This is a genomic window from Bacillus sp. X1(2014) (assembly GCF_007678255.1).
Genome location: NZ_VEED01000001.1, coordinates 173,015 through 403,700, shown reverse-complemented (window position 1 = coordinate 403,700; position 230,686 = coordinate 173,015). Strand labels below are relative to the sequence as shown.

Genomic DNA, 230,686 nt, shown 5'->3' with positions numbered 1-230,686 from the left:
CCTACTTTTGGAAATAACTGATTTAGTTGCTTCAAGAGACCATTAATATACGGAATTTGAGGCATTGAAATAAGTGTGTTATAATTATTTTCATTGTAGAAAACGTTGTCAATGCCGTTATCACTCAAGTGTTAGCGGCTATTTTTTAATCAAAGTTAAATTTTCTGAATGTGTCCTTTTTACACAGCTACTAAACAGAGAATGCATAAACGTATGAAAGTGAGTGGTCCAAAAATGGATCTATTATCAATAAAAGACCCGTCCTTTTTAAAAGGCATGTCGAATACCGAATTGGAGGCTTTAAGTCAAGACATCCGAAAGTTTTTGATTGAAAAGCTGTCTGTTACTGGAGGCCATATTGGACCAAATTTGGGTGTTGTTGAATTAACTATTGCTTTACATAAATGTTTTAACAGTCCTACAGATAAGATTATTTGGGATGTGGGACATCAATCCTATGTTCATAAAATTTTAACTGGCAGGGCTTGTGAGTTTGATACATTGCGGCAGTATAAAGGATTATGCGGATTCCCAAAACGAACTGAGAGTGAGCATGATGTATGGGAAACTGGTCATAGTTCTACATCTCTTTCGGCGGCGATGGGAATGGCTATAGCTAGAGATTTAAAAAAGGAAAAATCTTTTGTAATTCCTGTGATCGGAGATGGTGCCTTAACTGGTGGAATGGCGTTGGAAGCCTTAAATCATATTGGTCACGAGAAGAAAGATATGATTGTTATTTTAAATGATAACGAAATGTCCATCGCGCCTAATGTTGGTGCTGTTCATAATATCCTTGGCCAATTACGTACAGCTGGAAAGTACCAATGGGTTAAAGATGAATTGGAAGTACTGCTGAAAAAAGTACCTGCAGTGGGTGGGAAATTAGCTGCAACTGCTGAGCGAGTGAAAGACAGCCTTAAATATTTATTTGTTTCAGGAATGTTTTTTGAGGAATTAGGATTTACCTATCTGGGGCCAATTGATGGTCATAACTTTGAAGCGTTATTTGAAAACTTCAGCTATGCCAAAAAGACAGAAGGCCCAATCCTTCTGCACGTCATTACTAAAAAAGGAAAAGGGTACCAACCAGCGGAAAGTGACAAAACAGGAACATGGCATGGAACTGGACCATATAAAATGGACACAGGCGCTTTCGTTAAGCCCGCAAAAACTCCACCGCCAGCTTGGAGCAGTCTTGTGAGTGAAACCGTTCGAAAGCTTGCCCGAACTGATGACCGAATTGTTGCGATTACGCCTGCGATGCCTGTTGGTTCTAAGCTCGAGGGCTTTGCTAGTGAATTCCCTGAGAGAATGTATGATGTTGGGATCGCTGAGCAACATGCTGCCACAGTAGCTGCTGGTTTAGCTACACAAAATATGAAACCTTTTCTTGCTATATACTCAACCTTTTTACAACGAGCCTATGACCAAGTTGTTCATGATATATGCAGACAAAATTTAAATGTCTTTATGGGGATCGACCGTGCTGGATTGGTTGGTGCTGACGGTGAAACCCATCAAGGTGTATTTGACATTGCTTTTCTAAGACATGTCCCTAATATGGTGTTAATGATGCCGAAGGATGAAAACGAAGGCCAACATATGGTATACACCGCACTGAATTATAATGATGGCCCTATTGCCATGAGATTTCCACGTGGAAATGGACTTGGGGTTCCAATGGATCAGGAATATCATAATATTCCAATTGGTACATGGGAGGTTCTTAAAGAAGGCGATGATGCAGCTATCTTAACCTTTGGAACCACTATATCGATGGCGTTAAAAGCTGCTGAGATCCTTGAAAAGAGAAGGGTATCCGTTAAGGTTGTAAATGCCCGTTTTATTAAGCCGTTGGATGAAAAAATGCTTACTGATCTTCTTGCAAAAAATTTGCCGATTCTCACCATTGAAGAGGCTGTTTTACAAGGCGGTTTCGGGAGTGCAATTCTTGAGTTTGCACAAAACCATGGCTTTTATCACTCACACATAGACAGAATCGGAATACCGGACCAATTTATCGAACATGGGGATGTTGACTCCCTTCTTGAAGAGATTGGTTTAACAACCGAAGAAGTAGTCAAAAGGGTTTCCATTCTAGCAAGAAAAAAACAACAAAGGGCTTAACAAATGAAAAATAAAGAACGGTTAGATGTATTACTAGTAGAAAGAGGTTTAATCGAAACAAGGGAAAAGGCCAAGCGGTCGATTATGGCAGGGCTTGTTTATTCCAATGAAGAGCGGTTGGATAAACCTGGAGAGAAAGTCAAAATTGATATCCCGCTTTCTATAAAAGGAAAAGTGCTTCCATATGTTAGCCGTGGGGGATTAAAGCTTGAGAAGGCCTTAAAAGTTTTCGATGTCAGTGTTGCAGATAAAGTGCTCTTAGACATTGGATCGTCTACGGGAGGCTTTACAGATTGTGCACTTCAAAATGGAGCAAAGATGTCCTATGCCTTGGATGTAGGTTATAATCAGCTCGCCTGGAAACTTAGACAGGATGAACGAGTTGTGGTGATGGAAAGGACAAATTTCCGTTATGTCACACCTGCTGATTTGATAGGAGAAATGCCGAATTTCGCTACAATTGATGTATCCTTTATCTCGCTAACTTTAATCTTGCCTGTTTTAAAAACGCTTTTAGTCACTGGAAGTGATGTTGTGGCGCTAGTAAAACCACAATTTGAAGCTGGACGTGAACAGGTTGGGAAAAAGGGAATTGTCCGAGATGAGAAAGTGCATCTTCAAGTAATTGATAAAATCATAAATTTTGCGATCCAACAAGGTTACACGATTAAAAACTTATCCTTTTCACCAATTACTGGTGGTGATGGGAATATTGAATACTTGCTTCACTTAAAATGGGAAGGGGAACGAGAAACGGGCGATAATCAATTACCTGTAACGCCGGTTGAAATTGTAAAGGAATCCCATTTAGAATTTAAAACAAAACAAAATTCAGAGGGATAGGCAAATGCTTATCCTTTTCTTCGTATTCAAGGCTCTTATTCAAAAGGTAAGATTTTTAAGAAAAAATGTACAAGTTTATGAAAATCGGCTAACATATGGGTAGAAGCACGTATTGGTACATAATAGATAGATAAATGTTTTTAATGATTATGGGGTGAGACAATGAATAAAGGCCAACGTCATATTAAAATAAGAGAAATTATTGCAAGTAACGACATAGAGACACAAGATGATTTAGTGGATGAACTGAAGAATGCGGGCTACAATATAACCCAAGCCACGGTTTCAAGGGATATTAAGGAATTACATCTTGTTAAAGTTCCCTTAAGCGATGGAAGGTATAAATACAGCTTGCCGGCCGACCAAAGATTTAATCCATTACAAAAATTAAAAAGATCATTAATTGATGCATTCGTGCGAATTGATTCAGCTGGTCACTTGCTGGTCATGAAGTGCTTACCAGGTAATGCAATGGCCATAGGTGCATTAATTGATAATCTGGATTGGGAAGAAATATTAGGAACCATTTGCGGTGATGATACCATGTTAATTATTTGCCGAACTCCAGAGGATACTGAAGTTATCACAAATCGGTTCCTAGATATGCTTTAATTGGGGGAATGTTCCTTGTTAGCAGAATTATCTATTAAAAACTTCGCTATTATCGAAAACTTGTCTGTAACTTTTTCAAAGGGATTAACGGTTTTAACGGGAGAGACTGGGGCAGGAAAATCAATCATTATTGATGCCATTCACTTATTAGTGGGCGGCAGAGGGTCTGCAGAATTTGTCCGGCATGGCGAAGAGAGGGCCGAAATTGAAGGGCTTTTCCAGCTAGATGACAGTAAACATCCTGTCATTTCTAAAGCTTTAGAATTTGGAATCGACATTGATGAAGGAATGGTTATTTTACGACGAGATATATCCCATTCGGGTAAAAGTATTTGCCGGGTGAATGGGAAGTTAGTGACGATTTCCACACTTAGGGAAATTGGATCAACACTGGTTGATATTCACGGACAGCATGAGCATCAAGAATTAATGGATGAGTCGAGACACTTAACATTGCTAGATCAATTTGGTGCGGATGATATTTACCCTTCACAAGCGGAATACCATCAAGTTTTTCGACGCTATGAGCAAACCTTACAAAGGTTAAAATCATTAAGTGAAAATGACCAGCAGACGGCCCACCGGCTGGATCTCATTTCATTTCAATTGGATGAAATCCAAAATGCTAATTTAAAGATTAATGAAGATGAAGAACTGTTTGAAGAAAAAAGAAAACTAAATAATTTCGAACGAGTTTTCGAAGCCCTGCAATCGAGTCATACGGCTTTACAGGGGGAACAAAAGGGACTTGATTGGATTAGTATGGTCATGGGGCATCTTGAGGATGCTGCTACTATTGATAACGCATATAAGGACATGTATGAAGCTGTATCAAATAGCTATTACCAATTGGAGGATGCTGCACGATCCTTAAGAACAGAATTAGATGCATTGGAGTTCGATCCGCAGCGATTGCATGAAATTGAAGATCGCCTAAATGAAATAAATCGGCTTAAACGGAAATACGGCAAAACAATTGATGAAATAGTAGAATACGCAGGTAAAATTGAAGAGGAAATTGAAACATTACAAAATAAAGAAACGCATATAAGCGAATTAGAAAAAGAATTAGCCTCGATAAAAAAAGACTTATTGCTTGAAGCAAAGCAATTAACAGAAATTCGTCTGAAATGGGCAGATAAACTTACAAAGTTAATACATAAAGAGCTAAAAGAATTGTATATGGAGAAAACAGTTTTTGAAATTCGCTTTGAAACTAATACCATGCAGTTTACCAAAAATGGAGTGGATCATGTCGAATTTTATATTTCCACAAATCCTGGGGAGCCATTAAAGCCCCTGTCAAAAGTTGCATCAGGAGGGGAATTATCACGAATTATGCTGGCTCTAAAAAGTATTTTCTCCCAGCATCAAGGCGTGACATCGATTATTTTTGATGAAGTTGATACGGGGGTCAGCGGCAGAGTTGCTCAGTCAATTGCCGAGAAAATCTATAAAGTGGCAAGTCTTTCCCAGGTGTTATGTATTTCGCATTTGCCACAAGTTGCTGCAATGGCCGATACCCACTTGTTTATTTCCAAAATAATTAAAGGTGGAAGAACAAAGACGTCTGTAACTCCTTTACAGGTTGAAGATAAAATCAATGAAATTGGTCGGATGATATCTGGATCTGAAATAACCGATCTCACTAAAAAACATGCTGAAGAATTATTATTTTTAGCCGCAGAAAGTAAGAAAAGTGGAAGCGGAGCACTGACACGACTAAATCGTTAGATATTTTTCCATTCAGAAAAGCAATAATTACTATATTTTTAATAAAAATTGTAATGCTATCCATTTTGGGTAGCTTTTTTATGTTGAACCAAGTTATAAATGATTGTCAAGGAGGCAAAATTATATATGTAGCCATTTAAGTGTAATGAAAAGAAGCGAGGAGAGTGAAAAAATTTGAAGTTAGAACTAATTAGAAAGATTATTGGTGGAATTCTCCTTGTTTCATTAATTAGCCTTATTTTTTTTCAGCCTATACAGCAATATCTCGCGATACCCAAGACTATTACGGTTTTCGAAGGACAAGACTATACTTTTCAAAAGGCTGTACCGGTATCAGCCTCTTTGGTTTCTCAAAATTCAAGTATCACTTTGGATGAAGGAAGTAACTCGGTTTCAATGACAGCATCAAAAAATGGTAAAAATGAAATGCTGTTAGAGTATGCGGGGATTCCGATAAAAAAGGTGGATGTCCGCGTTTTAAAAGATTTTAGGGTTATACCAGGTGGACAGTCGATTGGAGTAAAGTTAAATACCGTGGGCGTATTGGTAGTGGGTCACCATTTAATCAATACCATATCGGGAAAAAAATCTCCAGGTGAAATAGCAGGGATTAAAATTGGGGATATCATTACAGAAATAAATGGCAATAAAATAGAAAAGATGACAGATGTAGCACCATTTGTGCAAACTGCAGGCCAAGAAGGAAAAGCGCTCGACATGGTTATTAGTCGAGAGAGTGGAAAATTTACTACAAAACTAACCCCATTAAAAGACAAAGGTGAAAACATCTATAAGCTCGGTTTATATATTAGAGATTCTGCTGCAGGAATTGGAACAATGACATTTATTCACCCACAATCAAAAAAATATGGTGCTCTAGGGCATGTAATATCTGATATGGATACAAAACAACCGATCGTTGTAGAGGATGGACAAATTGTCCGTTCAACTGTTACCTCCATTGAAAAAGGGAGTAACGGAGACCCAGGTGAAAAGCTTGCACGGTTTTCTTCGGACCGTGAAATTGTTGGGAATATACAAAAGAATAGCCCATTTGGAATTTTTGGAGAAATGGTTAAAGAATTAAAAAATGGTGTTATGGATAAACCACTGCCGATTGCCTTATCGCATCAGGTAAAAGAAGGACCTGCCAAAATATTAACGGTTGTAAACAATGACCGAGTTGAAGAATTTGATATTGAAATCGTTAGCACAATCCCGCAAAAGTTTCCAGCAACCAAAGGCATGGTAATCAAAGTAACTGACCCTAAACTCCTTAAGAAAACAGGAGGAATTGTTCAAGGGATGAGCGGAAGCCCAATTATTCAAGATGGAAAACTAATTGGCGCTGTTACACATGTCTTTGTTAATGATCCAACCTCAGGATATGGGGTACACATCGAATGGATGTTAGATGAAGCTGGAATTAACATATATGAAATGCCGAAAAATAAAGCAAGTTAACATTGGGAGCAAAATAGGAAAAATCCCTATTTTGCTTTTTTTACATAAATTCTTTTCGACAAAAATAACCCAAATTTTAGAAAGTGCGCGTTTTAAGTCGAAAATACGAGAAAAACAAAGAAAAGTTAAGATTTTATCACTATTTTAAGAAATATTAAAAAAATGAGAGGAATTTTTGTTGCATTGTCGAATTTCTAATTTAGAATATAATTAAGACAATACAACTGATTAGGAAGATAAGTTGAAATAGAGTTTATGATTTGAACCCTGAGGAGGAACTGGAAGTGAAGAAAATTAAAGTATGTGTCGTTGATGACAATAGGGAACTAGTAGGATTATTAGAGGACTTTATTTCGTCCCAGGATGATATGGAAGTGGCAGGGATTGCTCACAATGGTCAGGAATGTTTAGAAATGTTAGCGCAAACCGATCCTGATGTTCTAGTGTTAGATATTATCATGCCTCACCTAGATGGTTTAGCTGTACTAGAGCGCCTCCGTGAAATTAAAAAAGGAGTTTTGCCAAATGTAATTATGTTAACCGCATTTGGACAGGAAGATGTTACGAAAAAAGCGGTTGAACTTGGTGCATCGTACTTTATTTTGAAACCATTTGATATGGAAAATCTAGGCAGCCATATTAGACAAGTTAGTGGAAATACTAACTCGTTTACCCGAAAATCAACAACCACCACATACCGTACTCAAACTGAACAAAAACCTAAAAACTTAGACGCCAGTATTACAAGTATCATTCATGAAATTGGTGTCCCAGCCCATATTAAAGGGTACTTATATTTACGAGAAGCCATCTCAATGGTTTATAATGATATCGAACTTTTAGGTTCCATTACGAAAGTGTTGTATCCAGATATCGCTAAAAAATATAACACGACCGCAAGTCGTGTAGAACGGGCCATCCGCCATGCGATTGAAGTTGCATGGAGCCGTGGGAATATTGATTCCATTTCCTCTTTGTTCGGATATACAGTGAGCATGTCCAAGGCAAAACCAACCAATTCCGAGTTTATTGCAATGGTTGCTGACAAGCTCCGTCTAGAGCATAAAGCATCTTGAAAAGAATAATAATGAATGAAAGCCTTCATCGTAGAAATGAAGGCTTTTCTTTTACTTTTAAAATTTGATCAAACATTTTAGAAATTTACTTCTTTTCGTTCTCCAATTCCATCAGTTTTTGAATAAGAATATGTTGAGGCATATGCATAAGCTGTTCTATCGGAACATTTAATTTTTGGGAAAGCTTTATGGCCGTTTCAGGTGATAACTGTAAGGGTTTCATTTATAATCCTCCTATATTTAAGTTGGGAAGTGAAGAGATGACTCAGATTTTTGCGCACCGTGGTTATTCCGCTTCTTTTGCCGAAAATACACTAACAGCCTTTATAGAAGCAGAAAAAGCCGGAGCTGACGGATTAGAATTGGATGTACAGTTAACTAAGGACGGAGAAATAGTTGTCATCCATGATGAAAAAGTTGATCGAACAACGACTGGGAAAGGGTTTGTAAAAGATTTTTTATATAAAGATCTTAGAAAATTGAATGCAAATAAAAAAAACAACAAGATTGAACCAATCCCCGCATTAGAGGAAGTGTTTGAATGGCTATGTACAAATAAATTGTTATGTAACATTGAACTCAAAAATGGACTCATTCCATATAAAGGAATGGAAGAAAAAGTCATTCAGCTTATTTACAAATATAAGTTAGTGGATAGAATTATTATTTCCTCTTTTAATCATTATAGTATCGTCTATACCTACAGTATAGCACCAGAAATAGAAACAGCCCCTTTATTTCTTGAGGGAATTTACATGCCATGGGTTTATGCCAAAGCAATTCGAGCAAAAGGGATTCATCCCAAACACTCTGCTATATCTGATGAAATTATCATTAAAACTATTGAAAATGGTATTGCCGTACGACCTTATACCGTAAATAAAGAAGTGGATATGCAGCGCCTTTTTAATATTAATTGTACGGCATTTATTACTGATGACCCAGTTAAGGCGTTAAAAATACGAAAGCAATTTGAAAAGAGACCTTAAAGGCCTCTTTTTATTTTTTAAATCTCTTTTGAACTTTGCTTCTTTTTCGATCGCGATGGAAAATAAATCCTGCGACAAAGCCTAGTCCTCCAACAAAAAAGATTAATCCAGTTAGAAATTGAAGTAATAAATTAGGAAATGGTGCTTGTACTATTCCGAATAACATATCACGCATTAATTTAATGCCAATAGCAGCTAGGATACCGGGAATTAATACAATCAAGAGGGCAATAATTCGCTTCATAAATAAATCCTTCCAATATCAAATTTTCAAAGTGAAAGCATTATTTTAATTATATCTCAAGAAAATATTATTACATAGATATAATTTGTCAATGATTGTGATTGGAGATAAAATAGTTATGAAGAAAGTTGCATGGATTTCTTGGATATTATGAAAAAATTTTCTTATAAGGGGTATTTAAATGCAAAACGTAATGATTGTTGGTGCAGGAAAAGGTGGTACGGCAATCTTAAAAATCCTAAAAGAATCTGAAGTTTTAACGGTAAGTGTTGTTATTGATCGGAATTTAAATGCACCTGGTATTTTGTTAGCACGAAAAGAAGGTATAAATACGGGGACTGACTGGCAGCCTTATTTAACTAATCAGATTGATATAATTATCGAAGTTACTGGAAATGAGGTAGTTTTCCAAGAATTAAGAAATGCAAAAAATAAACAGACTGTTTTGATTCCGGGAAGCGTTGCCTTTCTAGTTGCAAAGATTATGGAAGAAAAGGAAGATCTCATCGAAAAGCACAAAAATGAATCCTACCAGCAAGAACTTATATTTAATGCAACCAATGACGGAATGGTTGTTATTGATAAAAATGGTAAGGTCATCTTATTTAACACACGTGCACAAGAAATTATCGGTGTAACAAAAGAACAGGCAATAGGCAAATATGTAGTTGATGTTATTCCTACAAGCAGGCTCCCATATATCCTTGAGTCAAGAAGAATTGAAGCAAATCAAGAAATGGTTTTGGAAAATGATCGAAAAATTATTACCACAAGGATTCCTATTATTGAGGAAAATGGCACCTTGATTGGAGCATTTGCTGTATTCAAAGATATTACTGAAGTTGTTAATCTTGCGGAGGAACTTACAGATTTACGAGAAATTCAAACGATGCTTCAGGCTATTATTCATTCTAGTGATGATGCCATTTCTGTTGTGGATGAGTATGGCAGGGGAATACTTATTAATCCTGCATACTCACGGATTACAGGGCTTACTCAGGAGCAAGTAATTGGCCAACCAGCCACAGCCGATATATCTGAGGGCGAAAGTATGCATATGAAAGTGCTGCAAACGAGGAGAGCTGTCCGCGGGGTACCAATGAGAGTGGGACCAAGTAAACGAGAAGTTATAGTCAATGTTGCTCCAATTATTGTAAAAGGAAAATTGAAGGGCAGTGTTGGTGTTATCCACGATATGTCCGAGATAAAATCTTTAAATAGGGAATTGAATCGAGCAAGGCAACTCATTCGCAAACTTGAAGCCAAGTATACCTTTGAGGATATCATTGGTCAATCCGATGAAATGATGCTTGCCATGGAACAAGCAAAATTAGGAGCAAAAACTCCTGCAACCGTCCTCCTGCGAGGTGAATCGGGAACAGGGAAGGAATTGTTTGCACATGCTATACATAATGCCAGTGACCGGAAATATAACAAATTTATCAGGGTTAATTGTGCTGCGATTTCAGAAACATTGTTGGAAAGTGAACTATTTGGCTATGAAGAGGGTGCTTTTTCAGGGGCGGTAAGAGGCGGAAAAAGAGGCTTTTTTGAAGAGGCAAATAATGGAAGTATTTTCCTTGATGAGATCGGTGAACTTTCAGTGAATACACAGGCAAAGCTTCTCAGGGTTCTTCAGGAAAAAGAGATCATCCGGGTAGGCGGGACTAAGCCTATTTCCATTAATGTTAGGATTATTGCGGCAACTAATGTCAATTTAGAAAAAGGTATTGCTAAAGGCTCCTTTCGGGAAGACTTATATTATCGATTAAATCGTATGCCCATCCATATTCCTCCTTTAAGGAAACGTAAGGAGGAAATCCCTCTTTTAAATGAAAGGCTTATTCAAAAAATAAGTCAGGACTATGGAAGAAATGTAGAAGGTATTACCCCGGCTGCACTGAAGCAATTAATGGAATATGACTGGCCAGGTAACGTAAGAGAATTAGAAAATATTCTTGGAAGAGCGATTATTTTTATGAATTATAATGATCAGTTTATTGATGTTCAGCACTTACCAGAATTAAAAAATAAAAAGAATTTAACGGAATCATCTGTTAGCAATAGTACTGATTCAGTGGTTATGGATCGTACCTTATCAGATATGATGGAAGAATTTGAGGCTAAAATAATTAAGCAGACACTTCTTCGTTTAAATGGGAATAAAACATTAACAGCTAAGACGCTCGGATTGTCTGTAAGGAATTTATACTATAAGATTGAAAAATATACTATTGAAAAAAATAGCATGCAATAAATTTCATGTAATGAAAAAAAATGCACACTAAAGTGTGGGGAGTAAAGCGTTTTCATTAATGTTGGTTTGGCACGGAAATTGCATATTATAGTATGGGAGTTGCAGGAAGAGGGAGAAAGGGTTGATGACAACTTGTTGCTTGATTCACTAATTGACAAAGCAGCCCAAGTACGTAAAAACACCGTTGCAGTTGCTGCGGCAGAAGATTTAGAAGTCATTGAAGCGGTTATCGCTGCTTTAGAGCAAAATCTTGCAAAATTTATACTTTTTGGTGACGAAGAAAAAATCAAATCCATTATTAAAGAAAAACACCCGAACATCAGCGATCTTAATTTAAATGTTGTCAATGCTGATTCGAATGCTTCAGCGGCAGAATTAGCAGTAAAGGCAGTTTTTAATAAAGAAGCAAATGTCTTGATGAAAGGGAATATCCCAACCAATATCTTATTAAAAGCAGTTTTAAATAAGGAGTATGGACTTAGGACAGGAAATGTCTTATCACATATTGCTGCATTTGAAGTTCCTGGCTTCAATCGTTTTACAATCATTACAGATGCTGCAATGAATATTGCTCCCGATTTAGAACAGAAAGCACAAATTATTAAAAATGCAGTTTCCATTGCAAGGTCAATTGGAATAGATGTACCGAAAGTGGCGCCTGTAGCTGCGGTGGAAGTGGTTAATCCGGCTATGCAAGCAACATTGGATGCAGCTGCATTAACGGTAATGAATAAACGAGGGCAAATTCTGGACTGCATTGTTGATGGTCCCTTAGGTTTAGATAATGCTGTATCCGCGCTTGCTGCCGAACATAAAGGGATTCATAGTGAAGTAGCGGGAAGTGCAGATATTTTATTAGTACCAACAATTGAAGTTGGCAATGTGTTATATAAATCATTAATTTATTTTGCAAATGCAAAAGTTGGTGCCGTTATTGCCGGAGCAAAAGCACCAATTGTGTTAACATCCAGGTCAGATTCTGCTGAAAGTAAGCTTTATTCACTTGCACTAGCGTTATGCTGTGCTACATCAAAATAGATAGTAAATCATTTGAGGAGGAATTAATTTTACATGGAAATTTTCAAATACCTAGAACAATACGATTATGAGCAAGTGGTATTTTGTCAGGATAAACAATCAGGATTAAAGGCAATTATTGCTATTCATGATACAACTTTAGGGCCAGCTTTAGGTGGAACACGGATGTGGACTTATGCATCTGAAGAAGCAGCCATTGAGGATGCCCTCCGACTTGCTAAAGGAATGACATATAAGAATGCGGCGGCTGGATTAAATCTTGGCGGTGGTAAAACCGTTATCATCGGTGATCCAAGGAAAGATAAGAATGAAGCAATGTTCCGTGCATTTGGCCGCTACATTCAAGGATTAAATGGCAGATATATTACCGCAGAAGATGTTGGTACAACGGTGGCTGATATGGATTTAATTCATGAAGAAACAGATTTTGTAACTGGAATCTCTCCTGCGTTTGGTTCATCTGGTAATCCATCCCCGGTAACAGCTTTTGGTGTATACCGCGGCATGAAAGCAGCTGCGAAAGAGGCGTTTGGCACGGATTCTCTAGAAGGAAAAGTAGTGGCTGTTCAAGGTGTTGGAAATGTTGCTTATACACTTTGCGAATATTTGCATGAAGAAGGAGCACAGCTGATTGTAACGGATATTAATAAAGAGGCCGTTAACCGTGCGATTGAAGCATTTGGTGCTTTGGCTGTTGATCCTGATGAAATTTATGGTGTGGAATGTGATATCTATGCCCCATGTGCACTCGGAGCAACGATTAATGACGAGACCATTCCACAGTTAAAAGCAAGAGTGATTGCAGGTTCTGCGAATAATCAATTAAAGGATACCCGTCACGGAGATATTATTCATGAAATGGGTATCGTTTATGCCCCGGATTATGTAATTAATGCTGGAGGCGTAATCAATGTGGCAGATGAATTATATGGTTATAACCAAGAGCGCGCAATGAAAAAGGTTGAACAGCTATATACCACCATTGAAAAAGTTATTGAAATTTCAAAACGTGACGGCATTCCGACATACGTAGCCGCTGACAGGATGGCAGAAGAAAGAATTGCAAGAATTCGTAATTCAAGAAGCCAATTTCTCCAAAATGGTCATCATATTTTAAGTCATAGAATTTCAAGATAAACCTTTTTGACAAAAAATAGTTTTTGGAAAGCGCTGAATGGGAATTCAGCGTCTTTGCCTTTCATGGGGCAATTAGGTTGAAAAATAAAATTGGAGGTCAATACGTTGCACGATAATGAATATCGGATTCTCGTCATCAACCCAGGCTCGACATCCACGAAAATCGGGGTTTTCGATAATGATATTTCTATTTTTGAAAAAACAATTCGTCATGATACAGAAACAATCAACACATTTGCAAATATTATTGATCAATATGAATTTAGAAAAACAACAATTTTGGAAACACTGGATAATGAAGGGATAAATATTTCCAAATTGTCGGCTGTATGTGGACGCGGGGGATTACTTCGTCCGATTGAAGGAGGTACCTATGCAGTTAATGATGTGATGTTAACAGATTTACGGTCTGGTTATGCAGGGCAGCACGCATCCAATCTTGGCGGAATCATTGCTTACGAAATTGCTTCTGGTTTAAATATTCCTTCTTTTATCGTCGATCCAGTTGTTGTTGACGAATTAGAACCAATTGCGAGAATTTCTGGCTTTTCCTTAATTGAACGAAAAAGTATCTTCCACGCGTTGAATCAGAAAGCTGTTGCAAGAAGGGTTGCCAAGGAATTAGGGAAAAAATACAACGACTTAAATTTAATTGTTACCCATATGGGTGGCGGTATTACCGTGGGTGTCCATAAGAAAGGAAAGGTCATTGATGTAAATAATGGTCTTCATGGGGATGGCCCCTTCAGTCCAGAACGTTCCGGAACCGTTCCTGTAGGGGATTTAGTGGCTCTTTGTTATTCTGGTGAATATTATCGGGAAGAAATTATGAAAATGCTGGTTGGTCAAGGTGGTCTTGTAGGTTATCTTGGAACCAATGATGCGGTAAAGGTAGAGGAGCGAATTACAGCAGGTGATAAAGAGGCAGCGCTAATTTATGAGGCAATGGCCTATCAAGTGGCTAAGGAAATAGGGGCTGCTAGTACTGTTCTCTCTGGAAAAGTGGATGCGATAGTTCTAACTGGCGGCCTCGCCTACGGGAAAGGATTCGTGAAATCAATTACCGATAGAATCAATTGGATTGCTGATGTCATGGTTCAACCGGGTGAAAATGAACTACAGGCACTTGCTGAGGGTGCACTGCGAGTCTTAAGAGGCGAAGAAGAGGAAAAAATTTATCCTGGGAATTTTAAAACAGTTAAAATTTAAGGTTATGGGGAGGAAAAAAGAGTGGCACAAGAATATGATTTGGTAGTTCTTGGCGGGGGAACTGGCGGCTATGTCGCCGCAATTAGGGCCTCTCAGCTTGGCTTAAAAACTGCGATTGTTGAAAAAGGAAAACTTGGCGGGACGTGTTTGCATCAAGGGTGTATACCAAGTAAGGCACTGCTTAGGAGCGCAGAGGTTTTTGCAACAACAAAACATAGTGAGGATTTCGGTGTAATTACTAGTGATGTATCAATAAATTTTGGTAAAGTACAAGAGAGAAAAAATAAAATTATTGACCAGCTTCATAAAGGTGTACAACATTTAATGAAACAGGGCAAAATCGATGTCTATGAAGGTATAGGCAGAATCTTGGGACCGTCCATTTTTTCTCCTATGCCGGGAACTATTTCTGTTGAAATGAATAACGGGGAAGAAAACGAAATGCTTCTTCCTAAAAATGTGATCATTGCAACAGGTTCAAGACCAAGGACACTTCCAGGTCTTGAGATTGATCGTGAATATGTCATGACATCTGATGAGGCATTGCAATTAGAGTCATTGCCTAATTCCATTATTATTGTTGGTGGTGGCGTAATCGGAATTGAGTGGGCGTCCATGCTTCATGATTTCGGAGTTGATGTAACAGTTATTGAGTATGCTGACCGTATTATTCCTACAGAAGATAAAGAAATTTCAAAAGAAATGCAGCGCTTGATGAAGAAAAAAGGAATTAAACTGGTAACAAGTGCAAAAGTCCTTCCCGAAACGATAGTAAGAGACAACGGAGTAGCGATTTCTGCAGAAGTAAAGGGCACCGTAAAGGAATTTAAAGCAGAAAAACTTCTTGTTTCTGTAGGTCGTCAGGCAAATACAGAAGGAATTGGCCTAGAGAATACAGAAATACAAATAGAGAAGGGTTTTATTGCAACAAATGAATTCTTCCAAACGAAAGAATCACATATTTATGCGATTGGTGATGTGATTGGCGGATTACAACTTGCCCATGTGGCATCACATGAAGGGATCATTGCTGTCGAACATATTGCTGGAAAGGATCCTTCGCCATTGCAGTATCACTTAGTTTCTAGATGCATCTATAGCAACCCAGAGGTTTCCAGTGTGGGAATAACAGAAGACCAAGCTATTGAAAAAGGTCATAAAGTAAAAACAGGAAAGTTTTCTTTCCGGGCGATTGGGAAAGCACTTGTCTTTGGAGAATCGGACGGATTTGTGAAAATTGTTGCGGATGAAGAGACCAATGATATTCTAGGGGTGCATATGATTGGTCCGCATGTAACTGATATGATTACGGAGGCAGGACTTGCAATGGTATTAGATGCAACACCTTGGGAAATCGCGCATACGATTCATCCACACCCAACTCTTTCAGAAGCCATTGGTGAGGCTGCGCTTGCCGTAGATGGAAAAGCGATTCATTCTTAAAGTAATTTTTTCATTCGAATATTAGGAGGTAAGAAATAGATGACAGAAAAGCGTCATGATGCTTTAGGTTTAAATGACGGAAAAGTATTGGAAATGTACGAAACTATGCTATTGGCCCGCCGTATTGATGAGCGGATGTGGTTATTAAACCGTGCCGGGAAAATTCCCTTCGTTATTTCTTGTCAAGGGCAGGAGGCAGCACAAGTAGGGGCTGCATTTGCTCTTGATCGTGAAAAAGATTATGTTCTTCCGTATTATCGTGATATGGGTGTGGTCTTAACTTTTGGGATGACTCCGAGGGAATTGATGCTTTCAGGTTTTGCAAAAGCAGAAGACCCTAATTCAGGGAGCCGGCAAATGCCTGGGCACTTTGGCCAAAAGAAAAATCGGATTGTCACAGGTTCTTCTCCGGTAACAACTCAGGTTCCCCATGCTGTTGGAATCGCTCTTGCTGGGAAAATGGAAAGAAAAGACCTCGTAACTTTTGTAACTTTCGGTGAAGGCTCCTCTAACCAAGGGGACTTTCATGAGGGCGCCAACTTTGCAGGTGTTCATAAACTTCCTGTAATTTTTATGTGTGAAAATAACAAGTATGCGATTTCCGTTCCAATTGAAAAACAATTGGGGTGTGAGAAGGTTTCAGATCGTGCGATTGGCTATGGTATGCCAGGGTTCACTGTGGACGGAAACGATCCACTAGAGGTTTATAAAGCAGTGAAGGAAGCTGCAGAGCGCGGTCGACGAGGTGAAGGACCAACGTTGATTGAAACCATTTCTTATCGTCTGACACCACACTCTTCTGATGATGACGACCGTTCCTACCGTGCACCAGATGAGGTTGCCAAAGCAAAAACCCAAGATCCAATTATTACCTTTGGTGCATATTTAAAGGAAACTGGTGTCATGGATGATTCACTAGAAAAAGAAATAAATGACCGCGTAATGAAGCTTGTCAATGAGGCGACAGACTACGCAGAAAATGCACCGTACTCTGCACCTGAAGATGCGCTGAAATTTGTTTATGCGGACTTGTAAGGGGGATGAAACATGGCGATAATTTCATATATTGATGCCATTACAATGGCAATGCGAGAAGAAATGGAAAGAGACCCAAAGGTTTTTGTTCTTGGTGAAGATGTTGGTTTAAAAGGCGGAGTTTTTAAGGCCACCCAAGGATTATATGATCAATTTGGGGAAGAACGAGTCATTGACACACCACTTGCTGAATCAGCCATTGCTGGCGTAGGAATTGGTGCAGCGATGTACGGTATGCGTCCGATTGCCGAAATGCAATTTGCCGACTTTATCATGCCGGCAGTGAATCAAATTATTTCAGAAGCAGCGAAAATCCGCTATCGTTCCAATAATGACTGGAGTTGTCCGATGGTTATTCGTGCTCCCTATGGCGGCGGGGTTCATGGTGCACTATATCATTCCCAATCTGTTGAGGCGGTATTTGCAAATCAGCCTGGATTAAAAATTGTTATGCCGTCCACACCATACGATGCAAAAGGACTGTTAAAGGCAGCTGTCCGTGACAATGACCCGGTTTTATTTTTCGAGCATAAGCGGGCTTATCGGTTAATTAAAGGTGAGGTACCTTCTGATGATTACACCCTGCCAATTGGGAAAGCAGATGTAAAGCGCGAAGGAGAAGATATTACCGTCATTACGTATGGTCTCTGTGTTCATTTTGCCCTTCAAGCAGCGGAAAAATTAGCGAAAGATGGTATCTCCGTTCATATTCTTGATTTGAGAACTGTCTATCCTCTAGATAAAGAAGCCATCATTGAGGCGGCATCAAAAACGGGTAAAGTTCTTCTTATTACAGAGGATACAAAAGAAGGCAGTATTATTAGCGAAGTCGCTGCAATCATTGCAGAAAATTGCTTATTCGAATTAGATGCACCAATTATGCGATTAGCTGGACCAGATGTTCCGGCCATGCCGTATTCGCCAACAATGGAAAAATTCTTTATGGTAAATCCGGATAAAGTCGAAAAAGCGATGCGCGATCTAGCTGAGTACTAAAACGAAAGCCCTGGCAACTGAATGGGGTTAGGCGCCAGTGCTGGACAATAGGAGTGTGTAAATAGTGGTAATTGAACAAATTAAAATGCCTCAGTTAGGGGAGAGCGTAACCGAAGGTACGATAAGTAAATGGCTTGTATCTGTAGGAGATAAAGTCAATAAATACGATCCCCTGGCAGAAGTGATGACTGATAAGGTAAATGCGGAAATCCCATCCTCCTTTACAGGTGTTATTAAGGAGCTAATTGCAGAAGAAGGAGATACCTTAGCCGTTGGGGAGCAAATTTGCACGATAGCTTTGGAAGGTGGAACAACTGAAGAAGTTCCTGAAGCATCTGTTGCAGCAAGCCCGAGCACACCAGCAAGTGCACCAGAAAATGTGGAACAAGCTGAACAACAAGGCAATAAAGCACGCTACTCGCCCGCTGTCCTTAAAATCTCTCAAGAACATGGCATTGATTTAACTAGGGTGTCAGGCACCGGTGCAGGTGGACGAATTACGAGGAAAGATCTCTTAAAACTAATTGAATCAGGCAATATTCCTGAAGCGGGACAAAATGTAGAAGCGATAAATGAGCCTTCCGTTATCAAGGCACCAAAACAAGAGGCGGCTCAGCCAGTCGCCCAGCCAACGGCACCTGCTCAAGCTGTGAATATACCAGTAGCTGTTGGTGACATTGAAATTCCAGTCACAGGCATCCGTAAAGCGATTGCTGCTAACATGCTGCGAAGCAAACACGAAGCACCGCATGCTTGGACGATGATTGAAGTGGACGCCACGAATTTGGTGGAGTACCGTAACTTTATAAAAGATGAGTTTAAGAAAAAAGAAGGCTTTAATTTAACTTTCTTTGCATTCTTTGTGAAGGCTGTTGCACAGGCGTTAAAAGAATTCCCACAAATCAATTCTATGTGGGCAGGAGATAAAATTATCCAAAAGAAAGATATCAATATTTCAATTGCAGTAGCTACGGATGACGCACTCTATGTACCTGTCATTAAACAGGCCGATGAAAAAACAATCAAAGGGATTGCGCGTGAAATCTCTGAGCTTGCTGTCAAAGTGAGAACCGGGAAACTAAGATCTGAAGATATGCAAGGCGGAACCTTCACGGTGAACAATACGGGTTCCTTTGGATCTGTTCAATCAATGGGTATCATTAATTATCCACAAGCAGCTATTCTTCAAGTAGAGTCCATCGTCAAACGGCCAGTCGTCATGAATAATGGAATGATTGCTGTTCGTGATATTGTGAATTTATGTATGTCGCTCGATCATAGAGTATTAGACGGCCTCGTTTGCGGACGTTTCTTACAACGTGTGAAGGAAATACTAGAAAATACCTCAAAATCAACGACTTCGATTTATTAAAACAAAACAACCGCTACCAAGCATGGCAGCGGTTGTTTGTTTTTAGATTGCTTGAAATTTGTTTGTACCATAAAATAGTAGTAGGTAGAATTATTTGAATTTTAATTCAATTGAGTAGAGAGGGGGATGAGAAGTTTGAACAATTTAAGGAATCAGTCTTTTCCTTCATTATCAGAACAAGCATGGACAGAAAAAGCAGAGCAATCCTTAAAAGGAAAATCGGTTGAATCTTTACAAACTACTACATATGAAAACATTAATTTGAAACCGCTTTATACCCGTCAAGATGAGTGTCAGGTACCGGAATATCCAGGAGGTTCAGATTTTAGAAGAGGGATCTATCCATTAGGGTACTTGAAAAATGACTGGAAGGTTGCTCAACGACTATCCTATCAAACGGTAGAAGATCTGCAGTCGAAACTCCATGAATCATTTAAAAAAGGTCAATCAGCCATTTCATTTAATGTCTCGAATAATCTGTTAGGTGGGGATCAAAACCTAGGAAAGGTTTTAGCAGATTCATATACTCAATATCCCTTTTCAATCAACGCTAAAGAATACCAATCCACTTTCCTCACTGAATTAGAAGCAATAGTAGAACGCGAAGATGATAGTGAAAAAATCAGTGGATATGTTAGTTCAGATCCAGTTGCCATTTTTGCTATAGAAGGAGTAATTTCAGAAGCATTTCTGAAAGACTGGGTTAATACCATTTGTAATTCTGCTGTAAAGTTTCCTAACTTGCGTACAATTCTAATTGATACTAGTGCCTATCATAATGGTGGTTCAAGTGCGGCTCAAGAACTGGGGATTGCAATAGCTGAGGGGATATTCTATCTTGAACATCTTCAGGATGCAGGCATGGATCTAGACACGATTTTTACAAAAATGATTTTTCAATTCTCCATTGGCAGCAATTTCTTCATGGAAATCGCAAAGCTTCGAGCTGCCCGAGTCCTATGGAGCCGTGTGAGCAGTGTTTATGGAGCTAATGAAGACAGTTCCAGGATGAATATTGCTGTTGAAACTTCTATTCACACAAAAACTTTACATGACCCGTATGTTAACCTCCTCAGGGCTGGAAATGAAGCTTTTGCGGCCGTGGTTGGGGGCATTCAATACTTACATGTGAGTCCTTACGATGATCTTACAAGTGTCACTTCGTTTTCGGATAGAATTGCTAGAAATACTCAATTGCTTTTGAAGGAAGAAGCACATCTGCAAAAGGTTATTGATCCTGCTGGAGGTTCTTGGTATGTGGAACATCTAACCATTGAACTTGCTGAAAAAGCTTGGGAATTTTTTAAGCGTATTGACGCACATGGAGGCATTTTAGAAGTACTAAAATCTAAATGGCTGCAACAAGAGATAGCAGCGGTCTATGAAAAAAAGATTCATGATATCCAAACAAGAAGGAAAAGTATTGTTGGAACAAATGTCTACGCCAATCTGGATGAAATGGTTACATATAAAAACCCGCCAGAGAAAAATTCATATTTGGCAAATGGAGAAAACTCATTAATAAATATAGAGGCTATTCCAAACCGTAGATTGGCAGAACCATTCGAAGAATTACGAAAAAAGTCAGTTGATCTCGAAGGAAAAGTAGGATCTAAGCCATCAGTAGTTATGATTTGTCTCGGAGGATTAAAACAGCATAAAGCAAGGCTTGATTTTATGAAGGGATTTCTCGCAGCTGGAGGTTTGAAAGCGCTTATAAGTAATTCAATTGTAACTGTTGAGAATGCCAGACAATTTGTTTTAGAACATCCTGCAAAGCACTATTGCTTATGCGGAACGAATGATCAATACGAAATAATTGGACATGACATCCTAAAGATTCTTAAAACTGAATTTCCTGAGCGGACTTTTTACTTAGCGGGACTGCCAGAAAAAGAAAAACAGGATTTGTGGATGAATGAAGGTATTAAGCAGTTTATCCATGTGAGAAGCAATTGCTATGAAACGCTGTTGTCCATTCTAAGTGAGTTGGAGGTGAGTAAGGTTGAAGAAACAAAAGCCTGATTTTCAAAATATATCATTATTTGACGAACAGAAATTTATCACCAAAGAAGAGTGGCAGCAAAAAGTCGATCAAGAAATAAATGGTTCGATCGATGATTTACTGTTTGAGACGAATGAACAAATCAGTCTAAAACCGCTTTATACAAAAGAAGATCGTAATGATCTTCCGCATATTGATGATCTTCCTGGGCTCCCTCCTTATACACGAGGACCGTATCCAACCATGTATGTCAATCGTCCATGGACGGTTAGACAATATGCAGGTTTTTCAACAGCTGAGGAAAGCAATGCTTTCTATCGCCGAAATCTAGCAATGGGACAAAGGGGATTATCAGTTGCTTTTGATTTAGCTACACATCGCGGCTATGACTCCGATCATCCACGAGTAGTTGGAGATGTCGGTAAAGCAGGGGTGGCGATCGATTCCATTCTTGATATGAAGACATTATTTGAGGGAATACCGTTAGACCAGATGTCCGTATCAATGACCATGAACGGGGCAGTTCTGCCCATACTTGCCTTTTTCATCGTGACTGCTGAAGAACAAGGTGTAAGTCAGGAGAAACTGGCTGGTACCATTCAAAATGATATTTTAAAAGAATATATGGTCCGAAACACCTATATTTATCCGCCTGAAATGTCTATGAAAATAATAGCTGATATCTTTGAATATACGTCAAAACACATGCCAAAGTTTAATAGTATTAGTATTTCCGGTTATCATATGCAGGAGGCGGGGGCACCAGCGGATTTAGAACTGGCCTACACTCTTGCAGATGGCTTGGAATATGTACGTACAGGTCTTAAGGCAGGTATTGAAATCGACTCATTTGCGCCAAGATTGTCCTTTTTCTGGGCAATTGGGATGAATTACTTCATGGAAGTAGCTAAAATGCGCGCTGCTCGATTGATTTGGGCTAAAATGATGAAATCATTTTCTCCAAAAAACGAAAAATCATTAGCGTTACGGACACATTCGCAAACATCCGGCTGGAGTTTAACTGAGCAAGATCCGTTTAATAATGTCACACGAACGTTGATAGAAGCACATGCTGCTGCGATGGGGCATACCCAATCCCTGCATACGAACGCCTTGGATGAAGCAATTGCACTGCCAACCGATTTTTCGGCACGGATTGCCCGTAACACACAATTATTTTTGCAAGAGGAAACGGGGATTACTAATGTCATCGATCCATGGGCAGGCTCTTACTACGTTGAAAAATTAACAGATGAATTGGTTAATAGAGCATGGACACATATCGAAGAGATTGAAAATCTTGGTGGAATGGCCAAGGCAATTGAAACTGGCCTGCCTAAGATGAGAATTGAAGAAGCAGCTGCTAGAAGACAGGCGCAAATTGATTCTGGAAAGGAAACTATTATCGGCGTCAATCGTTACCGACTAGAAAAGGAAGAAGCGATTGATATTTTGGATATCGATAATACAGCCGTCCGGTTAAAACAAATTGAAAAATTAAATATATTAAAAGCTAATCGCGATGAGAAGAAAGTACAAGAAACGCTTACTGCATTAACGAAAGCGGCAGAAACAGGTAAACAGAATCTATTAGAATTGGCTGTACAAGCAGCAAGGGCGAGAGCCACGCTTGGGGAAATTTCTGATGCAATTGAGCAAGTGGCTAGCAGGCATAAGGCTGTGATTCGTTCAATCAGCGGCGTGTATAGCACCGCATTTAGCAATGAAGAAGAAATTAATGAAGTAAAAAGAATGACCGATGAATTCTTAGAAAATGAGGGCAGAAGACCAAGAATACTGATTGCGAAAATGGGTCAGGATGGTCATGACCGCGGTGCCAAAGTGATTGCCACGGCCTTCGCTGACCTTGGATTTGATGTCGATATTGGCCCTTTATTTCAAACTCCAGAGGAAACCGCGATGCAGGCTGTTGAAAACGATGTCCATGTGATTGGGATAAGCTCGCTTGCTGCAGGTCATAAAACGCTTCTCCCTCAATTGGTGGAAGAATTAAAATTGATTGGCAGAGATGATATTCTGGTTGTGATTGGCGGCGTTATCCCAGCACAGGATTATCAATTTTTATATGAACATGGTGCTTCAGCTATCTTTGGACCTGGTACAATTATTCCGGTTGCCGCACAAAAGGTCGTCAAGGAGATTTATCACAAACTCGGTTATGAGGAAGTGTCTCAATAATGTCTCATGATCAAAAGCCGGAATGGAGCGATCCAAACGAACCAGATAAATGCTCAAGTGTGATAAGAAAAGGTCAAGAGCAAGAGAGTCAAGCATCATCCATCCAACCAAATATCCGTTTTCAAAAGCGCAAAAGTTCTGAACCGGCGGTGGAAGAGCTTTATGAGGGAGTCATAAGGGGCGATAGGAGTCTTTTAGCTAGGGCGATTACGCTTGTTGAGAGCAATGCAGAGCAGCATTTTCAAAAAGCACAACAGCTCCTGCAGAAACTCCTGCCTAAAAGTGGGACAGCTATCCGAATTGGAATAACAGGTGTTCCCGGTGCAGGGAAAAGTACCTTTATTGAAACCTTTGGTACGTACCTTTGCAGCTTAGGACATCGTGTAGCGGTATTAGCCATTGACCCAAGCTCAAGCATAAGCGGCGGCAGTATCCTTGGAGACAAAACAAGGATGGAGCAGTTATCAAGGAACCCTCGTGCCTTTATCCGTCCTTCTCCTACCGCAGGAAAACTAGGCGGGGTTCATCGCAAGACGAGAGAGGCCATGCTAATTTGTGAGGCAGCCGGTTTTGATGTCATCTTAATCGAAACAGTTGGGGTTGGGCAAAGTGAAGTGATTATTAGAGATATGGTAGACTTTTTCATGCTGTTAGTTCTTACAGGTGCGGGCGACGAATTGCAAGGGATGAAAAAAGGGATTATGGAATTGGCTGATGCCGTCCTTGTTCATAAAGCGGATGGGGAGAACAAACAAATCGCTGAGCAAACGAGAAAAGAGTATAATCGTATCCTTCATTTTCTTCATCCCGCTACAAAGGGCTGGGCTACTAAAGCCTATACATGTTCTTCGTTGACTCAAGAGGGGATAAGCGAAATTTGGAATGTCATTCAATCCTTTGAGCAAAAAGGTAAAACATCCGGTGTGCTATTTGAAAGAAGAAGAACCCAGGCGAAAGAATGGCTCTATTCGCTGATTACTGACCAACTTCAATTTCATTTTTTTCATCATAATGGTGTGAAAAGTGCCCTATCTATTTTAGAATATGAAGTGATTGCTGGAGAAAAGACAGTGGCTACAGCTGTTGATGAGTTATTTACTATTTATTTAGGGTAGAAAAGTGAAGCTGCCATTAAATTCTTCTAAAGTATTAAGATTCTATATTTGAAAAAAACATATTTTTACTGTTAATATGTAGGTATAGGCATAAATCAAAGGAGTGAATTTAATGAGCATGGATTTTAATTTCTTTATGAATGATGTTGTGAAACAGGCACGCCAAGAAATCGTGTCTGCCGGATATAAAGAACTGAAAACACCTGAGGAAGTGGAAGCAGCACTTGACCAAAAAGGGACTACATTAGTTATGATTAATTCTGTCTGTGGTTGTGCGGGCGGCGTGGCGCGTCCTGCAGCAGCACATGCCCTTCATTATGATAAGCGCCCTGATCACTTTGTTACTGTTTTTGCAGGACAAGATAAGGAAGCAACTGAAAAGGCAAGAAGCTATTTCACTGGTTATCCACCATCCTCACCGTCATTTGCCCTTTTAAAGGATGGTAAGATTATTTCAATGGTGGAAAGACATCAAATAGAGGGCTATGATCCTGCAACAGTTGTATCCAAACTTCAAAATGAATTTGATCAACATTGTGAAGAAGTATAATAAGCGAATAAGAAAAAAGCCAAAATCATAAATTGATTTGGCTTTTTTTCTTGTCGAAATGAATTTTTTAATGTATATTTATTAATTATTTCGTAATTTTAATCATAATTTAGAGGAGTTTTTCATCATGAAAAATGTATTAAAAAATTATTTAGAAAAAATTCAAAATAGATTATGGGAGATTAGTGATACACTGTACAATCATCCCGAATTAGGGGATCAAGAATTTGAATCTAGTAAACGGTTAATAGAGTTCCTTGAAGAACATAATTTTGTTGTAGAAAAGGGAATCGTTGGCAGGCCAACATCCTTTAAAGCCGTTTATGATAGCAAGAAAGATGGCCCAACGATTGCTTATTTATCTGAATACGACGCGTTGCCTGAGGTTGGGCATGGATGCGGCCATAATTTGATCGGGACGATGAGTGCCGGGGCTGGAGTAACACTAAGTAAAGTAGTAGATGAAATTGGCGGGCGTGTGGTTGTCTTAGGAACACCTGCTGAAGAAACAAATGGTGCAAAAGTGCCGATGGCTGAACAAGGCATTTTTGATGATATCGATGCTGCGATGATTTTACATCCTGCTGATGAATCCTATGAAAGTGGTGAGTCTCTAGCAATGGATGCGATTCAGTTTGATTTCCGTGGCAGGACCAGTCATGCAGCGGCTTCCCCAGAGATGGGAATTAATGCACTGGATGCAGTCATTCAATTATTTAATGGGATCAATGCGCTTCGTCAACATGTAACTTCAGATGTTAGGATCCATGGAATTATTAAAGAAGGCGGAGTAGCAGCGAATATCGTCCCAGATAAAGCCGTAGCTCAGTTTTATGTTCGTGCCAAGGATCGCAGCTATCTAAATGAAGTGGTTCAAAAGGTAATTGGCATTGCAAAAGGGGCATCTTCGATGACAGGGGCAGAGGTGCATATCGAAAATTATGAATTAAGCTATGATAATATGGTGACCAATCAAACGCTGTCTCAGCTATTTACTGCCAATCTGTTAACTACCGGTGTTAAGCAGGTAAAGAAAGCGAAAGACTCCTATGGTTCCATTGATATGGGAAATGTCAGTCATGTTGTGCCAGCCATTCATCCTTATATTGGTCTTGATTCGCCTGGATTAATTGCTCATACAAGGGAATTTGCCGACTTAACAATCACTGATAACTCCCACCAGATTCTTTCAAGAGGAGCATTGGCTCTTGCATTAACTGGATATGATTTAATAACTAACAAAGAAGCGTTGGAAAAAATGAAAAATGAATTTAGTCAAACAGAAGTAAACTAACTTTTTTCTAAAGGCATCTCTTCTCAGGAGAGGTGCTTTTTATATGTTTATTAATATTATCTTAATATAGTCGAGTGCAGAATCTTTAGAAAATTTTTATATTGGAAAAACATCTTTTCAAAATAAAATCTATGTGTTAATATTCGTTTTGTTGAATAAAAATTCAAAACAAAATAAGCGATATATTTAATCATAGGAGGATACATCATGAAAAAAACAGTTTTATTTTTTACGATGATTTTAACATTAGTGGTTTTAGCTGCTTGTGGACAGAATAATAAAGACGGGGCAAATGGAGAAAAGACAGCAAATAAGAAAGTATTAACAATGGCTACTTCAGCTGATTTTGCTCCATTTGAATCAAGAGACCCTTCAGGTAAGGTCGAGGGCTTTGATATTGATTTAGCTAATGCCATTGCTAAAGAATTAGGTTACAAACTAGATATAAAAGACATGAAGTTTGATGGGTTAATCGGTGCATTACAGGCAAAACGTGTGGACATGGTACTTGCTGGTATGTCTGCAACAGAAAAGCGCAAGCAAAATGTTGATTTCTCAACAGCATATAACCATTCAGGTGAGATGTTTATCACTCTAAAAGATTCTAATATCAAAACAATCGAGGATCTTAAAGGAAAAACAGTGGGAGTACAGTTAGGAACCATTCAAGAAGAGGGTGCAAAAACTCTTCAAAAAAAGGTTGATTTTACACTAAAGCCATTAGATAATGCAACAACATTAATTCAAGAGCTATTATCAAATCGCATCCAGGTTGCTTATATGGATAAATCAGTTGCAACCGGATATATAAAAGAACAAGGTTTAGGCGGATTTGATGATCCGACAACAAGTTCTCCTGGTATGGCTGTTGCTTTTCCAAAAGGCAGTGACTTAACTGAAAAAGTAAATAAAGTTCTTAAAGACATGGAGGAGAATGGAAAACTCCAAGAATTAAAGGACAAGTGGTTAAAAGACCAGCAATAAGCATAAACTGAATTTCAACAAGACTAGTGCTGCAAAGAAAATTATAAAGTGAGGTGTAAGGCATGAATTTGGACTTTAGCCAAATTGTGCCTTATATTCCTTTTATTTTAGAGGGAATATGGGTTACATTAAAATTTGTTATTATTTCTATAATATTAGGTTTTATTCTTGGTACAATTTTAGCTTTATGTAAAATTTCACGAATCAAAGCATTAAATTGGTTTGGGGATCTATATACATCTATTTTTCGTGGGACACCGTTAATTTTACAATTGATGTTAATTTATTTTGCTATTCCGCAATTAACGGGATATGACATTTCACCCTTTTTATCATCCATCTTAGCTTTTGGCTTAAATTCATCCGCTTATGTTTCGGAGATTATCAGGGCCGGAATTCAAGCAGTTGATAAAGGTCAAACTGAAGCAGCCCAAGCACTAGGAGTTCCTTATCGTCTTATGATGAAGGACTTGATCTTACCACAAGCATTAAAAAATATTTTACCTGCACTTATGAATGAATTTATTACCTTAACCAAAGAATCAGCCATTGTCTCGACGATTGGTTATTTAGACTTGATGCGCCGTGCACAGGTTGTTGGAGCGGATACGTATCGAAATTTTGAACCATTAATTTTTGTTGGTTTCATCTATTGGATTTTAGTTATGGTGCTTACTTTGGCAGGTAAACGGTTTGAACGGAGGCTGAAGTACAGTGATTAAAGTGGAAAACCTCTATAAACAGTTCGGCAATAACGAAGTATTAAAAAATATTTCTACAAATATTGATAGTGGGGAAGTTGTCTCGATTATTGGACCATCGGGTTCTGGTAAATCTACCTTTCTTCGCTGCTTAAATTTGTTAGAGACACCAACCAAAGGGAAAGTTTGGATTAATAATCAAGAGCTTACCGATAGCAAAACGAATATCATGAAAGTGCGTGAACAAATCGGCATGGTTTTTCAACACTTTTATCTATTTCCTCATCTGTCGGTTTTGGATAACTTAACTTATGCACCGATGAAAGTAAAGGGCGAATCGCGGGAACTTGCTGAGAAAAAAGCCCGGGAATTGCTTGCACGCGTTGGTCTTACCGATAAAGAAAAAGCCTTTCCGAATAATTTATCTGGTGGACAGAAGCAGCGTGTGGCGATCGCTCGTGCACTCGCAATGGAACCGAAGTTAATGTTATTTGATGAGCCTACATCCGCACTTGACCCAGAAATGGTAAAAGAAGTACTTAATGTAATGAAGGATCTTGCGCAAACAGGAATGACCATGGCCATCGTTACCCATGAAATGGGTTTTGCTCGTGAAGTTTCTGACCGGATTATCTTCCTTGATGAAGGGGTATTATTAGAAGAAGGATCTCCTGATGAATTCTTTAATAACCCACGGACTGCCAGGGCAAAGGACTTTTTAGAAAAAGTATTGTAAAGAATCGCAATCATAAATATGAGACATTCTTGCAAAAGAATGCTTTAATAGGGATATGCTAAAGATGGTCTTAACGATCATCTTTTTATTTTTTTGCTGTGTTAAAGCTAAATGTTGATTTACACACTCTGTTGATTGGAGCGGAATGCGCGAGACTCCTGCGGGAGTACGGGGCAGGGGAGACCCCACAGGCGCGCAGCGCCGAGGAGGCTCCCCGGCACGCCCGCGGAAAGCGAAGCACATGGAGCGGAAATCAACAGACAAGTTTAACACAGCCTATTTTTTTATAATTTGGAGAGGTAACTATGAAATTTCGGATTGGATATCGGACAATTAAAACAGCTGTTGGGACAGCCATTTCAATTTTACTTGCTCAGCAGTTAGGACTGCAGAACTTTGCTTCTGCAGGAATACTTACCATATTATGTATCCAGGTGACAAAGCGGAGGTCGCTCAGAACGGCATGGGCTCGTTTTTTAGCCTGTGTATTAGCGATGCCTTTTTCGGCCGTTTTTTTTGAAGGAATCTCCTATCATCCCATTGTTATAGGGGTTATGTTATTTTTCTTTATACCAACGATAGTGATGCTGAAGGCGCCTGATGGAATTGTGACGAGTAGTGTTATTATTTTACATATTTATATGGCAAAAAAAATAACACTGGCAATTTTTTTTAATGAGCTCGGGGTAATCACCATTGGTATTGGAGTCGCACTACTTATTAATCTTTATATGCCAAGCGTTGAGAAAAAACTAAAGGATTATCAAAGTGAAATTGAGGAGAATTTTAGAATCATCTTCGTTGAAATGGTGCGTTATTTACGAACTGGGGATAGTAATTGGGATGGAAAAGAGATTACGGATGGTGCTCGTTTACTTGATGAAGCGATAGCCATAGCCCTTCAGGATGTTGAAAATCATTTTTTACGAGATGAGAATATTTATTTTCATTATTTTAAAATGAGACAAAAGCAATTTGAAATTATCGAACGTGTCTTACCAATTGTCACTTCTATTACCCGGACGGTAAAGCAAGGGCATATGGTAGCTGAGTTTCTGGAAGAACTCTCTGAAAATGTCCATCCTGGAAATACAGCTTATATTTATCTTGAAAAATTAAGAGAAATGAAAAAGGAATTTGAGGAAATGGAGCTCCCAAAGACAAGAGAAGAATTTGAAACGAGGGCTGCTCTGCTGCAGTTAGTAAATGAAATGAACGAATATCTGATTATTAAAAGTTCATTTAAGGGAATAAAAACATCGGCTAAAGTGAATGAACAGAAGAAGATTGAAGCAAACTAGGGGAAAAAAGGCAGGTGGCTGCTTTGATAAAAATTTTATCGCCAATCCTGATTGCTTTTTTCATGTCACCACTTTGGCCATTGGGGCCAAACCCTATGCCAGGCGATCCATTGCTTATTGTGAATAAAAGTAAAAATGAAATGGCTTTTATTAATGAAAACAAAGTACAGACGGTTGTAAGTGTCGGAACGGGAAAAACACAAGAACTGACGCCTGAAGGTCTTTTTACCATTACGGTAAAGGCCAAAGAACCTTATTTTCGGAAAGGGAATATCCCTGGAGGAGATCCTAAGAATCCACTGGGAGCGAGGTGGATTGGCTTTGATGCAAAGGGAACAGATGGAAGAACCTATGGCATTCATGGAACGAATCAGCCTGCTTCAATCGGAAAATATGTCTCTCAAGGCTGTATCCGAACTCAAAATGAAGTGGTTACCTCTCTATATCCTGTCATCCCATTAGGAACAAAAGTATTAGTTATTTCTTCAAAAAAATCATATGAGACACTTGCAAAAGACTATGGCGCAATGAAATAGGAAAAGGGACTGTTCGCTTGAACAGTCCCTTTTCCTATATCTATCTATAGAAATGAACCGATTCCTATTAGGAGAGTTGAGGCAAGCATAGCAAATAACATTAAATAAACAATGATTTTCCTCGATTTCTTACTATTCAATATGGGTACCTCCCTTAACATTTTGAAACTTTACTTATATTGTACAAGGAAATGCAAAAATGAACAACGGAACAACTAAGTAATTAAGGAAGGATTTATGAACTTTTTAACGAATAAGATTATTGTCGAATAAATTTTAATATTTAGAACAGAGGGGTAAAAATGATTAAAAAAGTCGACCATATTGGAATTGCGGTGAAGTCTATCGAGAAAGCGCTTCCTTTTTATACCGATGTGTTAAATCTGCCTTTGATTGGAATCGAAGAGGTGGATACTCAAAAGGTAAGAGTTGCCTTTTTAAAGGCGGGCAGTACAAAGCTTGAACTACTTGAGCCTACATCAGAAGAAAGTGCCATCGCCAAATTTATCGAAAAACGCGGTGAGGGAATTCACCATGTTGCCCTCGGGGTGGACTCGATTGAAGAAAGAATTCGCGAAATGAAGGAACAAGGGATACGGATGATTGACGGGCAGTCAAGACCTGGGGCAGGTGGGGCAAATATTGCTTTCATGCATCCAAAATCGACATCTGGGGTTTTATTCGAACTTTGTGAGAAGAAAGGGATGAAGGGGTAAAATGATAGACATCTATGAAAAAATAAATGAGTTGTATGATAAACGTAGAGAGGTTGAGTTGGGCGGCGGCGATGAGAGAATCGAGAAGCAGCATCAAAAAGGCAAACTGACTGCTAGAGAAAGAATCGATCTTTTAGTAGACAAAGGAACGTTTTTTGAGTTAAATCCTTTCATTGAGCACCGTACGAATGATTTTGGCCTTGATGAACAAAAGGGTCCAGGGGACGGAGTGGTGACTGGATACGGGAAAGTTAACGGTCGTCCCATTTATCTTTTCTCGCAGGATTTTACTGTTTTTGGCGGGGCATTAGGGGAAATGCATGCCAAAAAGATTGCTAATGTGATGGATTTAGCAGCGAAAAATGGAGCACCTTTTGTCGGTTTAAATGATTCCGGTGGGGCGCGCATTCAAGAAGGCGTTGTATCATTAGATGGGTACGGACATATTTTTTACCGAAATGCGATATATTCCGGTGTCATTCCGCAAATATCGGTAATTATGGGTCCATGTGCGGGCGGTGCAGTCTATTCACCAGCGATCACTGATTTTGTATTTATGGTGGAAAAGACAAGTCAGATGTTTATTACTGGACCTAAAGTCATTGAAACAGTGACAGGTGAGAAGATTTCAGCTGAGGAATTGGGTGGTGCGAATGTCCATAGCTCCATTAGTGGAAATGCTCATTTTCAAGCTGATTCAGAGGAAGAAGTGTTACTAAACGTCCGCAGGTTGTTAAGCTATCTTCCGCAAAATAACGAGGAGAAGGCTCCTAGGTTTGAGGTACAGGATGACGAAGATTATCGTCCAGATTTAATGGATGTTATTCCATTTGATACAGTTCGTCCGTATGATGTCCGCAAAGTCATCGAGCATGTGGTTGACGAGAACAGTTTCATGGAAGTTCAAAAGGATTTTGCTAGAAATATTGTTGTTGGATTTGCTCGAATTAAAGGTGAATCTGTAGGTCTTGTTTGTAATCAGCCAAAGGTAATGGCTGGCGGCCTGGATATTGATTCTTCTGATAAAGCGGCTCGATTTATTAGAACCTGTGATTCTTTTAATATCCCAATTATCACGTTCGAGGATGTGACAGGCTTCTTCCCAGGAGTTAAGCAGGAACACGGTGGGATCATTCGCCACGGGGCAAAAATATTATTTGCTTATTCCGAGGCGACCGTTCCGAAGTTAACAGTGATTTTAAGAAAAGCTTATGGCGGTGCCTATGTTGCGTTAAATAGTAAATCAATTGGTGCCGATTTGGTATTTGCCTGGCCAAATGCTGAAATTGCGGTTATGGGACCTCAAGGTGCCGCTAATATTATTTTTGCGAAGGAAATTAACAATAGTGAGAATCCAGAACTGACAAGACAGCAGAAAATTGATGAATACCGCGAAAAGTTTGCCAATCCTTATGTGGCAGCAAGCAGAGGGATGGTCGATGATGTCATTGACCCACGTGAAACCAGAATGAAAATTGTCCAAGGTTTAGAAATGCTTAGAAACAAGAAAGAGTCAAGACCTTACAAAAAACATGGAAACATACCACTTTAAAATAATAAAAAAATGACTCCCTGCCCTTTCATTTGATGATATCAAGAAGAAAGAGGTATACTGAAATAGTGAGTACATAATTGGAGGGTCAATCTAATGGTTAATCAGGAACGTCTATTAAATGAGTTTTTAGAACTTGTGCAAATTGACTCAGAAACGAAATTTGAGACTGAAATTGCCAAGGTATTAAAACAAAAATTTTCAGAACTTGGTCTTGAAGTGTTTGAAGACGATACAACAGCTGTGACAGGGCACGGTGCTGGCAATTTAGTTTGCACGCTAGCGGCAACGAAAGAGGGTGTTGACCCGATTTATTTTACATGTCATATGGATACTGTTACCCCAGCTAAAGGAGTAAAGCCTTCTATAAAGGACGGCTACGTGGTTACAGATGGCACAACAATCTTAGGTGCCGATGATAAAACCGGAATTTCTGTTATGCTTGAAACCATCCGTCAGTTAAAAGAACAAAACCTCCCACACGGTTTGATTCAATTCGTGATTACAGTTGGGGAAGAGTCCGGTCTTGTCGGTGCAAAAGCACTTGATTCCTCACTGATGAAAGCAAAATTCGGTTATGCTTTGGATAGCGATGGCTTAGTTGGTAATGTTGTTGTAGCTGCTCCAACACAAGCAAAGGTAAAAACCGTTATTTACGGTAAAACAGCTCATGCGGGTGTTGCACCTGAAAAAGGTGTTTCCGCGATTACGATTGCAGCAAAATCGATTGCGAGGATGCCGTTAGGACGAATTGATCACGAAACAACTGCTAATATTGGACGCTTTGAAGGTGGTCAAGCAACCAATATCGTTTGTGACCGTGTGGATATTTTAGCGGAGGCCCGTTCACTAATCCCTGAAAAAATGCAAACTCAGGTAAACAAAATGAAGGAAGCATTTGAAACAGTAGCAGCAGAAATGGGCGGCAGAGCCGAAGTTAATGTAGAGGTCATGTATCCAGGCTTTAAATTTGGCGAAGGCGACCATGTTGTCGAAGTGGCTCGTAAGGCAGCTGCAAAAATCGGACGTAGTTGTGAACTTCAGCATAGCGGCGGCGGCAGTGATGCCAACGTATTTGCTGGCTTTAATATTCCAACTGTCAATCTAGCTGTTGGCTATGAAGAAATTCATACAACCAAAGAGCGTATGCCAGTGGAAGAATTGTATAAACTAGCAGAAATGACACTTGCGATTATCGATGAAGTAGCAAATCAATAATCTAATGGAAGGAGAACCTAACCGCGGGTTCTCCTTTTTGATATACTAAGGGAAGAATATGCGTTAAGGAAGTGCCAGCATGAAGGAAATGTACCCGAAAAACGGAAAAGTCATTTTACATGTAGATATGAATAGCTTTTATGCATCCGTCGAAATGGCTTATGACCCCAATCTTAAAGGGAAACCGCTCGCAATTGCTGGAAATGTAGAGGAGCGCAGAGGAATTATTGTCACCTGCAATTACGAAGCTAGAAAATTTGGTGTCAAAACAACGATGCCAATTTGGGAAGCGAGAAAACTTTGTCCTCAGTTAATCGTGATGAAACCGAATTTTGAACGGTATCGAGCCGTTTCAATTGGCATGTTTGAGATTCTCAGGCATTATACAGAACTTGTAGAACCTGTCTCGATTGATGAAGGATACCTAGATATTACAGAAAGTTTTGAGTATGGAAGCCCGATCGAGATCGCTGAAAGTATTCAAAAGAGGATATTAGAACAACTAGATATTCCTTGCAGTATAGGGATCGCTCCTAATAAATTTTTAGCGAAAACCGCCTCAGATATGAAAAAGCCAATGGGAATTACCATTCTTCGAAAACGTGATATTCCCAAAGTTCTTTGGCCGTTGAATCCAAATGAAATGCATGGCGTTGGAAAAAAGACAGCAGACAAATTACAGACGATTGGAATTCATACCATTGGTGATTTAGCAAAAGGAAATGAGATTCAATTAAAAACACTGCTAGGCATTAATGGAATTCGATTAAAAGAACGAGCCAATGGGATTGATCATCGCCCTGTTGACCCGGAAGCAATTGAGGAATTTAAGAGTATTGGAAATTCAACCACTCTTCCTCGGGACGTCAGCAATCAGCAGGAACTTTTTCGTGTGTTAACTGCATTAGCTGAAACGGTTTCCGTAAGGCTGAAACGAAAGAAGGTTTTAGCTGGAACGCTTGGAATAACTATTCGCTATAAGGATCGAAGAACGATTACCAGAAGTAAAAAACTTCCCAATCCTATTAATCAAAATGAGGACATTTCTTCCTTTGCTCAGCAGATTTTTCTAAAAGCTTGGAATGGAGATGCTGTTAGGCTGTTGGGGATTACAGGAAATGATCTAGTTGATCATGACCATGCCTTTAAACAGCTAGATTTATTTTCCTATGAAAAGGATGCTAAAAAAGAGCCTTTACTTAATACACTGTCCAGTCTCCGTGAAAAATACGGTAAAAAAATCATTGAAAATGCAGGGGAGCACAAGGCTCCTTCCTCGGATAATATTGGTACTGGAACAAGCTTTAATAAAGATTTTCTCCAAATACCTCCTAAAAACATAAATGAACGAGACTAAAAAGCACCACTTTTGCTGTCATAACAAAAGTAGTGCTTTTTGAACTTTTTATTTACACATATCTACTTCTAAATCAGTTACTGGCCACCAGAAGAAGCCGTCTTTTTCTAAAAGCTCATCCGACGCTTTCGGTCCTGTGGTCCCGGATTGATAATTAGGAAAGTTTTCAGCCTTCGTGTTTTCCCAAACTGCCGAAATTTTATCAACAAAACTCCAAGAATAGGCCACTTCATCCCAATGGGTAAAATTCGTGGCATCGCCTCGCATACAATCGTAAAGAAGCTTCTCATAGCCTTCAGGAGTATTCATCGCATGGATGCCGGTATTGGCAAAGCTCATTCTTACTTCCTGAGCATCTAAGTGTCCGCCTGCTTTTTTTGCGTTTAGATGTAAAGTAATTCCCTCTTCAGGTTGAATATGAATCACAAGGAGATTTGGGTTTAACATTTTTTCCGTTTGATAATATAAATTCATCGGAATATCTTTAAATTGAACGACAATTTTGGTCGATTTTGTTGACATCCTTTTCCCTGTCCGAATGTAGAACGGAACACCAGCCCAGCGGAAATTATCAATCATGATTTTACCAGCAACAAAGGTTTCTGTATTTGATTCTTTGTCCACCATCGTCTCATCACGATAAGCAGGAACTGGAACATCCTCAACCGTACCCTCACCGTATTGGCCGCGTACAAAATAATCATTAACCTCTTCTCCCTCAACCGACCGAAGTGCACGGAACACACGAACTTTTTCGGAACGAATTTCATCGGTGGAGAGGTTGATTGGTGGCTCCATCGCAAGCAAGGCTACCATTTGCATCATGTGGTTTTGAAGCATATCTCTAAGGGCACCGCTTGTTTCATAATAACGGCCCCGTTCTTCAACCCCGAGTATTTCACTAGAGGTAATTTGAATATTTGAAATATAACGATTATTCCAAAGCGGTTCAAATATAGCATTGGCGAATCGTATTACTTCTATATTCCGCACCATTTCTTTTCCTAAATAATGATCGATACGATATACTTCTTTTTCTTTAAATGCACTTCTAATTTGTCTATTTAACTCGATGGCAGATTCCAAGTCATGTCCGAATGGTTTCTCAATGACGAGGCGTTTATAACCCTTTACCTCTGTAAGTTTGTCTGATTTTAAGTGTAAAGCAATTGTTCCGAAAAATTCAGGAGCCATGGCAAGGTAAAAGATACGATTGCCTTCTAATTGATAGTTTTGATCAATCTCATCTGCTAAATTTTTTAACAATGTGTAAGAGTTGGAATCACTAACATCATGCGATTGATAGTAAAAATGCGAGATAAAATCATCAACCTTATCTTTATTTCCTAAGGCTGAGATGACCGAGTCTTTGACTGAATGCTGAAATTCATCATTGGATAGCGATCTTCTTGCAACCCCAATCACCGCAAATTTAGTTAATTTTCCTTTCTCAAATAACCGGTAAAGGGAAGGAAACAACTTCCGTTTTGCTAAATCACCAGTCGCACCAAAAATCATAATTAATGAAGTCATGTTTCCAGTTTGTTCCAAAGTAAATACCTCTTTTCCTTTTATGTAAAAATGCATGTTACTCTTATGTTTATATTGTTTGATTTTATCTCATTCGACTAGACTTCGCAAAAATAATACAACGCAATTAGACAATTTCTTTTATTTTTCACATAATAATTCCTGATATTCACTTTTCACTACTGCCCTTAGGGGAGAAAATAATATTTGTTTGTGCTATATTATCAATATTGGAAACAAAGGAACGGAATTTGAGAGGAGTTTATTATTGTGGATATTTTTTTCCTAGGAACAGGGGCTGGAATGCCGGCAAAACTCCGCAATGTCACGTCTATTGCACTGAAATTGCTTGAGGAGCGGGGGTCTGTTTGGTTATTCGATGCCGGTGAGGCTACCCAGCATCAAATTTTACATACTTCTATAAAACCGCGGCGAATTGAAAAAATCTTTATTACCCACCTTCACGGTGATCATATCTACGGGCTGCCAGGATTATTATCGAGCCGCTCTTTTCAAGGCGGGGAATCTGAGGTAACGGTTTATGGCCCCAAAGGGATAAAAGACTATATTCATGTCAGCCTATCGATAAGCCAGACTTATTTGAAATATCCTTTAGTTGTTATTGAAATTGAAGAGGGAATTATTTTTGAAGATGAGCAGTTTACGGTGGAAGTCAGACGGCTTGATCACGGTATACCTTCCTATGGGTATCGAATTGTAGAAAAGGACAGACCTGGAACATTGCTTGCTGATAAGTTGAAGGAAGCGGGTGTACAGCCTGGACCTATTTTTAGAAAAATAAAGAATGGTGAAACCGTAACCCTAGATGACGGAAGGACAATTGATCCCAATGAGTTTCTTGGGCCGGAACAGAAGGGGAGAGTTGTTACAATTTTAGGTGATACCCGTTATTGCGAAAATGCAATTTTCTTGGCTAAGAATGCCGATCTATTGGTACATGAAGCAACTTTTTCTGCTAATGAAGAAAAGCTGGCCCATGACTATTTTCATTCAACCACACATCAAGCTGCCGATGTTGCAAATAAGGCCGGTTGTAAGCTGTTATGTCTAACCCACATTAGCTCTCGTTATGATCGAAATGCTTGGCAAGAATTAGTAGATGAGGCGAAAGAAGTATTCCCGAATACGAATATTGCTGAGGATTTTAAAGAAATAAACCTGCCGCTCAAGTAATGTAAAAACGCACTTACCATAAAAATTAGGTAAGTGCGTTTGATTTATACGATTCAAATCCAGCCGCGTTCGTATGGCTTTGGTCCTTCGATACTTACTCCAAGTTCCTTGGCTGCAGTCCGCGGCCAATATGGATCGCGAAGTAATTCACGAGCTAAGAAGACTAAATCTGCTCTTTCATTTTGTAAAATTTCTTCTGCTTGAATCCCTGTAGTAATTAACCCTACAGCGCCGGTGGAAATACTAGCACCATTCTTAATGGTTTCAGAGTATTTTACTTGGTATCCAGGATATACGTCAATATGGGCAGGGACAACCGCACCAGAACTTACATCGATTAAATCGACACCCTGTTCTTTCATCCATTGACTATAAGTTATGTAATCATTTGGTGATAACCCTTCTTCGTGGTAATCATGTGCAGAAACTCTCACAAATAATGGGCCTTCCCAAACGGTTGTTACTGCATCAATCACTTCTCGGAGGAATCTGTAGCGGTTTTGGGCAGAGCCACCGTATTCGTCGGTTCTTTTATTGGACAGAGGTGATAGGAATTCATTGATAAGGTACCCATGAGCTCCATGGATTTCAATCACATCGAAACCGGCTTTTGCTGCACGCTCCGCCCCTTTTTTAAATGCTTCAATGGTATCTTTGATGTCTGAAATTGACATTTCCTTTGGTATTTTCATGTTTTCGTCAAAAGCTAGTGCAGATGGGGCAAGAATTTCACCTTCTAATCTGGCTTTTCTGCCGGCATGGGCGAGTTGAATGCCTGTTTTGGCACCCTGCTCCTTCATCAGACCAACAAGCTCAGTAAAGCCCTCTATATGGTCATCGCCCCATATACCTAAATCTCTAGTTGAAATCCTTCCTTGAGGTGTTACGGAAGTTGCTTCAACTATAATCAGCCCAACCTGCCCGACGGCTCTGGTTGTATAGTGAGTTCGATGCCAGTTTTGGATATGGCCATCTTCGTTATGGCTCGAATACATGCACATCGGTGCCATCACAATCCGATTTTTAAGTGTGATACCCTTTATGGTATAGGGGGAAAATAGTTTTGCTGCCATTTAGAAGCCTCCCGAAATCAAAAATAAACATTCCTTTTTTAGTATAGCAAAAGGAATGTTTTATTGAAAAAACTTAGCTCCTACTCTTTTTCTCTGAGTTCGCTTAACCGATAGGTGGTTCCCCTCCAAACAATACCGCCGCGTTTAAAGGTTAGAAGGCTCGCCCGAATAATCGAATATATAAACAACAGGGCAGTGATTGGCAAAACCAAAAACATGAGCGGAGAGAATAGGGTTAATTTTTTTATGACCACTACATAAAGTATTCCGCTTAGCATGATATTTCCAAAGGATAATAGGGCAACAGTCTTGTTTCCGGAAAAAATCGTCACAAAGGGCAAAACGTTAGTGATAAAAACCCCGAGGATTGCAAAAGCCACCATGCTGATTCGGTAGTGTAATCCGGCAAATGTATTCTTTTCTAGGCCGATGAAAGCTTCTTTTAAACTTCCATACCATTCTACTTCGATTAAATGTAATGCCGTCACAATACTTTGCTGATAACCAGCTTTTTTCATTTTCATTCCGAGCTGTAAGTCATCATCCGGGCGCATTTTTATTCTTTCGTGTGTTCCAAAAGACTCATAAGCTTCTTTTAAAACTAGATTAAAAGCGCCGATTCCTGTTCCAATCTTTGATTTTGGGTTGTTGGCTAACCACGGACGTTTGAAATATGAAAAGCCAAACATGAAAAAGGCAACAAATGTTTTTAACCAAAACCGGTTAGCGCTTAAGTTTGGCGCAGCAGTTAGGTGATCCAAGTCATTCCTTTCAAAATAATGGAGCGCTTTTGCGAATGCTTGTTTTTCAAATTGTATGTCTGCATCAGTAAACAAAAGCCATCTACCTGAAGCTTGGCGTGCACCCGTGTACAAGGCGTTATTCTTCCCAAGCCAGCCCTCAGGTAATTTTTCAATATGGATGACCTTTATGCGCGGGTCTTTTGTTGTTAATTCGTCCATGATATTACCTGTGGCATCAGTAGACCGATCGTTGACGAGAATCCATTCTACATTTTTGTAGGTTTGCTCTAACTGGCTGAGGATACTTGCAGCTATTTGCTTTTCTTCATTACGGGCAGCAACCACTACAGACAACAATGATCCATGCTCTAAGCCTGCTTCTTTTTCTAATGGATCTATTGTTCGCAAACCAATTATTCCGTCTATAAGAAAGATAATCCAGACTAGAATTCCTAAAGAAAATAAGAGCGTTAGCATGCCTGACACTTCCCTAGCCTTTTTTCCTAGTTTAATGTAATAAAGGCAAAAAGCCAATTTAGGAAGGTTGGTCAGCAGTTTGAAGCTTAGAACTTAATTCCATTCCCATTTTTTTAGATTGGGCCGTAGCTGCTTTGATACAAGAAATGAATGCTTCTTGGACCCCATGTTCCTCAAGTACTCGAATCCCAGCTTCTGTAGTTCCGCCAGGGCTTGTTACATCTTTACGCAGCTGGGTAGAGGACTTACTTGAGTTTTTGACCATTTCGGCTGCACCAAGCAGTGTTTGTACAATCAATTCACTGGCCATCTCTTTTTCAAGACCTACTTCAACGGCACTTTTCTCCATTGCTTCAATTAGATAATAAATATAGGCAGGACCACTTCCGGAAAGGCCAGTAACGGCATCTAACTGTGCTTCCTCCACAACGGAAGCTAAGCCGACAGTTCCAAATAAGTTTTTAGTTGTTTCTAACTGAGAATCGGTAACACGATGATTCACGGCTACAGCAGTGGCCGATTTTCCAACAGCTGCCGAGGTATTTGGCATCGACCTTACAATCGCAAGTGGTATTCTTGCTAATGTTTCAATGGTATCCATGGATACACCTGCTAAGACAGAAACTACGAGCATCTGCTCTGTTAAGTGTTCACGAATTGAGTGAATGGCAGTGGCGACGTCCTTGGGTTTCATGGCTAACATCACAATGTCTGTTTGATCAAACAGTTCATTCAAATTATAAGTCGTTTGAATTCCATAACGTGTTTCTAAGGCAGTTAATCTTTCTTGATTAGAATTGTTTGTGATCCATATATTTTTTTTATCAATAAAACCATTTTCAAGAATTCCTGAAATGAATGCTTCCGCCATCGATCCTGCACCAATAATTGCAATTTTTTTCATGTATATTCCTCCTTTATTTTCCCGTGTCTAGCTTCAGTGCCTAGGGGCGACTGGCGCTGAAGCTTTTCTTAGAATAAAACAAAAAGACCCCTCATCCGTAAAGGACGAAAGGTCTAACTTCCGTGGTACCACCTTCATTACCCTCACATCATTTCCATAAGGGTTCACTTGACTCCGATAACGCCGGATATGCGTTAGGTTTTCCTAAGTGCTCCTAAGGTAGGTTCAATGATTAAGAGGGCGGTGAAGTCTTTCAGCCGTCGAACTTCACTCTCTTTCGCCATTTCTCATTTACTGGCCTTATTCATTGCTTTAACGAATTAAATTTTTACTAGATTATGCAAGATAAACAACCTATCTGTCAATAGCTAAATTTAGAGAATTTTTTATTTTTTCTAAAAAATTATGCAGTTATAATGACATTTGGTTAAAATATCGCTACACTTTAGTATATATAATAAATTTCACATAATGTTCATATCTATATCAATGGATTCTTTATTTGAAAATAATGATAAGGGGATTTAGGAATGACAAAATGGAAAGACGGAATAGCAAAAATTACGGTGCCAACTCCTTTTGCGGTTGGGGATGTCAATGTTTATTTGATTAAAGGCGATCGCTTAACACTTGTTGACGCGGGAGTGAAAACGGAAGAGTCCTGGATGTCGTTTAAGAAGCAATTAGAGGATTTAGACTTAAGTCCAGCTGATATCGAGCAAGTAATTCTAACACATCATCATCCCGATCATGTTGGGATGCTTGATTTTTTTCCAGATACCTTAGAAGTATACGGTCATCATCTGAATGAACGATGGATTCAACCTACAGAAGCTTTTTTTCAAGAACAAGAAGAATTTTTTCGTGTCCATTTTCTAGAGTTCGGTCTGCCTGAGGAATACTTTCCTTTACTTTCAAATTTAAGAAAAACATTGAAATATTCATGCAACCGCTCATTGACCGGACATCTTGATGAGGGAATGAGACCTCCTGGGCTAAATGAATGGCAGGTCATTGAAACACCGGGTCATGCCCAAAGCCACATTGCCCTGTACCGGGAAAAGGATGGGATTTTAATTGGCGGAGATTTGATTTTAGCACATATTTCACCCAATCCATTGTTAGAGCCTCCGGTCCCTGGTGAAATTGAAAGACCAAAGCCACAGATTCAGCATAATGACTCGATGAAGAAACTGCTTTCGTATCCTATTCAATGTGTCTATACAGGGCATGGGGAGGAAGTTTATAAGTTAGCAGAGTTGGTTGATAAACGATTAGTGCGGCAGCACGAGCGGGCCATGACCGTTCATAGCTGGTTAAAAGAAGAAGAGTTGACCGTATTTGAAATTTGTAAACGCTTGTTTCCGTCTGTTTACCAGCGCGAACTAATGCTGACCATTTCCGAAACCGTCGCACAACTTGACTATTTATCATCTATTGGGGAGATTAGTAGTAGGGGGACAAATCCTGTTCTTTTTCAGGCTAATTTTTAGCCTTGGAATCAACTCAGATGAGGTGTAGAAATGATTAGGGAACAATTAAAAGGTAAAAATATTGTGATAACTGGTGCTTCTGGAGGGATTGGAGCGGAAATCGCCAAGCTATGTGCTTCTAGCGGTGCCAATCTTGTGCTATTAGCCCGAAGTATTGGTAAACTCGAACAATTGCGAATGGATCTCCAGCAAAAGCATCCGGTTAAAGTGGTTGTTTATCAGTTGGATGTGTCGGATACAGTTCAGGTACAGAAGATATTTCAACGGATTTTCGATACAATCGGAGATATTGATATTCTTGTCAATAATGCTGGTTTTGGAGTTTTCCGTGAAGCCCATTTGGCGACATTGGATGAAATCAAGGGAATGTTTGATGTGAATGTGGTGGGGCTTATGGCCTGCACAAGCATGGTACTGCCGAAAATGCGTGAAAGGCGTTTTGGGCATATAATCAATATTGCCTCCCAAGCTGGGAAAATTGCCACGCCTAAATCGAGTGTCTATTCAGCCTCAAAGCATGCGGTTCTTGGTTACACCAACTCACTGCGGATGGAATTAGCAGATTTTAATGTACTTGTGACCTCTGTGAATCCTGGCCCAATCGCTACCAATTTCTTCAATATTGCTGACGAAAAGGGCACCTATGTTAAAAATGTGCAGAGATTTATGCTCAAGCCCGAGTATGTTGCTGAAAAGGTCGTGGACAGCATGCTGACGAAAACAAGGGAGATCAATTTGCCGCGTTGGATGAATATGGGAAGCGTCGTATACGTGCTCTTCCCCCGACTGTTTGAGCGGATTGGCAAACGGGCTTTTAATCAAAAATAAACAATGAAGCAGTAAGCCTCTTATCGGGGGCTTTTTTTGTTTTGAAGGTATTAATTAGCCTGTTAAAAATTCATACACTGTATCATTGATGACTTCATATAAGTTTGCAGCTGGTTCGTCCTCTTTTAATTGGAGTATTCGCTTTGTGAGCATCTCCAAATCCTTTTCACCAATAGGCATGGAGTCCGCTTCGTAATATTGTTTAAAACAATTTCTAATCATCTTCACAACTAGTTTTTTATCCATAAACATGCACCTCACTCACATTATACTATTTTTTATAGAGCTTCCATAAATGAATAAATGTTAAAAAAATTTCCATTGAATACGAACGCATATTCGCTTATGATAATGAATATAATAAAAAGGAACGAATGTTCGATATTTAAGGTGTGAGGGATCAGTCATGGTGGATTACAGCGTACTGCCGCAAAATAAAATTTTATGTGTAGACATGAAGAGCTTCTATGCTAGTTGTTCGGCTGTCATGCACGGCCTTGACCCAATGGAATGTTATTTAGCTGTTGTCGGTCAAAAAGAGCGGCAGGGAAGTATTGTCCTTGCTGCTTCGCCGCGGATGAAAAAAGAATTTGGCATCAAAACGGGTTCCCGGATGTTCGAGATTCCCAAAGACCCTAGGATTCAAATTGTTGAGCCCAAAATGGCCACGTATTTACGAATTGCAACAGAAATTTCGCGTGTATTTAATCGCTATGTTCCAAAAGAAGCAATTCATGTCTATAGCGTCGATGAAAGCTTTATTAAAGTGGATGGTGCGATGCAGTTGTGGGGGGATGCCCACACGATCGCCCAAAAAATAAAGAATGATATTGAACGGGAGTTTCAGTTGCCATGTGCCATTGGAATTGGCCCAAACATGCTGCTGTCTAAGCTATGTCTTGACCTTGATGCCAAGAAAAAAGGAGTGGCCGAGTGGACGTATGAAGATGTCCAAACCAAGCTTTGGAATGTATCGCCGCTTAGAGAAATGTGGGGGATCGGCAGACGCGTGGAAAAAACATTAAATGGAATGGGTATTTTTAATGTCGGTCAGCTTGCCCGCTATGATTTAGAAATGTTGGAAAAGAAATTTGGCATCATGGGAAACCAGCTTTATTATCATGCCTGGGGTGTTGATCTCTCTGAATTGGGTGCACCGCTTATTCAAGGGCAGATTAGCTTTGGAAAAAGTCAAATTCTGTTAAGGGACTATAAAGAGGAAGCGGAAATTAAGACGGTCATTTTAGAAATGTGTGAGGAGGTAGCGAGAAGGGCACGGACGCATCGAAAGGCAGGGAGAACGATTAGTCTCGGAGTTGGCTATAGTCAGGACGAATTTGGCGGCGGTTTTCATCGCTCGAGAACGATCGGACAGCCAACAAATGTGACGATGGAGCTTTATCGTGTTTGCCTTGAATTATTTCATGAGCATTACTCTGGAAAGACGGTGCGGCAAATTTCGATTGCCATCAGCAATATTGTTGATGACCTTGAGCTCCAGCTGGATCTTTTCGACATGGGTGCCTATAAGCGGCGTGAGCTTGGCTATGTGGTAGATACGGTGCGCAGACGCTTTGGCTCGGGTTCCTTGTTGCGCGCTGTTTCTTATACGGCTGCCGGAACCGCTAAGCACCGGGCTACACTTGTCGGCGGACATAAAAGATAGGAAAGAAGGAGAGGCGTATGATTCGTGATCGCGGAAGGATCAAATGGACATCGATGATGCTTCCTGAGCATGTGAAATTACTCAGGGATTGGGTGAAGGAAGATCGGTATGAACAGAAACGAGAGATGGATGAACAGCAGCTGGAATTGATGAATGAGATTTTGTCCGAAGCGATTGAGTATGATCAGTACGTTACAATTACCCATTACCGAAATCGGAACTATGAAATCGTGATTGGCAAAATCCATTACTGGGACGAACTGACCCAACGGCTTCATGTGCTGGACCGCTTTGAAGAGGTGCACCGGATTCCGATAGATGCCATTGCTGACATCCGGATGACGGAGACTTAAATCCATGAGCAAAGTTGAATCAACCTCACGTAACATGTGGTACAATCACCATATGCTAAACAGAGGGGAGTAATCAACGTGGAGATCAATATAACAGCAGCGGCAGCAGAAAAAATAAATCAAAGAGTTAATGGTCGAGAAGGCTACTTAAAGCTAAAATACGATACCGACGGCTGTGGTTGTGCGGTTAATGGGGTAGTGGCATTGTGGTTTGTCCCGAATCTAGATTCAGATGATATTGCGATTGAGACAAATGATCGAACGGTTTATGTGGAAAAATCAAAAACAGTTTTTTTTGATGAGCAAATGAAAATTGATTTTTCTAATACGGCCAATTGCTTTCAACTAAAGAGTCCACAGCAAATCCTTAATGGTCATATGAGTTTACTAATCAAAGAAAAAACAGACTGATCCATTTTGGACAGTCTGTTTTTAGCTTGGTAAGGCACGATCAACATACTTTTGTAAAAATTCATCAATTACCCGTTCATAATCAGCCCGGTTTTCGTTAAAGGACTGAGCGTGGCGGCCATTAGTAGCTAAATAGAGCATTTTAGGCCCTTTTTTATGTTCAAACAAATCCTTTGTCATGGTCGGAAGAATAAAATCATCCTTTTGGCTATGAATAAACAAAATTGGATGTTTGATATTTTCAATGACCGAAATCGGTGATACATTTCGAATCGAATATTTATCCCGCAGACGTAAAAGAGCATCACCAAGCGGCAATAAAAGGCTAGGGACGAGCTTAAAGTCCCTTTTAATGAGATAGGCAAGCTGCTCCTTAAAATCCGAAAATGGACAATCAGCAATATAAAAATCAGCACCGTCCTCAAGAAGCCCAGCATAGAGAAGCATGGTAGCGGCCCCCATCGATTCCCCGTGAATTCCCAGTTCAAGCTGAGGTCCTTTTTCTTTTTTGAGCCAATCGACGACAGTTTTTAAATCGAATTTTTCATAATGACCAAAGCTAGTGGTTTTGCCCCCGGATTCCCCGTGGCGGCGATGGTCATAAATTAATGTATTAAACCCCCGCGCTAAAAACAGATTAGCGTATTTAATCGAATTAATTTTCGTTTCGGTTACCCCATGAGAAATAATGATATAACGATTGGTCTGGTGCGGTTCAACGAGCAGAGCTTTAATCATATAACCAAAAGGGGAAGAAATATCTATTTCCCGCTTCGGCAAGGATTCAAATTCCTCAGGATTATACCTGCCAGCCTCTTTTTCCCGTCTTAAAATTAAATCCTCATCCTTCTTTTTCATATACATAAGGCGGTTTGTAAAATACAAACCAAGAGATAACCAGAATAACAACAAGGCAAACAAGGTTCGGAGTGTCTTCTTCAACAATGGCACCTCCCGTGTTTTTTTATATAAGGTATGAAAAAAATAAGCTCCAAGCGCCCATAAATTAACAGTTTTAATTTTAGCATAGAAAAAGCCGCTGGCACCAACGAGCGGCTTTGGAGCTGACAAAAAAATTTATTGCTCAGCGTTTTGTCTTTTGGTAGGGTGGATTGCTTTTTCGACTTCTTCAGCAGCCATCACTCGCTGTCCTCCACCTGCAGTTTCAGCATAGTTTTTTCCCTTTTGACTGGAACCTTTATCCCGTTTTTGGCTCAAAATAATCAGTCTCCCTTCAAGCTAGTCTCAATTAATAAGATGCATTAGTAGAAGACCGATTATTCACAGAAAGTAAATTTAGACAGTTTGCGCATGCAGACGATAGTATCCGCTTTCAATTTGTCTGGAAAGATGAGGGCGTACGACTTCAATCGCATCAATCAACTTATTCAAATCAACCCCGGTATCAATCCCCATCCGTTCAAGCATATAAACTACGTCCTCTGTTGCTACATTTCCGGAAGCACCAGGTGCAAATGGACAACCGCCAAGTCCGCCGGCAGAGGTATCGAATCGGTCGATTCCTGCCTGGAGAGAGGCAAAAATATTCGCAAGGGCAAGCTTTCGTGTGTCATGAAAATGGGCGGTTAAGAGTGTATGAGAAAAAAGCTTTTTCAATTGGGAAAACAAAGCAAAGCACTCATCTGGAGCTGCCATCCCGATGGTATCGGCAACACTTAATTCATCGACCCCTGCGTCAACAAATTCCTTGCAAAGCTTTATCGTATCACTCTCATTGATTTTTCCCTCATAAGGACAATAAAAAGCAGTAGAAATGCAGGCCCGAACAAAATAATTCTTCTCTTTTAATTCAGAAATGATCGGTACAAGTTCCGTCATACTATCTTTTGTTGTTTTATTAATATTTTTAAGATTAAAGCTATTGCTGACGCCAACAAACACAGCAACAGCCTGACAATCGGTAGAGTATACCCTGTCAATCCCTCTACGATTCGGAGCTAGAACAATATTTCTGTCATCAGCAACAAGGCAGTCGGTTACTATTTCAGCGGCATCGCTCATTTGAGGCACCCATTTCGGTGATACAAACGATGTGAGTTCCATTTCGTGAAGACCAGCATTTCTTAATCTGCTGATAAATTGTTTTTTTATAACAGTTGGTACAAATAACTTTTCATTCTGCAGTCCATCCCGAGGGCCGACTTCGATGATCGTGACCTTTTTAGGTAAATTTAGCATTCATTTTCCACCTCCGATAATCATACTTTCATTGTAGTGGTGTTAATTTCAAAAAAGCAAGAATAATAGAAATTTTGACAAAATAAAAGGATTTTTTCGTATTTTACTAGAAATAAGTAAAGGAAAAAAGTGATGAGGGAGGGAAAACAGCATGAAGAAAATTTGTACATCCTTCCAGGAGGCAGTTGCTGATATTCATGATGGGGCTACCTTGATGGTTGGTGGATTTGGGTTGTGCGGAATACCAGAAAATCTGATTTTGGCCTTAGCAGAAAAAGGCGTGAAGGATTTAACGGTCATTTCAAATAACTGTGGGATTGATGAGTGGGGGTTAGGATTGCTCCTAAATAATAAACAAATCAAAAAGATGATTGGATCCTATGTGGGTGAAAATAAAGAGTTTGAGAGACAGGTTTTAACTGGTGAACTAGAGGTAGAATTAACGCCTCAGGGCACACTCGCTGAAAAAATCAGGGCAGGTGGGGCTGGAATTCCAGCATTTTATACACCTGCTGGAGTAGGAACTCCAGTTGCAGAGGGGAAAGAAACGAAGATTTTTAACGGAAGAGAATACCTGCTAGAAGAGGCACTAACGGCCGATTTTAGTCTTGTGAGGGCGTGGAAGGGTGACAAAATGGGGAATCTTGTTTACCACAAAACGGCACGGAATTTTAACCCGATGATTGCGGCGGCTGGGAAAGTAACAATTGCAGAAGTGGAAGCGCTTTATGAAATTGGTGAATTAGATGCTAATTTTATTCATACCCCAAGTATCTACGTGCAAACAATTATCGAAGGAACACAGGAAAAACGAATTGAGAGATTGACAGTTAGTAAATAGTTTTGGGGAAGGGAGAGAGTACAATGGCGAATGAAAAAGTCTCTGTCAGAGAGAGAATTGCAATCAGGGCAGAGAAGGAAATCGAAAATGGCTTTTATGTAAACCTAGGCATTGGTATGCCAACCTTGGTTGCCAATTATATGTCAGCTAATAAACAAGTGGTCTTGCAATCTGAAAATGGTCTTCTTGGCATCGGGCCTTATCCAAGTGCGGACGAGGTGGATCCCGATTTAATCAATGCTGGTAAAGAGACTGTTACAGCGATTAGTGGTGCAGCCTATTTCGATAGCGCTGAATCATTTGCAATGATTCGCGGCGGCCATGTCAATTTGGCGATCCTTGGTGGAATGGAAGTATCCGAAACTGGCGATTTAGCGAATTGGATGATCCCAGGAAAGATGATAAAAGGCATGGGCGGTGCGATGGATCTTGTTCATGGTGCTCAAAAAATAATTGTAATCATGGAGCATGTTAATAAAAAAGGTGAATCAAAAATATTGAAAGAGTGCACGCTGCCTCTTACAGGTAAAGGGGTAGTCAATCGGATTATCACCGAGCGCGCAGTCATGGATGTGACGGACACTGGTCTTAAATTGGTGGAAGTAGCAAAAGGATTTACGATTGAGGAAGTTGTCAACTCTACGGAAGCCGCATTATCAGTGGACGAAAATGTGAAAATTGAAGCTTATTGATTTAGCCGCTCTGTTGATTGGAGCGAAGCCGCCTGGAGTGGAGATCAACAGACTAGTTAAAAGAACCAATAATATAGAAAAGCAGGCAGCAAGAAAATAAAGCCTGCTTTTTTCTGTGGGCACCTTTGCTGACATGATATAATATAAAGGAATTTTGACAACGGAGGCATTTTGGATGAAAAAGCAAAACAGACAAAAAAATCAATCAAAACCCAAAAAAGATGATTCAGCGGTCACGCTTGGCGATATGATCAATCCCAATTTATTTAAACAATTAAAAGAACAACAGGAACAGCTGAAAGCAGCAGAAGCAAAAAGAATAGAAGAAGAAGAGCAAAAAAAACGAGAAGAAAGAAGATTAAAAGAAAAAAACAAATCATTTGAAGAACTATTAAATGAAAGCGGCATGAATTGGAAGGAATTTAAATAAAAGGCTGTGTTAAAGGTTAATTTTGATTTTGGACTCTGTTGATTGGAGCGGAAGGCACGAAGACTCCTGCGGGAGGACGGGGCAGGGGAGACCCCTCAGGAGCGCAGCGACGAGGAGGCTCGCCGGACCGCCCGCGGAAAGCGAAGTGCCTGGAGCGGAAATCAACAGACTAGTTTTAACACAGCCAAATAAGAAATGATAAAAAGGAGAGCGGATAAACGCTCTCCTTTAACGATGTTCTTTATAGATACTTACTTTCGTTAATTCTCTAATGAGAGAAACTTCTTCAGCAGAAAGCGGCTGACTTCTAACTGCATTCACATTACTTCTAACTTGCTCTGGACTGCTTGCCCCGGTGACAACAGAAGCAACAACAGGATTTGCGAGATTATACTGAAGGGCGATCTCTGTAAAGGAACGAGAGTCCGCTAGTCTTTCCTTCAGCATTGGCAAGACTTCATTCAACTCGGTTAAGCTATAGTCTTGATAACCCTTATCAGTTACTTTCTCCAGCATTTTGTCACTTAAAAGGCCTTTGGCAAGTGGGCCGCGGGTTACAAGGCTTACACCATGCTCTTGTAGTAATGGAAGTGCTTCTTCTTCAGGGCGGCGGTCTAGGATACTATATTGCATCATCACTGAAACAAGACTAGACTTTTTAACATATTCCCTAATAACATTTGGGCGAATTGATGAAATCCCGTAATAGCGAATAAAGCCTTCCGATTTTAATTCTTCAAACGCTTCAATCGTTTTCTCAATAGGATCATCAATTGTCCCGCCATGCAGCTGATAGAGATCTATATAGTCTGTGCCCAGTCGTTTAAGACTTTGTTTGACTTCTTCCTTTATATATGACTTCGACGGGTCCCATGACCATCCTTTCTTATCTTGGCTCCAGCGGTTCCCAACCTTGGTGGCAATAATCACATTTTCACGTATATCCTTTAATGCTGCCCCAACAATTCTTTCGTTTTCACCAAAATCATATAAATCAGCGGTATCATAATAATTAATACCTTCCTCAAGTGCGGCCTCAATAATTTTTCGTGCCGTCTTCTCCTCGGTTCCAATTGACATACAACCAAGCCCTACTTCTGTTACATACAAATCTGAATTTCCCAGTTTTCTCTTTTTCAAAAAATCACCCGTCCTTTTTCTACAATTTTAATAAAGAAAAGGACAGACTACAATCGAAAGGCATTATTTTTGATTGACCTTTTCAACCCATTCTGAAACAGTGAGATGATCTTTATTATATTCTTTTAGTTTCTGAACTATCTCCCACCCTTTTCCGACAAGAATGATTCCCTTTTCGTGCACGTACACCTTCATCTCATACCCTCCAATTAAAGTATGGTAAAATGTATGAGCAGATTATTGGAATAGAACAGGAGTGACCCTTATGAGCAATCTTGAAGAAAAAACGCTCCAGAGCGAAGAGATTTTCTCTGGAAAAATAATCAGTGTTCACTTACAGGACGTTGAACTTCCGAACGGGAAACAATCCAAGCGGGAGATCGTTAAGCATCCGGGTGCTGTAGCTATTTTAGCGCTGACTGATGACAAAAAAGTAGTTATGGTGGAGCAATACAGAAAAGCACTGGAACGGACTATTGTCGAAATTCCTGCTGGAAAGCTGGAAAAGGGTGAAGAACCAGCCCTTTGTGCACGTCGTGAACTGGAAGAAGAGACAGGCTATGAGTGTAAGAGCCTTGAATGGCTCACCTCTTTCTACACTTCACCAGGATTTGCCGATGAAATCGTACATGTCTATGTAGCAACAGGTCTGACTAAGAAAGAAAATGCAGCCACACTTGATGAAGACGAGTTTGTTAATCTTGAAGAACTAACCCTTGAAGAAGCGGTTCAATATGTGGAAGAGCAAAAGATCTATGATGCCAAAACGATTTACGCTGTGCAGTATTTACAGTTGCAAGAGGCGTTGAAAAATAAATGAATCGCTACTATGTAGATTTACATATTCATATTGGTCGGACCTGGACGGGGAAGCCAGTAAAAATCACTGGGGCCAAGTCATTAACGTTTACGAATATCATTGAACACGCACGACATGAGAAAGGGCTTAATATGGTGGGAATCATCGATAGTCATTCACCTGAAGTCATTCTCGAAATGGAAAGTCTTATTGAAAGTGGAGATGTAGTAGAGCATCCAGACGGGGGCTTAGTATTTGGTGATTTAACGGTAATACCTGGTTCGGAATTAGAAATTTACGATGAGCAATGCAATGGTCCAATTCATCTACTGAGTTACTTTCCGAATCTTTCCGTTATGAGGGAGTTCTCCACATGGCTGTCAGGTCACTTGAAAAATATTCAACTAAGCTCTCAAAGGATTTATGCTTCAGGCCTCACTTTGCAAAGGAAGGTGAAAGAGTTAGGTGGAATCTTCATTCCTGCGCATGTATTCACGCCCTTTAAGAGCTTATATGGGAAAGGTGTCAATCAGTCATTAACTGAGGTATTAGACCCAGATTTGATTGATGCGGTAGAACTTGGATTAAGTTCCGATACGAATATGGCAGACCAAATTAAGGAGTTGCATGATTATACCTTTGTAACGAATTCTGATGCCCATTCCCTTGCAAAAATTGCTCGAGAATATCAAGTTATAGCGATGAAAGAACCAACATTTTTAGAATTGCAGAAAGCACTAAAGAAGGAAGATGGCCGGAAAATTGTCGCAAACTATGGTCTTGATCCATTGCTTGGTAAATATCATAAGACAGTTTGTGCAGAGTGCCTAAATCCCGCAGCAGATGACGATCAAATATGCAGCCAATGTGGAAATACCAAGATTATTAAAGGTGTAGCTGACAGAATCCTTGAACTGAAAACGGCTGATCAAGGGCCAGAAGATCGTCCGCCCTATATTCACCAGGTCCCGCTTGAGTTCATCCCTGGCCTAGGACCTCGCTTACTAGAGAAGTTGGTCGATCATTTTGGAAGTGAAATGGCGATTTTACATGATGTTCCATATGATGGGTTGAAAGAAGTCGTCCCCGAAAGAATTGCCGACCTAATCCTGAAAGCTAGAGAGGGGAAAGTAAATCTAGCAGCTGGCGGCGGCGGGAAATACGGAAAAATTTCAGATTAAATAAAAATGCCCCCGGTAGCAAAAGTTACCGGGGTTTATTTTGGAATCTATTAAAATTTGGTCATAGAAATACTAGACTGGCATACAATGTATTAACTGAATCGAGAATAGTGGGAGGAAACGCAAATGAAAAAACGATTGTACCAGTCCGATGCCGCTAGTTATTTCCGTGAGCATTCCTCAATATTTTTGTTTATTGTCGTCTTATTTTTGATGGGAGTAATCTTTGGGGCCATTGTAGTAAATAGTATGAGCATTACCCAGAAGGAAGATTTATTCTACTATTTATCCCAGTTTTTTGGCCAGGTCTCAAGTGGAAAAGATGCCGAAGACAGTGATTTATTCTTACAAAGCTTATTCCATAATAGTAAGTTTATTGGGCTCATGTGGATTCTAGGTATTTCAATCATTGGTTTGCCGGTTATTCTCATTCTATTATTTATTAAAGGAATGGTAGTGGGATTTACTGTTGGTTTCCTAGTCAGTCAAATGGGCTGGCAGGGATTTATGCTAGCCTTTGTTTCCATATTACCGCAGAATTTGATTATTATTCCGGTCTTTATAATGATGGCAGCATTATCAGTAATTTTCTCACTCCGAATGATTAAAAAACAATTTATGAAAAAATATGCCCAGCCAATCCTTCCTTTTTTTAAGAGATATATTTTTGCCTTGATTATAGCTGTGATATTTATATCTGCTGCATCCGGCATCGAGGCCTATCTTTCGCCATGGTTAATGAAAACCATCGTAACTTCAACTAGTTTAAAGTGATTATCTTATAATACTTATTATCAATCATTGTTTATTGTTATTTATAATAATTTTATTTTGATTCTCAATTGTCATCTGTTATAATGAGAATTAACAGTGGCGAGGGAGGGACTTCAGGATGGAAACTAGAATTGAGAGAATAAAAAAACAGTTGCATTCCGCAAGTTATAAACTAACACCTCAGCGTGAGGCAACAGTTCGTGTTTTATTAGAAAATGAAGAGGATCATTTAAGTGCGGAAGATGTATACCTCCTCGTAAAAGAAAAATCGCCTGAAATTGGTTTAGCAACTGTTTATCGAACGTTGGAATTATTAACGGAATTAAAAATTGTTGATAAAATAAATTTTGGGGATGGGGTTTCCCGATATGACCTCAGGCAGGAAGGTGCGGCCCATTTTCATCACCATCTAGTTTGTATTGAATGCGGTGCTGTTGATGAAATTCAAGAGGATTTACTAGAAGATGTAGAAGCTGTTGTGGAACGTAAATGGAATTTTAAAATAAAAGACCATCGTCTCACTTTTCATGGGATCTGTTACCGATGCCAGGATAAAGTGAATGATGACGAAAAAACTGATTAACCAAAGAAGCTCTCCTTGAAAAGGGGCTTTTTTCTTTTCTCCTTTAATACCAATGACTAGGTATAAAAATTGTCCGTTTTGGCATACATTTTACTAAACAACCTGAAAATGGGGGGATGTAGAGTGGGCCAATTTATTAAAGCAGCACTAAAAACCTTAAAAGTTTTTATTATATTCACAGGATGCACGATTCTTTTTTATTATGGTATCATGTTGGTAAATGAAGAATATCAAAATTATCATCGCTATGATGAACCGGAAGGATCCTCTCTCAAGGTTTCGAACGCAGTAAATGAGGATAATTCTTCTTTGTTTGATCGGTTGATGTTGTTTTATTTAAATGGGGAGTAAATGCGATGGACGAGCAATTAAAGGATTTTATGCATTACTTAATCGTTGAAAAAGGTTTATCCAATAATACAATTATGGCATATGAGCGAGATTTAAAAAGTTATCTTCATTATTTAAAAAATGTGGAATCAGTCATGATTTTAAATGACGTACAACGTGTCCATATCATTCACTTTTTAAGATTTTTAAATGAACAAGGAAAATCACAGAAGACCTTGGCAAGACACATCGCTTCCGTAAGAGCATTTCATCAATTTTTATTAAGGGCAAAGGAAACAGACCAAGATCCTTCCGTTCAAATTGAAACACCAAGGCTTGAAAGGTCCCTTCCAACTGTATTGAGTTTGAAGGAAGTAGAAGTCCTGCTAGAGACACCCCAACCACATGATCATTTTGGAATAAGGGACAAGGCGATGCTTGAACTGTTGTATGCAACAGGGATCCGGGTTAGTGAACTAATAGGTCTTGAGATTGATAATGTTCAGTTAATGATGGGATTTGTGCGCTGTAATGGGAATAAAGAAAGAATCATTCCGATTGGACGAACAGCTTCTGAGGCAATAAAACATTATTTAGAAGAAGGAAGACCGAATTTTGTATCCACAAAGCATCAGGATCATGCTTTGTTTTTAAACCATCAAGGGAAAAGGTTGACACGCCAAGGGTTTTGGAAAATTTTGAAAAAGCTTACAAAAGAAGCAGGCATCAATAAGGAACTTACCCCACATACCCTTCGTCATTCGTTTGCCACGCATTTGATAGAAAATGGGGCTGATTTACGAGCAGTTCAGGAAATGTTAGGTCATGCAGATATCTCAACCACTCAAATATATACACAGGTTACGAAAACAAAGATAAAAGACGTATATAGTAAATTTCATCCACGAGCTTAATAGAGTAGGAGAATTTAAAAAAACGTAAAATTGTCAAAAAGCTGCCTAAATTTTGGTGGCTTTTTTCCTTGTAATTTCTGAAACTTTTAGTACAATATAGATGTCAGACTTCTGACGAATAGATTTTTCATAAACCTAAATAATGAGGGCATCATATTTATGTGTAATTTTTATATTTGCAAACGTTTTCTATAGATAAAGGAGGAAGAATTGAATGGCTGCAAATACATATAAACGAATTTTTATTATCGTGATGGATTCGGTTGGGATTGGAGAAGCACCGGATGCAGAAAAGTTTGGGGACAAAGGTGCAGACACTTTTGGTCATATTGCGGAACGGATGAATGGTCTTAACATGCCAAATATGGGTAAGTTAGGCTTAAGCAATATCCGTGAAATAAAAGGAATTGAAAAAGCAATGAAGCCATTAGCATTCTATACAAAAATGATGGAAGCTTCTAATGGTAAGGATACTATGACAGGACACTGGGAAATCATGGGTTTAAATATACAAACACCTTTCCAAGTGTTCCCAGAGGGTTTTCCAGATGAGCTTCTTTCAGAATTAGAAAAGCGTACAGGAAGGAAAATTATTGGGAATAAGCCGGCAAGCGGCACAGAAATACTTGATGAGTTGGGTGAAGAGCATATGAAGACTGGGGCATTAATTGTTTATACTTCAGCTGATTCCGTTCTTCAAATTGCAGCACACGAGGAGATTGTTCCACTTGATGAGCTATATAAAATTTGTAAAATTGCCCGTGAATTAACGCTTGATGAAAAGTATATGGTTGGACGTGTGATTGCCCGCCCATTCTTAGGCGAACCAGGAAACTTTAAACGTACCTCGAACCGTCACGATTACGCACTTAAGCCATTTGACCGGACGGTGATGAGTGAATTAAAAGATGGCGGATTCGATGTCATTGCAATTGGAAAAATATCCGATATTTATGATGGTGAAGGCGTGACTCAATCCCTAAGAACGGTTTCTAATATGGATGGTATGGATAAGCTTGTCGAAACCTTAGATATGGATTTTACAGGAATTAGTTTTTTAAATCTGGTTGATTTTGATGCTTTATATGGCCATCGCCGGGATCCAGAGGGCTATGGGAAAGCTTTGGAAGAATATGATGCACGTCTCCCAGAAGTGTTTGCGAAGTTGAAAGAAGACGATTTATTAATGATTACAGCAGACCACGGAAATGACCCGGTAGCTCCAGGTACGGACCATACACGTGAATATGTACCTTTATTAGTTTACTCCAAGGGTTTGACGGAAGGTAAAGAACTTCCATTAAGAGAGACGTTTGCGGACCTCGGTGCAACAGTTGCAGACAACTTTAAAGTCAAATTACCTAACTACGGAAAAAGTTTTTTAAATGAATTGAAATAAAAGGGGAATGAAAAATGAACACTGAGAAAATTCAAAATGCTTCAAGCTTTTTAAAACAGAAATATGCAAATACACCTAAGGTAGGCCTAATTTTAGGTTCTGGACTAGGGGTATTAGCGGACGAAATTGAGAACCCAGTAAAAATACCATACAATGAGATCCCTGACTTTCCTATCTCAACTGTGGAGGGTCATGCGGGTCAACTAGTGTTTGGATTATTAAGTGGTGTAGAAGTTGTCGCCATGCAGGGACGTTTCCATTTCTATGAAGGGTATAGTATGGAAAAAGTAACCTTTCCTGTTCGCGTCATGAAAGAGTTAGGCGTTGACATGTTAATCGTGACCAATGCTGCAGGGGGAGTTAATGAAAGCTTCTCAGCAGGAGATTTAATGATTATTTCAGATCATATTAATAATATGGGAACAAATCCGTTAATCGGACCAAATGATTCCCAACTTGGTGTTCGTTTCCCTGACATGTCAGAGGCGTATACGAAAGAATTACGGGTTGCTGCAAGAGAAATTGCGAGCAGACTAAATATCAATGTCAAAGAAGGAGTTTATTTCGGTAATCCTGGACCTGTTTATGAAACACCAGCTGAAATTCGGATGGTACGAGTGATGGGCGGAGATGCAGTCGGAATGTCCACTGTCCCAGAGGTAATCGTGGCCCGACACAGTGGCATGAAGGTACTTGGTATTTCATGTATTTCAAACATGGCGGCGGGTATTCTTGACCAGCCACTTACCCATGATGAGGTGATTGAAACAACCGAAAGAGTAAAAGCTGACTTCCTTCAATATATAAAAGAGATAGTGAAAACAATTGCTAAGTAATTATTTTTCGTAAAGTGGTGATTTAGATGAGAATGGTTGACTTAATAGAGAAAAAAAGAGATGGACAAGAACTATCAGCAGATGAAATTAAATTTATTATTAATGGATATACCGACGGATCAATACCAGATTACCAAGTCAGCGCCTTAACTATGGCTATCTTTTTTAAAGGGATGACTGAACAGGAAAGAGCCGACTTGACTATGGCAATGGTTGAATCAGGTGACCAAATTGATTTAACGCAAATTGAGGGAATAAAAGTTGATAAACATTCTACCGGCGGTGTAGGTGACACAACAACGCTAGTGCTGGGACCACTTGTTGCGGCACTTGATGTGCCTGTTGCCAAGATGTCAGGGCGCGGCTTAGGACATACCGGCGGAACAATAGATAAATTAGAAGCGGTAAAAGGCTTCCATGTTGAAATTAAAAATGAAGAATTTATCGAGCTTGTTAATAAAAACAAGATTGCTGTAATTGGACAAAGTGGAAATTTAACGCCTGCAGATAAGAAACTTTATGCATTGAGAGATGTGACAGCAACTGTTGATAGTATTCCTCTAATCGCAAGTTCAATCATGAGTAAAAAGATTGCCGCTGGTGCTGATGCGATTGTTCTTGATGTTAAAACCGGTGCAGGTGCATTTATGAAAACACTGGATGATTCTCGTGAACTTGCAAAAGCAATGGTGCGAATTGGAAATAATGTCGGCAGAAGAACAATGGCTGTTATTTCTGACATGAGCCAACCGCTAGGTTTTGCGATTGGGAATGCCCTTGAAGTAAAGGAAGCTATTGATACATTAAAAGGTGAAGGTCCTGAAGATTTAACGGAATTATGTTTAACTCTAGGCAGCCATATGGTTTACTTAGCAGAAAAGGCGGACTCATTAGCAGATGCACGGACCAAGCTTGAAGGTGTAATTAAAGATGGTTCAGCGCTAGAAAAATTAAAAGTATTTTTAAGCTCGCAAGGCGGGGATGCGTCTATTGTGGATGATCCTTCGAAAATGCCGCAAGCAAAATATATTATTGAACTTGTAGCCAAAGAGGATGGCTATGTTTCTGAAATCGTGGCAGATGAAGTCGGAACAGCGGCAATGATTCTTGGGGCAGGAAGAGCAACTAAGGAATCTGTCATTGATTTAGCTGTGGGTCTAGTCTTAAGAAAGAAAATCGGTGACCAAGTGAAAAAAGGTGAATCCTTAGTAACCATTTACAGCAATTTCGAAAATGTCGAAGAAGTAAAAACAAGACTTTATAACAACATTAAAATTTCCGCAACAAAAATAGACGCACCAACCCTCATACATGGGGAAATAACCGAATAAATCGAGTATAAAGGGTGTCAGACACCATGTGAAGAATTCACATGGTGTCTGACACCTTATTTTTATTTTGTTTATGAGGAAATAACTGTATAAAGTTATTAATTTTGGAAAAAATGGATGCTATAAAGAATGGAGGGTTATGCGAATGAAACAATTTGTCTCTTTGATAGTGACAATTTTTTTACTTACAAGTGTATGGAGTACATCAGCATTTGCTGCTGAAGAAAAAAAGAATGCTGATATCGTCAACAATGTAAAATCCGCTATTTTAATTGAACGAGATACAGGAAAAGTGCTTTATGAGAAAAACGGGAATGAAGAGTTACCACCGGCGAGTATGACCAAAATTATGACTATGCTTTTAATCATGGAAGCCGTTGATAAAGGAAAATTGACCTGGAATGAAAAAGTCCGTGCAAGTGAGTATGCAGCATCGATGGGTGGGTCACAAATTTTTCTTGAACCTGGCGAAGAAATGACCACCAAAGAAATGCTAAGAGGTATTGCCATTGGCTCTGGAAATGATGCATCTGTGGCCATGGCTGAAAGAATTGCTGGCTCAGAAGAAGCATTTGTTGACATGATGAATGACAAGGTGAAAGAACTTGGTTTAAAACATACTTTCTTTAAAAATACAACAGGACTTCCAGTTAGTGGCCATTTCAGCACAGCAAATGATATGGCTATTATGGCGAAAGAACTATTAAAATATGAAGACATTACGAAATTTACTGGTATGTATGAAGCCTATCTTCGTGAAAATACAGACAAAAAATTCTGGCTTGTTAATACAAATAAATTGGTGCGCTTTTACCCTGGTGTAGACGGACTAAAAACAGGCTTTACTGCGGAAGCAAAATACTGCTTAACGGCCACAGCGCAAAAGAATGGGATGCGTGTCATTGCCGTTGTGTTCGGAGCACCTACTTCAAAGGAAAGAAACGCCCAAGTAACAAAAATGCTTAATTATGCTTTTAACCAATATCAAACGCATCCAATGTATAAACGAAACCAGATAATTGCCAAAGCAAGAATAAGTAAAGGACAGGAGAAGTCAATTGAAGCGGTAACAAGCGAGCCGATTTCACTACTTACAAAAAAAGGTGAAAAAACCGAGGATGTCAAACAAAAAATTAAGATTAATAAAAATCTCCAAGCTCCTATTAATAAAGGCGATAAGATAGGAACCATTCAATTAATAAAAGGCGGAAAAGTCTTTGTAGAAAGTCCTTTAGTAGCAAGTGGAACCGTAAAAGAAGCAGGATGGTGGACCCTTTATAAACGTTCATTTGGGATGTTCACAAAGGCCGGTAAATAGAAAAACGGAAGCTCCGAGGCGCTAAAGCTAGACAGTTTTCTAAACTACCCAGGTTGTGTCGAATCTTCCGAATATATCACTTCTTTTAGCGAAATGCGACTAGTTTTGTATTTACAGAAGGATATTAACAGCCCGAAAGAGAATTGTCTCACTATACCAGATTAAGGAGGACGGGATAGTGAGTCTTAAAATTGATATGGAAACAAAACATGACGTTCTATGTATTCGTTTAAGCGGTGAATTAGACCATCACACCGCAGATGAACTTCGCGAAAAAGCGATAACCGTGATTGAAAAAAATGAAATTCGTCATATTGTCTTAAATCTGGAACATCTCGCTTTTATGGACAGCTCTGGATTAGGCGTAATCTTAGGCAGATACAAACAAATTAAACAGGTCCACGGTGAAATGGTGGTATGTGCGATTTCCCCAGCGATACAAAGGTTATTCGATATGTCAGGTTTATTTAAAATCATCAAAATGGAACTGACAGAAGAATTTGCATTGCAAAGATTGGGGGTGGCCTGAATGAAGAACGAAATGAATCTTCAATTCAGTGCACTAAGTCAAAATGAGTCATTTGCCCGAGTAACCGTGGCCGCATTTATCGCCCAGTTAGACCCTAATATGGATGAGTTGACTGAAATTAAAACAGTTGTATCAGAAGCAGTAACCAATGCGATTATTCACGGATATGAGAATGATCCGAATGGAATTGTTTATATTCACGTAATCATCGAAGATAGTTTAATTGATCTAACTATTAAAGATATTGGATTAGGAATTGTAGATGTGGAAGAAGCTCGTCAGCCATTATTTACAACAAAGCCGGATTTAGAGCGTTCCGGAATGGGTTTTACTATCATGGAAAATTTCATGGATGAAGTAGAGGTTCATTCACAGCCAGGTCGAGGAACCGAAGTTAGATTACGAAAGCATTTACAAAACCGCAAAATGCTTTGCAATTAAGGAGACTTGCCAATGGATGTGGAGGTTAAGAATGATAAAGGTCAAACATATTTAAAGGATCATGAAGTAAAAGAGCTTATAAAAAAGAGCCAAGATGGCGACCAAGAATCAAGGGATTTAATTGTTGAAAAAAATATGCGTCTTGTTTGGTCTGTTGTTCAACGGTTTCTTAATCGAGGGTATGACCCTGATGACCTGTTCCAGATTGGGTGTATTGGATTATTAAAATCAGTGGATAAATTTGACCTTTCCTATGATGTAAAGTTTTCGACTTATGCGGTCCCAATGATTATTGGTGAGATCCAACGATTTATCCGTGACGATGGAACGGTTAAGGTTAGCCGATCATTGAAAGAAATGGGAAATAAAATCCGAAAAGCGAAAGACGAATTATCAAAAGTGTTTGGCAGAATACCAACGGTAAACGAGATCTCAGCCCATCTCGAACTCACACCCGAGGATGTCATTCTCGCTCAAGAAGCCAGCAGAACACCTTCTTCTATACATGAAACCGTATATGAAAATGATGGAGATCCTATAACTCTACTGGACCAAATTGACGATGGTAATGAAGGCAAATGGTTTGATAAAATTGCATTAAAGGAAGCTATCCGAGAATTAGATGAGCGCGAAAGACTTATTGTCTATTTAAGATATTATAAGGATCAAACACAATCTGAGGTCGCTCTTAGGCTTGGAATATCCCAAGTGCAAGTATCACGACTTGAAAAGAAAATATTGCAGCAAATGAAAGGCCGTATGGATCTCTGATTCATACGGTTTTTTTGTGCTGATAAAATAAAGTTTTTTGAACTTAGTTTACTGTCTATCAAAAGCGCCCTAGCGGCTAGTGTCCTTCGCTCTCCGCCCTACGATAAGTCAACATCGAATCGCCTTCGGCTCTTCGTGTTATCTAGCTACAGCACCTAGGGGCTCGGGGTCATAAGCCAATCCGTCAAGAAGGTTAAAGAGCAACCTTCTCGCCGGCTCGTCTTATGCCTGTCGCCCCTGGGCAAGGTGCTTCCGCTTTTCTGCTTTCCTTTATCTCAGTTGGAGCGCTCCAGGCCATACGCCGCTGACCAGGGCGCTTTCGCTTTTCTTGGTATTTTTTGGATTTCATGAAAAAAGTGCTTATTACTCATACTATTTATACAGGAAATCATTGTTTGGGAAGTGAATGTTTTGGAAGAAACAATATATATCCGTATGCGGAACCGTGTTCAGGCTCCGCCTCATGAAAAAGTATTGTTAAATGATATTGCCCAAGTCATTGCGCCTGACGAAGTTCTTTCACGACTACAAACTATGATCATTCATCAATTAACAGCAACAGATCATAATATCGTTATTATCGATGTCATGAAAGTTATCCACTTAATTAAAAGTGAATTTGAAAGAATGGAAGTTCAAACGATTGGACCTGCTCAAACCATCATTGAAGTCATGAATAAGAAAAAGGGGGTTCATCTGCCTTTTTTCCTTTTAATTTGGTTTCTCTTATTTTTTGGATCAGCCTTGGCAATAATGAATTTTCATGATGATGTAAGTATGAAAAGTGTTCACGAAAAAATATATACGATCATCACTGGAAAAAAAGATTCAAAACCATTACTGTTTCAAATTCCCTATTCAATTGGATTAGGCATGGGAATGATTCTTTTTTTTAATCATGTCTTTAAGAAACGTATAAACGAAGAACCCAGTCCCCTTGAGGTAGAAATGTTTAATTATCAAATGGATTTAGATAATTACGTAGTTATCCACGAAAATAAAGAAAGTATAAAAAAAATCAGTGACGATTAAGATCATTTCCATCCTTTTTTTAGGTATAGCAAGTGGACTGGCAGTAGGTTCTGGGTTTGTAGCTTTTCTAACGGTATTAGGGATTATCCCGAGACTGACGCAACTAAGTAAAACAATGAAAATGATCCAGCACTATGAGTGGGCAGTTGTGTTAGGAGCACTCGCTGGAGTAGGTGCAAGTCTGAGAGATCCTGTTTTACATATTCCTTCTTTTTCATTAATTCTTCTCGGAATTACAGGTGGAATTTTTTATGGGATGCTAGCTGCAGCCCTCACCGAGGTATTAAATGTTTTGCCCATTCTTGCCAAAAGAATCCGATTGGATGGCGAGATTGTTATATTAATCATGGCAATCGTATTAGGAAAAATAGCGGGGTCAATATTTCAATGGGTTTATTTTGTACATCATTAACCCTATTGGGAAGAATCTTTAACTTGGGCAAAGAAAGGACATCACACAATGAGCATTCGGAGGCGCGTTATTTTAATTACTGACGGTGATGAATATGCTAAGAAAGCAGTAGAACATGTTGCCAAGGAAGTAGGCGGCAGATGTATTTCTAGTTCCCAAGGGAATCCGTCAACCTTAACCGGCGAGAAAATTGTCCAGTTAATAAAAAAGACCCCTCACGATCCTGTATTAGTGATGTTTGATGATAGTGGCATAGTTGGAGAAGGTGCTGGTGAGAATGCTTTGAAATATGTAGCGGGGCATAAAGATATTGAAGTTCTAGGTATTATTGCGGTTGCAGCAAAATCAAGACATGAAGAATGGTCGAGGGTGGACGTAAGTATCGATCGTGATGGAAATTTAACTCCCTATGGAGTAGATAAATTTGGTATACCTGAGCTTGAAATCGGGAGAATAAATGGTGATACAGTATACTGCCTTGATGAATTGGAGGTACCTATCATCGTAGGAATTGGTGATATTGGCAAGATGGCTAGACATGACTCCTACAAAAAAGGTTCCCCGATAACGAAAAAAGCAGTGGAGCTTATACTTGAAAGGAGTGGCTTCCATGTCAAGAAGTAACGAACAAAACTGGCCAATCCCTGAATCAGTAAATGAAATTGAAAACTATATGAAACAACGGGTTGGCCTAGGGAAAAGCTTTGATTTTGGTGTGAGGAAATTAAAAATCCTCAAAAAAGACGTACATATCTACTATGTAAATGGCTTATGTGATTCCCGCTTCGTAATTGAATTAATTGAAGAATTAGTTGAAATCAATGACCATGAAAAATTATCATCAGATTTCTTTAAGGTAATTGAAAATAGGCTAATTAATCAATCGGTTGAACAAGCTACTACACTAGATTACATTGTTGATAAGGTTTTGTCCGGATTAGTTGCTGTAGTAATGGAAGGGGAAAATACAGCTTTTGTCGTTGATGTCAGAAGCTATCCAGGCAGGCAGCCTCAAGAACCTGATACAGAAAAGGTGGTTAGAGGTTCCCGTGATGGGTTTGTTGAAAATATTATTTTAAATACTGCGTTAACGAGGCGGCGTATTCGGGATGAACGTCTTCGCTTTGAAATGCTAAAGGTTGGAGAACGGTCAAAGGCAGATGTGGCTTTAGGGTATTTAGAGGATGTTGCAGATCCAGATATGGTCAATGTGATCAGGAAAGAAATTCAAGCAATTAAAACAGATGGAATTCCAATGGCCGATAAAACCATAGAAGAATTCATTTTAAAACAGGGTTGGAATCCCTTCCCGCTCGTAAGATATACGGAGCGTGCTGATATCGCTGCAACACATATTCTGGAAGGGCATGTTGTAATTTATGTTGACACCTCCCCAAGTGTCATAATCACTCCAACGACATACTTCCACCATGTACAGCATGCAGAAGAATTTCGCGAATCTCCTGCAATGGGAACATTTTTGCGTTGGACGCGTTTTTTAGGCGTACTAACGTCTATTTTACTCCTCCCACTATGGATGTTATTCGTATTAGAACCATCCTTATTACCTGAAAGATTATCGTTTATTGGACCAAATGAAACAACAAATATCCCGATTATTGTTCAAATTTTCTTGGCTGATTTTGGGATTGAGTTTTTACGATTGGCCGCCATACATACACCCACTCCACTTTCGACTGCAATGGGTTTAATTGCAGCGGTATTAATTGGACAGATTGCGATTAGCGTGGGGCTGTTTGTTCCAGAAGTAATCTTGTATGTTGCAGTTGCAGGGATTGGTTCCTTTACAACCCCAAGTTATGAATTAAGCGTAGCAAACAAAATTGGACGATTAACTCTGTTAATTCTTGTGTCGTTGTTTCATCTGCCAGGATTTGTTATCGGGGCAACAGTATTCTTTCTTTTCCTTGTAAAAATACGTGCCCTTAATACACCATATCTGTGGCCTTTCCTTCCTTTTGAACCGAAAGGATTTTTGCAAATCATTGTGCGCAGAGCCATACCAGGTTCTATCCTTAGACCAAGTATTGTTCACCCTAGAAATCGTTACCGGCAGCCTCCTAAAGCAAACGAGAAATAATTGCACTTTTCTAACAGGTATGCTAAAGTATTTTTAATTAAATAAAGGGATAAAGCATGAAAAATAGGCAGTATCTTTTGTAGATTCTGTCTATTTATTATTATCTTTTATGATTGTCCGCATAAACTATAGTGAGCGATTGGGAGAGAGGGAAGGGTATGTATTTTTACGGGACAACAGGCGTAAACAAAAACGGAAATCTAGAAATTGGCGGGGTTGATTCTATTGAGTTGGCGAAAGAATATGGAACGCCCCTATATGTATATGATGTAGCATTAATGCGTGAAAGGGCTCAATCCTTTAAACGGGCCTTTGAAGAACAAGAAATCAAGGCGCAGGTTGCCTATGCTAGCAAAGCCTTTTCAACCATTGCAATGATTCAACTCGCCGAGGAAGAAGGATTGTCACTAGATGTCGTATCGGGCGGAGAATTGTATACTGCTATTGCTGCAGGGTTCCCTGTCGAGAGAATTCATTTTCACGGCAACAATAAGAGCCGGGAAGAATTAGAAATGGCATTGGAACATGAAATTGGCTGCATCGTAGTGGATAATTTTTCAGAATTGGACCTTTTAAAAACCATTACCAAAGAGAAAAATGCTCATGTTAATATCTTGCTTCGGGTGACCCCTGGTATCGAAGCCCATACACATGATTATATTTTAACAGGGCAGGAAGATTCGAAATTTGGGTTTGATCTTCAAAATGGACAAGCGGAAGATGCGCTAAAAATTGCACTAACAAATGATAACTTTGAAGTCCTTGGTCTCCATTGCCATATTGGATCACAAATTTTTGAAACAACTGGATTCTTATTAGCCGCCAAAAAGATTGTCGAAAAAATGGAAGCATGGAAAAGAGAGCTTTCCTTCGAAGCAAAAGTATTAAATTTGGGCGGAGGCTTTGGAATCCGCTATACGAAAGAAGATGAACCCATTCCACCTTCTCAATACGTGAGTGAAATTATTCGAGAAGTAAAAAAGTTAACAGATAGCTATTCTTTAACAATGCCGGAAATTTGGATTGAGCCAGGACGTTCGCTTGTTGGCGATGCCGGAATTACTCTTTATAAAGTGGGTTCATCCAAAGAGGTTCCTGGTGTACGAAAGTATTTAGCTGTGGATGGTGGAATGAGTGATAATATTCGACCAGCCCTTTATCAGGCGAAATATGAGGCTGTTCTTGCGAATAAACCATTAACTAAAGCAAAAGAAACTGTATCAATAGCTGGGAAATGCTGTGAATCAGGTGACATGTTGATTTGGGATTTACCGTTACCAGATGTAGGGGCAGAAGATATTCTCGCCGTTTTTTGTACAGGTGCCTACGGCTATTCAATGTCGAATAACTATAACCGCATCCCGCGTCCAGCAGTTGTATTCGTAGAAAACGGAATAGCAACCCTTGTGGTTAAGAGAGAGACATATGAGGACTTAATAAAATATGATTTGCCACTTAAATAAAAAAACTGCCGCAGAAATTTTTCTGCGGCAATTTTTTTATATTTTAATGCTCATTGATAATATTGGCACGATGTTGATTGGAGCGGAAGGTGCGAGACTCCTGCGGGAGTACGGGGCAGGGGAGACCCCACAGGCGCTTAAGCGCCGAGGAGGCTCCCCGGAAAGCGAAGCCGTGGAGCGGAAATCAACATCCCCAAGTATAATATTAAGAGAATATCGACTTAATCGTATCAATCAGCCAGGTGAAAAATTGTTTTAACTTATCTAAAAAACCTTGCCCTTCTTCCGACTGAAGAAAATTAGAAATTCGATCCTTCGCTTTATTTAGTTGATCGCTAACTTGATTCCAGTCAATGTTTAAATCCTTTAGCTTGTTAAAAAAGTCTATTAGCCGCTGCATTTCTTCATCTGTTAGCTTTACATTTAAATCCTTTGCGGCTTGTTCGATAATATTTTGTAATTCTTGATCATTTTTTGGTTTATTCTTTGCAATTTCTTCTTTAATCTTAGCAATTAACGCGGCTGCATTCTTATCACCAATGGAGTCACCTAGTTTCGCAGTTTCGACCATTTCTTGATTTGCTGCCTGTTTTACATCTTCCGGAATGGTTTTATCAGCAGATATCTCGTAGGCTTTTATAATCCCTGTTAATGCTGCAGTTCCAGAAACAGTAATCGGGGCCGTTATATAAATTTTTGCATCCTTTACCCCTGCTGTTATTAGGGCATTGATGTACATCTCGTCCGTAACCCAATTAATATTCTTCGTTTCAACCGTTATACCCGCACCTTTCGGTTGGATGGTGATCGCCGATGATGAAATGGCTTTTGTCCCGATCAGCGATTTTGATACATATTTCCCTAAATACTGGTGTTCTTCCTCGTTTGTGACAGTGACAATCTGAACATCATCAGGAGCACCCATTTCTAATAAAAGTGTCTTCTTCTGATCTTCAGTTAAATTTTGACCTAATGTAACAATCATGTCACCTTCTGCTACATCAGCAAAGGTGCGAATTGGATTGAAAATTAAAAAAGCCAAGATGAAATAAATAATAGTTTTTTTCATAGTTTCCTCCTCGGAATTTACAGGTAATCATGAAAGTATAGAGATTCTGTTATTATAATATAACCTAATTCAATAATAATAACGTAAATAACAAGCTTGAAGTTTCATAGAAAAGTAAATCTTGCTCGAAAAAATGTAGAATATGTAAGTAGAATAGCTTATTTTTGTAAAATAGTGTAGAATGAAGGTCAGTACAACATCTTCAATATTCTTTTGGAGGAAATATTTGAATGAAGAGAAGCAACTGGATTATATTTTGTATTCTTATTGGTGTGTCGATTTTATGGGGAATTATCTATTGGATTTTTATCGGACCGAAACACTAATAATAATTTTCATTGATGATTGACCATTTATTATGTATCATGGTGATTGATGAAACATAATAACTTTTAGTACATATAATGAATAGTGTTTAATATTCAGCTACTTGGTAAAAATATACTATTGTTAAACCATCACTTTAATCGGTTTATTTAATTTAATGAGGGATCTAAATGTTAATTCGTTATAAGAAAGCTTTCGAAAAAATAGCCATGGGATTATTGTCTTTTATGCCCAGCGAAAAGGACTTAAAAAAGCTTCAGCAAACTATGAAGGAATATGAAACCGAAGAGCAATTGCAGCTGTTTCTTTGGAAAGAAGAAGATATCATCGGTCTGTTAGGTGTCTTAATTCATAATGATACTAATTCTTTAGAAATCTTACACATCTCGGTTAATCCCTCACATCGGTATCAGGGAATCGGTAAAAAGATGGTTAAAGCTCTAAAAGAAATGTATGCTGAAAAAGAAATTACTGCTAATGAAAATACAGCCGCTTTTATCGAAAAATGTGACTTTTGCTAGTCTTACCTTCAAAAAGGCAGTGAATAAGAATTTATTCGCTGCCTTTTCGTGTCTTTAATGACTGCATTCTTTCTTCGATTATACTGGTTCTGTCGCGTAATTTATGACGGTCAATAATGAATTTATTTGTCATATCACTTTGGTTTCCCCAAAAAAACCCTTTTTGTTCACATGTTTTTTTCGCTAATTCACTTAAGGAAGTGTCAAAGATCGGGATAGAGATGCTTCGATAGCATTCACCATTCTGAAGTAACGATATTTGTTCCTGTAATAAATGGATAAGCCTCACGGGGTTTACTCCAAGTTTAGTTATGGTATCCGGTTGTAATTCAAAAATTTTAATTGCTTTAGCTAACGTCCGCTGTGCACCGCTAAAATTATTTCGACGATGATGATAAAGAGAAACGGATAATAATATGAAGCCAACCCAGATAGAATTTTTGTTTCTCGAATCTGTCTTTTTCCAATAGTCTTCAAGGAGTTCATGGCATTCAAAATAATCACGGTCTCCATGGAAATGAGCTAAAAAATGGATATACTCGCTCGGGTACAAGCAATCCCCCCCTTATTTTAATTATGTATAGTGTATCACAGTTATATGCTGTCTCGGATAAATAAAAAAACCCGTCATGAAAGACGGGTCCAGTAAGTCTAACGTTAATGGCTGCTTTAATGAACTGGTTTTGTAGTAGTTCTTCAGCCTTCCTGTCTAATTAATAAACCCAGGAAGCACCAACGATAATTAACAAGATAAATAGAACTACAATTAAAGCAAATCCGGATCCAAATCCATCAGACATATATATTACCTCCTAAAAATGATGTTTTGTTCTTTTCCTTGTCATCATATGTAAGATATTTGTCCATTGTTATGGGCAAACATCATGATTTGATAATATTCCCTCATGAAGTGGATTTTTCTATTGGATAACCTTATTTAATCCTCTATACTATTAATAGTCGAAGTGAATAATTAACAACTTATATTTAAAGAATTTTGGTGAAGTACAATGCCATACCAGGTGAAAATTGATGCATTTGAAGGACCGTTAGATTTGTTGCTCCATTTAATTAATGGGCTTGAAATTGACATATATGATATTCCAGTTGCTCAAATAACCGAGCAGTATTTAATGTATATTAAGACAATGAATGAGCTTAAATTAGATGTTGCAAGCGAGTTTTTGGTAATGGCTGCGACATTACTTGTCATTAAGAGTAAAATGCTTTTACCCAAACATGAGGAGGATCCAGGTTATGAGGATCCCGATATTTTATATGAAGAAGACCCAAGAGATGAACTTGTTGAGCGGCTAATCGAATATCGAAAATATAAAGAAGCAGCACATGACTTAAAATCGATGGAAGTAGAGCGTGGGCTTATTTATACAAAGCCGCCAAGTGATCTCTCCGAGTTTACGAAGGAAAGCCAACCTGAAAAAGCAGAGCTAAATGTTTCACTATATGATATGCTTGCTGCTTTTCAAAAATTAATGCGACGGAAGAAGCTTCAGCGCCCAATAGCTACAAAGATTGCTCGCCAAGAAATATCGATTGATACCAGAATGACGGAAATTATGGCTGAATTAAAACAGCTTAAAGGTCGGAAAAACTTTAATGATTTATTTCCTTATCCTACTAAAGACCATATTGTAGTTACTTTTTTGGCTATTTTAGAGCTAATAAAAAGAAAAGAAATCGATGCACAGCAACAAGAGAACTTTGGAGATATTTATGTTGAAGCAGTAAAGGAAGGAGCAGAAATGATTGGACATCATTAATTGGAACAGCATTCTAGAGAGCCTTTTGTTTGCTGCTGGAGATGAAGGTCTTTCATTAAAACAACTAGCAGAGGTCCTTGAAGTAAATGAACTAAAAGCAAATGAAATCATCGGTGATTTGAAAAAAGAATATGATCGTGATACGAATAGGGGAATTATGATTGTTCAGCTTGCGGGAACATACCAACTTGCCACGAAAAAAGAAAATGCTGCCTATTTAAAAAAGTTAGTTGATTCCCCGCATACGTCTACATTGTCACAAGCAGCATTAGAAACGTTAGCGATCATTGCCTATAAACAGCCAATAACTCGGGCTGAAATCGAGGAAATACGTGGTGTCAAAACAGAGAGACCGTTGCATACTCTGATGGCAAAAGCATTGGTCAAAGAGGTTGGTCGTGCGGAAGGGACTGGAAGAGCCTATTTATATGGAACGACAAAAGAGTTTCTTGATTACTTTGGTTTAAAGAGTATTGAAGAACTACCTAAGCTTCCCGAAAAGGCTGAAGAGGAATTTGTTCAAGAAGAGGCAGATTTATTTTTTGAGAAATTTCAGGACACGATTAATTCTTAATTTTCAAATACTTATCCGAATTTATGATAAAATGAATCTAAGTAAATTATTCAATTCTTTCTAGGTGAGTTGATAAGATTTATTTGCCATATTTTCATTGGCCAAGGAGTGAAATTAATTTGTTAATTAAAGAGTGCAAAGGGTTTGAATTAGAAAAAGAAAAATCAAATACTTCTGAGGATTTTTTTAACAGAAGCATCGTTACCTTTTATGAAGATGGACAGGAAAAAACCCTTCATGTTCTATATGTAAGGTATTTTGATGAAATCCGTCATGATTTTACACCATACCAGCAAGACCCAATTTTTGTTCAGCAAGATCATGATATTGCCTTTAAAGATATTGTAGCGTTAGTCTGTCTCGTGAAAAACCCAGGTCTGCGCAGCCGGAAACGGCTTTATATTAATTCTAAGCAGGAATTTGCTTCTTATTTTCAAGATATCAATTTTAATAAATTACCTGAAATATTTCTGTCTCTAAATCAAAAAAAATTATATGAGCTTCGTTCTCCGCTTGATTTTATTTTGCAGCCACAGTAAGAATACTAAACGAAGAAAAAAATTCAGGGGGTACACAATGGGGAATACATTGGTAAAAACACAATTAAATGATGTAAAGAGTTTTCTAGGAAAGTCCATTTTAACATTGGAGAATTTTTTAAATGAAGCAACTATTTCACAATTAAACTTAGAGAATGAAGAAGATCGTAACTATAATAAATTGATCTTTGCAAATTTACGAAAATTAGCTGTTTATAGCGAGGAAGGGTTAGATGCATGCTCCGTTATTTTGCAGGGCAACCCTTTTCAAAAAGCAGCAGCGGAAAAGACTCTTTATAAAATTTACCATCAATGTATTGAAGAGTTTTTCTCACCGAAGAATGATGCGTGGTATGAGGACAGTAGGTCAGCTTACACTGGAAGAAATTCCATTAAATTTTACCGTACTGTATCAGACAATATCGTCCAGTTGGTTAAAAGTTTAGAAGGTGACTTTCAACGAATCAGGGAAGAACTTGAGTATTATGAAACTGACTACAGAACAAAAATGATCCAATCAAAATAAAAAGCGGAAGCCTCTAGGCGCTGCAGCTGGACTGTTATCATAGTTCAAAAACTTAATATCTTTATTCTAAAAGGCTGTCCTACTAGGGCAGCTTTGTTTTTGTTCTTATTAAACCGTATCACTCATACCATTTAGGTAGATTACTTTTCAACAACAAGTCAGGAATGAGGGATGGCATGGATAAATTTAGTCAATATGTTAACGAAATGTTTGAGTGGAATGAGCAAATGAAGCAGTTTCTTCAATCGGAAAAAGAGGGCAGCAGCAGAGAGTTATGGGAACAACTGGATAATTTTACAGAGTTAATTGAAAGCACAAGAACGCAGTTATCGAATGAAGAACTACTAACATTACAAGCTAAGGCTGAATATATCCATGAACAAATGGAACATTACTTTAAAAGAAAACAAGCGAGCGGTGACATTTGGGTGGCAGAGAAAAGAGTTCCTGCAGGTGGGCATACACTGCCTAACCTCCCCTATCCCTATAATGCTTTGGAACCTTATATATCAGAGGAAATTATGAGACTTCATCATGATAAGCATCACCAGGCATATGTTGATGGATTAAATAAAGCAGAACTTAAACTTAAAAAAGCAAGGGAAACAAATGATTTCGCATTGATTAAGCATTGGTCAAGAGAACTTGCCTTTCACGGCTCAGGGCATTATCTTCATTCAATTTTTTGGAAAAACATGAGCCCGCATGGAGGCGGGAGTCCACAAGGACCGTTGAAAAGTGAAATAGAAAAATACTTTGGCGGTTTTTCGGCATTTAAGAAGCAATTTACTGAGGCGGCTAAACAAGTTGAAGGGGTAGGTTGGGCCATATTGGTTTGGTCACCTCAAGCAAGACATTTAGAGATTTTACAATCTGAACGACATATGCTATTGACCCAATGGGATACTTTTCCACTCTTGGTATTAGATGTTTGGGAGCATGCTTATTATCTTCAGTACAAGAATAAAAGACCTGAATATGTAGACAACTGGTGGAACATAGTCAATTGGCATGATGTAGAAATGCGCTTTGAAAAAGCAGCAGACAGGAAATGGACAGCATTATAATTAGGGAAATGAGTATGGAGCAGACGGCACTATGTCGTCTGCTTTCGTTTTTCTACAGCAAGTTGTCATAACAAGCCTTGTCCTGCATAAACTTGTACAAGAAAAATGAAAAGCAAAATGAGCTTTGACTTAAGAGAAGATAACTTTACAAGGGAACGAGGTTAATCTAATGAGAATGATTTGGAAGCTAGTTATGTATTCCCTCATAGTCTCACTATTCATTGCTAACATTCCTCAAAAGGTGGAAGCTTCTGTTTCCGTAAGTGCAGCAAGTGCTGTTTTAATAGAGCAGAAATCAGGGCGTATCCTTTACGAGAAAGATGCCCACACAAAAAGAAGAATCGCGAGTATTACGAAAATAATGACTGCGAAGCTAGCTATTGAATCGGGGAAAATGAATGAATATGTAAAAGTAAGTGAACAAGCAACTCGGGCGGAAGGATCATCTGTATATTTAAAGCCAGGTGAAAAAATTAAATTGAAAGATTTAGTCTATGGATTGATGCTTAGGTCTGGAAATGATACAGCTGTAGCAATCGCCGAATATGTGGGTGGAAGTGTAGAGGGGTTTGCTTATCTAATGAATCAAAAGGCAAAGCAAATCGGGATGTTAAATACCCATTTTTCCAATCCTCATGGCCTTGATGATCATGAAGATCATTACTCCACAGCTTATGACATGGCTGTGTTAATGCGTTATGCCATGCAGGATAAAACCTTTAAAAAAATCTCTGGAACAAAGGTTTATCGAGCACCAAATCCTACGGAAGATTGGGACCGTGTTTGGAAAAATAAAAACCGCTTGCTAACAAAATATAAATATACCACCGGTGGAAAAACAGGGTACACAAAACGGGCAAAACGAACTCTAGTTACAACTGCAACAAAAGGAGATATGAGTTTAATTGCAGTAACCCTGAACGGACCTGACGATTGGAATGACCATATTTCTATGTATGAAAGTGGTTTTAAAGGGTTTGATATGGCTGAAGTATTAGCTGAGGGTAAAATTGATGGTATTAAAACAAAGGTTTATAAGAATCACCTATATGTAAAGAAATCAATTGTCTATCCGGTTACGAGCGAAGAAGTGGATTTATTTTCTATAAAATATAAGCTGAATAAACCGACACCAAAATTTGATAATGATAAGAAGAATGATGCAGTTGTGGGTAAGGCTGAGGTTTACTTAGATGGGCGAGTTGTCCAAGAGACCCCCATTTACTATCAAAATGTGCCTGTAAAGAAAGAAGGATTGTTTGATTTTGTAAAGAAAATTTTTCTGATTTTCATTGGTGTACAGGCCAATGGTTAATTATATCTGGATGTTTATGTTCATTGTTGGTTTTATTTTTGCACTCATCAATGGAACAATGACTGAAGTGAACAAAGCAATCTTTGATGGGGCGAAAGAAGCGGTGACACTTTGTATCGGACTTATTAGTGTTCTGGTCTTTTGGCTTGGAATGATGCGAATTGCTGAGGAGTCTGGTCTTCTAGAGCGCCTTTCTAGACTTTTTCGACCGCTTGTTAAACGGCTTTTTCCGGAAGTACCAGTTAACCATCCAGCAATGGGATATATATTATCCAATATGATTTCTAACATGTTTGGATTAGGGAATGCTGCCACTCCATTAGGAATTAAGGCAATGGAAGAATTAAAAAAGTTAAATGGAGGAAAGGATTCGGCTAGCAGATCCATGGTCACCTTTTTAGCCATTAATACGGCAAGTATTACGATTATTCCCACTACTGTCATTGCGATTAGAATGAACTATCATTCAGCATCTCCTACCGAGATTGTCGTTCCTACAATTATTGCGACAATTATTTCCGCACTTGGTGCAATCCTAATTGACCGTTATTTCTATTATCGCAGAAACAGAAAAGGATGAAGAGGCATGGAGCTCATTTCGGTAATTTCATTAACTTTTATTCCATTACTCATTGGGATCATACTATTATATGGTACGATCAAACGCGTCTCTACTTATGAAAGTTTTGTTGAAGGTGGAAAGGAAGGCATAAAGATTGCCGTTTCCATTATTCCCTTTCTTGTTGGTATGCTTGTGGCTATTTCCGTCTTCCGGGCATCAGGTGCACTAGATGCTTTAATGAATTGGATTCGCCCACTCATGAAAACAATGGGAGTACCTGCAGAAATTGTGCCTTTACTAATTATAAGGCCAATTTCTGGGAATGCAGCACTGGGGATGACGAGTGATTTAATTGCTGTTTATGGTCCTGATTCATTTATTGGCCGTTTAGCATCAGTTTTGCAAGGGAGTACTGACACGACTTTTTATGTGTTAACCGTTTATTTTGGAGCCGTTGGGATTAAAAAAATGGGGGATGCCCTAAAAGTAGGGCTTCTCGCGGACGTTGTCGGCATTATTGCGGCGATTGCAGTTGTTGCTTTCATTTTTGGTACAAATTAATACTGAATGTAGCATGTTCTATTGGACATGCTATTTTATTTTTCCATTATAATATCCGTTACTTTGAAAAGTGAAGGAATTGTGTCATAATTCATAAGGATAGGATGCATTTTTGTGCAGTCTAATCGTTTTATATAGATAAATTCGAGGTGGAATAATGGAAAGATTACAAAAAGTAATTGCTCGGGCGGGCATTGCTTCTAGAAGAAAAGCGGAGGACCTAATAAAAGATGGGCGCGTAAAGGTTAATGGAAAGGTTGTTACAGAACTTGGTCTGAAAGTTTCTACATCTGATAGGGTAGAAGTAAATGAAATTCAGATTGAGAAAGAAGAACCTGTTTATTTCCTTTTATATAAACCACGAGGAGTTATCTCAAGTGTTAATGATGATAAGGGGAGAAAAGTAGTCACAGATTTCTTTCCGCATTTAAAAGAAAGAATTTATCCCGTTGGACGTCTTGATTACGATACATCTGGTTTATTAGTGTTAACCAATGATGGGGAATTTGCTAATTTACTAATGCATCCTAAAAATGAAATTGATAAAGTTTATGTAGCAAAGGTAAAAGGAATTCCCTCAAAGGAAAATTTAAGGAAATTAGAAAGGGGCATCCGTTTAGAAGATGGAAAAACAGCCCCTGCAAGAGTGAAATTGCTCTCGGCAGACAATAAAAAACAAGCCGCGATTATTGAAATAACCATCCATGAAGGTAGAAATCGTCAGGTTAGAAGGATGTTTGAAGCGATTGGCCATGAAGTGTTGAAATTGAAGCGTGAACGCTACGGTTTCTTAACACTAAATGGTTTAAGAACAGGTGACGCTAGAGAACTGACACCACACGAAGTTAAGCAACTTAGAGCACTCGGGATGGGGTCTGCCAAAAAAAATTCATAAAACCGTCACAAATTACGTTCTGTGTTTACACTGTGAATATATTGGAAAATGCTATAATTAGACAAACTGTGACAAGTGGTTATGGGAGGGTTTTTTATGAAAAAGCGGCGATTAGTTATGAGATCCGTCATCTTACTTTTACTAGGTGCAGCCGTTGTTTATACATTGTATGCAAATTTTACAAAGGATACGAAGCAAAAAGTTGCGGTAGGTGAACAGGCTCCTGATTTTGCATTGGTAGATATGCAAGGAAAAAAGCACAAGCTTTCAGATTACCGTGGACAAGGGGTATTCCTAAATTTCTGGGGAACATGGTGCCCGCCATGTAAAAAGGAAATGCCTTATATTAATAATCAGTATCATCAGTATAAGGACAAAGGCGTTCAAGTCTTGACAGTAGATATTCAAGAATCCGAGCTTGCAGTTAATCAATTTGCAGAGCGTTTAAAACTGGATTTTCCAATTATGATTGATACTGATAAAGAAGTCATGAATACTTATGGAATTGATCCGCTTCCAGCTACATTTTTGATTAATAAGAATGGCGAGGTCGTAGATTATTATACAGGTGAACTTACGGAAGAAAAAGTAAGGGAGTTTATGGAGAAAATTAAACCTTAAGGTTGTAGGGAGTTTTTTCGAATGAATGATGTTAAATGTGAATGTGGGCATGTGAATCCCCATGGAACCGTTTTATGTGAAGCATGTGGAAAAGAGCTGATTATTCAAACAAATGCAGATCAGCTTATCGATATGCGCTATGAAGGGAGTGCACGACGTTCACAAACATACAATAAAACTATTATTGATAAAATATGGAACTTTTTTTCATCAGTAAAAGTTGGAGTTTGGCTGATTATTATTACATTAATTGCCTCATCACTTGGTACCATTTTGCCTCAAGAAATGTATATCGATTTACCTGCAGATGTCTACTACGAGCAAGAATATGGCTGGTTTGGTAAATTATATTACCAATTGGGATTCAATAACCTATATAGTTCTTGGTGGTACCTAGTCTTGATTGCAATGATTGGAATATCGCTAGTCATTTGTAGTCTTGATCGAGTTGTGCCATTATATAAGGCCCTTAAGGCCCAAAGAGTAACTAGACATGAGGGCTTTTTAAAACGTCAGCGTGTTTTCGGAGTGAACGAAGCAGCGAGTGAAAACGATTTTTCGACAGTTAAGAAACATTTACAAGAAAGACGATACCATATTCGTGAAGAAAATGGCGATATTTTAGCGGAAAAGGGACGATTTTCTCGCTGGGGTCCATACGTAAACCATGTGGGTTTAATTATTTTCTTGTTCGGCGGTGTGCTGCGCTTTATTCCTGGGATGTATGTTAATGAAGACCTTTGGGTGCGAGAAGGTGAAACGGCTGTTGTTCCAGAGACGGATGGACAGTTCTATCTTCAAAATAACAAGTTCATTCTGGAGCATTACGATAAAAATAAAGATAAGACCTTTGAAAAGGCGATTGATAAGGCCGGGGAAGTTGTAAAAAATTATCAATCTAACGTTGTTCTATATAAACGAGTTGGACAAAATCTCCCTGGTGAGAAACCAACTCTTAAAAAAGTCAAAGATTATAAGGTCCGTGTAAATTTACCACTCACATATGAAGGCTATTCGGTTTTTCAAGCTTCATTCAGGAATGAATTAAATAAAATGTCATTTGGTTTGACAAATAAACAGACAAATAAATCCATGGGTGAGCTTACAATTGACTTAAGAGACCCAAAGATGAAGTATGACCTTGGAAATGGCTATTCGGTTGAAATACTAAACTATTTTCCTGACTTTGAATTTGCAGACAATGGCGAGCCAACCACAAAATCACGCGTACCAAACAACCCTGCTTTTGTCTTTCGAATGGTGACTCCAGACAAGCCAAAAGGAGAAACGAGTTTTGTAGCCATCAAGCAAACAATTGAACCGTTCGGTGATAACCAATATAAGATGGCTTTCAAAGGAATCGAAACGACAAATGTTTCAGGCTTTATTGTTCGCAAAGATGCAACTCTATGGGTGATTATAATAGGCGGAATCATCTTTATGATTGGTGTGATACAAGGCGCCTATTGGAATCATCGCCGCATTTGGCTGCAAAACAAAAACGGCGAAGTTTGGATTGCTGCGCACACAAATAAAAATTGGTACGGACTAAAACGAGAAATTGAAAGTGTATTGGCAGGTACAAATCTTAATATGCCAATCGATCAATCGCAAATTGAAGAAACGGATAAGGGGGGAGTCTAGTTGGCAACAATAAGTAGTAATTTATTATTTATTTCTTTTATACTATATTTAGTTGCAACCCTATTTTTTGGTGGGGCGATTAAATCAAAAAAAACAGGGGATGAGAAGCAAGGAACCAATAAGTGGGGGAAAATAGCTGTCTTTTTAACGATTATTGGCTTTATCTCGCAGTTAGGTTACTTTATCACGAGATGGATTGCAGCCGGGCACGCTCCCGTAAGTAATATGTTTGAGTTTACGACATTCTTTGGAATGGCTCTAGTTGGTGCATTTATTGTTATATATTTTATTTATCGAACCACCTTACTTGGATTATTTACCATGCCTGTGGCTATTTTGGTTATTGCTTATGCGAGTATGTTTCCGAAGGATATTTCGCCATTAATACCAGCGTTACAAAGCTATTGGCTCCATATTCATGTTACTACTGCGGCAATTGGAGAAGCCATCTTAGCAATTAGTTTTGCAGCAGGCCTTATTTATTTGGTTAAGGCAATTGATCAAACAAAATCCAGCAAACAGACATTCTGGCTTGAAATAGTGATGTTTTCACTAGTTGCAGTCATTGGTTTCGTTGCTGTATCTTCTATCTTTTCTGGTTTGGGTTACCATGAAAAATTTAATTGGGTGGATAAACACGATAACGCGGCTGTGCTTGAATATACTCTGCCTGCACTTTCTGGTCCACATGAAGGAGAATTAATAACTAAAGAAGGATTTAATCCGTTGTTTGAGGTTCCAGCCTTTATTAATGCGAAAAAATTGAATACAGTTATCTGGTCATTGATGGCGGGTCTTGTTATTTATGGCATCATTAGATTAATTTTAAGAAAGCGAATTGCAGCAGCTCTACAGCCGATTGTTAAAAACATTAAACTAGACTTTGTGGATGAAATTAGCTATCGATCTGTGTTAATAGGTTTTCCTGTCTTTACTCTAGGTGCACTTATTTTTGCAATGATTTGGGCACAAATGGCTTGGTCACGATTTTGGGGCTGGGATCCAAAGGAAGTATGGGCATTAATTACTTGGTTGTTTTACGCAGCATTTTTACATCTTCGCCTTTCAAAAGGCTGGCATGGAGAAAAATCCGCATGGCTAGCTGTTATTGGTTTTGTCATAATTATGTTTAACCTGGTTGCAGTAAATCTTGTTATTGCTGGACTCCATTCCTATGCAGGTTAAATTGCTTTAAAGCTACATTTTATAGCCTTCACTTTTATTAAAGTGAGGGCCTTTTTAAAACTTAAATGTTTTATAGTTTGTCAAAATATTGACACAACTTTTCAGGCGAATTAGCAGGAAATTATAGCATAAAACAATAGTGTTTTGTAAAATAAACTCCATGGGGGGATTAATAATGGATAAAGACGTAAAAATTTTAGTGGTAGATGATGAGGAAAGAATTCGTCGCTTATTAAAAATGTACTTAGAGCGAGAAGATTATATAATTGATGAAGCAGAAGACGGAAATGAAGCATTAGAGAAAGCATTTGCTAATGATTACGATGCCATTCTCCTCGACCTAATGATGCCTGGTAAGGATGGAATTGAAGTTTGTCGTGAATTAAGAGAAAAAAAAGCAACGCCAGTAATCATGCTTACCGCAAAAGGTGAAGAAATCAATCGAGTTCAAGGATTTGAAGTGGGCACAGACGATTATATTGTTAAACCATTCAGTCCACGAGAAGTTGTCTTAAGGGTTAAAGCCTTGTTAAGAAGATCATCACAAACTAGTTACCTGCAAACGGAAACAACAACGAAAGACGTAATTGTATTTCCGCACCTAACAATTGATAATGATGCACACAGAGTATCAGCTGATGGTAAAGAAGTTAGTTTAACTCCAAAAGAATATGAATTACTTTATTTCTTATCGAAAACCCCAGATAAAGTTTTTGATCGTGAACAATTACTTAAAGAAGTCTGGCACTATGAGTTTTTCGGAGATCTACGTACAGTAGATACCCATGTAAAGCGTCTCCGTGAAAAATTAAACAAAGTCTCCGAGCAAGCGGCAAGGATGATTGTCACAGTATGGGGTGTAGGCTATAAATTTGAGGTTATTAATGAATGACCTTTTTAAGAAGTGTTGTAGGAAAGCTATGGTTAACGATCCTTTTATTAGTTTCAGTTGTTCTATTCATCTTAACAATCATGCTTCTCGAATTTTTCCAAAACTACAATACTCTTGGGATGAAAGAGGATTTAACCAACACAGCCGAGAAGATTGCTAACGTTTTAGAAGGACATACGAATGGAGAATTATCACTTGGATTAGAGATATCCTGGGAAATCATCGATAAAGTGAATAATGTAGTCATCATCAAAAATGAGAATGAAATCTACTACTCTCCAAACACAGAAAAGACGAAAAGATTATCATTGACTGATATTAAGAATGACCCAAATTTATCACAAGTCTTTAAACGAGATGTTAATGTAGAAAAGGTTTCTACTCTTACGTTCAGTGAAAATGATGATGATGAAAAGGGAACGAAGTTTTCGATTATCGGTGTACCTTTGCATCTTCCTGGGGAAGAGCATAGTGCCGTCTTTATTTATCAATCAATGGAAGTCATGCAGGAAACAACTCATGAAACAACGAAATTTATTTTACTTGTGGCTGGCGTCGCAATTATTCTTACAACCATTTTTGCATTCTTTTTATCTACAAGAATTGCTGCTCCGTTAAGAAAGATGAGGGAAGCAGCATTTGAAGTGGCTAGAGGGAAGTTCGATACCAAAGTTCCAATCCTCACGCACGATGAAATTGGTGAATTAGCAACTGCGTTTAATCAAATGGGCAGACAATTGAAATTCAATATGAGTGCACTTAGCCAAGAAAAAGAACAGCTATCAAGTATCTTAAGTAGTATGGCGGATGGAGTTATTACTTTTAATCGGGACGGTACAATCTTAATTACTAATCCCCCAGCTGACCGTTTTCTACAATATTGGTATTATGAAATGGGTGGATTTAGTTCTGATTCTGAGGCTATCCCAACAGAGGTAATGGATCTTTTTCAACAAGCAGTAGATACTGAGTCAGAACAAGTTGGTGAAATCTCGTTTCAAGGCAGGCATTGGGTCATCCTGGTAAGCCCATTATATAGTAACCGATTTATCCGCGGTGCTGTTGCTGTTTTAAGGGATATGACAGAGGAACGGCAGTTAGATAAAATGAGACAAGACTTTATTGCGAATGTATCACATGAACTTAGAACGCCTATATCGATGCTGCAAGGGTATAGTGAGGCGATTGTAGATGATATTGCTGAATCCCAGGAAGAGAAAAAGGAAATGGCAAAGGTCATCTACGATGAATCATTGCGGATGGGCAGACTTGTAAATGAGTTGCTTGATTTGGCCCGAATGGAAGCAGGACATCTTCTATTAACAAAAGAAGAAATTAATATTTCATCATTTATTAATCGAATTATCCATAAGTTTCAGGGATTAGCTAAAGAGAATGAGATTCAATTGAATGCTGAAATTGAGATGGGAATCACCTCTATTTCGTTTGATCCTGATCGTATTGAACAGGTACTAACTAATTTAATCGATAATGCGATCAGACATACACCTAAAGGCGGTTCGGTTAAATTAAGTGTCACATTAGAAGAAATAGGAATTATGATTAGAGTAAAGGATTCTGGCTCTGGTATTCCCGAAGAGGACCTGCCATTCGTCTTCGAACGTTTTTATAAAGCCGATAAAGCCCGAACTAGAGGAAGAGCAGGTACAGGCCTAGGACTAGCCATTGCTAAAAATATTATTGATGCACACCATGGTCATATTTCTGTTCAGAGTAAACCCGGTCAAGGAACGACATTTTCCTTCGTGCTGCCTCGAAAATAGTAAAATGAACAAGTTTTTTGCCGATTGTTCTTGATACACGAGGAACAATAAAGAAAAAATTAGTGTTAAATCAAAAGCTCATCCATAAATAGGATGAGTTTTTTTATCAAACTTTTAGGAAATCAATTCCAGATTATACCTTTCATTTTGTCACAAAAAAGTCTATATTTATAGGGTGAAACTTTTTATACATATAAATCGACTAATATTATGAACGGGGAGGGGAATTGATGGACTCCGTTTTCGATGAACTTTATCAAAAATACCATCACGACGTTTTTCAATTTCTATTTTATATGGTTAGAAACAAAGAACAAGCAGAAGATCTTGTCCAAGAGGTGTATATAAGAGTATTTAAATCCTATCGGCGTTTTGAAGGGAAAAGCAGCGAGAAAACATGGCTGTTTTCGATTGCGAGAAATGTGGCCATAGACTTTTTTCGAAAACAAAAGGGATGGAAAGAGAGATTACTGGAAAAATTCGATTGGTCAACTGATCAACTGAAAGATGGATATCCGATTCCAGAAGAAATTGCGGTACAAAGGGAAGAAATTCGCTGGGTATATACTTGCCTGGAATATTGCACACTGGATCAACGAGCTGTGATAATTCTGCGGTATATACAAGATTTATCTATTGCTGAAACAGCCCAAGCATTAGGATGGACTGAAAGTAAGGTAAAAACTACACAACACCGTTCCTTAAAGGTTTTGAAGAAGCATATGGAATTTTCTTATGAAAAGGAGGGAACAGCTAGTGAAAAAGTCAGAGTGGAGCGATAAGCAGCTCGAAGAATTATTAAGGCAGATGCCTAAAATACAAGATGATCGCAATCCTCGTGACATATATCGAAATCTTCCAATAAGAAAAACAAAACCAAAACAATGGCTGGTACCTGGTCTTGCAACTGTTGCTGCCTTGCTCATATTTTTTATCTTAATTCCTAAATTAATGGTCGGGCCACAATACTCAGAGGATAATGCTAGTCAAGAGAAATCATCTGTAGAGCGAGATATACAAACGGCAGATAAAAATTCAACGATTGCTTTAAAAAAGGATGATACAAGTTCAAAAGCAAGAACATTTTCAGGAGCGGATAAGATTCAAACTTTGAAAACGGCTATTTATGATGAAGAAGTGGGCAAAGGAAAGGTGTTAACCTACTGGATTCCTGACCCACAAATACAAATTCTTGTACCTGTTTCAATGATTATTAATGATTCAAATGAAAGAACTTGGCTGGAGTTATTTAATGAAAATATGGTGAATTTAAAGGAGCAAGAATGGGGGTTAAGTGAATTCTACCCTCTTAATGCTTCATTGAAACTTGATAATAAGAATAAAGCGATCATAGTGGATTTGCCATTAAACCACCAATATGGACAAGGTTCAGCGACAGAAACAAATTTTATAAATGTACTGCAAAAAGATATCTCCTCCAATAGTGATTTAAAAAAGATAAGATTTTCAACTAATGGTGAGCCTGGTATTGAATTGGGGAATTATGGTCATCAGGAAGAAGTAAGCATACAGCAGCAAAAGAATCATGCATTCTTCTTTTACTATTCAGATGGTAATGAAATACCCTTCCTAGTGCCATCTATAGAAAAATATAAAGATATTAAGATGGCTGTTGAGGATATGAAAAAGGATCAGCCTACACTAGGATTAAAAAGTTCGCTTTTACCTGCACTGCCGATTGATGAGGTGTCAATTAAAGAGAAAACGTTAATTGTATCAATGAAGGAAGATGCGAACCTTCAAGATGATCAACCGACAATAAACGCATATGAGTCACTGTTATTAACTGCAAAAGAATTCGGGCTAGAAAAAGTCCTTATTACGAATCCGCCAATAAAAAATATTGGTCCATTCGACCTCTCAAAAGAGAACAAAGTACCGCTGGCCCCTAATCAACGTACATTACAATAATTTTTTAATCAACCGTTAAAGGTTGATTTTTTTATGAATATTATTTATCATTTCTCCAAATTATAACAAGTATGCCTAATCACTCCACCGATAAGGAATATGTTCTAAAGGTGAAAAAAACTACATATTGTGTGGAGGAGGAAAAGAATTAAGGAGAGTGACTAAAGAAAATGCGAGATTACATAAAAAGGGTTATTATTGCCCTAATTATGGCGCTATGTGTCAGTTTGTTATTTTTAGGAGGAAGGCATTCAGAAGCCAGTATGAAGATTGATAAAGAGGTTAAGGATGGGTGGATATGGCCTGCAGATGGTATAGTTTCTGATACTTATGGAACAAGGATGGGTAAACATAAGGGGATAGATATCGCTGGAAAAATAAATACACCTGTACTGGCCGTGGCTGACGGCCAAGTGGTGAGATCTTATTACTCTAATACATATGGAAATGTAGTGTTTATCAAACACCCAAGTCATATAGTGACTGTCTATGCACACTTAAACAAGCGAAACGTGTATAAAGGGCAAAAGATTAAGCAAGGGACAGTAATAGGGAAAATGGGGGAAACTGGACAAGCTACCGGGACACATCTCCATTTTGAAACGCATCAGCAAGAATGGAGATATGATAAGAAATTTGCCTTGGATCCAGAAACGATATTAGGAAAAGCAGACACAGGGGAGATTGTACGCGGAGGAATTGCGGCAAGTAATCACGATGTATTAGAGGCGAGCTCACATATTAATGAGGATAAAATCAAAGTGACGAACCATCAATATATCGTCAAACAGGGTGATACATTGTATTCCATTTCGAAGAAAAAAAACATCTCGGTGACACGGATTAAAGAGCTAAACCACCTTTCCACCGATCTGATTAAACCTAAACAAATATTAAATGTAAATTAATCTCGGGCAACAAGACCCGCAGACTGTTGTCTGCGGGTCTTGTTGTTCAAACCTTTTACTTAACAAAAGTGATGTTCTACAGTATAATTAAAATTGTAATTTAATATCGATCTATCTTCGGGGCAGGGTGAAATTCCCGATCGGCGGTATTTGAGTAAAAACTCATAAGCCCGCGAGCCGTTTTAGGCAGGATTTGGTGAGATTCCAAAGCCGACAGTATAGTCTGGATGGGAGAAGATGGAGGTTCTGCAGACGTTCAAAAATTATATATTAATGAACGTTTATTAAGCGTGCCTTTGTAAACTCCCTCAAGCAATTATTGCTGAGGGAGTTTTTAATTACATTGGTCTCGTCTGTTTGCTGAACCTCTCTTCCTTAACGCGATGGATCAAAAAAGGAGAGAGGAAGATGAAGAAAATGCAGAAAAAGAGGAAAATGAACGTTAGGGCTTATGTGTCAATTGGAATGCTGAGTAGTATTGCTTTTCTGTTAATGCTAATACAATTTCCATTGCCACTATTCCCAAATTTCTTGTTTGTCGATTTCAGTGACATTCCAGCATTAATAGCCGCATTGATTTTTGGACCGATTGCAGGAATTTTAGTTGAATTTTTTAAAAATGTCCTTAATTATATTCAGACAGGAAGCCAAACAGGGATTCCTGTGGGGCATATAGCCAATTTTGTTGCCGGAATTGTGTTTATCCTGCCAACTTATTTTGTATATAATAGACTTAAGACTAGAAAAGGTATGACGTTAGCATTAATTATCGGGACGGCAATCATGGCAGTAATGATGAGTATTTTAAATTACTTGGTTATTTTACCTGCATATACCGTTCTAATGGGCTTTCCAGATATGCGGAATTTAGTATTGCCAGCAATCTTACCATTTAATCTTTTAAAAGGTCTCATGATGTCAGGCATCTTTATGCTTCTGTTTATACGAATGCAAGCATGGATCAATAAATATGCCGTTATTAAAAGCGCCTAAGTAGTTGAAGGACAGGGGGATCATTCCTCCTGTTCTTTGTTTATTTTCAAAAATAAAAGCCCCTCACCTAAAAAGGAGAGGGGCAGCAGCTTAAACAAATTATCCTAAATATTATTCAAATTTAGTTGGATTGCCATCAAAAGCTTCGTCTGCTACTTTAATGGAATCAGTAGGACAACCCTCAAAAGCATCCATCATGTCATCGATTAATACATCAGGAATTTCAACAATTCCTTCATTATCATCAAGAGTTACGTATGCGATACCTTCATCATCGTAATCATAGATATCTGGTGCTGCTGCGCCGCAAGCTCCACATGCAATGCATGTTTCCTTATCAACAATTGTATACTTTGCCATGAAAAAAACCTCCCAGTAAATTAAAAAAATAAGACTCATTTCCATTATTAATATGAAAACGGATAACTCATATCTATTGTAAAACTGTATCGGCAACTTTTCAATAGAAAAATGCCTTTATCCCTTTAGTTTATCCAAGTGATTTTCTAAATCTTCCACATTTTTGGTCATCAAGTTCCCATATTTCATGGTAGAATAAAGAAATAAAATGGTGTTTTTGGTCGAATATCTGTGAAATAAGTGGTGGGAGGGTTCGTATGCTCCAAATTGAATCCATCATTCTTTATAGTATAAAACAATTAAATAGGGAACGGACCATTTATGCGGTCTATCACCTTCTTAATGGAAAAAAGTCATCGCAAACGATCCAAGATGCCCATTTATTTTCGTTGAAAAGTTTTTTTGGGATTTACGAACAATTATCAAGGGAATCTTTTGAAGAGATCATTCATTCGATGAGTGAAAAAAAGTGGATAAAAAAAATCGGAGAACATCGATTTATATTAACTCTTCTTGGAAAAGAACTCCTAGAAAAAACACAACTCCCCAAGTATATTAATGGCTGGAACTATCATCAAATGACATCCTTATTTTGGGAAAGGTTGTCCTTATTAGTGCAGGTGATATCCAATTTAATGTTCGGAGAAACAAGATATATTCCAATCCAAAAAAACAAAGAGGTTCATAGTTGGTTAAAATCTACTCTAAAAAGTATTAACCTGCCTAGGATGGAAATGGGGACAACTGTTTATTCAGAATTAGAAGAATGTTTTGACGCAGGAAATGGATTTGACCCTGCGATTGTAGTAATTCGGTTAACAGGTTATCAACAAATTGGCTTAACCCCTCTTCAAGCAGCCAAACAGTTAAATTTAGATATTCATGATTACCAACTTGGGTTTACAAATACACTTCATTATTTATTGCAAAAAATTGAGGAAGATGGTAGTGAGTTTGAAATTTTGCCTTTTTTAGTCAAAGGTCTAATGAAAAATGATGAATTAACGTTATCTACTAGGAAAACACAAAGATTATTAAATCAAGGATATACACTTGATATGATTGCAAATATAAGGCACTTAAAAATAAGTACAATAGAAGACCATCTGGTTGAATTAGCCTTAAATATAGAGAATTTCTCTATTGATACTTACGTAGATATAGAGTTACAAAATAAGATCTTAGAAATTTCACATCAAATAGCAACTAAACAGTTAAAGTTAATTCGAGAAAAGATAATAACTGCAACATATTTTCAAATTAGGTTGGTACTAGCGAAATATGGTGATAGATAATGGAACTAGAAAAAGTATTAAAAGAACATTTTGGTTTTCAAAGTTTTAAGACAGGACAAAAAGAGGTCATCACATCTGTCTTATCTGGTCAACATACTTTGGCCATGCTCCCGACAGGAACAGGGAAATCATTATGTTATCAACTGCCAGGGTTAATGTTAAAGGGTCAAGTTTTAATAATATCTCCTCTCCTCTCACTGATGCAGGACCAAGTGGAGCATTTTAAGAAATTTGGTGAAAAGAGAGTAATTGCTTTAAACTCCTTTCTTAGTGCAGATGAAAGACAAAAAGCACTTCATCAACTTAATCAGTATAAGTTTATCTTTATATCACCTGAAATGTTATTGCTGCCTTTTATCCTCCGCAAACTACAAAAACTTACTATTTCATTGTTTGTGGTCGATGAAGCACATTGTATTTCGCAATGGGGCTTTGACTTTCGACCAGATTATTCAAAACTAGGTGAAGTTAGAAAAAAGTTTGGCAATCCGCTCACACTTGCGTTAACTGCAACCGCAACAAAAAAAGTAAGAGAGGATATCATTCGTTCACTTGATTTGGATGAAATTAATAAAATAGAGTCAACGATTGACCGGCCAAATATCAGTTTTTATGTTAAAGAATTATTAGACTACCGAGAAAAGCAAGGGATTGTCTGTGAGCTTGTTGCTAATTTGAAAAAACCAGGAATTATTTATTTTTCAAGTAAAAAAATGGCGGAACAAATGGCTTCATTATTAGCAGAAAAAGGAATTTGCCGTGCGATGACCTATCATGGCGGATTGGACCAAAATACAAGAATACTAATTCAACAACAATTTCTCTATGGACAATTAGATGTTATATGTGCAACGAGTGCATTTGGCATGGGAATAAATAAAGAAAATATCCGGTTTATTATTCATTATCATATGCCGATGCAAATAGAATCGTATCTCCAAGAAATTGGAAGGGCAGGTCGAGATGGCAAACCAAGTATTGCCATACTTTTATATACGTCTGGGGATGAACAACTGCCGATGCAACTTGCCGAGAGTGAATTACCATCAGAACTGCAAATAGACTGGTTGTTTAAAATGATAGACGAGAAAAAGATTTTAAAAGATGGAAAAATTACTTTAGATATCAAGTTAATGGATCTTGGCGGTTTCTCAGAAATTCAATGGCGGATTATTGAGGACTTTGTAATAAATTCGCCGCTTGAAACAATAAGTCTTAAACAATTACAAAGCCTTTTTAAAGAGTTTGTTCAGGAAAGATTAGCAATTAAAAAAAATAATATTTATCGAATGAAAAAATGGGTTGAATCTAGATTTTGCAGACGTGAAAATATTTTACAGTATTTTGATGAAACATTATTAAACAAGGTAAATAAGTGCTGTGACATTTGCGGACTTCAAATAATCGATTACCAAACTAGTAATTCCAGTAATGATCCTTTGGTGGAAAAAACGGAACAAAACTGGAAAGAATATCTTGCCAAAATTCTAATCAATAGTGAGTTGAGGGAATGAAAAAGAAATATTTTGAATTAATAAATGGATTAACTGATAGAGATTTGCTTTTTCATCTGTATATGACACAAGTAATTCTCTGTGTCATCTCATTCCTATTGGGGTTTATATTTTTTGACCATTTCTCCTATTTAGAGACTATAATTTTGGATGACGCTCACATTTTTACAATTGGGATTCCTGCAGGATTAATAGTTGTGATGTTAGATGTACTTTTAATGAAGTTGCTGCCTTCTTCTTATTATGATGATGGGGGTTTAAATGAAAGAATCTTTAAAAATAGAAATGTTTTCCATATTGTACTGATTGCTTTTTTTGTAGCGTTTAGTGAGGAATTATTGTTCAGAGGAATCATACAAACAAAAGTAGGACTGGTTTTTGCGAGCATTATTTTTGCAATTATTCACTATAGATACCTTTTTAATTGGTTTTTATTTGTAAATATTGTTGTATTAAGCTTTTTGATTGGACTAATTTTTGAATGGACCAATAATTTAGCTATTACAATTGTTATGCATTTTATTATTGATTTTTTATTAGGTGTTTATATAAAATGTAAAAGTCCAACTAGAGAAGATGAACGGGGAGGAGTACGGCTATGAATAGCGAAGAGCCTTACAGGGACCAGGCGGAACGTTTAAAACAACGAATAGAAAAAATTAATGAGAAAATGGACCTCAAAGACGACTTGCCGCCTCGTGAGCGTATACATCGGCAAAAGAAGAGAAGAACAAAGTGGAAGCTAAAGTATCCAGTTATACGGTTATTAGTTTTGTTCTTTATCCTTCTTCCAATCATTATCTTTAGTGTAATTTCGTACCGTGATGGTGCTACTAAAGTTAATGGAGTTCCGAAAAACACTGAGGATTCTGTTGGATATGAAACCATTAATTTAGAAACTTCAGATGATGAAGAAGAACCAAAAGTTGAAGATTTGGATCAATCGAAGGAAACAAATCCTGTGGATAATACAACAGTACAACCTAGCAACGAGGTAAAACAGGCTGAAACCACAGAACCCATAAAAAAAACAGCAGAAGTCTCGACAGAACCACAAAAAAATTCTACTGTAACACATAAAGTCAAACCAAACGAAAACCTATATAGAATAGCCTTGAAGTACTACCATTCTCCCAAGGGGATGGACATCATTATGAAAGCCAATAATCTTAAGAGTAAACAAGTTAATGCAGGACAGATTTTGAAAATACCATTAAACAATTAGCCGATCCGATTGTGATCGGTTTTTTCATGAAAAAAACATAATAGAAGGGACAAGTTCATATGTATATTTATAGAAATGGAGGGTGATAACATGGATTCTCCAATCCAATTACTTGAAAATACGGATCAGGCAACAAAGCAAGCGCTTGAAAATGTTAGAAAAAGGAAAGAAAAGTTTGATCGGTTTAAAAAGCGGCATATCCTTTCAATCTGGGCAACGATTGTTTTGGCCGTAAGTTTTTTTGTCTATTTATATCTAACAGTTGCCAGCATTTATTCCTATTCCTTTGCAGCGATGTTCTCTGCCTTTGTCAATGATTCTAATAATTTAACCCTGTTAGTCTTTTGTGTAGGCATGTATGGAACGATGAACTTGTTGAAAGAGAAAAAAGACAAAGCAGAAAAAGAATACCATGAATTACGCTGTGAAATTGTAGACCGAAGTAAAGATTACTGGAAAAAAGAAGAAGAATGGAAAAACCGCCATATTGTCTTTGAAATGATGAAAACGAAATATGACATTAACCTATATCACGAAAAGAAATAAGAAGCAGACAACAGCTGCTTCTTATTTGGTATTAAAAGATTGTTTTTTTGCCTCGTTCATCCTTTAATATTTCGACGGCTTCACGGAAGCGTTGTGAATGGATAATTTCTCGTTCACGTAAAAAGCGAAGGCTATCATTGATATCAGGATCATCACTTAAATTAATCAACCACTGGTAAGTAGCGCGGGCCTTTTCTTCTGCTGCAATATCTTCATATAAATCTGCAATTGGGTCACCCTTTGCAGTTATATAAGTAGCTGTAAATGGAACACCTGCGGCATTATGGTAGTATAATGCGCTATCATGGTCGGCATAATGTGCATCCAATCCAGCTGCTTTCATTTGATCAGGAGTGGCATCTTTCGTTAATTTATAAACCATCGTGGCAATCATTTCAAGGTGGGCAAACTCTTCTGTGCCGATGTCTGTCAAAAGCCCGATTACTTTATCTGGAATCGTATATCTTTGGTTTAAATATCGTAGTGCTGCCGCGAGTTCTCCGTCAGCACCGCCATACTGTTCAATTAGATATTTTGCTAACGTCGGGTTACACGTACTGACTCGAACAGGATATTGTAGTTTCTTTTCATATATCCACATTTAACTCACCCTCCTCTAAAATAATCTAGATAATTATCCAGCTCCAGCGCCCAGCGTCTAGTGTACTTCGCCCTTTTCCCTACGATAAGTCAAGCACGAATGCGCTAACGCTCTTCGTGTTTCCTTTATCTCAGTCAAAGTGCTCCAGTCCATACGCCGCTAAACGGGCGCTTCCGCTTTTAAACTTGCCATGGCCAAGGGGTGTCATCCCAATTCCAAGGATAACTGGAGTAACTATTACCAAATTGCAATAATGGACCAAATTGGCTTTCAAATGCCTTTTTCAGATGTTTTCTTTCTTTTGCGTAATGATTAAATTGATTGATGGCTTCAAGATCATCATTATGTGTATCAAGGTAGAGGGTTAGTTCAACTAAAACAAAGTCAACAGCTTGAAGCTGTTCCATTAATTGATAGTATTCGGCGGGAACCTGTTTCATGTAGGCAGTCCCCCTTTTGCCTTCTCTAATGTGTTAAAGTAAGGATCATAAAAGTCTTTCCATAAAGTGCCGGCTCTCAGTGCCTCAAGTGGTGTAAATTGTTGCAGGTTTGGTGGTTGAAATCCCATATATAAATGTGGTGGGGTAGAGTAAGTTTTTTCGAGAATCGGTTTGCAAGGGTCAAATGGACTCGCATATGGATGAAAGGTTTTGAAGTGTGTATTCATTTTAGCCCTCCCTTTATTCAACATCAGTTAATAATATGAAATATCCCTTTTTCTATGACATAATCTTAAATGCAAAAGGGTTTTTTCCAAGCCTTATAGAAGTATACTAAATGAAGCACGATTATATTTCGAGGTGATGGGATTTGTTCGTAAAAAATATTATGATTCCAAAGCATGAATGTTTTACTTCCCAAGAAAATACTACACTAAAAGACGCTTTAGAAAGTTTGGAAAAATATCAGATTGATGGACTTCCGGTATTAAGTGGAGATAAATACGTAGGAGTGGCGACCAGATACAACATTTATGAGAGCTATTTTCAGTCTGATAAACAAAAGGATGAGTATTTAACCACAACATTTGTAAAAGATATTGCTACACATCATGATAAGATTCTAGAAGGTGGAGAATTATTTGAGAAAACACTTCTTGATTTAAAGGATTTTCCTTTATTAGCAGTTGTTGATACCAACAAAACCTTTCTGGGTGTAGTTACGCGCTCTGATGTAATTAGTTCTTTCGAAAGTGCATTTGGGGTAAATCGTCCTGGTGTGCGGATTGCCTTTACATCAGTCGAAACAGAAGGACGAATTGCACGTTTGTCTGAAATAGCACATCAATTCCACGAGCATATTATTTCTCTGGTAACCTTTGATGAAACAGATAAACTTGTCCGAAGAATTGTTATGAAGATAGAGAAGAAAGACAATATCGATAAATTCACCAAGAGGCTGGAAGACCATGGCTTCAGAATATTAAGCATCCAAGAAGATGATTAACTAGCAGTAGGTAAGATTTTTAAATCCTTCTCATACATTGTATGGGAGGGGTTTTTTATGTTCATAAAAGTAGTTAAGTATTTTGTGATTTTTTTATGTGGATATATACTAATCAAATGGATTTCAATTCCATATCCTTTTGTTTTAGCTGATTTCTTTATAAGCCTTGTCGTAAATCCCTTAAAATTTTTTGCAGCAACATTGGTTTTTTTTATCGGATTTCTCTTAACTGGAAGAGTCCTATCAGAACTTATCGCAGGAACAAAAATTGCTTGGCAAAAACGAAAAGTAATTGGTGTTGACCTTCTCATAGAGTATCTCTATCTTCTAATTGTTTTTTGTCTTCTCTTTTATTTAGGTTTGGTACAAACGATTGTCTTTTTTAGTTTAAGTCTTTTTTATGGTATGATTTCCATTGAACGTTAGTTAAGAAATGGGGAAAAGAGAAATGGTTATTACATTAGTTTTCTTGTTCATCATTGGTGGATGCCTGCTTTTATACATGCTACGAGAAGCTTTTTTAAATAATATCATTGAACATGAATTTAGCTTTCCTGACTTTCCTAAATCACTTGGCAATGTTTCTATTTTTTTTATTTCGGATATACATAGGCGAACGATTTCTGATAAAGTGGTAAATCCTGCAATTGGGAAAGCGGATATTGTTGTAATCGGTGGTGACTTAACTGAGAAAGGAGTCTCATTTGAAAAAGTAAAGGCAAATTTAATGAAATTAAAACAAATTGGTCCAGTTTATTTTGTTTGGGGGAACAATGATTATGAAGTGGATTATCATAAATTGGATGCCATTCTCCTAGAGTTGGGTATTAAAGTTTTAGCTAATACAGCTGTTACCTTTGAATCTTCAGAAGGAGAAAAACTTTGTTTACTCGGTGTGGATGATTTAAGCCAAGAACGTGATCGCCTTGATTTGGCCTTATTAGATGCGGAAGAAAGTGGTTTTAAGATATTAGCCAGTCATTATCCTAATATTACAAATAAGATACTTCCAGAGCATAAAATACGCTTAGTGTTAAGCGGGCATACACACGGTGGTCAAATCCATATTTTGGGATATAGTCCTCATGAGCGGGGGAAGATAAAAAAGCTGGATAATACGGTCCTTCTAATCAGTAATGGATATGGTACCACTGCCATTCCGCTTCGGTTAGGTGCACCGGCTGAATGTCACCTGATTACCCTGAATGGCAAATCTGAAAAGGAAGGATAAATATAGACAATTCACCAACAGAACCCTGAGGCATACACTGAAAACAAGAGTTATGTCACGGCAGGGGGCAAAATCATGCGCTTAGAACGCTTAACAGCCAATAAAATAAAGATTTTTCTAACCTCTGATGATTTATTTGACAGAGGACTCTCCAAAGAAGATATTTGGAAGGACTCCATTAAATGGAATCAGCTTTTCCATGATATGCTGGAAGAGGCAAGTGAGGAATTTGATGTTGATATTCAAGGTTCTGTTGCGGTAGAGGTGTTCTCCCTCCAGGCTCAAGGGATGATATTGATTATTACCGTTGATGAAGTAATAGAAGATGAAGAAATTTTGTATGATGGTTTTATTGAGATGCAAGTTAGGGTTGAAGGATATGAGGACCTGTTATATGAATTTGATGAATTTGAAGATATTATTGGTCTAGCCAAAAGACTGTCTACTGTCAATATTTTCGGCGGGAGTCTCTATGCTTGGAACAACCGCTACTATTTATTAATGGATAATCTAGAATCGGAAAAAAATATAAAAGCAGCCTGTGTTTTATCCGAATTTGGAAATGCATCTATACTTAGTCCATATGTCCTGGCTGAATACGGTAAACGAATAATCGAACAAAAAGCGGTGGAAACCATTCTTCATTTTTTTAAGTAAAATTACTTGTTTTTAGATAGGCAATGTTAAAGCTTATTGTTGATTTTTGGCACCCTGTTGATTGGAGCGGAAGGGGCGAAGACTCCTGCGGGAGGAGGCTCCCCGGACCGCCCGCGAACCGCTCACGCCTGAAGCGGAGATCAGCAGGCATGTTTAACATAACTTATAGATAAAAAAGGGCGCCCACCGCCCTTAAAAGGGAAAAAGATATTGAACAATAATATTTAGCCATTACATTTGTAACCCTTTAAAAATGCTAATGGCAGCGTTTACATATTTGATCTTTTTTTATACTTTTCTTCTTGCATAAATGAATGAAAGGTGTATACTTGTGTCTGAAGATGACAACATTCGCAGCATTTTTTTAGGGAGGATTACAAATGGTAGCCGAAAAAGAAAATGAAAAGACTAATCAAGAGGAAAAGCATGATGTGTTGAAATCGACACAAACAGTTATACATAAGGCCCTTGAAAAGTTAGGTTATCCTGAAGAGGTTTACGAGCTCTTAAAAGAGCCATTACGTTTAATGACCGTTAAAATTCCAATTAGAATGGATGATGGTTCCATAAAAATTTTTACTGGTTACCGTGCACAACATAATGATGCAGTGGGACCAACAAAAGGCGGGATTCGTTTCCATCCGGGTGTGACAGAAACAGAAGTGAAAGCCCTTTCGATTTGGATGAGCTTGAAATGTGGAATCGTTGACCTGCCTTATGGTGGTGGTAAAGGCGGGATCGTTTGCGACCCTCGAGATATGTCCTTTAGAGAGCTTGAGAGATTAAGCCGAGGTTACGTTAGAGCAATTAGTCAAATTGTAGGACCAACTAAAGATATTCCAGCTCCAGACGTATTTACTAATTCGCAAATCATGGCATGGATGATGGATGAATATAGTCGGATAGATGAATTCAACTCACCAGGCTTTATTACAGGTAAACCGCTTGTTCTAGGCGGGTCTCATGGGCGTGAGTCTGCAACTGCAAAAGGTGTGACAATCTGTATCCAAGAGGCTGCCAAGAAGAAAGGTATCGAAATTGAGGGCGCACGAGTAGTGATCCAAGGTTTTGGTAATGCTGGAAGCTTTTTAGCTAAATTCATGCATGATGCAGGAGCAAAAGTAATTGGGATTTCCGATGCCTACGGTGCCCTGCATGATCCCGATGGCTTAGATATCGATTATTTATTAGATAGACGAGATAGCTTCGGAACAGTTACAAAGTTATTTAATAACACGATAACTAATAAGGAATTGCTGGAACTGGAATGCGATATTCTCGTACCTGCTGCGATAGAAAATCAAATTACTGAAGAGAATGCTCATAATATTCGTGCGAGCATCGTTGTTGAAGCTGCAAATGGTCCAACAACACTCGAAGCAACGGAGATTTTAACAGAGCGTGGAATTCTCCTTGTACCAGATGTTTTAGCTTCAGCGGGCGGTGTAACCGTTTCTTATTTTGAGTGGGTTCAAAATAACCAAGGTTACTATTGGTCGGAAGAAGAAGTGGAAGAAAAGCTTGAAAAAGTAATGGTAAAATCCTTTAATAATATTTACGATACTGCTCAGACCCGTAGAGTAGATATGCGTCTTTCTGCATATATGGTTGGGGTTAGAAAAATGGCAGAAGCGAGCCGCTTTAGAGGCTGGATTTAATAACGGCCTCGGGCTAAATATTATACTAAACCATTGAAACATAGTTTAAAAACTCCTATCATAGACGATAGGAGTTTTTTTCATCCATGTGATTGTATTAAGGAGTGTACCGATGATGCCAATAGAAGATATCATAATTGTTGGTGGTGGACCCTGTGGATTAGCAGCAGCCATCGCCCTTCAGGATAGAGGAAAAGAACCATTAATCCTTGAAAAGGGAAATGTGGTAAATTCCATTTATCATTATCCAACTCATCAAACATTTTTTAGCACGGCAGAAAAGTTAGAAATTGGGGAAGTCCCATTTATTACTGAGAGTTATAAACCCAAAAGAAATCAAGCCCTTGTCTATTATCGAGAAGTCGCTAAACGAAAACAGCTCCGTATTAATTCTTTCGAACAAGTAAATAAAGTTCTTAAAAAGGATGAGATATTTCAAATCTTTACTGATAAAAATACTTATAGTGCACGCCATGTAATTATTGCGACTGGTTATTATGATCATCCAAACTATATGAATATTCCGGGTGAAAATTTACCCAAGGTATTCCACTATTTTAAAGAAGCCCATCCGTATTTCGATAAGGATGTTTGTGTGATCGGCGGGAAAAATTCAAGTGTTGACGCGGCCCTTGAACTTGTTAAAGCAGGTGCGAGAGTGACCGTTTTATATCGTGGTGATAAATATTCACCAAGTATTAAGCCTTGGATTCTCCCTGAGTTTGAATCGCTAGTTCGAACAGGAACCATTTTAATGGAATTTAACGCCCACGTTAAAAAAATAACAGAGAATCAAGTTATTTATACTAAAGATGCTGAAGATAAAGTGATAAGCAATGATTTTGTATTTGCCATGACCGGATACCATCCAGACCATCAATTTTTAAAAAATATGGGTGTAAAAATAGATGAAGAATCAGGAAGGCCATTCTTTAGTCCGGATTCGATGGAGACAAATATAGAGGGAATATATATTGCAGGTGTAATTGCAGCTGGAAATAACGCAAATGAAATATTTATTGAAAATGGCAGATTCCACGGAGAGGCAATCTCTCGCTCAATTATAGAAAAAGATGCAAAAAGGGTGACTAAATAATGAAAAAGGTAGTTTTATTAACGACAGGTGGCACTATTGCAAGCAAGACAAATAAAGATTCAGGAAAATTAGCGTCAGGAGCAATAACGGGCGAAGAATTGGCAAGTATGTGTAATTTGCCAAAGGACATCGAAGTAGTTGTTGAATCTGTTTTTCAGAAAGCCAGTATTCATATTACCTTCGATGATCTATTACTATTGAAGGATAAAATAGAAAGCTATTTTAAGGATGACGATGTTTCAGGTGTTGTTGTCACACATGGAACAGATACGATGGAGGAAACTTCCTATTTTCTCGATTTAACAATTAATGATGCCAGGACTGTGGTCGTGACAGGTTCACAGCGCTCACCAGAGGATGTGGGAAGCGATGTATATATTAATTTACGACATGCAATTTATTGTGCTTGTTCTGAAGATTTAAGGAATGCCGGAACAGTGGTTGTTTTTAATGAACGAATATTTGCTGCACGTTATGTGAAAAAAGAACATGCATCTAATATTCAAGGCTTTAACTCATTTGGGTTTGGATATCTAGGCATTATAGATAATGATCAAGTTCATGTTTTCCAAAAACCAATTAAAAGAGAGTATTTTGAGATTAAAACTTCCATCCCTCAAGTTGAAATCATTAAATGCTATATTGGAGCGGATGGGAAATTTATCAAGGCAGCACGGGAGGCAGGAATTGCTGGAATTATTCTAGAGGGAGTGGGACGTGGTCAAGTTGCCCCTAAAATGATGACAGAAATCGAAAAAGCCATTGCTCAAGGAATGAAACTAGTTATAACCACAAGCGCAGAAGAAGGTTCAGTTTATACAACCTATGATTATGAAGGAAGTGCCTTTGACCTATTTAATAAAGGCGTAATTCTTGGAAGTGATAATGACTCTAAAAAAGCAAGAATTAAATTGGCAGTTGCACTTGCTAGTAATTTGAATGAAATTAGATTTTAAGTTTTAAACCAATCAAAAGATAATACCTATTAGCATTTGGAATGAATCTTTCATTTTCTTTATAGAGAAACCATGTTACGATTAAGAAAATGGATTTGAAAAGAGGTTCATCATGCTGGGAATATTATCAGCCGGACTTGCCCCCGGACTGGCATTACTAAGTTACTTTTATTTAAAAGATGAATATGAACCAGAGCCAATTTCTTTCGTTTTAAGGACGTTTATGTACGGAGCATTGCTTGTGTTTCCAATTATGTTTATCCAGCATGTCCTTGAAACAGAACATATAGTAAAAACTGAAATATTCAATGCATTCTTTAGCTCAGGCCTGTTTGAAGAGTTCTTTAAATGGTTTATCCTCTTTTATGTTGTTTATCAACATGTAGAGTTTGATGAACCCTTTGATGGAATTGTTTACGGAGTAGCTGTTTCACTTGGTTTTGCTACAATCGAAAATATCTTTTACTTAATAGCGAATGGAATCGAACATGCCATGACACGTGCATTGTTACCTGTTTCCAGTCATGCCCTATTTGGTGTAATTATGGGCTTTTACATTGGAAAGGCAAAATTTACAGAAGGAAGTAAAGCCAAGTGGGTCATTCTTTCCTTGTTTTTGCCATTTATTCTCCATGGAGCCTATGATTTTATTTTAATATCACAAGAAAATTGGCTTATGATTATTTTTCCATTTATGATATTTCTTTGGTGGTTTGGTCTAAGAAAAGTTAAGAAGGCAAAAATCTTAAGTGCCAATCATCTGAAAAAACAATATTCAGTACAAAAAACCCTTCAATCATAAAGAAGGGTTTTTTATTTATTTAATTGGAATAAAAAACCCATTAAAACAAAAAATAGGTTTACTGTTAAAAAGATTTACAATGGGGGTTAAAATTCCATGAAAAAGAAGAAAATCCTAATTAAGTTATTTATACTAATCCTTCTGATCGTGACATCATCGATTTCTGAAAGCAAGGAGGTGCGTGCTTTCTCTAATCAGGTAATTCAAAAGGGGGCGGTTGGAGATGATGTCATTGAGCTTCAATCAAGACTCCAGTATTTGGGTTTTTATAACGGTAAGATTGATGGGGTTTTTGGCTGGAGTACATATTGGGCGTTAAGAAATTTTCAATATGAATTTGGGTTGCCGGTTGATGGGCTTGCAGGGTGGCCAACAAAATTAAAACTCGCCAAAGCAAGTAAATACGATGAACAGTTTGTAAAAAAACATATTAATACTGGCAAAAAGTTTACACATTACGGTGGGGTAGATCAAAGTAAACAGGTTGCACCAAGTCCTGCGAAACAGGCGCCAGCTAACCAGGCACCAGCTAATCAAGCACCAGCTAACCAGGCACCAGCAAAGCAAGCTCCAAAACAAACGGTGCCACAAAAAAACACAGCACCCCAGAAAACAGCACCTAAAAAACCTACGGCAGCGAATACACCAAATGGATTTTCGCAAAATGATATTCAGTTAATGGCTAATGCCGTTTATGGAGAATCGCGGGGAGAGCCATATACAGGTCAAGTTGCTGTGGCAGCTGTTATTCTCAATCGTGTAAATAGTGCCACATTCCCAAATACAGTTTCAGGAGTGATTTTTGAGCCTGGTGCATTCACAGCCGTAGCCGATGGGCAAATATGGCTTACCCCAAATGAAAATGCAAAGAAGGCGGTTTTGGATGCGATTAATGGTTGGGACCCAACTGGAGAGGCACTTTATTATTTTAACCCGGATACCGCTACCAGCGGGTGGATCTGGGGACGACCACAAATCAAACGAATCGGGAAACATATTTTTTGCAAGTAGAGAGGTGAATTAAATTGATAAGAGGAATATTAATTGGAGTTCTCTCTGTCGGTGTTGCGGGAACAGCATACTGGGGCTATCAAGAACATCAGGAGAAAAATGCCGTTCTATTAAATGCGGAAAACACGTATCAACGGGCATTTCATGACCTTACCTACCAAGTAGATTTGTTACACGATAAAATTGGAACAACCCTTGCAATGAACTCAAGACAATCATTGTCTCCTTCCTTAATTGAAGTGTGGAGGCTTACCTCGGAGGCACATAGTGATGTTGGACAATTGCCGTTAACCTTGCTACCGTTTAACAAGACTGAGGAATTCTTATCTAAAATTGGGAACTTCAGTTACCGTACTGCTGTCAGAGATTTAGACAAGGAACCACTGTCAAAGGATGAATACAACACATTAAAGGTATTATATAAGCAATCTGGTGATATACAGAATGATCTCAGAAAAGTACAGCATATGGTTTTAAAAAATAATCTTCGGTGGATGGATGTTGAACTTGCTTTGGCATCTGGAAAAGAAACAACAGATAATACGATTATTGATGGCTTTAAAGCTGTAGAAAAGACAGTAAGCGGCTACACTGAATCAAATATGGGTCCTACTTTTGCAAACATGCAGCAAAAGGATGAAAATTTTAACAAAATTGAAGGAAAAACTATTTCTAAGCAAGAGGCTATCCAAACCGCTAAGAAATACATCAAGATTGACGGAAATTCAGAGGTAAAGGTAACAGGGAATGGGAAAGGTTCCGACTATGGTTTTTATAGTGTTTCTATTAAAGATAAGAAAACCGGTGAGGAAGGAAGTATGGATATTACGAAAAAAGCCGGCCATCCAATCTGGTTTATTAATCAACGTGATGTAAAAAAACAAGTTCTTAGTTTAAATGATGCAGATAATAAGGCGGCAGCTTTCTTAAAAGAAACGGGCTTTAAGGGTTTAGAAATCTTTGAAAGCACACAATATGACAATATTGGAGTATTCAATTTCGTTTCTTCCATAAACGGAGTTAGAATTTATCCTGAATCAATTAAAGTAAAGGTCGCACTGGATAACGGTGATATTATTGGTCTATCAGCAGAAGAATATTTAAAGTCTTTTCAGACAAGGAAAATAGAAAAACCAACTATTTCTGTGAAACAAGCACGAGCTAAGGTAAATCCAAACTTTAAGGTCATGGAAGATCGTCAGGCGATGATTATTAATGACCTTAACAAAGAAGTTCTTTGCTATGAATTTCTAGGAACAATCGATGATGATACGTATCGAATTTTTATTAATGCAAAAAGTGGTGTTGAGGAAAAAGTTGAAAAGTTAAAAAATGCTGAGGCAGTTTATGAAGACGTGTTATAAGGAAAAGCATTTGCTTTTCCTTATATTTTTTTCAAAAAACTCCAATAATAAGTATATAAATCAGTGGAGTGGATGTCATGAAAAAGGTAGAAAGAATCTTAATAAAAATTGTCATCGTCCAATTTATCTTTCTATTTCTAACCCAACTTTTTTTTCATCAGCTAAATATACTTCCCCAGGTAAAACAATTGACAAAATATGAAGGAGTAAATGAAAATACATATACTGAAATTCTTGAAACCTTTCAGGGGAAATGAGAAAGCAGGCCAGCCTGCTTTCTTTTGATTGTCCAATATTAACTAAAAAAATAGTTAAAAATTTCATATTTTATCATGGTAAAAAAAGAAGCATTCCAATATCTTGTGGTAAAATAAATAATAGACAACATCTAAGAAACTCATGATGACAAATAGGAGGATTTATGGACAAGAAAATATCAATTGCAATAGACGGCCCTGCTGCAGCCGGTAAAAGTACGGTTGCAAAAATAGTGGCAGAAAAACTTTCCTATATTTATATCGATACGGGTGCAATGTACCGAGCTTTAACATATAAGGCAATCGTAAATCAACTGAATTTAGAAGATGAAGATGCATTATTGGAAACATTATTATCGACAGACATTAGATTACAGCCATCTGATAAAGGTCAGTTAGTATACGTAGATGAGCGAAATGTTACAAATGAAATTCGTTTTGCTGAGGTTACCAATTCCACTTCGTATGTCGCTAAACACCAAAAGGTCCGTGAAGAAATGGTCAGAAGACAGCAAGCATTTGCCACGGAAGGCGGCGTTGTGATGGATGGGAGGGACATCGGTACCCATGTCTTGCCTAATGCCGAGGTAAAGGTATTTTTACTTGCTAGTGTGGAGGAAAGAGCAGAAAGGCGCCATACGGAAAATATCCAAAAAGGCTTCCCGTCTGACTTAGAAAAATTAAAAGAAGAAATTGCTCGAAGAGATAAAATCGATTCAGAGAGAGAAGTGGCACCATTGAAAAAAGCGGATGATGCTGTGGAAATCGATACAACCTCTCTATCAATTCAAGATGTTGTAGAAAAAATAATGGTGTTGGTGCACGAAAGGATTGGATAGGCGTGACGTTTTATGACTTTGCTAAATCAGTGGTTACTGGAATATTTAAACCACTTTACAGAGTTGAAGCTATCGGTTTAGAGCATTTCCCCAAAGAAGGTGGTGTCCTTCTTTGTGCGAATCACATTCATAATTTTGATCCCATTATAGTCGGTATAATGGCCCCACGTCCTGTTCATTACATGGCAAAAGAAGAGATTTTTTCAGTACCTGTTTTGGGAAATATCGTTAGAAAATGTAATGCCTTTCCAGTGAAAAGGGGATTCAGTGATCGAGAAGCACTTAGAACGGGCTTAAAAATCCTAAAAGATGGTCATGTTTTCGGTCTCTTTCCAGAGGGCACAAGAAGTAAGACCGGCGAACTAGGTAAGGGACTTGCTGGAGCAGGCTTTTTTGCGTTAAGGTCTTCAGCAGCAGTTGTCCCATGCGCGATCATCGGTCCTTACCAAAGTTTCCGAAAATTAAAGGTTGTCTATGGAGAACCTATTGATTTGGAGGAAATGAGAAAAGAGAAGGCGTCAGCAGAACAAGTTACTGAATTAATTATGTCCAAAATTGATAAACTTAGAAAAGAACATCAATAGCTTCTGCTTGACAAAATAGTCTATTTGTAAGAAGTTAATGGAAAGAGTTTTTTTTTGAAAATTCACTGCTTTTTTATTATTTTTTATATGTGTTGTATGCTGCGTGGCATCCACCAGATCATATATAGAATTTTGAAGTAAATGGATTAAGGAGGAATACATATGTCGGAAGAATTAAATCAAGTAGAAGTGAGAAGCTTTGAAATCGGGGATAAAGTAACTGGACAAGTTACCAAAGTAGAAGAAAAGCAGGTGCTAGTTGATATCCAAGGCAGCAAATTAGATGGAATCATCCCAATCAGTGAACTTTCAAGTCTGCATATTGAAAAGGCGTCTGATGCAGTTGCTGAAGGTGATGAATTAGAATTAGAAGTGTTGAAGGTTGAGGAAGAAGCAATCATCCTTTCAAAAAGAAAAGTTGATGCAGAAAAGGCTTGGGATCACTTGGAAAATCAATTCCAAAGCGGAGAAATTATTGAAACTGAAGTAAAAGACGTTGTAAAAGGCGGTCTGGTAGTTGATCTAGGAGTTCGTGGATTTGTACCTGCATCTTTAGTTGAAGCTCATTTTGTTGAAGATTTTAGTGATTATAAAGGTCGTAGCCTAACTTTTAAAATTGTTGAACTTGAAAAGGAAAAGAATCGTTTAATCCTTTCTCATCGAGCAGTGGTAGAGCAAGAAAAAGGTAAGCAAAAACAAAGTCGACTAAGTGCTGTACAAGTAGGTCAAATTATTGATGGGACAGTTCAAAGAATCACTGATTTTGGCGCTTTTGTTGATATTGGCGGCATTGATGGTCTAGTTCATATTTCTCAATTATCCTATGACCATGTTGATAAACCATCAGATGTTGTTCATGAAGGTCAACAAGTTCAAGTTAAGGTTTTAAGTGTTGACCGTGATAGTGAGAGAATTTCCCTATCGATTAAGGAAACACTCCCTGGACCATGGTCAAATCTTTCCGAAAAAGCGCCTAAAGGCAGTATTTTAAAAGGTAAAGTAAAAAGATTGGTCTCTTATGGTGCATTTGTTGAGGTATTCCCTGGTGTGGAAGGCCTTGTCCATATCTCTCAAATCGCATATAAGCATATTGGTACTCCACATGAAGTATTAAAAGAAGGACAAGAAGTAGACGTCAAAGTCCTTGATGCAAATGAGTCTGATCAACGTCTATCATTAAGCATTAAAGAACTACTTGAAAAAGAGTATGAGGAAAACCAAGACTATGAACTTCCTGAAGAGTCAAAAGGCTTTCAGCTAGGAGAAGTTATTGGTGATAAATTAAAGAATTTAGGAAAATAATGGTGATATAAGTGTCTAGATCTGAACGAAAATGGGACCATATTCGTTTTGCCCTTGAAAATCGGCAAAATCATTCTTCAGCTTTCGATGATATTAAATTTATTCACCAGGGACTGCCCAATATCGGTGTATTCGATGTTGGATTAGACCATGAGATTGGCGGACTTTATTTAAGTTCGCCTATTTTTATCAATGCCATGACTGGTGGTGGCGGTGATAAAACATATCGTATCAATAAAGAACTAGCCATCGTCGCAAAAAATACCGGTTTAACGATGGCCGTTGGGTCACAAATGGCTGCATTAAAGGATACCTCCCAAAAATACACATATGAAGTTGTCCGTAAAGAGAATCCTTCTGGAGTTATTATTGCAAATTTAGGAAGCGAAGCATCTGTAGAAGATGCAAAAGCCGCGATCGATATGATAGAAGCTGACGCTCTGCAAATACATTTAAACGTTATTCAAGAACTAACTATGCCCGAAGGAGATCGCGATTTTTCTGGTGCACTTAAAAGGATTGAAACAATTGTAAAAGAGACAAATGTGCCTGTAATTGTAAAGGAAGTTGGTTTCGGAATGGGGTTGGAGACAGTCAAAGAGCTATCATCCGTAGGTGTAAAAGTGGTTGATGTAGGCGGCTCTGGCGGGACAAATTTTGCTGAAATTGAAAATAAACGCAGAGATAAAGCATTGTCTTTTTTTAATCATTGGGGGATCCCCACTGGTGTTTCTATTCTTGAGGCATCATCTGTTTCGGAGCATCTTTCAGTTATTGGTTCAGGAGGATTTAAGTCAGGACATGATATAGCAAAAGGATTAGCACTTGGGGCGAATGCAATCGGCATGGCAGGCTATTTCTTACCAATCCTTATTAAAGAAGGGGTAGAGGTTTTGCAACAAGAAATTGAAGCCCTTCATTATGAATTGACGATGATCATGACTGCATTGGGAGCTAAAACGATTTCAGATTTAAGGAAGGCACCTATAATTATCTCAGGAGAAACCTATCATTGGTTACATCAACGTGGCGTCGATACCAAACCATTTTCCCAGCGTTCCATAAAATAAAAGCTCCCGCTCGCGGGAGCTTTTATTTTTATTTTTTTCCGTCGTTTAGCCCTCTTGCCTCTTCAGGGCCGGATAACTTAGTTGCACCTGGATAGTGCAACGCCTGGTCACGATCTGATTCTACTCTTCCACTCGCCCGTAACTTTTTTTCTTGTCGGTCTTTTCCCATTCAAACACACCTCCTCTTAATAAGATGATTCACACAGGAAATATTATTCAAGGAAGTATGAAAGTACATAAAGATTACCAATAATGAAAATAATAGGAGGTGTATGAATTGGAAGGGGCAATCTTTTATTGGGTCTTTTGGGGTTTTTGGATTTACTTGACCTTTATTCTGGAAAAGCAAAACCCATATCGATTAAAACTGGCTGCAATCGTATTAATAGTACTAATATTATCTAATGTCCGGTTTACTGCAGGAGATTTTCAAATACAGGCAAGCGGGTTATTTATGTTAGCGATATGTTATTTTTTTATAAGCCAAGAAAAACGAGGAGCACTTATATATTTTTTCATTTGTTCAATTACCGTATCAATTGCCTACGTGACCTTTCATTTATTTGAGATATTTGATCCGATTTGGATTATTTTTAAAAAGGAATGGATGATGGGAATAACATTGTGGTATTTAGCCTTATTATTGCAGAAAACTTTAAAAGGGCGAATACTCATTATTTTTGCTGGTGCCATGCAAGGGGACATTTTATATGCCTTTATATTAAATAAATTCGAATTTCCGTATGAAATAGGGACCTTTGCATACCTAGATGTTTGCTCATTAACAGTACTCCTGCTTACAGGTTGGACCGCGTTAGAGAATATAGGACCTATTCTCCAAAATCATTTCCGCTTTTTGGAAAAAGGGAAGCAAAAATCATCTTGAAAGAGATCCAATATAATTAATGACAGGTTAACAGTAACTCACTTTTCGGTTTTTTCCATTGCGGGAAAGGATTAACATTGTTAAAATAACATAGTTAGGCCCTTCTAGATCACAGAAGGGTTTCTTTACTTCATAAGGACTAAAGGGAATAACCCCGCATTATCGGGAAGAAAGCCCCCCACTGATGTAATTTCACTCTATGCTAACATACTAATAGTATTTAATTATAAGAAAGAAAGGATGGCGATTGTAATTGGTTAAACCTGTTATTGCCATTGTAGGACGGCCCAACGTAGGAAAATCAACAATTTTTAATCGGATTGTCGGCGAAAGAATATCTATTGTGGAGGACATTCCTGGAGTTACAAGAGATCGTATCTATAGTTCTGGGGAGTGGTTAACACATGACTTCAACCTTATCGATACAGGTGGAATTGATATTGGTGATGAACCGTTTTTGGAACAAATTCGACAGCAGGCTGAAATAGCCATTGATGAAGCAGATGTAATCATCTTCTTAACAAACGGCCGTGAAGGGGTTACAGCAGCTGATGAGGAAGTAGCTAAAATTTTATACAGGTCTAAAAAGCCCGTTGTATTAGCTGTTAATAAAATAGATAACCCTGAAATGCGCGATCAAATCTATGATTTTTATTCATTGGGATTTGGCGAACCGATTCCCATTTCAGGCTCACATGGACTTGGTTTAGGGGACCTTTTAGATGAGGCCGCAAAACATTTCCCCAAAAACAAAACGGTTGAATATGGAGAAGATGTAGTGAAGTTTTCCTTAATTGGACGCCCCAATGTAGGGAAATCATCATTAGTCAATGCTATATTAGGCGAGGAACGTGTAATCGTCAGTAATATTGCCGGTACCACTCGTGATGCTGTCGATTCTCCATATACATATAATGGGGGAAAATATGTCATCATTGATACAGCGGGAATTAGGAAAAAAGGAAAAGTCTATGAAAGTACAGAAAAATATAGTGTACTTCGTGCTTTAAGGGCAATTGAACGATCTGACGTTGTTCTTGTTGTAATTAATGCCGAAGAAGGAATCATTGAGCAGGACAAAAAGATTGCTGGGTATGCACATGAAGCAGGCAGGGCTGTCGTTATCGTGGTCAATAAGTGGGATGCGATTGAAAAAGATGAAAAAACGATGAAAGAACTTGAACAGAAGATAAGGGAACATTTCTTATTTCTTAGTTATGCTCCAATTGTGTTTTTATCTGCAAAAACAAAAAAACGGGTTCACACGTTGCTCCCAATGATCAATACCGCTAGTGAAAACCATTCAATGAGAGTTGAAACCAGCGTGCTCAATGATGTGATCATGGATGCTGTTGCGATGAATCCGACACCAACAGACAATGGCAGACGCTTAAAAATATATTACACTACACAAGTGGCAGTTAAACCGCCGACCTTCGTTGTGTTTGTAAATGAACCTGAATTATTGCACTTTTCATATGAACGCTTCTTAGAGAACAGAATCAGAGAGGCATTTGGATTTGAAGGAACCCCTATTAAAATTTATGCGAGAGAAAGAAAATAAAGATAAGGTGGGTGTGATGTAAAGTGAAGGATACGAAAACAGCAATAGCCGTTATTGGAGCTGGAAGCTGGGGAACCGCTTTGGCAATAGTGCTGGCAGACAATCGTCATGAAGTTCGTCTTTGGAGCCATAATGAGGAGCAAATCAAAGAAATTAATGAAAAGCACACCAACAAGAAATACCTTCCAGAGATTGACCTTTCAGAGTTGATTGTTGGATACTCATCATTAAGAGATGCTTTAGCAGACGTGGATACACTTATATTAGCCGTCCCGACAAAGGCAATACGTGAAGTAATCGGTAAAATTCGTACCGTACATGCAGAACCATTGACAATTGCGCATGTTAGCAAAGGGATTGAACCTGATTCATTACTGCGCATCTCTGAAATTATTAAAGAGGAAATGCCAAAAGATTTATTAAAGGATGTTGTTGTTTTATCCGGTCCAAGTCACGCAGAAGAAGTTAGCCTTCGCCACCCAACAACGGTAACTGTAACTTCTGAGAATATGGAAGCAGCGGAAAAAATACAGGATTTATTTATCAACAATAATTTTCGCGTTTATACTAATTCAGATGTCATTGGTGTTGAAATTGGTGGTGCCTTAAAAAATATTATTGCACTTGCTGCGGGTATTACTGATGGGTTGGGCTATGGCGATAATGCTAAAGCGGCATTAATGACTCGAGGGTTAGCTGAAATAGCTCGACTTGGTACGAAAATGGGTGCTAATCCATTAACGTTTTCTGGACTAGCAGGCATTGGTGACTTAATTGTTACATGTACAAGCGTCCACTCAAGGAACTGGAGAGCAGGAAACCTATTGGGTAAAGGGAAAACCCTTAATGAGGTTTTGGACAACATGGGGATGGTAGTGGAAGGTGTTCGAACCACCAAGGCAGCTTATCAGTTAGCCCAAAAGTATGATGTGAACATGCCGATTACCTTTGCCCTATATGATGTACTATTTAATGAGAAGAGCGCAGCGGATGCTGTAGATGTTCTAATGGCCCGCGGCAAGACGCATGAAATGGAAGATTTGGTTAATGTCTTAGAGGAACGAAATATTGAAGATTAAAAAATGTAACATAATGGAGAAATAGGGGCCTTATGTTTTAGGTTGTTTTAAAGCTTATTGTTTATTATGGCACCCTGTTGATTGGAGCGGAAGGCACGAAGACTCCTGCGGGAGGACGAGGAGGCTCGCCGCATCGCCCCGCGGAAAGCGAAGTGCCTGGAGCGGAAATCAACAGGCAAGTTTAACAGAGCCATGTTTTAAAAAGTTTTTCTTAAATAAATGGGCGTTCGGTGAAACGCTTTGTGTCTAGATTGCATACAATGCAACGAAGCAACCTAGTAGTTATACGCAGGTATGGGTTATTTAGTCGTTAAAGCTGAAGTAAAGAATTCGCCCCTCTTTACTTCAGTTTTTTTTATTTCGTTCAAAATTTTTCTAGAAAAGTTATTGCTTGTGATATAATTAATCTTCGAAAAAGGGGGAGTTAAGTTTGTCGCCAGCTATGTTTAAAATGTGGGTCTCGATTGCAGGTATGGGTTTTATGTTCCTGGCAATTATCACAATTTATCTAAGTAGATATAAGCTAAAAGGAGTATTCAGAATTGTTACTGCAATTATTGCTTACTTACTAATGATTATTGCCGGAATAACGCTTCTAATTGTTTTTCTAACATAATTGAGGTAAATACATAATAAAAGGTGATTGTATGAAATGGAATGTAATTGGTTGTTTTCTAGTATTTACTGCTCTTTTCCTAACTGGATGCATGTATCCTGAAGAGGAATTAGCAAAAAATCAAATCCCATATAAAGATCAAATTTTAGCTGTTCAAACAGCAGTAGATACCTTTAAGGAGGATAATGGAGGGATTCTTCCGATAAAAACAAAAGAAGCAGAAACCCCGATTTATCAAAAGTATCCTATTGATTTTAAAAAAATAACTCCAAAATATCTCGCTGAGCCTCCTGGTAACGCATATGAAAGTGGAGGGATTTTCCAATATGTCCTTGTGGATGTTGAAACCCAGCCAACTGTAAAGTTATTTGATTTAAGAATGACAGAAGCGATCCGTGATATTAAATTACGGATCAAAACAAAAGGGTATCCTCCCTATAAAGAACAAATTGCCAAGAATGTTTTTACTCTTGATTATAAACAATTAGGGTATAAAAAAGCCCCTTTTGTTGTAAGTCCATTTTCAAATCAAAATTTATCTTTTGTCATTACAGGCAGTGCTGAAGTGTATGTAGATTATCGCCCAGACTTATATCAAGCCATGGAAAAAAAGGATACGAAGGTAAAACCAGGTGAAGATATTCGCCCAATTTTAGTGAAGGATTCCTTGTTTGTGCCTGCATATTCCTTACCATATACCTGGGATTCTAAGACGAAAGAACCAGTATTTTTAGAAGAATAAATAGTCATAACCCTTTTCCGATGAAATATATTGTAGGAGAAGGGTTTTTTTTGGCTATTCCCAAAAGAAAACATATATTGAAACCCTCCATAATAACAAATGTTCAGACACTACAGATACAAGAGAACCTATGAATTTTTAATAAGGGGGTAAAAAAATTTTAGAAAAGTGTCATAACATAGTAGGACAACATCATAAACATATATTGTCCAAAAATACCTAAAATGGATGTTTAATCCCACTTTACTCAATGATCGGGAGGGGATCACTTGGAAAAGGTTGATATTTTTAAAGATATTGCCGAGAGAACAGGCGGTGATATTTATTTAGGCGTAGTAGGTGCAGTACGGACTGGAAAATCAACATTTATTAAAAAATTTATGGAGCTTGTTGTTTTACCGAATATAAACAGTGAAGCTGAGAGATCACGTGCACTCGATGAGTTACCTCAAAGTGCTGCAGGAAAAACAATTATGACAACGGAGCCGAAATTCGTACCAAATCAAGCAGCAACAGTTCATGTTGATGATGGATTAAATGTCAATATCAGGCTGGTTGATTGTGTAGGCTACACGGTTCCAGGTGCGAAAGGCTATGAGGATGAAAATGGTCCAAGAATGATTACCACCCCTTGGTATGAGGAACCAATTCCGTTTCATGAAGCTGCTGAAATTGGCACAAGGAAAGTGATTCAAGAGCATTCAACCATTGGGGTCGTTGTAACAACTGATGGGACCATTGGTGAGATTCCAAGGAGTAATTATATTGAAGCTGAAGAAAGAGTTATTAACGAACTGAAAGAAGTTGGCAAACCGTTCATCATGGTCGTTAATAGTGCCCAGCCATACCATCCTAGCACTGAAACTCTAAGATCGAGTTTAGCAGATAAGTATGATATCCCAGTAATTGCAATGAGTGTTGAAAGTATGCGTGACAGCGATGTTCTTAATGTACTGCGTGAAGCACTTTACGAGTTCCCAGTCCTCGAAGTCAATGTGAACCTGCCAAGTTGGGTAATGGTCCTTCGAGAAAACCACTGGCTACGTGAAAGCTATCAAGATGCAGTCAAAGATACTGTAAAAGATATCAAGAGATTAAGAGATGTTGACCGGGTTGTACAACACTTTAGCGAGTTTGAATTCATTGAAAGAGCTGGTTTAGCTGGAATTGAAATGGGCTCGGGTGTCGCTGAAATCGATTTATATGCACCAGATGAATTGTATGATGATATATTAAAAGAAATCGTTGGAGTAGAAATTCGCGGGAAAGATCATCTTCTTGAATTAATGCAGGATTTTGCTCATGCAAAAGCAGAGTATGACCACATTGCAGATGCATTAAAAATGGTTAAACAAACGGGTTACGGTATTGCCTCACCAACCCTTTCAGATATGAGTCTTGAAGAACCAGAAATTATTCGTCAAGGTGCACGATTTGGTGTAAGGCTGCGAGCTGTAGCACCATCCATCCATATGATAAAAGTGGATGTGGAATCGGAATTTGCGCCAATCATTGGTACTGAAAAACAAAGTGAAGAACTAGTGAGATACTTAATGCAGGATTTTGAAGATGATCCGTTATCCATCTGGAATTCAGATATCTTTGGCCGCAGCTTAAGTTCCATTGTTCGAGAAGGTATCCAGGCAAAGCTTTCCTTGATGCCAGAAAATGCAAGATATAAATTAAAAGAAACATTAGAGAGAATTATTAACGAAGGTTCAGGTGGCTTAATTGCCATTATACTTTAAGCTATGGACTCCAATTCGGAGTCTTTTTTTCTTTGAGAAAAGTGGCAGGAGCAGGGGACAACTTCCCATTATTTCAAAATATCTACCAAAAAGGGTCAAATAAAGTAGAATTTTGTTGAAACAAAGAAAAGATTACCATAAATTCATGAATTCTTCTTGATAAGCTGTTTTGATTATGATAATCTTTTAACTGAATTACATTATAGCGTTTGAACCCTTATTTCATAAGGGTTTTTCCTAAAAAAATAGATTCTAGTTACCAATTTCATTATTTATGTTAATTTTGGTAATAAAACCGCGCTATGACGTATAGAAATTAGAAAAATTGTTTAGAAATGTAGATAAGTAATCTTATTTACGAATCTTGATAATTTCTTTGGGAGGAGGTGAATGGCATGAACAAGACAGAACTTATTAATGCAGTTGCTGAAGCTAGCGAACTTTCTAAAAAGGACGCAACTAAAGCAGTTGATGCTGTTTTTGATGCGATTTTAGATGCTTTAAAAAATGGTGATAAAGTACAATTAATCGGTTTTGGAAACTTTGAAGTACGTGAGCGTGCAGCTCGTAAAGGTCGTAACCCTCAAACAGGTGAGGAAATCGATATCGCTGCTAGCAAAGTTCCAGCTTTTAAACCAGGGAAAGCGCTTAAGGACGCAGTAAAATAATTACATAAATTTATTGCTATAAGCGAATGCTTAAGCAAAAAGGTCATGGTTATGTCCATGGCCTTTTTTCTATTTTTTTGCTTGAACTTTAATGATTGTGCTAATATGTATTTGTCATATATACTTGACTGAACATTAGGAGGAATTTTTATATGTCACAAGTAAATCGTGCCCAAATTGAAGATGCGGTACGTTTAATATTAGAAGCAATTGGGGAAGACCCAAATCGTGAAGGACTTCTTGATACACCAAAACGAGTGGCAAAAATGTATGAAGAAGTTTTTAGCGGGTTAAATGAGGATCCAAAGAAGCATTTTGAAACAATCTTTAGTGAAGACCACGAAGAGTTGGTATTGGTTAAAGATATACCGTTTTATTCCATGTGTGAACATCATCTTGTACCTTTCTTTGGAAAAGCGCATGTAGCTTACATTCCCAAAAATGGTCGTGTGACCGGATTAAGTAAACTAGCAAGGGCAGTAGAAGCGGTAGCAAAGAGACCTCAACTTCAAGAACGGATTACTTCCACGATTGCGGACAGTATGATGGAAAAATTAGAGCCGCATGGGGTAATGGTAGTCGTTGAAGCAGAACATATGTGTATGACCATGCGAGGAGTTAAAAAGCCTGGTTCTAAAACAGTAACCACAGCTGTCCGAGGTATTCTATCAGATGATGCGGTTGCACGGTCTGAAGTGCTCTCGTTAATTAAGTATTAGTCCTATTTCTAAGAAGATTTGAGGTGTATAAATGGAGAAGCGAGAAAACCAAAACAGTGAGTATGTTGTAATTAAGGCAATCGACGATGGGGTTAATGTTATCGGCTTAACTAGAGGCTCTGATACCAAATTTCATCATTCAGAGAAGCTTGATAAAGGAGAAGTCCTAATTGCTCAATTTACAGAGCATACTTCGGCTATAAAAATCAGGGGAAATGCTAAAATACTTACACACCTTGGTGAAATAGAAAGTGAAATAAAAAAATAATCCTAATCACACTGTTTTCATCTTATTTCATATTAACCAAAATGATTATTTTGTGAATTTCTGCCTTAATAATACCTTTTATGTTATAATGGTGTCTGCCTTGTTTTTAGAGAATGATTAGGTATTTTTCATTATTAAAGGCTAAACGGCATGAATTTTACTATGCAAATAGGAAATAAGAATACATAAAGACATTACTAGGGGAAGCAAGGGTGATTTAATTGCTGGACATTCGACAAAAATTTACAAATATTCGAGAGCAGGTCGAACAAAGAGTTTGTGATACATACCTGCTCAAATATATTGAGATTCCGATTATAGATGAAGATAAACTTCTTATTTTAGTCTCAATTATGGAACGCCTCGAATTGTCATTCAGCGATATGCAAAACTACGCATTATCAACAATGTTAATACAAATCGCCCTTGATACCCATGAACGTATATCAAATGCATCTGTTGACGAAAAAAATCGTCAATTAACTGTTCTTGCGGGGGATTATTTCAGTGGCCTATATTATAAGCTTCTTGCGGAATCAGAAGATATTTTGATGATTAAGGCACTTTCTAAAGGAATTAAGGATGTAAACGAAAATAAAATTTCTGTTTATCACCATGAATTGGTTTCTGTAGAGGAGTTAATGACAAGTATTAAGCGGATAGAAAGTTCCTTACTTGCTCGGCTCTCTGATTATTTTAAAGTAGACCTCTGGAACGAATTTCTTGAAAGTTTGCTGCTGTTTAAACGCTTATTGAATGAAAAAAGTCAATTTATTAAGGCAGAAAGATCCGTCTTATTCGAGGCCTTGACATCAATTGTTTTCCCAATCCAAAACTTTAAATTAAAAGAATTATCTAGTGATCAGAAAAGTCATTTGTTGCAATATTGTGACCAGTACCTTGAAAATTCAAAAAAAGTAATAGAAAAAGGATTAGAGCAACTTCCTTACTTAAATGAACTGCTTGAAAATAGAATTAATTCGCTCTTAAACCAATACCAGCCATATGCAAAAACTTTTGTGGAAGAAGGGTAATAAAAACATGCAGGAATCGAAAGAACAGCGGGTACACAATGTGTTTGAAAAGATTTCCGATAACTATGATAAAATGAATTCTGTTATCAGTTTTCAACAACACATCAAGTGGCGGAAAGACACGATGAAAAGAATGGATGTAAAACCTGGTTCACGAGCCCTCGATGTTTGCTGCGGCACCGCTGATTGGACCATAGCATTAGCTGAGGCAGTGGGGCAGGCAGGGGACGTTACAGGTTTGGATTTCAGCCAAAACATGCTTAATGTGGGGATTGAAAAGGTTAAAGAACTGGGATTAAAACAGGTGAAATTAGTACATGGTAATGCTATGGAACTCCCTTTTCCAGATAATAGTTTTGATTATGTAACGATTGGTTTTGGCTTAAGGAATGTCCCTGACTATTTGCAAGTATTAAAAGAAATGCACCGTGTTGTAAAACCTGGCGGTATTGCTGTCTGCTTAGAGACCTCACAACCTACTTTAATCGGATATAAACAGCTCTATTATTTTTACTTTCGTTATATTATGCCGATGTTTGGTAAATTGCTGGCAAAAAGTTATCGTGAATATGCATGGCTGCATGAGTCAGCACGTGAATTTCCAGGGATGAAGGAACTTGCTAAAATGTTTGAACAAGCAGGCTTCGCAGATGTAAAATATAAATCATATAGCGGCGGTGCAGCAGCTGTTCATATTGGCAGGAAAAATTAATTTATTGTACATGAAGACAGGATGAAAAGCTGGGTGAATACAAATGAAATTAAAAATGATGTATTCATTTTTGAATTCGGATATTAACTTGATCGAAAAAAAGTTAGAAGAGACCATCCATGCGGAGTCCCTTCTGCTAAAACAAGCATCTATGCATACATTACAAGCCGGAGGAAAAAGAATTCGTCCTGTTTTTGTTTTGCTTGCTGGTAAATTTGGAAATTATGATATACATGTAATGAAAAATGTTGCTGTTGCACTTGAATTAATTCATATGGCTTCACTTGTCCATGATGATGTGATTGACGATGCGGATCTTCGTCGAGGGCAGCCAACCGTGAAATCTAAATGGGATAACAAAATTGCTATGTATACAGGTGACTTTGTTTTTGCTCTGGCGATAGAATTAATGACGAACATTAGAAACCCAATTGCTCATAAAATTTTATCTAATACCATTGTTGAAGTTTCACTTGGGGAAATTCAGCAAATAAAAGATAAATATCGTTTTAATCAAAATCTCCGAGATTATCTTCGTAGGATTAAGAGAAAGACTGCTCTATTAATTGCTGTAAGTTGTCAATTAGGAGCAATTGCAGCAGATGTAGAGGAATCCGTTCATAAAAAACTATATCGTTTCGGTTACTACGTCGGTATGTCTTATCAAATTATCGATGATATTTTAGATTTTACGTCTACTGAGAAGGAACTAGGAAAGCCGGCTGGTGGAGACCTGCTGCAAGGAAATATTACTGCACCTGCTCTTTATGCAATGGAAAAGGCTGAAATACGTGCAGAAATTGAAAAGGTAAATGAATCCATGGCTCCCTCAGAGATTAAGAAGATTATCACCATTATTAAAAACTCAGATGCAATTGAAAAATCAATTGCACTTAGTGATCTTTACCTTAAAAAAGCTTTGGCAGAATTAGAAGGGTTACCTGCGAATAGAACCAAAAAAACCCTTCATGACTTAGCAAAATTCATTGGAAAACGAAAATTCTAAATTTCCTTGTTAAATTTTCGAAAAAATGATAATATTTTTCATGGATTGTTTTCTAAAAACATTCAATATACATAATAATTTATTTTTAGGAGTGGAATTCATGGAAAAAACATTTTTAATGGTAAAACCTGATGGTGTACAACGTAACCTAATTGGAGAAATCGTTTCACGTTTTGAAAGAAAGGGCTTTCAATTAGTAGGGGCTAAATTAATGAGCATTCCTAATGAACTAGCCGAAGAGCATTATGGTGAACATAAAGAGCGTCCATTCTTCGGAGAATTAGTAGATTTTATTACTTCAGGACCAGTTTTTGCAATGGTTTGGCAAGGTGAGAATGTGATTGCTACTGCTCGCCAAATGATGGGTTCTACTAATCCAAAGGATGCTGCTCCTGGAACGATCCGCGGTGATTTTGGATTAACAGTTGGAAAAAATGTTATCCATGGGTCTGATTCACCTGCAAGTGCTGAGCGTGAAATTGGCTTATTCTTTAAAGATTCTGGGGTAGTAGAGTACAATAAACTAGTAAACGAATGGATCTACTAATTGAAATGAAGAGAGGCATTTGTATAAGAAATTATACAAATGCCTTTTTTTATATGAGAAATTTATTCTCTCTTTTCTGAATAGTTATACTATGTTTATTGCGCAGTATATGGTATATTGATACAAAATTCTTTAATGAGTTGAAGGGGGAAAGTAATATGGGAATGAGATATTTAACAGCAGGAGAATCCCATGGGCCGCAATTAACAACGATAATAGAAGGCCTCCCTGCAGGTATGCCATTATTATTGGAAGATATAAATGAAGAATTATCCAGGCGTCAGAAAGGTTATGGACGCGGAAGAAGAATGCAAATTGAAAAGGATACAGCCCAAATTGTTTCTGGTGTCCGCCATGGGTATACTCTCGGCTCACCCGTTGCATTAGTAGTTCATAACAATGACTGGAAGCACTGGACAAAGATTATGGGGGCAGAACCGCTAGAAGAAGGACAAGAAGATGAGATAAAGCGGAAGGTAACACGTGCTCGTCCGGGGCATGCCGATTTAAATGGTGCAATTAAATATGGTCACAGAGATATGAGGAATGTCCTTGAACGTTCTTCTGCACGTGAGACCACCGTCAGAGTTGCAGCAGGTTCCGTAGCCAAAAAGCTTTTATCATTAGTGGGTGTTGAAATTGTTTCCCATGTAGTTGAAATAGGAGGAATCAAAGCTAATATTGATCGCTCCATTTCATTTAATGAATTGAAGGAAAAAACAGAAAATTCTCCTGTTCGTTGTGCTGACTCTAACGTAGAAAGTGATATGATGGCTGCAATTGATGAAGCAAAGAAAAATGGGGATTCGATTGGCGGAGTAGTAGAAGTAATCGCTACGGGAATGCCAGCAGGTGTAGGAAGTTATGTTCATTATGATCGGAAATTGGATGGGAAATTAGCAGCCGCTATTATGAGTATAAATGCCTTTAAAGGAGTAGAAATTGGCATAGGCTTTGAGGCTGCAAGGAAACCTGGTAGTGAAGTACATGATGAAATTGCATGGGACCAAGAAAAAGGTTATTACCGGAAGTCTAATCGCCTTGGTGGATTTGAAGGTGGTATGACAACAGGCATGCCGGTTGTGGTCAGAGGGGTAATGAAACCTATCCCGACATTATATAAACCTCTAATGAGCGTTGATATTGATACAAAAGAGCCGTTTGCAGCAAGTGTCGAGCGTTCAGACAGTTGTGCAGTACCTGCTGCAGCTGTTGTTGCAGAACATGCGGTTGCTTGGGAACTTGCCAATGCTTTGGTTGAACAATTTTATAGTGACCGTTTTGAGACTTTTGCAGAGGAAATTAAAAGACAGCGGGAATATGCGAGGGAATTTTAATGGAAACCATTCAAATCCATACAGATTCAAAAAGCTATGATGTCTATGTGGGAGAAGGAGTAAGGAAAGAAATCGGCCCTTTTTTGGCGAACCATTTTGACGGTCTATCTAGAATATTAATCATTACCGATGAAACGGTTGCAGAGCTTCATCTGGAAAAATTATTGTTTGAGTTGAAATCGTTAAACCCTGTAATTTTTACTGCTCCTAGTGGGGAAAAAGCAAAAACATTTGAAGTTTTCTATGCTGCGCTTTCAACAGCACTTGAAAACAAACTAGACCGGAAATCTGTCATTCTCTCCTTTGGAGGGGGGGCTGTTGGAGATTTGTCAGGATTTGTTGCAGCATCCTTTATGAGGGGCATTCCATTTATACAGGTACCAACTACTATATTAGCTCATGATAGTGCCGTTGGCGGGAAGGTAGCCATTAATCATCCGCTCGGGAAAAATATGATTGGGGCTTTCCATCAGCCAGAAGCAGTTTTTTATGATTTAGCATTCCTTAAAACACTACCAGTTCATGAAATTCGTTCTGGTTTTGCTGAGGTTATTAAACATGCACTTATTGATGATATCGATTTCTATAACTGGTTAAAAGATAATGTGCAAGACCTTCAAACCTTATCATTAGAGATGTTATCTGAATCTTTAATAAAAGGTATAAGGGTAAAAGGTAAAATTGTTGGTCAAGACGAAAGAGAAACGGGGATCAGGGCTTACTTGAATTTTGGCCACACGCTAGGTCATGCCATTGAATCTGAGATGGGTTATGGGAACTTTACGCACGGGGAAGCAGTGATGATAGGAATGATTTATGCCCTAAAGCTAAGTAACCAATTACTAGGACTTACTTTCGATATCGAAGAATTTACTAACTGGATTGAAAGACTAGGTTATGAATCAAAAATCCCGGGAAATCTATCCCATGAAAAATTAATCAACAAAATGAAGCAGGATAAAAAGTCGGTTAGGGATGAGATTCGCTTTGTTCTACTTGAACAATTGGGTCAGCCACAAGTTAAGGAAATTTCGGAAACAATCCTATACGAACAATTAAACAGTAATTAATAAGGGGGGCTTTTCTTGATTAGAGGGGTAAGAGGAGCAATTACGATTGACCAGAATACCGAGGAGGAAATCATCTCTGCAACAGAAGAACTTTTTGTGAGGTTAATTGAAGAAAATCATATTCAACCAGATCAAGTTGGATCAATTTTCATTTCAACAACCGACGATGTTAACGCAGGATTCCCTGCCAAGGCACTTCGTAAATTTGAGGGGTGGACGTATGTCCCTGTGATGTGTATGCAGGAAATTCCTGTTCCCAATTCGTTAAAGAAGTGTGTCCGGGTCATGATGCATGTCAATACAAACAAACCACAAGAAGAGATTATTCATGTATACTTAAAAGGTGCAACTGTTCTAAGGCCCGACCTTGGCAGCAGTCTAGCAAAATAGGTAAAAACAGTAAAAGCTGTAATAGAATAATTTATTACGAACGGAGTGAGTAAATATGAGATGGAAAGAGCAGTTATTACAACTGACTCCTTATCAACCAGGGAAATCGATAGAAGCAGTGAAGAGGCAATATAAACTTGACAAGATAGTGAAGCTAGCATCAAATGAAAATCCTTTTGGATGCTCATCTCAGGCTTTAGATGCACTTCAATCAAATCAAACAAGTTTGGCAATCTATCCTGATGGTTATGCAACTTCTTTACGAGAGACACTTTCAGCCTTTTTACAGGTTGAGGAAGAAGAATTAATCTTTGGAAATGGCTCAGATAACTTAATTCAAATCATTTCAAGAGCACTGTTACATCCGAATGCTAATACAATTATGGCTACACCTAGCTTTTCACAATATAAGCATAACGCAGTGATTGAAGGGGCGGTTTGTAAGGAAATCCCGCTTGTAAATGGAAACCATGATTTAGATGCCATGTTGGCTGCCATTGATGATCAGACCAATGTCATTTGGCTATGCAGTCCTAATAATCCTACCGGTACCTATATACCAGAATCTAAGTTAAACGCTTTTCTTGAAAAAGTTCCTGCTGATATTTTGGTCGTACTAGATGAAGCTTATTATGAATATGTTGTTGCGGAAGATTACTATGATTCCATCAAATTAGCTCAAAAGTATGAAAATTTAATTGTCTTGAGGACTTTTTCAAAAATATATGGCCTCGCTGCCTTAAGAATAGGCTATGGGGTTGCCAATCGGGCAATCATTAAAGCACTTGAACCAGCTCGGGAACCCTTTAATGTTAATTCTTTAGGTTTATTAGCGGCAGCTGCAGCCATAAGAGATCAGGAATTTATAAACAGCTGCAAAGAAAAAAATAGGCAGGGGCTTGAACAGTTCTATGAATTCTGTAGGAAGTATGAACTCGATTATTACCCATCACAAACAAATTTTATTTTAATTGATTGTAAAACAGATGGGGATTTGGTATTCGAAAATCTAATGCAGAGAGGATATATTGTTCGTTCCGGGAAAGCTCTTGGTTTTCCTACTGGGGTTAGAATTACAGTGGGATCATCTGAACAAAATGAGGGTGTTCTTAATGTATTAGGAGAGTTTTTATCACAAAAGTAATACAGTTCTGCTTTGTTTTTAGGGGGAGTTATCATTGAAAGGCCGTGTTTTTGTTATAGGCTTAGGATTAATTGGAGGTTCTCTTGCCCTTTGTATAAAAAAGGAACATGGGGATGCAACGATTGTAGGATTTGATATTAATAGTGAACAGGCAAGACTAGCAAAAATGCTTGGAGTCATTGATGAAATAGCTGAAGATATCCAAAGTGGTGCAATTGATGCTAATTTAATTATTATTTCTGCACCTGTAAATGAAACAGAGGAAATTATCCAATTCCTTGCGGGTCTCCCTCTCCATCCAGAGGTAATCATGACAGATACAGGCAGTACAAAAAGCAAGATTGTTGGAAGTGCCAAAAGCCTAAAAGAACGAGGAATTACATTTATCGGCGGGCATCCAATGGCGGGATCACATAAAAGTGGTGTTTCTGCTGCCAAAGAAATATTATTTGAAAATGCATTTTACCTGTTAACACCGCAGGAACATATAGAAGATTCAAAGGTTGAACAAATAAAATTATGGTTAGCTGGGACGAAAGCCAAGTTTTTAACTATCACACCAGAAAATCATGATTATCTTACCGGAATTGTCAGTCATTTTCCTCATATCATTGCTGCCTCGATTGTTCGCCAAACTGAAAAGTTAGCAGAAGCAGAGAGTTTAATTCCACGTCTTGCAGCAGGCGGGTTTAGAGATATTACCCGGATCGCCTCAAGCAGTCCGAAGATGTGGAAGGATATTCTCCTCCACAATCGTGAGATATTAATTGAACTGCTCAATCAGTGGCAAGAAGAAATGAATGATGTCAAAACGCTGCTTGAAGATGAAAACAGTTCGGCAATATATGACTATTTTCACCAAGCAAAACAATTCCGTGATGGCCTGCCTCAAAAAGATAAGGGTGCGATTCCGGCATTTTATGATTTATTTGTTGATGTACCGGACTATCCAGGGGTGATTTCCGAAATCACCGGTTATTTAGCGAAAGAAGAAATTAGTATCACAAATATTAGAATTTTAGAAACACGTGAAGATATAAATGGTGTCTTAGTAATTAGTTTTCAAACAGAAGAGGACCGGCAAAAAGCTGAACGATGTATCGGCTCCTATTCTAGTTTTGCTACATCTATTGGTTCTTAAAATGATATATAAAAAAGGTGATTTTTCATGACGTCTCTAAAACTGAAGACAAACATAACACACTTAAACGGAGAAATAACGATTCCTGGGGATAAATCAATTTCGCATCGGTCAGTTATGTTTGGTTCGATTGCTCACGGTGAAACCAAAGTATCCAATTTTTTGCCTGGGGAAGATTGCTTAAGCACGATTTCGTGCTTTCGAAAACTTGGAGTGACCATCGAAGAATCTGATGGTCAACTTCGCATTATTGGAAAAGGATTTGAAGGGTTAACCGAACCCAATGAAGTATTGGACGTTGGTAACTCTGGAACAACGATCCGTTTATTAATGGGAATATTGGCAGGTAGACCATTTTTCTCCTCCCTTGTTGGTGATGAGTCAATCGGGAAACGTCCAATGACGAGGGTAACAAACCCATTATCGGATTTAGGTGCAAGAATAGACGGCCGTAACAACGGTTCCTTTACCCCCATTTCTATTCGTGGTGGTGAATTAAAACCTGTAAATTATCAACTTCCGGTTGCAAGTGCACAAGTTAAATCTGCATTAATTCTTGCAGGGCTGCAAGCAGAAGGACAAAGTGTGATTATTGAGCCTGAAGAAACACGTGATCATACTGAAAGAATGATCATTAAATTTGGCGGAGAAATACACAAGGATAACCAAATGATTATCGTCAATGGCGGTCAAAAACTAACTGGAACGACAGTTTACGTTCCTGGGGATATATCGTCTGCAGCATTCTTTTTAGTTGCAGGTGCAATAATTCCTGAAAGTGAAGTTGTTTTGAAAAATGTCGGACTAAACCCAACAAGAACAGGAATTATCGAAGTAATGAAAAAAATGGGTGCTGACTTAGAAATTGTTCAAAACGAGGAATCTTCATTTGAACCTATGGGAGATCTTATTATTAAGACTTCCAGTCTTAAAGGTACTGTTATTGAAGGAGATTTAATTCCAAAATTAATTGATGAAATCCCAATAATTGCCCTTTTGGCCACTCAGGCTGAAGGTACAACAATTATCAAGGATGCCGAGGAATTAAAAGTTAAAGAAACAAATCGAATTGATACAGTTGTTCATGAACTTAAAACCTTAGGTGCTAGAATCGAAGCAACTGAAGATGGAATGATCATTCATGGTAAAACCAAATTAGGTGGTGGAACTGTCTCAAGTCATGGCGACCATCGAATTGGAATGATGCTGGCCATAGCTGCACTCCTTTGTGAAGAAAAAGCAGAGCTAGAAAACCCAGAAGCCATTTCCGTTTCATATCCGAACTTCTTTGACCATTTAAATAGCCTTATAAAGTAAAGCTGCATTTCAATGCACCAAGATTGTCGAGAAAGAATATTCTTCTCGGCAATTTTTTTATTTTGTCATAGCATTATAACCGACTTTTATTGAGTTTAAAGTCTTTATGAAAACACTCTGTTGATTGGAGCGGAAGGCACGAAGACTCCTGCGGGAGTACGGGGCAGGAGAGACCCCGCAGGACCGAAGCGGCCTCGAGGGGCTAGGCGCGCTGTAGCTGGACTGGCTCCCCGGCACGCCCGCGACCGCTCGTGCCTGGAGCGCAAATCAACAGACATGTTGCAAAGCTTATATATTAATATTCTTTATATTTTATTTGCTAAATAGCATAGTTTTTAGAATTTTCGCATAGCTTGTCTTAAAGAGAAAAGTGAAAGTGAAAAGTACGACACAATGAAAAGGGTGGTGGATAATGTATATCATTGAAAATGCCAATCTCCTGAAAGACAAGCAATTAAAAACATGTTCACTATTAATTAGTAACAACCGAATAGAGAAGATTGACTCGCATTTCAAACATTATCGGCTCATAAAAATGAATGCCGATCCATATATTATGGCCCCTGCCTATGTTCTATTTAATTCAAATATTCCACAAATAAGAACCTTTCAAGAATTAAAAAAGTGTTTGAGAGAAGATTTTTTGTTGAAAGGTTGCACCACCTTGTTCACCTATGTTAATGTTTCCTACGAAAATGAATTATCCACAAAGATATCTGCGCTGAAAACGGCTCTCTTAAGCAGCCCAATTGACTATCTCATTGGGGTAAGAATACCTGTTCGTTTGATTACTCAATCGTTTATTAGGAAATGTAAGAAGGAAAAAGTACCGGCTATTTTTGTTGACCTTCAATCCCATGAAGAATTAGAACAAATTCCCTGGGGTTGGATTAAAGAAGCAATGTTCCCCTTCAATAGTCCGTTAATCCCAATAATTTCTTCAGTTCACAAGAAGGAAGTAAAGAGTGTTTTGTCGAAATGGAAAGGTATCATGAAAAGAGAGAATATCCCGGCTCTTTATGAAGAAATTGAAGAAAATAGCCCATTGGCTGTTTCTGTTTTAAATAAAATTGGTGTATATCCGCAAAAAGCAAGTTTAATGTGTGGTACAGAAGTGAGTTATAATTTGTATACAAAAATAAATGAAAGCCAGAATGTTGATGATATGAATTTATTTCTTTATCATTGTGATAGACTCGTAGTGACTGTCCACAAGGGGGATGTTCTACGAGCAGGTGGTGAAGTGATATTTAAACCTGGAAATGGAGAACATGTTAGGGTGCGAATCCCATCCTATTTTTCTCTGTCAATCTAGGAGAACGAGAGGTAAGTGTCAATGGAACGAGTGAATAAAATTATTAACATGTTAGAAAATGGTCAACATAATGAGGCCTTAACTGAATATAATGATGTATTACAAAATGGCATGCCTGATGAAAAGTTCCTTCTTGGCGAAGAATTGTATCAATATGGTTTCCTAGAAGAGGCAAAGTCACTAATACAAAATTTATTAGAAACATTCCCTGAGGAAGGTGAGCTTCTAGTCCTGTTAGGTGAAATATTAGTTGAAGCCGGGGAAGACGAAGAGGCAATTCTTATTCTTGAAAAGATATCAGAACATGATGCTAATTTTGGACAATCCTTACTTTTATTGGCCGATCTTTATCAAGTTCAAGGTTTATATGAAGTTTGTGAAAGAAAACTTCTGAAGGCAAAGGAATTGTTGCCAGATGAAATCATTATAGATTTTGCTATAGGAGAACTTTACAGTGAACAAGGTGAAGTGACCAAGGCACTGGAAGCATACGAAAAGGTTCTAAAAGAAGAAAATGAAATAGCTGGTGTAAATATAGATCAACGGATAGCAGATCTCTTAAGTGTATCTGGAATGTTTGAAGAAGCATTGGTTTATTATGAAAAGGCAATAAATGAAAAGTTAGAGATTAACACTTTATTCGGCTATGGTTTTACTGCACTTCAGGCTGGATATTATCAGACCGCTATTGGAAAATTCACTGAATTAAAAGAGCTGGATCCAGAATATCATTCGCTATATTTACACCTTGCTTTAGCATATGAAAGGGAGGGAGAACTTGAAAATAGTTTACTTACCATTCAAGAAGGCATAAAACAAGATGAATTTAATAAGGAGTTATTTTTCCTTGGAGGGAAAATAGCAACCCAATTGGGGAAAGCGGAAGATGGAGAACAGTATTTCCGCGAAGCACTTGCCTTAGACCCAGGATTTATTGAAGCAGCACTAACATTAAATAAACTCTTTTTCCTTCAAGAAAGATATGAGGACATCATTGATTTAATTACTGAACTTGATATTAAAGAAGATGAAGAACCCCAACTTTTGTGGGATGCAGCAGTAAGCTATCAGAAGCTAGAAAAATTTTCTTACGCATTAGACAAATATGAAAGTGCATATACTTTTTTTAAGAAAAATGAAACTTTTTTACAGGATTACGGTTATTTTCTAATTGAAGAAGGAAAAAGTGACCGCGCCGCCGAAATTTTTAAACAGTTGCTTAATGAAGATCCAACAAACGGGGAGTATATGGATTTACTTGAACGTCTTACAGGGTTGAAAGATTAAAAAAAAGCTGATTTGCAGAGGAGGGAAACTATCATGGCAACCCCTGTTTCTGTCAACGAGAAGAAGGACTTTATTCGCTGGTTTTTAAATCATTATCAATTAAAGAGAAGAGAATGTGTTTGGATTCTTAACTATCTTATGAGCCACGATCAACTTATGGAGAAGGTCCATTTTGTGGAGCAAGCACAGTATTGTCCGAGAGGTTTAATTATGTCTACACATTGCGTCGATAAGGTACCATTTAGATTCTATAAAGAAAATGTGATGACAACTGATGCTGAAAAATCCTTTCACGATATTCGCTTAAATCGAGATGAGGATATTTTTATCCAATTAAACTTTCATGCTTCTAATCAGGCACACCAGTATGCTGCGGTTCTCGAAGAAAATTTATATGTTCCTAAACATCTGCAAGTGAATGAGAAGGATGGCATCATTGCAGAACAATTACTGCAGCGGAGTATTGAACACTTTCAACGTGAGAAAATCCTTCAATTAATCGATGAGGCCCTTGATAATCAAGATCGAAAGGCATTTCAAATCCTGACGCAAAAACTTAATACATTAACATTGACTGAACAAAAAGGAAGCGTGCGATAAGCAGCTTCCTTTTTGTTTGGAATTTTTCTAATTATAGCTCTATATCTTTTATTGTTTCTGTAGAAAATGATATTATAATAATAGTGAAATCAAAAGGTTGGTGCATAGATATGAAATGGACACCTCAAGATATTGAGACGTATTTGAATGCCAAGGAGTATGTAGACACAGCTGTTGTACCGTTACTGGCCGTTTCTATCGGGGGAGAGATGAAACAGTCTGCGACCGGTGCGGAATTTATCACATTGCTAACAGGCCATTTAGAAAGGCAATTTACAGGAAGATTATTATTATTGCCTCCCTATACATATCTGAAGTCCAAAAATGGAGAAGATACTATTAGTGATTTGAAGGATTGGGAGGATAGCCTTACAAAGGGGGCGTTTAAACACGTATTTTACATAACATCCGAAATTGAATGGAGAACACGAGAAGGAGAACTATCTGGAACCGTTTTATGGCTTCCATCCATCCCGCTTGAACATATGAATGATTCACAGAAAATGGCGGTTGTTGATAGTCAAGTAAAACAATTATTAGATCTTTTTACGCAAAAATGGCATGAAAATGAGTAAAACCATCTTTTAAGCATGTTTTTAAAATAGTATGATATTGACCTAACCTGAAGATTGATATATCATTGTTATGTCCTAGTTTTATATGTGTTTAAATTTTGTCCGTTGGACTTAACTTCATGAATAGAGGGGGGGATATAAGCATGAGTAAGCAACGCGTTTCAAGACGTCAATTTTTAAGCTACACATTAACAGGGGTAGGCGGCTTCATGGCTGCTGGTATGTTAATGCCAATGGTAAGATTTGCAGTTGATCCTGTTTTAAAGGCTGAAGAAGGCGGAGATTTTGTCGCAACAAAGCAAAAGGTTTCTGAAATAACAAACGAGCCGGTTCGAGTTGACTTTAGCTTTAAACAAAAGGATGCATGGTATGAGTCTGAGGTTACGGAAACTGCATGGGTTTATAAGAATGATGCAGGTAAGATTGTAGCCCTTTCACCTGTGTGTAAACATTTAGGCTGTACGGTTAACTGGAATACGGACAAGGAACATCCAAATCAGTTCTTCTGTCCATGCCACTATGGCCGTTATACAAAGGATGGAACCAATGTTCCAGGTACACCACCACTTCACCCGCTTGATGTATATCCATTTAAGGAAAAAGACGGTTTTCTTTATCTAGGTAAAGCTGAACCACGGAAGGAGGCGTAACATGTTAAACAAGATTTACGATTGGGTAGATGAACGTTTAGATATTACGCCTTTGTGGCGCGATATCGCAGACCATGAAGTACCTGAGCATGTTAATCCAGCGCATCACTTTTCAGCGTTTGTATACTGCTTTGGAGGTCTGACATTCTTCGTTACAGTCATTCAAATTCTCTCTGGTATGTTTTTAACCATGTACTATGTACCAGATATTAAAAACGCATGGGAATCGGTTTATTATCTTCAAAATGAAGTTGCTTTTGGACAAATTGTACGTGGTATGCATCACTGGGGTGCGAGTTTAGTACTTGTAATGATGTTCTTACATACACTACGTGTTTTCTTCCAAGGTGCATATAAAAAACCTCGTGAATTAAACTGGGTAGTCGGAGTGCTTATTTTCTTCGTAATGCTTGGCTTAGGTTTTACAGGTTACTTATTACCATGGGATATGAAAGCGTTATTTGCAACAAAAGTAGGTCTGCAGATTGCCGAAGCAACACCATTTATCGGCTCACAGGTTAAGGTTTTACTTGCAGGACATGAACATATTGTTGGTGCACAAACATTAACCCGCTTTTTTGCGATTCATGTGTTCTTCTTGCCAGGTGCATTGCTTGGATTAATGGGAGCCCACTTCTTAATGATTCGTAAACAAGGTATTTCTGGACCACTATAAAAAACGGCTTTTTTATACAATCGTTGTTTTTCTACTAACTACGGAAAAAGGAGGGGGATTGCTCGATGCATCGCGGTAAAGGATTAAAGTTCGTTGGTGATTCACGTGTTTTAGCACCTTCTGAACGAAAAAAAATGATTCCGAAGGATTACTCTGAATACCCTGGTAAAACAGAGGCGTTCTGGCCTAACTTCCTTTTGAAAGAATGGATGATAGGAGCCGTATTTCTTGTCGGATTTTTATGTTTAACCGTTGCCCATCCGGCTCCGCTTGAAAGAATAGCGGACCCGACTGATACTGGGTACATTCCATTGCCAGACTGGTATTTCTTATTTTTGTATCAATTACTAAAATATTCATATGCATCCGGACCATATACGGTTATCGGAGCAATGATTATGCCAGGACTTGCATTTGGAGGCTTACTATTAGCTCCGTTCCTGGATAATGGTCCGGAACGACGTCCAATTAAGCGCCCGGTTGCAACTGCAGCTATGCTTTTGGCATTAGCTGGCACCGTATATTTAACGTGGGAATCTGTTGCGACACATGACTGGGAACAGGCTGAACGTCAAGGTAAAATTGTTGAGAAGGTTGATATTGATAAGTCGAGTGCCGGCTATAAAATAGCTAGTGCCAATACATGTATTACTTGTCACGGTGATGATCTTTCTGGTGGTGCCGGTGCGCCTGCATTAGTTGGAACGGGTCTATCTGCAGATGAAGTGGCGAAAATTGCTAAAGAAGGTAAAGGCGGGAAAATGCCAGCCGGAATCTTCAAAGGTACTGACGAAGAACTTAAAACACTTTCTGAATTTATCTCAGGCCTTGGTAAGTAATAAACGAATTGTTAAAAAGCTGACGAACGATCGTCAGCTTTTTTCTTCATGAAAAAAATCATGAAAGGAGCTTGCTCGTGAGTTGGATATACCCACTCTTGGCCAATCGGTCAATTATGAAGCTGTTATTATTTATAAATATAGCAGGAACCATTTATGGATATTACTGGTATGGATGGCAGCTAAAAGAAACACCTGCAATTTTCCTGCCATTCGTTCCTGACAGCCCAACAGCTAGTTTATTTTTTGTTTTCGTTCTGATTGCCTTTCTATTAAGGAAAAATTGGCCTTTAATAGAGGCTCTAGCGATTGTCACACTTTTTAAATATGGAATTTGGGCAGTGGTAATGAACATTCTCGTCTACTTTGTCCAAGGAGAACTTGATGCAGTTGGCTATATGCTGATATTTTCTCATTTCGCAATGGCTGTTCAAGGTATTTTATATGCTCCATTTTACCGTTTTAAATGGTGGCATTTAATCATTACAGCGATCTGGACCTTACATAATGATGTGATTGATTATGTATTTTTTATGTTGCCAAGCTATCATATGCTTGACCGCTACACCCCGCAAATTGGGTATTTTACTTTCTGGCTCTCGATTTTTTCCATCGCACTTGCCTATTATTTTTCCATTCGGCCAAATCGGTATAAACTTGAAATAAAATAATCCAATATGGTCTAACCTTGTCCACCTCTACATACATTTTATTAGTAATGAAAGGGGGGACAAGGATTGAAAATCAAATGGTTATTTTTATTTGCAATTATCATGATGCTTACTCCCACAACTATTTATGCAGAACAACAATCGCCAATGGAGAAGCTTGATGATATATCAGATGAAGCACTCCAAATGGTTAAGTTTCATAGATATGAAGATGCAAAAAGACTCCTTGATTATTTTTCAGATCAGTTCACTAGTATTGCTGGTTCGGATCCACCATTAACCATGGATGAGGTAAGAATAATTAACACCTCCCATGATGAAGCAATGGAAGCGGCAGTAAGTTCCAACATGAAATATGAGGAACGAATAAATAAATTAGTCAAATTTCGACTTGTTATTGATGCGATTGCTACAAGTCATCAACCGTTATGGGTTGAAATGGAAGATCAAATTATGACTGCTTTTCATCAAGCAAAAGATGCTGCTAAAAAAGGTGATTCTGGACACTTTCATACAAACTTCAACTCATTTTTATCTTTGTACAATGTCATCTATCCAAGTATGAAAATTGATGTGTCCGTAGAAAATGTACAAAAATTAGATGCTCGGATTGATTTTATTAATGAATATCGTTCCCTAGTAGTAAGTGATACGAAAAGTCAACAGGAATTGGATAAACTAGATACTGACTTAGTCAAACTCTTTTCTAACATGGAAGAGGATGAGGCAGATCCTAACATTTGGTGGGTTATTATCTCCACTGGAAGCATTATTATCATGACCCTGTCCTACGTTGGCTGGAGAAAATATCAAGGTGACAAGAACCAGAAAAAAGACCGATCGAAAGATTGATACTAAAAAAGCAATGTCCAACGACATTGCTTTTTAATCTATTAAAGGCATTTTATTTTCATCTAGGGTGAACCCTTCTCCATGAACATCATGGACAATGGTAATGGAAACAAAGGCATGCGGATCGACCGAGGTTATTACATTTTTTAACCGGACGATTTCATTTTTAGCTACAACACAATATAACACTTCACGTTCACTTTTTGTGTACGATCCATAACCTTTTAAGGCAGTTACTCCTCGGTCCATTTCCTCCATAATTTTTGCGGCAATTTGTTCATTTTTTTCAGAAATGATCATTGCACCTCTTGCTGAATAAGCGCCTTCCAAGATGAAATCGATGACTCTTGCACCAATAAAAACAGCTACAAGTGTATACATTGCCTGTTTATAATTTAAATACGTAATAAGTGATAAGGCGATAACACATGCATCAAATAAGAACATCGTTTTTCCCATATTCCAGCCTGCATATTTTTGGACGAGCCTTGCAATAATATCGACTCCGCCCGTTGTTCCACCATATCGAAAGATCACTCCTAAACCAATGCCGGTTAAAACCCCAGCAAATAATGCCGCTAATGTTAAATCACTTTCAAGTGGCATTTCAATGGAATAGCGTTGAAATATCCATAGAAAAATTGATACTCCCACTGTTCCTATAATGGTATATAAAAATGTATTCCGTCCTAACAATTTCCAGCCAATAAAAAAAAGTGGAATATTTAAAAATAGATTTGAATAAGACGGATCCCACTTGAACAAGAAATAAAATAAGAGTGCAATCCCAGTGAAACCACCCTCAGCCAACTTGTTTTGCATATTAAAATTGACAAGTCCAAACGACATGATTGCAGCTCCTAAAAGGATGAACAATATGTTTTTAAATTTAAGTCCTGATAACATTCATAATCCCCCCTCTGCCATAAATTCTCTTATATGGCGGTTTTTATTATATCGAATTAAAAAAGCTAGAGCAATGAGTTGTAAAAAAGAGCATTAATAAATGAAAACATTTGTAAAACAGCAATAATTTAGCTAACATAAACAATGAATAAGAAAATGGACATAAGTATCAGTCATAATAACGAGGTGTAGACAAATTGGCCAAGGAAAAGACGATAAAAGATCTTCAGCAAGAAGTAGATTTGTACATTAGTCAATTTAAAGAGGGTTACTTCAGTCCGCTAGCCATGCTGGCGCGACTTACAGAGGAACTAGGGGAATTTGCCAGAGAGGTAAACCATTATTATGGAGAGAAACCAAAAAAAACTAGTGAAACTGAAAAAGCGATTGAGGAAGAGTTGGGGGACCTTTTATTTGTATTAATTTGCTTTGCAAATTCTTTAAATATTAGCCTCGAAGATGCACATGATTATGTCATGGCAAAATTTAAGACAAGAGACAAAGATCGTTGGACAAGAATTAATGAAGGAAAAATGGAGTGAATATTATGGAAAAAATAAAAATTATCATCGCAGGTCCCCGCGGCAGAATGGGGAGCGAAGCTGTAAAGTTGGTCGCTAATACTGAACACTTTGAACTAGCGGCTGTTGTAGATCATAAGTATGATGGTATCATGCTAAGCGATTTGGAAGGTTTTCATTCAATACATAATGTGCAAGTTTATTCTAATATTGAAACATGCATGCAAAATGTTCAAGCAGATGTGTTGATTGACCTAACAACACCTGAAGTAGGTATGCACCACGCAAAAACTGCGCTTGCCTACAATGTACGCCCAGTTGTAGGTACGACCGGTTTTACCACTAGTGATTTAGAGGAATTAGAAAGTATTTGTCAGGAAAAGAATTTGGGGTGTATCATCGCTCCGAATTTTGCCATAGGTGCTGTGTTAATGATGAAATTTTCCCAATTGGCTGCAAAATATTTTGATGATGTAGAAATTATTGAATTACACCATGACCAGAAGTTGGATGCACCGTCTGGAACTGCGGTAAAAACTGCTGAAATGATTTCTTCAGTTCGAGAGTCAAAAAATCAAGGTCACCCAAATGAAAAAGAAACAATAGTAGGTGCTCGAGGAGCAAATTTTGATGGAATGCATATTCACTCGGTCCGTTTGCCGGGATTGGTCGCGCATCAACAGGTGTTATTCGGCTCAGATGGTCAGACTCTAACAATCAGGCACGATTCCTACCACCGAGGATCGTTCATGTCTGGGGTAAAAGTGGCAGTGGAGTCTGTGATGACACATAATACCTTTGTTTATGGCCTTGAAAATATTTTAGGTTAGGAGGAGATATAATGAATATTGCTTTAATTGCTCATGATAATAAGAAAAATGATTTGGTGCAGTTCGCGATTGCTTATCAGAATATTTTTTCGAAGCATTCTTTATTTGCTACTGGGACAACTGGGCAAAGAATTAGTGAAGCAACGGGGTTGAGTATTACACGGTTTCAATCCGGACCGCTTGGTGGCGACCAGCAAATCGGTGCCATGATTGCCCAAAATGAAATGGATGCAGTTTTCTTTTTCCGAGATCCATTAACCGCCCAGCCACATGAACCAGATGTTACTGCATTAGTAAGGCTATGTGATGTATACTCCATACCCCTTGCAACTAATATGGGAACTGCAGAATTGCTAATAAGAGGTTTAGAACTGGGGCTTATTGAATGGAGAAATATAATTAAAGAGAATGGTGGACTTAATGATTAATCAACACCTTCAAGTCCTTGCATTTGGTGCCCATGCAGATGATGTCGAGATAGGCATGGCGGGGACTATCGCAAAATTTACATCTGAAGGAAAACGTGTGGGTATCTGTGATCTAACAGATGCCGACCTCTCCTCAAATGGATTCGTAGAATTAAGAAAGTTAGAGGCAGCGAAAGCAGCTGAAGTGCTAAAAGTTTCATGTAGAACCTCCCTAGGCTTACCAGATAGGGGTTTATTTCTTAAAGAAGAATACATAAGAGAAATTGCAAGGGTCATAAGAAAAAATAAGCCTCAAATTGTGTTTGCACCTTATTTTGAAGACCGCCATCCAGACCATGGAAATTGTGCTAGTTTAGTGGAGGAGGCAGTTTTTTCTGCTGGAATACGAAAATATGTAACAGAAGGAAATGAACCTGCCCACCGAGTAGAAAGAGTTTATTTTTATATGATTAATGGTTTTCATAAACCAGATTTTGTAATCGATATATCTCAATACATAGATAAAAAGCTTCAAGCATTAAGGGAGTATAAGAGCCAATTCCAGCAAACAAAAGAAACCTACAATACCCCGCTCGTAAATGGGTATATTGAAACAGTAGAGGCAAGGGAAAGAATGTTTGGCAAGCTCGTTGGTGTTACATTTGCTGAAGGGTTCAAAACGAAAGTTCCTATTCTTTTGAATCGAGATCTGATAGGAGAATAACCATGAGGAAATTAAAAATTGGAATTACTTGCTATCCGACAGTTGGCGGGTCGGGTGTGGTAGCAACGGAATTAGGAAAAATGCTGGCTGAAAAAGGTCATGAAATTCATTTCATTTCATCTAGTATTCCTTTTAGATTGAACAAAATTTATCATAATATCTATTATCATCAAGTTGAAGTGAATCAATATTCCTTATTTCAGTACCCACCTTACGATATTGCTTTAGCAAGTAAAATGGCGGAAGTAGCTAATCGGGAAAAATTAGATTTGCTTCACGTTCACTATGCTATTCCTCACGCGGTTTGTGCTATATTAGCCAAGCAAATGAGTCACCGAGATTTTAAAATCGTCACTACCCTACACGGAACAGATATAACTGTCTTGGGGTATGATCCTTCGTTGACAGATGCGATTAAATTTGGAATAGAAAAATCTGATGTGGTAACTGCTGTTTCGAAAGCGCTTGTGGATCAAACTTATGATCTCATAAATCCTGATAAAACAATCGAAACTGTCTATAATTTTATTGATGACCGAGTCTATAAAAAAATGGATGCACTTGCTTTGAAGTCAGATTTTGAGATAAGGGAAGAGGAGAAAGTGATCATTCATGTTTCCAATTTCCGTCCAGTAAAACGAGTGAAAGATGTAGTGAAATCTTTTGCAAAGATTGCATCAGCAATGCCTGCAAAATTACTGTTGGTCGGAGATGGTCCCGAAATGACCATCGTTTGTAAGTTAGTCAGAGAACTGGGCTTAGAAGATCAAGTCATTTTTCTAGGTAAACAAGAGAGTTTAGAGGAATTGTACTCTATTAGTGATTTAATGTTGTTATTATCGGAAAAAGAAAGCTTTGGACTTGTTGCCTTAGAGGCGATGGCATGTGGTGTCCCTTGTATAGGGACAAATGTTGGCGGTGTACCAGAGGTTATTAATCATGGTGTCAATGGATTTATTTGTGAAGTAGGAGACATAGAGGATATTTCCAGTAAAGCATTGGCTGTTTTAAATGATGCGAAGCTTCATCAGCAATTTTCTAAACAGTCCATTTACACAGCAAAAACAACATTTAAAGCGGACCAAATCGTTGAACAATATGAGCAAATATATTTTAATTTACTGAATTAAGGTGAAGGAAATGACAGACCCATTCCAAACTGCAATTCCTGTCATAAAAAAGCTAGAGGATGCCGGTTTTGAAGCCTACTTTGTTGGCGGATCAGTGAGAGATTTTCTTTTAAAAAGAATGATTAATGACGTGGATATTGCGACAAGTGCAACACCAGATGAAGTGAAAAAAATTTTTCCGAAAACAGTAGATATTGGAATAGAACATGGAACGGTTCTGGTCCTGGTAAATAACGGGGCATATGAAATCACAACATTTAGAACAGAATCTGAGTATGAAGATTATCGTAGACCGAAAGAGGTTACGTTTATTCGAAATTTAAAGGATGACTTGCAGCGCAGAGATTTTACAATGAATGCCATAGCAATGGACAGGAATAGAAAACTGATTGATCCATTTAATGGATTTTTAGCGATTCAGAATAAAATAATTCAAACCGTCGGAAGCCCACGTGACAGATTCCAAGAAGATGCCTTAAGAATGATGAGAGCGGTACGGTTTGTTAGTCAACTTTCATTTCAAATTGAAGCGGGAACTGTCACCGCATTAGCCAGTTTGGTTCACTTACTTGATAAGATTGCTGTAGAGAGAAAAAGAACCGAGTTCGAAAAACTGTTAATCGGTAAAAACAAACCCCCAGCTCTAAATATCCTTCTTGATACCAACATCTATTTATATTTGCCTGGTTTAAAAGGAAAGCGGCAATCGTTAGAGAAAATGATTAGCTTTGAAAGTAATACTCTCAATATTAATGAAATGTGGTCATTATTAATTTTCTGTTTACAATTAAAAGAAAAAGAGATCGAGGTATTTCTAAAAAACTGGCGGCTTGCAATTAAGGAAATAAGAGAGATTGGGCGAACGGTCCATTTCTTATATAAAAGACTTGAACAAGAATGGTCTGTTTATGACCTCTATTCTGCGGGCCGTGATACGATTCTTTCAACAGAAAGACTCTACCTTGTGATTAAACGAATAAAGGATACTCGATCGATTGAACATTGGGTAGAACTGTATGATTCTCTTCCGATTAAAGAACGGGCAGAAATAAATGTATCAGGGAATGACTTAATGGATTGGTACAATAAAAGAGGCGGCCCATGGCTAAAGGAAACGCTATTAGATATTGAAAACAGTATCCTATCTTGCCAACTAGAGAATAACAAAGAAAAAATCAAGGAGTGGCTAATGAAGTGCAATCAGAAATAAGAAAAGAATTACTTGATGCCTTTACAAATGCCGGAGATGCCTTTTTGTCAGGTCAACATCTAGCTGAACTCATTGGCTGCTCTAGGACGGCAGTTTGGAAGCACATAGAGGAACTAAGAAAAGAAGGATTTGAATTAGATGCAGTTAGAAATAAGGGATATCGAATTCTGAAAACCCCAGAAAAAATAACTGCGGATGAAATAAGACTTGGTCTTACAACTCACTTCATGGGGAGAAATATCCATTATGAGGAGACTGTTGAGTCTACTCAGAAGATTGCCCATCGCATGGCTTCTGAAGATGCCCCAGAAGGAACGGTCATTATCGCCGAAGAGCAGTTGTCAGGAAGAGGCAGGATGGCCCGTAAATGGCATTCTCCAAAATATACAGGGATTTGGATGAGCATGATCCTGCGCCCCAATATTCCTCTTAGTAATGCGCCACAATTAACATTATTAGCAGCGGTTGCAATTGTTCAAGCCATTGAAGAATTGACAGACTTAATCCCAGATATCAAATGGCCTAATGATGTTCTAATTAGTGGGAAAAAAGTCACTGGAATTTTAACTGAGCTACAGGCTGAAGCCGATCAAATTCATTCGATTATTATTGGAATAGGTATAAATGTGAATCAAAAGACAGAAGATTTCCCAGCAGAAATTCAAGAAATTGCCACGTCCCTTTTTATTGAGCAAAAAGAAACTGTTTCGAGGGCAGAATTAATTAAAAGTATCCTCAAGAACTTTGAAAATTTGTATACAATGTATTTGGAACAGGGCTTCTTACCAATAAAGCTTTTATGGGAGGGCTATGCCAGCAGTATCGGTAAGTACATTAAAGCGAGAACATTAACGAAGACCATTGAAGGTAAAGCACTCGGAATCACAGATGATGGAGTGTTGAAACTAGAGGATCAGACTGGTTTCATTCACCAAATTTATTCAGCGGATATTGAGTTATAAGGCTTGAACTTTTCGAGAAATTTGCTATAATTCATTCCAATGGGCAGTATCCATGGTGAACTGCACCTTTATGTAATAAACAACAATTTAAAAAGGTTTCTGCCTAGATCCGTTTAACGGACCGGGACAGAGGGATGAAGCATGTAATTGAGTAATAGGGATCCTCTGCCTTCAGATGGATCTTTTTATTTGCTCTTCGAAATCTTCTAATTCCCTCTCCCAACTAAAAGGAGGGAAAAATGGATGAAACAAGTAACAGATTTTTTGAAAATGAAGGAAAATAACGAAAAAATTGTCATGTTAACTGCGTATGATTACCCTTCTGCTAAACAAGCAGAAGAGGGTGGAGTGGACATTATTTTGGTGGGAGATTCCCTTGGTATGGTTGTCTTAGGGTATGATTCAACCATACCGGTGACGCTTGAAGACATGATCCATCATACGAAAGCAGTAAAACGAGGTGCTAAAGATACATTTATTCTCGCAGACTTGCCATTTTTAACCTATCATTTATCTGTCCGAGATACTTTATTGAATGCAGGCAGACTCATTCAAGAAACAGGCGCACATGCAGTAAAGCTTGAAGGTGCAGATGATGTAATAGAAAAAATATCTGCTCTAACGAAAGCAGGCATCCCAGTGTGTGCTCATTTGGGATTAACTCCACAATCAGTTGGGGTATTAGGCGGGTATAAAGTACAAGGGAAAGATGCCGAGGCAGCAAGAAAACTAATAGATGATGCGAAGAAATGTGAAGAAGCAGGAGCATTCGCTATCGTCCTTGAATGTGTCCCAAAACAATTGGCTGAGGAAATTACACAAAGTCTTTCTATACCTATAATTGGTATTGGTGCTGGAATTGAGGTGGACGGTCAAGTGCTCGTTTATCATGATATCCTTGGATATGGTGTTGAGCGTGTACCGAAGTTCGTGAAACAATACCATTCCGTAAATCCTTTTATGATCGAATCTATTCAAGCATATGCAGCAGATGTTAAAAACAAACAGTTTCCTGAAGATAAGCATTCATTCACAATGAAGGAGCAGGAACTCAAAGGGCTTTATGGAGGTATAAAATGAGGATAATCACCACAATTAAAGAAATGCAGGAGTTAATTTTGAATCAAAAGTCCCAAGGAAAATCGATTGGCTTTGTTCCAACGATGGGTTTTCTGCACGAAGGACATTTAACGCTGTTAAATAGAGCTAGACAAGAAAATGATATCGTCGTCCTCAGCATATTTGTGAATCCTTTACAGTTTGGGCCGAAAGAGGATTATGCTGAATATCCGCGTGACTTTGAGCGTGACCGTGCCTTGGCTGAAAGTGAAATGGCCGATTTTCTATTTTATCCAAGTGTAGAAGAAATGTATCCGACCGACCTTTCAGTCAGAGTTACCGTACAGGAGCGCACAGATGTTTTATGTGGTAGTTCACGCCCTGGCCATTTTGACGGCGTTGCTACAGTCATTACAAAGTTCTTTAACATTATTATGCCAACACGTGCATATTTTGGGAAAAAAGATGCTCAGCAAGTTGCGGTTATTGAAGGGTTAATTTCAGATTTTAATATTCCTGTAAATCTTGTAGCAGTAGATATTGTCCGGGAAAATGATGGACTGGCTAAGAGTTCCCGTAATGTTAATCTCCTGCCGAAGGAAAGAAAAGAAGCACCTGTTCTTTATCAAAGTCTTCAAGCAGCAGCTGCAGCTATAGATGCAGGTGAGAGAGATCCAAATAAATTAATTCATATGATTCGTGAAGAGATTGGTAAAGAATCATCTGGTGTAATTGATTATGTCCAAATCTACTCCTATCCGCAATTAAAACCATTGGCAAAATTAGAGGGTACAATTATTATTGCGCTCGCTGTAAAATTTACAAAGGTTCGTTTAATAGACAATTTAATTACAAAAATAGATTGATAGGTAAGAGGAAATGGAGGAAGAGGATATGTTGCGCAACATGATGAACGGAAAGATCCACCGTGCCACAGTTACTGAGGCAAATTTAAATTATGTAGGCAGTATTACAATCGATGAGGACATTTTAGATGCAGTCGGAATGATTGCAAATGAAAAAGTTCAAATTGTTAACAATAATAACGGTGCCCGCTTAGAGACTTATATAATTCCTGGTGAAAGAGGCAGTGGAGTCATTTGTTTAAATGGTGCAGCCGCCCGTCTTGTTCAAAAAGGTGATATCGTCATTATTATCTCTTATGCGCTGATTGCTGAAGAAAAAGTAGCTGCACATAAACCAAAAGTAGCGATCATGGATGAAGATAATCGGATTAAAGAACTCATTCATGCTGAACCTGCATTAACGATCATGTAATCCCCGTTCAGGGGATTTTTCTTTTTTACTTAGAGTTTTATATAATATACATAATAAAAATAATCGTAAAGTTTATGGTAGAAACTAGAGCTCCTAGTAGTGTATACTTTTTCTTTTAAAGATTATGTGATACCGTTTTAATGAACGAAGGTTTGGGGTGTTAATAAATGCGAAATAAATTCGTCGTAATCGATTTGGAAACAACGGGAAACATTCCAAAAAAAGGTGATAAAATCATCCAATTTGCAGCTGTGGTCATTGAAAATGGGAAAATCACAGAAAAGTTTTCATCGTTAATTAATCCCAAAAAATCCATCCCCATATTTATTGAAGAATTAACTGGATTAAATGATGATATGGTGAAAGATGCGCCGCTTTTTTCTGAAATTGCAGAAAAAGTCATGACTTTACTTGATGGGGCTTATTTTGTTGCACATAATGTTTTGTTTGATTTGTCCTTTCTTCAAGAAGAATTAATCCAATCAGGCCAAGAAGGGTTCTTCGGTCCTGTTCTAGATACGGTTGAATTGGCGAGAATCCTATATCCGACAGCAGATGGTTATAAGTTATCTGATTTAGCGGAGAGAGAAAAATTGAATCATGATCGCCCCCATCAAGCAGATAGTGATGCACAGGTAACAGCTGAACTTTTACTTATTCTTTTAGAACGTTTGACTTCATTACCAATCACAACAATAAAACAGCTTGCTCATTTATCAGGGGGATTGAAAAGCGACCTTCAACAGTTGCTTGATGAATTACTTGTTAATAAAGAAGAAACTGTCGAAAGTTTATCTGAGACAATTGAGATATTTAAAGAACTTGCTTTAAAAAGAATTCCCAACCATATAAGGCTGCATGCTGAAGATAAAGAATATCGTTTTCCTGCATCTGAAGCTGAAAAAATCGAATTGGTCAGTCAGGCATTTGAAGCTTTTGAGAAGAGAACTGGCCAATTTAACATGATGGATACAGTCTACCAGGCTTTTCAAAGTGAAAATCATGCTGTGATTGAAGCTGGTACAGGTGTAGGAAAATCACTTGGCTATTTGCTGCCATGTGCTTACTTTTCTAGAAAAAATAAGAATCCTATCGTTATAAGTACACATACTATCCATTTGCAAGAACAAATTCTAAAAAATGAAATACCGCTCTTGGCTAAACTTTTGCCCTTTCCTTTAAACACTGTATTGCTAAAGGGTAGAAATCATTATCTTAGTTTAGAAAAGTTTCACCAGACGCTAGCAGATGATAACGATAATTACGATACTGGATTAACCAAAATGCAAATTCTTGTATGGCTGATCGAAACAGAAACCGGTGATCGGGATGAGTTAAACCTTTCAAGCGGCGGGCAGATTTTTTGGAATAAAATAAAGAATGAACCATCAATTTTTTTACAAGACGAAGCATGGCAAGAAAGAGATTTTTATTTAAGAGCAAAAAGAAAGGCTGAAGTAGCTGATCTTATTATTACAAATCATTCTTTATTATTAAGTGATATTAAAGGTGAAGCGGCTATCTTGCCTGAATTTTCGTATGCCATTATTGATGAAGGGCATCATTTTGAAAAAGCTGCAAGTCAGTTTTTTGGACATACATTAGATTATTTATCTACCCGTCTCCTACTAGGTCAATTTGGACTATATGAACAAAAACAGCTCTTTTATGATTTGGAAAAACTAATTGATTCTATACCAAGAAAAAGTGAGATCAGGACCACCTCAACTAAGGTAAATCAACTTATGGCTGATCTTATTTTTGAAATGGATGAATTTTTTCAATTGATTGCTCTTTTTGCGAGATCCAAGATGGCGAATAAAAAAGGAGTGAATCGTGCCAAAATTCGCTTTTCACCCAATGACGAAGCAAAAGAAAAAAAGGCACTAGTTCACAGTGCTGAGAGATTTGCCTTTTTACTAAAGGACCTTTATTCAGAAATCAGTGAACGTCTTGAATGGGTTAAAAATGAAAGTAATTCTTTTTCACGAATAGAAGAAAATAAATTGGAGGAGATCCTTTCATTTCAAATCGAATTAACAGAACTTAGAGAAACGGTGATCAATTCCTTTCTTAAAATAACGAATGATGTAAAATGGATTGAAATAGATATACGCTCACCGCAAAATGTTACTACCTTTATGGTACAGCCAACTTCCGTTGCAGGGAAACTAAACGAACAATTCTTTCAATTAAAAAAAGCGGTAGTATTTACTTCGGCAACGTTAACTGTAAATAAATCATTTGATTATTTTATAAAGGAAATGGGTTTAGACCCCGTATCTACAGTACAATTAAATATTCCATCTCCATTTGCATATAATCAACAGGTGCAGCTTTTAATTCCAGAGGACTTACCAGAAATTAATACAGTATCTTTGGATGATTATGTGATTTCAATTACTGAGCATATTATTACAATAGCTGAAGCAACTAAGGGTAGAATGCTGCTTCTATTTACCGCCTATGACATGCTAAAGAAAACCTATGAATTAATCAAAGAAAGTGGTTTTTTACATGACTATGCAATGATTGCACAAGGGATAACCAGTGGAAGCAGAACAAGGCTAACCAGAAACTTTCAGCGGTATGATAAGGCCTTATTGTTAGGGACAAGCAGTTTCTGGGAAGGCGTTGATATACCTGGTGAGGACTTATCCTGCCTTGTTATTGTCAGACTTCCGTTTAGCCCGCCAGATGATCCTTTAACAGAGGCGAAATGCCAGTTAATCGAAAAACGGGGGGGAAATTCCTTTTCTGAATACTCCCTTCCAGAAGCAATACTCCGATTTAAACAAGGTTTTGGGCGCCTTATTCGAACAGAAAGTGATCGTGGCATCATTGTGGTGTTTGACAAAAGAATTGTAACCACGAAATATGGAAAGGCATTTTTGAAATCAATTCCTCCAGTTCCTATTAACCGAGGAAAGATGGATGAATTAGTTGAAATTATCCAGTCGTGGTTATAATTTGAGGGACATCAATTAAAGTTATTCTGGATAAAAATTGGTAAATAAACACATCCTTAATATAGGAGGTGTGTCATGAGAACCTTACTAATTATCTTGTCATTTTTTCTTCCGACCACACTCATGGTAGAGGCATCAGGTCCATCATTAAATAATATTGAAAATATTAATTTAAATATTAAAGACCATGAAGTTGCAGTCACTTTTCTGGGGTTGTCGGCAGGGGAAGCAACACTAATCCAAGGCGCAAATAATGAGAATACCTTGATAAATACCGGAGGAAAAGAAACTGCTGCGGAATTAGAAGGGTGGCTTTTCCTGTATGATGTGAAGGAGATTTCTAAATTAATCCTTACACATAACGGAACAGAACTCTCTAGACAACAATTAAATCGTCTAATCTCGAAATATAATATCAAAGAAATTATTACAACACCTAAATTTTCTGCTCAAGTCAAAAAAGAGTTAGATTCAAAAAATAAGCCTGCAGTTATCTCTTGGGGGCAGGGTACAAAGAGACCTATCCTGCCTGAGATGAATGCTGAAGTCCAATTTGTGGGAAATGATACGAATGAAGGTATGGATCTAACACTTGATTTTTTTAATCATCGAATATTCCTTATGACTTCATTCACGCCAAGGGCAGAAGAAACACTCTTGGAGAAAAATCTGGAGAATATTAATGTGTTTAAAATCCCTAATGGTGCACCGGAAAATTCCTTATCTGAGAAATTAATTCAATATCTAAATCCGCAAATTTCAGTCCTTTTTTCACCAGAAGAAGAGGCGCATGATCCAGATATACTAGTCGATCTTCACGAAACGTGGTCAGAAATTTATTCAACGAAAAAACATGGAACCATAACAATAAAATTCACAGATTCAAATTATGAAATCATAACCATACCGATTGAAACGGATGAATAAAAATTTTATTAGAAAAATCATAGCATCTTTGACCCGCTTTTTGCTTCCACCTGTTATAATAATGGATAAGATTTATCAAAAAATGTAGATAAATAGGAAAAATATTGGAGGATAACGGATGGAAAGTAAAATAGAAGTTTTATCAACAGTGAAAATCCAACACAGTCCGGATTTGTATAAAATTGTTGACGCCCTTAATCGAACCTTGAAACAGGAAGACCTTATGTTTGGACTTGCACTGGATCAAGCGAATCAAAATACAGCGATTTTTACGATTTATCGTACATAAAGAAGTGAATTAGCAATGAAAAAGTGGATTATTGTTCTATCAATAATAGTATTAGCCTTTTGTGGGTTATTGATAAAAGTTTATTTATCAGCATTGGATCCTGTGAAAACAGCAGAGACAAAAGCTGTCTCACGTGCTCAAGAGGAAATCTCACTAAAGGAAGTAGAAGATTTTCATATTTATAATGGTATTGAAACGGTTAATGTCATTGAGGGAAAAAGTAAGAATGGCGACAAAATTATCGTGTGGATGCCTGCGAAAAGTAAGGAAATTTTCGTAAGAAAAGCTAAGAATGGTTTAACCAGGGAAGAAGCCATTCAAAAACTTCAACAAGAAAAAAGCCCGAAGAAGATCATCTCAGTTCGTCTCGGTATGGAAAAGAATATCCCACTGTGGGAAATTTATTACCGTTCTAATAATAATTTAATAAATTATTACTATGTTCACTTTGATACAGGTGAATGGCTAAAAAAAATTGAAAACCTATAACTAGATGGAGAGCGGAGGAATTGGAATGGTAGTGGAATTAGCTAATCGTGTAAAAGCACTTACACCTTCAACGACATTAGCGATTACGGCAAAAGCAAAAGAACTAAAGGAACAAGGGGAGGATGTTATCGGTCTAGGTGCTGGTGAGCCTGACTTTAATACTCCACAACATATTTTAGATGCTGCATATCAATCCATGACTGAGGGGCAAACGAAGTACACCCCTTCTGCTGGCTTGCCTGCTTTAAAGAAGGCAATTATCAAGAAATTTGTTGATGACCAGGGGTTAACATTTAATCCTAATGAAATCATTGTTGGAAACGGCGCAAAACACGTTCTTTATACCTTGTTTCAAGTGGTCTTAAATGATGGTGATGAGGTCATCATCCCAACACCATATTGGGTCAGTTACCCAGAACAAGTAAAATTAGCTGGAGGCGTACCAGTTTATATTGAGGGATTTGAGAAAAATCAATTTAAAATCACACCAGAGCAATTAAGAAAGGCAATTACGAAGAAGACAAAAGCCGTTATTATTAATTCGCCTAGCAACCCTACAGGAGTCCTATATACTGCTGAAGAACTTTTGGAAATAGGCAAAGTTTGCCTTGAGGAGAACATTCTCATTGTTTCAGATGAAATATATGAAAAACTAGTTTACGGTGAAAATAAACATATTTCAATTGCTCAACTTTCTCCTGAATTAAAAGAGCAAACAATTGTTATTAATGGCGTTTCCAAGTCACATTCGATGACAGGTTGGAGAATAGGGTATGCAGCTGGTAATAAAAAAATTATTGAAGCGATGACAAACCTTGCTAGCCATAGCACATCTAATCCAACAACAACTGCCCAATATGCAGCAATTGCAGCTTACACTGGTTCACAACAGCCAGTAGAAGAAATGAGGAAGGCATTTGAAGAAAGATTAGAAATTATTTTTACTAAGCTTGTTGCAATTCCAGGTGTGACATGTGTAAAACCACAAGGAGCTTTTTATCTTTATCCAAATGTAAAGAAAGCAGCAGAGATAACAGGTTACCAGAATGTGGATGCTTTTGTAGAAGCCTTACTCGTGGACGCAAAGGTTGCAGTTATTCCTGGGTCAGGTTTTGGAACTCCTGATAATATTCGTCTTTCCTACGCAACCTCTTTAACATTGTTAGAAAAGGCAGTGGAGAGAATCCACCAATTTGTTGTTTCAAAATCAAGCATGGTCAATAATTAATTAATGTAAAAAGTCTGCGAATAGCTGCAGGCTTTTTGCTTTTAGTTACCAAAGATGGATGCCTTATACTCTTACTCGGATAGATCGTTCATGATATACTTAACAGGAGGTGTCCTGAATATGAAAACAAACTTATTAGCATGGATTCAAGAAGGGAACATTACCGTTCCTACATTATTATTTTCTGAATATCGTAATTTAAATTTAAATGAATATGAACTTGTTCTATTATTAAATATACTCACCTATTTAGAAAAAGGACATGAATTTCCTACTCCAGATGAACTTTCGGCAAGAATGACAATAACTATTTCTGAATGTAATGAAATGCTCAGAAGACTGATTCAAAGAGGCTTTATTCAAATCACAGATGGATATAATCATGATGGTATTCGGTATGAAAAGTATTCCGTTGAGCCTTTATGGGAAAGACTGATAGAACAGTTCTTAAAAAATAATCAAATGAATAAAGAATCGGATAAGAAAGCTGATGAAACAGATCTTTATACGTGTTTTGAAAAGGAATTCGGACGTCCACTTTCTCCGTTTGAATGTGAATCTCTGGCAATGTGGATGGATGATGACCATCATGACCCAATGATCATCAAAGCGGCTTTACGTGAAGCAGTAATGTCGGGGAAATTAAATTTCCGCTATATTGATAGAATTCTTTTTGAGTGGAAAAAGAATGGAATAAAAACAATTGAGCAGGCCAAAAACCATGGTCTTAAATTTCGTCAAAAGCAAACACAAAAGGGAAGTATCAAAGATGAACCACATCAACCAACTGTCCCATTCTACAACTGGTTAGAACAATAAATTCGATGAGCGAGAGATACTTCTCTCGTTTTATTTCATTTTAAATAGAAGTAGGTGAAAGATATGCTAAATAACAGCCAAATCCGTTATTGCCTTGATCAAATGGGTGAAATGTTTCCTGATGCCCACTGTGAGCTTAACCACTCAAATCCATTTGAACTAGTCATAGCTGTAGCTCTATCAGCCCAATGTACCGATGTGCTTGTCAATAAAGTAACCAAATCATTATTTGAAAAATATAAAACACCAGAAGATTACCTAGCAGTTCCTCTTGAGGAATTGCAAAACGATATTCGCTCGATTGGCCTTTACCGGAATAAAGCTAAAAACATTCAAAACCTTTGTAGAATTGTATTAGAAGAATATAACGGTGATATCCCTACAGACCGTGATGAGTTAACAAAACTGCCTGGTGTTGGCAGGAAAACAGCGAATGTTGTGGTGTCGGTTGCGTATAATATACCTGCAATTGCAGTAGATACACATGTGGAAAGAGTTAGTAAACGATTAGGTATTTGCAGGTGGAAGGATTCTGTCCTTGAAGTGGAAAAAACATTAATGAGAAAGATTCCAAAAGAAGAGTGGTCACTCACACACCACCGCCTGATTTTTTTTGGACGTTACCACTGTAAAGCTCAAAATCCACAATGTCCAAGCTGCCCATTATTAGAGCTTTGCAGGGAAGGAAAAAAGAGGATGAAAGGGCAGGTAGCAAGCAATGGATAAAAAGGAAGTGGAGATTTCTACCCTTCTGACAGAATGGAAAAATAGTAAAATGCAATTGGAAGTATTATTTCGTGAACGTGAGTATAAAAATGCAAAATTGTTGATGGATAAGGGGATTCAGTTGTTTATTCAATTTCTGGCGTCGTCCAATGATTTGCCAGTTACCTTGAATGAATCGCTTAATTTTAAACTGTTAGAGTTTAAGCCGGTTAATGTGGAGGAACGATTAGCCTTTATTACCTCAAGGCCAGCATTATATCATTCTTATCGACAACTATCAGAGTTAATGATTGAACAAGAAAAATTGTTTGTAAAGAGAAACATACTAAAAAAAGCGTCTAAACCAAATGGTTAGACGCTTTTTAATGTTTTCTGGTTGCTAGGTTTAGCCAGGAGTTCCTACAGCAGGCTGCTCCCCTGTCCCGTTGTCAACTGGGGTATCTGGTGGGGTGGTTCCTCCTCCATTTCCTTGATCCCCGCCGGTTTCACCAGTGCCATCACCAGTGCCATCACCAGTGCCATCACCAGTGTCATCACCAGTACCGTTACCAGTACCGTTACCAGTACCGTTACCAGTACCGTTGCCAGTACCATTGCCAGTACCATTTCCGTTACCAGTACCATTTTCGTTACCATTTCCAGTACCATTTCCGGTCCCTGGCGGGATGCCTGGTTCGGTACCCGTGTCAGGGTTAGTTTCTTGGGCTGGAATTTCAAGTGTTGTCGTTACGGGATCGCTTTGTCGATCTCCACTAATCGCAATAATGGTGAAGGAATACTTTGCACCCGGTACCGCAGGAATAGTTAATGACGTTTCTGCTTGAGTATATTGTTTCTGTTCTGTCCCGTTATTCACTGTAATAGAGAAAGTAACATTGGATTTTTTAGAGTGCTTCCAAGATAATCCAATTGTATTGCTTGACTGATCATAGGTTGCTTTTATATTTTTTGGAGCAGCTAGTTTGTCGTACTTTGTTGAAACTCGATTAGGTGAGTGACCCTTCACTGCATACTCTGTAATAATTTGACTTGATGGTGTATATTCACTTGCTAAAACTGGAGGCATAGAGCCTCTCTCAATCCTTACTCTTTGAACGCTGCTAGGCATTTTAAAGTCAGGTGTATCGATATCCTTCGATACATGTTCCATTACGTTCTTAAAAATTAATTGCGCGATACGTTGATTATTTCCAACCGCATTAATAGGGGTGCTCCGGTTCTTATAACCAGTCCAAATGGATGCGGTGTAATTGGTGGTATAACCGGTGAACCATGCATCAGGAACAGATCTGCTGCTTGGAATATCCCATTTTTGAATTTCTTCATCTGTATAGTTAGTTGTACCTGTCTTCCCGGCAATTTCAAGTCCAGGAACACTCGCTCTTGTGCCTGTACCAGGATATTCGAGAACACTTTCCATCATACTTGTAATCATAAAAGCAGTAGAGTCTTTCATTACCACTTTCGGTTCTGGAGCAGTGCTTATCACAGTACCATCACGTAATTTTATTTTCCTAATCGCATGTGGTTTTGTGTATATACCTTTATTACCAAATGCACTGTAGGCACCTGCCATTTGCAGAGGGGATACACCCGTTTTAAATCCACCAATTGCATAGGATTCAAAAATTTCCTTTAATGGGATACCTAAATTTACTGCAAAGTCTTTTGCTTTATCAAGACCAACTTGTTGCAAGGCTTGAACAGCTGGTGAATTTCTTGATAGTTGCAATGCCGTTCTGATGGTCATTGCTCCCTTATAGCTTTGGTCCCAGTTCCCAAACTTTTTCCCAGAAGAATAAGTAATGGGTTTATCTTCAATCATTTCATAAGTGCCCCAGTTTAAATACTCAATTGCAGGCGCATAATCAAGAACTGGTTTAATAGTTGACCCAGGTTGACGCTGGGTATCTATTGCATAGTTAAATCCACGTTTTACTTTTTGATTTCTGCCGCCTCCAATGGCACGGATTTCACTTGTTTTTGTATCCAGAAGAGCAACCCCGGCTTGGAAATCATCATCAGGATAGTCAATCACGTCATCTTTATTAAGGATGTTCTCTACATAGGATTGTGCATTCGGATCAAGTGTTGTATGAATCGTTAAGCCATCAGTAAAAATATCAAAATCAGATGTTTCTTTCACTTCATCAATGACTGCATCGACAAATGAATCAAAGGGTTTCTCCTTAACTTCTCGCTCTTTTTCATTTAAGACGGTATCTTTAACTGACACTTTTTTCGCATCTTCCATCTCTTGCTTAGAAATAAATCCATGCTGGTGCATTAAGGTTAAGACGATGTTTCGTCTTTTTTCAGCTAAATCAGGATGATCGAAAGGGTTATAATTATTTGGACTTTGCGGCATTCCAGCAATCTGGGCAGCTTCCGCTAGAGTTAAATCCTTTAATTCTTTTCCATAGAAAATTTTTGCAGCGGTAGCAATCCCATGACTATTTTCAGAAACATATACCTTATTTACATACATTTCGAAAATTTGGTGCTTTGTATATTGCTGTTCCAATTGATAGGAAAGCCAAGCTTCTTCAACTTTCCGCTTTAAGGTTTTTTCTGGAGTTAAAAATGAGTTTTTAACCACTTGTTGAGTAATGGTGCTGGCACCCTCAGAACCAAAGCCATGTTGGATATTTGCTAGGACAGCGCCACCTAATCGAATCGGGTCAATTCCATGGTGCTTGTAAAAACGATAATCTTCTGTTGCTAATATCGCATTTTCGACTACCTGCGGAATATCTTTATAGTTAACATATTCCCGATTAACAGCACCCACTTCTGTTACAAGTTTGTCATCTTTATCTAAAATCTTCGAAGGGATTGGATCTTTTAATAATTTCGGGTCAAGTACGGGAGCATCCTTTACTAAGTACGCGAAAGTACCCACACCAGCCAGTATACCAATAATTCCAAGGGCTACTAATGTTAGAAAAATTTTCTTTACAAGTCCTCCAGATTTTTTCTTGGCTTTTGGTTTACCTTTAGATTGGAGCTTCTTTCTGCGCTCCTCTCTTGATTGGTATTGTTCAGACATTGTAATATTCCTTCCTTTCGAGCCTTTTCTCAATTGTAAAGCTTATCTATAATTTTAATATAGTCAATTCGGGGTTGAAAACCAAGTGGAATCAGATGTCCATCTTGTTCCACTTCTTCTTTCGTAATTGATTTTCTACCTCCATTTGTCATTCGCTCCCAAAAAATTAACAAGTGTTTTGCTTCAAGTAAGAAAACTTGTTCAAACTTTGTAAAGCGAAGAATTACAAAACATATACCTCCTTGATTAAGAACTTCTTCCATATGCAGTATCTGATGTTGATGAAAATTCTTTAATGGAAAAGAGGTGGGATTCTGTGTTTCTTTTGCTTCGAAGTCTATATACCTTCCTTTATAAACACCATTGTAATCTGTCGTTGATGCCAATTTGAAATAAGCCTCTTTTATTACAGCCGCACTCCGATTGGGATAATCAACTTGGACTATTTGCACAGGTGTCGGTTTCTTATGAATAACTGCTACTTTTCTCTCTCGGTAATATTCATTTGTTTCGTTTAAATCTTCTTCTAGCGTCATACCTCTGTTACTATAAGAACCATTTTTCCTTTTTTTACTTGTACTTTCAGTGTCTGCGCCTTGTTCTTTAGGTATGTACCTTTTTCCATTTGGATAGTTAAAATTCACTTTTTACACCTCTCAAGCTATTCCTTATCATATCAAATCTTAGCAAGATTGGGGTGTATAAAATACTTTTGCATACACAGTCTAATAACAATTGTACCGAGAATGCCGAATTTATACATGATGCATTTTTCATAAAAGGAACAAACGCTAAAATTGTACTAATAATCTATTAAAAAACATAAGGGAAGATGAATATGAATCATCTTACAATACAGGAACAAACAATCATTCGTCAAATACGAGAAGAAACAAATAAAAAAAATGCCGATAATATCTCAAGGACAGAAGCATATTTATCATTTTTTAAAAAAAATCCGGATATCATTTGGGCTTTCTTAGCAAGCATGGTTTCAAGAAATGGTGGATGGAATATGTGTGACCTGCAAGGGTCCATCTTTCCTCATTTGATCACAGACATGACGAGAAAACAGCTTTTTTTAACCTATGAACGGGCAAATTGGCTTATTTTTCAAGATGTCTATCCTCAGTTGTTGGTCTATCAATATTCGACGAAAATGAATCGACAAATGTTTCATTTACTTCCTTATTTTCATGTTTCAACGTTTATCCAAAAGGAATGGTATCGATATTGGAAAGAAAACGATAAGAATAGGCTAACTACTTGTTTAATCATAAATGAGCAAAATGTCATTCAAACGCCTGTAATCGAACACCCTGTTTATAAAAAAAAGGTTTTTCAAACAAAGCTTTTTTCATTTCAGGATTGGCTTCATTTCAGCTGCGTTTTGTTTCCAACATGTGGAGGAGAATTATACGGTGCTAGTGTCAATGGCTTCAAATCACTTTCGAAACGAATTCATTTAGGTAAACGACTTGCCAGTATTCTTTTTCACCCGCGACTATTTCCTTATTTTTATGAGTTTGCAGTAAAAACTGCTCATACTGGTTCAAGATATGATTATGAACAATATTTTAAAATAAAAACAGGACAAAAAACACCGATATTACGTGCGACCTTTCCAATTATAGAGCATAATCAACATAAATTTGAAGATTGGAGTTTGCATCGGAGGGTTTCCCCTAGGTGGTTATACTTTCCCGTAGACAATCGTCACCCAATTCATTTGACAGATTGGTACTTTACCAAATCAAATCAACTTCAATTAATGCTGGCACTCCAAAAGACCTTACAGTTAAAAAAGTGGAATTAGAAAAAGCAAGGGAAGTCTCCCCTTGCTTTTTTGGATGATAAGAAAGTTTTTGAACTTAGATTACTGTCTAGCTCCAGCGCCCTAGCGGCTAGTGTCCTTCGCGTTCCGCCCTACGATAAGTCAAGCACGAATGCGCCTCCGGCTCTTCGTGTTTCCTTTATCTCAGTTGGAGCGCTCCAGGCCATACTCCGCTGAACAGGGCGCTTGCGCTTTTCTTAGTTTTATTCAGCCGGACGATTTTCACCGACAAGCTTTTTATCACCGTAACCTGTTTTTTTTGCTTCTTCGGCTGGTTTTGATTGCTGATTTTTGTTTTGTTTATTATTTTTTGGCATTAATAGCACCTCCAATAATAGAATGTGCGCTTTTTAATTTTTCATGCAAGTTAAGTTGGTGTCGAAACCTTAAGGGAAATATGCCATTTTACCACTACCTTTGGCGAATAGAAACTAGTTTTGTCAAGGCAGAAGGAAGCAAAAGAAAGAAAGAGAATTATACTAAATAGAAAATGCTGGGAGGGGTTTGATTGATGAATAAGCCATTGTCCGATAAAGAAAAGTTGATTTCTATGCTTACAGAAATATATGATCAATTAGAAGACTTGGAAGTGGTGCTAGAAGCATCCTTCTCAGACCTGCGTAAAAGTTTAGATCAAGAAGAACAGGATAAGATAATGGAATCAAAACAAAAACTTTTTGGACTTGAACAAACAATGGATAAAGTTAACTCTATTTCAAACATAGCCGGTGAGCCTTACAACTTGAATTGGGCTTTTAATTGCAGTTAAAATAACAATATCAATGAAAGTAGCATGGAACAAAACTTCATGCTGCTTTTTTATTTTTTGGGAGGAAGGTTTTTTTCGAGATGTCTGAAGAAATTATTGTTCTAACAGAAAAACTACTAGCTTTTAACAGCTTATTCATGAAGTATTATCAAGAGGGGCGAACAGAAGGGATTAAACATGATTTTCATGAAGTCATAAAGCCATTTGCAAATGAAGTAAAGGATATAAATGACCGATGGAAACTGGCTATGAAGAAATGGCTTTCAAACTCAAACCATAAACATCTTCATTTGAAGCAAATTGACACTACTTCTGAACATATTGATCAACTTTCTATCCAAGCCTTTTTCCCAGAGACCAGTAAAACAAGGTTTATTAATGCAAATCGCACGGTTGAATATTTCCTTCTAGAAATATTAAAAGAGTTGAAAAAATAGCAAAAGAGATGCAACAGCATCTCTTTTATCTGTATTAAGAATGTTCGATGAGGGAGTCTTTATGTTCCGTTTCAGGTATTACCGCGCCTTGTTTTTCAAGTTCACGGACAAGAAGACGATATTCTTTAATATTAATATCGTTATGAATATACGCTTTCTTAGCAAAATCCATTAATGCATTAACATCATCAGTTGTATAATCCCTGCTTTGAATAAATTTGCTTTTTAATTCGCGAATGTCCATCTCTATTAGCTCCTCCTTCATCCTTTTTTCTATCGTATCACGAAAGTAATGGATTTCTAGTTTTTAAAATATTTAAACTTTAGACAAAATTCTTGTCATTATGACATTGGGGAATCTTTTCTGGAGGAATCACCATTCCTTCCTGTTCTTCATAAAGTGTAGTAGATAAAATGCGGAGGAGATGTTTGCCCATGTTTGGAAAGAAAAGACCAACCAATTACTTCAATTATGGATACCCGGGGCAAATGATGCACCAAGGTCCAGTTGGTCAGCAGAGAAATCATCAGCAATTTACCAGTAATCCACCATACTTATATCAAAGTCCACCTCAAAACTTAGATTGGACATTATACCAACAGCAAAATCCACAAAACCCATATTACCAGCAAGCCTACCCGCCATATATGCAAAACTATCAACCTGGCCATGTTTCTCAAGGTTCTTCGTACAATAGCCAGTCGTTTTCACAAACGGATTCGCAATTCTTATTCCAAAATCCATTACAGCCTCAAGAAAAGATGGTTCAAAAACCACAGTATATGCCAATGAATGGCTATCCCGCTATGAACCCATATCCAAAACAAAGCGCAATCCCCAAACAGCCTGGAGGAGTCCAATCCTTTATGAATTCTTTTAAGTCCCAGGATGGTTCGGTAGATATTAATAAAATGGTGAACACAGCGGGGCAGATGATGAACGCTGTAAATCAAGTGAGTTCGCTTGTCAAAGGATTTGGTGGAATATTTAAAGCGTAAAGAAAAAGACGGCTGCTGTAAGCCGTCTTTTCATATGGAGATATATAGTTGTTTACTCCTCAATTTCAATCATTTTTCCCTTTTCTTGTGGAATTCGGACTTTTAACAATCCATCACGATAGGAAGCTTTGACATATTTTTCGTTAATTGTGTGAGGAAGGGAAATGGTTCGGGATGATTTTTGTTGTAAGTATTTTCGTCGATAAATCTGGTTATGCTCATCTTCGGTAGTTTCAAGTTCTCTATTTTCCACAGAAATAGTCAAATGATTACCTGAGATATTTAATTGAATCTGCTCCCGTTTAACCCCAGGCAGTTCAGCTGAGATGATATATTCGTTACCTGTTTCAATTGTGTCAACTTGGAAGTTTGCCCCTGGTGGAAATGGACTTTTGAAAAAATCATCGATTGACTGTAAAAAGCCCTTAATCGGTTTTTCATGGAAAAATTCGTTCATCGATTTCATTAATTCACCAAAAGAATCAGTTCTAGGCTTTTTTGAATTCTTATCATTCGGCACCATAGATGACATATGGATTCCCTCGCTTTCCAGTTTTTCACTTGCCAGTATATGCAAATAAAACTGGGTATGTGCCGCCATAAAATTTTGAACGATTTTTTACAATTACTTTAAATGTGACATATATCACATTTAAAGTCTGGGTTGATTAGTATAGTAAAGCAGAAAAGAAATGGAAAGTGAGGAAATAAAATGTTCTGTTATCAATGTGAACAAACTCCAACTGGCGGCTGTAATGTAATCGGAGTTTGTGGAAAAGACGAGACCATTGTTAGTTTGCAAGACACAATTATCTTTGCCTTAAAAGGTATTGCAGCATATCGGACACACGCAAATCAATTAGGGTATACAGATTCTTTTGTAGATGCGACCACACACGAAGCTTTGTATATGACCTTAACGAATTCCAATTTTAATGTACAAGAACATATTGACATGGCGATGAAGGTCGGGAAGTCAGCGGTTCGTGTAATGGAGCTGCTAGATGAAGCTCATACAAATCGACTTGGAATCCCTGAACCAATCCGGGTCAGCCAAAACAAGATTGAAGGTAAATGCATAATCGTTACTGGACACAACTTATTTGCTTTGGAGGAATTATTAAAGCAGACAGAAGGAATGGGGATCAATATTTATACCCACTCGGAAATGCTTCCTGCTCATGGTTATCCAGCATTGAAAAAATATGCCCATTTAAAAGGAAACGTTGGAAAGGCTTGGTATGATCAGCGTCGGCTGTTTGAAAAATTTCCTGGAGCCATCCTAGCAACAACTAATTGTGTCATGCCCATCAAAGGTTCTTACGCTGACAGAATGTTTACATATGAAGTGGCTGGACTTGAAAATGTAGAGAAAATTATTAATGATGATTTTACCCCATTAATTAATAGAGCATTGAAACTTCCAAATGCCGCTATTGAATCTGATGAAACATTACTTACCGGTTTCCATCATGAAACGGTCCTAGGCTTAGCACCAGAAGTAATCGATGCAGTTAAAGCAGGAAAAATCAAACGCTTCTTTGTCATAGCTGGCTGTGATGCTCCAGGTCCTGGCGGTAATTATTACCGGGAGCTTGCTACATCACTTCCACCGGAGACTGTAATATTAACAACCTCGTGTGGAAAATTCCGCTTTAATGATGTCGACTATGGGGTTGTGCCGGGGACGAATATTCCAAGGTATATCGATTTGGGCCAATGCAATAACTCTGGATCAACAGTAAAAATTGCGCTAGCGCTTGCAGATGCATTTGGATGCGAAGTGAATGAACTTCCAGTCAGTATTGTTTTGTCATGGTTTGAGCAAAAGGCCGTCGCGATTCTACTAGGTCTTTTTAGTCTTGGGATTCAGGATATTCGAATTGGTCCAAAACAGCCTGAATTTATTTCTGAAGGTGTGTTACAGGTTCTACAGAATACCTTTAATCTAAAATTGATTGGTACAGCACAAGAAGACATGCAAGATATGCTTCAATTATCATTAATATAAAGAAAAAAAACCGCAGCATCGATTGGCTGCGGATTTTTGTTAATGATAAGAAAGTTTAAGTTTTTGAACTTAGATTACTGTCTAGCGCAAGCGGCCCTAGCGGCTAGTGTCCTTCGCTTTCCGCCCTACGATAAGTCAACATCAAATCGCCTCCGGCTCTTCGTGTTTCCTTTATCTCAGTTGGAACGCTCCAGGCCATACGCCGCTGACCAGGGCGCTTGCGCTTTTCTTATATTAAATTAATCTCTTCCATGAGAATTTCAACATCTACAATCATGTCGCCTTCATCATCTACTTCAATTAATTCATCTTTTTTCATTTTTGTAAGTGTTCTGCTAATAGTTTCCCTAGTTGTCCCTATCATATTAGCAAGATCTCTGTTCGTAAATTCTGATTTTAAGAGGAGTGTCCCATCTTCTTGTTCTTTCCCATGTTTTTGGGCAAGTCGGATCAGAAGTTTTACAATTTGTTCATAGGTATTATTTAGAATTTGCTCTTCCAAACGGTTTTGTAAATCAACAATTTTTTCTCCCAACACTCTAAACACTTTAATACATAACTCGGGGTTATCAATCAAAACGGTTTCAAATTTTGAAATTGGAACAGCAATTAGTGTGGATGGCTCAAGTACTTCTGCATAGGCAGGATAATCACCTTTTCTGAAAAAGCCTACATGGGGAAACATCTCGCCTTTTTTAGCAATAGCGACAATTTGTTCTTTGCCGTTAATGTCGCTTTTGTAGATTTTGATTTTTCCGTCATAAATAAAATAAACATTTTCAAGCGGGTCTCCTTGGAGAAATACATGGCTTTGCTTTTTCCATTCTCTGGAGATTGCGATATCAGTGATTTTTGTTAGTTCAGTATCATTTAATTCTCGAAAAAGAGTAAAATCAGCGAGCACCTTTTTAATTTCTTCAATTTTCATTCAATCACCTTCACAGTCATAGTCAGTTATTATCTATTGTAACAAAAAATATAAAAATAGTTTATGGTATTAATAAATGTTAAAGAATAGATTGAACTTTTTATAAAAGAGGAAAAAGATACCACAGGATTAAAAGCATAAATTAATCATTTTTACTTTTGTTACGAACGCTCATTCGGTTAGAATAGAAGTATTGAGGTGAAAGGGCATGAAGTTAAGAAAAAATCTACAAGAAATATTAACTGATTTAAAAATAAATGATCAATTCAAGGAAAATATCGTTACTTGGCATACACTTGAAGAAAAGCAGGCTCAAACAGTTCCGCTTCCCAATGACCTTCATCCAGCATTAAAATCTGCATTAAATGGCAGGGGAATAGAACAACTGTATACACACCAAAACGCAGCCTATGAAAAAATTAGAGACCGTAAAAGTATTGTTGCAGTAACTCCTACAGCTTCAGGGAAAACCCTGTGTTATAATCTGCCAGTCTTGCAAACAATCCTAGCAAATCCAAGCGCACGCGCCCTTTATATGTTTCCTACTAAGGCTCTAGCACAAGATCAAAAGAGTGAAATCAATGAAATTATACAAGCAGCTGGTATAGACATCAATAGTTATACGTATGATGGGGATACGCCAGCAAATATTCGTCAACGAGTAAGACAAGCTGGACACGTGGTGATTACGAACCCAGATATGCTACATTCAGCTATTCTGCCGCATCATACCAAATGGGTGTCCTTGTTTGAAAACCTTAAATTTGTTGTAATAGATGAACTTCATACGTATCGAGGTGTGTTTGGCAGCCATGTAGCCAATGTAATTAGAAGGCTAAAACGGATTTGTAAATATTATGGGAGTGACCCTGTGTTCATTTGTACTTCCGCAACAATTGCGAATCCACTAGAGTTAGCCGAAACCCTTACAGAAGAAAAAATGCAGCTGATTGATAACAATGGGGCCCCTAGTGGTACAAAGCATTTTCTCTTTTATAACCCGCCTATCGTAAACAAGCCGTTAAACATTAGGAGAAGCGCCACGCTAGAGGTGCGGAAAATTGCAGGGGAACTATTAAAAAATAAAATTCAAACAATAGTCTTTGCGAGAAGCAGAGTAAGAGTCGAAATTATTCTAACCTATTTGCAAGAATTAGTGAAAAACCAATTGGGTGCAAAGTCTATAATGGGCTACCGAGGCGGATATCTCCCAACCGAACGAAGGAAGATTGAAAAAGGGCTCCGTTCAGGTGAAATTTACGGTGTAGTCAGCACGAATGCTCTAGAACTAGGAGTGGATATTGGACAGTTGCAAGTTTGTATTATGACGGGCTACCCAGGTACCATTTCCAGTGCTTGGCAGCAAGCGGGAAGAGCTGGCAGAAGGCACAGTGAAGCACTAGTTATTATGGTAGCAAGTTCTAGTCCGCTTGATCAATATATCATTCAGAATCCTGATTACTTTTTTAATAAAAGCCCTGAAACAGCAAGAATAAATCCAGACAATCTTATTATCTTAATCGATCATATGAAATGTGCTGCCTATGAACTTCCATTTAAAGCTGGAGAGCAATTTGGAAGCGTGGAAACAGAGGAATTGCTAGAATACTTAACCGAGGAACGAGTTCTTTATCATAATAGTGGAAAGTGGTATTGGATGAATGATTCCTTCCCTGCACATAACATTAGTTTACGATCGGCATCACAGGAAAATGTCATCATTGTTGACCAATCTGATGTGGCCAATGTCAAAGTTATTGGGGAAATGGACCGCTTTTCTGCGATGACGCTTCTCCATGATGAAGCCATTTATTTACATCAAGGTACCCAATTTCAGGTTGAAAAACTCGATTGGGAAGAGAAAAAGGCCTTCGTAAGGGAAGTAGATGTAGACTATTTTACTGACGCAAATTTAGCCGTCCAATTAAAAGTGCTTGAAGTGGACAAACTTCAAGAATTAGAGGAGGCGGAATTTGGCTATGGGGATGTTAGTGTAAGAGCGATGGCAACCATATTTAAAAAAATAAAATTTGAAACACATGAAAATATTGGGTCAGGACCAATCCATTTGCCTGAGGAGGAACTGCACACCAATGCAGCTTGGATTTCCTTAAACCAGCCTTTGTCTGAATTGGGCCATGAGCGACTAGAACAGGGGCTTGTTGGGACGGCCCACTCACTAAACCATATTGCCCCTTTATTCGTAATGGCGGACCCACAGGATATTCATGTCATTCCACAGGTGAAGGCTGATCATAATGAAAAACCAACCATTTTCTTTTATGACCGCTACCCAGGCGGGATTGGCTTAAGCGAAAAAATACACACCGGGATGTCAGAAGTATTTATGGAAACAAAGAATATGATTAACGGATGTCAGTGTGAATATGGCTGCCCGTCCTGCATTGGTACGGACACTGTTAGTGAAGCAGCGAAAAAGGATGTTTTAAAAATAATTGAAGCATTTTTAAAATCCTCAAACTAGGAGAAGGAAGATTAGCGATGTCGTTAAAAAATAAATTAAATCGTTTAAAACCACATCTTTCTGTCGGGGGATCATCAGAAAAAATGAATACTCCTCCAAAAACAGCTAACATTGAGGTGCCTTTCAAGGAAAAATGGGAACAAGCAAACGTGTTCCCGTTTTTTTTAGACGAGGACTACTGTTTAATCAGAGAAGTGAAATATCCACTCTCACATCAGCACGGGCATTACTGTTTTCGTGATTTCCTCACTGCAGTCGACATTTGGAACAAACAACCCGTCAATCATCCATTATCTGCCGAAGGACATAAAGCGGAAGAATTATTCTTTTTTGATACCGAAACAACGGGGCTTGGAGGAGGAGTAGGAAACACCATTTTCCTTCTCGGCTATGCAAGCGTTTCGGGCGATTCCCTCATCTTAAGACAACATATTTTACCTAATCCGGGGGCTGAAGTAGCTTTATATCAAAGCTTTCTAGAGAAAGTCAATTATAAAACGCTCGTGACCTATAATGGGAAGTCATTTGATTGGCCGCAGGTAAAGACTAGGCATACCCTCGTTAGAGAGCATGTCCCCAAGCTGCCACAGTTTGGGCATTTTGATCTTTTTCATGCGGCGAGAAGGCTTTGGAAGCATAAATTAGAGCGTTTGAAGTTAGCTATCGTTGAGAAAGAGGTACTTGGTGTGGAAAGAGTCGATGATATACCTGGCTTTTTAGCTCCAATGATTTATTTTGATTTCATTGATAGTAAACAACCAGATGGGATGTTGGGAATTCTAAAGCATAATGAAATTGATATTTTATCTCTTGTTACCTTATACACGCATATCACGTTCCAGCTTTGCGGGTTTGATACTAATCAGACTAGGCCGGAGTCTTTTGAGGTAGGGCGCTGGTTTGCAGCTTTAGGTGAAAAGAATCAAGCAGAGAAAGTATTAACCCAACTTGTTAATGGAAGTGACATGACATCCATTCAAGCTAAATTTTCGTTAGCTTTACAAAGCAAAAGAGAAAAAGACTGGGTAAAAGCGGAAAAGCTATTTTCAGATGTTGCGGATTCTGGTAATAAACGGTTGATGTTAGAAGCCTGCTTAGAACTTGCAAAAATTCATGAACATAGAATTAAAGATTATCAACTTGCTATAGATTATTGTCAGAAAGCGATCATGCTCGTGTCTCAATCGGAACAAACTCCCATCATTTCAGGTCAATACAGCTTAGAACAACTTCAGTTCAGGCTTAAGCGGTTAGAGCGGAAAATGGCAAAATAACTGCAAAAATGATTGATTTTTATAAAGTTCACTTTTTTGTCAAAAAATCTTTGTAATTTGTTTGAAAAACCAGCATTTCCATATTGTTAAACAAAGCCGAAAGTTGTAAAATTTGAAATTGGATTGAAAAAAATGAAATACAAAACATTTTGGAGCTGGTAATATGTACAAAGCAATTTTATTTTTATTTTTCGTTGTCGTATGTTTGACTGCAGTTATTTTTACAAGTTTAAAAGATAGCTTTTATTCTTTTCTATAAAAAACATATGCCTAGTAAATTTAGTAAAAAGCTAGGCATTTATACATATTTAAATAGAAATCAAGGAAATGAACTGTTCTCAAGGAAAAATAGGTATTTTCATTAGTACAAGAGTAATCCCTTCAACATAGGCTGTAATGTAAACAAAATTCTGAAGGGAGATTTTCATATGTATCTTGGAACTAATTTTATGCCGCCAGTTATTCATCCGACTCAACAAATTGTGAACCATACGTTTTCAACAACAGTGGTTCCCCATATTCACCCTGTCCACACAACTACGGTGAATCATCATCTGTTTCAACACAAACATTTTTGCCCGCAAACTGCATCATGTGCTGAAGAGGTATGTAACCAGCAAATTAACTGCTGTAACCCTTGTGCACCAGTAGCTCCACTGCCAGCAACTCTGCCGGCTGCAAATGCTTTACCAAATGCAATGCCTGGAGGTCCTGGATTTGGCCCAGGAATTGGAGGCCCAGGAGGCCCAGGATTTGGCCCAGGAATGGTTGGTCCAGGAGGCCCGGGATTTGGCCCAGGAATGGTTGGTCCAGGAGGCCCGGGATTTGGTCCAGGAATGGTTGGTCCAGGAGGCCCAGGATTTGCACCAGGACCATTTATGGGACCTAGACGCTAATAGAGAAACAGCGATTACAGGGGCTTTCTAGCCCTTGTTTTTTATTTATTATTACTACATGATATGCTGTTCTTGTCCAAATGTTTGTCCATTTTTAAAAAATTTTTCTTTATGGAGGAGAACATTTTAGATGAAAGTTCTAGCCATATCAGGTTATAAACCGTTTGAATTAGGGATTTTTAAGAATGATCACCCATCAGTCCTGTTTATTAAGGCTGCCATAAAGAAATCATTACTCCCAATGGTGGAAGAGGGATTGGAATGGGTGCTGATCAGTGGTCAGTTAGGTGTAGAACTGTGGGCTGCTGAGGTTGTTTTTGAATTGCAAATGGAATTTCCTGATTTAAAACTAGCGGTAATTACTCCATTTCTTGACCAGCAAGCATCATGGAAGGAAAATAACCAGGAATGGTATGAATCTATCCTTGCACAAGCAGATTTCATTGATTCTGTTACGAAAAAGGGATATGAAAAACCATGGCAATTTCGATTGAAAAATCAATTTTTTATTGAAAAAAGTGAAGGGCTCCTCCTTCTTTACGATCATGAAAAGGAAGGAAGTCCAAAATATCTTTATGAAATGGGTTTGGAATACCGGAAGAAACATCCATACCCGATTGAACTTATAACATTTTATGATTTACAGATGATTGTGGAAGAAGAACAGATGAAGCTGTCTGATTTTTAAGTTTTAGTCATTTTTACAGCTGTTATTCCATATATTGAATTGTTTTAAAAATCATAATACTGACAATACAAATGAAAATTGACAAAACTACATATTTTTGAAAAAATAATAGGTAGTGATTGGCGAATACTGAGGTGAATGGAATGCTGTCAGATAAAGTAAAATTAACAGCGAAGGATATTTTAGAAAAAGAGTTTAAGTCTGGAGTACGTGGTTATAAACAAGAAGATGTTGATAAGTTCTTAGATCTAATCATTAAAGACTATGGAACTTTTCATCAGGAGATTGAAGATCTTCAACAGGAAAATCTTCGGCTCCGGAAACAGCTTGAGGAAACGTCAAAAAGGCAGCCAGCAGCTCAACCTGCAGGAACAACAAATTTTGATATCTTGAAGCGATTATCTAATCTCGAAAAACATGTTTTTGGCAATAAGCTCTACGATTAACAAAAAATAGGAAGATTTCCTGACAATAACCATTGAATTTCCAGCGTGAAATACATATAATAAATTGTATTCATTAATAACGTTCGGGTAATCGCTGTAAGATACATTTGTATTCTTGCAGAGGAAAGTCCATGCTCGCACGAGCTGAGATGCTCGTAGTGTTCGTGCCTAGTGAATTCATAAGCTAGGGCAGTTGGGGCTAGCATCCAACTGACGGCCGGGAAAATACCTAAGTCCTTTTAGGATATGGTATGAATACCTATAAAAGTGCCACAGTGACGTAGCCTTTCCAGAAATGGAAAGGGTGGAACGGGTAAACCCCACGAGCGAGAAACCCAAATAATGGTAGGGGCACTTTCTCTGAGGAATTGAACAAGGAGAAGGACAGGCTCAAATTCGAGCCTGTAGATAGATGATTACCACCTAAGTACGAGACACACCCGTGTCGTTTGTAGTACACTGGTACAGAACATGGCTTACAGAACGTTATTAATGGGAATGTATGCTGGATATAAACGGCTCTCCTAATAAGGAGAGCTTTTTATTATTATAGATAGACAATTGCATTCAATAACTAGTTTTTGTCCATAATGAAAGCGAATGAAAGATAACTTTTTTAAACACAAACATACATACTAATGAAATCAATTAAGGGTGAAAAAATGGGAAAATATCAAATAATAGCAACTGCGGCCATGGGGCTGGAGGCTTTAGTTGCCAAAGAAGTCCGAGCATTGGGATATGAATGTGAAGTTGAAAATGGAAAGGTCACCTACACAGGGGATGAATCTGCGATCGCACGTAGTAATTTATGGCTTCGAACAGCAGATAGAATAAAGATAAAGGTCGGAGAATTTAAGGCGTACACCTTTGATGAACTATTTGAAAAAACTAAGGCACTTCCATGGGAGAAATTCTTACCTGAGGATGCTGAATTTCCTGTGGTTGGTAAATCCGTTAAGTCAAAGCTTTTCAGTGTTTCAGATTGCCAGGCAATTGTTAAAAAAGCTGTTGTGGAACGGATGAAACAACACTATAAGCGAAGTACATGGTTTGAAGAAAACGGTGCTTATTTTCGCATCGAAGTGGCATTACTAAAAGACGTTGCAACTATAACCATTGACACGAGTGGTCAAGGGCTGCATAAACGCGGTTATCGAGTGGATCAAGGTGAGGCACCCCTAAAGGAAACTCTGGCAGCTGCACTGGTTCTACTCACTAATTGGAAAGCAGACCGTCCCTTTATGGACCCTTTCTGTGGTTCTGGAACGATACCGATTGAAGCAGCAATGATCGGGCAAAATATTGCTCCAGGCTTTAATAGGGAATTTGTATCGGAACGCTGGAATTGGATCCCAGCGCAAGTTTGGGATGACGCTAGAAATGAAGCGGAGGACTTAGCAAATTACGATCAGCCATTAGATATTTTAGGGACAGATATTGACCATAGAATGGTGAAAATTGCCCAAGATAATGCTTTTGAGGCTGGATTTGGGGACTTGATCCAATTTAAACAAATGCAGGTTAAAGACATTTCTACAAATAAGCAATACGGTGTCATTGTTGGGAATCCCCCTTATGGTGAAAGACTCGGGGAGAAAAAAGCAGTCGAACAGATGTATAAGGAAATGGGCGTTGCATTCAATGCACTTGATACATGGTCTAAATATATCTTAACTTCTAACGAGCAGTTCGAACAATTTTATGGTAAACCCGCGACAAAAAAGCGAAAACTCTTTAACGGCTTTATTCGTACGGATCTTTATCAATATTGGGGAAAGAAACCTCCTCGTCAAGATGATTTAAATCAAGATAAGTAATTCGAATGAATCATTATTTTTGTTGGATTATATGAAAGTTTTTTGGGGAGGGTACCATGCAAAAACGCATGCCATTTGAGATTGCAAAAACTGAGTCCTTTTATGAAAAATTGGGTGAATGGATCGGGGACTTATTCTATGATATATTGCCCGAAGCAGGATTCGAATTAAGAGATGAACAAATATATATGGCATTTCAACTTGAAAATGCCTTCAAAGATAAAAAAGTGATGTTTGCTGAAGCAGGAGTTGGAACGGGGAAAACAATTGTTTACTTGCTTTATGCGATCATGTATGCACGCTATACGAATCGCCCAGCTGTCATTGCTTGTGCAGATGAGACTTTAATTGAGCAATTGGTGAAAAAAGAGGGAGATATCGCAAAGTTGGAGAAGGTTCTTGGACTAGATATCGATGTCCGCTTGGCTAAATCTCGAGATCAGTATCTCTGTTTAAAAAAGCTGGATCAAACGAAGAACAATGATTACTCCGATGAGATTGCAAGTATATATGAAAACCTGCCTGATTTCGTGCATACTGTTGGCTCCATGCAAACCTTTGAAAAATATGGCGACAGAAGGGACTATCCAACTTTATCTGATGAGATGTGGAGTGAAGTTAGCTGGGATGCTGTCCAGGATTGTTTTTCTTGTGAGAAGCGGCACCGCTGTGGGCTGACCTTGCACAGAGAGTATTACCGCCACTCTGAGGATTTAATTATCTGTTCCCATGATTTCTATATGGAGCATGTTTGGACAAAAGAATCGAGAAAACGTGAAGGACAGCTGCCGTTATTACCCGAACATTCTTCCGTTGTTTTTGACGAAGGACACCTTCTTGAATATGCGGCACAGAAAGCTTTAAGCTATCGTTTTACGGATTATACCTTAGAAACACTGCTCACAAGACTAATGGAAAATGAAGTCCGTGAAAAGACCTTATATACAATAGAAGAAGCTTTATTAGATAATGAAGCATTTTTCGATGGTATTTCACAGTTCTCCTCACTTTCACAGGGATCTGAAAAACAAATGATTACTAAGCACCCACTAGTATTGAAGACATGCAGGAAACTTCTGACCACTCTTCAATCATTAGAAGAGGAATTAGTATTTGAAAGTGAGCTATATGTAATTAATGAGTACGATTTGAAAATTGTTGAGGAATACTTGGAACAAATCACTTATTCTTTATCACTTTTTCTTCAGGAGTTAAATGGAATTACTTGGTTCGAAGAAAAAGGGGGAGAACGGACACTAGTTATTATGCCAAAAATGGTTGAAGAAGTAATGCGGGAAGAAGTGTTCACACAGAAAAAACCGTTTATTTTCTCGTCTGCAACGCTTGCAAATCAAAAATCCTTCGATTATATTTCAGCAAGTCTTGGTGTTGATGACTATCTATCATTCTCAGTGTCATCTCCTTTTGATTATGAGAATAAGATGGACCTTTACCTGCCTGCCTTTAAACATGCAGACCTGGACGGAAAAATTGCCTATATTTTAAAGGGAATTCGAGAATCAGAGGGACGAGCCTTAATTCTTCTCAATAATAAAGAGGAGTTAGCGTATCTTAAGAAAAATCTTTCTGGAGAAGTCCCATACCCTATTTATTTTGAAGGCGATGAAGAAATAAGCACACTTGTTTCTAAATTTCAGAATGAAGAACATGCAATTCTTTGTTCGATCCATCTGTGGGAAGGTTTAGATATTCCAGGGAGATCGCTTGAAAATGTGATGATCTTTTCGCTTCCATTTCCACCGAATGATCCTGTCTTTACGGCAAAAAAGGCGGGCGTAGATAACCCGTTTGCCGAGGTTGAATTACCTTATATGCTCCTTCGCTTACGTCAAGGTGTGGGACGCTTGATTCGGAGTGAAAAGGATAACGGGGCGGTCCATATTTTTGTAAATGAAAATATCGACCCAGATGTATTAGAGAGGGTTAAAGAAGTTTTGCCTACTGAACCTAAAGCATAATAAAAAACGGAAGCACCGTAAAGGGTGCTTCCGTTTTCATATATTACCTGCCTAATAATTTGAGTCCTTCAGGGGTCATTTTATCTGGAGACCATGCTGGTTCCCAAACCAGATTAACATCTACTTTATTTGTTTCTTCAATCCCTTCAACACTATAACGCACCCCGCTTGTTATGCTGTCATGGAGAGGGCAGCCTGGTGTAGTTAACGTCATCGTAATCGTAACATCATTTGATCCTGTAATCTCAATATTATAAATTAAGCCGAGGTCGACTACATTTATGTTAAGCTCAGGATCGTTAACACTTTTTAACGCACTAATAATTTTTTCTTTGATATTCATCATAAACACCTCATTATTTTTTTAAAACTCGAAGGATACTGAATGCAATAATAATAAATACAATCGACAGGATGGTCTGACCGACATTAAACAGAACAGTTATATGAAAAGTTAAGGCACAAAAGACAGCCAGAATCGCAAAAATAAATATTGAAAACAAGGGGGTAACAATTTTTTCATTCATCAATTCTTTTAAAGAAGGGACCTTGCTTTTTCCTATTTCCTTACTATATTTATAGGTCCACCATAGAAATGGAACGATTTTATATAAATAACTAACAATACTTAAGACGACCCAGAGTAATAAATAGGCGTAAACAAGTGCTCCTATAAGGCTCGTGAATTGGTGATTCCACAGCATGATAAATGCAGCCAAATGAATCAAATTTCCTAATCCAATCGCAACTAGCGCAAACGTAAATGGTTTATCTAACGTTTTTTTTAATCGTTTTTTGATAATAAGGCTAATATGCCAGCTAAAAATAGTAAAACCAACGAAGAGTAAAAAGAATCCTATTTTCAATAGCAGACTATTATTGGTAAAGAATGCAATCAGTGATAGGACAAGACCAGAAATATAAAACGCAAATACATATTTTGCTTGGACCATCGGAAAACCATGGGATAAGGAAAACATCGGCACCATCTTGTAAGAGAATCCGAAAATTAATAGTGTAAACCAGCCCGTAATCCCCATTAGCAAATGAGCTTTAAAGATGGATTGATAATATTCACCAGCAAAACCCGTTTTTAAGCAATATATTAGGGTAATCCCTAAGGAAATGGTAATGAATAAACAAACTAGCGCTGAACCTACAAAAGCAGTAAGAATAGTTGGCTTTGCTTGTGATTTAAGGGTCATAAACATTTGGAATAAGAACATTAAGATCCCAAGCAGCATGAGGATGCCAGGCAGCATCGCATTTTGCGGCGACCAATATAACATCCCTGAAAATGAAACAATTCCCATGGCTGTTACGAAGAATTGAATAAACCCGAATTTTTCATTCCATATTTTAGTTAGGAAAGCAACTGGTACCAATTGATACATAGATCCCATGGCCGCCATTAATGACCAGCCTAAAACTAATAAATGGGCTGAAGACCAGATGACAGGAATTCTAAAATTCCCTGAAGTCATTAATTGACCATTGATTAATAGTAAAATTTGTGAACCTACTAATGCAATTAAACTAAACAAAATAAATGAAAATGGAAGTTTAATATTTGTTTCACTTCCCAAATTTTGAGGAAGCATGATCATTCACCCCGCTTACCGGAAGATTTCAATTTTAAAACTTCCGTCACTTTGTTGTTCTGTTCGTTGTTGATAACCCAATTCCTCAAGTTGCTCATAAAGAAACATGGGTCTTCTATCATTTATGATTGTTAATGTTTCATTTTCTCCTAGTGTTTCCAAGGCAGCTAAGGTTCTCATCATTGGTTGTGGCGGTTCTAAACCGCGATTATCTAAAATCATACTATTTCCCCTTCTTCCTTAAGCTTTCTTTGTGAAAGTTACTTTCCAATGCTTCTTATCAATTTCTTTCTCCTCGTGGGTGAAGCCTTTTGCTTTTAATACCGTGAAGAGTGGTACAGGTTTAAAGGGGGCATGAAGGATAAAAATATCATTTCCCTTTAACTCCTTAATTGCCTCCATAATTTTTTGGAAGGGTTCAATTTTATTCTTTAAATCTTCTCGTACATCTAGTTCAATAATTCTCCGCTCCATTGTATTTACAACTCCTTTTTATATAATCGAGATCAATTTATTAATAGAACAATTCCTGTTGAAGTGCTTCCCGGTCGATTAGATAAAAACCTTCTTCATCAAGCGTAATAAAGTTTTTCTTTTTCACTTGATTAATAGTTCTACTTACCGTTTCTCTTGAAGTACCAATCATATTAGCTAATTCACGATTGGTGAACTGTGTGGTGAGTCTATAACGACCATCAACCATTTCGCCATTAGATTTACAAAGTCTAATTAGTAGTAAAATAATTTGTTCAAAAGTATTATGGAGTACTTGTGCTTCTAATCTTCCTTGCAAATCTACTATTTTTTCCCCCAATACTTTAAAGAGTTTAATGCAAAGCTCTGGGTAGGTAATAAGGATTTCTTCAAACATATCAATCGGAATGATAATAAGGTTAGCCTCATCCATTACTTCAGCATGGGCTGGAAAATTTCCCTTTCTGAAAAATCCTGCATGTGGAAACATTTCGCCAGGCTCAAGGACGGAAATTAGTTGTTCTTTACCTGATAAGTCTGTTTTGCAAATCTTAATCTTCCCACTATGAATAAAAAAGACTCGGTCAAGTGGATCCTCCTGCATAAAAACATACATCTTTTGTTTATAAAAACGAGTTTGTGCAATCTTTACGATTGGCTCTAGTTCTTCTGCTGACAGTTCTTTAAAGATAGGGACAACAGATAATCTTTTAATTATGTCCTCTTGCCTCATTAACATCACCTTCGTATTAGTAAATATGATTTAGTTAGATTGTATCAATGTTTTACCTGTCATAATGTGACCTCCATCATAGTTAGCTAGTTTTTATGAAAATTATTCTCAGTTAAACAGGTGTGTGGGAAATATCACAGGAAAACAATGAAATGGTTCACTTTGTGTCAAACTTGTGAAAGTTACAATACGAAAGGTATTGAAACATGAAAGGATGAAGGGTTATGGAAATACAACGAGGAATACCACCAAAAAAAGTGGTGAAGACGAATAAAAATGCATTACTGAAATCAATATTAGTGATCACGATATTACTCAGCTTCACTGTTTTACTAGTTGGGGGGTATTGGATTTTTAAAGAACAGGCACCAAGACCAGTCGAAGTAACCAATGAAAAAGGTGAAGTTCTATTTACAAAGGATTCCATTATGGGTGGACAGGCCGTTTTTCAGAAGTATGGATTAATGGATTATGGTACCGTTTTAGGCCACGGTTCATATATGGGTCCTGACTATACGGCGGAAGCATTAAAGCTATATACAGAGGGAATGCAAGACTTTAAGGCAAATGAACAATATAGTAAAGACTTTGCTTCTTTAAATGATGATGAAAAATCAGTAATTAAAAATAAAGTAATCAAAGAAATGCGGAAAAACCGTTATGACTCAAGCAGCGATACAATGAAGTTAACAAATGCACAGGCGTTTGGACTTGAAAGAGTTAGAGAGTACTATAAAGAGGTATTCACTAAAGGTGACGGCTGGGGATTAAAGCCAAACCTAATTAAAGAAGGCGACATGCCTAAAACAAATCGTGCTTATGTTGCATCAGGCGACCAAATCACTCAAATATCAGATTTCTTCTTCTGGACTGCCTGGCTTTCGAGTACAGTCCGTGAAGGTGATAAAATTACTTATACGAATAATTGGCCATATTATGAAGACGCGGGCAACCAATTATCCTTTTCAGCAGTTTGGTGGAGCGGGGCCAGCATTACATTATTTGTATTAATGGTAGGAATTATCCTGTTTGTGTTCTACCGTTATAATTTTGGTATGCAGGAAGCGTATAAGGAAGGTAATTTTCCACGTATTGATCTACGGAAAATGCCAGTAACAAGCTCACAAGTGAAAACAGGGAAATACTTTGTGATTGTTGCTGCTTTATTCTTTGTACAGTGTATGTTTGGGGCCTTACTTGCTCACTATTATATCGAACCAGATAGCTTCTTCGGAATGAAGTGGATTCATGATATTCTTCCATTTAATATTTCAAAAGGTTACCACTTGCAGCTGGCTATCTTCTGGATTGCAACAGCATGGCTTGGAATGGGAATCTATGTTGCACCGCTTGTTGGCGGATATGAACCTAAGAAACAAGGTCTATTAGTAGATATTTTATTTTGGGCATTGGTTGTTCTTGTTGCCGGTAGTATGGTTGGAGAATGGCTTGGTGCAAATGGTTATTTAGGAAACAAGTGGTTCTTATTTGGTCATACAGGTTGGGAATATATTGAACTAGGGCGTGTTTGGCAGCTTATACTTATTGTTGGGATGCTTATCTGGCTGTTTATCGTTTATCGAGGAGTTAGGGCAGGTCTTAAGCGAGAAACAGATAAAGGCGGATTGATTCACCTATTATTCTACTCAGCTATTGCTGTACCAGCTTTCTATATTTTTGCCTTATTCATCAACCCAGGAACCAGCTTTACATTTGCCGATTACTGGCGCTGGTGGATTATCCACTTATGGGTAGAAGGTATTTTTGAAGTGTTTGCAGTTGTAGTTATTGGTTTCTTATTAGTTCAACTTGGGCTAGTAACGAAAAAATCTACCGTAAGACAACTTTATTTCCAATTGATCCTGCTCTTGGGCAGTGGGGTAATCGGAATCGGACACCATTATTACTACAATGGTTCTGCAGAAATTTGGCTGTCTCTTGGCGCTGTCTTCTCTGCATTAGAAGTTATTCCGTTAACATTGTTAATCCTTGAAGCATATGAGCAATACAAAATGATGCGTGAGGGTGGAGTGAATTTCCCTTACAAAGGAACATTCTGGTTCTTAATCTCAGTTGCCATTTGGAACTTATTTGGTGCAGGTGTGCTTGGATTCTTAATTAACTTACCTGCAGTCAGCTATTTCGAACACGGACAATTCTTAACCCCAGCACACGGCCATGGTTCGATGATGGGTGTGTACGGTATGTTCGCATGTGCAGTACTCCTTTATTCATTAAGAAACATTGTGAAACCAGAAGCATGGAATGATAAATGGATTAAAATCAGCTGTATCCTGTTAAACGTTGGACTTGCAGGAATGGTATTCCTATCATTACTTCCAGTTGGTTTCATCCAAATTAAAGAAGCATTTAATCATGGATATGCTGCTTCTCGTTCAGCATCTTTCCTACAAAAGGATATTGTTGAATCATTATTAACTTGGCGCGCGGTGCCTGACACCATTTTCTTAATTGGTGTAGTAATATTGTTAGTATTCTGTATTAAAGCACTCTTTAATTTACGGAAGCCAACCCACAAAGAAGGAGAAAAACTTCCAGTTAAGGATTTATCTATGGATGAAGATTAATAGTAAAAGATCCGCAAAGGTCAGCTTTGCGGATTTTCTTTGCTCTTTTTCTCAAAACACTCAAAACAATAGAGCTCTTTCTCTTCTGTATGGATCCCGTTAAAAAAACCATCCAAACAATAGATTTCTTTACTACAGCATGTGCACTTTCCAATGAGTTCCTTCATTGTCATCCCCCCGTATAAGCAAAATCATGTTTTTGGTGTGATACCTCTCACTAAGTTTTCATACAGGTTTCAATATAATAAAAGAGAAGTTAACAAAATAATAGGAGTGATAATAATGCAAACATACGCAAAAGTTATCAATGTACCAGACTTCCCGCCACGCGAGAAACATCCTACCATTTTTAATGGCTTTGACGAACTAGCATCTGGTGAAACTATGATGATTGTCAATGACCATGATCCAAGACCATTATTGTATCAATTCATGATGGAAAGACCGGAGCAATTTTCTTGGGAGTACCTTGAAGAAGGTCCAGAAACTTGGAGGGTAGCTATTGCTAAAAAGTAATTCCATTAAAATTTAATTCAATTAATCTTGGTTTACTTAACCATCACTAAATTTTCCAATCTATTTATTTTCCAGGATTCATCCTCTTTTCCCTATATTTCTATTTTACAACAGAATTTCTTTCTGTTGTTTTTTTATTCCCATGGAAACAGCCATTCACCTATTTTTCTGAATAATGTGTTAAAATTTAAATGGGAATCTGAAGGGGGATATTGAATGAATAAGGTACTACTAGAAAAAGAGTTTATGGAATATGTGAAAAAAATGTCAGCATATAATGAAGCATTAGGATTAATTTATTGGGATTTAAGGACAGGGGCTCCGAAACAAGGGGTGGAGCAACGGTCTGAAGTGATTGGAATGCTTTCCTCCGAAGTATTTAAAATGTCAACCTCCGAGGAAATGGCAGCATACATAGCAAATTTAGGAAAACTGCCATTGTCCGAAAGAACTAGAAAAATTCTCGACGAATGCAAAAAAGAATATGAACGAAATAAAAGAATCCCCGCTGAAGAGTATAAAGCGTTTGTCATTCTCCAATCTAAGGCCGAGAGTGTTTGGGAGGAAGCGAAAGAACATTCGGATTTTTCGATGTTTAGTCCTTACTTAGAAAAACTGGTTGCTATGACTAAGAAGTTCGTTAGCTACTGGGGACATGAAAAAAATAAATACGACGTATTATTAGATATGTATGAGCCAGGCATGACGATGAATGTATTAGATCAAGTGTTTGGTGAACTAAGAGAGAAAATTGTACCTTTAGTTAAACAAATTTCAGAGTCGTCACATAAACCTAAAACTGACTTTCTGTTTAAAAAATTCCCTAAGGAAAATCAACGTGAACTGAGTTTAAAAATTCTCGAAAAAATGGGTTATAATTTTAAAGCAGGCCGTCTGGATGAAACGGTTCATCCTTTTGCAACAGGATTAAACCCTGGTGATGTTCGTGTGACCACCAATTATAATGAAAACGACTTCCGGACCGCCGTTTTTGGTACGATACATGAAGGCGGTCATGCTTTATATGAACAGAATATTTCCAAATATTTAATTGGTACACCGCTTTGCACGGGAACCTCTATGGGAATTCATGAGTCGCAGTCCCTTTTTTATGAGAATATTTTGGGAAGAAGCTTTTCATTTTGGAAAAATAATTACCAGCTGCTGAAGGACTATGCAACTGGACAATTTGACCAAGTGGAAATTGAGGATTTTTATCGCGCAATTAATGAATCTAAACCATCATTCATAAGAATTGAAGCGGACGAACTAACATATCCGCTCCATGTGATCATCCGTTATGAAATTGAAAAAGGGTTATTTAATGATGAAATTGATGTGAAGGACCTACCAAAGATATGGAATGATAAATATGAAGAATATTTAGGTATTCGTCCTGAAAATGATGCATTGGGTGTACTGCAGGATGTCCACTGGGCAGGAGGCAGCTTTGGGTACTTTCCTTCTTATGCCTTAGGGTATATGTATGCAGCCCAATTTAAGCAGAAAATGGTCGAAGATCTTCCAAACTTTAATCAATTAGTAGAAGAAGGGAACCTTATTCCGATTAAAGAATGGCTAACAGCTAATATTCATCGATATGGTAAAATGAAAAAACCGCTTGAAATCCTACAGGATGTTACCGGTGAGGGCCTTAATCCCAAATATTTAATTGATTATCTGTATGAAAAGTTTGGAAAGGTATATAGATTAAATAAATAAGAAAAGGCTTCAATCGAAAAGATTGAAGCCTTCTTACTCACCATTTACTCCAGGTCTGGAAGCCTTTTGAGCCCGGAGGGGAATTTTGAATAATATCAATAAATGGAATGGTGTAAGCGAAAAGAATTAGGGCTGCAGCAATTCCTAGCCATAATTTCCAGTTTTCAAAGACCAGTGGTGCTTTTTCTTCAAGATTCTCTGCCACTGCTACAGGGAATTCTTCTTCCCCTTTAGGAGCAAAGAACGCAAGATTGATGAAAATGATAATCACTAGGATAATTCCTAGGAAAAGAATTGTTCCACCCACTGCTTGTGCAATTTGATATGGAATCCATTCAGCTGCTTGTTTGGCACCACCGTAAGTAGAGAAAGCAGAACGTCTCGGTCCGCCTAAAAGGCCTTGGAAGTGCATGGCACCCGACATGAAGGCCATTCCAATGAACCATACCCATGCTTGGATGATCCCTAATTTATTCATAGCCTTTGTTAATTTCCGGCCGGTTAAATGAGGAACCAGCCAATAAGAAATTCCAAAGAAGGTTAAGACAACGGATGTAGCAGCCGTTAAATGGAAGTGACCTGTTACCCAGATGGTGTTATGCACCACTTGGTCCATTTGGTTGGAAGCGTTAATGATACCACCAGCACCAGCAGGAATAAATGAAGCCATACCAATAAACGGAACGGTAAACCTAGCATCGCCCCATGGCAGAACTTTAATCCAGCCAAAAAGGCCTGTTGCTCCTTTTGAGCGACCATATCTTTCAAATGTAGCAAATAACGAGAAAGCAGTCATTAACGATGGAATAATAACCATGAATGTTAAGATAACCTGTAAGAACTTCCAAGCAGGGTCAATCCCTGGTTCTGTTAATTGGTGGTGAAAACCAACCGGAATCGAGAAGAGCAAGAACAAAATAAATGACAAGCGTGCTAATGAATCGGAGAAAATTTTCCCGCCGATGATTTTCGGGATAATCGCATACCAGCACATGTACGCAGGTAACAACCAGAAATAAACAAGTGGGTGACCAAAATACCAAAATAAAGTCCGGCTTACTAATACATCGACAGTATCTACTAATCCAAGCGACCAAGGAAGTAATTGGAATAAAACCGTAGCTGCTACACCTAATGTAGCAATAATCCACATAACAGTATTAATAACAGCCATAAAACTCAATAATGGACTTGGCTGACCTTGGTTGTTTTTCCGCCATTTTGCATATGTCATAATTTGAGCTGAACCATCAATCCAACTGCCAACCACTACAAAAGTTAATCCTAAGTAAAAAATCCAATGTGCTTTAAGTGGAGCATAAAAAGTGTAAAGAACGGATGCTTCTTTAAGTAGAACCATGGTTGCAGCCATTAAGGTTCCTACTAACATCATCCAAAAACCGATCCAGCCTGTTCGGCGGGCAGCATTTGAATGACCGCCAGTGGTTCTGCTTACGGCAGCATATTGAAATCCCATAATAAAAAAAGTTGTTAAAACTAAGCCCATTAACACACCATGGACGGTTAGGATTTGGTAATAATCAATTCCCCATGGAAGCTCCCATTTCCCGGAACGGACAAGGGTTTGTAATAGCCCCATTAAACCACCAAGTGCAAGAGCAGAGAAGGCGACAAAAAAATGCGCCATTGAAAGCTTTGCATCACGCGGGTCTACTTTTACTTTCGTTGTTATGGAGTTAGCCATTATTTTTTCACCTCAATCATCGAACTCATTAAATGGTGTCCAGCACCACAATATTCGTTACATACAATTAAATATTCGCCTGCCTTATCAAACGTTGTCGTATATTCACTGACATAACCAGGCTCTAGCATCATGTTAATATTTGTTCCAGCGACCTCAAAGCCGTGGACGACGTCTTTTGTTGTAGCAATAACTTTCACCTTTGCTCCAAGTGGTACTTCCACTTTTACAGGATTATAGGAGAAAGCCGAAGCAACATAGACTAATTCATAATCCCAATCTTTGCCTTCAACCTTATGTAATCCTGGTTTATCAAATGGTTTTGTTTGATCGACCTTATCTACATTAATCGTCGTTAAACAGCTTGGCGGCTTGTTTCCAAGATAGAACGCGCTTACACCTACAGTTGTTAAAAAAACAACCAAAGCGCCAATGCCAAAAGTAAGCCAAATTTTCTCGAATTTATGCATATGCATAATTTTTTCCCCCTTCAATCATTAAAAACGTTCAACAAACAAGTAATAGACACTTACCCAAGTGACAACAATAAAAGCTCCTAATAAGAAAACGGACGCTAATGTCCCTTTAAGAGAAGAGCTGTCTTCCATTTCTGTTTTATTGTTTGTTTTAAGTTCCGCCTTCGCCATCCCCCGCACTCCCTTCAGAGTAATAAAATAAATGATTAGTTCTCTTTCATAATACAAAACAATTGTGATGAAAAAACAACAAACTTCACAATTCACAAATTGTTCATTCCTTAGGTATCTACTATGTTAATATTATAAAATTGATGTAACAGTGATTTATATCACAATAACCCAGGGGTATTTGTGAATAAAATGTGAACTATCACACTTCCCCTGTGATTTAAGTAATTGAATAATCCTTCTCAAAAGATAAAAGACAACTTTTTGGAATCAATGTCACACTCTAGGAGTTCGAAAATATGATAGTAATAAATCTTATTTTCCTCCAGAAAAGAGTGGATTTTTGTGGAAAAATATTATTGTGATCGATGTCGTCTTTTGTATGATAGTATTGAAATTTGTAAAGTCTGTGGAACGGTAGTAAAAAATAAAATTAAGATTGAAGTTCAAAAACAACCTGATAAAAAATAATTTGAGAGAAGTATAATACTTGCTATATATAAAGAAAGTTGAAATTGGAAAACATTAGCTAATGAACGAATTTAGCATCCATTATATAATTTAAGAGCACAGCAACAACCTTCAAAACGTTTGCTCCCTTTAAGGTGGAAACTTCGGTTTCTACCTTAAAGGGAGCTTTTTTTTGTGCTCGAATTTACGCATAAAAATCTTAAATCTGGAAAAAATACCCTTACATAGCTTGAAGGAGAAAAAACATGCCAACGATTATTTCAGTTGCAGAGGTAACGCCGTCATTTGAAGTAAACCAAAATCAAGCATCGGAGTTTGCTCGCGAGCTGTTCTCCAATTCCTTTAAGGACATTGAAAGACTTTTACGCGCGTTTCAAAATGGCCAGATTGAAAAAAGGCATTTTGTAAAAAATATTGATTGGTTTAAAGAAGATAAAACGTTTGAAGAAAAAAATACGGCTTATATTGAGTCAGCAGTTGAACTGGGAAGAGAAGCAATCGTGAAGTGTTTACATAACACTGATTTCTTAACAAGGAATATTCCCTATCAGGACATTGATGCTATTTTTTTTATTTCAACCACCGGTATTGCTACACCAAGCATCGAAGCCAGAATTATGAACTTACTTCCCTTCCAGCCTCACACCAAAAGGATACCAATATGGGGCCTTGGTTGTGCAGGTGGTGCCGCTGGGTTGTCCCGAGCCTATGAATATTGCCTTGCTTTTCCTAACGCAAAGGTACTTGTTCTCTCAGTGGAACTTTGCAGCTTAACTTTTCAGCGCAATGACCTATCGAAAAGTAATTTCATAGGTACCTCTTTATTTGCTGATGGTGTGGCCTGTGCGTTAGTTTGTGGTGATGATTCAAATTATTGTGATTACAGGAAGAAGAAGACTTCCCCCTTTATTATTGCAACTCAGTCAACGCTAATGCCAGATTCCTTAGACGTAATGGGATGGGATATAAAGAGTAACGGGTTATATGTGGTTTTCTCACGTGATATTCCTCACATAATTGAAAATTGGTTAAAGCCGAATGTAACTGAGTTTTTAAAAGAAAATCATATAAACCTTGAAACAATAAACTATTTTATTGCCCATCCTGGTGGAAAAAAGGTGATTGATGCTTATGTAAAATCATTAGAAATCCCTCCTTCAATGACGGAGGTTTCACTTGATGTGCTAAAACAGTTTGGAAATATGTCATCAGCGACAATACTTTTTGTGCTGAATCGATTCATGGAGAAAGAAATTCCCGAAGGGGCCTATGGTCTCGGTACCGCTCTAGGGCCAGGGTTTAGTTCAGAACTGCATTTATTGAGGTGGCGGTAAATGGATGGATTTCTTGTATTCGAAATCATCATTGGCTTTATTGTTCTTCAACGTGTAGTTGAACTTGGAATCGCAAAACAGAATGAAAAATGGATGAAGAACCAAGGTGCTATCGAATTTGGAAAAAACCATTATCGATTTATGGTGTTTATGCACGTACTGTTCTTCATTTGCCTTATTGCTGAAGAAGTTTATGGGAATCGGGAGCTTTCTTATTTTTGGCTGATCCTCTTATCAGTTTTCTTTGGAGCGCAAATCATTAGGATTTGGGTGATTACCTCACTTGGAAGGTACTGGAATACGAAAATTCTTGTCTTAAGAGATGCAAAGGTGATCAAAAAAGGTCCTTACCTTTATATTAAACATCCAAATTATTTTGTGGTTGCGATTGAATTAGCTGTCGTTCCTCTACTATTTAACTGCTATATAACGGCGTGTCTTTTTACTATTCTAAATGGAATTATCCTTATGATTCGGATTCCGGAGGAAGAAAAAGCCCTTAAGGAACTGACGGAATATGAATGGAGATTCCAGGACTGCAATCGCTTTCTTCCTAAAGTTGTTAAAAAAGTGTGACAATTAGAAAAGGACTATTGAAAATGATTATCACCTATGTTAAACTTTGATTAACAATGAAAATCATTCTCAACAACCTTGATAAGGAAGGTGTTACATATGACTTTTGCTTTAGTTGGCGGAACTGTTATTATTTATGCATTTGTCATGAAGCACGTTTTAAAAAACGTTACCCATTGAAATGAATATCTATTTTATTTGAGCCAGGGTTGTTAACCTTGGTTCTTTGTCATTTTTGGGAAAAATTTGTTTTAAGCAAATGAAGTGTCAGGATAGGAAAAGTTTAAATTATCGTATAAAATAAAAAATATTACAAAGTTGTTAAGGGGAATAAGTAATGGTAAAAATAGCGAACCAAGAAGAAGCCATCCAGACATTGAAATCGAATATTGTTTCAATATACGAGTATTTAATGGATCAAGAAGATTTTGAACATGCCAAAAAAATTAAGCAATTAGCCAGAAAGCTAGAAAACAGAGAGTTTCTGATCGCCTTTTGCGGTCATTTTTCTGCAGGAAAGTCGACAATGATTAACCAACTTGTGGGTGAAAAATTACTGCCATCAAGCCCGATTCCCACCAGTGCAAATCTGGTGAAGGTAAAAGCAGGCGAAGATTATGCTAAGGTCTTTTTTAAAAATGAAACACCTCGTATTTATTTAGCCCCTTATGATTATGAATTAGTAAAGAATTATTGTAAAGACGGCGACCAAATCGAAGAAATCGAAATAAGTCACAGTGATACCGGTCTGCCTGAGCATACTGTCATTATGGATACACCTGGTATTGATTCAGCTGACGATGCCCACCGAATTGCAACGGAATCGGCCATCCATCTTGCTGATTTGATTCTTTATGTAATGGATTATAACCATGTCCAAGCAGAGTTGAATTTTTTATTTACAAAGGAATTGACTGAAGCAGGGAAAGAAGTTTACTTAGTCATAAACCAAATTGATAAACACAAAGATGAAGAACTAAGTTTTCAGGAGTTTCAAAACAGCGTGATGGATTCGTTTGCTTCATGGGGAGTAAAACCGGCAAGGATTTTTTATACATCCTTGAAGCATGATACCCATCCCTTTAATGAATTTACTGATCTTCAAGGATTTATTGCGGATAAATTGGCCTCTAAAGACCAATTATTAGTTCCATCCATTTTTCAATCCTTAAAGAAAATTAGCCATGATCATATCCAGCAAAGACGGAAATTAGAGCAGGAGGAGTTGGCACCAGTCCTTGCGATTCTGAATGAATTATCTGAGGCAGAACAAAGTACATTGACAAACGCGGCTGAAGAAGTGGAAGGAAATCTCAATACATTAAAAGAAGGGGTTGCAGGAAAGGAGAAGGAATTTGATCATCAAATTGCCCAAATCCTTAAAAACGCCTATCTGATGCCTTTTCAAACCAGAGAATTGGCTGAAAGCTATTTGGAATCATGTCAGCCAGAATTTAAAATTGGATTTTTATTTTCTAAGCAAAAAACAGCAGAAGAGAGAAAGGTTAGGCTAGAGCGTTTTCATCATGATATCCTTGATCAAACGAAAACCCAGCTTGAATGGCATGTCCGTGAATTTTTACTGAGCACATTAAAAGAAATAGGGCTTGATGAAGGGGAACTGCAGGGATTGGCGCAGTCTTATTCCATCGAAGTTCCGACAAGTCTTTTAACGGAAGCAGTAAAGTCTGGGGCACGAATATCTGGTGAGTATGTATTACATTATACAGAAGATGTGGCCAATGAAATCAAAAGACTGGTACGAATCCAACTCACGAATTTTAAAGAAGAGTTTCTTAAAGCATTAAAGGAACGAACGGCCAGATTAGTTGAGAAATATGAACATGAACTCAATAGAACGGATCGGTATGTTAAGGCATTAACAGAATTAAAAAAATCTCAGCAGAAAATTACCCTGATGGAAACAAAAATCGAAGAGTTATTAACAACGGATGGCGCGCTAAAAGAAGATGTTTACCATCTTTTTGAACAGGATGTAGAAGAATTTGAAGTAGTCAGGGCACAGCCAACATCTAGCACTCGTGTAACTGCCACCACTACTTCTAGGCCTGAATTTGTTGATAAATCCATAGTTAAGGAACCGGAAGTTAATGCATCGAATGACCATTTAATAAAAACAGTAGAACGTCTCAGTCAGACTTCAGCATTAATCAAAGACATTCCAGGATTTCAAAAGCTCTCAGCTGAATTAGTGGAAAAAGCAGAAAGACTTGCAAACAAAGGATTTACCGTCGCATTATTTGGTGCTTTCAGTGCAGGAAAATCTTCCTTTGCCAATGCACTTATGGGTGAAAAAGTTCTACCTGTTTCACCAAATCCTACCACTGCTGCGATTAATAAAATTAAACCCGTTACGGAAAATCATCCTCATGGCACAGTGCTTGTTAAATTTAAAGATGCATCAGCCATGCTGGAAGATGTTAATCGTTCTTTAAAAGTATTTGAACTTCAGGTTGCAGATTTAGAAGATGCATCCAAGAAAATAGATCAGATTATGCTGCAAACAGGCCAAGAAGGCGGCGTGCTAGAAAAGACCCATTTTGCCTTCTTGCAGGCATTTATGAAAGGCTACGCATCATATGGGAATTTGTTAGGAACCGTTCTCGAAACGGATGTTGCTGAATTTAGCGAGTTCGTCGCAAAAGAAGAAAAATCCTGTTATGTCGAATGGATCGAGCTCTATTATGATTGTGAGTTAACCCGAAAAGGCATCACACTAGTTGATACACCTGGAGCAGATTCTATCAATGCCCGTCATACTGGGGTAGCCTTTGATTATATTAAAAATTCAGATGCGTGTTTCTTTGTTACTTATTACAACCATGCTTTTTCTAAAGCTGACCGTGAATTCTTAATCCAGCTTGGTCGTGTGAAGGAATCATTCCAAATGGATAAAATGTTCTTTATTATTAACGCAATCGATCTCGCTGAGAGTGAAGAAGAGAAGGAAACGGTGATTGATTATGTTGAGGATCAACTTAGCAAATATGGGATTAGAAATCCTCATCTTTATCCTGTGTCTAGTTTGCTAGCTTTAAAGGAAAAAACGGATTCTAATCCAACCTTTGAATCAGGAATGAATAAATTTGAACAGGCATTTTATCAATTTATCACCAATGAATTAACAGAAATGGCTATTTCTTCAGCAGAAAAGGAAGTAACTCGTGTCCATGATTTAATCACAAATCTGATTCAGAGTTCACAGGAAGATCAATCGGTTAAAGAGAAAAAACGTGAGGATATTAGAAACCAGCAAGCGCGTATTCAAGAGTTATTTACAAACCAAACAGTTGGAAATTTACAAAACCGTTTGCATCAAGAAGCAAATGAGCTGGTTTATTACATTAAGAAGCGGGTATTCTTACGCTTCGGGGATTTCTTTAGGGAGTCATTTAATCCAAGCGCCCTAAGGGATGATGGACGTAATTTAAAAAAGGTTTTACAAGGGGCTTTGGATGAATTTCTCGAAAGTCTAGGGTTTGATTTTGCTCAGGAAATGAGAGCTACTACTGTGCGAATTGAGCGCTTTTCGGAAAAACAATTGGCTGATTTCCAAACAGGTCTTATTCGGAATCTCCAAGAAATCAATCCTGACCTCTCCTTTTCAGTATTTGAAGTGGAGCATAAAGCAACAATCGAATTTCCAAATGCATTTAAAAATATAGATAAACAAGTATTTACGAAAGCAATGTCTTATTTTAAAAATCCAAAATCCTTCTTTGAAAAAAATGAAAAGAAACTAATGAGTGATGAACTTAATCAAGTACTCGATATGCCTGCGGAGGAATATTTAGCAGAGGAAGCGAAACGATTAAATAGTCACTATAGCGATGAAATCTCAAAGGAATTCAATCGCCTATTAGAACAAATGATCGAACAAGTAAATGATTTTTATTTTAGCCATCTTTCGGCCTTAGACGGCGGAATCTCTATTGAATTTTTAAAGGATATCCAAACAAAGTTGGCAGATTAGATTTTTAATGGGAAGTAATAGATTCGAGGAGGATGCACTAGTGAAATATATTAAAGATCAGGAATGGGTTTTAAAATGCTTACATGAGAGCCACATCAGGATCGTTGATTGCCGGTTTTCGTTAGTTGAACCAGAAAAAGGCAAGCAAGAATACTTACAAGGTCATCTTCCCGAGGCAGTGTTCTTTGATTTAGAAAAAGACCTGTCAAGTCCGAAACAAACCTATGGCGGCAGGCATCCAATGCCTGTGCAAAAAGAATTTATCTCCAAACTAGAGAATGTAGGTATTGATGAAAACAAACTAGTTGTTGCCTATGATAATGGTGAAGGAGCGTATGCTGCTCGTTTTTGCTGGATGCTTCAATACCTCGGCCATGAAAATGTCTATGTGCTTGATGGCGGATATAGATGCTGGGTAGATGCAGGACATCCTGTAACTAAGGAAATTCCTGTCTTTGAAAAAACTGAATTCCATTTCCGGGTTCAGCCAGATTTGCTGGCTACGACGGAAGAAGTAAAAGAAGTAGTTGAAAAACAGTTGAATCATAAAACCTTAATCGATTCACGGGAAGAAAAACGCTTTTTAGGTATAGAAGAACCAATAGATAAAAAAGCTGGGCATATACCTGGAGCAATCAATAAGCCATGGATGGAAGGATTGAGTGAGAATCGCTATAAACCTTCCGAGATTCAGAAACAAAGGTTCGAAAATCTCGATTCCGCTAAGGAAATAATTGTATATTGTGGATCAGGGGTAACAGCAGCCCCTAATTACTTAGCTTTAAGAGAAGCTGGTTTTGAGAAAGTAAAGCTCTATGTTGGAAGTTTTAGTGATTGGATCTCATATGAGGATAATAAGATAGAATAATATTTTGGGGCAACTTATGTTATAATGGTAATCGTGTTGTTTTTAAACACCCAAATAAGGAGGTCCAAAATGACGAATCAAAAACCTTCACTGATGCTTGTTGATGGTATGGCCTTGCTATTCCGTGCTTTTTACGCTACAGCAGTTACTGGACAATTTATGATAAATTCAAAAGGAACACCCACGAATGGAATTCATGGTTTTGTGAAGCATTTATTCACAGCAGTAAATTCCTTCAAGCCCTCCCATCTTGCAGTATGTTGGGATATGGGAAGTAAAACCTTCCGTACGGAATTGTTTTCTGATTATAAAGGGAATCGGGGAGAAGCTCCAGTTGAGCTTATTCCACAGTTCGATTTAGTAAAAGAGGTTGTTGCCTCTTTTGATATCCCCAATATCGGACTAGCTGGATATGAAGCCGATGATTGCATTGGAACCATTGCCAATCAATCAAAAGACTATGCACATGTATCGATCCTAACCGGTGATCAAGATATGCTGCAGCTGCTCGATGACAGTATTTCCGTAATTTTGTTGAAAAAGGGCTATGGGAATTATCTTGTTCATACGCCAGAAACCTTTTTGGTAGAGAAGGGGATCACTCCTAGGCAAATGATCGATTTAAAAGCTCTGATGGGGGATACTAGTGATAATTATCCTGGAGTAAGAGGAATAGGAGAAAAGACCGCTCTTAAGCTCCTAAAGGAGTTCGAACATGTTGAGGGTATTATCTCCAATTTAGATCGTTTATCCAAATCCAATAAGACTAAAATTGAACAGGATTTAGAAATGCACCATTTATCGAGAACACTTGCAGAAATAAAATGTGATGTACCCGTTAGTTGTGCCTTGGATGAGGCTGGCTTAAGAATTGAAAAAGAAAAAGCATTGAATAAGTTAATGGAATTAGAACTTCGTGGATTGCAGCGTCTGCTGCCAATTGACGAAGTGTTTGTTTCATAAAAAAATGAGGTTGTCCATTCGAGACAACCTTATTTTTTTATGGATAAACAAGATTTGTTGAAACTGGCTGTCAAAAGATTGGCAGTCAGTTTCATGTTTATCATCTTATTTTGTATTTTTTTTCTTGGCGGCATTTTCTAATTTGCTTTTCGGTTCTTCCGCAAACTCGGCATCTTGACCATAGCCTTGAGGATTAACCCCTGGTGCTTTCACGCCTCGATTTACTTGTCCATTTTTACTCATCTACGTCACCTCCCACTTTTTTTAGTATTTCCAGTTGGAATAATAAAACTCAGGAATTCGAACAATAGTAGCAGGGGTGATTTGATGAACAAAGGTGTTTATTTAGCGCTTTTTAGCATAGGACTAGCACAAGGAATGAAAATTCCGATCCACTATATAAAAGAGAAAGAATGGCGCCCTGAACTATTCTTTGGAACCGGTGGGATGCCTAGTTCGCATTCAGCCGGGGTTTCTACCTTAACGACATACATTGCCATGCAGCGCGGCCTGCCAACATTTGATTTTGCCCTATCCCTTATCTATGGATTAATTGTCATGTATGATGCACAAGGGGTTAGAAGACAAACAGGGGAATTAACCTTAAAGGTAAATTCCATGAATGAGTTAATTGAAAAAATTCATAAAGAGGAAAGTGTTGAATTTAAACAGGACTCTCCAAAAAAGTTAAAAGAGATGTTAGGTCATGAACCAGAAGAGGTTGTTGGCGGGGCTATTCTAGGTGTTTTGGTGGGAGTCATTGGTCACTTATGTACAAAAAAGAATAGAAAATTATCAAAATTTAAGTTAAGATTTTAAAGGGATGTTCAGAGTTTGTTGGGAGAGGAATGGCAAAGTCAGTGGGAACAGTCGAAGATTATTTGCATCACTTGAAAGGAAAGGGTTTTCAATTCCAAGAGGATGCAATTGGGTTTATTTTCTTTGGGAAACACTATACAAACGCTTCTGATGAAATGATTAATACGGCCATTGAGATGACTCTTAAAGCACAGAGAAGTTTTGATGGAAGTTTTTACGTATCATTATTAGAAACCTTAATTTCAAACAAGATCAGCACAAGAAAAGAAGCGATACGATTTGTTAAAGAAAAGGAACTATTAGCGATATAAACATGAAAAAACTCCCTTTTTAAAGGGAGTTTTTTCATGAAACTTTATCTTCAATACTCTTACTTCTTTTAAGTAAAGTAATTTTTTTGGTTGGAAGTTCAGCAAATATCATGCCTGCAAATATAAGGAAACAGCCTACTAAAGCACTATAGGATAGTCGTTCATGGGCCCAATAAAACCCTGTAATAGCAGCAAATACCGGCTCCATCGCAAAAATCAAGGCTACTCTTGTTGCTGAAGTATACTTTTGGAAATTGGTCTGAATTAGAAAGGCCAGTGCCGTTGCAAACAAGCTTGTGATGATTAAGGCAACGAGCACTTCTTGTCTAAATAGTATCTCGGGATTAAATGACTTCCTCCAATCTTCAAAAAGGAAAGAGGATACAATTGAAAGAAAAGCTACAGTTGTAATTTGAATAACCGTTAACAGCAGTGTTGGATATTTATTGCTAAATTTGCCAGTATAAATAATTTGAAGGGCAAAACTGATCGCACAAATGAAAACAAATCCATCTCCCTTATTTAATGCAGTAACATCAGTCATTGTCAGCAAAAATAAACCAATCGTCGCTGTCAACACACCTAAGACTGCATTTCTGGTTGGAAACTGTTTTAATAACATCATGGAAAACAATGGGACGAGGACTACGTTTAGCCCTGTTATGAATCCTGCTTTAGAAGAAGTAGTATATAATAGCCCAATGGTTTGCGTAGCATACCCAAGAAATAGCCAAAATCCAATGAAAACACCGGATAAAATTAACTTTCTATCCAATTTTTTTAACTGCTCTTTATCAAAAAGGAAAAGGCAGAGAATTAATATGATAGCTGCAGCAAGAAAGCGAATGCTATTAAAGGAAAATGGTTCAAGGAAATCAATAGCATTTTGAACTAATACAAATGTTGTACCCCAAATAACGGTGACAAGGAGCAAACTTAAATCAGCAAATAAAGGTTTTTTCATGAGTTTCATTGCTCCTCGGGAAGATTTTTTCGAATCGCCTGCCGTGCTAATTCATCAGCTACTTTATTTTCAGCACTCGGAATCCATTTCATAAAAAATAAAGGAATTTGTTTGGATAAAAGTAATGCGTGTTCAAGTAATGGTGTGTAGAGCTTATTTTTAACAAACTCTTTTTCAACGGCCTGATTAACTAATTGAGAATCCGTTCGAAAAGACAAAACGGAATCCTGAACCCCTTTTTCTAAACATATTTCTAATGCTTTAATAAATGCATGATATTCTGCTTCATGATTTGACATGTTTCCAAGGGGAATGGAATATTTTTCAGTAATGCCATTTCCTTTAATAAAAATCCCGGCCCCGCTTGGTCCAGGATTTCCAGCACTTGCCCCGTCAATATAAACTTCAATCAATTCTGTTTCCTCCATAAATGTACTAATGAAAGTTTATCATATTTCTTTTAAGGCAGAAAATATTTATTCTTATAACAACTATGAAGAAGTGGGTATGATAAGAATATATCAGAATAGGTTAGGATGAAGTGGTAAAATTGCCTGATAGGGATCGAATATTTTAAATGCCATTGAATTCTTTAAAGAAAGGTTGAAGACATTGAAATATCGGTTAGAGTGGATGTATAAAACTAAAAATAGTGAAAAGGTTCAGTTTTCCTCTGAATTGGTATCAGGTGAAACTGCTATACAAATCGGAGAAGAGCTTGAAAATACTGGGAAAGTATCAGATTTGTTTTTTTACGATGAGAAAGGAACATCTTGGATCTTAAAGGAAATGAAAAAGTTAATGACTGAAATTGAAGAAGATCCTCATGAAATAACTGTATACTTTGATGGAGGCTTTCAAAAGGAAACCAATCAAGCGGGTCTCGGAGCGGTTATTTTTTTTAAACAGGGGAAGAAGAAATACCGTATTCGAGCGAATGAACGGATTGATGAACTTGAAACAAACAACGAAGCGGAATACGCTGCTTTTTATTATGCTTTGAATATTTTAGAGGATTTAGGTGTCCATCATTTATCCTGTGAATTCAAAGGTGACTCCCAGGTTGTGTTAAAACAGTTAGAGGGGGAATGGCCATGTTATGAAGATACCCTTAACAACTGGCTTGACCGAATTGAGGGAAAAATTAAAGCATTAGGTTTAATACCTAAATATACGTCCATTAATAGAAAAGATAATAAAGAGGCAGATAAACTGGCGACACAAGCATTAGAGGGAAAAGAAATATTTGCAAAAACATTAATTCTTTAGGAAATGGGTGTGAAACTCTTGTGAAGGAAATCAACAGAAGAGAATTATTGAGTCATGTAGAATCGTTAATGGCTCAATACTGTGAAGGCTGCTTTTTACATCAACATATGAAAAAAGAAGGCGGGCGAAGAGCAGCACACCGATTTTGCATTTCCCAGTGTACAGTAGGAGAACAACTTCAGGAGTTTGGGAAAAAATTAAGTTAATGAATGTCACATAGTACTTTCAAAAATAAAAAGGCTGACGATATTCGTCAGCCCTAATTGGTTAGTTTAAATTATAGTTTTACAACGTTAGCTGCTTGTGGTCCACGGTTTCCTTCAACGATTTCAAAAGAAACTTCTTGGCCTTCTTCTAAAGATTTGAAGCCTTCGCCAGTGATAGCGCTGAAGTGTACGAATACATCGTCGCCGCCTTCTACTTCAATAAAACCGAAACCTTTTTCATTGTTAAACCATTTAACTTTACCGTTTTGCATTTACTTCTTCCTCCTAAGCCTTTCAAGCCACCCTTATGGTGCCAAAGATAAATATTATCATGTAGACGATCTGCACTAGTATAAGAATGCATATAGTAGATACATGATGCTTTAAATATACAATATTGAAAATTTACAGTCAAGGAAGGACTTAGGTTTTTTAGTTAATTTATCATAGATTCTATGAAAATATTTGGATATCGTTTGCAGGTACTAACATAAAACTACTTTTGCATCATATGTTTAAATAACCACTATACATGCAGGAGGCAGATACATGTACCGATTTTCCATTGAAGGTGCGGATTGGATATTAAGATTTTCACCGCAAGTTTATATTGATTCAGTCGAAAAACAGGCGATATTTATGGCTCTGCTTCATATCGGTGCTGATTTAAGTAAATATTCTCACGGAAGTGCCTTTATTATTTTTACGAAAAAAATTGGTGCAATAGTTTTCGAAGTTGAGAGAATTCCATCTTTAATATTAACAGTTTCAAATATTATCCCTGATGAAAATTGGTATGATGATCCAGAGCTTACCACTTTAAAACAAATAAAGTAATGATAAGTTTATCCTGGATGGCCATAAAATGGCCATCCTTTTATTTATTCCCAGCTGACTCATTTTTCATAAATTCGTCAAGGGAAATACTGGATACCCAGTATTTTATCTCTTTACTAACTATCGAATTAATGGGTAAAATGGACATCGGGATGCTTGTAAAAAAGGGAGCAATCATATGAAATTAATTATTGCCGAAAAGCCGGATCAAGGTTCGACCTTAGCATCAATCTTTAAACATAAAAAACAAAATGGTTTTATTGAAATTTTTTCAAATGATGTTTTTCCAGAGGGAGCCTATGTAACTTGGGCCATAGGACATATATGCCAATTAGTCTCACCTGAAAAGTATCAGCAAGGCTGGAAAAAATGGTCTTTAGATCATTTACCGATGATCCCCGAACAGTTTGAATACGAGGTAACAAAGGATAAGGCAAAACAATTTGCCGTCATTAAGAAATTGGTCTCTGACCCAAGAGTTACTGAAATTATTCATGCGGGTGATGCGGGGCGTGAAGGTGAGTTAATAATTCGCAATATCCTCAGGCTTACAAAATGTCACAAACCTATGAAAAGGCTTTGGATTTCTTCGTTGACAGCCAACAGTATTCGAGAGGGTTTCCAGAAGCTTTTGGATGAACAACAGACGCGGAGTTTATATTTTGAAGCCTATACCAGGGCTTGCGCTGACTGGGTGGTTGGTATGAATGCCTCACGGCTCTATAGCCTCTTATTACAAAAACAGGGATTTTCTGATGTTTTTTCAGTTGGCAGAGTTCAAACCCCAACATTAGCCCTGATTGTTAAAAGAGAACTAGAAATAGAGAACTTTAAGTCGGAACCCTTTTGGGAGGTTCTGGCACATTTTAATATGGATGGTAAAAAGTACACGGGAAAATGGCAGAATGATGGCGAAACTCGAGTAAATAAAAAAGAGTTAGCAGATAAAGTTGCTGCTTTTTGCAAGGGTAAACCCGCTGAGGTTAGTGAGGTTCAATCAGAAAGAAAAGAATTTCTCCCACCACTCTTATACAATCTATCGGCTCTCCAAGCTGAGGCGAATAAACGGTTTAAATTCTCTCCGAAGAAAACACTAGATGTTATGCAAAAGCTCTATCAAAAAGGAAATGTCTCATACCCTCGTTCCGATTCACGGTATGTAACGAAAGAAGAAGCCAATACTTTCCCAGATATCTTAAACAAATTAAGTCATATTAAGGATTACGAGAGTTTCTTCCCCTTGCCAATAACGTCTATTTCAGAAAACAAACGCTATGTGAATGAAAAGAAGGTCACGGACCACTACGCGATTATTCCAACAGAACAAATCCCAAATGTAGAGCGACTTACCCCAGATGAAAAGAAAATATATGATTTAGTCGTAACAAGTTTAATAGCTGCACACTACAGTAAGGCGATTGCGGAATATACTACTGTAACTACATTGGTAGATGGCAGGGCGGCATTTATCTCAAAAGGTAAGGTACAAATTGAAGAAGGCTGGCGAAAGGTACTGAAACCAAAAGATAATGAAGATGAGCCTGCACTGCCAAAGTTAACAGAGGGTGAGCAAGGTAAGACAGATAAAGTGGAAGTGAAAGAAAGTAAAACTCAGCCTCCAAAACGTTATACCGAAGGTCAATTGATTACATTAATGAAAACGGCCGGGAAGCAAATAGATGATAAAGAGCTTGAAAAAATCCTTACTAAAACTGAGGGGCTTGGCACGGAAGCGACGAGAGCTGGCATCATTACGATGCTAAAGGACCGCTTATATATTGAGGTAAACAAAAATTTAGTTTATGCCACAGCAAAGGCCAAAATCCTGATTGAAGCCATCGGCAAAGAAATTTTAGCTTCACCTGAAATGACCGCCAAGTGGGAACAGAAATTGAAGGAAATTTCAGAAGGATCTGCAGCACCCAAACACTTCATGGAGCAAACGAAAAAGATGGTTTTTCATTTAATTACGTCTAGTATAGACCAAGCGGCAAATTGGTCGTTTTCAGATGAAATGCGTGAAAATTTTGCACCAGGAAAGCAAAAGGGAAGAAAGCAGTCAGCTGCCAAACTAGGGACTTGTAAAAAATGTGAGGGGTCGGTAGTGGACAAGGGCAGTTTTTACGGCTGTTCCAATTACCAAAAAAATCATTGTGACTTTACTATATCCAAGAAAATTTTAGGTAAAAACATTACGCAAAAGAATATTAAGCTTCTATTATCAGAAGGGAAAACAGAGCTGATTGAAGGGTTTGTTAATAAAGAAAAAACTTTTAATGCCCGGCTTTATTTAGACGAATCTGAAAAAAGGGTCAAATTTTTATTTGAACAAAAGCCTCAAAATAAGGAAGTATTTATAGATAAATGATAAAGTTCCTTGTCACTATTTTTTTATTATAGTACACTTTTAGTTGAGTAATTTTTTTGGAGGGTAAGGGATGCCAACACCAAGTATGGAAGATTATATTGAACAAATATATATATTGATCGAAGAAAAAGGATACGCTCGGGTCTCAGATATTGCCGAAGCGCTGTCTGTACATCCCTCCTCAGTAACGAAAATGGTGCAAAAGCTTGATAAAGATGAGTACTTAGTTTATGAAAAATATAGAGGTCTCGTGTTAACAACAAAGGGTAAAAAGATTGGTAAACGCCTTGTCTTTAGACATGATTTGCTAGAGCAATTCCTAAAAATCATCGGTGTAAAAGATGAAAATATTTATAACGATGTTGAAGGGATTGAGCACCATTTAAGTTGGGATTCCATCGATCGAATTGGTGACCTTGTTCAGTTTTTTGAAGAGGATCAAAAGCGAATTGAAGCATTAAATGAAATTCAAAAGCAGAATGAAAATGAATAATAAGAAGAAAGCACCTAGCAAATGTAAAGCTAGGTGCTTTTAATATAAATCTGGGAACTGGTCAAAAGATTGGCTGCTTTCTGGTATTAAAGACATTTTCCCATGTTCTTCCTCTATCGCCTGAACCCCTTGGATTAGACCGTCTTCAGCCTCTTGTAACGCCTTTCGATACGAGATAATTCTTCCCTCGGAAGTAACGAAGTTAATAATTTCACCAAAGTAATTGCGATGAAGTGCGACGATTGATTCCATTTAAACTCCCCCTTTTAGATTTTTTTTGAATCCTCTTACGTTCTCTATATTCTTTCTATTTTTACAAAAAATAAACTTAAAAAAGCATCGGAAGTTATTTTCCGATGCTTTCTGCTAACTCCAAAAAAAAGGAGTTTCTTGGTAGACATAATAATTGAGCCAGTTTGAAAAGAATAAGTGGCCATGGGACCGCCAGCGATTTATTGGCGGTTGGGTTGGATCATTATTTGGGAAGTAGTTTTCGGGAATATGGATTTCAAGGCCCTTATTCACATCCCTTTCGTATTCCTGTGCCAGCGAATCTGATTCATATTCTAAATGACCGGTAATCATGACATGCTTTCTGTCGCGAGATGCAATTAATAAGGCTCCAGCATCATCTGAGGCAGCTAATAATTTTAAGTCTGTATTCTTTTTAATCGCTTCGATCGAAACATCTGTATAACGGGAATGCGGAGCGTAAAACTGATCATCAAAACCACGAAGCAAAATATCATTTTGTTCAAAAATCCGGTGGGCATAAATTCCGGAGCATTTTCTCTGTAATTCAAATTTACCAATTCCGTAATGATAGTGTAGTGCAGCTTGGGCTCCCCAACAAATATGTAGTGTCGAAGTGACATTATCATTGGCCCAATCCATTATTTCTGTTAACTCTGACCAATATTTCACTTGATCAAATTCTAACAGCTCCACCGGAGCACCAGTAATAATCATCCCGTCAAATTTCAGGTTCTTCACTTGTGAAAATGTTGTGTAAAACTGTTCGAGATGCTGTTTACTCGTATGGGTAGATTCATATGAATTCGTTTTTAAAAAATTAACATTTACTTGTAAGGGCGAGTTCCCTAATAATCGTAAAAGCTGTGTTTCTGCTCTTTCTTTTTCAGGCATTAAATTCAGAATGAGTATATTTAACGGTCTGATGTCCTGAGCAATTGCACGTTCATTGTCCATGATGAAGATATTTTCTGTTTCAAGAATTTCCCTTGCTGGAAGAAGTTTTGGAATGTTAATTGGCAAGTGACCATCCCCTTTTCTGGTTTAATTTCATGCGTTTATCTAAATACTACATCCATTAATATAACTACTACATACGACATGAAGTCAATGAATATTTATAATATTTAATATTTATATTATAAACATTATTCTAAATTCAGAAAAGATAATAATTTGTTCATAATTAACAATCGGATTGAAAGCGCTTTTTTGATACAATGAAACCGTAGGTCAATTCTAATGCTGAATGCGGGGGATAAAGGTGGTATTAAAAACAATAGTGAAATCAGACATTGAAATTGCACAAGATTCAGAGATGAGACCAATTGTTGAAATAGCAGAAAAAATTGGTCTGGAAGCGGATGATTTAGAGCTCTTTGGTAAATACAAGGCCAAAATTTCAAACGAAGCTCTTTCTAAACTGAAAACAAAGGAAAGTGGGAAAATAATTCTTGTCACTTCCATTAATCCAACACCGGCTGGCGAAGGAAAGTCAACCGTGACGGTTGGACTGGCCGATGCTTTCAATCAACTTGGTAAAAAAACAATGATTGCTATAAGAGAGCCTTCCCTAGGCCCTACTATGGGTATTAAAGGCGGAGCGACTGGTGGCGGGTACTCACAAGTCCTGCCAATGGAAGATATCAATCTACACTTTACTGGAGATCTTCACGCGATAACGACTGCAAACAATGCACTCGCAGCATTAATCGATAATCATCTCCAACAGGGTAACGAACTTAACATTGATCAACGCAGAATTGTCTGGAAACGGGCAGTAGATTTAAATGACAGAGCTTTAAGAAAAGTAATTATCGGTCTTGGCGGCCCGTTACAAGGGGTGCCGCGGGAAGATGGTTTTGATATTACGGTCGCATCAGAAATTATGGCGGTTCTATGTTTAGCCACAGACTTAGGAGATTTAAAATTACGATTATCACGGATGGTTGTAGCTTATAATTATGATAAGAATCCAGTGACTGTTGGGGACCTAGGGGTGGAAGGTGCTTTAACGTTATTGTTAAAAGATGCGGTTAAACCCAACCTTGTACAAACAATTGAACATACACCAGCCCTAATTCATGGCGGTCCATTTGCAAATATTGCCCATGGATGTAACAGTGTAATTGCTACAACTACAGCAGCTAAATTAGCGGATTATGTTATTACAGAAGCAGGGTTTGGTGCTGATTTGGGTGCAGAAAAATTTTTACATATAAAATCGAGAAGTGCAGGTATTAAACCGGAGGCTGTTGTTATTGTTGCAACGATTCGTGCCTTAAAAATGCATGGCGGTGTAGTGAAAAGTGAGTTAGCTAATGAAAATATTCCATCATTAACGCTTGGCTTTGCAAATCTAAAGAAACATATTGAAACCATTCAGAGCTTTGGATTACCAGTAGTTGTGGCTGTTAACAAATTCATCACCGATACCAAACAGGAAGTAGACACCTTACTTGAATGGTGCCAAAGAGAAAATGTGCCCGTTGCCTTAACCGAAGTCTGGGAAAAGGGTGGAGCTGGCGGCATCGATCTTGCTAATACACTGTTAGCTGTAATGGGCAAGGAAGAAAACCATTTTAAGCCGCTATATGACTTATCTGATTCGATTGAAAAGAAAGTTCGGACAATTGTTCAAAAAGTTTATGGTGGAAACGAAGTTGAATTTTCATCAAAAGCAAAAAAACAATTAATTGATTTTGAAAAGTTTGGCTGGTCAAATTTGGCCGTTTGTATGGCGAAATCCCAGTACTCTTTATCTGATGATCCATCAAAGTTAGGCAGACCTTCGGATTTCAGTGTGACAGTCAGGGAATTTAAACCATCAATCGGGGCTGGATTTATTGTCGCCTTAACAGGAGATGTCATGACGATGCCGGGATTACCAAAAAAACCGGCTGCCTTAAATATGGATGTCGATGAAAACGGGAATGCAATTGGGCTATTCTAAGAGGAGAGTCGAAAGTTTATGTTTGATCCAACCGCATTTGATAATATGAAAGTAGTGATTGAGGGGGCTCTTTATGATCTGGATATTAGTGGAGAGATCGTAATTACCGATCGAAACGATTCCGTTAATATGGCTAAAATGTCACGAACATTTGACATTTCGTTCCAGTTACCCGAAAAAAAGGTAACGGCGACAATCGAACTGCAATCAGGACTTGTTAATTTAGCCGCGGAGCTTTTACCATCCTTACAATCAGAGGAGCAGGCAGGATGTATATTAAGTCTGCAATTTCAAACAGCCAAAGATGAATTGGACATGGATTTTACGGCACTAAAAGCCCTCCTAGAGGATATTTGGGGGCCGACCAGACCAATAACTCAAAGAGTACTCTATGATCCGTTAAGCATTGATCCAACGCAAGCTCTTATAATAAAGATTGAATTTGACCGGCTGATTCATGAAGACCAAATCGAGGACCTAGTCGAAATGACGGAGTTTATCATCACAACGCTAAAGAAACTAAACGAGGAAATCAGTTAAAAATCCAAAACCAGCTTTTCTTAATGAAGGCTGGTTTTATTATTGTTCTTATAATATTTACAATATTCTAATTTTTATGTACGATTAATTTACATACTAGTTCAAAATTATTAAAAGGGGAGATGAAGTTGATCAAAACGGCATGGGTTACAGATAGTACGGCCTATTTAGATGAAGAATTAAGAAATCATCCGGATTTATATACTATACCGTTAACAATTTTACTTGATGGCGAGGAATATTCAGATGGGATTGACTTAACATCTGCTCAATTATTTGATCGACTAAAGCAGCTTAAAAATCCTCCAAAAACATCACAGCCCTCTATCGGGGCATTTCAAGCGCTATACGAAAAATTGTCAGAGGATTATGACCAAGTGGTTGCTGTACTTTTATCAGGAAAGTTAAGTGGTACGGTATCTTCAAGTGAGCAGGCAGCAAAATTGGTTGATATTCCGGTTACCACGTTTGATTCTACCATTCTTACTTATCCGCTAACGGCCTTGCTTAAAGAGGGAATAGCTTTGCTAGAGGCTGGTGCTAGTCTCGAATCGGTAATCGACCAACTTGAAAGGATAAAGAAAACGAACGAGACTTATGTCCTTGTGGGAAGTTTAGAACAACTCCACCGAAGTGGCAGAATGTCAGGCTTGAAATTCTTTCTCGGCAGTATGCTTAATGTTAAACCGATTATATCCATCGTAGACGGGGCATTGAATGTAAAAGAAAAAGCAAGAAGTGAGAAAAAGGCGAAAGAAAGAATATTGGATTATTTACGATCATCCTACGAGCAGCATCACTTTAAAGAAGTATATATTTTATATGGATTGCATGAGGAACAGGCGACCAATTGGGAAAATGAAATCAGCAAGGAATTTCCTGATTTAAAGATAGTTTGTTGTCCCTTAGGTGCAGTGATTGGCGTACATGCAGGTGAAAATACGCTTGGGATTAGCTGGCACAATGGATTGAAATAACTTTTTCTTGAACGGAGCATACTAATTTTGCATTCAATTTTAAATGAGAGGAAGATGCACAATTAGTAAGCAGGGTAAACAAAATGCGAACCAAACGAGAGAGCAAATTGAAAAACAAGACAAACGAAATGATATCGAACTCGGCAGTGAATTTCAGATTGGTAATACCAAATCGCAAAGTCAGAAAAAAAGTGGACGTCAGGCAAATAAAAAATAATCCCGATTCTTCGGGGTTATTTTTTATTTGTTTTTCATGATAAAATAGCAAGGGTGAAAGTGGGTGTTCGGGAAAATGAAAAACCAAGTGATAGAACAAACAGAAAATTATGTCCGCAACGAATTAGGGGAAGATGCTACTGGCCACGATTGGTTTCATGTGGATCGTGTTCGAAGAAATGCCCTACATATTTGCAAGGAAGAAACGGCAGGAGATCCTTTCATTATTGAAATGGCGGCCCTCCTCCATGACATATCAGATGAAAAGCTCAATGAAAGCAGTGAAATAGGGGAAGAAAAACTGGAATCCTTTTTACAAACCCTTCCACTGACAGATCATGATAAAAGACATATAAAACAGATTATCGCAACGATTTCCTTTAAGGGTGGACAAACGACAACACTGTCCACGATTGAAGCAAGAATTGTTCAGGATGCTGACCGTTTAGATGCGATTGGAGCCATCGGGATTGCGAGGGCGTTTGCCTACGGCGGCAAAAAAGGGCAATCCATCTATGACCCAAGCATTTCTGTAAGAAATGAAATGACTTTAGAAGAGTATCGAAAAGGGAAATCGACAAGTGTTCATCATTTTTATGAAAAACTGCTTAAATTGAAAGACTTACTAAATACAGATACTGCTCGAAAAATGGCAGAGAGTCGTCAACAAATGATGGTAACTTTTTTAGAACAATTTTACCGAGAATGGGATGGACAAGTATGAAAATGCTCACAGTTGAAAATGTTTCGAAAACTTATGGGGAAAAACAACTCTTTAACTCTATTTCCTTTACGATTGGAGAAAAAGAGCGTGTCGGGTTAATCGGAGTAAATGGGACTGGTAAATCATCACTTTTAAAAATTATTGCTGAGCTGGATACGCCGGACGAAGGCAAAATTATGACAAGCAAAGATTATTCAATTACATTTTTAAACCAGCAGCCAGATTTAGATGGGGATAAAACAGTGCTAGAACAGGTTTTTCATGGTGAAGCCCCAATTCTCAAACTAATGCGTTCCTATGAAAAAACATTGCTGGAGCTTACTAATTCTCCAAATGATACGAAAATCCAAGAAGACCTTTTTCGTTTGCAAAAGCAGATGGATGCGCTAAATGCCTGGGATGCAAGCACAAATGCGAAATCGATTTTAACGAAATTAGGGATTGAAGATTTTACAAAAAGAATCGGTGAGATGTCAGGGGGGCAAAAGAAGCGAGTCGCATTAGCACAAGTTTTGATTGCTGAACCTGATTTACTTATTTTAGATGAACCAACTAACCATCTTGATTTTGATTCAGTGAAATGGTTGGAAGATTACTTAAGCAGATATAGTGGTTCGATTTTGCTTGTCACTCACGACCGTTACTTTTTAGACCGAGTGGCCAATCGGATGTTTGAACTAGATGGCGGTCAAATATATAGTTATAAAGGCAATTATGCAGCCTTTTTAGAAGCAAAAGCGATTCGTGAAGAGAATGAGGCAGCGACTTTTGAAAAAAGAAAAAATCTTTTCAGAAGAGAACTTGAATGGATCCGGCGCGGTGCAAAAGCAAGAACAACAAAACAAAAAGCCAGGATTCAACGATTTGAAGAGCTGGATGAGAAGGTTACTAACGGAAAACCAGCTACTGAAAAACTTGACATTACTCTAAATGGAAGCCGTCTTGGAAAACAAGTATTTGAACTGAAGGATGCTTCCAAGCGATTCGGTTCAAGAACAATCCTAAATCACTTTAATTTGTTAGTAAAACCTGGGGACAGAATGGGGATTATCGGGAAGAATGGGACCGGTAAATCAACTCTGTTAAATATTCTTGCTAAACAAATCCCGCTGGATGAAGGGGAATTCATCATGGGTCAGACCGTGAAAATCGCTTATTATACCCAGGAAAGTGAAGACATGGATGAAAATAAGCGGATGATTGAATACATTAAAGAGACAGCCGAAGTTGTAAACACCTCGGATGGTAAAACAATCTCAGCGGCGCAAATGCTCGAACGCTTTTTGTTTCCGCCATTTACGCACGGTACACCAATCCGCAAGTTATCGGGTGGTGAAAAACGACGTTTATACTTATTGAAAATACTAATGACAGCACCAAATGTGCTTCTATTGGACGAACCTACAAATGACCTTGATACACAGACACTGACCGTTCTCGAAGATTATTTAGAGGAATTTCCAGGAGTGGTGATTACAGTTTCCCATGACCGCTATTTCTTAGATAAGGTGGCTGAGCAGCTTCTCGTTCTACAAGGGGAAGGGGCAATTGAATCCTTCTATGGAAATTACACAGAGTATCTTGAAAAGGAATCGGCATTAGAGGCACAAAAAACAGTCACTGTTACCGCTAAGCCAACAAAACCAATTGAAAAAGAAAAAAAGAAAAGAATGACCTATTCAGAGAAAAAAGAATGGGAATCCATTGATGAAGACATCGAGACAACGGAAACCCGCCTGGAAGAAATAGCTTCAGAAATGGCAAAGACAGGCAGTGATTTTACAAAGGCACAAGACTTAATGAAGCAAGAAACTGAATTGAACGAGAAACTTGAGCATTTAATCGAGCGCTGGTCATACTTGGCCGAACTTGCGGAAAAGGAATGAGGTGGTCGTGTTGAAAATTAAGGCAATTGAACCAACGCCAAGTCCAAATACAATGAAAATCATTTTAGATGAAGAACTTCCCATGGGGAAAAGCCATAATTATAAAAAAGAAACTGCTGCTGATGCTCCAGCAATGTTTCAAGCTATCCTTCATATTGATGGAATAAAAGGTGTTTATCATGTGGCAGATTTCCTTGCCATTGAACGAAATGCGAAATATGATTGGAAGGAATTATTGCCGCAAGTACGCCAAGCATTTGGAGAAAAAGCGGAGGAAATTACCCAAACCAATCAGATCAACGAACATTTTGGTGAGATTAAGGTTGAAATCCAGATGTTTAAAGATATTCCGCTCCAAGTAAAGCTTACGGACGGCACATCAGAAAAACGATTTGGAATGCCGGAATACTTTTTAAAAGCAAGAGAACGGGCACAGCTGCCTGATGATCATTATCTTTTACTTAGAAAGTGGCAAAATCAAGGCGTCCGCTATGGAGAGTTTGAGCAGATCGGACAGGAAGTGGTGGACGAACTTATTGCTGCCTATCCTGAGGTGCGGCTTGAAGAATTGGTTGCAAAAGCTCAATCCACGGATCCTAAGCCTGAATTAAAATATAGTAAGAAGCGCAAAAAAGTATCAATAGAAGAGTTAGATAATCCGGATTGGCAAATTCGCTATCAGGTTCTTGAACAAATGGATGACCCAGAACTAAAGGATTTACCTGTCCTGGAAAAAGCGTTATCAGATGAAAAAGCTTCGATTCGAAGGCTGGCAACCGTATACCTCGGTATGATCAAGGAAAAGAAAGTATTGCCGTTACTATATAAGGCACTGAAAGATAAAACGGTGACTGTTCGCAGGACAGCAGGAGATTGTCTATCAGATTTAGGGTTTTCGGAAGCCACAGAGGAAATGATGCAGGCATTGCAGGATAAAAGCAAGCTTGTCCGCTGGCGGGCAGCTATGTTTTTATATGAAGCGGGTGATGCAAAGGCACTTCCGGCATTAAAAGCTGCCGAAAATGATTCGGAGTTTGAAGTCAGTTTGCAAATAAAAATGGCGATCGAAAGAATTGAAGGCGGCTCAGAAGCAAAGGGTTCTGTTTGGAAGCAAATGACGGAAGCTAGGAAGAGCGTTGAATAAAATTGCAAATAGGCAGTAGATTAGGTATTCTAAAGTGGATGAACCGAAACGGAGTGATTAAAATTGTCAAATGCATATGAAGAATATATGAAACAAATGGTTTTACCGATGCGCGAAGAATTAACAAGAGCTGGTTTTGAAGAGCTCGCAACAGCACAAGAGGTAGAACAATTTATGGAAAATGTGAGTGGAACAACGCTTGTTGTTGTAAATTCCGTTTGTGGTTGTGCGGCTGGGTTGGCTCGTCCCGCGGCAACGCAAGCTGTCCTAAATAGCGAGAAAAAACCGAACCATATCGTAACCGTGTTTGCTGGACAGGATAAAGAAGCAACCGCAAAAATGCGTGAGTATTTTGAAGGAATTGAACCATCATCTCCTTCAATGGCATTATTAAAGGATAAAAAAGTTGTTCATTTCATTCCAAGACATGATATTGAAGGAATGCCGATGGAATCAGTAATGCATAATTTACTTGGGGCGTTTGAAGCCCATTGTTAATTAGGATGTCAACCGACATCCTTTTTTTTATGTAGTGTTGGACGGAAATTTTTCCAATTATGTGAAAAAAGAAGTATAATATTTTCTATAATAACTAATTTAAGATAATAATAGAAAATAGATAAAGAAATAGGTGATTAATAATGAACAATTGGGTTCGTAAAACGTTATTTGTACTAGTATCCGTTTTAACTTTTGGACTTGTTACACCAACACAGTTAATAGACCATATAAACGCAGAGAATCTCACGGATCGTGATGTGTTTGAAGCACCGTCAACAGAAAATGCCTATGGAAAAGAGAACAGGTTTGAGGAAACAGCTAAGTTTGATAGAGATAAATTTATAGAGGAACTGATGAAACAGGCGGAAATCCAGTCCTATCAGAAATTTGGTACTAAAATAAAGCCTGTCATCGAAAATGAATTCAAAGAAATTATTTTACCGAATATCGAAAGAGCTCTTGAGGAAATGGCCATTCAATTTCCTGAAGAAGATTTAAAAAATCTCACTATTACAGAACATCCCGGGGCAGGCCATTCGGAGAAAATATTTAATATTAATAATCGAGGAACCGGTAAAGATGTCCTTCGTTTCCATGTGAGACGTGATAATCCGCCACAAGAAGGCTATTGGTTTAATTTTCATTATCACACCTATCATGATGATTTCCAGAATCACCATGAATTAGGTGCCATTTATTGGGCTAAAAATACACCACCCAAATGGATGAGTTAAAGTGATTTGCTAATAAGCACAAAAAAAATTTATTATAATAATTGAAACCTTTTTATGACAAACTCGTAAATAGACTATTACCTAAAATGGAGGAATGAAAAATGGCAGTAAGTTTATCAAAAGGTCAAAAAGTGGATTTAACAAAAACCAATCCAGGATTAACAAACGTGGTAGTTGGACTTGGATGGGACACGAACAAATATGATGGCGGTAATGATTTTGATTTAGATTCATCTGTTTTCTTATTAGGAGAAAATGGAAAAGTAACGAATGAAACTGACTTTATTTTCTATAATAATCCCCAAGGAGCAAATGGTGCTGTTGTACATACTGGTGATAATCGCACAGGAGCTGGAGATGGTGATGATGAGGGTGTGCAAGTAAATCTTACATCGATCCCTGCTAATATTCAGAGGATTGCCTTTACGATTACGATTCATGATGCTGATAGCAGAAATCAAAACTTTGGTCAGGTTTCAAATGCCTATGCCCGCATCTATAATGAAGCCAATGGAGAAGAATTAATCCGCTATGATTTAGGTGAGGACTTCTCAATTGAAACAGCTATTGTTGTCGGGGAATTATATCGCCACAATGGTGAATGGAAATTCAGTGCCATTGGCAGCGGCTATCAAGGTGGTTTAGCGGCACTTGCCACAGACTTCGGCTTACAAATTGGTTAATTGTTAATTGTGAAAGATCCAGTTTTATACTGGGTCTTTTTACAAAAACTTTCTTAACAACTTGGGAGGAATTATTCTAAATGTCAGTTATTAATCATATCTTGGACACATATGCACAATTTTTTGATTTAGATATGTGGGGTAAGATATTATCAGATCCGGTCAGCTGGGGACTTATTGGGACTCTTATTATTTTAGAAGGGCTGCTTTCTGCGGATAACGCGCTTGTCTTGGCCGTAATGGTTAAACACTTGCCGCCTGAAAAGCGGAAAAGAGCTTTATTCTATGGTTTATTAGGTGCATATATATTCCGATTTATCGCAATTGGAATTGGAGTATACTTAATCAAGTTTTGGGTCATCAAAGCTCTTGGGGCAGCATATCTTGCTTGGTTAGCGATTAAGTATTTCATCGATAAGCGTAAAGGCGATACAGGTCATGATGAAGAGGAAGCAGAAGGAATTAATCAAGGCGGCTTACTAATCCGTTTATTTGGTACCTTCTGGGGAACCGTAGCAGCAGTTGAATTAATGGATATTGCTTTCTCGGTCGATAGCGTACTTGCTGCATTTGGAGTCAGCAACCAAGTTTGGATTCTGTTTGTAGGTGGTATCCTCGGTGTGTTAATGATGCGAGGTGTTGCTGGTGTATTCCTTACCTTAATTGACAGAATTCCAGAACTTGAAACCACTGCTTATATCTTAATTCTGATTATTTCTATTAAGATGGCACTAACCTTACCATTATTTAACATTCATATTGAATCATTACATTTCTTTATTATACTCGCTATAACATTTGGAGCTACCTTTATTGTTCACTTCATGAATAAGAAGAAGGAAGCCAGTAAACAAAACCAATCATAATCTATTGATTAAAAAGGGGAGCTGACGAGAGTCCGTCTCCTCTATTTTTTAGCTTTAAAAGAGGAGAAATTGGTTATGGAATTTTTTACATACTTTTACCAGGATGAAATTAAACGCTTCTTCTTTCAAAAACCGCAGACATTTACTAAATATTCTAACCGTGAACTCCTATCCTATGGTTTAGGAGCTACTCTTTATATGCCAGCGACACGCCCAAATATTCATCAAGAAATACTATCCAAAAAACATGAAGGATTAACCTCTCTTGTCATCGACTTAGAAGATGCCGTAGGGGATCACGAGGTAACGGATGCGGAAGCAATGCTCATCCATGAATTGGTAAAGTTACATGCTGAAATAAATAAGGGATTCCTAAGCTATACGGATCTCCCACTCATGTTTATCCGAATTCGAAATGTTGAGCAGTTTAAAAGGGTAACGGCTCAATTAGCTGATGCCATTCATCTTCTGACGGGAGTAGTTCTTCCAAAATTCAGCGCCGAAACAGGTGAAGAACTATTATTAGAGGTAAGCAGTTTACATACTAAGCAGCATCCATTTTATGCTATGCCAGTTTTGGAGACAGCTAAGGTCATCCAAAAAGAAACGAGAATGGAAGAATTAATAAGTATAAAAACTCTACTTGATCGTTACAAGGAATATATTCTAAATGTACGAATTGGGGCGACCGATTTTTGTGGATTATATGGAATACGCCGAAGTGCAGATACAACGGTGTATGATATTGCTGTTTTGAGAGATTGCATTTCTGACATAATTAACGTCTTTCAACGTTTTGACAGTCCCTACGTTGTTTCTGGTCCTGTATGGGAGTATTTTTCTGCGAAAAAAAGAATGCTCAAGCCACAGTTAAGGCAAACCCCTTTTCGTGAAAAGTATGGTGATGAAGGGCTGAAATGGCGGGCAAAATTAATTGATGATCATATGGATGGATTAATTCAGGAAATCCTCATGGATATCGCAAACGGGCTAACAGGAAAAACGATTATCCATCCCACACATATCAAAGTCGTTCAAGCCCTTAATGTGGTTTCCTACGAAGAATTCATTGATGCCAGCAATATCATAGAAGCGGCTACAGGAGAAATTGGCGTGATGAAAAGTAATTTTGCAAATAAAATGAATGAGATTAAACCTCACTATTATTGGGCTAAAAAAACCATCTTAAAATCAAAGTTATACGGGGTGCTGCATGAAGAATTCACAACCATTGACCTTATCAAAAAAGAAGTATACGTATAATATTTTAGACTCGATTGAGACCGAGATTGAAGTGACTGAAAATCCGTATGAGCTGCCGATCCAAGAGTTATTTACCATGGCGGCAAGGATCAATAAGAAGCGTTCTTTCCTTTTCGTAAGTAAGGTGCTGGGTAAACACTTACCGGTAAATCCCCATAAAGGGCTGTTGACTGCTGCCCTCCTAGGTGCAAGATATTTTGAAATGGTAAAGGGAATCAAATATGTAGAAACTGAGAAACTATTAACCTCGTTTTATAGAGAAGAATTATACAAGAGTAAGGCGTTTATTCCTGAACAAGTCTGTCCAGTAGTGATTGGCTTTGCTGAAACAGCCACAGCCCTTGGTCATGCTTTCTTTGATTGTTTTCAAAACGCCGAATATTTCCATACCACTCGGGAAGAAATCATGCAGGTGAGACCGGAAATTACCTTTGAAGAAGAGCATTCTCATGCAACATCCCACCGCTGCTATATTCCGTTGGAGATGATTCAAAATGGACGAGAAATTATCCTTGTTGATGATGAATTGACCACAGGTAAAACGGCCTTAAATATTATCGAATCGATTCATAGCAAATTTCCGAGACAAGTCTATACGATCGTTTCCATTTTGGATTGGCGTTCAGAACAGGATCGAAATAGATTTCAGCAGGTTCAACAGGACCTTGGTATAAAAATCAATGTCGTAAGTCTGATAACGGGTACTGTCCAGGTGAAGCAGATTCGAGAAATCGCGAATCATTCACCAATCATCGAAAGTGAAGATTATGCTAAGGCATCCGTAGAATGGATTGACCTATCTCCATTTTTTTCGAACACCACCCTTTCTGTGGATAACCCAATGAATCAATCAGCATTTATTCACGAAACAGGGCGATTTGGTCTTAGTAGTTCAGACAATAATTATCTTCACCAGAAAGCCTCTCTAGCTGCGGCAGTATTGAATCAAAAAAGATCGGGGCAAAGGACTCTTTGCTTAGGAACCGGAGAATTTATGTATCTTCCTATGAAACTCGCGTCTCTATTGGGCAGTGGAATTTTATATCAATCGACTACCAGAAGCCCTATCTTTATTGAAAACAAAGTGGGTTATGGGGCAAGGTTCGGAGAGTCTTTTCCAAATCCGGAAGATTTATCGATCACTCACTTTGTTTACAACATCCCGCCAGGATTCTACGATGAATTATTTGTTTTCATGGAGAGAAAAGTAGAATCAGAGAGTATACAGCCGCTTCTGAAAGAACTGGAGAAATTACGAATAAAGATGATTAGACTCGTCTATTTTTCTAATAATCGAGGGGAACAAGATGAAAATCACAACCAATAAACCAGCAAGCATCGGAAGTTATAACGCGGAGGACGTTCAATTTCTATTAAAGGATTTAAGTGAGATTTCCTTAGAGGATACCACAGAGAATCGAGAAATAAAGGTTCAATCAGGTGTTCACTATAGTGAATCGTTACCTATCGAGTACCAGCCGCCAAAAGCCTATGTAGATTTATTCTGGTCCACTCTCAAGGAATATAAGCAAAAAGTGGCCTTATGCATCGGGATTGTTGCCGAACGAATCTATCAATCGAAAGGTGATAAGACTGTCCTCGTGTCCCTTGCACGTGCAGGAACACCGGTTGGAATCTTGATAAAAAGATATATACAGATGAACTACCATGTTTCAGTGCCGCATTATAGTATTTCTATCATTCGTGATAGAGGGGTCGATGAAAATGCCTTGAAGTACATTTTAACTCAACACCCAAATGCTGAAATTCAGTTTGTTGATGGATGGACGGGTAAGGGGGCCATTTCGAAAGAATTGACAAAAGCCTGTCACGAGTACAAAAAAAATTACGGGGTCTCACTGGATGACACATTGGCAGTAATTGCCGATCCCGGCTATTGCACGACATTGTTTGGGACAAGGGAAGATTTTTTAATCCCAAGTGCTTGTCTTAACTCAACCGTATCTGGGTTGGTAAGCAGAACTGTTTTAAATGATTTATATATCGGCAAGGATGATTTCCATGGAGCGAAGTATTATCAGGAATTGATTCCCATCGATGTTTCCAATGAATATATTGATTTGATTAGTAGGGAATTTGAAAGCATTTCTGTGGAAGCGGCTGAAGTCGCTCGAAACATGGTTGTCGAAAGAATAGAAACGGGATTCCTAGGTATGGAGGACGTCAAACGAATTCAAACTGAATTTGGCATTGAAAGCCCTCATTTTATTAAACCAGGGGTTGGAGAAACAACGAGAGTATTACTTCGCAGGGTTCCATGGAAAATTCTAATGCGCGATCCTTCAAGTCCATTCGTCAAACATATTCTAATGCTCGCAGAAGAAAAGGGAGTAGAAGTCGTACCATATCCAAATTTAAAGTATTTATGCTGCGGCTTAATAAAATCGGTTAAGGTGAGTAACCAATGATTTTTGCATCTGACCTAGACCGTACAATAGTTTATTCGCAACGGGCGATCGAGGATCTAGGTAACGATGATCCGATCGTCCTTAAACCAGTTGAAAGAAAAGACGATAACTGGGTTGCCTACATGACTGAAACATCCTATTCAGCATTAAAAGAGTTAGCAATGAATACTTTATTTATTCCAGTTACTACAAGGACAACAGAACAATTTAACCGTTTTCAAATTTTTAAGGATGACATTCCAATTAAATATGCAATCACTTCAAATGGGGCCAATATCATTTATCAGGGTATGTTGTTGAAAGATTGGTCAGCACATATTATCAATCGTATGACTGAGGAATCAGTTACCCAAGAGCTGCTGCTAACTAAGCTGAAGAAGGAAGGTTTCATCTTTGATGGGCAAATGAAGCAGGCGGAGAATTTATTTTTCTATTTCATTTTGAACAGTCTTCCACCTGCTTCTGATCTCCAAGTGATTCATGAAGTGGCAGTTCTAAATGGATGGAGAATCTCCTTACAAGGAAGAAAACTCTACTTTATCCCTCGAGCAATTAGCAAAGGGGACGCTCTTGAATATATCTCAAAACGAGAAGGAATGAAAGTAATTGCTGGTGCGGGGGACTCCATACTAGATTGGGACTTTCTGAAAACCTGCCACTATCGTTTTGTCCCGTCCCATGGGGAACTGGCAAGGGTGTCAGGCACCAATGATTATACTCTGACAAAAAATAAGGGGATCGGTGCAGGGGAGGAGATTATCCTGCAATTTCTACAACTGCTTCGTCTTACAATTTAATCTTTTTATCTTTTCGTGTAATAACGAAAAAATAAACACAGGAAAATAAACTATACGTTCCTAAGCAGAATAGGACTGACAAGGCTAATGATTGCAATATTGGAGATAGTAGAAACGTAAAGATGAAACTGAAAATAAATAAATCAAGATAAACAAAAACATCGGAAACCATTACATCCATAACGGTATCCAATTCCTCTTGTATCTGCTCCATCCGCGGCCGCTTATATAAAAAACGCATTTGAGTCACCTACTTTAGTGTGAGTACTCAATAATATGTAAGGACAAGGAAAAAGGTGAAAAATGAGGGAATTACCAGTTGTATGAAACATTTTTTAAGGAGTTTCGTATAAACAAATGAACCAATTAAATAACTGTGATATGATGTTATGGAAACCTTACATAATTTTCTAAACGCTTGAAAAAAAAGCTTTCGCTTCTAGAGGGAAGGGATTATGAATGAATCCACCATATAATCAGTTAAAGGCCCAACCTGTCGCCCTTTCATATGAAAATTGGCAGGCTTTGCTGAAGAAACCACTGCCAGAGCGGCCATATTTTTCATTAGAAAATGGCACCATTCACATTGGGCAAGTAATTGGGAAGTTCCTTGGAATACCTATCGACCAGGATCACTATTATAACCAGCTCTTTGATTATGTGAATAATCCGGAATGGAAACTGCATTTATTAAGCGAAGAGTCACTGGATAAAACGATTAATAACCATCACTTTCAATCCATTCAAAAAGTCATCAATATCCATCGAGAACAAAAGCTGTCCATCAACCGATTTACAGCTTTTCTTGAAGGGGAACAGCTATTGTTGAAATCCAGGGTCCCTGTTATTCATCGGAAACTGCGCGAAGCGATGATTGCAACATTAGAGATGTTCGCGAAGGTTGAAAAAGACGGTTTAGTCAACCATGATTTAAGGCGGGTTCTGGTTGATCTTGTGAAATGGTCCATCAATCATTTAGAGCCAGTTTTGGAAAAGTGCGATCCACAAAAAGAACTGCCAAAATTTTTGTGGTATGGCGATTTTAAGAAAAGTCACCAATATTTTTTATATTATTTAATAAAGCTAGGCTGTGATCTGGTCATTTTCCACCCAGAAGGTAAGGATATCTTAGAAGGGATGATGAGTGAGCCGGTTTTCTCTCATGAATACCCTAATCGGATCCCTGCAGAACCATTCCCTAAGGCAAAGCGCACGCGTAAAGCAACGGTTGCTTACCGTGCTTCCAAAGAAATAGAGACCATTTTAAACCAAGAGGGTTCTGGCCTTTACAAGCCATGGCAATTAAGGGATTACACACCATCTTCGATTACGTTAAAAACCACGTATGATGAACTTTTTATCCTTGGAAAAGAAATAGCAATGATTAGGCCTGATTTTGAGGTAGGGAACGGACAAGTTAAAATTCCTTCCATCTTTGCTAAGGTTCAGGGTGTGAGTAAGAATCGTAAAGAGTACTGGGACCGCTTGCAATCACTGAGTGAATTAGATCATAGTTTACTGATTCGCCGCTTGCCGATCACGATGGAAAGCACAAGTGATTTTCGCTTTCATTATCGAAATGCATACGGAAAGGATGGCTTGATTAACCCTGAAATCATGATGAAGTCACATTATTGGCCTTACTCGTTCCTATCAACCGGCTTACAAAAGGGAATTGCTAACGCGGTGAGAAGAATATGTGATAAACCAGGTTTTAAGCCCCTGCCAACGGAAACGATAGAAGACGTAAAAATGTATTTATTTACGCAGGCCTTGTTTATGCCTAAGCCGATTATTCAGTTGATAGAGAAATTTGACTACTCCCAACATGTACCGAAATTAATCATTTTTAATAATGAACTAGCTGGTATGCTGACAAGGTCCGATGCAGCACTGCTTTTACTTTTAAATCAATTTGGGATCGATATCATCCTTTATAATCCTCCTGGCCATAATGATATTGAAAATTTTCTAGACGAACGGTTATTTGATAAGCATTGGCTCGAAGATGTTGTTTTTGAATTGGAGTTTAAGGAACCGTCCATTTTCAAAAAAGGGCTTTTCCAAGGAATCTTAAAAAATTTAAGGGGAGATTAATAAGTGAATCTTACGCCTAATCCATCAAGCGGCTTAACGCCCGCAGGTACAGATGACATCCTCACAGAAACGAAAGTTTCTGACATTAAACTTGCACTTCGGAAAGAACCAGAAATTCAAAATTTGGCCCGTACAATTGATGAACGTGACCAGATTCAAGTGCTAGAGTTTGGGAAGGAACCTGCTGTTCAAATTTCCCGTTTTTCTGACCAGATATTAAATAATATGCGGACAACGAAAGTAGAGGACTCAGGTGAACTCCTTAAGCAACTGGGCCGCATCATGGATAAGTTTGATGCAAAAGACTTTCAAAAGACGTCAGGCGGACTTTTCGGAAAGCTCTTTAAAAAGGGTGAAAAGATGGTTGAAAAGCTGTTTGGCAAGTACCAAACCATGGGCTCTGAAATTGATAAGGTATACATAGAAATATCCAAATATCAGCATGAAATGGTTGATTCAACCAATATGCTCGAACAAATGTATGAGCAAAACTATCAATACTATTTGACACTTGAAAAATATATTGTTGCTGGTGAAATAAAAGTAGAGGAATTAAAGAATAATCAACTTCCACAGCTTGAAGCACGGACAGCAGCTGGTGATCAGATGGCCTCCATGCAATTGGACTCGCTTAAAAATGTTATTGAGTTATTGGAACAGCGCATCTATGATTTGGAAATGGCAAAAATGGTTGCTCTGCAAACTGCTCCTCAGATTCGCCTTTTACAAAGAGGAAATACGAAACTGATTGGTAAAATTAATTCGGCATTTGTCACGACCATTCCGATTTTTAAGAATGGGTTAATTCAAGCGATGGCAGCGAAAAGACAAAAGCTAGTGGCTGATTCGATGAGTGAATTAGACCGCAGGACAAACGAAATGCTTCTTAAGAATGCGCAGAACATTTCGCAGCAAAGCACCGATATTGCGAGACTAGCTGGTGGTCCAAGTATTAAAATTGAAACGATTGAAGAATCTTGGAACATTATCATAAAGGGTATGCAGGAAACAAAGGCGATTGAAGAGGAAAATAAACGAATGCGGGTGGAGGGCACAAAACGTCTAGAACAGCTGCAAGATAACTTTAAAAAATTGAAGCAATCTTAAATAAGATTTTTGTTGATATTGCCACTGTTGATTGGAGAGGAAGGCGCGAGACTCCTGCGGGAGTACGGGACAGGGGAGACCCCACAGGCGCTTTAGCGCCGAGGAGGCTCGCCGGAACGCCCGCGGAAAGCGAAGTGCCTGGAGCGGAAATCAACAGCCAAGTTTAAAGTGCTTAAAAATATAAAAATTTCTAATAGGAGTGATTAATTTGGCTATTAATTTACAAAAAGGTCAACGAGTGGATTTAACAAAGAGTAATCCTGGATTATCTAAAATCATGGTCGGTTTAGGCTGGGACCCAGTTCAAAGCGGCGGTGGAGGCGGCTTATTCGGAGGCTTGTTTGGCGGCGGCAGTGCGGCTAATGTGGACTGTGATGCCTCAGTTATTATGCTGGGCGCAAACGATAAGCTTCAAAACAACAAAGATGTCATTTACTTCGGAAACTTGCGTAGCAATGATGGCAGTGTACAACACTCAGGAGATAATCTAACAGGCGATGGTGACGGCGATGACGAGCAGGTAATGATCGATTTAAGCCGTGTTCCGGCCAATATTCAGAAACTTGTTTTCGTTGTAAATATTTACGACTGTGTTAAGAGAAAGCAGCATTTTGGAATGATTAAAAATGCATTTATCAGGGTTGTAAATCCAGGAAATAATCAAGAGTTACTTCACTACAACCTAACAGACAATTACAGCGGTCTAACATGCCTTGTGACAGGAGAAATTTACCGTCACGGCAATGAATGGAAGTTTGCAGCAATCGGCAGTGGTACAAATGCAGCAAGCCTTAGTGAAGTCGTTCGTTCCTTTAGTTAAGTAGGGTAAAAAGTTCAAATAGAGGTGATTCCTTTTGGGTATTAACTTGTCAAAGGGGCAAAGAATTGATTTAACAAAAACAAACCCAGGCTTAACGAAAGTAGTTGTGGGCCTCGGCTGGGATACGAATCGTTATCATGGCGGAAATGACTTTGACTTGGATGCATCGGCGTTTTTAGCTGACGCAAATGGCAGAGTCGTAAACGATTCGGACTTTATTTTTTACAATCAGCTCGTCCACCCTTCAGGTTCGGTTGAGCATACAGGAGATAATCGAACGGGTGAAGGTGACGGAGACGATGAACAGATCAAGATTGATTTCAGTAAAGTCCCATCACATGTGCACCGGATCGCCATTACAGTAACCATACATGATGCAGAGGCAAGATTTCAAAATTTCGGCCAAGTATCCAACGCTTTTGTTCGCCTAGTTGATGAAGATACGGAAAATGAGATATTGCGCTTTGATCTTGGCGAGGACTTTTCCGTAGAGACAGCCGTTGTTTTTTGTGAACTCTATCGTCATAATGGCGATTGGAAATTTAATGCAATTGGCAGCGGTTTTGCAGGTGGATTAGCAGCCCTTTGCCGAAATTATGGTTTAGAAGTGTAACTTTAAGAAGCTGCCGTTATGGCAGCTTCTTCCCTTTTTTTATCCAGTAATTCCTTATAATTTTCCGAAACCGCATTCGCGTTCCCATGTTATAATTCAAGTAATCTATGAAATGACAAGGGGATGATAGGGTGCGAAAAACTATCGTTTCAGTATTAATCGCTGGATTGTTTCTATCATCAATCACTACTTCGCAAGCATCGTATGATGGTGTTTGGCTTGGAGATTATTCGACGAATTCTGTACTCTACCAATCCCTTAAAGTTGATCAATCATTATCACTTCTCGATCAAATTATTGTCTTACCTAAGAAAAGTTTTGATCAAAAAGAAGCGGCTGTAATGATTAACAGAATTGATTCCATCCACGACTCTATTTTAAAAAAAGTAAAAAAACACGGAATCCGCTTGAAACTCTTTACCGGAAGACTTACAGATAATCCGACAGCAAGTCATCTAAAAGGGAAAATTCCAAGAGGATATACCAATAATGTAACCTGGGATGAAGTCCCTGGGATTGGCGGTTCGAAGGTGGTATTGGTTAAAATCGGTGCGAGTGATAAAGGGCATGGCCACGGCTCTATAAATTTGGAATTACATGAACTGGCACATTCCATCGATCATTATGTGTTTAATGAAATTAGTGGTTCGAAAGAATTTTTGAATATGTTGGAATTGGAACATGAACAATTGTTTCCGGGAAACAGTTATTTTCAATATCCAGAAGAATATTTTGCAGAGACTTTTGCAATGTACTATTTAAATGCTGATTCGAAAGAACTATTACGGACGAAAGCACCGAAAACATTTGAATTTATAGCCAGCCTTCACTAAAATAAATTAAGATGAATTGAAGTTAAGGGAGTTGTCCGGGGTGAAGCAATATTTAGATTTGTGTAAGCATGTCCTTGAAAATGGAAACGTAAAGGGCGACCGAACAGGTACAGGAACGATTAGTACCTTCGGGTATCAAATGAGATTTAATTTAGCGGAAGGGTTTCCGCTCATGACTACGAAAAAGCTGCATTTAAAATCAATTATCTTTGAACTACTTTGGTTTTTAAACGGTGATACTAACGTTCGATATTTACAGGAGAATGGTGTTCGTATTTGGAATGAATGGGCCGATGAAAACGGAGAATTGGGTCCTGTTTATGGTCACCAATGGCGTTCATGGACAGGGGCTGACGGTAAAACTGTTGATCAGATTAGCGAACTCATCGACCAAATCAAAACAAATCCAAATTCACGAAGACTGCTGGTTAATGCTTGGAATGTGGCGGAAATTGACAACATGGCGCTGCCACCGTGCCACTGCATGTTCCAATTTTACGTGGCAGACGGTAAATTATCCTGTCAGCTTTACCAACGCTCAGCAGATGTCTTTCTAGGCGTCCCATTTAATATTGCATCCTATGCGCTTCTGACGATGATGATTGCTCAGGTATGTGACCTTGAACCAGGCGAATTTATCCATACATTCGGTGATGTTCATATTTATCAAAATCATCTCGAACAAGTAAAGTTACAAATGGGGAGAGAGCCTCGTGCCTTGCCGGTTCTCAAAATAAATCCGTCCGTTAAAGATATCTATTCTTTTGAGTATGAAGACTTTACACTTGAAGGGTATGACCCACATCCCCATATTAAAGGAGTGGTCAGTGTATGATTTCCTTTATTGTCGCGATGGACGAAAATAGAGTAATTGGGAAAGATAATCAACTGCCTTGGCATTTACCCGAGGATTTAAAGTTCTTTAAGCGGGTTACCATGGGTCATCCGATTGCGATGGGAAGAAAAACGCATGAATCCATTGGCCGAGTTCTTCCAGGCAGAGAGAATATTGTCATCACTCGCCAAGCTGATTATCGTAGTGAAAATTGTACAGTTTTTACCTCGGTTGAAAATTTTGTCACGTATTGCCAGAAGCAAAACGATGAAATCTTTGTAATTGGCGGAGCAGAAATATTCAAAGAGACATTTGCCTTCGTGGATCGTCTTTACATTACACATATTCATGATGAATTTGCAGGCGACACGTTCTTTCCTGAATTTGATTCAAGCGATTGGGAACTAGTGTCTAATGAAAAAGGCCCTAGAGATGATAAAAATCCGTATGATTATGAGTTTAGAATTTATGATAGAAAGTCTAATGTGTAATTAATAATTTATCATTGACTTCATGAAGTTGTAATTGTTAAATTATCAGTAGTAATTTATAATGTGTTAAGCAATACTAAATATCATAAAGATATTGCTCTAAGTAGATATTGTGAAATTACTATGAATTATTGATGATAAATTACCTAAAAAGGATTTTTGGTAATATAATCATAGTAGCAATAATAAACAATTAAAGGGGATGTACATCCATGTTTTCTAATATCGGAGTACCCGGATTGATTTTGATTTTAACACTTGCATTAATTATATTCGGACCTAAGAAACTTCCAGAAATCGGCCGTGCGTTCGGACAAACCTTAAAGGAATTTAAAAAGTCCACACGTGAACTTACAGATGATGTCATGAAAGACATTGATGAAGAAAAGAAAAACTTGACTAAATAAGGTGTGAGATTTCCGTCTTACACCTTTTCTTCTTTAATCTTAGTCAATAAAAAATAATCACCATGATTTAGGAATTTTATGGTACATTTCGTATATAATCCTAATTGAAGTTGTTTTACTTAGAGTACAAGCACGTGCTCTTTTTTAATCTTTTGAAATTGGCAGGGGAAGTACATGGATGATAGAGAATTAAATTTGGTGGATCATTTAGAGGAACTGCGCAAACGGATTATAATTTCTGCACTTGCCTTTATAGTTTTTTTTATTGTCGGTTTTATTTATGTTGATGATATCTATAAATGGTTTGTTGGAAATGAAAAACTACTAGTTCTCGGCCCTAGTGATATTATGTGGATCTATTTCATGCTGGCAACCGTTATAGCCGTGGCAGGAACCATTCCTGTCCTCGCCTTACAAATTTGGCTGTTTGTGAGACCAGCATTGAAACCGATTGAAAGAAGAATAACCCTATCCTATGTTCCAGCTTTATTTTTCTTATTTATTATCGGTTTAGCCTTTGGATATTTTGTCATTTTCCCAATGGTGTTAGACTTTTTAGTGAACATAGGCAAAGATATGTTTGTCACAAACTTCACTGCCGAAAGATATTTTAGCTTTATCTTGAACATGACCCTGCCATTCGGGGTATTGTTTGAACTTCCGGTTGTTGTTATGTTTTTAACTTCGCTGGGAATCATTAACCCGTTTGTCCTTTCAAAAATTCGTAAATATGCCTACTTCGTACTTATTATCATTGCGATTGTTATTACACCACCGGACTTTATGTCTGATTTTGTCGTAACCGTACCACTTTTACTGCTGTACGAAATCAGTATTAATTTATCGAAATTTGTTTATCGTAAACGGTTGAAAAAGCAGCAGGAAGAGGATACAGAAGAGATGGTTGAAGCGTAAATAAGCTGTAAAAGCAAAAAATGAGCCCCCATTCCATTAGGAATGGGGGCATATTTTTTAGCTTTTGTTCTGTTCTTTCATCCATGACTGAAATTTTTTGTAGTTTCGATACTCATGAAAGTCTTCTTTCTTTAAACCATCCTCAATCGCCTGGCGGATCAAAATCTTCCATTCCTCATCCAGTTCGCTGTCCCCATGGATCTTTGGTTTAGACTCCTCTAGCAGGTATTGAACGCTAGTGTCTAAAGGTTCAGCGACCTTAACTAAAAACTGAAGCAATAAAACCATACGAATTCCCATTATTCGATTAGTAAACAGGCCAATCAAATTGACCTGTTTTTTTGTTGAGTAATAACAAACGACTAGGAAATATTTCTTAATCCAAGCAGAATAAGACACATTTCGTACCAAATTGGGTGTATAATATACACAAACGGGTGAAAAAGAGGATTGATATTTTGTTATTCAAAAGCCTAGAGTTCAAAAATGTTATTGGACAGAAGGTTAAAATTATTGAAATTCCTGTATTGGAGGAAGATAGCGCTTATAAATTTATGATCCAAGTCCGTTTACAGACGTATGTTACGTCGCTCTATGAGGAAAAAAGCTTGAAAAAATGCTATTCCTTTAAAGATTATCTGAAAAAGATCATGAAATGGCCTGATTATGAACGCTTGTTTAAAATAGGAGAATTAAAGAATAACGCTTAATACATTTAGAGCATCACAGGGGATCCCCCAGCGGTGCTTTTTAATGTTAAAAACTCATCAAAAGTGATGTATGTTATTCCTTTCCACTTCACTTAACTGTATAATACAAAGCAGTACTGGTAGGGAAGTGACTGTTTTGAGCAAAATTAAAATTGTAACCGATTCAACGATGGACATGCCGTTAGATATGGCCGAAAAACTTGGTATTGTAGTAGTACCATTGTCCGTAACTATAAATGGAGAATCCTACTTAGATAGAGTAGAATTAGATCCTGCTGAATATATAGAAATGATGAAAAAGTCAGAGGAATTACCGAAAAGTTCGCAACCTTCTACTGGGACCTTCCTTGAAGTATACGACCGGCTCGGGGATGAAGGGTATGAAGTATTATCGATCCACATGACAGGAAAAATGAGCGGTACCGTTCGTTCAGCTGAAAGCGCTGCCCAGATGACGAAAACAAAAGTCACCGTTGTTGACTCGTTGTTTATTTCGTTGGCGCTTCAATTCCAGGTCAAGGAAGCAGCGGAAATGGCGAAACAGGGGAAAAGTATCGAGGAAATCTTAACACGCCTAGACAAGATACGCGAAAATACCAAACTTTATATTATGGTCGATACGCTTGAAAACATGGTGAAGGGCGGAAGAATCGGTAAAGGGAAGGCTTTTATAGGCTCGTTACTAAATATCAAGCCGATTGCGTCTCTTGAAGGGGCAGAATACAACCCAGTTGCCAAGGTTCGAAGTCATTCCCAGGTGGTTAAATATTTGGCTAAACAAATTGCAGAAGATGTTAAAGGGAAAACCATACTTGGCGCAGGCATTGTTCATGCCGAAGCGATCCAACTTTCATCTAAACTTAAAGAAGCAATCATAGAATTAACAGGCTATCGGGATATCTCAATTGATTATACCGGTCCTACCATTAGTACTCACACGGGACCTGGTACAATCGCTTTAATGTATTATACGGAATAGCCAAAAAGGATGGTGCCTCATTTCCGGCCACTATCCTTTTTATTTACCATTTACCAACTCCGTGTTTGATAAGGGGATCGAAAGCCCCAGCCTATCTAAATGCTTGCGAATCCCACTGCGTTCCCAGGTTAAGAGAATGTTATTTTCCAAACTTTTTTTCGGATAAAAGATACCGACCTTCGTCAGTTCATCAAAGGTTAAACCTTGTCGGACGTATTTCTCAATGGTTTCATCGCGCCGGTCAATAATAGCAAGGAATTTCTCCATCGCCAGTTTAAACTCCTGCCTCGAAAATATCCCTTTCTGATGCCCAGTAATATAGGTATCTGCATCAAGTGAAAGCAGGCGCATCCCTGAAGCAATGAAATCTTCGATATTTCCATCTGTCCCATTATACCAAGGTCCAAAGGATGTCATATCATAATCCCCAACAAATGCTACACCTAATTCAGGAAAGTAAGGGCAGGAAAAGCCGCTTGTATGACCAGGAGTGTGTAAAAATAGTACCTTTACATCCCCAAAGGTATAGTCCGTTTCATACTCATACGTACCTGAAATTTCCCCTAGATTTTTCACCCATTCTGGTGGAAGAGATTTTTTCCAGCGGTCCACACCTTGGTGCCCCCATTCTTGATAGACGCCATTCGCTCGTGCAACCCCTTCAATCGTCAGTGACGTTTCAAATTCAATCGGATTAATGATTTTGGTTGCATCGGGAAACAAATGATTGTGAAGGGTATGATCGGGATGGTAGTGGGTATTAATGATTAACTCAATCCCGTATTCGCGGTCCACATCCAACAGAGCTTTAGCATCTGCCCCACTATCGATCAATACCTTTTCAGAACAATCAATGAAAAGACTGCGGGAATAAGGGACTTTACTGTAGTTAGTGCCTTCCAAAACCATAATTGGCCCAATTCGATCCATTCCTATCACCTCAAAGCATGTTTTATCATAAAAGTTACGTAAATTAAATTTATGAATGATTATTCATTCATAGTAACACAAATCATTAAATATGGAAACAATTGTGGTGCCTTACACCCACTCAGTTTCTTTTGGATAATATTAGATGTTCTGGTAAAGATAAAAAAAATTGAATGGTTAAGGTGTTGCTTATGTTTAAGCGGAAATCAGAAAATAAACGGTCAGAGGATAAGAAGCCGCATAGTTTAAATGTGGATGAACTTAAGTCAGAATTGGAATCAGAGATAGGCGATTGTTCAGATCTGAATTTTCGCACCCTTAAAAAGAATGGGAAGAAAATTGTCTTTTGCTTTTTAAGCAGCCTCATTGATAAAACAAGCTTTGATGAATTTCTCTTGTTACCTGTCCAGCAAAGTACACAAACTGAATGGACAACGGAAAGTCTAGCACAGATCTTGCCGATTGCAGAACTTTCTGTTGCCAATCAATTAAAAGAAGTTGTTTCCTCTTTAATAGAAGGAAAGTCGTATATTTATATCGATGGTGAACCTTATGGGTTACTAGCCAATGTCGGCTCAACGGTGGAGAGATCGCTTGAAAAGGCTGAGACCGAGTCGCTTGTATATGGTCCTAAGATTTCTTTTACCGAGTCACTTATCGGCAATCTAAATATTATCAGGAGTAATTTGAAAGACCCCAACCTATGTATGGAAGATATTACTATCGGAAAAAGGGTTAAGACTCCTGGAAAACTTGTCTATGTTAAGGATATTGCAGATGAGGAAAATGTGAGTACCTTTCGGCAGAGGATTACGGATTTAGAATATGATTACATACCGGATACGACGGTCTTGGGGCAGTTAATTGAAGATAATAGTTGGACGATCTTCCCGCAAATTATGTCAACCGAACTGCCAGACCGGGTCACTCTTTCCTTGATGAGGGGGCGAGTGGCAGTATTGATGGACCGGTCCCCGTCGGCTATTTATGGTCCAACACCCTTTCTTAGCTTTTTTGAATCGACAGAAGATGTTTATATGCGTTGGAATATGGGATTTTTCCTACGGATGCTGCGGATTATTTCGATTTTTCTATCGGTATTATTGACTCCGGCTTATGTAGCCGTTTTGACCTATCATTATGAGGTTATTCCATCAGCACTGCTCATTTCACTTGGTCAATCACGGGCAAATGTTCCGTTTCCACCAGTCCTCGAAGCCTTTCTCTTAGAATTTGTTATCGAACTTTTAAGGGAGGCGGGTGCAAGGCTGCCTACTAAAGTAGGTCAAACAATGGGTATCGTTGGTGGTATCGTCATCGGACAGGCAGCGGTACAAGCAGGATTTACAAGTAATATCTTAATTATCATTATTGCACTAAGTGCCCTTGGTTCTTTTACATCACCTAGCTATTTAATGGGTACTGCCATTCGGATGGTTCGTTTTCCAATTATAATCTTAGCTGGTATTTGGGGGGGGATCGGGATTATGTTTTCGTTTTGTTGTATTCTCGTTCACCTTTTAAGATTAACCACCATTGGGAGGCCCTACCTTACGCCTGTCTATCCCTTTAGGTGGAGGGACTTAGGATACAGTATTTTTAAATTTCCGGCCCAATATTTATCCTACAGGCCAGAAACAAACCGTCCTGTGGACAAACAGCTTTTTCCTAAACATAAAGGTGTTGAAAAAAAGGATGTAGATGAATAGGAGCGGTCAGGATGAAAGTAAATGTGCAGCCAAAAGAAGGATTATTGGTTAATGCATTCCTGGTCATGTTTTTTATACACGCTACACAAACAGGCGTAGGAATTGTTGGATTACCCAGAATTGTCTATTTAGCAGCAAAACACGATGCGTGGATCTCTGTTTTTCTCGGAGGATTATTATCGGCTTTTGTCTTAGCAATGATAGTTCTCATGCTTAAGAAATATGATAGTGCGGATTTATATGGAATTCAGGTAGACGTGTTTGGAAAATGGCTTGGGAATGCGTTGAATGTTTTTTATATGATGTATATGGCGATAAGTTTTTTTGTTGTCCTGATGAATTATATTGAAATTGTGCAGGTGTGGATTTTTCCAGAATTACCCACATGGCAAATTTCGCTTGCCTTGATCCTCTTAACTATTTATGCCGTTAATGGTGGTATTCGAATTATTGTTGGTGTAGCTTTTATGTCAGTCGTAGGGACTCTTTGGATGATTTTCATCTTACTTGTACCTATGCAATATTCAGATCCAAAGAATTTGCTTCCTCTCTTAAACACAGATTTGAAGCACATTATCAATGGGGTCTATAAAACCTCTCTTTCACTTATGGGTTTTGAATTGCTTATGTTCCTATATCCATATGTAAAAGATAAAAAAAAGCTTTTCTTGTACACACAAATTGGGAATTTATATACAACGATCCTTTTCACAGCTGTGACAATGGTGTGCATTACATTCTTCGCTGAAAACGGGTTAGCACGGACCATTTGGCCCGTCTTATCGATGTTTAAAATTGTTAGGTTACCTAACTTAGAACGGTTTGAATTTATAGCTGTCTCATTTTGGATGTTAATCATCCTGCCGAACATGTGTTCTTATTTATGGGCGGCATCTAAGGGATTTAATCGGATTATTAATTGGAAACAAAAAAAGGGGATTTGGATCATTGGTATCCTTGTTTGGGGTGGGTCGTTTTTTATTAAAGCAAGGTATCAAATGAATGAATTGACTGATTTTGTTGCTCAGCTCGGCTTTTTATCGGCCTTCTGTTATCCTGTCCTTCTTTCAATGATTGTTTTGGTGAAAAAATGGTTTCAAAGGAGGAAGAAATCAAGTGCAGAAGCTTCATAAATGCAAACTAATTCTTTGGACAGTTTGTTTGATGACGATAGTTCTCTGTGCCGGATGTATACAACAAAAGCCACTTGAAAAATTAGGACTAATTACAATCTCAGGATATGATTTAGAAGGGAAAAATAAAATAAAAGGGACAGTGGTCGTGCAAAAATTTGATCCGATGACCCGAGCAGCCACGGTCGTAATTGAGTCCATCGCAAAAACAAGTAAGGGATTAAGACAACAACAGAATCTTCAATCCAACCAGAAGCTTGTTTCAGGACAGCTACGGTCGGTTGTCTACAGTAGGGAGCTTGCAGAAAAAGGAATTATCCAGCTTGTCGATACGTTAAACCGCGATGCTGCGATTGGGAATATGGTCTATTTAACGATTGCTGATAAATCTGCTTCAGAAATTCTGCAAATTGAAAACAAGAATAAAGGGAAATTAAACCTCGGGACATATATGTACAATTTAATTAAACAAAATGTAGAGGGTGAACAGGTTATCTCTCCGACTCTTCATGAGTTTAACCATAACTATTATGATATTGGAAGAGATCCTGTGCTCCCAATCCTAAAAGTTAAAGGTAAAGATGTGATTATTGATGGGGTGGGCCTTTTTCAAGATGACCGCTTAGTGGACGAATTGAGGCAAGGGGATCTTTTTTATTTGAAAATATTAGCGGATAAATATAATGCGGGTACAAAAGAAATGGGGTTTAAGACGGAACAATTAAAAGAAATCATCTTGAAAAATGAAAATTACACGAAGAAACCTATTTTCAGTAAAATATATGTGACGGTTGATAATATTCGGAGCAAGACAAAAATTAAATTAGTTGATAAAAAAAATCTCCGTTTTACCGTAAATGTTACTCTGGATTCAAGGGTACTAGAAATGACTCAAGCATTGGATTTAGGTAAACCGGCATCCATAAAGCTGCTTGAAAGAAAGTTCGATCACGCAATGAAAAAGAAAATGGATGAGTTACTTCTTCATTTTAAGGAATTAGGAATTGACCCGATCGGTTTTGGAAATGAATACGAAGCACATCTAAGAGGAAAAACGATCACAAAGGAAGAGTGGGACAGGGTATATAAGGATGTAACATTTGATGTTCACGTCAAAAATACGATAGAACGAACCGGAGTAATCGATTAACAAACCAATTCCTTTCTTCTTTTTCAAATCTTTGTTAAACTAATCACGAAATGGAAAAGAAAAAAGGTTGCAGGTGATCGTATGAAAGCACGGTTTATATTATTTATCTTAGTTCTATCAACTCTTATAGTGACGGCATGTGGACAAAAAGAAATAGAAAATGCTGTCGATTGGCCAGTGAAAGATTTTACAGCAACCAATCAAGACAATAAGTCCTTTGGATTAAAGGATTTAAAGGGAAAAGTGTGGATTTCAGACTTTATTTTCACCAGCTGTGCAGATGTCTGTCCGCCGATGACAGCCAATTTGACGAAATTACAAAAAATGGTTAAGGATGAAGGGTTGAAAAATATTGAACTTGTGTCATTCAGTGTCGACCCTACAGTAGATAAGCCGGAAGTAATGACACGATATGCGGAGCAATTCCAAGTCGATTTTAAAAATTGGACCTTTCTGACAGGCTACTCACAGGCCTATATTGAAAACTTTGCCTTGAAAAATTTCAAAGCACTGGTAAAAAAGCCTCAAGAGGGTAATCAAGTCATTCATGGAACATCCCTTTATTTAGTAGACCAAGAAGGCCATATTCGAAAAACCTATGATGGTTACAAGAATGTTCCCTTTGATGAAATAATTCATGATATGAAAGCATTGCAATAGACCTTTGGACGGGTCTATTTTTTTTGGGAGGAATAGGATATAGTACATATTGTTTTGAATGATTCAGGGCGTGCTATAATAAAAATAATTAAGAGGGTAGGTGAAAATGAAGATGAAAAAGCTTTTCCCCCTTCTAATTCTCTCGGTATTATTCTTAAGTTCATGTAATTCAGTTGACAAGTTGACACTTCATTCTGAAAAGAAAACTGCTGCACAAGCCTTTGCCCAAGTTCCCGCAGACTTTGTCCCTCGTAAATTAACAGTCTTATCTGCTGGTGATTCACTAACCCAAGGGGTAGGCGATAGTACAAACAAAGGCGGCTACTTGCCATATTTAGAAATGATGCTTGAAAAAGAAAAGGGAATCAAGGAAGTTGATTTCTATAATTATGGTGTAAAAGGCAATCGAACAACTCAGCTTTTAAAAAGATTGAAGACATCAGACATGAAAAGTGCGCTCCAAAAGGCAGATTTGATCATATTAACAATTGGCGGAAACGATATTATGAAAGTGGTCAAGGACAATATTGAAAATCTTCAACTCTCCAAGTTTACCGCCGAAAAAGCATCATATCAAAAACATTTAACGCAAATTTTTGACCTTATTCATCATGAAAATCCCCATGCACAGGTTGTTTTAGTGGGGTTATATAATCCATTTTCTAAATGGTTTTCAGAAATTAAGGAGTTGGATGAGATTGTAGCTGACTGGAATAAAGCCGGACAAATGGTCATTGCCAATTATCCAAATGCCTATTTTGTTTCAATTGAAGATATGTTTTTAAATGCAACAGAAGACATTTTATTTACTGATAATTTCCATCCAAATGACAAAGGCTATGAGTTGATTGCACAAAGGTTAAACGATACCATAGAAGAACAAGTATTACCTGGATTGGATAAGCCGCCATATATGGTTAATACAGAGGAGAATTAGATGAAAAACAAATGGAAAATTGGATTCCTGAGTTTGCTGGGAATCAACCTTTTGTTCGCTATTATTATTTTGTCCCTAATGATGTTCCCATCTGAAGGCCCGGAAACCAGCAAAACGAAGGGGCTGGCGGGTGAACATGTTTCCTTTCATGTTAAATCCAACAAGAATGATTTAAATCAGTTAATCAATCATTATCTTAAAGAAGAGGCTTTGGGTTCGATTGACTATCAAGTCGTTCTGGGGGATGAAGTCGAACTGTATGGTACTTTGCCGCTTTTTAGTGAAGAATTAAATATGAAATTAACCTTTAAACCTAGTGCCCTCGAAAATGGTGATTTGGTATTAAAGCAAAATTCAATGACAATCGGGAGTTTACACCTTCCTATTTCATTCGTTCTTAATTTTATTAGCGATAATTATAAAATCCCAAAAGGTGTCGAGATCAGACCTAAAGATAAACTGATTTATATCAATATGCAGCAACTAAAATTAAAAAGTGATATTAAACTAAAAGCGGACAAATTTGACCTGAAAAAAGATGACATTAGGTTTACGATATTAGTTCCAGTGAAATAGGTGCCTCGTTAAATTAGAGGCACCTATTTTTAATCCTTAATTTTGATGAATTGGAATCCTGGTTCATTATTTGCAAGACCAACGAACACAATCGTATAGCTTTCATTTGGTAAAAACTGAACTCTCGGCATCGGTAATAGCACGTTTTTTGTGTCTGCCTCCCTAATCTCCAAATCTACTGTCATAGGTGTTAAACCTAAATAATCAGTAGCCTGTTTATACGATACTTTTGGGAAAACCACATCTCTGTCTTTCACTGCGATATCTAAGGGCGGGGAATCTGGAGATAAGTTGATAAAGCGAACTTTCGATTCATTTGCTGGGACTGTTGGTTTATTTTGGAAAACTAACAGGCGCATCTTCTTCACAGAGTCAATGGCTGCAAGTGTGTACGATTTTCCAGGTTCAACTGTAATCTTTTTATTTAAAACACTGTCGACCATATTTCCCGCTGGGTAAATATCAATATGATGCTTTCCTGCTTTTAATGATAGGTAACTACTTACATTGTTAAATGGTAAGTTCCTTATCACTCGGTGCCCATCAATATAAATATCAACGTTTGGAGAATCAGGGGAGGTGTGGAGGACGCGAATAGTCGCTTCACCTTGCACTGGTTGAGGATTTGTTCTCATGAAGTTCATCGCTTTATTCATATATTGGATATGTTTTAGGTAATAATGCATGTGTAAGTTGGGAAACGAGTATTTATAAAATTGAGCCAACAAATCATACATTGCTGCTTTTTGAAGATAATCGGGATGAGTTCTTTTCTCGGACATATTATCAACTCCTATCAAATGGATTACACCATAATTTATTCAAGCTTAAATAGGTAGGTGTCTAACTTCTTCTGCTCAAAATTGGAATTTTTAATTTTTTATTTACAAATGGGAATATTACACATATACTTATAACAAATATATTTGAAAGTGGGTGACGTGCAATGTTAATTGAAACAATGAGAGCAATCAGTCAGTTGAATATTGTTAGTTGCACAGCCCAATGTTTATCTCGTTAGGGTTCCTTTGTACATTTATTCCAATAGCGAATAAACCATGGGCTGTGTGTGCCTATGGTTTTTTTATTATCTGAAAAATAATGATTCGCTGGAGGAATACAAATGAATTTAGTAATAATCGGGTTAACTGAAATGGTAAAACAACATTTTAAAACTATAAATACAAATGATGAAATGATTCTAGGTCGTGTCGCACTTGAACATAAACGAATGTATCGGGTCTGGACGGAGCATGGGGAATTATTGTGTGAGGTTTCTGGCCGATTTAATTTTAATGCGCTCAACCGTGAGGACTTCCCGGCTGTTGGAGATTGGGTAGCACTTAAGCCCAGAATAAATGAAGGGAAAGGAACTATCTTAGCCATCATGCCGCGGAAAAGTAAGTTCTCTAGGAAGTCAGCTGGGCTTACCTCAGAAGAGCAAATTGTGGCCACCAACGTCGATACGGTGTTTCTCGTGAATTCATTAAACGAGGATTTGAAGTTAAGAAGGATTGAACGCTATCTATTACTTGCATGGGAAAGTGGGGCAACTCCTGTAATTGTTTTGAGTAAAGCAGACCTTTGTCAGGATCTTGATTGTAAGTTAGCTGAGGTTGAAGCAGTAAGTATGGGAGTTCCTGTTATTGCTGTGAGTGCAGAAACGGAGAGTGGTTTAGAGAAATTAGAACCATTTTTGCAGCCGGGAAAAACAATTGCTTTGCTTGGATCCTCAGGCGTAGGTAAATCAACATTAACGAATCGTCTTTTAGGTGAGGAAAAACAAGTGGTTCAGGATATTCGCTTGAAAGATGATAAAGGACGTCATACTACGACACACCGTGAATTAATCCTTCTTCCCAATGGCTGTGTCTTGATTGATACACCAGGAATGAGGGAGTTGCAGATTTGGGAAAGCACGGACGGTTTATCGGAAACCTTTTCAGACATAGAAGAACTAGCCACTTCTTGCCGCTACCGAGATTGTCAGCATATGAATGAGCCTGGCTGTGCGGTTTTGAGGGCGATTGAAGAAGGATTGGTAGCAGCCGAACGGTTAACAAACTACAATAAACTGAAAAAAGAATTAGCGTTTATCGAACGAAAGGCGGATAAACGGGCCCAAGCTGAAGTCAAGAAACAATGGAAAAATTTGAACAAACAAATTAAACAGCAACGGAAAAGCTATTAATGGAAGGCTGAACAAGTTAGGTCGATATCGACCATGACTTGCTCAGCTTTTTTATGGTCTCTGAAATTTTATTTTTACTAAATCTTTATGTATACTTTTAATCAAGAAAATATAGTTAAGGGGTGGGAACTTGGAAAAGCAAAATCAAGTTGCAACATTTGCCGGCGGTTGTTTTTGGTGTATGGTAAAGCCGTTCGATGAACAGCCAGGGATTAAAAGTGTTATTTCCGGCTACACAGGCGGAACGGTAGAAAATCCAACGTACCAACAAGTATGTTCAGATACAACCGGTCACTATGAAGCTGTCCAGATTACATATGATCCAGAAATTTTTCCGTATGAAAAATTACTGGAGTTATTCTGGCAGCAAATCGACCCAACCGACCCTGGCGGTCAATTTTATGATCGTGGACAATCGTATCAAACGGCGATTTTCTACCATAATGAAGAACAAAAAAAGCTTGCTGAACAGTCGAAGCAAGCATTACAAGAAAGAGGCATTTTTAGCAAGCCGATTGTCACACCAATCTTGCCTGCAAAGACCTTTTATCCTGCAGAAGACTATCATCAGCAGTATTATAAGAAAAATCGGGCACATTATGAGTCTTATCATGTAGGATCAGGGCGTGCGGGGTTTATTCAAAGTCATTGGGGGGAGAAAAAGTGAAAAACAAAGATCAATTAAAAATGGACTTATCACCAATTCAATATGAAGTCACACAAAATAATGGCACAGAACCACCGTTTCGAAATGAATATTGGAATGAAACAAGAGACGGCATTTATGTGGATCTTGTCTCAGGGAAACCACTGTTCAGTTCATTGGATAAATTCGATGCTGGCTGCGGGTGGCCAAGCTTTACAAAACCAATTCAAGACGAAGAAGTGATTGAGAAAGCTGATTTCAGTCATTATATGACGCGGACCGAGGTAAGAAGTAAATCGGCCGATTCCCATTTAGGACATGTATTTAACGACGGACCAGCGCCAACTGGTTTGCGATATTGTATCAACTCTGCTGCCTTGCGGTTTATTCCAAAAGATAAACTCGAAGAGGAAGGGTACGGGGAATTCAGTAAACTATTT

Annotated in this window: 253 protein-coding genes, 1 other RNA gene and 1 riboswitch (2 of these 255 cut by a window edge); of the genes, 208 read left to right on the top strand and 46 right to left on the bottom strand. The window is 38.0% G+C overall.

Annotated elements, in window-relative coordinates; all coding sequences use genetic code 11:
• The 7 genes from FS608_RS02115 to spo0A form a co-directional block, all read left to right on the top strand.
• Positions 1-46, top strand: the end of a protein-coding gene (locus tag FS608_RS02115) for a polyprenyl synthetase family protein (protein ID WP_144547622.1). The gene continues 848 nt to the left of window position 1, outside the view; only the last 46 of its 894 coding nucleotides appear in the window; the start codon falls outside the window, past its left edge; its stop codon occupies positions 44-46.
• A gap of 188 nt (positions 47-234) precedes the next feature.
• Positions 235-2,130: a 1-deoxy-D-xylulose-5-phosphate synthase gene (gene dxs, locus FS608_RS02110; RefSeq protein ID WP_144547962.1), complete on the top strand. Its 1,896-nt coding sequence runs from the start codon at positions 235-237 to the stop codon at positions 2,128-2,130.
• Between the two features lie 3 nt (positions 2,131-2,133).
• The gene (locus tag FS608_RS02105; protein ID WP_144547621.1) at positions 2,134-2,973 is read left to right on the top strand and encodes a TlyA family RNA methyltransferase; all 840 of its coding nucleotides are present in this window, start codon (positions 2,134-2,136) and stop codon (positions 2,971-2,973) included.
• A gap of 162 nt (positions 2,974-3,135) precedes the next feature.
• Entirely contained in the window at positions 3,136-3,585 is a 450-nt protein-coding gene (gene ahrC / locus FS608_RS02100; protein ID WP_026563645.1) for a transcriptional regulator AhrC/ArgR, read from the top strand.
• A gap of 15 nt (positions 3,586-3,600) precedes the next feature.
• Positions 3,601-5,319 carry a DNA repair protein RecN gene (recN, locus tag FS608_RS02095; protein ID WP_144547620.1) on the top strand — a complete coding sequence of 573 codons (1,719 nt, stop codon included), beginning with the start codon at positions 3,601-3,603 and terminating at the stop codon, positions 5,317-5,319.
• A 174-nt stretch (positions 5,320-5,493) separates the two neighbouring features.
• A complete protein-coding gene (gene spoIVB, locus FS608_RS02090; RefSeq protein ID WP_144547619.1) occupies positions 5,494-6,783 on the top strand; it encodes a SpoIVB peptidase in 1,290 nt (429 codons plus the stop codon).
• A 284-nt stretch (positions 6,784-7,067) separates the two neighbouring features.
• Positions 7,068-7,859 carry a sporulation transcription factor Spo0A gene (gene spo0A / locus FS608_RS02085; protein ID WP_144547618.1) on the top strand — a complete coding sequence of 264 codons (792 nt, stop codon included), beginning with the start codon at positions 7,068-7,070 and terminating at the stop codon, positions 7,857-7,859.
• 85 nt (positions 7,860-7,944) lie between these two features.
• On the opposite strand, the gene FS608_RS02080 is transcribed toward spo0A, so the two are convergent.
• Positions 7,945-8,082, bottom strand: a complete 138-nt coding sequence (locus tag FS608_RS02080; protein WP_144547617.1) for a YycC family protein — start codon at positions 8,080-8,082, stop codon at positions 7,945-7,947.
• Positions 8,083-8,119: 37 nt separating this feature from the next.
• Between FS608_RS02080 and FS608_RS02075 the strand changes: the two genes are divergently transcribed.
• Positions 8,120-8,848, top strand: coding sequence for a glycerophosphodiester phosphodiesterase (locus tag FS608_RS02075; protein WP_144547616.1), 729 nt, complete (start codon positions 8,120-8,122; stop codon positions 8,846-8,848).
• Between the two features lie 10 nt (positions 8,849-8,858).
• On the opposite strand, the gene FS608_RS02070 is transcribed toward FS608_RS02075, so the two are convergent.
• Entirely contained in the window at positions 8,859-9,092 is a 234-nt protein-coding gene (locus FS608_RS02070; RefSeq protein ID WP_144547615.1) for a DUF2627 domain-containing protein, read from the bottom strand.
• 181 nt (positions 9,093-9,273) lie between these two features.
• Here FS608_RS02070 and FS608_RS02065 point away from each other — a divergent pair, with 181 nt between their 5' ends.
• From FS608_RS02065 to FS608_RS01980, 19 genes are all read left to right on the top strand, one after another.
• A complete protein-coding gene (locus FS608_RS02065; protein ID WP_144547614.1) occupies positions 9,274-11,349 on the top strand; it encodes a sigma-54 interaction domain-containing protein in 2,076 nt (691 codons plus the stop codon).
• A gap of 132 nt (positions 11,350-11,481) precedes the next feature.
• Positions 11,482-12,387: a phosphate butyryltransferase gene (gene yqiS, locus FS608_RS02060; protein ID WP_144547961.1), complete on the top strand. Its 906-nt coding sequence runs from the start codon at positions 11,482-11,484 to the stop codon at positions 12,385-12,387.
• A gap of 33 nt (positions 12,388-12,420) precedes the next feature.
• Positions 12,421-13,524, top strand: a complete 1,104-nt coding sequence (gene bcd / locus FS608_RS02055; RefSeq protein ID WP_144547613.1) for a branched-chain amino acid dehydrogenase — start codon at positions 12,421-12,423, stop codon at positions 13,522-13,524.
• A gap of 105 nt (positions 13,525-13,629) precedes the next feature.
• Positions 13,630-14,733, top strand: a complete 1,104-nt coding sequence (buk, locus tag FS608_RS02050; RefSeq protein WP_144547612.1) for a butyrate kinase — start codon at positions 13,630-13,632, stop codon at positions 14,731-14,733.
• Positions 14,734-14,754: 21 nt separating this feature from the next.
• Positions 14,755-16,176, top strand: a complete 1,422-nt coding sequence (gene lpdA, locus FS608_RS02045; protein WP_144547611.1) for a dihydrolipoyl dehydrogenase — start codon at positions 14,755-14,757, stop codon at positions 16,174-16,176.
• 39 nt (positions 16,177-16,215) lie between these two features.
• Positions 16,216-17,211 carry a thiamine pyrophosphate-dependent dehydrogenase E1 component subunit alpha gene (locus FS608_RS02040; RefSeq protein WP_144547610.1) on the top strand — a complete coding sequence of 332 codons (996 nt, stop codon included), beginning with the start codon at positions 16,216-16,218 and terminating at the stop codon, positions 17,209-17,211.
• Between the two features lie 12 nt (positions 17,212-17,223).
• Positions 17,224-18,207 carry an alpha-ketoacid dehydrogenase subunit beta gene (locus tag FS608_RS02035; RefSeq protein ID WP_144547609.1) on the top strand — a complete coding sequence of 328 codons (984 nt, stop codon included), beginning with the start codon at positions 17,224-17,226 and terminating at the stop codon, positions 18,205-18,207.
• A 64-nt stretch (positions 18,208-18,271) separates the two neighbouring features.
• Complete coding sequence (locus tag FS608_RS02030) at positions 18,272-19,579, top strand: dihydrolipoamide acetyltransferase family protein (protein ID WP_144547608.1); 1,308 nt, start codon at positions 18,272-18,274, stop codon at positions 19,577-19,579.
• A 126-nt stretch (positions 19,580-19,705) separates the two neighbouring features.
• Complete coding sequence (locus FS608_RS02025) at positions 19,706-21,604, top strand: methylmalonyl-CoA mutase subunit beta (RefSeq protein WP_186328572.1); 1,899 nt, start codon at positions 19,706-19,708, stop codon at positions 21,602-21,604.
• Positions 21,585-23,783 carry a methylmalonyl-CoA mutase gene (gene scpA / locus FS608_RS02020; protein ID WP_144547606.1) on the top strand — a complete coding sequence of 733 codons (2,199 nt, stop codon included), beginning with the start codon at positions 21,585-21,587 and terminating at the stop codon, positions 23,781-23,783. The genes FS608_RS02025 and scpA overlap by 20 nt, the downstream gene beginning before the upstream one ends.
• Positions 23,783-24,898 (top strand): methylmalonyl Co-A mutase-associated GTPase MeaB, encoded by a 1,116-nt coding sequence (gene meaB, locus FS608_RS02015; protein ID WP_144547605.1) that lies wholly within the window; start codon positions 23,783-23,785, stop codon positions 24,896-24,898. The genes scpA and meaB overlap by 1 nt, the downstream gene beginning before the upstream one ends.
• A 112-nt stretch (positions 24,899-25,010) precedes the next feature.
• Positions 25,011-25,448 carry a BrxA/BrxB family bacilliredoxin gene (locus tag FS608_RS02010; RefSeq protein ID WP_144547604.1) on the top strand — a complete coding sequence of 146 codons (438 nt, stop codon included), beginning with the start codon at positions 25,011-25,013 and terminating at the stop codon, positions 25,446-25,448.
• Between the two features lie 127 nt (positions 25,449-25,575).
• Positions 25,576-26,742, top strand: coding sequence for a M20 family metallopeptidase (locus tag FS608_RS02005; RefSeq protein WP_144547603.1), 1,167 nt, complete (start codon positions 25,576-25,578; stop codon positions 26,740-26,742).
• Positions 26,743-26,949: 207 nt separating this feature from the next.
• Positions 26,950-27,726, top strand: a complete 777-nt coding sequence (locus FS608_RS02000) for an ABC transporter substrate-binding protein (RefSeq protein ID WP_144547602.1) — start codon at positions 26,950-26,952, stop codon at positions 27,724-27,726.
• Positions 27,727-27,788: 62 nt separating this feature from the next.
• Positions 27,789-28,448, top strand: a complete 660-nt coding sequence (locus tag FS608_RS01995; protein ID WP_144547601.1) for an amino acid ABC transporter permease — start codon at positions 27,789-27,791, stop codon at positions 28,446-28,448.
• Positions 28,441-29,163 (top strand): amino acid ABC transporter ATP-binding protein, encoded by a 723-nt coding sequence (locus tag FS608_RS01990; protein WP_144547600.1) that lies wholly within the window; start codon positions 28,441-28,443, stop codon positions 29,161-29,163. Before FS608_RS01995 ends, FS608_RS01990 begins: the two co-directional genes overlap by 8 nt.
• Positions 29,164-29,308: 145 nt before the next feature.
• Positions 29,309-29,500 (top strand): hypothetical protein, encoded by a 192-nt coding sequence (locus FS608_RS30675; RefSeq protein WP_222127297.1) that lies wholly within the window; start codon positions 29,309-29,311, stop codon positions 29,498-29,500.
• The gene (locus FS608_RS01985) at positions 29,469-30,464 is read left to right on the top strand and encodes an aromatic acid exporter family protein (RefSeq protein ID WP_144547599.1); all 996 of its coding nucleotides are present in this window, start codon (positions 29,469-29,471) and stop codon (positions 30,462-30,464) included. The genes FS608_RS30675 and FS608_RS01985 overlap by 32 nt, the downstream gene beginning before the upstream one ends.
• A 62-nt stretch (positions 30,465-30,526) precedes the next feature.
• Positions 30,527-31,000, top strand: coding sequence for a L,D-transpeptidase (locus tag FS608_RS01980; protein WP_144547960.1), 474 nt, complete (start codon positions 30,527-30,529; stop codon positions 30,998-31,000).
• A 44-nt stretch (positions 31,001-31,044) separates the two neighbouring features.
• Here FS608_RS01980 and prli42 read toward each other — a convergent pair whose 3' ends face one another.
• The gene (gene prli42, locus FS608_RS30040) at positions 31,045-31,140 is read right to left on the bottom strand and encodes a stressosome-associated protein Prli42 (protein ID WP_222127296.1); all 96 of its coding nucleotides are present in this window, start codon (positions 31,138-31,140) and stop codon (positions 31,045-31,047) included.
• Positions 31,141-31,302: 162 nt separating this feature from the next.
• Here prli42 and mce point away from each other — a divergent pair, with 162 nt between their 5' ends.
• The 4 genes from mce to FS608_RS01960 all read left to right on the top strand — a co-directional run bounded on the left by mce (position 31,303) and on the right by FS608_RS01960 (position 35,843).
• Entirely contained in the window at positions 31,303-31,716 is a 414-nt protein-coding gene (mce, locus tag FS608_RS01975) for a methylmalonyl-CoA epimerase (RefSeq protein WP_144547598.1), read from the top strand.
• Between the two features lies 1 nt (position 31,717).
• Positions 31,718-33,268, top strand: coding sequence for an acyl-CoA carboxylase subunit beta (locus FS608_RS01970; RefSeq protein ID WP_144547597.1), 1,551 nt, complete (start codon positions 31,718-31,720; stop codon positions 33,266-33,268).
• A 96-nt stretch (positions 33,269-33,364) separates the two neighbouring features.
• A complete protein-coding gene (locus FS608_RS01965; RefSeq protein WP_144547596.1) occupies positions 33,365-34,486 on the top strand; it encodes a tripeptidase T in 1,122 nt (373 codons plus the stop codon).
• 79 nt (positions 34,487-34,565) lie between these two features.
• Entirely contained in the window at positions 34,566-35,843 is a 1,278-nt protein-coding gene (locus tag FS608_RS01960) for a DNA polymerase IV (RefSeq protein WP_144547595.1), read from the top strand.
• Positions 35,844-35,891: 48 nt separating this feature from the next.
• On the opposite strand, the gene zwf is transcribed toward FS608_RS01960, so the two are convergent.
• A complete protein-coding gene (zwf, locus tag FS608_RS01955; RefSeq protein WP_144547959.1) occupies positions 35,892-37,361 on the bottom strand; it encodes a glucose-6-phosphate dehydrogenase in 1,470 nt (489 codons plus the stop codon).
• Between the two features lie 282 nt (positions 37,362-37,643).
• Here zwf and rnz point away from each other — a divergent pair, with 282 nt between their 5' ends.
• Entirely contained in the window at positions 37,644-38,567 is a 924-nt protein-coding gene (gene rnz / locus FS608_RS01950) for a ribonuclease Z (RefSeq protein ID WP_144547594.1), read from the top strand.
• Between the two features lie 53 nt (positions 38,568-38,620).
• Here rnz and namA read toward each other — a convergent pair whose 3' ends face one another.
• The 3 genes from namA to proC form a co-directional block, all read right to left on the bottom strand.
• Positions 38,621-39,640 carry an NADPH dehydrogenase NamA gene (namA, locus tag FS608_RS01945; RefSeq protein ID WP_144547593.1) on the bottom strand — a complete coding sequence of 340 codons (1,020 nt, stop codon included), beginning with the start codon at positions 39,638-39,640 and terminating at the stop codon, positions 38,621-38,623.
• 80 nt (positions 39,641-39,720) lie between these two features.
• Positions 39,721-40,860 (bottom strand): glycosyltransferase family 2 protein, encoded by a 1,140-nt coding sequence (locus tag FS608_RS01940; RefSeq protein ID WP_144547592.1) that lies wholly within the window; start codon positions 40,858-40,860, stop codon positions 39,721-39,723.
• 58 nt (positions 40,861-40,918) lie between these two features.
• On the bottom strand, positions 40,919-41,764 hold the full coding sequence (gene proC, locus FS608_RS01935) for a pyrroline-5-carboxylate reductase (RefSeq protein WP_144547591.1): 846 nt from the start codon (positions 41,762-41,764) through the stop codon (positions 40,919-40,921).
• 530 nt (positions 41,765-42,294) lie between these two features.
• Between proC and FS608_RS01930 the strand changes: the two genes are divergently transcribed.
• Positions 42,295-43,257 (top strand): MBL fold metallo-hydrolase, encoded by a 963-nt coding sequence (locus FS608_RS01930; RefSeq protein ID WP_144547590.1) that lies wholly within the window; start codon positions 42,295-42,297, stop codon positions 43,255-43,257.
• Between the two features lie 30 nt (positions 43,258-43,287).
• A complete protein-coding gene (locus FS608_RS01925; protein WP_144547589.1) occupies positions 43,288-44,085 on the top strand; it encodes an SDR family NAD(P)-dependent oxidoreductase in 798 nt (265 codons plus the stop codon).
• Positions 44,086-44,139: 54 nt separating this feature from the next.
• On the opposite strand, the gene FS608_RS01920 is transcribed toward FS608_RS01925, so the two are convergent.
• Positions 44,140-44,331, bottom strand: a complete 192-nt coding sequence (locus tag FS608_RS01920; protein WP_144547588.1) for a YqzH family protein — start codon at positions 44,329-44,331, stop codon at positions 44,140-44,142.
• Positions 44,332-44,491: 160 nt separating this feature from the next.
• Here FS608_RS01920 and FS608_RS01915 point away from each other — a divergent pair, with 160 nt between their 5' ends.
• The 3 genes from FS608_RS01915 (at position 44,492) to FS608_RS01905 (ending at position 46,515) form a co-directional block, all read left to right on the top strand.
• Positions 44,492-45,751, top strand: coding sequence for a Y-family DNA polymerase (locus tag FS608_RS01915; protein ID WP_144547587.1), 1,260 nt, complete (start codon positions 44,492-44,494; stop codon positions 45,749-45,751).
• Positions 45,752-45,768: 17 nt separating this feature from the next.
• A complete protein-coding gene (locus tag FS608_RS01910) occupies positions 45,769-46,104 on the top strand; it encodes a YolD-like family protein (RefSeq protein ID WP_144547586.1) in 336 nt (111 codons plus the stop codon).
• 78 nt (positions 46,105-46,182) lie between these two features.
• Positions 46,183-46,515 carry an iron-sulfur cluster biosynthesis family protein gene (locus tag FS608_RS01905; protein ID WP_144547585.1) on the top strand — a complete coding sequence of 111 codons (333 nt, stop codon included), beginning with the start codon at positions 46,183-46,185 and terminating at the stop codon, positions 46,513-46,515.
• A gap of 21 nt (positions 46,516-46,536) precedes the next feature.
• Here the strand turns inward: FS608_RS01905 and FS608_RS01900 are convergent, their stop codons facing one another.
• The 3 genes from FS608_RS01900 to FS608_RS01895 all read right to left on the bottom strand — a co-directional run bounded on the left by FS608_RS01900 (position 46,537) and on the right by FS608_RS01895 (position 48,714).
• Positions 46,537-47,457: an alpha/beta hydrolase gene (locus FS608_RS01900; RefSeq protein ID WP_144547584.1), complete on the bottom strand. Its 921-nt coding sequence runs from the start codon at positions 47,455-47,457 to the stop codon at positions 46,537-46,539.
• A 135-nt stretch (positions 47,458-47,592) separates the two neighbouring features.
• Entirely contained in the window at positions 47,593-47,733 is a 141-nt protein-coding gene (locus tag FS608_RS30035) for a hypothetical protein (RefSeq protein ID WP_180230143.1), read from the bottom strand.
• Between the two features lie 78 nt (positions 47,734-47,811).
• Positions 47,812-48,714, bottom strand: coding sequence for a hydroxymethylglutaryl-CoA lyase (locus FS608_RS01895; RefSeq protein ID WP_144547583.1), 903 nt, complete (start codon positions 48,712-48,714; stop codon positions 47,812-47,814).
• Positions 48,715-48,865: 151 nt separating this feature from the next.
• On the opposite strand from FS608_RS01895, the gene FS608_RS01890 reads away from it, so the two are divergent.
• From FS608_RS01890 to FS608_RS31070, 4 genes are all read left to right on the top strand, one after another.
• Entirely contained in the window at positions 48,866-49,555 is a 690-nt protein-coding gene (locus tag FS608_RS01890) for a CoA transferase subunit A (RefSeq protein ID WP_144547582.1), read from the top strand.
• Positions 49,556-49,578: 23 nt separating this feature from the next.
• Positions 49,579-50,247, top strand: coding sequence for a 3-oxoacid CoA-transferase subunit B (locus tag FS608_RS01885; protein ID WP_144547581.1), 669 nt, complete (start codon positions 49,579-49,581; stop codon positions 50,245-50,247).
• Between the two features lie 175 nt (positions 50,248-50,422).
• Entirely contained in the window at positions 50,423-50,677 is a 255-nt protein-coding gene (locus FS608_RS01880) for a YqkE family protein (RefSeq protein WP_144547580.1), read from the top strand.
• 38 nt (positions 50,678-50,715) lie between these two features.
• Entirely contained in the window at positions 50,716-50,850 is a 135-nt protein-coding gene (locus FS608_RS31070; RefSeq protein WP_260871555.1) for a hypothetical protein, read from the top strand.
• Positions 50,851-50,905: 55 nt separating this feature from the next.
• Here FS608_RS31070 and FS608_RS01870 read toward each other — a convergent pair whose 3' ends face one another.
• Both FS608_RS01870 and mciZ read right to left on the bottom strand, forming a co-directional pair.
• Positions 50,906-51,817, bottom strand: coding sequence for an aldo/keto reductase (locus FS608_RS01870; protein WP_144547579.1), 912 nt, complete (start codon positions 51,815-51,817; stop codon positions 50,906-50,908).
• Between the two features lie 63 nt (positions 51,818-51,880).
• Positions 51,881-52,012 (bottom strand): Z-ring formation inhibitor MciZ, encoded by a 132-nt coding sequence (gene mciZ, locus FS608_RS01865; RefSeq protein ID WP_081825343.1) that lies wholly within the window; start codon positions 52,010-52,012, stop codon positions 51,881-51,883.
• Positions 52,013-52,082: 70 nt separating this feature from the next.
• Between mciZ and FS608_RS01860 the strand changes: the two genes are divergently transcribed.
• From FS608_RS01860 to FS608_RS30670, 19 genes are all read left to right on the top strand, one after another.
• Positions 52,083-52,637, top strand: coding sequence for an NUDIX hydrolase (locus tag FS608_RS01860; RefSeq protein WP_144547578.1), 555 nt, complete (start codon positions 52,083-52,085; stop codon positions 52,635-52,637).
• On the top strand, positions 52,634-53,797 hold the full coding sequence (locus FS608_RS01855; protein WP_144547577.1) for an endonuclease Q family protein: 1,164 nt from the start codon (positions 52,634-52,636) through the stop codon (positions 53,795-53,797). The genes FS608_RS01860 and FS608_RS01855 overlap by 4 nt, the downstream gene beginning before the upstream one ends.
• A 126-nt stretch (positions 53,798-53,923) precedes the next feature.
• Complete coding sequence (gene spoIIM / locus FS608_RS01850; protein WP_144547576.1) at positions 53,924-54,571, top strand: stage II sporulation protein M; 648 nt, start codon at positions 53,924-53,926, stop codon at positions 54,569-54,571.
• A 118-nt stretch (positions 54,572-54,689) separates the two neighbouring features.
• Positions 54,690-55,154 carry a ferric iron uptake transcriptional regulator gene (gene fur, locus FS608_RS01845; RefSeq protein ID WP_144547575.1) on the top strand — a complete coding sequence of 155 codons (465 nt, stop codon included), beginning with the start codon at positions 54,690-54,692 and terminating at the stop codon, positions 55,152-55,154.
• Between the two features lie 123 nt (positions 55,155-55,277).
• Positions 55,278-55,505 carry a YqzK family protein gene (locus tag FS608_RS01840; protein WP_186328570.1) on the top strand — a complete coding sequence of 76 codons (228 nt, stop codon included), beginning with the start codon at positions 55,278-55,280 and terminating at the stop codon, positions 55,503-55,505.
• Between the two features lie 5 nt (positions 55,506-55,510).
• Positions 55,511-56,398 (top strand): site-specific tyrosine recombinase XerD, encoded by an 888-nt coding sequence (gene xerD, locus FS608_RS01835; RefSeq protein WP_144547573.1) that lies wholly within the window; start codon positions 55,511-55,513, stop codon positions 56,396-56,398.
• 214 nt (positions 56,399-56,612) lie between these two features.
• A complete protein-coding gene (deoB, locus tag FS608_RS01830; RefSeq protein WP_144547572.1) occupies positions 56,613-57,797 on the top strand; it encodes a phosphopentomutase in 1,185 nt (394 codons plus the stop codon).
• Positions 57,798-57,811: 14 nt separating this feature from the next.
• A complete protein-coding gene (locus FS608_RS01825) occupies positions 57,812-58,633 on the top strand; it encodes a purine-nucleoside phosphorylase (protein WP_144547571.1) in 822 nt (273 codons plus the stop codon).
• 26 nt (positions 58,634-58,659) lie between these two features.
• The gene (locus FS608_RS01820; protein WP_144547570.1) at positions 58,660-59,964 is read left to right on the top strand and encodes a pyrimidine-nucleoside phosphorylase; all 1,305 of its coding nucleotides are present in this window, start codon (positions 58,660-58,662) and stop codon (positions 59,962-59,964) included.
• A gap of 145 nt (positions 59,965-60,109) precedes the next feature.
• A complete protein-coding gene (locus FS608_RS01815) occupies positions 60,110-61,282 on the top strand; it encodes a D-alanyl-D-alanine carboxypeptidase family protein (RefSeq protein WP_144547569.1) in 1,173 nt (390 codons plus the stop codon).
• A gap of 178 nt (positions 61,283-61,460) precedes the next feature.
• On the top strand, positions 61,461-61,811 hold the full coding sequence (gene spoIIAA, locus FS608_RS01810) for an anti-sigma F factor antagonist (RefSeq protein ID WP_144547568.1): 351 nt from the start codon (positions 61,461-61,463) through the stop codon (positions 61,809-61,811).
• Positions 61,812-62,252: an anti-sigma F factor gene (gene spoIIAB / locus FS608_RS01805; protein WP_144547567.1), complete on the top strand. Its 441-nt coding sequence runs from the start codon at positions 61,812-61,814 to the stop codon at positions 62,250-62,252.
• Positions 62,253-62,264: 12 nt separating this feature from the next.
• A complete protein-coding gene (gene sigF, locus FS608_RS01800) occupies positions 62,265-63,023 on the top strand; it encodes an RNA polymerase sporulation sigma factor SigF (protein ID WP_144547566.1) in 759 nt (252 codons plus the stop codon).
• Positions 63,024-63,434: 411 nt separating this feature from the next.
• Positions 63,435-64,055, top strand: coding sequence for a stage V sporulation protein AA (locus FS608_RS01795; RefSeq protein ID WP_144547565.1), 621 nt, complete (start codon positions 63,435-63,437; stop codon positions 64,053-64,055).
• A complete protein-coding gene (locus tag FS608_RS01790; protein ID WP_144547564.1) occupies positions 64,045-64,467 on the top strand; it encodes a stage V sporulation protein AB in 423 nt (140 codons plus the stop codon). Before FS608_RS01795 ends, FS608_RS01790 begins: the two co-directional genes overlap by 11 nt.
• Positions 64,468-64,521: 54 nt before the next feature.
• Positions 64,522-65,091: a stage V sporulation protein SpoVABEA gene (spoVAEA, locus tag FS608_RS01785; protein WP_144547958.1), complete on the top strand. Its 570-nt coding sequence runs from the start codon at positions 64,522-64,524 to the stop codon at positions 65,089-65,091.
• Positions 65,078-66,568, top strand: a complete 1,491-nt coding sequence (locus tag FS608_RS01780; RefSeq protein ID WP_144547563.1) for a spore germination protein — start codon at positions 65,078-65,080, stop codon at positions 66,566-66,568. Before spoVAEA ends, FS608_RS01780 begins: the two co-directional genes overlap by 14 nt.
• Before the next feature lie 158 nt (positions 66,569-66,726).
• Positions 66,727-68,031 carry a diaminopimelate decarboxylase gene (gene lysA / locus FS608_RS01775; RefSeq protein WP_144547562.1) on the top strand — a complete coding sequence of 435 codons (1,305 nt, stop codon included), beginning with the start codon at positions 66,727-66,729 and terminating at the stop codon, positions 68,029-68,031.
• A gap of 46 nt (positions 68,032-68,077) precedes the next feature.
• Positions 68,078-68,290, top strand: a complete 213-nt coding sequence (locus FS608_RS30670; RefSeq protein ID WP_260871554.1) for a hypothetical protein — start codon at positions 68,078-68,080, stop codon at positions 68,288-68,290.
• On the opposite strand, the gene FS608_RS01765 is transcribed toward FS608_RS30670, so the two are convergent.
• Positions 68,237-69,100: a DUF1002 domain-containing protein gene (locus FS608_RS01765; RefSeq protein ID WP_144547561.1), complete on the bottom strand. Its 864-nt coding sequence runs from the start codon at positions 69,098-69,100 to the stop codon at positions 68,237-68,239. The genes FS608_RS30670 and FS608_RS01765 overlap by 54 nt on opposite strands.
• Before the next feature lie 497 nt (positions 69,101-69,597).
• Here FS608_RS01765 and FS608_RS01760 point away from each other — a divergent pair, with 497 nt between their 5' ends.
• Positions 69,598-69,948 carry a GNAT family N-acetyltransferase gene (locus FS608_RS01760; protein WP_144547560.1) on the top strand — a complete coding sequence of 117 codons (351 nt, stop codon included), beginning with the start codon at positions 69,598-69,600 and terminating at the stop codon, positions 69,946-69,948.
• Positions 69,949-69,979: 31 nt separating this feature from the next.
• Here FS608_RS01760 and FS608_RS01755 read toward each other — a convergent pair whose 3' ends face one another.
• Entirely contained in the window at positions 69,980-70,501 is a 522-nt protein-coding gene (locus FS608_RS01755; RefSeq protein ID WP_144547559.1) for a DUF309 domain-containing protein, read from the bottom strand.
• 160 nt (positions 70,502-70,661) lie between these two features.
• Entirely contained in the window at positions 70,662-70,748 is an 87-nt protein-coding gene (locus tag FS608_RS01750; protein WP_142292238.1) for a YjcZ family sporulation protein, read from the bottom strand.
• Between the two features lie 210 nt (positions 70,749-70,958).
• Between FS608_RS01750 and FS608_RS01745 the strand changes: the two genes are divergently transcribed.
• The 18 genes from FS608_RS01745 (at position 70,959) to FS608_RS01660 (ending at position 87,727) form a co-directional block, all read left to right on the top strand.
• The gene (locus FS608_RS01745; RefSeq protein WP_144547558.1) at positions 70,959-71,729 is read left to right on the top strand and encodes a segregation/condensation protein A; all 771 of its coding nucleotides are present in this window, start codon (positions 70,959-70,961) and stop codon (positions 71,727-71,729) included.
• Positions 71,716-72,303 (top strand): SMC-Scp complex subunit ScpB, encoded by a 588-nt coding sequence (gene scpB / locus FS608_RS01740; RefSeq protein WP_144547557.1) that lies wholly within the window; start codon positions 71,716-71,718, stop codon positions 72,301-72,303. The genes FS608_RS01745 and scpB overlap by 14 nt, the downstream gene beginning before the upstream one ends.
• A gap of 119 nt (positions 72,304-72,422) precedes the next feature.
• Positions 72,423-72,842, top strand: coding sequence for a hypothetical protein (locus tag FS608_RS01735; RefSeq protein WP_144547556.1), 420 nt, complete (start codon positions 72,423-72,425; stop codon positions 72,840-72,842).
• 37 nt (positions 72,843-72,879) lie between these two features.
• Complete coding sequence (locus FS608_RS01730) at positions 72,880-73,368, top strand: YpuI family protein (protein WP_144547555.1); 489 nt, start codon at positions 72,880-72,882, stop codon at positions 73,366-73,368.
• Between the two features lie 176 nt (positions 73,369-73,544).
• Positions 73,545-74,435, top strand: coding sequence for a superoxide dismutase (locus FS608_RS01725; protein WP_144547554.1), 891 nt, complete (start codon positions 73,545-73,547; stop codon positions 74,433-74,435).
• A gap of 169 nt (positions 74,436-74,604) precedes the next feature.
• Positions 74,605-75,750 carry a D-alanyl-D-alanine carboxypeptidase family protein gene (locus FS608_RS01720; protein ID WP_186328568.1) on the top strand — a complete coding sequence of 382 codons (1,146 nt, stop codon included), beginning with the start codon at positions 74,605-74,607 and terminating at the stop codon, positions 75,748-75,750.
• A complete protein-coding gene (locus FS608_RS01715) occupies positions 75,743-76,330 on the top strand; it encodes a nucleoside recognition domain-containing protein (protein ID WP_144547553.1) in 588 nt (195 codons plus the stop codon). Before FS608_RS01720 ends, FS608_RS01715 begins: the two co-directional genes overlap by 8 nt.
• 6 nt (positions 76,331-76,336) lie before the next feature.
• Positions 76,337-76,873, top strand: coding sequence for a spore maturation protein (locus tag FS608_RS01710; RefSeq protein ID WP_144547552.1), 537 nt, complete (start codon positions 76,337-76,339; stop codon positions 76,871-76,873).
• A gap of 157 nt (positions 76,874-77,030) precedes the next feature.
• Positions 77,031-77,768 carry a 23S rRNA pseudouridine(2605) synthase RluB gene (gene rluB, locus FS608_RS01705; RefSeq protein ID WP_144547550.1) on the top strand — a complete coding sequence of 246 codons (738 nt, stop codon included), beginning with the start codon at positions 77,031-77,033 and terminating at the stop codon, positions 77,766-77,768.
• A gap of 96 nt (positions 77,769-77,864) precedes the next feature.
• On the top strand, positions 77,865-78,389 hold the full coding sequence (resA, locus tag FS608_RS01700; RefSeq protein WP_144547548.1) for a thiol-disulfide oxidoreductase ResA: 525 nt from the start codon (positions 77,865-77,867) through the stop codon (positions 78,387-78,389).
• Positions 78,390-78,410: 21 nt separating this feature from the next.
• Positions 78,411-80,033 (top strand): cytochrome c biogenesis protein ResB, encoded by a 1,623-nt coding sequence (gene resB / locus FS608_RS01695; protein WP_144547546.1) that lies wholly within the window; start codon positions 78,411-78,413, stop codon positions 80,031-80,033.
• A complete protein-coding gene (gene ccsB / locus FS608_RS01690; RefSeq protein ID WP_144547544.1) occupies positions 80,034-81,218 on the top strand; it encodes a c-type cytochrome biogenesis protein CcsB in 1,185 nt (394 codons plus the stop codon).
• Positions 81,219-81,393: 175 nt separating this feature from the next.
• On the top strand, positions 81,394-82,110 hold the full coding sequence (locus FS608_RS01685) for a response regulator transcription factor (protein WP_144547542.1): 717 nt from the start codon (positions 81,394-81,396) through the stop codon (positions 82,108-82,110).
• The gene (locus FS608_RS01680; RefSeq protein ID WP_144547540.1) at positions 82,107-83,894 is read left to right on the top strand and encodes an ATP-binding protein; all 1,788 of its coding nucleotides are present in this window, start codon (positions 82,107-82,109) and stop codon (positions 83,892-83,894) included. Before FS608_RS01685 ends, FS608_RS01680 begins: the two co-directional genes overlap by 4 nt.
• A 230-nt stretch (positions 83,895-84,124) precedes the next feature.
• On the top strand, positions 84,125-84,676 hold the full coding sequence (gene sigX, locus FS608_RS01675) for an RNA polymerase sigma factor SigX (RefSeq protein ID WP_144547538.1): 552 nt from the start codon (positions 84,125-84,127) through the stop codon (positions 84,674-84,676).
• Positions 84,651-85,826 (top strand): hypothetical protein, encoded by a 1,176-nt coding sequence (locus tag FS608_RS01670; RefSeq protein ID WP_144547536.1) that lies wholly within the window; start codon positions 84,651-84,653, stop codon positions 85,824-85,826. Before sigX ends, FS608_RS01670 begins: the two co-directional genes overlap by 26 nt.
• A 170-nt stretch (positions 85,827-85,996) precedes the next feature.
• Positions 85,997-86,734 carry a peptidoglycan DD-metalloendopeptidase family protein gene (locus FS608_RS01665; protein ID WP_144547534.1) on the top strand — a complete coding sequence of 246 codons (738 nt, stop codon included), beginning with the start codon at positions 85,997-85,999 and terminating at the stop codon, positions 86,732-86,734.
• A 109-nt stretch (positions 86,735-86,843) separates the two neighbouring features.
• Positions 86,844-86,977, top strand: a riboswitch (FMN riboswitch).
• Positions 86,978-87,142: 165 nt separating this feature from the next.
• Positions 87,143-87,727 carry an ECF transporter S component gene (locus tag FS608_RS01660; RefSeq protein WP_144547532.1) on the top strand — a complete coding sequence of 195 codons (585 nt, stop codon included), beginning with the start codon at positions 87,143-87,145 and terminating at the stop codon, positions 87,725-87,727.
• 111 nt (positions 87,728-87,838) lie between these two features.
• On the opposite strand, the gene FS608_RS01655 is transcribed toward FS608_RS01660, so the two are convergent.
• Positions 87,839-88,087 (bottom strand): ferredoxin, encoded by a 249-nt coding sequence (locus tag FS608_RS01655; protein WP_098574836.1) that lies wholly within the window; start codon positions 88,085-88,087, stop codon positions 87,839-87,841.
• A gap of 257 nt (positions 88,088-88,344) precedes the next feature.
• On the opposite strand from FS608_RS01655, the gene FS608_RS01650 reads away from it, so the two are divergent.
• The 5 genes from FS608_RS01650 (at position 88,345) to FS608_RS01630 (ending at position 92,667) form a co-directional block, all read left to right on the top strand.
• Positions 88,345-89,382 carry a YpbB family protein gene (locus FS608_RS01650; protein WP_144547530.1) on the top strand — a complete coding sequence of 346 codons (1,038 nt, stop codon included), beginning with the start codon at positions 88,345-88,347 and terminating at the stop codon, positions 89,380-89,382.
• Entirely contained in the window at positions 89,382-90,896 is a 1,515-nt protein-coding gene (locus FS608_RS01645) for a RecQ family ATP-dependent DNA helicase (RefSeq protein WP_144547528.1), read from the top strand. Before FS608_RS01650 ends, FS608_RS01645 begins: the two co-directional genes overlap by 1 nt.
• Complete coding sequence (locus tag FS608_RS01640; RefSeq protein ID WP_144547525.1) at positions 90,893-91,498, top strand: CPBP family intramembrane glutamic endopeptidase; 606 nt, start codon at positions 90,893-90,895, stop codon at positions 91,496-91,498. Before FS608_RS01645 ends, FS608_RS01640 begins: the two co-directional genes overlap by 4 nt.
• The gene (locus FS608_RS01635) at positions 91,495-92,121 is read left to right on the top strand and encodes a LysM peptidoglycan-binding domain-containing protein (protein WP_144547523.1); all 627 of its coding nucleotides are present in this window, start codon (positions 91,495-91,497) and stop codon (positions 92,119-92,121) included. Before FS608_RS01640 ends, FS608_RS01635 begins: the two co-directional genes overlap by 4 nt.
• A 90-nt stretch (positions 92,122-92,211) precedes the next feature.
• Positions 92,212-92,667, top strand: a complete 456-nt coding sequence (locus FS608_RS01630; protein ID WP_144547521.1) for a YpbF family protein — start codon at positions 92,212-92,214, stop codon at positions 92,665-92,667.
• A 31-nt stretch (positions 92,668-92,698) separates the two neighbouring features.
• Here the strand turns inward: FS608_RS01630 and cotJC are convergent, their stop codons facing one another.
• The 3 genes from cotJC to FS608_RS01615 form a co-directional block, all read right to left on the bottom strand.
• Positions 92,699-93,268, bottom strand: a complete 570-nt coding sequence (gene cotJC, locus FS608_RS01625) for a spore coat protein CotJC (RefSeq protein WP_144547519.1) — start codon at positions 93,266-93,268, stop codon at positions 92,699-92,701.
• Positions 93,269-93,447: 179 nt separating this feature from the next.
• Entirely contained in the window at positions 93,448-93,708 is a 261-nt protein-coding gene (locus tag FS608_RS01620) for a spore coat protein CotJB (protein ID WP_144547518.1), read from the bottom strand.
• Positions 93,705-93,935, bottom strand: a complete 231-nt coding sequence (locus FS608_RS01615; protein WP_144547516.1) for a spore coat associated protein CotJA — start codon at positions 93,933-93,935, stop codon at positions 93,705-93,707. Before FS608_RS01615 ends, FS608_RS01620 begins: the two co-directional genes overlap by 4 nt.
• Positions 93,936-94,078: 143 nt before the next feature.
• Between FS608_RS01615 and FS608_RS01610 the strand changes: the two genes are divergently transcribed.
• The 15 genes from FS608_RS01610 to fni all read left to right on the top strand — a co-directional run bounded on the left by FS608_RS01610 (position 94,079) and on the right by fni (position 107,541).
• Positions 94,079-94,714, top strand: coding sequence for a CBS domain-containing protein (locus FS608_RS01610; protein WP_144547514.1), 636 nt, complete (start codon positions 94,079-94,081; stop codon positions 94,712-94,714).
• A gap of 57 nt (positions 94,715-94,771) precedes the next feature.
• Positions 94,772-95,140: a hypothetical protein gene (locus FS608_RS01605; RefSeq protein ID WP_144547512.1), complete on the top strand. Its 369-nt coding sequence runs from the start codon at positions 94,772-94,774 to the stop codon at positions 95,138-95,140.
• 22 nt (positions 95,141-95,162) lie between these two features.
• Positions 95,163-95,945, top strand: coding sequence for a metallophosphoesterase (locus FS608_RS01600; RefSeq protein WP_144547510.1), 783 nt, complete (start codon positions 95,163-95,165; stop codon positions 95,943-95,945).
• A gap of 75 nt (positions 95,946-96,020) precedes the next feature.
• Entirely contained in the window at positions 96,021-96,602 is a 582-nt protein-coding gene (locus tag FS608_RS01595; protein ID WP_144547508.1) for a genetic competence negative regulator, read from the top strand.
• A gap of 380 nt (positions 96,603-96,982) precedes the next feature.
• On the top strand, positions 96,983-98,260 hold the full coding sequence (locus FS608_RS01590) for a Glu/Leu/Phe/Val family dehydrogenase (RefSeq protein WP_144547506.1): 1,278 nt from the start codon (positions 96,983-96,985) through the stop codon (positions 98,258-98,260).
• A gap of 115 nt (positions 98,261-98,375) precedes the next feature.
• Positions 98,376-99,356, top strand: a complete 981-nt coding sequence (locus FS608_RS01585; protein WP_144547504.1) for a YpdA family putative bacillithiol disulfide reductase — start codon at positions 98,376-98,378, stop codon at positions 99,354-99,356.
• On the top strand, positions 99,356-100,312 hold the full coding sequence (locus FS608_RS01580) for an asparaginase (protein WP_144547502.1): 957 nt from the start codon (positions 99,356-99,358) through the stop codon (positions 100,310-100,312). Before FS608_RS01585 ends, FS608_RS01580 begins: the two co-directional genes overlap by 1 nt.
• A gap of 112 nt (positions 100,313-100,424) precedes the next feature.
• Positions 100,425-101,114 carry a glutamic-type intramembrane protease PrsW gene (gene prsW / locus FS608_RS01575; protein WP_144547500.1) on the top strand — a complete coding sequence of 230 codons (690 nt, stop codon included), beginning with the start codon at positions 100,425-100,427 and terminating at the stop codon, positions 101,112-101,114.
• Positions 101,115-101,210: 96 nt separating this feature from the next.
• The gene (sleB, locus tag FS608_RS01570; RefSeq protein WP_144547498.1) at positions 101,211-102,125 is read left to right on the top strand and encodes a spore cortex-lytic enzyme; all 915 of its coding nucleotides are present in this window, start codon (positions 101,211-101,213) and stop codon (positions 102,123-102,125) included.
• A gap of 14 nt (positions 102,126-102,139) precedes the next feature.
• On the top strand, positions 102,140-103,489 hold the full coding sequence (gene ypeB, locus FS608_RS01565; RefSeq protein ID WP_144547495.1) for a germination protein YpeB: 1,350 nt from the start codon (positions 102,140-102,142) through the stop codon (positions 103,487-103,489).
• A gap of 77 nt (positions 103,490-103,566) precedes the next feature.
• Positions 103,567-103,746, top strand: a complete 180-nt coding sequence (locus FS608_RS01560; protein ID WP_144547493.1) for a YpfB family protein — start codon at positions 103,567-103,569, stop codon at positions 103,744-103,746.
• Between the two features lie 164 nt (positions 103,747-103,910).
• Positions 103,911-104,585 (top strand): (d)CMP kinase, encoded by a 675-nt coding sequence (gene cmk / locus FS608_RS01555; RefSeq protein WP_144547490.1) that lies wholly within the window; start codon positions 103,911-103,913, stop codon positions 104,583-104,585.
• Positions 104,586-104,587: 2 nt separating this feature from the next.
• Positions 104,588-105,169, top strand: coding sequence for a lysophospholipid acyltransferase family protein (locus tag FS608_RS01550; protein ID WP_144547488.1), 582 nt, complete (start codon positions 104,588-104,590; stop codon positions 105,167-105,169).
• 162 nt (positions 105,170-105,331) lie between these two features.
• Positions 105,332-106,471, top strand: coding sequence for a 30S ribosomal protein S1 (rpsA, locus tag FS608_RS01545; RefSeq protein WP_144547486.1), 1,140 nt, complete (start codon positions 105,332-105,334; stop codon positions 106,469-106,471).
• An 11-nt stretch (positions 106,472-106,482) separates the two neighbouring features.
• Complete coding sequence (gene fni / locus FS608_RS01540; protein WP_144547484.1) at positions 106,483-107,541, top strand: type 2 isopentenyl-diphosphate Delta-isomerase; 1,059 nt, start codon at positions 106,483-106,485, stop codon at positions 107,539-107,541.
• A gap of 28 nt (positions 107,542-107,569) precedes the next feature.
• Here the strand turns inward: fni and FS608_RS01535 are convergent, their stop codons facing one another.
• The gene (locus tag FS608_RS01535; RefSeq protein WP_098574813.1) at positions 107,570-107,710 is read right to left on the bottom strand and encodes a YpzI family protein; all 141 of its coding nucleotides are present in this window, start codon (positions 107,708-107,710) and stop codon (positions 107,570-107,572) included.
• A 108-nt stretch (positions 107,711-107,818) separates the two neighbouring features.
• On the opposite strand from FS608_RS01535, the gene FS608_RS01530 reads away from it, so the two are divergent.
• The 28 genes from FS608_RS01530 to ypjB all read left to right on the top strand — a co-directional run bounded on the left by FS608_RS01530 (position 107,819) and on the right by ypjB (position 132,994).
• The gene (locus FS608_RS01530; protein WP_144547482.1) at positions 107,819-108,427 is read left to right on the top strand and encodes a YphA family membrane protein; all 609 of its coding nucleotides are present in this window, start codon (positions 107,819-107,821) and stop codon (positions 108,425-108,427) included.
• Between the two features lie 253 nt (positions 108,428-108,680).
• On the top strand, positions 108,681-109,991 hold the full coding sequence (gene der, locus FS608_RS01525; protein ID WP_098574811.1) for a ribosome biogenesis GTPase Der: 1,311 nt from the start codon (positions 108,681-108,683) through the stop codon (positions 109,989-109,991).
• 23 nt (positions 109,992-110,014) lie between these two features.
• Positions 110,015-111,070 (top strand): NAD(P)H-dependent glycerol-3-phosphate dehydrogenase, encoded by a 1,056-nt coding sequence (locus FS608_RS01520; protein WP_144547480.1) that lies wholly within the window; start codon positions 110,015-110,017, stop codon positions 111,068-111,070.
• Positions 111,071-111,500: 430 nt separating this feature from the next.
• Positions 111,501-111,686, top strand: coding sequence for a DUF2768 domain-containing protein (locus FS608_RS01515; protein ID WP_026563935.1), 186 nt, complete (start codon positions 111,501-111,503; stop codon positions 111,684-111,686).
• Between the two features lie 31 nt (positions 111,687-111,717).
• Complete coding sequence (locus tag FS608_RS01510; protein ID WP_144547478.1) at positions 111,718-112,428, top strand: hypothetical protein; 711 nt, start codon at positions 111,718-111,720, stop codon at positions 112,426-112,428.
• A gap of 269 nt (positions 112,429-112,697) precedes the next feature.
• Positions 112,698-114,176, top strand: coding sequence for a stage IV sporulation protein A (gene spoIVA / locus FS608_RS01505; RefSeq protein ID WP_144547476.1), 1,479 nt, complete (start codon positions 112,698-112,700; stop codon positions 114,174-114,176).
• A 395-nt stretch (positions 114,177-114,571) separates the two neighbouring features.
• Positions 114,572-114,844 carry an HU family DNA-binding protein gene (locus FS608_RS01500; protein ID WP_026563932.1) on the top strand — a complete coding sequence of 91 codons (273 nt, stop codon included), beginning with the start codon at positions 114,572-114,574 and terminating at the stop codon, positions 114,842-114,844.
• A 152-nt stretch (positions 114,845-114,996) separates the two neighbouring features.
• The gene (gene folE / locus FS608_RS01495) at positions 114,997-115,563 is read left to right on the top strand and encodes a GTP cyclohydrolase I FolE (RefSeq protein ID WP_026563931.1); all 567 of its coding nucleotides are present in this window, start codon (positions 114,997-114,999) and stop codon (positions 115,561-115,563) included.
• Positions 115,564-115,594: 31 nt separating this feature from the next.
• Positions 115,595-115,831: a trp RNA-binding attenuation protein MtrB gene (gene mtrB / locus FS608_RS01490; protein ID WP_144547474.1), complete on the top strand. Its 237-nt coding sequence runs from the start codon at positions 115,595-115,597 to the stop codon at positions 115,829-115,831.
• Between the two features lie 221 nt (positions 115,832-116,052).
• Entirely contained in the window at positions 116,053-116,865 is an 813-nt protein-coding gene (locus FS608_RS01485) for a heptaprenyl diphosphate synthase component 1 (RefSeq protein ID WP_144547472.1), read from the top strand.
• Between the two features lie 7 nt (positions 116,866-116,872).
• Entirely contained in the window at positions 116,873-117,577 is a 705-nt protein-coding gene (locus tag FS608_RS01480; RefSeq protein WP_144547470.1) for a demethylmenaquinone methyltransferase, read from the top strand.
• A 43-nt stretch (positions 117,578-117,620) separates the two neighbouring features.
• Positions 117,621-118,583 (top strand): heptaprenyl diphosphate synthase component II, encoded by a 963-nt coding sequence (gene hepT / locus FS608_RS01475; RefSeq protein ID WP_144547468.1) that lies wholly within the window; start codon positions 117,621-117,623, stop codon positions 118,581-118,583.
• Between the two features lie 100 nt (positions 118,584-118,683).
• Complete coding sequence (gene ndk / locus FS608_RS01470) at positions 118,684-119,130, top strand: nucleoside-diphosphate kinase (RefSeq protein WP_026563926.1); 447 nt, start codon at positions 118,684-118,686, stop codon at positions 119,128-119,130.
• Positions 119,131-119,294: 164 nt separating this feature from the next.
• Positions 119,295-120,467: a chorismate synthase gene (gene aroC / locus FS608_RS01465; RefSeq protein ID WP_144547955.1), complete on the top strand. Its 1,173-nt coding sequence runs from the start codon at positions 119,295-119,297 to the stop codon at positions 120,465-120,467.
• Complete coding sequence (gene aroB, locus FS608_RS01460; protein ID WP_144547466.1) at positions 120,467-121,537, top strand: 3-dehydroquinate synthase; 1,071 nt, start codon at positions 120,467-120,469, stop codon at positions 121,535-121,537. Before aroC ends, aroB begins: the two co-directional genes overlap by 1 nt.
• Before the next feature lie 15 nt (positions 121,538-121,552).
• The gene (gene aroH, locus FS608_RS01455) at positions 121,553-121,927 is read left to right on the top strand and encodes a chorismate mutase (RefSeq protein ID WP_144547464.1); all 375 of its coding nucleotides are present in this window, start codon (positions 121,553-121,555) and stop codon (positions 121,925-121,927) included.
• Between the two features lie 55 nt (positions 121,928-121,982).
• Positions 121,983-123,071, top strand: coding sequence for a histidinol-phosphate transaminase (gene hisC / locus FS608_RS01450; protein WP_144547462.1), 1,089 nt, complete (start codon positions 121,983-121,985; stop codon positions 123,069-123,071).
• A gap of 34 nt (positions 123,072-123,105) precedes the next feature.
• Positions 123,106-124,212: a prephenate dehydrogenase gene (locus FS608_RS01445; RefSeq protein WP_144547460.1), complete on the top strand. Its 1,107-nt coding sequence runs from the start codon at positions 123,106-123,108 to the stop codon at positions 124,210-124,212.
• Between the two features lie 27 nt (positions 124,213-124,239).
• Entirely contained in the window at positions 124,240-125,529 is a 1,290-nt protein-coding gene (gene aroA, locus FS608_RS01440) for a 3-phosphoshikimate 1-carboxyvinyltransferase (protein ID WP_144547458.1), read from the top strand.
• A gap of 412 nt (positions 125,530-125,941) precedes the next feature.
• Positions 125,942-126,844 carry a hypothetical protein gene (locus tag FS608_RS01430; protein ID WP_144547454.1) on the top strand — a complete coding sequence of 301 codons (903 nt, stop codon included), beginning with the start codon at positions 125,942-125,944 and terminating at the stop codon, positions 126,842-126,844.
• A gap of 21 nt (positions 126,845-126,865) precedes the next feature.
• Positions 126,866-128,131: a tetratricopeptide repeat protein gene (locus FS608_RS01425; protein ID WP_144547452.1), complete on the top strand. Its 1,266-nt coding sequence runs from the start codon at positions 126,866-126,868 to the stop codon at positions 128,129-128,131.
• Positions 128,132-128,164: 33 nt separating this feature from the next.
• Complete coding sequence (locus FS608_RS01420) at positions 128,165-128,731, top strand: ReoY family proteolytic degradation factor (RefSeq protein WP_144547450.1); 567 nt, start codon at positions 128,165-128,167, stop codon at positions 128,729-128,731.
• Positions 128,732-128,841: 110 nt separating this feature from the next.
• Entirely contained in the window at positions 128,842-129,306 is a 465-nt protein-coding gene (locus FS608_RS01415) for a YpiF family protein (protein WP_144547448.1), read from the top strand.
• Between the two features lie 143 nt (positions 129,307-129,449).
• Positions 129,450-129,956 carry a QcrA and Rieske domain-containing protein gene (locus FS608_RS01410; protein WP_098574793.1) on the top strand — a complete coding sequence of 169 codons (507 nt, stop codon included), beginning with the start codon at positions 129,450-129,452 and terminating at the stop codon, positions 129,954-129,956.
• A gap of 1 nt (position 129,957) precedes the next feature.
• Entirely contained in the window at positions 129,958-130,632 is a 675-nt protein-coding gene (qcrB, locus tag FS608_RS01405) for a menaquinol-cytochrome c reductase cytochrome b subunit (RefSeq protein ID WP_144547447.1), read from the top strand.
• A 65-nt stretch (positions 130,633-130,697) separates the two neighbouring features.
• On the top strand, positions 130,698-131,471 hold the full coding sequence (locus tag FS608_RS01400; RefSeq protein ID WP_144547446.1) for a menaquinol-cytochrome c reductase cytochrome b/c subunit: 774 nt from the start codon (positions 130,698-130,700) through the stop codon (positions 131,469-131,471).
• A gap of 77 nt (positions 131,472-131,548) precedes the next feature.
• Positions 131,549-132,142: a lipoprotein heptaprenylglyceryl N-acetyltransferase LhaT gene (gene lhaT, locus FS608_RS01395; RefSeq protein ID WP_144547444.1), complete on the top strand. Its 594-nt coding sequence runs from the start codon at positions 131,549-131,551 to the stop codon at positions 132,140-132,142.
• 66 nt (positions 132,143-132,208) lie between these two features.
• Positions 132,209-132,994, top strand: coding sequence for a sporulation protein YpjB (gene ypjB, locus FS608_RS01390; RefSeq protein WP_260871553.1), 786 nt, complete (start codon positions 132,209-132,211; stop codon positions 132,992-132,994).
• A gap of 33 nt (positions 132,995-133,027) precedes the next feature.
• On the opposite strand, the gene FS608_RS01385 is transcribed toward ypjB, so the two are convergent.
• Entirely contained in the window at positions 133,028-133,900 is an 873-nt protein-coding gene (locus FS608_RS01385) for a YitT family protein (RefSeq protein WP_144547442.1), read from the bottom strand.
• A 197-nt stretch (positions 133,901-134,097) separates the two neighbouring features.
• Between FS608_RS01385 and FS608_RS01380 the strand changes: the two genes are divergently transcribed.
• The 18 genes from FS608_RS01380 (at position 134,098) to FS608_RS01295 (ending at position 149,823) form a co-directional block, all read left to right on the top strand.
• On the top strand, positions 134,098-134,442 hold the full coding sequence (locus FS608_RS01380) for a nucleotide pyrophosphohydrolase (RefSeq protein ID WP_144547440.1): 345 nt from the start codon (positions 134,098-134,100) through the stop codon (positions 134,440-134,442).
• A 5-nt stretch (positions 134,443-134,447) separates the two neighbouring features.
• Complete coding sequence (dapB, locus tag FS608_RS01375; RefSeq protein WP_144547438.1) at positions 134,448-135,251, top strand: 4-hydroxy-tetrahydrodipicolinate reductase; 804 nt, start codon at positions 134,448-134,450, stop codon at positions 135,249-135,251.
• Positions 135,252-135,262: 11 nt separating this feature from the next.
• Positions 135,263-135,679, top strand: a complete 417-nt coding sequence (gene mgsA / locus FS608_RS01370) for a methylglyoxal synthase (RefSeq protein WP_144547436.1) — start codon at positions 135,263-135,265, stop codon at positions 135,677-135,679.
• A complete protein-coding gene (bshB1, locus tag FS608_RS01365) occupies positions 135,672-136,382 on the top strand; it encodes a bacillithiol biosynthesis deacetylase BshB1 (protein ID WP_144547434.1) in 711 nt (236 codons plus the stop codon). The genes mgsA and bshB1 overlap by 8 nt, the downstream gene beginning before the upstream one ends.
• 2 nt (positions 136,383-136,384) lie before the next feature.
• Positions 136,385-137,512, top strand: a complete 1,128-nt coding sequence (gene bshA / locus FS608_RS01360; RefSeq protein ID WP_144547432.1) for an N-acetyl-alpha-D-glucosaminyl L-malate synthase BshA — start codon at positions 136,385-136,387, stop codon at positions 137,510-137,512.
• Between the two features lie 10 nt (positions 137,513-137,522).
• Positions 137,523-138,722 carry a CCA tRNA nucleotidyltransferase gene (locus FS608_RS01355; protein WP_144547430.1) on the top strand — a complete coding sequence of 400 codons (1,200 nt, stop codon included), beginning with the start codon at positions 137,523-137,525 and terminating at the stop codon, positions 138,720-138,722.
• Positions 138,707-139,684: a biotin--[acetyl-CoA-carboxylase] ligase gene (locus FS608_RS01350; protein ID WP_144547428.1), complete on the top strand. Its 978-nt coding sequence runs from the start codon at positions 138,707-138,709 to the stop codon at positions 139,682-139,684. The genes FS608_RS01355 and FS608_RS01350 overlap by 16 nt, the downstream gene beginning before the upstream one ends.
• Positions 139,685-139,927: 243 nt before the next feature.
• The gene (gene panB / locus FS608_RS01345; RefSeq protein ID WP_144547426.1) at positions 139,928-140,764 is read left to right on the top strand and encodes a 3-methyl-2-oxobutanoate hydroxymethyltransferase; all 837 of its coding nucleotides are present in this window, start codon (positions 139,928-139,930) and stop codon (positions 140,762-140,764) included.
• Positions 140,761-141,609, top strand: coding sequence for a pantoate--beta-alanine ligase (panC, locus tag FS608_RS01340; RefSeq protein WP_144547423.1), 849 nt, complete (start codon positions 140,761-140,763; stop codon positions 141,607-141,609). The genes panB and panC overlap by 4 nt, the downstream gene beginning before the upstream one ends.
• 28 nt (positions 141,610-141,637) lie before the next feature.
• Positions 141,638-142,021 (top strand): aspartate 1-decarboxylase, encoded by a 384-nt coding sequence (panD, locus tag FS608_RS01335; protein WP_144547421.1) that lies wholly within the window; start codon positions 141,638-141,640, stop codon positions 142,019-142,021.
• Positions 142,022-142,188: 167 nt separating this feature from the next.
• A complete protein-coding gene (dinG, locus tag FS608_RS01330) occupies positions 142,189-144,990 on the top strand; it encodes an ATP-dependent DNA helicase DinG (RefSeq protein ID WP_144547419.1) in 2,802 nt (933 codons plus the stop codon).
• A gap of 75 nt (positions 144,991-145,065) precedes the next feature.
• Complete coding sequence (locus FS608_RS01325; protein WP_144547417.1) at positions 145,066-145,917, top strand: ComEC/Rec2 family competence protein; 852 nt, start codon at positions 145,066-145,068, stop codon at positions 145,915-145,917.
• A 118-nt stretch (positions 145,918-146,035) separates the two neighbouring features.
• Complete coding sequence (locus tag FS608_RS01320) at positions 146,036-146,206, top strand: YpmA family protein (RefSeq protein ID WP_098574777.1); 171 nt, start codon at positions 146,036-146,038, stop codon at positions 146,204-146,206.
• Between the two features lie 15 nt (positions 146,207-146,221).
• A complete protein-coding gene (locus FS608_RS01315) occupies positions 146,222-146,695 on the top strand; it encodes a cell wall elongation regulator TseB-like domain-containing protein (RefSeq protein ID WP_144547415.1) in 474 nt (157 codons plus the stop codon).
• 25 nt (positions 146,696-146,720) lie between these two features.
• Complete coding sequence (locus FS608_RS01310; RefSeq protein ID WP_313958687.1) at positions 146,721-147,923, top strand: pyridoxal phosphate-dependent aminotransferase; 1,203 nt, start codon at positions 146,721-146,723, stop codon at positions 147,921-147,923.
• A gap of 120 nt (positions 147,924-148,043) precedes the next feature.
• Complete coding sequence (locus FS608_RS01305; protein WP_144547413.1) at positions 148,044-148,742, top strand: DnaD domain-containing protein; 699 nt, start codon at positions 148,044-148,046, stop codon at positions 148,740-148,742.
• A 63-nt stretch (positions 148,743-148,805) separates the two neighbouring features.
• On the top strand, positions 148,806-149,468 hold the full coding sequence (nth, locus tag FS608_RS01300; protein WP_144547411.1) for an endonuclease III: 663 nt from the start codon (positions 148,806-148,808) through the stop codon (positions 149,466-149,468).
• A complete protein-coding gene (locus tag FS608_RS01295; RefSeq protein ID WP_144547409.1) occupies positions 149,461-149,823 on the top strand; it encodes a YpoC family protein in 363 nt (120 codons plus the stop codon). Before nth ends, FS608_RS01295 begins: the two co-directional genes overlap by 8 nt.
• Positions 149,824-149,853: 30 nt before the next feature.
• On the opposite strand, the gene FS608_RS01290 is transcribed toward FS608_RS01295, so the two are convergent.
• Positions 149,854-152,517, bottom strand: coding sequence for a PBP1A family penicillin-binding protein (locus tag FS608_RS01290; protein WP_144547407.1), 2,664 nt, complete (start codon positions 152,515-152,517; stop codon positions 149,854-149,856).
• A gap of 29 nt (positions 152,518-152,546) precedes the next feature.
• Entirely contained in the window at positions 152,547-153,161 is a 615-nt protein-coding gene (gene recU, locus FS608_RS01285; protein WP_144547405.1) for a Holliday junction resolvase RecU, read from the bottom strand.
• A gap of 194 nt (positions 153,162-153,355) precedes the next feature.
• Between recU and FS608_RS01280 the strand changes: the two genes are divergently transcribed.
• The 3 genes from FS608_RS01280 (at position 153,356) to FS608_RS01270 (ending at position 155,557) form a co-directional block, all read left to right on the top strand.
• Complete coding sequence (locus FS608_RS01280; protein WP_144547403.1) at positions 153,356-154,333, top strand: DUF2515 domain-containing protein; 978 nt, start codon at positions 153,356-153,358, stop codon at positions 154,331-154,333.
• A 529-nt stretch (positions 154,334-154,862) separates the two neighbouring features.
• A complete protein-coding gene (locus FS608_RS01275) occupies positions 154,863-155,120 on the top strand; it encodes a hypothetical protein (RefSeq protein ID WP_144547402.1) in 258 nt (85 codons plus the stop codon).
• Positions 155,121-155,200: 80 nt separating this feature from the next.
• The gene (locus tag FS608_RS01270) at positions 155,201-155,557 is read left to right on the top strand and encodes a DUF1798 family protein (protein WP_144547400.1); all 357 of its coding nucleotides are present in this window, start codon (positions 155,201-155,203) and stop codon (positions 155,555-155,557) included.
• Between the two features lie 34 nt (positions 155,558-155,591).
• Here FS608_RS01270 and yppF read toward each other — a convergent pair whose 3' ends face one another.
• Positions 155,592-155,801, bottom strand: a complete 210-nt coding sequence (yppF, locus tag FS608_RS01265) for a YppF family protein (RefSeq protein ID WP_144547398.1) — start codon at positions 155,799-155,801, stop codon at positions 155,592-155,594.
• A gap of 191 nt (positions 155,802-155,992) precedes the next feature.
• Here yppF and FS608_RS01260 point away from each other — a divergent pair, with 191 nt between their 5' ends.
• Positions 155,993-156,556, top strand: coding sequence for a YppG family protein (locus FS608_RS01260; protein ID WP_260871552.1), 564 nt, complete (start codon positions 155,993-155,995; stop codon positions 156,554-156,556).
• A 52-nt stretch (positions 156,557-156,608) separates the two neighbouring features.
• Here the strand turns inward: FS608_RS01260 and FS608_RS01255 are convergent, their stop codons facing one another.
• Entirely contained in the window at positions 156,609-157,157 is a 549-nt protein-coding gene (locus FS608_RS01255) for an Hsp20/alpha crystallin family protein (RefSeq protein WP_313958686.1), read from the bottom strand.
• A 111-nt stretch (positions 157,158-157,268) separates the two neighbouring features.
• On the opposite strand from FS608_RS01255, the gene hcp reads away from it, so the two are divergent.
• Positions 157,269-158,567, top strand: coding sequence for a hydroxylamine reductase (gene hcp / locus FS608_RS01250; RefSeq protein ID WP_144547396.1), 1,299 nt, complete (start codon positions 157,269-157,271; stop codon positions 158,565-158,567).
• A gap of 229 nt (positions 158,568-158,796) precedes the next feature.
• On the opposite strand, the gene FS608_RS01245 is transcribed toward hcp, so the two are convergent.
• Positions 158,797-159,495, bottom strand: coding sequence for a Crp/Fnr family transcriptional regulator (locus FS608_RS01245; protein ID WP_144547394.1), 699 nt, complete (start codon positions 159,493-159,495; stop codon positions 158,797-158,799).
• Between the two features lie 208 nt (positions 159,496-159,703).
• Here FS608_RS01245 and FS608_RS01240 point away from each other — a divergent pair, with 208 nt between their 5' ends.
• From FS608_RS01240 to FS608_RS01205, 8 genes are all read left to right on the top strand, one after another.
• Positions 159,704-161,980, top strand: a complete 2,277-nt coding sequence (locus tag FS608_RS01240; RefSeq protein ID WP_144547392.1) for a DEAD/DEAH box helicase — start codon at positions 159,704-159,706, stop codon at positions 161,978-161,980.
• 17 nt (positions 161,981-161,997) lie between these two features.
• The gene (locus FS608_RS01235) at positions 161,998-163,254 is read left to right on the top strand and encodes a ribonuclease H-like domain-containing protein (RefSeq protein ID WP_144547390.1); all 1,257 of its coding nucleotides are present in this window, start codon (positions 161,998-162,000) and stop codon (positions 163,252-163,254) included.
• Positions 163,255-163,682: 428 nt separating this feature from the next.
• Positions 163,683-164,150, top strand: a complete 468-nt coding sequence (locus tag FS608_RS01230) for a CotD family spore coat protein (protein ID WP_144547388.1) — start codon at positions 163,683-163,685, stop codon at positions 164,148-164,150.
• Between the two features lie 130 nt (positions 164,151-164,280).
• Positions 164,281-164,838 (top strand): SLOG family protein, encoded by a 558-nt coding sequence (locus FS608_RS01225; RefSeq protein ID WP_144547386.1) that lies wholly within the window; start codon positions 164,281-164,283, stop codon positions 164,836-164,838.
• Between the two features lie 143 nt (positions 164,839-164,981).
• The gene (gene gpsB / locus FS608_RS01220) at positions 164,982-165,284 is read left to right on the top strand and encodes a cell division regulator GpsB (RefSeq protein ID WP_026563881.1); all 303 of its coding nucleotides are present in this window, start codon (positions 164,982-164,984) and stop codon (positions 165,282-165,284) included.
• Positions 165,285-165,363: 79 nt separating this feature from the next.
• Positions 165,364-165,768: RNase P RNA component class B (gene rnpB, locus FS608_RS01215), an RNA gene on the top strand.
• A gap of 178 nt (positions 165,769-165,946) precedes the next feature.
• Positions 165,947-167,104 carry a THUMP domain-containing class I SAM-dependent RNA methyltransferase gene (locus FS608_RS01210; RefSeq protein ID WP_144547950.1) on the top strand — a complete coding sequence of 386 codons (1,158 nt, stop codon included), beginning with the start codon at positions 165,947-165,949 and terminating at the stop codon, positions 167,102-167,104.
• A gap of 56 nt (positions 167,105-167,160) precedes the next feature.
• On the top strand, positions 167,161-169,083 hold the full coding sequence (locus FS608_RS01205) for an ATP-dependent DNA helicase (protein ID WP_144547384.1): 1,923 nt from the start codon (positions 167,161-167,163) through the stop codon (positions 169,081-169,083).
• A 43-nt stretch (positions 169,084-169,126) separates the two neighbouring features.
• On the opposite strand, the gene FS608_RS01200 is transcribed toward FS608_RS01205, so the two are convergent.
• Genes FS608_RS01200 through FS608_RS01180 form a run of 5 tightly spaced genes read right to left on the bottom strand, consistent with a single transcriptional unit; the run spans position 169,127 to position 171,891 of the window.
• Complete coding sequence (locus tag FS608_RS01200) at positions 169,127-169,426, bottom strand: metal-sulfur cluster assembly factor (protein ID WP_144547382.1); 300 nt, start codon at positions 169,424-169,426, stop codon at positions 169,127-169,129.
• Between the two features lie 13 nt (positions 169,427-169,439).
• Complete coding sequence (locus tag FS608_RS01195) at positions 169,440-170,684, bottom strand: hypothetical protein (protein WP_144547380.1); 1,245 nt, start codon at positions 170,682-170,684, stop codon at positions 169,440-169,442.
• A gap of 15 nt (positions 170,685-170,699) precedes the next feature.
• A complete protein-coding gene (locus tag FS608_RS01190; RefSeq protein ID WP_098571185.1) occupies positions 170,700-170,906 on the bottom strand; it encodes a DUF2249 domain-containing protein in 207 nt (68 codons plus the stop codon).
• A gap of 18 nt (positions 170,907-170,924) precedes the next feature.
• Entirely contained in the window at positions 170,925-171,158 is a 234-nt protein-coding gene (locus tag FS608_RS01185; RefSeq protein ID WP_144547378.1) for a DUF2249 domain-containing protein, read from the bottom strand.
• 40 nt (positions 171,159-171,198) lie between these two features.
• Complete coding sequence (locus tag FS608_RS01180) at positions 171,199-171,891, bottom strand: Crp/Fnr family transcriptional regulator (RefSeq protein ID WP_144547376.1); 693 nt, start codon at positions 171,889-171,891, stop codon at positions 171,199-171,201.
• Positions 171,892-172,115: 224 nt separating this feature from the next.
• On the opposite strand from FS608_RS01180, the gene FS608_RS01175 reads away from it, so the two are divergent.
• Positions 172,116-174,479 (top strand): nitric-oxide reductase large subunit, encoded by a 2,364-nt coding sequence (locus FS608_RS01175; RefSeq protein WP_144547374.1) that lies wholly within the window; start codon positions 172,116-172,118, stop codon positions 174,477-174,479.
• 20 nt (positions 174,480-174,499) lie between these two features.
• Here the strand turns inward: FS608_RS01175 and FS608_RS30030 are convergent, their stop codons facing one another.
• The gene (locus FS608_RS30030; RefSeq protein ID WP_186328567.1) at positions 174,500-174,646 is read right to left on the bottom strand and encodes a hypothetical protein; all 147 of its coding nucleotides are present in this window, start codon (positions 174,644-174,646) and stop codon (positions 174,500-174,502) included.
• A gap of 115 nt (positions 174,647-174,761) precedes the next feature.
• Here FS608_RS30030 and FS608_RS01170 point away from each other — a divergent pair, with 115 nt between their 5' ends.
• Both FS608_RS01170 and FS608_RS01165 read left to right on the top strand, forming a co-directional pair.
• The gene (locus tag FS608_RS01170) at positions 174,762-174,995 is read left to right on the top strand and encodes a DUF2249 domain-containing protein (RefSeq protein WP_098571189.1); all 234 of its coding nucleotides are present in this window, start codon (positions 174,762-174,764) and stop codon (positions 174,993-174,995) included.
• A 216-nt stretch (positions 174,996-175,211) separates the two neighbouring features.
• Positions 175,212-176,717 carry a carboxypeptidase M32 gene (locus tag FS608_RS01165; protein ID WP_144547372.1) on the top strand — a complete coding sequence of 502 codons (1,506 nt, stop codon included), beginning with the start codon at positions 175,212-175,214 and terminating at the stop codon, positions 176,715-176,717.
• 37 nt (positions 176,718-176,754) lie between these two features.
• On the opposite strand, the gene FS608_RS01160 is transcribed toward FS608_RS01165, so the two are convergent.
• The 3 genes from FS608_RS01160 to FS608_RS01150 are packed head-to-tail and all read right to left on the bottom strand — an operon-like array spanning position 176,755 to position 179,069.
• Positions 176,755-178,422: a b(o/a)3-type cytochrome-c oxidase subunit 1 gene (locus FS608_RS01160; protein WP_144547370.1), complete on the bottom strand. Its 1,668-nt coding sequence runs from the start codon at positions 178,420-178,422 to the stop codon at positions 176,755-176,757.
• Complete coding sequence (locus FS608_RS01155) at positions 178,422-178,898, bottom strand: cytochrome c oxidase subunit II (protein WP_026563869.1); 477 nt, start codon at positions 178,896-178,898, stop codon at positions 178,422-178,424. Before FS608_RS01155 ends, FS608_RS01160 begins: the two co-directional genes overlap by 1 nt.
• 21 nt (positions 178,899-178,919) lie before the next feature.
• On the bottom strand, positions 178,920-179,069 hold the full coding sequence (locus FS608_RS01150; RefSeq protein ID WP_144547368.1) for a cytochrome c oxidase subunit 2A: 150 nt from the start codon (positions 179,067-179,069) through the stop codon (positions 178,920-178,922).
• 716 nt (positions 179,070-179,785) lie between these two features.
• On the opposite strand from FS608_RS01150, the gene FS608_RS01145 reads away from it, so the two are divergent.
• From FS608_RS01145 to FS608_RS01125, 5 genes are all read left to right on the top strand, one after another.
• A complete protein-coding gene (locus FS608_RS01145; protein WP_144547366.1) occupies positions 179,786-180,874 on the top strand; it encodes a type III polyketide synthase in 1,089 nt (362 codons plus the stop codon).
• Positions 180,875-181,450 carry an isoprenylcysteine carboxyl methyltransferase family protein gene (locus FS608_RS01140; protein ID WP_144547364.1) on the top strand — a complete coding sequence of 192 codons (576 nt, stop codon included), beginning with the start codon at positions 180,875-180,877 and terminating at the stop codon, positions 181,448-181,450.
• A gap of 337 nt (positions 181,451-181,787) precedes the next feature.
• Positions 181,788-185,444 (top strand): dynamin family protein, encoded by a 3,657-nt coding sequence (locus FS608_RS01135; protein ID WP_144547362.1) that lies wholly within the window; start codon positions 181,788-181,790, stop codon positions 185,442-185,444.
• Between the two features lie 40 nt (positions 185,445-185,484).
• Positions 185,485-186,312 carry a sulfurtransferase gene (locus tag FS608_RS01130; protein WP_144547360.1) on the top strand — a complete coding sequence of 276 codons (828 nt, stop codon included), beginning with the start codon at positions 185,485-185,487 and terminating at the stop codon, positions 186,310-186,312.
• 69 nt (positions 186,313-186,381) lie between these two features.
• Positions 186,382-187,275, top strand: a complete 894-nt coding sequence (locus tag FS608_RS01125; protein ID WP_144547358.1) for a 5'-3' exonuclease — start codon at positions 186,382-186,384, stop codon at positions 187,273-187,275.
• Between the two features lie 105 nt (positions 187,276-187,380).
• On the opposite strand, the gene sspL is transcribed toward FS608_RS01125, so the two are convergent.
• A complete protein-coding gene (gene sspL, locus FS608_RS01120) occupies positions 187,381-187,518 on the bottom strand; it encodes a small, acid-soluble spore protein L (RefSeq protein ID WP_144547355.1) in 138 nt (45 codons plus the stop codon).
• An 84-nt stretch (positions 187,519-187,602) separates the two neighbouring features.
• Here sspL and FS608_RS01115 point away from each other — a divergent pair, with 84 nt between their 5' ends.
• Together FS608_RS01115 and FS608_RS01110 are read left to right on the top strand one after the other, a co-directional pair.
• Positions 187,603-188,094, top strand: coding sequence for a divergent PAP2 family protein (locus FS608_RS01115; RefSeq protein WP_144547353.1), 492 nt, complete (start codon positions 187,603-187,605; stop codon positions 188,092-188,094).
• 29 nt (positions 188,095-188,123) lie between these two features.
• On the top strand, positions 188,124-188,405 hold the full coding sequence (locus tag FS608_RS01110) for a DUF6123 family protein (protein WP_186328566.1): 282 nt from the start codon (positions 188,124-188,126) through the stop codon (positions 188,403-188,405).
• A gap of 34 nt (positions 188,406-188,439) precedes the next feature.
• Here the strand turns inward: FS608_RS01110 and FS608_RS01105 are convergent, their stop codons facing one another.
• Complete coding sequence (locus FS608_RS01105) at positions 188,440-189,369, bottom strand: DMT family transporter (protein WP_144547351.1); 930 nt, start codon at positions 189,367-189,369, stop codon at positions 188,440-188,442.
• Between the two features lie 5 nt (positions 189,370-189,374).
• A complete protein-coding gene (locus tag FS608_RS01100; protein WP_144547349.1) occupies positions 189,375-189,782 on the bottom strand; it encodes a reverse transcriptase-like protein in 408 nt (135 codons plus the stop codon).
• Between the two features lie 199 nt (positions 189,783-189,981).
• Between FS608_RS01100 and FS608_RS01095 the strand changes: the two genes are divergently transcribed.
• Together FS608_RS01095 and FS608_RS01090 are read left to right on the top strand one after the other, a co-directional pair.
• Positions 189,982-190,638 carry a reverse transcriptase-like protein gene (locus tag FS608_RS01095; protein WP_144547948.1) on the top strand — a complete coding sequence of 219 codons (657 nt, stop codon included), beginning with the start codon at positions 189,982-189,984 and terminating at the stop codon, positions 190,636-190,638.
• Positions 190,639-190,658: 20 nt separating this feature from the next.
• Positions 190,659-190,844, top strand: coding sequence for a zinc-finger domain-containing protein (locus tag FS608_RS01090; RefSeq protein ID WP_313958685.1), 186 nt, complete (start codon positions 190,659-190,661; stop codon positions 190,842-190,844).
• A 71-nt stretch (positions 190,845-190,915) separates the two neighbouring features.
• Here the strand turns inward: FS608_RS01090 and cspD are convergent, their stop codons facing one another.
• Positions 190,916-191,116: a cold-shock protein CspD gene (gene cspD, locus FS608_RS01085; protein ID WP_026563856.1), complete on the bottom strand. Its 201-nt coding sequence runs from the start codon at positions 191,114-191,116 to the stop codon at positions 190,916-190,918.
• A 277-nt stretch (positions 191,117-191,393) separates the two neighbouring features.
• On the opposite strand from cspD, the gene FS608_RS01080 reads away from it, so the two are divergent.
• The 3 genes from FS608_RS01080 to mntR all read left to right on the top strand — a co-directional run bounded on the left by FS608_RS01080 (position 191,394) and on the right by mntR (position 194,542).
• Entirely contained in the window at positions 191,394-191,681 is a 288-nt protein-coding gene (locus tag FS608_RS01080) for a hypothetical protein (protein WP_144547347.1), read from the top strand.
• Between the two features lie 178 nt (positions 191,682-191,859).
• On the top strand, positions 191,860-194,049 hold the full coding sequence (locus tag FS608_RS01075; protein ID WP_144547345.1) for a DNA topoisomerase III: 2,190 nt from the start codon (positions 191,860-191,862) through the stop codon (positions 194,047-194,049).
• Between the two features lie 70 nt (positions 194,050-194,119).
• On the top strand, positions 194,120-194,542 hold the full coding sequence (mntR, locus tag FS608_RS01070; RefSeq protein WP_144547343.1) for a transcriptional regulator MntR: 423 nt from the start codon (positions 194,120-194,122) through the stop codon (positions 194,540-194,542).
• A 39-nt stretch (positions 194,543-194,581) separates the two neighbouring features.
• On the opposite strand, the gene FS608_RS01065 is transcribed toward mntR, so the two are convergent.
• Positions 194,582-194,794, bottom strand: a complete 213-nt coding sequence (locus tag FS608_RS01065; RefSeq protein WP_144547341.1) for a DUF3892 domain-containing protein — start codon at positions 194,792-194,794, stop codon at positions 194,582-194,584.
• Positions 194,795-194,908: 114 nt separating this feature from the next.
• The gene (gene metA / locus FS608_RS01060) at positions 194,909-195,817 is read right to left on the bottom strand and encodes a homoserine O-acetyltransferase MetA (RefSeq protein WP_144547339.1); all 909 of its coding nucleotides are present in this window, start codon (positions 195,815-195,817) and stop codon (positions 194,909-194,911) included.
• 241 nt (positions 195,818-196,058) lie between these two features.
• Between metA and FS608_RS01055 the strand changes: the two genes are divergently transcribed.
• The 15 genes from FS608_RS01055 (at position 196,059) to FS608_RS00990 (ending at position 210,507) form a co-directional block, all read left to right on the top strand.
• On the top strand, positions 196,059-197,747 hold the full coding sequence (locus FS608_RS01055; protein WP_144547337.1) for a formate--tetrahydrofolate ligase: 1,689 nt from the start codon (positions 196,059-196,061) through the stop codon (positions 197,745-197,747).
• Between the two features lie 18 nt (positions 197,748-197,765).
• A complete protein-coding gene (locus tag FS608_RS01050) occupies positions 197,766-198,287 on the top strand; it encodes a hypothetical protein (protein WP_144547335.1) in 522 nt (173 codons plus the stop codon).
• Positions 198,288-198,415: 128 nt separating this feature from the next.
• Positions 198,416-199,264, top strand: a complete 849-nt coding sequence (locus FS608_RS01045; RefSeq protein ID WP_144547333.1) for a DegV family protein — start codon at positions 198,416-198,418, stop codon at positions 199,262-199,264.
• Between the two features lie 43 nt (positions 199,265-199,307).
• The gene (locus FS608_RS30665; RefSeq protein WP_222127301.1) at positions 199,308-199,481 is read left to right on the top strand and encodes a hypothetical protein; all 174 of its coding nucleotides are present in this window, start codon (positions 199,308-199,310) and stop codon (positions 199,479-199,481) included.
• Between the two features lie 75 nt (positions 199,482-199,556).
• A complete protein-coding gene (locus FS608_RS01040) occupies positions 199,557-200,204 on the top strand; it encodes an HD domain-containing protein (protein WP_144547331.1) in 648 nt (215 codons plus the stop codon).
• Entirely contained in the window at positions 200,201-202,090 is a 1,890-nt protein-coding gene (locus FS608_RS01035) for an ABC-F family ATP-binding cassette domain-containing protein (protein WP_144547329.1), read from the top strand. The genes FS608_RS01040 and FS608_RS01035 overlap by 4 nt, the downstream gene beginning before the upstream one ends.
• A gap of 10 nt (positions 202,091-202,100) precedes the next feature.
• Positions 202,101-203,234 carry a conserved virulence factor C family protein gene (locus FS608_RS01030; protein WP_144547327.1) on the top strand — a complete coding sequence of 378 codons (1,134 nt, stop codon included), beginning with the start codon at positions 202,101-202,103 and terminating at the stop codon, positions 203,232-203,234.
• A 63-nt stretch (positions 203,235-203,297) separates the two neighbouring features.
• Positions 203,298-203,732, top strand: a complete 435-nt coding sequence (locus tag FS608_RS01025) for a BrxA/BrxB family bacilliredoxin (protein WP_144547325.1) — start codon at positions 203,298-203,300, stop codon at positions 203,730-203,732.
• Between the two features lie 143 nt (positions 203,733-203,875).
• Positions 203,876-204,469 carry a YpjP family protein gene (locus tag FS608_RS01020; protein WP_144547323.1) on the top strand — a complete coding sequence of 198 codons (594 nt, stop codon included), beginning with the start codon at positions 203,876-203,878 and terminating at the stop codon, positions 204,467-204,469.
• A 101-nt stretch (positions 204,470-204,570) separates the two neighbouring features.
• Positions 204,571-205,152 (top strand): TerD family protein, encoded by a 582-nt coding sequence (locus FS608_RS01015; RefSeq protein WP_144547321.1) that lies wholly within the window; start codon positions 204,571-204,573, stop codon positions 205,150-205,152.
• Positions 205,153-205,232: 80 nt separating this feature from the next.
• Positions 205,233-206,018, top strand: coding sequence for a TerC family protein (locus tag FS608_RS01010; protein ID WP_144547319.1), 786 nt, complete (start codon positions 205,233-205,235; stop codon positions 206,016-206,018).
• A gap of 75 nt (positions 206,019-206,093) precedes the next feature.
• Positions 206,094-207,281: an HpcH/HpaI aldolase/citrate lyase family protein gene (locus tag FS608_RS01005; RefSeq protein WP_144547317.1), complete on the top strand. Its 1,188-nt coding sequence runs from the start codon at positions 206,094-206,096 to the stop codon at positions 207,279-207,281.
• Positions 207,232-208,608, top strand: a complete 1,377-nt coding sequence (locus FS608_RS01000) for a phosphoribosyltransferase family protein (RefSeq protein ID WP_260871551.1) — start codon at positions 207,232-207,234, stop codon at positions 208,606-208,608. The genes FS608_RS01005 and FS608_RS01000 overlap by 50 nt, the downstream gene beginning before the upstream one ends.
• The gene (locus FS608_RS00995; RefSeq protein WP_144547315.1) at positions 208,589-209,710 is read left to right on the top strand and encodes a cysteine protease StiP family protein; all 1,122 of its coding nucleotides are present in this window, start codon (positions 208,589-208,591) and stop codon (positions 209,708-209,710) included. Before FS608_RS01000 ends, FS608_RS00995 begins: the two co-directional genes overlap by 20 nt.
• Positions 209,707-210,507, top strand: coding sequence for an HAD family hydrolase (locus FS608_RS00990; protein WP_144547313.1), 801 nt, complete (start codon positions 209,707-209,709; stop codon positions 210,505-210,507). The genes FS608_RS00995 and FS608_RS00990 overlap by 4 nt, the downstream gene beginning before the upstream one ends.
• On the opposite strand, the gene FS608_RS00985 is transcribed toward FS608_RS00990, so the two are convergent.
• Complete coding sequence (locus FS608_RS00985) at positions 210,497-210,748, bottom strand: hypothetical protein (RefSeq protein WP_144547311.1); 252 nt, start codon at positions 210,746-210,748, stop codon at positions 210,497-210,499. The genes FS608_RS00990 and FS608_RS00985 overlap by 11 nt on opposite strands.
• A 218-nt stretch (positions 210,749-210,966) precedes the next feature.
• Between FS608_RS00985 and FS608_RS00980 the strand changes: the two genes are divergently transcribed.
• The 9 genes from FS608_RS00980 (at position 210,967) to tatC (ending at position 218,625) form a co-directional block, all read left to right on the top strand.
• The gene (locus FS608_RS00980) at positions 210,967-212,604 is read left to right on the top strand and encodes a YceG family protein (RefSeq protein ID WP_144547309.1); all 1,638 of its coding nucleotides are present in this window, start codon (positions 210,967-210,969) and stop codon (positions 212,602-212,604) included.
• 3 nt (positions 212,605-212,607) lie between these two features.
• Positions 212,608-213,711 (top strand): toxic anion resistance protein, encoded by a 1,104-nt coding sequence (locus FS608_RS00975; protein ID WP_144547307.1) that lies wholly within the window; start codon positions 212,608-212,610, stop codon positions 213,709-213,711.
• A 208-nt stretch (positions 213,712-213,919) separates the two neighbouring features.
• Positions 213,920-214,531, top strand: coding sequence for a TerD family protein (locus tag FS608_RS00970; RefSeq protein WP_144547305.1), 612 nt, complete (start codon positions 213,920-213,922; stop codon positions 214,529-214,531).
• A gap of 34 nt (positions 214,532-214,565) precedes the next feature.
• Complete coding sequence (locus tag FS608_RS00965; protein ID WP_144547303.1) at positions 214,566-215,144, top strand: TerD family protein; 579 nt, start codon at positions 214,566-214,568, stop codon at positions 215,142-215,144.
• A gap of 131 nt (positions 215,145-215,275) precedes the next feature.
• Positions 215,276-215,977: an anthrax toxin lethal factor-related metalloendopeptidase gene (locus tag FS608_RS00960; protein ID WP_144547301.1), complete on the top strand. Its 702-nt coding sequence runs from the start codon at positions 215,276-215,278 to the stop codon at positions 215,975-215,977.
• A gap of 40 nt (positions 215,978-216,017) precedes the next feature.
• A complete protein-coding gene (locus FS608_RS00955; protein ID WP_144547299.1) occupies positions 216,018-216,812 on the top strand; it encodes a thymidylate synthase in 795 nt (264 codons plus the stop codon).
• Positions 216,809-217,303, top strand: coding sequence for a dihydrofolate reductase (locus FS608_RS00950; protein ID WP_144547297.1), 495 nt, complete (start codon positions 216,809-216,811; stop codon positions 217,301-217,303). The genes FS608_RS00955 and FS608_RS00950 overlap by 4 nt, the downstream gene beginning before the upstream one ends.
• Positions 217,304-217,515: 212 nt before the next feature.
• A complete protein-coding gene (locus FS608_RS00945) occupies positions 217,516-217,710 on the top strand; it encodes a twin-arginine translocase TatA/TatE family subunit (RefSeq protein ID WP_066256906.1) in 195 nt (64 codons plus the stop codon).
• A gap of 174 nt (positions 217,711-217,884) precedes the next feature.
• A complete protein-coding gene (tatC, locus tag FS608_RS00940) occupies positions 217,885-218,625 on the top strand; it encodes a twin-arginine translocase subunit TatC (RefSeq protein WP_144547295.1) in 741 nt (246 codons plus the stop codon).
• Positions 218,626-218,682: 57 nt separating this feature from the next.
• On the opposite strand, the gene FS608_RS00935 is transcribed toward tatC, so the two are convergent.
• Positions 218,683-218,925, bottom strand: coding sequence for a hypothetical protein (locus FS608_RS00935; RefSeq protein WP_144547293.1), 243 nt, complete (start codon positions 218,923-218,925; stop codon positions 218,683-218,685).
• Positions 218,926-219,083: 158 nt separating this feature from the next.
• On the opposite strand from FS608_RS00935, the gene FS608_RS00930 reads away from it, so the two are divergent.
• Positions 219,084-219,335 (top strand): DUF2535 family protein, encoded by a 252-nt coding sequence (locus FS608_RS00930; RefSeq protein WP_144547291.1) that lies wholly within the window; start codon positions 219,084-219,086, stop codon positions 219,333-219,335.
• 136 nt (positions 219,336-219,471) lie between these two features.
• Positions 219,472-220,314: a DegV family protein gene (locus FS608_RS00925; RefSeq protein ID WP_144547289.1), complete on the top strand. Its 843-nt coding sequence runs from the start codon at positions 219,472-219,474 to the stop codon at positions 220,312-220,314.
• A 39-nt stretch (positions 220,315-220,353) separates the two neighbouring features.
• On the opposite strand, the gene FS608_RS00920 is transcribed toward FS608_RS00925, so the two are convergent.
• Positions 220,354-221,244 (bottom strand): MBL fold metallo-hydrolase, encoded by an 891-nt coding sequence (locus FS608_RS00920; protein WP_144547287.1) that lies wholly within the window; start codon positions 221,242-221,244, stop codon positions 220,354-220,356.
• Between the two features lie 191 nt (positions 221,245-221,435).
• On the opposite strand from FS608_RS00920, the gene FS608_RS00915 reads away from it, so the two are divergent.
• The 6 genes from FS608_RS00915 (at position 221,436) to FS608_RS00890 (ending at position 227,409) form a co-directional block, all read left to right on the top strand.
• Positions 221,436-222,953 carry a spore germination protein gene (locus FS608_RS00915; RefSeq protein WP_144547285.1) on the top strand — a complete coding sequence of 506 codons (1,518 nt, stop codon included), beginning with the start codon at positions 221,436-221,438 and terminating at the stop codon, positions 222,951-222,953.
• A gap of 11 nt (positions 222,954-222,964) precedes the next feature.
• Entirely contained in the window at positions 222,965-224,086 is a 1,122-nt protein-coding gene (locus FS608_RS00910; protein ID WP_144547283.1) for a GerAB/ArcD/ProY family transporter, read from the top strand.
• Positions 224,070-225,236, top strand: a complete 1,167-nt coding sequence (locus FS608_RS00905) for a Ger(x)C family spore germination protein (protein WP_144547281.1) — start codon at positions 224,070-224,072, stop codon at positions 225,234-225,236. Before FS608_RS00910 ends, FS608_RS00905 begins: the two co-directional genes overlap by 17 nt.
• An 81-nt stretch (positions 225,237-225,317) precedes the next feature.
• Entirely contained in the window at positions 225,318-225,896 is a 579-nt protein-coding gene (locus FS608_RS00900; protein WP_144547279.1) for an SCO family protein, read from the top strand.
• A 112-nt stretch (positions 225,897-226,008) separates the two neighbouring features.
• Positions 226,009-226,833, top strand: a complete 825-nt coding sequence (locus tag FS608_RS00895) for an SGNH/GDSL hydrolase family protein (protein WP_144547277.1) — start codon at positions 226,009-226,011, stop codon at positions 226,831-226,833.
• Complete coding sequence (locus FS608_RS00890) at positions 226,834-227,409, top strand: YpmS family protein (protein ID WP_144547275.1); 576 nt, start codon at positions 226,834-226,836, stop codon at positions 227,407-227,409. It begins immediately after the preceding gene.
• Positions 227,410-227,438: 29 nt separating this feature from the next.
• Here FS608_RS00890 and FS608_RS00885 read toward each other — a convergent pair whose 3' ends face one another.
• Positions 227,439-228,191, bottom strand: a complete 753-nt coding sequence (locus tag FS608_RS00885; RefSeq protein ID WP_144547273.1) for a DUF4397 domain-containing protein — start codon at positions 228,189-228,191, stop codon at positions 227,439-227,441.
• Between the two features lie 341 nt (positions 228,192-228,532).
• Here FS608_RS00885 and rsgA point away from each other — a divergent pair, with 341 nt between their 5' ends.
• The 3 genes from rsgA to msrB all read left to right on the top strand — a co-directional run.
• Positions 228,533-229,600, top strand: a complete 1,068-nt coding sequence (gene rsgA, locus FS608_RS00880) for a ribosome small subunit-dependent GTPase A (RefSeq protein ID WP_144547271.1) — start codon at positions 228,533-228,535, stop codon at positions 229,598-229,600.
• A gap of 181 nt (positions 229,601-229,781) precedes the next feature.
• Positions 229,782-230,267 carry a peptide-methionine (S)-S-oxide reductase MsrA gene (gene msrA, locus FS608_RS00875; RefSeq protein WP_395947417.1) on the top strand — a complete coding sequence of 162 codons (486 nt, stop codon included), beginning with the start codon at positions 229,782-229,784 and terminating at the stop codon, positions 230,265-230,267.
• On the top strand, positions 230,264-230,686 hold the 5' portion of the coding sequence (msrB, locus tag FS608_RS00870) for a peptide-methionine (R)-S-oxide reductase MsrB (RefSeq protein ID WP_260871550.1). 12 nt of this gene lie beyond the right edge of the window; 423 of the gene's 435 nt are visible here — the first part of the coding sequence; it begins with the start codon at positions 230,264-230,266; its stop codon lies off the right edge, out of view. The genes msrA and msrB overlap by 4 nt, the downstream gene beginning before the upstream one ends.

Excerpts from the sequence above, each read along its gene's own strand:
- FS608_RS01635 (WP_144547523.1), top strand. The coding sequence starts at position 91,495 with ATGAATAGCGAAGAGCCTTACAGGGACCAGGCGGAACGTTTAAAACAA.
- nth (WP_144547411.1), top strand. The coding sequence starts at position 148,806 with ATGCTAAATAACAGCCAAATCCGTTATTGCCTTGATCAAATGGGTGAA.
- rluB (WP_144547550.1), top strand. The coding sequence starts at position 77,031 with ATGGAAAGATTACAAAAAGTAATTGCTCGGGCGGGCATTGCTTCTAGA.
- FS608_RS01000 (WP_260871551.1), top strand. The coding sequence starts at position 207,232 with ATGAAGAATTCACAACCATTGACCTTATCAAAAAAGAAGTATACGTAT.
- FS608_RS01500 (WP_026563932.1), top strand. The coding sequence starts at position 114,572 with ATGAACAAGACAGAACTTATTAATGCAGTTGCTGAAGCTAGCGAACTT.
- FS608_RS02035 (WP_144547609.1), top strand. The coding sequence starts at position 17,224 with ATGGCGATAATTTCATATATTGATGCCATTACAATGGCAATGCGAGAA.
- FS608_RS01150 (WP_144547368.1), bottom strand. The coding sequence starts at position 179,069 with ATGGCGAAGGCGGAACTTAAAACAAACAATAAAACAGAAATGGAAGAC.
- FS608_RS01075 (WP_144547345.1), top strand. The coding sequence starts at position 191,860 with ATGAAATTAATTATTGCCGAAAAGCCGGATCAAGGTTCGACCTTAGCA.
- FS608_RS01385 (WP_144547442.1), bottom strand. The coding sequence starts at position 133,900 with ATGTTATCAGGACTTAAATTTAAAAACATATTGTTCATCCTTTTAGGA.
- FS608_RS01630 (WP_144547521.1), top strand. The coding sequence starts at position 92,212 with ATGGATTCTCCAATCCAATTACTTGAAAATACGGATCAGGCAACAAAG.
- mntR (WP_144547343.1), top strand. The coding sequence starts at position 194,120 with ATGCCAACACCAAGTATGGAAGATTATATTGAACAAATATATATATTG.
- xerD (WP_144547573.1), top strand. The coding sequence starts at position 55,511 with ATGGACGAGCAATTAAAGGATTTTATGCATTACTTAATCGTTGAAAAA.
- FS608_RS01320 (WP_098574777.1), top strand. The coding sequence starts at position 146,036 with ATGGAAAGTAAAATAGAAGTTTTATCAACAGTGAAAATCCAACACAGT.
- FS608_RS01210 (WP_144547950.1), top strand. The coding sequence starts at position 165,947 with ATGGGAAAATATCAAATAATAGCAACTGCGGCCATGGGGCTGGAGGCT.
- FS608_RS01560 (WP_144547493.1), top strand. The coding sequence starts at position 103,567 with ATGAAAAAGGTAGAAAGAATCTTAATAAAAATTGTCATCGTCCAATTT.
- FS608_RS01765 (WP_144547561.1), bottom strand. The coding sequence starts at position 69,100 with ATGAAAAAAACTATTATTTATTTCATCTTGGCTTTTTTAATTTTCAAT.
- FS608_RS00950 (WP_144547297.1), top strand. The coding sequence starts at position 216,809 with ATGATTTCCTTTATTGTCGCGATGGACGAAAATAGAGTAATTGGGAAA.
- FS608_RS01915 (WP_144547587.1), top strand. The coding sequence starts at position 44,492 with ATGGTGGATTACAGCGTACTGCCGCAAAATAAAATTTTATGTGTAGAC.
- dinG (WP_144547419.1), top strand. The coding sequence starts at position 142,189 with ATGCGAAATAAATTCGTCGTAATCGATTTGGAAACAACGGGAAACATT.
- FS608_RS01585 (WP_144547504.1), top strand. The coding sequence starts at position 98,376 with ATGCCAATAGAAGATATCATAATTGTTGGTGGTGGACCCTGTGGATTA.
- fur (WP_144547575.1), top strand. The coding sequence starts at position 54,690 with ATGGAAACTAGAATTGAGAGAATAAAAAAACAGTTGCATTCCGCAAGT.
- mciZ (WP_081825343.1), bottom strand. The coding sequence starts at position 52,012 with ATGAAGGTGTACGTGCACGAAAAGGGAATCATTCTTGTCGGAAAAGGG.
- folE (WP_026563931.1), top strand. The coding sequence starts at position 114,997 with ATGTCACAAGTAAATCGTGCCCAAATTGAAGATGCGGTACGTTTAATA.
- FS608_RS02065 (WP_144547614.1), top strand. The coding sequence starts at position 9,274 with ATGCAAAACGTAATGATTGTTGGTGCAGGAAAAGGTGGTACGGCAATC.
- FS608_RS00885 (WP_144547273.1), bottom strand. The coding sequence starts at position 228,191 with ATGTCCGAGAAAAGAACTCATCCCGATTATCTTCAAAAAGCAGCAATG.
- FS608_RS01995 (WP_144547601.1), top strand. The coding sequence starts at position 27,789 with ATGAATTTGGACTTTAGCCAAATTGTGCCTTATATTCCTTTTATTTTA.
- FS608_RS00915 (WP_144547285.1), top strand. The coding sequence starts at position 221,436 with ATGTTTAAGCGGAAATCAGAAAATAAACGGTCAGAGGATAAGAAGCCG.
- FS608_RS02005 (WP_144547603.1), top strand. The coding sequence starts at position 25,576 with ATGAAAAATGTATTAAAAAATTATTTAGAAAAAATTCAAAATAGATTA.
- FS608_RS01235 (WP_144547390.1), top strand. The coding sequence starts at position 161,998 with ATGTCGTTAAAAAATAAATTAAATCGTTTAAAACCACATCTTTCTGTC.
- FS608_RS01880 (WP_144547580.1), top strand. The coding sequence starts at position 50,423 with ATGAAAAAGCAAAACAGACAAAAAAATCAATCAAAACCCAAAAAAGAT.
- FS608_RS01680 (WP_144547540.1), top strand. The coding sequence starts at position 82,107 with ATGACCTTTTTAAGAAGTGTTGTAGGAAAGCTATGGTTAACGATCCTT.
- FS608_RS30670 (WP_260871554.1), top strand. The coding sequence starts at position 68,078 with ATGCTCATTGATAATATTGGCACGATGTTGATTGGAGCGGAAGGTGCG.
- FS608_RS01760 (WP_144547560.1), top strand. The coding sequence starts at position 69,598 with ATGTTAATTCGTTATAAGAAAGCTTTCGAAAAAATAGCCATGGGATTA.
- bcd (WP_144547613.1), top strand. The coding sequence starts at position 12,421 with ATGGAAATTTTCAAATACCTAGAACAATACGATTATGAGCAAGTGGTA.
- cmk (WP_144547490.1), top strand. The coding sequence starts at position 103,911 with ATGGACAAGAAAATATCAATTGCAATAGACGGCCCTGCTGCAGCCGGT.
- sspL (WP_144547355.1), bottom strand. The coding sequence starts at position 187,518 with ATGAGTAAAAATGGACAAGTAAATCGAGGCGTGAAAGCACCAGGGGTT.
- FS608_RS01010 (WP_144547319.1), top strand. The coding sequence starts at position 205,233 with ATGTCAGTTATTAATCATATCTTGGACACATATGCACAATTTTTTGAT.
- FS608_RS01925 (WP_144547589.1), top strand. The coding sequence starts at position 43,288 with ATGATTAGGGAACAATTAAAAGGTAAAAATATTGTGATAACTGGTGCT.
- yppF (WP_144547398.1), bottom strand. The coding sequence starts at position 155,801 with ATGGACATTCGCGAATTAAAAAGCAAATTTATTCAAAGCAGGGATTAT.
- ndk (WP_026563926.1), top strand. The coding sequence starts at position 118,684 with ATGGAAAAAACATTTTTAATGGTAAAACCTGATGGTGTACAACGTAAC.
- hisC (WP_144547462.1), top strand. The coding sequence starts at position 121,983 with ATGAGATGGAAAGAGCAGTTATTACAACTGACTCCTTATCAACCAGGG.
- FS608_RS02010 (WP_144547604.1), top strand. The coding sequence starts at position 25,011 with ATGAGCATGGATTTTAATTTCTTTATGAATGATGTTGTGAAACAGGCA.
- FS608_RS01665 (WP_144547534.1), top strand. The coding sequence starts at position 85,997 with ATGCGAGATTACATAAAAAGGGTTATTATTGCCCTAATTATGGCGCTA.
- FS608_RS01080 (WP_144547347.1), top strand. The coding sequence starts at position 191,394 with ATGTACCGATTTTCCATTGAAGGTGCGGATTGGATATTAAGATTTTCA.
- FS608_RS01730 (WP_144547555.1), top strand. The coding sequence starts at position 72,880 with ATGGGGAATACATTGGTAAAAACACAATTAAATGATGTAAAGAGTTTT.
- FS608_RS01825 (WP_144547571.1), top strand. The coding sequence starts at position 57,812 with ATGAACACTGAGAAAATTCAAAATGCTTCAAGCTTTTTAAAACAGAAA.
- FS608_RS01290 (WP_144547407.1), bottom strand. The coding sequence starts at position 152,517 with ATGTCTGAACAATACCAATCAAGAGAGGAGCGCAGAAAGAAGCTCCAA.
- FS608_RS01615 (WP_144547516.1), bottom strand. The coding sequence starts at position 93,935 with ATGAATACACACTTCAAAACCTTTCATCCATATGCGAGTCCATTTGAC.
- hepT (WP_144547468.1), top strand. The coding sequence starts at position 117,621 with ATGAAATTAAAAATGATGTATTCATTTTTGAATTCGGATATTAACTTG.
- FS608_RS02070 (WP_144547615.1), bottom strand. The coding sequence starts at position 9,092 with ATGAAGCGAATTATTGCCCTCTTGATTGTATTAATTCCCGGTATCCTA.
- FS608_RS01885 (WP_144547581.1), top strand. The coding sequence starts at position 49,579 with ATGGCGAATGAAAAAGTCTCTGTCAGAGAGAGAATTGCAATCAGGGCA.
- FS608_RS01050 (WP_144547335.1), top strand. The coding sequence starts at position 197,766 with ATGTTTGATCCAACCGCATTTGATAATATGAAAGTAGTGATTGAGGGG.
- FS608_RS01985 (WP_144547599.1), top strand. The coding sequence starts at position 29,469 with ATGAAATTTCGGATTGGATATCGGACAATTAAAACAGCTGTTGGGACA.
- FS608_RS01745 (WP_144547558.1), top strand. The coding sequence starts at position 70,959 with ATGCCATACCAGGTGAAAATTGATGCATTTGAAGGACCGTTAGATTTG.
- mtrB (WP_144547474.1), top strand. The coding sequence starts at position 115,595 with ATGGAGAAGCGAGAAAACCAAAACAGTGAGTATGTTGTAATTAAGGCA.
- FS608_RS01655 (WP_098574836.1), bottom strand. The coding sequence starts at position 88,087 with ATGGCAAAGTATACAATTGTTGATAAGGAAACATGCATTGCATGTGGA.
- FS608_RS01430 (WP_144547454.1), top strand. The coding sequence starts at position 125,942 with ATGTATATCATTGAAAATGCCAATCTCCTGAAAGACAAGCAATTAAAA.
- FS608_RS02075 (WP_144547616.1), top strand. The coding sequence starts at position 8,120 with ATGACTCAGATTTTTGCGCACCGTGGTTATTCCGCTTCTTTTGCCGAA.
- FS608_RS00995 (WP_144547315.1), top strand. The coding sequence starts at position 208,589 with ATGAAAATCACAACCAATAAACCAGCAAGCATCGGAAGTTATAACGCG.
- cotJC (WP_144547519.1), bottom strand. The coding sequence starts at position 93,268 with ATGTGGATATATGAAAAGAAACTACAATATCCTGTTCGAGTCAGTACG.
- msrA (WP_395947417.1), top strand. The coding sequence starts at position 229,782 with ATGGTAAAGCCGTTCGATGAACAGCCAGGGATTAAAAGTGTTATTTCC.
- FS608_RS01930 (WP_144547590.1), top strand. The coding sequence starts at position 42,295 with ATGACAAAATGGAAAGACGGAATAGCAAAAATTACGGTGCCAACTCCT.
- hcp (WP_144547396.1), top strand. The coding sequence starts at position 157,269 with ATGTTCTGTTATCAATGTGAACAAACTCCAACTGGCGGCTGTAATGTA.
- sigX (WP_144547538.1), top strand. The coding sequence starts at position 84,125 with ATGGACTCCGTTTTCGATGAACTTTATCAAAAATACCATCACGACGTT.
- panD (WP_144547421.1), top strand. The coding sequence starts at position 141,638 with ATGTTGCGCAACATGATGAACGGAAAGATCCACCGTGCCACAGTTACT.
- rsgA (WP_144547271.1), top strand. The coding sequence starts at position 228,533 with ATGAATTTAGTAATAATCGGGTTAACTGAAATGGTAAAACAACATTTT.
- FS608_RS01660 (WP_144547532.1), top strand. The coding sequence starts at position 87,143 with ATGAAGAAAATGCAGAAAAAGAGGAAAATGAACGTTAGGGCTTATGTG.
- rpsA (WP_144547486.1), top strand. The coding sequence starts at position 105,332 with ATGTCGGAAGAATTAAATCAAGTAGAAGTGAGAAGCTTTGAAATCGGG.
- FS608_RS01685 (WP_144547542.1), top strand. The coding sequence starts at position 81,394 with ATGGATAAAGACGTAAAAATTTTAGTGGTAGATGATGAGGAAAGAATT.
- FS608_RS01890 (WP_144547582.1), top strand. The coding sequence starts at position 48,866 with ATGAAGAAAATTTGTACATCCTTCCAGGAGGCAGTTGCTGATATTCAT.
- FS608_RS01415 (WP_144547448.1), top strand. The coding sequence starts at position 128,842 with ATGAAATGGACACCTCAAGATATTGAGACGTATTTGAATGCCAAGGAG.
- FS608_RS01860 (WP_144547578.1), top strand. The coding sequence starts at position 52,083 with ATGAGCAATCTTGAAGAAAAAACGCTCCAGAGCGAAGAGATTTTCTCT.
- FS608_RS01645 (WP_144547528.1), top strand. The coding sequence starts at position 89,382 with ATGGAACTAGAAAAAGTATTAAAAGAACATTTTGGTTTTCAAAGTTTT.
- FS608_RS01980 (WP_144547960.1), top strand. The coding sequence starts at position 30,527 with ATGTCACCACTTTGGCCATTGGGGCCAAACCCTATGCCAGGCGATCCA.
- FS608_RS01815 (WP_144547569.1), top strand. The coding sequence starts at position 60,110 with ATGAAACAATTTGTCTCTTTGATAGTGACAATTTTTTTACTTACAAGT.
- FS608_RS01315 (WP_144547415.1), top strand. The coding sequence starts at position 146,222 with ATGAAAAAGTGGATTATTGTTCTATCAATAATAGTATTAGCCTTTTGT.
- FS608_RS00895 (WP_144547277.1), top strand. The coding sequence starts at position 226,009 with ATGAAAAAGCTTTTCCCCCTTCTAATTCTCTCGGTATTATTCTTAAGT.
- FS608_RS01605 (WP_144547512.1), top strand. The coding sequence starts at position 94,772 with ATGTTCATAAAAGTAGTTAAGTATTTTGTGATTTTTTTATGTGGATAT.
- FS608_RS01640 (WP_144547525.1), top strand. The coding sequence starts at position 90,893 with ATGAAAAAGAAATATTTTGAATTAATAAATGGATTAACTGATAGAGAT.
- lysA (WP_144547562.1), top strand. The coding sequence starts at position 66,727 with ATGTATTTTTACGGGACAACAGGCGTAAACAAAAACGGAAATCTAGAA.
- namA (WP_144547593.1), bottom strand. The coding sequence starts at position 39,640 with ATGGCAGCAAAACTATTTTCCCCCTATACCATAAAGGGTATCACACTT.
- FS608_RS01295 (WP_144547409.1), top strand. The coding sequence starts at position 149,461 with ATGGATAAAAAGGAAGTGGAGATTTCTACCCTTCTGACAGAATGGAAA.
- FS608_RS01400 (WP_144547446.1), top strand. The coding sequence starts at position 130,698 with ATGCATCGCGGTAAAGGATTAAAGTTCGTTGGTGATTCACGTGTTTTA.
- FS608_RS01920 (WP_144547588.1), bottom strand. The coding sequence starts at position 44,331 with ATGGATAAAAAACTAGTTGTGAAGATGATTAGAAATTGTTTTAAACAA.
- aroA (WP_144547458.1), top strand. The coding sequence starts at position 124,240 with ATGACGTCTCTAAAACTGAAGACAAACATAACACACTTAAACGGAGAA.
- FS608_RS00890 (WP_144547275.1), top strand. The coding sequence starts at position 226,834 with ATGAAAAACAAATGGAAAATTGGATTCCTGAGTTTGCTGGGAATCAAC.
- FS608_RS00900 (WP_144547279.1), top strand. The coding sequence starts at position 225,318 with ATGAAAGCACGGTTTATATTATTTATCTTAGTTCTATCAACTCTTATA.
- FS608_RS01145 (WP_144547366.1), top strand. The coding sequence starts at position 179,786 with ATGCCAACGATTATTTCAGTTGCAGAGGTAACGCCGTCATTTGAAGTA.
- FS608_RS01595 (WP_144547508.1), top strand. The coding sequence starts at position 96,021 with ATGCGCTTAGAACGCTTAACAGCCAATAAAATAAAGATTTTTCTAACC.
- spoIIAB (WP_144547567.1), top strand. The coding sequence starts at position 61,812 with ATGAAGAACGAAATGAATCTTCAATTCAGTGCACTAAGTCAAAATGAG.
- panC (WP_144547423.1), top strand. The coding sequence starts at position 140,761 with ATGAGGATAATCACCACAATTAAAGAAATGCAGGAGTTAATTTTGAAT.
- FS608_RS30030 (WP_186328567.1), bottom strand. The coding sequence starts at position 174,646 with ATGAAGGAACTCATTGGAAAGTGCACATGCTGTAGTAAAGAAATCTAT.
- FS608_RS01205 (WP_144547384.1), top strand. The coding sequence starts at position 167,161 with ATGCAAAAACGCATGCCATTTGAGATTGCAAAAACTGAGTCCTTTTAT.
- mgsA (WP_144547436.1), top strand. The coding sequence starts at position 135,263 with ATGAATATTGCTTTAATTGCTCATGATAATAAGAAAAATGATTTGGTG.
- FS608_RS01820 (WP_144547570.1), top strand. The coding sequence starts at position 58,660 with ATGAGAATGGTTGACTTAATAGAGAAAAAAAGAGATGGACAAGAACTA.
- FS608_RS01065 (WP_144547341.1), bottom strand. The coding sequence starts at position 194,794 with ATGGAATCAATCGTCGCACTTCATCGCAATTACTTTGGTGAAATTATT.
- tatC (WP_144547295.1), top strand. The coding sequence starts at position 217,885 with ATGGATGATAGAGAATTAAATTTGGTGGATCATTTAGAGGAACTGCGC.
- FS608_RS01410 (WP_098574793.1), top strand. The coding sequence starts at position 129,450 with ATGAGTAAGCAACGCGTTTCAAGACGTCAATTTTTAAGCTACACATTA.
- FS608_RS01115 (WP_144547353.1), top strand. The coding sequence starts at position 187,603 with ATGAACAAAGGTGTTTATTTAGCGCTTTTTAGCATAGGACTAGCACAA.
- FS608_RS01245 (WP_144547394.1), bottom strand. The coding sequence starts at position 159,495 with ATGAAAATTGAAGAAATTAAAAAGGTGCTCGCTGATTTTACTCTTTTT.
- bshB1 (WP_144547434.1), top strand. The coding sequence starts at position 135,672 with ATGATTAATCAACACCTTCAAGTCCTTGCATTTGGTGCCCATGCAGAT.
- ahrC (WP_026563645.1), top strand. The coding sequence starts at position 3,136 with ATGAATAAAGGCCAACGTCATATTAAAATAAGAGAAATTATTGCAAGT.
- FS608_RS01190 (WP_098571185.1), bottom strand. The coding sequence starts at position 170,906 with ATGATTTTAGATAATCGCGGTTTAGAACCGCCACAACCAATGATGAGA.
- FS608_RS01600 (WP_144547510.1), top strand. The coding sequence starts at position 95,163 with ATGGTTATTACATTAGTTTTCTTGTTCATCATTGGTGGATGCCTGCTT.
- FS608_RS00935 (WP_144547293.1), bottom strand. The coding sequence starts at position 218,925 with ATGGGAATTCGTATGGTTTTATTGCTTCAGTTTTTAGTTAAGGTCGCT.
- gpsB (WP_026563881.1), top strand. The coding sequence starts at position 164,982 with ATGCTGTCAGATAAAGTAAAATTAACAGCGAAGGATATTTTAGAAAAA.
- FS608_RS00990 (WP_144547313.1), top strand. The coding sequence starts at position 209,707 with ATGATTTTTGCATCTGACCTAGACCGTACAATAGTTTATTCGCAACGG.
- FS608_RS01110 (WP_186328566.1), top strand. The coding sequence starts at position 188,124 with ATGGCAAAGTCAGTGGGAACAGTCGAAGATTATTTGCATCACTTGAAA.
- FS608_RS01960 (WP_144547595.1), top strand. The coding sequence starts at position 34,566 with ATGAAGGAAATGTACCCGAAAAACGGAAAAGTCATTTTACATGTAGAT.
- FS608_RS30675 (WP_222127297.1), top strand. The coding sequence starts at position 29,309 with ATGCGCGAGACTCCTGCGGGAGTACGGGGCAGGGGAGACCCCACAGGC.
- FS608_RS01355 (WP_144547430.1), top strand. The coding sequence starts at position 137,523 with ATGACAGACCCATTCCAAACTGCAATTCCTGTCATAAAAAAGCTAGAG.
- FS608_RS01175 (WP_144547374.1), top strand. The coding sequence starts at position 172,116 with ATGGAAATACAACGAGGAATACCACCAAAAAAAGTGGTGAAGACGAAT.
- FS608_RS01425 (WP_144547452.1), top strand. The coding sequence starts at position 126,866 with ATGGAACGAGTGAATAAAATTATTAACATGTTAGAAAATGGTCAACAT.
- sleB (WP_144547498.1), top strand. The coding sequence starts at position 101,211 with ATGAAAAAGAAGAAAATCCTAATTAAGTTATTTATACTAATCCTTCTG.
- FS608_RS01855 (WP_144547577.1), top strand. The coding sequence starts at position 52,634 with ATGAATCGCTACTATGTAGATTTACATATTCATATTGGTCGGACCTGG.
- deoB (WP_144547572.1), top strand. The coding sequence starts at position 56,613 with ATGGCTGCAAATACATATAAACGAATTTTTATTATCGTGATGGATTCG.
- FS608_RS01200 (WP_144547382.1), bottom strand. The coding sequence starts at position 169,426 with ATGAATATCAAAGAAAAAATTATTAGTGCGTTAAAAAGTGTTAACGAT.
- FS608_RS01015 (WP_144547321.1), top strand. The coding sequence starts at position 204,571 with ATGGCAGTAAGTTTATCAAAAGGTCAAAAAGTGGATTTAACAAAAACC.
- FS608_RS01040 (WP_144547331.1), top strand. The coding sequence starts at position 199,557 with ATGAAAAACCAAGTGATAGAACAAACAGAAAATTATGTCCGCAACGAA.
- FS608_RS01195 (WP_144547380.1), bottom strand. The coding sequence starts at position 170,684 with ATGCTTCCTCAAAATTTGGGAAGTGAAACAAATATTAAACTTCCATTT.
- FS608_RS01420 (WP_144547450.1), top strand. The coding sequence starts at position 128,165 with ATGGCAACCCCTGTTTCTGTCAACGAGAAGAAGGACTTTATTCGCTGG.
- FS608_RS01580 (WP_144547502.1), top strand. The coding sequence starts at position 99,356 with ATGAAAAAGGTAGTTTTATTAACGACAGGTGGCACTATTGCAAGCAAG.
- sigF (WP_144547566.1), top strand. The coding sequence starts at position 62,265 with ATGGATGTGGAGGTTAAGAATGATAAAGGTCAAACATATTTAAAGGAT.
- FS608_RS01005 (WP_144547317.1), top strand. The coding sequence starts at position 206,094 with ATGGAATTTTTTACATACTTTTACCAGGATGAAATTAAACGCTTCTTC.
- FS608_RS01180 (WP_144547376.1), bottom strand. The coding sequence starts at position 171,891 with ATGAGGCAAGAGGACATAATTAAAAGATTATCTGTTGTCCCTATCTTT.
- FS608_RS00910 (WP_144547283.1), top strand. The coding sequence starts at position 222,965 with ATGAAAGTAAATGTGCAGCCAAAAGAAGGATTATTGGTTAATGCATTC.
- FS608_RS01325 (WP_144547417.1), top strand. The coding sequence starts at position 145,066 with ATGAGAACCTTACTAATTATCTTGTCATTTTTTCTTCCGACCACACTC.
- FS608_RS00920 (WP_144547287.1), bottom strand. The coding sequence starts at position 221,244 with ATGGATCGAATTGGGCCAATTATGGTTTTGGAAGGCACTAACTACAGT.
- FS608_RS02105 (WP_144547621.1), top strand. The coding sequence starts at position 2,134 with ATGAAAAATAAAGAACGGTTAGATGTATTACTAGTAGAAAGAGGTTTA.
- FS608_RS00945 (WP_066256906.1), top strand. The coding sequence starts at position 217,516 with ATGTTTTCTAATATCGGAGTACCCGGATTGATTTTGATTTTAACACTT.
- FS608_RS00985 (WP_144547311.1), bottom strand. The coding sequence starts at position 210,748 with ATGCGTTTTTTATATAAGCGGCCGCGGATGGAGCAGATACAAGAGGAA.
- FS608_RS01720 (WP_186328568.1), top strand. The coding sequence starts at position 74,605 with ATGAGAATGATTTGGAAGCTAGTTATGTATTCCCTCATAGTCTCACTA.
- FS608_RS01185 (WP_144547378.1), bottom strand. The coding sequence starts at position 171,158 with ATGGAGCGGAGAATTATTGAACTAGATGTACGAGAAGATTTAAAGAAT.
- FS608_RS01590 (WP_144547506.1), top strand. The coding sequence starts at position 96,983 with ATGGTAGCCGAAAAAGAAAATGAAAAGACTAATCAAGAGGAAAAGCAT.
- resA (WP_144547548.1), top strand. The coding sequence starts at position 77,865 with ATGAAAAAGCGGCGATTAGTTATGAGATCCGTCATCTTACTTTTACTA.
- FS608_RS01650 (WP_144547530.1), top strand. The coding sequence starts at position 88,345 with ATGCTCCAAATTGAATCCATCATTCTTTATAGTATAAAACAATTAAAT.
- FS608_RS01535 (WP_098574813.1), bottom strand. The coding sequence starts at position 107,710 with ATGGGAAAAGACCGACAAGAAAAAAAGTTACGGGCGAGTGGAAGAGTA.
- FS608_RS01970 (WP_144547597.1), top strand. The coding sequence starts at position 31,718 with ATGATAGACATCTATGAAAAAATAAATGAGTTGTATGATAAACGTAGA.
- panB (WP_144547426.1), top strand. The coding sequence starts at position 139,928 with ATGAAACAAGTAACAGATTTTTTGAAAATGAAGGAAAATAACGAAAAA.
- FS608_RS01715 (WP_144547553.1), top strand. The coding sequence starts at position 75,743 with ATGGTTAATTATATCTGGATGTTTATGTTCATTGTTGGTTTTATTTTT.
- FS608_RS01940 (WP_144547592.1), bottom strand. The coding sequence starts at position 40,860 with ATGCTAACGCTCTTATTTTCTTTAGGAATTCTAGTCTGGATTATCTTT.
- FS608_RS01135 (WP_144547362.1), top strand. The coding sequence starts at position 181,788 with ATGGTAAAAATAGCGAACCAAGAAGAAGCCATCCAGACATTGAAATCG.
- dapB (WP_144547438.1), top strand. The coding sequence starts at position 134,448 with ATGGAAAAAATAAAAATTATCATCGCAGGTCCCCGCGGCAGAATGGGG.
- FS608_RS00980 (WP_144547309.1), top strand. The coding sequence starts at position 210,967 with ATGAATCCACCATATAATCAGTTAAAGGCCCAACCTGTCGCCCTTTCA.
- aroC (WP_144547955.1), top strand. The coding sequence starts at position 119,295 with ATGAGATATTTAACAGCAGGAGAATCCCATGGGCCGCAATTAACAACG.
- FS608_RS01230 (WP_144547388.1), top strand. The coding sequence starts at position 163,683 with ATGTATCTTGGAACTAATTTTATGCCGCCAGTTATTCATCCGACTCAA.
- prsW (WP_144547500.1), top strand. The coding sequence starts at position 100,425 with ATGCTGGGAATATTATCAGCCGGACTTGCCCCCGGACTGGCATTACTA.
- bshA (WP_144547432.1), top strand. The coding sequence starts at position 136,385 with ATGAGGAAATTAAAAATTGGAATTACTTGCTATCCGACAGTTGGCGGG.
- FS608_RS01165 (WP_144547372.1), top strand. The coding sequence starts at position 175,212 with ATGAATAAGGTACTACTAGAAAAAGAGTTTATGGAATATGTGAAAAAA.
- FS608_RS01035 (WP_144547329.1), top strand. The coding sequence starts at position 200,201 with ATGAAAATGCTCACAGTTGAAAATGTTTCGAAAACTTATGGGGAAAAA.
- dxs (WP_144547962.1), top strand. The coding sequence starts at position 235 with ATGGATCTATTATCAATAAAAGACCCGTCCTTTTTAAAAGGCATGTCG.
- FS608_RS01965 (WP_144547596.1), top strand. The coding sequence starts at position 33,365 with ATGGTTAATCAGGAACGTCTATTAAATGAGTTTTTAGAACTTGTGCAA.
- FS608_RS01620 (WP_144547518.1), bottom strand. The coding sequence starts at position 93,708 with ATGAAACAGGTTCCCGCCGAATACTATCAATTAATGGAACAGCTTCAA.
- zwf (WP_144547959.1), bottom strand. The coding sequence starts at position 37,361 with ATGATTTTTGGTGCGACTGGTGATTTAGCAAAACGGAAGTTGTTTCCT.
- FS608_RS01895 (WP_144547583.1), bottom strand. The coding sequence starts at position 48,714 with ATGCTAAATTTACCTAAAAAGGTCACGATCATCGAAGTCGGCCCTCGG.
- FS608_RS02040 (WP_144547610.1), top strand. The coding sequence starts at position 16,216 with ATGACAGAAAAGCGTCATGATGCTTTAGGTTTAAATGACGGAAAAGTA.
- FS608_RS01275 (WP_144547402.1), top strand. The coding sequence starts at position 154,863 with ATGAATAAGCCATTGTCCGATAAAGAAAAGTTGATTTCTATGCTTACA.
- FS608_RS01125 (WP_144547358.1), top strand. The coding sequence starts at position 186,382 with ATGACGAATCAAAAACCTTCACTGATGCTTGTTGATGGTATGGCCTTG.
- proC (WP_144547591.1), bottom strand. The coding sequence starts at position 41,764 with ATGAAAAAAATTGCAATTATTGGTGCAGGATCGATGGCGGAAGCATTC.
- FS608_RS01020 (WP_144547323.1), top strand. The coding sequence starts at position 203,876 with ATGAACAATTGGGTTCGTAAAACGTTATTTGTACTAGTATCCGTTTTA.
- FS608_RS01240 (WP_144547392.1), top strand. The coding sequence starts at position 159,704 with ATGAAGTTAAGAAAAAATCTACAAGAAATATTAACTGATTTAAAAATA.
- FS608_RS01750 (WP_142292238.1), bottom strand. The coding sequence starts at position 70,748 with ATGTCTGATGGATTTGGATCCGGATTTGCTTTAATTGTAGTTCTATTT.
- FS608_RS01510 (WP_144547478.1), top strand. The coding sequence starts at position 111,718 with ATGAAATGGAATGTAATTGGTTGTTTTCTAGTATTTACTGCTCTTTTC.
- aroB (WP_144547466.1), top strand. The coding sequence starts at position 120,467 with ATGGAAACCATTCAAATCCATACAGATTCAAAAAGCTATGATGTCTAT.
- FS608_RS01725 (WP_144547554.1), top strand. The coding sequence starts at position 73,545 with ATGGATAAATTTAGTCAATATGTTAACGAAATGTTTGAGTGGAATGAG.
- FS608_RS02080 (WP_144547617.1), bottom strand. The coding sequence starts at position 8,082 with ATGAAACCCTTACAGTTATCACCTGAAACGGCCATAAAGCTTTCCCAA.
- spoIIM (WP_144547576.1), top strand. The coding sequence starts at position 53,924 with ATGAAAAAACGATTGTACCAGTCCGATGCCGCTAGTTATTTCCGTGAG.
- FS608_RS30665 (WP_222127301.1), top strand. The coding sequence starts at position 199,308 with ATGAGAGGAAGATGCACAATTAGTAAGCAGGGTAAACAAAATGCGAAC.
- FS608_RS01105 (WP_144547351.1), bottom strand. The coding sequence starts at position 189,369 with ATGAAAAAACCTTTATTTGCTGATTTAAGTTTGCTCCTTGTCACCGTT.
- FS608_RS02025 (WP_186328572.1), top strand. The coding sequence starts at position 19,706 with ATGAGAAGTTTGAACAATTTAAGGAATCAGTCTTTTCCTTCATTATCA.
- FS608_RS01260 (WP_260871552.1), top strand. The coding sequence starts at position 155,993 with ATGTTTGGAAAGAAAAGACCAACCAATTACTTCAATTATGGATACCCG.
- FS608_RS01255 (WP_313958686.1), bottom strand. The coding sequence starts at position 157,157 with ATGGCGGCACATACCCAGTTTTATTTGCATATACTGGCAAGTGAAAAA.
- FS608_RS01910 (WP_144547586.1), top strand. The coding sequence starts at position 45,769 with ATGATTCGTGATCGCGGAAGGATCAAATGGACATCGATGATGCTTCCT.
- cspD (WP_026563856.1), bottom strand. The coding sequence starts at position 191,116 with ATGCAAAACGGTAAAGTTAAATGGTTTAACAATGAAAAAGGTTTCGGT.
- FS608_RS02000 (WP_144547602.1), top strand. The coding sequence starts at position 26,950 with ATGAAAAAAACAGTTTTATTTTTTACGATGATTTTAACATTAGTGGTT.
- FS608_RS01155 (WP_026563869.1), bottom strand. The coding sequence starts at position 178,898 with ATGCATATGCATAAATTCGAGAAAATTTGGCTTACTTTTGGCATTGGC.
- FS608_RS01310 (WP_313958687.1), top strand. The coding sequence starts at position 146,721 with ATGGTAGTGGAATTAGCTAATCGTGTAAAAGCACTTACACCTTCAACG.
- mce (WP_144547598.1), top strand. The coding sequence starts at position 31,303 with ATGATTAAAAAAGTCGACCATATTGGAATTGCGGTGAAGTCTATCGAG.
- FS608_RS01280 (WP_144547403.1), top strand. The coding sequence starts at position 153,356 with ATGAATCATCTTACAATACAGGAACAAACAATCATTCGTCAAATACGA.
- meaB (WP_144547605.1), top strand. The coding sequence starts at position 23,783 with ATGTCTCATGATCAAAAGCCGGAATGGAGCGATCCAAACGAACCAGAT.
- FS608_RS01225 (WP_144547386.1), top strand. The coding sequence starts at position 164,281 with ATGAAAGTTCTAGCCATATCAGGTTATAAACCGTTTGAATTAGGGATT.
- FS608_RS01305 (WP_144547413.1), top strand. The coding sequence starts at position 148,044 with ATGAAAACAAACTTATTAGCATGGATTCAAGAAGGGAACATTACCGTT.
- FS608_RS01480 (WP_144547470.1), top strand. The coding sequence starts at position 116,873 with ATGCAGGAATCGAAAGAACAGCGGGTACACAATGTGTTTGAAAAGATT.
- qcrB (WP_144547447.1), top strand. The coding sequence starts at position 129,958 with ATGTTAAACAAGATTTACGATTGGGTAGATGAACGTTTAGATATTACG.
- FS608_RS01140 (WP_144547364.1), top strand. The coding sequence starts at position 180,875 with ATGGATGGATTTCTTGTATTCGAAATCATCATTGGCTTTATTGTTCTT.
- FS608_RS01780 (WP_144547563.1), top strand. The coding sequence starts at position 65,078 with ATGTCAAGAAGTAACGAACAAAACTGGCCAATCCCTGAATCAGTAAAT.
- FS608_RS01270 (WP_144547400.1), top strand. The coding sequence starts at position 155,201 with ATGTCTGAAGAAATTATTGTTCTAACAGAAAAACTACTAGCTTTTAAC.
- FS608_RS01710 (WP_144547552.1), top strand. The coding sequence starts at position 76,337 with ATGGAGCTCATTTCGGTAATTTCATTAACTTTTATTCCATTACTCATT.
- FS608_RS01160 (WP_144547370.1), bottom strand. The coding sequence starts at position 178,422 with ATGGCTAACTCCATAACAACGAAAGTAAAAGTAGACCCGCGTGATGCA.
- resB (WP_144547546.1), top strand. The coding sequence starts at position 78,411 with ATGAATGATGTTAAATGTGAATGTGGGCATGTGAATCCCCATGGAACC.
- FS608_RS01170 (WP_098571189.1), top strand. The coding sequence starts at position 174,762 with ATGCAAACATACGCAAAAGTTATCAATGTACCAGACTTCCCGCCACGC.